At 71.1% G+C, this 230,686-nt stretch carries 192 protein-coding genes, 5 tRNA genes and 1 riboswitch (1 of these 198 only partly in view); of the genes, 86 read left to right on the forward strand and 111 right to left on the reverse strand.

Annotation, left to right across the window (positions count from 1 at the left end; translation table 11 throughout):
* A protein-coding gene (leuC, locus tag LIV37_RS16145) for a 3-isopropylmalate dehydratase large subunit (protein WP_020868192.1) crosses the window boundary here: on the reverse strand, positions 1–758 show its 5' portion. The gene continues 673 nt to the left of window position 1, outside the view; the window shows 758 of its 1,431 coding nt (coding positions 1–758); its start codon is at positions 756–758; the stop codon falls past the left edge of the window.
* Between the two features lie 141 nt (positions 759–899).
* Here leuC and ndgR point away from each other — a divergent pair, with 141 nt between their 5' ends.
* Entirely contained in the window at positions 900–1,616 is a 717-nt protein-coding gene (gene ndgR / locus LIV37_RS16150; RefSeq protein WP_020868193.1) for an IclR family transcriptional regulator NdgR, read from the forward strand.
* A 67-nt stretch (positions 1,617–1,683) separates the two neighbouring features.
* Here the strand turns inward: ndgR and LIV37_RS16155 are convergent, their stop codons facing one another.
* Complete coding sequence (locus LIV37_RS16155) at positions 1,684–2,175, reverse strand: DUF4188 domain-containing protein (RefSeq protein ID WP_020868194.1); 492 nt, start codon at positions 2,173–2,175, stop codon at positions 1,684–1,686.
* A 96-nt stretch (positions 2,176–2,271) separates the two neighbouring features.
* Between LIV37_RS16155 and LIV37_RS16160 the strand changes: the two genes are divergently transcribed.
* Entirely contained in the window at positions 2,272–2,913 is a 642-nt protein-coding gene (locus LIV37_RS16160) for a MerR family transcriptional regulator (RefSeq protein WP_020868195.1), read from the forward strand.
* 63 nt (positions 2,914–2,976) lie between these two features.
* Here LIV37_RS16160 and LIV37_RS16165 read toward each other — a convergent pair.
* The 8 genes from LIV37_RS16165 to LIV37_RS16200 all read right to left on the reverse strand — a co-directional run bounded on the left by LIV37_RS16165 (position 2,977) and on the right by LIV37_RS16200 (position 6,237).
* Positions 2,977–3,052 (reverse strand) — tRNA-Glu (locus LIV37_RS16165).
* Between the two features lie 22 nt (positions 3,053–3,074).
* Positions 3,075–3,146 (reverse strand) — tRNA-Gln (locus LIV37_RS16170).
* Between the two features lie 13 nt (positions 3,147–3,159).
* Positions 3,160–3,232, reverse strand: a tRNA-Glu gene (locus LIV37_RS16175).
* Between the two features lie 33 nt (positions 3,233–3,265).
* Positions 3,266–3,338: transfer RNA gene (locus LIV37_RS16180), tRNA-Glu, on the reverse strand.
* Between the two features lie 50 nt (positions 3,339–3,388).
* A tRNA-Gln gene (locus LIV37_RS16185) sits at positions 3,389–3,460 on the reverse strand.
* 168 nt (positions 3,461–3,628) lie between these two features.
* A complete protein-coding gene (gene gltX / locus LIV37_RS16190) occupies positions 3,629–5,116 on the reverse strand; it encodes a glutamate--tRNA ligase (RefSeq protein WP_121824883.1) in 1,488 nt (495 codons plus the stop codon).
* Positions 5,109–5,900, reverse strand: coding sequence for a fumarylacetoacetate hydrolase family protein (locus LIV37_RS16195; protein ID WP_020868197.1), 792 nt, complete (start codon positions 5,898–5,900; stop codon positions 5,109–5,111). The genes gltX and LIV37_RS16195 overlap by 8 nt, the downstream gene beginning before the upstream one ends.
* Positions 5,901–6,021: 121 nt before the next feature.
* The gene (locus tag LIV37_RS16200; RefSeq protein WP_121824882.1) at positions 6,022–6,237 is read right to left on the reverse strand and encodes a hypothetical protein; all 216 of its coding nucleotides are present in this window, start codon (positions 6,235–6,237) and stop codon (positions 6,022–6,024) included.
* 594 nt (positions 6,238–6,831) lie between these two features.
* On the opposite strand from LIV37_RS16200, the gene LIV37_RS16205 reads away from it, so the two are divergent.
* From LIV37_RS16205 to LIV37_RS16240, 8 genes are all read left to right on the forward strand, one after another.
* On the forward strand, positions 6,832–10,689 hold the full coding sequence (locus tag LIV37_RS16205) for a sensor histidine kinase (RefSeq protein WP_121824881.1): 3,858 nt from the start codon (positions 6,832–6,834) through the stop codon (positions 10,687–10,689).
* A 9-nt stretch (positions 10,690–10,698) separates the two neighbouring features.
* Positions 10,699–11,112: a roadblock/LC7 domain-containing protein gene (locus LIV37_RS16210; protein WP_020868201.1), complete on the forward strand. Its 414-nt coding sequence runs from the start codon at positions 10,699–10,701 to the stop codon at positions 11,110–11,112.
* A gap of 106 nt (positions 11,113–11,218) precedes the next feature.
* Positions 11,219–11,629 (forward strand): DUF742 domain-containing protein, encoded by a 411-nt coding sequence (locus LIV37_RS16215; RefSeq protein WP_014055140.1) that lies wholly within the window; start codon positions 11,219–11,221, stop codon positions 11,627–11,629.
* Positions 11,610–12,194, forward strand: coding sequence for a GTP-binding protein (locus tag LIV37_RS16220; RefSeq protein WP_121824880.1), 585 nt, complete (start codon positions 11,610–11,612; stop codon positions 12,192–12,194). Before LIV37_RS16215 ends, LIV37_RS16220 begins: the two co-directional genes overlap by 20 nt.
* 335 nt (positions 12,195–12,529) lie before the next feature.
* Complete coding sequence (locus tag LIV37_RS16225) at positions 12,530–15,568, forward strand: sensor histidine kinase (protein ID WP_121824879.1); 3,039 nt, start codon at positions 12,530–12,532, stop codon at positions 15,566–15,568.
* A gap of 10 nt (positions 15,569–15,578) precedes the next feature.
* Positions 15,579–15,992, forward strand: a complete 414-nt coding sequence (locus tag LIV37_RS16230; protein ID WP_020868201.1) for a roadblock/LC7 domain-containing protein — start codon at positions 15,579–15,581, stop codon at positions 15,990–15,992.
* A gap of 82 nt (positions 15,993–16,074) precedes the next feature.
* Positions 16,075–16,737 (forward strand): DUF742 domain-containing protein, encoded by a 663-nt coding sequence (locus tag LIV37_RS16235; RefSeq protein ID WP_121824878.1) that lies wholly within the window; start codon positions 16,075–16,077, stop codon positions 16,735–16,737.
* Positions 16,718–17,296: a GTP-binding protein gene (locus LIV37_RS16240; RefSeq protein ID WP_075200410.1), complete on the forward strand. Its 579-nt coding sequence runs from the start codon at positions 16,718–16,720 to the stop codon at positions 17,294–17,296. Before LIV37_RS16235 ends, LIV37_RS16240 begins: the two co-directional genes overlap by 20 nt.
* 130 nt (positions 17,297–17,426) lie before the next feature.
* Here LIV37_RS16240 and LIV37_RS16245 read toward each other — a convergent pair whose 3' ends face one another.
* From LIV37_RS16245 to LIV37_RS16265, 5 genes are all read right to left on the reverse strand, one after another.
* Positions 17,427–17,666 carry an acyl-CoA carboxylase subunit epsilon gene (locus tag LIV37_RS16245; protein ID WP_020868207.1) on the reverse strand — a complete coding sequence of 80 codons (240 nt, stop codon included), beginning with the start codon at positions 17,664–17,666 and terminating at the stop codon, positions 17,427–17,429.
* Positions 17,667–17,721: 55 nt separating this feature from the next.
* Positions 17,722–19,305: an acyl-CoA carboxylase subunit beta gene (locus LIV37_RS16250; protein WP_020868208.1), complete on the reverse strand. Its 1,584-nt coding sequence runs from the start codon at positions 19,303–19,305 to the stop codon at positions 17,722–17,724.
* A 329-nt stretch (positions 19,306–19,634) separates the two neighbouring features.
* Entirely contained in the window at positions 19,635–21,233 is a 1,599-nt protein-coding gene (cimA, locus tag LIV37_RS16255) for a citramalate synthase (protein WP_020868209.1), read from the reverse strand.
* 323 nt (positions 21,234–21,556) lie between these two features.
* A complete protein-coding gene (locus LIV37_RS16260; RefSeq protein ID WP_020868210.1) occupies positions 21,557–22,642 on the reverse strand; it encodes a branched-chain amino acid aminotransferase in 1,086 nt (361 codons plus the stop codon).
* A gap of 202 nt (positions 22,643–22,844) precedes the next feature.
* Positions 22,845–23,888, reverse strand: a complete 1,044-nt coding sequence (locus tag LIV37_RS16265) for a 3-isopropylmalate dehydrogenase (protein WP_121824877.1) — start codon at positions 23,886–23,888, stop codon at positions 22,845–22,847.
* A 128-nt stretch (positions 23,889–24,016) separates the two neighbouring features.
* On the opposite strand from LIV37_RS16265, the gene LIV37_RS16270 reads away from it, so the two are divergent.
* Entirely contained in the window at positions 24,017–25,600 is a 1,584-nt protein-coding gene (locus tag LIV37_RS16270) for a purple acid phosphatase family protein (RefSeq protein WP_121824876.1), read from the forward strand.
* Here the strand turns inward: LIV37_RS16270 and LIV37_RS51760 are convergent.
* The 3 genes from LIV37_RS51760 to LIV37_RS16280 form a co-directional block, all read right to left on the reverse strand.
* Positions 25,594–25,716, reverse strand: coding sequence for a hypothetical protein (locus LIV37_RS51760; RefSeq protein ID WP_020868213.1), 123 nt, complete (start codon positions 25,714–25,716; stop codon positions 25,594–25,596). The genes LIV37_RS16270 and LIV37_RS51760 overlap by 7 nt on opposite strands.
* A 524-nt stretch (positions 25,717–26,240) precedes the next feature.
* Positions 26,241–27,872 (reverse strand): L-glutamate gamma-semialdehyde dehydrogenase, encoded by a 1,632-nt coding sequence (pruA, locus tag LIV37_RS16275; protein WP_020868214.1) that lies wholly within the window; start codon positions 27,870–27,872, stop codon positions 26,241–26,243.
* A gap of 65 nt (positions 27,873–27,937) precedes the next feature.
* The gene (locus tag LIV37_RS16280; RefSeq protein WP_020868215.1) at positions 27,938–28,864 is read right to left on the reverse strand and encodes a proline dehydrogenase family protein; all 927 of its coding nucleotides are present in this window, start codon (positions 28,862–28,864) and stop codon (positions 27,938–27,940) included.
* Positions 28,865–29,028: 164 nt separating this feature from the next.
* On the opposite strand from LIV37_RS16280, the gene LIV37_RS16285 reads away from it, so the two are divergent.
* Positions 29,029–30,321, forward strand: a complete 1,293-nt coding sequence (locus tag LIV37_RS16285) for a PucR family transcriptional regulator (RefSeq protein ID WP_121824875.1) — start codon at positions 29,029–29,031, stop codon at positions 30,319–30,321.
* A gap of 9 nt (positions 30,322–30,330) precedes the next feature.
* On the opposite strand, the gene LIV37_RS16290 is transcribed toward LIV37_RS16285, so the two are convergent.
* A complete protein-coding gene (locus LIV37_RS16290) occupies positions 30,331–30,972 on the reverse strand; it encodes a TetR/AcrR family transcriptional regulator (protein WP_020868216.1) in 642 nt (213 codons plus the stop codon).
* 109 nt (positions 30,973–31,081) lie between these two features.
* Between LIV37_RS16290 and LIV37_RS16295 the strand changes: the two genes are divergently transcribed.
* Both LIV37_RS16295 and LIV37_RS16300 read left to right on the forward strand, forming a co-directional pair.
* On the forward strand, positions 31,082–32,668 hold the full coding sequence (locus tag LIV37_RS16295) for an MFS transporter (RefSeq protein ID WP_121824873.1): 1,587 nt from the start codon (positions 31,082–31,084) through the stop codon (positions 32,666–32,668).
* Between the two features lie 203 nt (positions 32,669–32,871).
* Entirely contained in the window at positions 32,872–33,828 is a 957-nt protein-coding gene (locus LIV37_RS16300; protein ID WP_020868218.1) for a glycoside hydrolase family 6 protein, read from the forward strand.
* A gap of 30 nt (positions 33,829–33,858) precedes the next feature.
* Here the strand turns inward: LIV37_RS16300 and LIV37_RS16305 are convergent, their stop codons facing one another.
* From LIV37_RS16305 to LIV37_RS16345, 9 genes are all read right to left on the reverse strand, one after another.
* Positions 33,859–34,443, reverse strand: a complete 585-nt coding sequence (locus tag LIV37_RS16305; protein WP_020868219.1) for a Uma2 family endonuclease — start codon at positions 34,441–34,443, stop codon at positions 33,859–33,861.
* 183 nt (positions 34,444–34,626) lie between these two features.
* Positions 34,627–36,129: an MFS transporter gene (locus LIV37_RS16310; RefSeq protein WP_121824872.1), complete on the reverse strand. Its 1,503-nt coding sequence runs from the start codon at positions 36,127–36,129 to the stop codon at positions 34,627–34,629.
* Between the two features lie 44 nt (positions 36,130–36,173).
* Positions 36,174–36,953, reverse strand: a complete 780-nt coding sequence (locus LIV37_RS16315) for a TetR/AcrR family transcriptional regulator (protein ID WP_020868221.1) — start codon at positions 36,951–36,953, stop codon at positions 36,174–36,176.
* A gap of 216 nt (positions 36,954–37,169) precedes the next feature.
* A complete protein-coding gene (serA, locus tag LIV37_RS16320; RefSeq protein ID WP_020868222.1) occupies positions 37,170–38,771 on the reverse strand; it encodes a phosphoglycerate dehydrogenase in 1,602 nt (533 codons plus the stop codon).
* 272 nt (positions 38,772–39,043) lie between these two features.
* Positions 39,044–40,042 carry a ketol-acid reductoisomerase gene (gene ilvC / locus LIV37_RS16325; protein ID WP_020868223.1) on the reverse strand — a complete coding sequence of 333 codons (999 nt, stop codon included), beginning with the start codon at positions 40,040–40,042 and terminating at the stop codon, positions 39,044–39,046.
* 137 nt (positions 40,043–40,179) lie between these two features.
* A complete protein-coding gene (gene ilvN / locus LIV37_RS16330) occupies positions 40,180–40,704 on the reverse strand; it encodes an acetolactate synthase small subunit (RefSeq protein ID WP_020868224.1) in 525 nt (174 codons plus the stop codon).
* Between the two features lie 33 nt (positions 40,705–40,737).
* Positions 40,738–42,591, reverse strand: coding sequence for an acetolactate synthase large subunit (locus LIV37_RS16335; protein ID WP_020868225.1), 1,854 nt, complete (start codon positions 42,589–42,591; stop codon positions 40,738–40,740).
* Between the two features lie 229 nt (positions 42,592–42,820).
* Positions 42,821–45,736 (reverse strand): putative bifunctional diguanylate cyclase/phosphodiesterase, encoded by a 2,916-nt coding sequence (locus LIV37_RS16340; RefSeq protein WP_020868226.1) that lies wholly within the window; start codon positions 45,734–45,736, stop codon positions 42,821–42,823.
* A 346-nt stretch (positions 45,737–46,082) separates the two neighbouring features.
* On the reverse strand, positions 46,083–47,081 hold the full coding sequence (locus LIV37_RS16345) for a 2-hydroxyacid dehydrogenase (RefSeq protein WP_185057971.1): 999 nt from the start codon (positions 47,079–47,081) through the stop codon (positions 46,083–46,085).
* Between the two features lie 75 nt (positions 47,082–47,156).
* Between LIV37_RS16345 and LIV37_RS16350 the strand changes: the two genes are divergently transcribed.
* From LIV37_RS16350 to LIV37_RS16360, 3 genes are all read left to right on the forward strand, one after another.
* Positions 47,157–48,155: an aldo/keto reductase gene (locus LIV37_RS16350; protein WP_121824871.1), complete on the forward strand. Its 999-nt coding sequence runs from the start codon at positions 47,157–47,159 to the stop codon at positions 48,153–48,155.
* 134 nt (positions 48,156–48,289) lie between these two features.
* Positions 48,290–49,480 (forward strand): PQQ-dependent sugar dehydrogenase, encoded by a 1,191-nt coding sequence (locus LIV37_RS16355; RefSeq protein WP_167525807.1) that lies wholly within the window; start codon positions 48,290–48,292, stop codon positions 49,478–49,480.
* A 157-nt stretch (positions 49,481–49,637) separates the two neighbouring features.
* A complete protein-coding gene (locus tag LIV37_RS16360; RefSeq protein ID WP_020868230.1) occupies positions 49,638–49,805 on the forward strand; it encodes a DUF6191 domain-containing protein in 168 nt (55 codons plus the stop codon).
* A 70-nt stretch (positions 49,806–49,875) separates the two neighbouring features.
* Here the strand turns inward: LIV37_RS16360 and LIV37_RS16365 are convergent, their stop codons facing one another.
* The 7 genes from LIV37_RS16365 to LIV37_RS16395 form a co-directional block, all read right to left on the reverse strand.
* Entirely contained in the window at positions 49,876–53,229 is a 3,354-nt protein-coding gene (locus LIV37_RS16365) for a helix-turn-helix transcriptional regulator (protein WP_243146332.1), read from the reverse strand.
* 123 nt (positions 53,230–53,352) lie between these two features.
* Positions 53,353–53,544, reverse strand: a complete 192-nt coding sequence (locus LIV37_RS16370; RefSeq protein WP_020868231.1) for a hypothetical protein — start codon at positions 53,542–53,544, stop codon at positions 53,353–53,355.
* Positions 53,545–53,694: 150 nt separating this feature from the next.
* Positions 53,695–56,067: an MMPL family transporter gene (locus LIV37_RS16375; RefSeq protein ID WP_020868232.1), complete on the reverse strand. Its 2,373-nt coding sequence runs from the start codon at positions 56,065–56,067 to the stop codon at positions 53,695–53,697.
* A 160-nt stretch (positions 56,068–56,227) separates the two neighbouring features.
* Positions 56,228–58,408, reverse strand: coding sequence for an ABC transporter ATP-binding protein (locus tag LIV37_RS16380; RefSeq protein ID WP_020868233.1), 2,181 nt, complete (start codon positions 58,406–58,408; stop codon positions 56,228–56,230).
* The gene (locus LIV37_RS16385) at positions 58,408–59,325 is read right to left on the reverse strand and encodes an ABC transporter permease (protein ID WP_020868234.1); all 918 of its coding nucleotides are present in this window, start codon (positions 59,323–59,325) and stop codon (positions 58,408–58,410) included. The genes LIV37_RS16380 and LIV37_RS16385 overlap by 1 nt, the downstream gene beginning before the upstream one ends.
* Positions 59,322–60,272, reverse strand: a complete 951-nt coding sequence (locus LIV37_RS16390) for an ABC transporter permease (RefSeq protein WP_020868235.1) — start codon at positions 60,270–60,272, stop codon at positions 59,322–59,324. The genes LIV37_RS16385 and LIV37_RS16390 overlap by 4 nt, the downstream gene beginning before the upstream one ends.
* Positions 60,269–62,074 (reverse strand): peptide ABC transporter substrate-binding protein, encoded by a 1,806-nt coding sequence (locus LIV37_RS16395; protein ID WP_020868236.1) that lies wholly within the window; start codon positions 62,072–62,074, stop codon positions 60,269–60,271. Before LIV37_RS16395 ends, LIV37_RS16390 begins: the two co-directional genes overlap by 4 nt.
* Positions 62,075–62,286: 212 nt before the next feature.
* Here LIV37_RS16395 and LIV37_RS16400 point away from each other — a divergent pair, with 212 nt between their 5' ends.
* Positions 62,287–63,468 (forward strand): ROK family transcriptional regulator, encoded by a 1,182-nt coding sequence (locus LIV37_RS16400; RefSeq protein ID WP_020868237.1) that lies wholly within the window; start codon positions 62,287–62,289, stop codon positions 63,466–63,468.
* A gap of 140 nt (positions 63,469–63,608) precedes the next feature.
* Positions 63,609–65,156, forward strand: coding sequence for a M81 family metallopeptidase (locus LIV37_RS16405; RefSeq protein ID WP_020868238.1), 1,548 nt, complete (start codon positions 63,609–63,611; stop codon positions 65,154–65,156).
* Positions 65,157–65,618: 462 nt separating this feature from the next.
* Here LIV37_RS16405 and gatB read toward each other — a convergent pair whose 3' ends face one another.
* From gatB to LIV37_RS16465, 12 genes are all read right to left on the reverse strand, one after another.
* Positions 65,619–67,124, reverse strand: a complete 1,506-nt coding sequence (gene gatB, locus LIV37_RS16410) for an Asp-tRNA(Asn)/Glu-tRNA(Gln) amidotransferase subunit GatB (protein WP_020868239.1) — start codon at positions 67,122–67,124, stop codon at positions 65,619–65,621.
* A 15-nt stretch (positions 67,125–67,139) separates the two neighbouring features.
* Complete coding sequence (locus LIV37_RS16415; protein ID WP_020868240.1) at positions 67,140–67,379, reverse strand: hypothetical protein; 240 nt, start codon at positions 67,377–67,379, stop codon at positions 67,140–67,142.
* Positions 67,376–68,869: an Asp-tRNA(Asn)/Glu-tRNA(Gln) amidotransferase subunit GatA gene (gatA, locus tag LIV37_RS16420; protein ID WP_121825424.1), complete on the reverse strand. Its 1,494-nt coding sequence runs from the start codon at positions 68,867–68,869 to the stop codon at positions 67,376–67,378. The genes LIV37_RS16415 and gatA overlap by 4 nt, the downstream gene beginning before the upstream one ends.
* Before the next feature lie 5 nt (positions 68,870–68,874).
* Entirely contained in the window at positions 68,875–69,171 is a 297-nt protein-coding gene (gatC, locus tag LIV37_RS16425; protein ID WP_020868242.1) for an Asp-tRNA(Asn)/Glu-tRNA(Gln) amidotransferase subunit GatC, read from the reverse strand.
* A 216-nt stretch (positions 69,172–69,387) separates the two neighbouring features.
* Positions 69,388–71,496 (reverse strand): putative bifunctional diguanylate cyclase/phosphodiesterase, encoded by a 2,109-nt coding sequence (locus LIV37_RS16430; RefSeq protein WP_020868243.1) that lies wholly within the window; start codon positions 71,494–71,496, stop codon positions 69,388–69,390.
* Positions 71,497–71,787: 291 nt separating this feature from the next.
* A complete protein-coding gene (gene ligA / locus LIV37_RS16435; RefSeq protein ID WP_020868244.1) occupies positions 71,788–74,010 on the reverse strand; it encodes an NAD-dependent DNA ligase LigA in 2,223 nt (740 codons plus the stop codon).
* A gap of 15 nt (positions 74,011–74,025) precedes the next feature.
* On the reverse strand, positions 74,026–74,979 hold the full coding sequence (locus LIV37_RS16440) for a methionine synthase (protein ID WP_121825423.1): 954 nt from the start codon (positions 74,977–74,979) through the stop codon (positions 74,026–74,028).
* Between the two features lie 187 nt (positions 74,980–75,166).
* Positions 75,167–75,856: an SDR family oxidoreductase gene (locus LIV37_RS16445; RefSeq protein WP_020868246.1), complete on the reverse strand. Its 690-nt coding sequence runs from the start codon at positions 75,854–75,856 to the stop codon at positions 75,167–75,169.
* A 143-nt stretch (positions 75,857–75,999) separates the two neighbouring features.
* Positions 76,000–76,527 carry an LOG family protein gene (locus tag LIV37_RS16450; protein WP_020868247.1) on the reverse strand — a complete coding sequence of 176 codons (528 nt, stop codon included), beginning with the start codon at positions 76,525–76,527 and terminating at the stop codon, positions 76,000–76,002.
* A 332-nt stretch (positions 76,528–76,859) separates the two neighbouring features.
* Positions 76,860–78,614 (reverse strand): glycine/sarcosine N-methyltransferase, encoded by a 1,755-nt coding sequence (locus tag LIV37_RS16455; protein ID WP_121824870.1) that lies wholly within the window; start codon positions 78,612–78,614, stop codon positions 76,860–76,862.
* Positions 78,615–78,741: 127 nt separating this feature from the next.
* On the reverse strand, positions 78,742–79,893 hold the full coding sequence (mnmA, locus tag LIV37_RS16460) for a tRNA 2-thiouridine(34) synthase MnmA (RefSeq protein ID WP_020868249.1): 1,152 nt from the start codon (positions 79,891–79,893) through the stop codon (positions 78,742–78,744).
* Positions 79,894–79,963: 70 nt separating this feature from the next.
* Entirely contained in the window at positions 79,964–80,875 is a 912-nt protein-coding gene (locus tag LIV37_RS16465) for a TIGR03619 family F420-dependent LLM class oxidoreductase (RefSeq protein WP_020868250.1), read from the reverse strand.
* Between the two features lie 212 nt (positions 80,876–81,087).
* Between LIV37_RS16465 and LIV37_RS16470 the strand changes: the two genes are divergently transcribed.
* Positions 81,088–81,762, forward strand: coding sequence for an N-acetylmuramoyl-L-alanine amidase (locus tag LIV37_RS16470; RefSeq protein ID WP_020868251.1), 675 nt, complete (start codon positions 81,088–81,090; stop codon positions 81,760–81,762).
* A gap of 10 nt (positions 81,763–81,772) precedes the next feature.
* On the opposite strand, the gene LIV37_RS16475 is transcribed toward LIV37_RS16470, so the two are convergent.
* Together LIV37_RS16475 and LIV37_RS16480 are read right to left on the reverse strand one after the other, a co-directional pair.
* Positions 81,773–83,206 carry a hypothetical protein gene (locus LIV37_RS16475; protein ID WP_020868252.1) on the reverse strand — a complete coding sequence of 478 codons (1,434 nt, stop codon included), beginning with the start codon at positions 83,204–83,206 and terminating at the stop codon, positions 81,773–81,775.
* 206 nt (positions 83,207–83,412) lie between these two features.
* Positions 83,413–84,582, reverse strand: a complete 1,170-nt coding sequence (locus LIV37_RS16480; protein ID WP_020868253.1) for a cysteine desulfurase family protein — start codon at positions 84,580–84,582, stop codon at positions 83,413–83,415.
* Positions 84,583–84,727: 145 nt separating this feature from the next.
* On the opposite strand from LIV37_RS16480, the gene LIV37_RS16485 reads away from it, so the two are divergent.
* Positions 84,728–85,582, forward strand: coding sequence for an alpha/beta fold hydrolase (locus LIV37_RS16485; RefSeq protein WP_020868254.1), 855 nt, complete (start codon positions 84,728–84,730; stop codon positions 85,580–85,582).
* Between the two features lie 554 nt (positions 85,583–86,136).
* Here the strand turns inward: LIV37_RS16485 and LIV37_RS16490 are convergent.
* The 11 genes from LIV37_RS16490 to LIV37_RS16540 all read right to left on the reverse strand — a co-directional run bounded on the left by LIV37_RS16490 (position 86,137) and on the right by LIV37_RS16540 (position 97,577).
* On the reverse strand, positions 86,137–87,030 hold the full coding sequence (locus LIV37_RS16490; RefSeq protein WP_020868255.1) for an SRPBCC family protein: 894 nt from the start codon (positions 87,028–87,030) through the stop codon (positions 86,137–86,139).
* Positions 87,027–87,413, reverse strand: coding sequence for an ArsR/SmtB family transcription factor (locus LIV37_RS16495; protein WP_020868256.1), 387 nt, complete (start codon positions 87,411–87,413; stop codon positions 87,027–87,029). Before LIV37_RS16495 ends, LIV37_RS16490 begins: the two co-directional genes overlap by 4 nt.
* Before the next feature lie 70 nt (positions 87,414–87,483).
* Complete coding sequence (locus LIV37_RS16500; protein ID WP_020868257.1) at positions 87,484–88,143, reverse strand: trimeric intracellular cation channel family protein; 660 nt, start codon at positions 88,141–88,143, stop codon at positions 87,484–87,486.
* 53 nt (positions 88,144–88,196) lie between these two features.
* Positions 88,197–89,300, reverse strand: a complete 1,104-nt coding sequence (locus tag LIV37_RS16505) for an ABC transporter ATP-binding protein (RefSeq protein WP_121825419.1) — start codon at positions 89,298–89,300, stop codon at positions 88,197–88,199.
* A 20-nt stretch (positions 89,301–89,320) separates the two neighbouring features.
* Entirely contained in the window at positions 89,321–90,463 is a 1,143-nt protein-coding gene (locus LIV37_RS16510; RefSeq protein ID WP_020868259.1) for an ABC transporter ATP-binding protein, read from the reverse strand.
* Positions 90,460–91,434, reverse strand: coding sequence for an ABC transporter permease (locus LIV37_RS16515; protein ID WP_121825421.1), 975 nt, complete (start codon positions 91,432–91,434; stop codon positions 90,460–90,462). The genes LIV37_RS16510 and LIV37_RS16515 overlap by 4 nt, the downstream gene beginning before the upstream one ends.
* Positions 91,435–91,594: 160 nt before the next feature.
* Entirely contained in the window at positions 91,595–93,355 is a 1,761-nt protein-coding gene (locus LIV37_RS16520) for an ABC transporter substrate-binding protein (protein WP_020868261.1), read from the reverse strand.
* Between the two features lie 128 nt (positions 93,356–93,483).
* The gene (locus LIV37_RS16525) at positions 93,484–94,488 is read right to left on the reverse strand and encodes an ABC transporter permease (RefSeq protein ID WP_121824868.1); all 1,005 of its coding nucleotides are present in this window, start codon (positions 94,486–94,488) and stop codon (positions 93,484–93,486) included.
* 498 nt (positions 94,489–94,986) lie between these two features.
* A complete protein-coding gene (locus tag LIV37_RS16530) occupies positions 94,987–95,784 on the reverse strand; it encodes an enhanced serine sensitivity protein SseB C-terminal domain-containing protein (protein ID WP_020868263.1) in 798 nt (265 codons plus the stop codon).
* Positions 95,785–95,895: 111 nt separating this feature from the next.
* Positions 95,896–96,702 (reverse strand): enhanced serine sensitivity protein SseB, encoded by an 807-nt coding sequence (locus LIV37_RS16535; RefSeq protein WP_020868264.1) that lies wholly within the window; start codon positions 96,700–96,702, stop codon positions 95,896–95,898.
* 176 nt (positions 96,703–96,878) lie between these two features.
* Positions 96,879–97,577: an AAA family ATPase gene (locus LIV37_RS16540; protein ID WP_121824867.1), complete on the reverse strand. Its 699-nt coding sequence runs from the start codon at positions 97,575–97,577 to the stop codon at positions 96,879–96,881.
* A 169-nt stretch (positions 97,578–97,746) separates the two neighbouring features.
* Positions 97,747–97,857: riboswitch (glycine riboswitch) on the forward strand.
* 170 nt (positions 97,858–98,027) lie between these two features.
* Between LIV37_RS16540 and gcvT the strand changes: the two genes are divergently transcribed.
* From gcvT to LIV37_RS16565, 5 genes are all read left to right on the forward strand, one after another.
* Positions 98,028–99,155, forward strand: coding sequence for a glycine cleavage system aminomethyltransferase GcvT (gcvT, locus tag LIV37_RS16545; RefSeq protein ID WP_020868266.1), 1,128 nt, complete (start codon positions 98,028–98,030; stop codon positions 99,153–99,155).
* Between the two features lie 180 nt (positions 99,156–99,335).
* Positions 99,336–99,716, forward strand: coding sequence for a glycine cleavage system protein GcvH (gene gcvH / locus LIV37_RS16550; RefSeq protein ID WP_020868267.1), 381 nt, complete (start codon positions 99,336–99,338; stop codon positions 99,714–99,716).
* Positions 99,717–99,742: 26 nt separating this feature from the next.
* The gene (gene glyA / locus LIV37_RS16555; protein WP_020868268.1) at positions 99,743–101,023 is read left to right on the forward strand and encodes a serine hydroxymethyltransferase; all 1,281 of its coding nucleotides are present in this window, start codon (positions 99,743–99,745) and stop codon (positions 101,021–101,023) included.
* A 127-nt stretch (positions 101,024–101,150) separates the two neighbouring features.
* The gene (locus LIV37_RS16560) at positions 101,151–102,533 is read left to right on the forward strand and encodes an L-serine ammonia-lyase (RefSeq protein WP_020868269.1); all 1,383 of its coding nucleotides are present in this window, start codon (positions 101,151–101,153) and stop codon (positions 102,531–102,533) included.
* Positions 102,534–102,547: 14 nt separating this feature from the next.
* The gene (locus LIV37_RS16565; protein WP_254807105.1) at positions 102,548–104,371 is read left to right on the forward strand and encodes a hypothetical protein; all 1,824 of its coding nucleotides are present in this window, start codon (positions 102,548–102,550) and stop codon (positions 104,369–104,371) included.
* On the opposite strand, the gene LIV37_RS16570 is transcribed toward LIV37_RS16565, so the two are convergent.
* Positions 104,289–106,421 carry an ATP-binding protein gene (locus LIV37_RS16570; protein WP_020868271.1) on the reverse strand — a complete coding sequence of 711 codons (2,133 nt, stop codon included), beginning with the start codon at positions 106,419–106,421 and terminating at the stop codon, positions 104,289–104,291. The two genes, LIV37_RS16565 and LIV37_RS16570, sit on opposite strands and share 83 nt — an antisense overlap.
* Positions 106,422–106,637: 216 nt before the next feature.
* Between LIV37_RS16570 and LIV37_RS16575 the strand changes: the two genes are divergently transcribed.
* Positions 106,638–107,195, forward strand: a complete 558-nt coding sequence (locus LIV37_RS16575) for a carboxymuconolactone decarboxylase family protein (protein ID WP_020868272.1) — start codon at positions 106,638–106,640, stop codon at positions 107,193–107,195.
* Positions 107,192–108,049: an RNA polymerase sigma-70 factor gene (locus LIV37_RS16580; RefSeq protein ID WP_020868273.1), complete on the forward strand. Its 858-nt coding sequence runs from the start codon at positions 107,192–107,194 to the stop codon at positions 108,047–108,049. The genes LIV37_RS16575 and LIV37_RS16580 overlap by 4 nt, the downstream gene beginning before the upstream one ends.
* Here LIV37_RS16580 and mca read toward each other — a convergent pair.
* Positions 108,006–108,932, reverse strand: coding sequence for a mycothiol conjugate amidase Mca (gene mca / locus LIV37_RS16585; protein WP_167525806.1), 927 nt, complete (start codon positions 108,930–108,932; stop codon positions 108,006–108,008). The two genes, LIV37_RS16580 and mca, sit on opposite strands and share 44 nt — an antisense overlap.
* A 175-nt stretch (positions 108,933–109,107) precedes the next feature.
* Between mca and LIV37_RS16590 the strand changes: the two genes are divergently transcribed.
* The gene (locus LIV37_RS16590; RefSeq protein ID WP_121824866.1) at positions 109,108–109,734 is read left to right on the forward strand and encodes a TetR/AcrR family transcriptional regulator; all 627 of its coding nucleotides are present in this window, start codon (positions 109,108–109,110) and stop codon (positions 109,732–109,734) included.
* A gap of 57 nt (positions 109,735–109,791) precedes the next feature.
* On the opposite strand, the gene LIV37_RS16595 is transcribed toward LIV37_RS16590, so the two are convergent.
* Entirely contained in the window at positions 109,792–110,316 is a 525-nt protein-coding gene (locus LIV37_RS16595) for a MarR family winged helix-turn-helix transcriptional regulator (RefSeq protein WP_202979605.1), read from the reverse strand.
* A 91-nt stretch (positions 110,317–110,407) separates the two neighbouring features.
* On the opposite strand from LIV37_RS16595, the gene LIV37_RS16600 reads away from it, so the two are divergent.
* On the forward strand, positions 110,408–111,142 hold the full coding sequence (locus LIV37_RS16600) for a hypothetical protein (protein WP_020868277.1): 735 nt from the start codon (positions 110,408–110,410) through the stop codon (positions 111,140–111,142).
* Between the two features lie 136 nt (positions 111,143–111,278).
* Positions 111,279–111,731 (forward strand): PrsW family glutamic-type intramembrane protease, encoded by a 453-nt coding sequence (locus tag LIV37_RS16605; RefSeq protein WP_020868278.1) that lies wholly within the window; start codon positions 111,279–111,281, stop codon positions 111,729–111,731.
* A 71-nt stretch (positions 111,732–111,802) separates the two neighbouring features.
* Here the strand turns inward: LIV37_RS16605 and LIV37_RS16610 are convergent, their stop codons facing one another.
* Complete coding sequence (locus LIV37_RS16610; protein WP_020868279.1) at positions 111,803–112,027, reverse strand: DUF397 domain-containing protein; 225 nt, start codon at positions 112,025–112,027, stop codon at positions 111,803–111,805.
* Entirely contained in the window at positions 112,024–112,848 is an 825-nt protein-coding gene (locus LIV37_RS16615) for a helix-turn-helix domain-containing protein (RefSeq protein WP_243146225.1), read from the reverse strand. Before LIV37_RS16615 ends, LIV37_RS16610 begins: the two co-directional genes overlap by 4 nt.
* A gap of 359 nt (positions 112,849–113,207) precedes the next feature.
* Here LIV37_RS16615 and LIV37_RS16620 point away from each other — a divergent pair, with 359 nt between their 5' ends.
* The 6 genes from LIV37_RS16620 to LIV37_RS16645 all read left to right on the forward strand — a co-directional run bounded on the left by LIV37_RS16620 (position 113,208) and on the right by LIV37_RS16645 (position 117,077).
* Entirely contained in the window at positions 113,208–113,369 is a 162-nt protein-coding gene (locus LIV37_RS16620) for a hypothetical protein (RefSeq protein ID WP_020868281.1), read from the forward strand.
* Entirely contained in the window at positions 113,366–113,608 is a 243-nt protein-coding gene (locus tag LIV37_RS16625; protein ID WP_020868282.1) for a hypothetical protein, read from the forward strand. The genes LIV37_RS16620 and LIV37_RS16625 overlap by 4 nt, the downstream gene beginning before the upstream one ends.
* 320 nt (positions 113,609–113,928) lie before the next feature.
* The gene (locus LIV37_RS16630) at positions 113,929–115,314 is read left to right on the forward strand and encodes a hypothetical protein (RefSeq protein WP_020868283.1); all 1,386 of its coding nucleotides are present in this window, start codon (positions 113,929–113,931) and stop codon (positions 115,312–115,314) included.
* 17 nt (positions 115,315–115,331) lie between these two features.
* Positions 115,332–115,901, forward strand: coding sequence for a hypothetical protein (locus LIV37_RS16635; RefSeq protein ID WP_020868284.1), 570 nt, complete (start codon positions 115,332–115,334; stop codon positions 115,899–115,901).
* 181 nt (positions 115,902–116,082) lie between these two features.
* On the forward strand, positions 116,083–116,715 hold the full coding sequence (locus tag LIV37_RS16640; protein ID WP_020868285.1) for a glycoside hydrolase family 25 protein: 633 nt from the start codon (positions 116,083–116,085) through the stop codon (positions 116,713–116,715).
* A 53-nt stretch (positions 116,716–116,768) separates the two neighbouring features.
* The gene (locus tag LIV37_RS16645; protein WP_020868286.1) at positions 116,769–117,077 is read left to right on the forward strand and encodes a hypothetical protein; all 309 of its coding nucleotides are present in this window, start codon (positions 116,769–116,771) and stop codon (positions 117,075–117,077) included.
* A 35-nt stretch (positions 117,078–117,112) separates the two neighbouring features.
* Here the strand turns inward: LIV37_RS16645 and LIV37_RS16650 are convergent, their stop codons facing one another.
* The 5 genes from LIV37_RS16650 to LIV37_RS16670 form a co-directional block, all read right to left on the reverse strand.
* Complete coding sequence (locus tag LIV37_RS16650) at positions 117,113–117,343, reverse strand: EF-hand domain-containing protein (RefSeq protein WP_121825416.1); 231 nt, start codon at positions 117,341–117,343, stop codon at positions 117,113–117,115.
* A 176-nt stretch (positions 117,344–117,519) separates the two neighbouring features.
* Positions 117,520–118,167 (reverse strand): N-acetylmuramoyl-L-alanine amidase, encoded by a 648-nt coding sequence (locus tag LIV37_RS16655; RefSeq protein WP_020868288.1) that lies wholly within the window; start codon positions 118,165–118,167, stop codon positions 117,520–117,522.
* Positions 118,168–118,618: 451 nt separating this feature from the next.
* On the reverse strand, positions 118,619–119,122 hold the full coding sequence (locus tag LIV37_RS16660; RefSeq protein ID WP_121825415.1) for an ATP-binding protein: 504 nt from the start codon (positions 119,120–119,122) through the stop codon (positions 118,619–118,621).
* A 300-nt stretch (positions 119,123–119,422) separates the two neighbouring features.
* The gene (locus LIV37_RS16665) at positions 119,423–120,190 is read right to left on the reverse strand and encodes an enoyl-CoA hydratase/isomerase family protein (protein ID WP_121824864.1); all 768 of its coding nucleotides are present in this window, start codon (positions 120,188–120,190) and stop codon (positions 119,423–119,425) included.
* Positions 120,191–120,340: 150 nt separating this feature from the next.
* Complete coding sequence (locus tag LIV37_RS16670; protein ID WP_020868291.1) at positions 120,341–121,561, reverse strand: L,D-transpeptidase; 1,221 nt, start codon at positions 121,559–121,561, stop codon at positions 120,341–120,343.
* Between the two features lie 326 nt (positions 121,562–121,887).
* Here LIV37_RS16670 and glgX point away from each other — a divergent pair, with 326 nt between their 5' ends.
* Genes glgX through LIV37_RS16685 form a run of 3 tightly spaced genes read left to right on the forward strand, consistent with a single transcriptional unit; the run spans position 121,888 to position 128,037 of the window.
* Positions 121,888–124,236, forward strand: coding sequence for a glycogen debranching protein GlgX (gene glgX, locus LIV37_RS16675; RefSeq protein WP_121824863.1), 2,349 nt, complete (start codon positions 121,888–121,890; stop codon positions 124,234–124,236).
* Positions 124,237–124,270: 34 nt separating this feature from the next.
* Positions 124,271–126,175, forward strand: a complete 1,905-nt coding sequence (locus LIV37_RS16680) for an ABC transporter ATP-binding protein (RefSeq protein ID WP_020868292.1) — start codon at positions 124,271–124,273, stop codon at positions 126,173–126,175.
* Positions 126,172–128,037, forward strand: coding sequence for an ABC transporter ATP-binding protein (locus tag LIV37_RS16685; protein ID WP_020868293.1), 1,866 nt, complete (start codon positions 126,172–126,174; stop codon positions 128,035–128,037). The genes LIV37_RS16680 and LIV37_RS16685 overlap by 4 nt, the downstream gene beginning before the upstream one ends.
* 118 nt (positions 128,038–128,155) lie before the next feature.
* Here LIV37_RS16685 and LIV37_RS16690 read toward each other — a convergent pair whose 3' ends face one another.
* From LIV37_RS16690 to LIV37_RS16705, 4 genes are all read right to left on the reverse strand, one after another.
* Complete coding sequence (locus LIV37_RS16690; RefSeq protein WP_020868295.1) at positions 128,156–128,824, reverse strand: aspartate/glutamate racemase family protein; 669 nt, start codon at positions 128,822–128,824, stop codon at positions 128,156–128,158.
* Between the two features lie 119 nt (positions 128,825–128,943).
* Positions 128,944–129,777, reverse strand: coding sequence for an AroM family protein (locus LIV37_RS16695; RefSeq protein ID WP_020868297.1), 834 nt, complete (start codon positions 129,775–129,777; stop codon positions 128,944–128,946).
* Positions 129,778–129,821: 44 nt separating this feature from the next.
* Positions 129,822–131,516 (reverse strand): OPT/YSL family transporter, encoded by a 1,695-nt coding sequence (locus tag LIV37_RS16700; RefSeq protein ID WP_020868298.1) that lies wholly within the window; start codon positions 131,514–131,516, stop codon positions 129,822–129,824.
* A gap of 34 nt (positions 131,517–131,550) precedes the next feature.
* A complete protein-coding gene (locus LIV37_RS16705; RefSeq protein ID WP_044569731.1) occupies positions 131,551–132,513 on the reverse strand; it encodes a DUF1177 domain-containing protein in 963 nt (320 codons plus the stop codon).
* A 240-nt stretch (positions 132,514–132,753) separates the two neighbouring features.
* On the opposite strand from LIV37_RS16705, the gene LIV37_RS16710 reads away from it, so the two are divergent.
* From LIV37_RS16710 to LIV37_RS16730, 5 genes are all read left to right on the forward strand, one after another.
* The gene (locus LIV37_RS16710) at positions 132,754–133,566 is read left to right on the forward strand and encodes an IclR family transcriptional regulator (RefSeq protein WP_121824862.1); all 813 of its coding nucleotides are present in this window, start codon (positions 132,754–132,756) and stop codon (positions 133,564–133,566) included.
* Positions 133,567–133,673: 107 nt separating this feature from the next.
* The gene (gene pepE / locus LIV37_RS16715) at positions 133,674–134,405 is read left to right on the forward strand and encodes a dipeptidase PepE (protein WP_020868301.1); all 732 of its coding nucleotides are present in this window, start codon (positions 133,674–133,676) and stop codon (positions 134,403–134,405) included.
* Positions 134,406–134,889: 484 nt separating this feature from the next.
* Positions 134,890–137,136 carry a M4 family metallopeptidase gene (locus LIV37_RS16720; RefSeq protein WP_121825413.1) on the forward strand — a complete coding sequence of 749 codons (2,247 nt, stop codon included), beginning with the start codon at positions 134,890–134,892 and terminating at the stop codon, positions 137,134–137,136.
* A gap of 327 nt (positions 137,137–137,463) precedes the next feature.
* Positions 137,464–139,095 (forward strand): M4 family metallopeptidase, encoded by a 1,632-nt coding sequence (locus LIV37_RS16725; RefSeq protein WP_167525878.1) that lies wholly within the window; start codon positions 137,464–137,466, stop codon positions 139,093–139,095.
* Positions 139,096–139,239: 144 nt separating this feature from the next.
* The gene (locus LIV37_RS16730) at positions 139,240–140,919 is read left to right on the forward strand and encodes a M4 family metallopeptidase (RefSeq protein ID WP_020868305.1); all 1,680 of its coding nucleotides are present in this window, start codon (positions 139,240–139,242) and stop codon (positions 140,917–140,919) included.
* 55 nt (positions 140,920–140,974) lie between these two features.
* Here LIV37_RS16730 and LIV37_RS16735 read toward each other — a convergent pair whose 3' ends face one another.
* Both LIV37_RS16735 and LIV37_RS16740 read right to left on the reverse strand, forming a co-directional pair.
* Positions 140,975–142,528, reverse strand: coding sequence for a phosphate ABC transporter substrate-binding protein (locus tag LIV37_RS16735; RefSeq protein WP_020868306.1), 1,554 nt, complete (start codon positions 142,526–142,528; stop codon positions 140,975–140,977).
* 154 nt (positions 142,529–142,682) lie between these two features.
* Positions 142,683–143,315, reverse strand: coding sequence for a TetR/AcrR family transcriptional regulator (locus LIV37_RS16740; RefSeq protein ID WP_121824861.1), 633 nt, complete (start codon positions 143,313–143,315; stop codon positions 142,683–142,685).
* A 138-nt stretch (positions 143,316–143,453) separates the two neighbouring features.
* On the opposite strand from LIV37_RS16740, the gene LIV37_RS16745 reads away from it, so the two are divergent.
* On the forward strand, positions 143,454–144,905 hold the full coding sequence (locus LIV37_RS16745) for an amidase (protein WP_020868308.1): 1,452 nt from the start codon (positions 143,454–143,456) through the stop codon (positions 144,903–144,905).
* Between the two features lie 4 nt (positions 144,906–144,909).
* On the opposite strand, the gene LIV37_RS16750 is transcribed toward LIV37_RS16745, so the two are convergent.
* The gene (locus tag LIV37_RS16750; protein ID WP_214663535.1) at positions 144,910–145,107 is read right to left on the reverse strand and encodes a hypothetical protein; all 198 of its coding nucleotides are present in this window, start codon (positions 145,105–145,107) and stop codon (positions 144,910–144,912) included.
* Between the two features lie 213 nt (positions 145,108–145,320).
* Here LIV37_RS16750 and LIV37_RS16755 point away from each other — a divergent pair, with 213 nt between their 5' ends.
* On the forward strand, positions 145,321–145,638 hold the full coding sequence (locus tag LIV37_RS16755; protein ID WP_020868310.1) for a hypothetical protein: 318 nt from the start codon (positions 145,321–145,323) through the stop codon (positions 145,636–145,638).
* Positions 145,635–145,850, forward strand: a complete 216-nt coding sequence (locus LIV37_RS16760; RefSeq protein WP_020868311.1) for a hypothetical protein — start codon at positions 145,635–145,637, stop codon at positions 145,848–145,850. Before LIV37_RS16755 ends, LIV37_RS16760 begins: the two co-directional genes overlap by 4 nt.
* Before the next feature lie 726 nt (positions 145,851–146,576).
* On the opposite strand, the gene LIV37_RS16765 is transcribed toward LIV37_RS16760, so the two are convergent.
* The 6 genes from LIV37_RS16765 to LIV37_RS16790 form a co-directional block, all read right to left on the reverse strand.
* A complete protein-coding gene (locus LIV37_RS16765; protein ID WP_020868312.1) occupies positions 146,577–146,888 on the reverse strand; it encodes a hypothetical protein in 312 nt (103 codons plus the stop codon).
* Between the two features lie 92 nt (positions 146,889–146,980).
* Entirely contained in the window at positions 146,981–147,829 is an 849-nt protein-coding gene (locus LIV37_RS16770; RefSeq protein WP_121824859.1) for a helix-turn-helix domain-containing protein, read from the reverse strand.
* Between the two features lie 15 nt (positions 147,830–147,844).
* A complete protein-coding gene (locus LIV37_RS16775) occupies positions 147,845–148,360 on the reverse strand; it encodes a DUF6879 family protein (protein ID WP_121824858.1) in 516 nt (171 codons plus the stop codon).
* Positions 148,341–148,607, reverse strand: a complete 267-nt coding sequence (locus tag LIV37_RS16780; RefSeq protein WP_078647678.1) for a hypothetical protein — start codon at positions 148,605–148,607, stop codon at positions 148,341–148,343. The genes LIV37_RS16775 and LIV37_RS16780 overlap by 20 nt, the downstream gene beginning before the upstream one ends.
* A 109-nt stretch (positions 148,608–148,716) precedes the next feature.
* Positions 148,717–148,917 (reverse strand): DUF397 domain-containing protein, encoded by a 201-nt coding sequence (locus LIV37_RS16785; protein WP_020868316.1) that lies wholly within the window; start codon positions 148,915–148,917, stop codon positions 148,717–148,719.
* A gap of 13 nt (positions 148,918–148,930) precedes the next feature.
* The gene (locus LIV37_RS16790; protein ID WP_020868317.1) at positions 148,931–149,782 is read right to left on the reverse strand and encodes a helix-turn-helix domain-containing protein; all 852 of its coding nucleotides are present in this window, start codon (positions 149,780–149,782) and stop codon (positions 148,931–148,933) included.
* A gap of 198 nt (positions 149,783–149,980) precedes the next feature.
* Between LIV37_RS16790 and LIV37_RS16795 the strand changes: the two genes are divergently transcribed.
* Complete coding sequence (locus LIV37_RS16795) at positions 149,981–150,310, forward strand: hypothetical protein (RefSeq protein WP_020868318.1); 330 nt, start codon at positions 149,981–149,983, stop codon at positions 150,308–150,310.
* Here the strand turns inward: LIV37_RS16795 and LIV37_RS16800 are convergent.
* Both LIV37_RS16800 and glgP read right to left on the reverse strand, forming a co-directional pair.
* Complete coding sequence (locus tag LIV37_RS16800; protein WP_020868319.1) at positions 150,307–150,462, reverse strand: hypothetical protein; 156 nt, start codon at positions 150,460–150,462, stop codon at positions 150,307–150,309. The two genes, LIV37_RS16795 and LIV37_RS16800, sit on opposite strands and share 4 nt — an antisense overlap.
* Before the next feature lie 265 nt (positions 150,463–150,727).
* Positions 150,728–153,424, reverse strand: a complete 2,697-nt coding sequence (gene glgP / locus LIV37_RS16805; RefSeq protein WP_121824857.1) for an alpha-glucan family phosphorylase — start codon at positions 153,422–153,424, stop codon at positions 150,728–150,730.
* Positions 153,425–153,656: 232 nt separating this feature from the next.
* On the opposite strand from glgP, the gene LIV37_RS16810 reads away from it, so the two are divergent.
* The 8 genes from LIV37_RS16810 (at position 153,657) to glgB (ending at position 167,390) form a co-directional block, all read left to right on the forward strand.
* Entirely contained in the window at positions 153,657–155,492 is a 1,836-nt protein-coding gene (locus tag LIV37_RS16810) for a rhamnogalacturonan lyase (protein WP_020868321.1), read from the forward strand.
* A 27-nt stretch (positions 155,493–155,519) separates the two neighbouring features.
* Positions 155,520–156,314: a pectate lyase gene (locus LIV37_RS16815; RefSeq protein WP_020868322.1), complete on the forward strand. Its 795-nt coding sequence runs from the start codon at positions 155,520–155,522 to the stop codon at positions 156,312–156,314.
* Positions 156,315–156,391: 77 nt separating this feature from the next.
* Positions 156,392–157,255: a helix-turn-helix domain-containing protein gene (locus LIV37_RS16820; protein ID WP_020868323.1), complete on the forward strand. Its 864-nt coding sequence runs from the start codon at positions 156,392–156,394 to the stop codon at positions 157,253–157,255.
* Positions 157,256–157,323: 68 nt separating this feature from the next.
* Complete coding sequence (locus LIV37_RS16825; protein ID WP_121824856.1) at positions 157,324–158,586, forward strand: S8 family peptidase; 1,263 nt, start codon at positions 157,324–157,326, stop codon at positions 158,584–158,586.
* 279 nt (positions 158,587–158,865) lie between these two features.
* Positions 158,866–160,860, forward strand: a complete 1,995-nt coding sequence (locus tag LIV37_RS16830) for an alpha-1,4-glucan--maltose-1-phosphate maltosyltransferase (protein WP_020868325.1) — start codon at positions 158,866–158,868, stop codon at positions 160,858–160,860.
* Positions 160,857–162,602 carry a maltose alpha-D-glucosyltransferase gene (treS, locus tag LIV37_RS16835; protein ID WP_020868326.1) on the forward strand — a complete coding sequence of 582 codons (1,746 nt, stop codon included), beginning with the start codon at positions 160,857–160,859 and terminating at the stop codon, positions 162,600–162,602. Before LIV37_RS16830 ends, treS begins: the two co-directional genes overlap by 4 nt.
* Before the next feature lie 474 nt (positions 162,603–163,076).
* Positions 163,077–164,615, forward strand: coding sequence for a maltokinase N-terminal cap-like domain-containing protein (locus LIV37_RS16840; protein WP_020868327.1), 1,539 nt, complete (start codon positions 163,077–163,079; stop codon positions 164,613–164,615).
* A 582-nt stretch (positions 164,616–165,197) separates the two neighbouring features.
* Positions 165,198–167,390 (forward strand): 1,4-alpha-glucan branching enzyme, encoded by a 2,193-nt coding sequence (gene glgB, locus LIV37_RS16845; protein WP_185058064.1) that lies wholly within the window; start codon positions 165,198–165,200, stop codon positions 167,388–167,390.
* A 39-nt stretch (positions 167,391–167,429) separates the two neighbouring features.
* Here the strand turns inward: glgB and LIV37_RS16850 are convergent, their stop codons facing one another.
* Entirely contained in the window at positions 167,430–170,495 is a 3,066-nt protein-coding gene (locus LIV37_RS16850) for an AfsR/SARP family transcriptional regulator (protein ID WP_243146224.1), read from the reverse strand.
* Between the two features lie 275 nt (positions 170,496–170,770).
* On the opposite strand from LIV37_RS16850, the gene LIV37_RS16855 reads away from it, so the two are divergent.
* On the forward strand, positions 170,771–170,965 hold the full coding sequence (locus LIV37_RS16855; protein WP_020868332.1) for a hypothetical protein: 195 nt from the start codon (positions 170,771–170,773) through the stop codon (positions 170,963–170,965).
* 210 nt (positions 170,966–171,175) lie between these two features.
* On the opposite strand, the gene LIV37_RS16860 is transcribed toward LIV37_RS16855, so the two are convergent.
* The gene (locus LIV37_RS16860) at positions 171,176–172,612 is read right to left on the reverse strand and encodes a cation:dicarboxylate symporter family transporter (protein ID WP_020868333.1); all 1,437 of its coding nucleotides are present in this window, start codon (positions 172,610–172,612) and stop codon (positions 171,176–171,178) included.
* Between the two features lie 163 nt (positions 172,613–172,775).
* Between LIV37_RS16860 and LIV37_RS16865 the strand changes: the two genes are divergently transcribed.
* The 4 genes from LIV37_RS16865 (at position 172,776) to LIV37_RS16880 (ending at position 179,411) form a co-directional block, all read left to right on the forward strand.
* A complete protein-coding gene (locus LIV37_RS16865; protein WP_020868334.1) occupies positions 172,776–174,398 on the forward strand; it encodes a sensor histidine kinase in 1,623 nt (540 codons plus the stop codon).
* A 245-nt stretch (positions 174,399–174,643) separates the two neighbouring features.
* Positions 174,644–175,354, forward strand: a complete 711-nt coding sequence (locus tag LIV37_RS16870; protein ID WP_020868335.1) for a response regulator — start codon at positions 174,644–174,646, stop codon at positions 175,352–175,354.
* A 140-nt stretch (positions 175,355–175,494) separates the two neighbouring features.
* Positions 175,495–176,598 (forward strand): TDT family transporter, encoded by a 1,104-nt coding sequence (locus tag LIV37_RS16875; RefSeq protein WP_121825409.1) that lies wholly within the window; start codon positions 175,495–175,497, stop codon positions 176,596–176,598.
* A complete protein-coding gene (locus LIV37_RS16880) occupies positions 176,598–179,411 on the forward strand; it encodes a multifunctional oxoglutarate decarboxylase/oxoglutarate dehydrogenase thiamine pyrophosphate-binding subunit/dihydrolipoyllysine-residue succinyltransferase subunit (RefSeq protein WP_121824854.1) in 2,814 nt (937 codons plus the stop codon). The genes LIV37_RS16875 and LIV37_RS16880 overlap by 1 nt, the downstream gene beginning before the upstream one ends.
* A 75-nt stretch (positions 179,412–179,486) precedes the next feature.
* On the opposite strand, the gene LIV37_RS16885 is transcribed toward LIV37_RS16880, so the two are convergent.
* Positions 179,487–180,506, reverse strand: coding sequence for a GlxA family transcriptional regulator (locus LIV37_RS16885; protein WP_020868338.1), 1,020 nt, complete (start codon positions 180,504–180,506; stop codon positions 179,487–179,489).
* A gap of 299 nt (positions 180,507–180,805) precedes the next feature.
* Here LIV37_RS16885 and LIV37_RS16890 point away from each other — a divergent pair, with 299 nt between their 5' ends.
* The 3 genes from LIV37_RS16890 to LIV37_RS16900 all read left to right on the forward strand — a co-directional run bounded on the left by LIV37_RS16890 (position 180,806) and on the right by LIV37_RS16900 (position 184,260).
* Positions 180,806–181,816 (forward strand): chitinase, encoded by a 1,011-nt coding sequence (locus LIV37_RS16890; protein WP_020868339.1) that lies wholly within the window; start codon positions 180,806–180,808, stop codon positions 181,814–181,816.
* A 136-nt stretch (positions 181,817–181,952) separates the two neighbouring features.
* The gene (locus tag LIV37_RS16895) at positions 181,953–183,329 is read left to right on the forward strand and encodes an ABC transporter substrate-binding protein (RefSeq protein ID WP_020868340.1); all 1,377 of its coding nucleotides are present in this window, start codon (positions 181,953–181,955) and stop codon (positions 183,327–183,329) included.
* Between the two features lie 13 nt (positions 183,330–183,342).
* Entirely contained in the window at positions 183,343–184,260 is a 918-nt protein-coding gene (locus LIV37_RS16900) for a carbohydrate ABC transporter permease (protein WP_020868341.1), read from the forward strand.
* 57 nt (positions 184,261–184,317) lie between these two features.
* On the opposite strand, the gene LIV37_RS16905 is transcribed toward LIV37_RS16900, so the two are convergent.
* Positions 184,318–185,136 carry a TetR/AcrR family transcriptional regulator gene (locus LIV37_RS16905; RefSeq protein WP_121825408.1) on the reverse strand — a complete coding sequence of 273 codons (819 nt, stop codon included), beginning with the start codon at positions 185,134–185,136 and terminating at the stop codon, positions 184,318–184,320.
* 99 nt (positions 185,137–185,235) lie between these two features.
* Between LIV37_RS16905 and LIV37_RS16910 the strand changes: the two genes are divergently transcribed.
* Together LIV37_RS16910 and pip are read left to right on the forward strand one after the other, a co-directional pair.
* Positions 185,236–186,132, forward strand: a complete 897-nt coding sequence (locus tag LIV37_RS16910) for an NmrA family NAD(P)-binding protein (RefSeq protein ID WP_243146223.1) — start codon at positions 185,236–185,238, stop codon at positions 186,130–186,132.
* Between the two features lie 104 nt (positions 186,133–186,236).
* Positions 186,237–187,217: a prolyl aminopeptidase gene (pip, locus tag LIV37_RS16915; protein ID WP_020868344.1), complete on the forward strand. Its 981-nt coding sequence runs from the start codon at positions 186,237–186,239 to the stop codon at positions 187,215–187,217.
* Here the strand turns inward: pip and LIV37_RS16920 are convergent.
* Entirely contained in the window at positions 187,191–187,382 is a 192-nt protein-coding gene (locus LIV37_RS16920; RefSeq protein WP_020868345.1) for a DUF397 domain-containing protein, read from the reverse strand. The two genes, pip and LIV37_RS16920, sit on opposite strands and share 27 nt — an antisense overlap.
* Entirely contained in the window at positions 187,383–188,264 is an 882-nt protein-coding gene (locus tag LIV37_RS16925) for a helix-turn-helix domain-containing protein (protein WP_020868346.1), read from the reverse strand.
* Between the two features lie 188 nt (positions 188,265–188,452).
* Between LIV37_RS16925 and LIV37_RS16930 the strand changes: the two genes are divergently transcribed.
* The 4 genes from LIV37_RS16930 to LIV37_RS16945 all read left to right on the forward strand — a co-directional run bounded on the left by LIV37_RS16930 (position 188,453) and on the right by LIV37_RS16945 (position 191,770).
* Positions 188,453–188,908 carry an ATP-binding protein gene (locus LIV37_RS16930; protein ID WP_020868347.1) on the forward strand — a complete coding sequence of 152 codons (456 nt, stop codon included), beginning with the start codon at positions 188,453–188,455 and terminating at the stop codon, positions 188,906–188,908.
* Positions 188,909–188,952: 44 nt separating this feature from the next.
* The gene (locus LIV37_RS16935; protein ID WP_020868348.1) at positions 188,953–189,561 is read left to right on the forward strand and encodes an acyl-CoA-like ligand-binding transcription factor; all 609 of its coding nucleotides are present in this window, start codon (positions 188,953–188,955) and stop codon (positions 189,559–189,561) included.
* A 42-nt stretch (positions 189,562–189,603) separates the two neighbouring features.
* Positions 189,604–191,061 (forward strand): FAD-dependent monooxygenase, encoded by a 1,458-nt coding sequence (locus LIV37_RS16940; protein WP_020868349.1) that lies wholly within the window; start codon positions 189,604–189,606, stop codon positions 191,059–191,061.
* Between the two features lie 82 nt (positions 191,062–191,143).
* Positions 191,144–191,770, forward strand: coding sequence for a TIGR03086 family metal-binding protein (locus LIV37_RS16945; RefSeq protein ID WP_121825407.1), 627 nt, complete (start codon positions 191,144–191,146; stop codon positions 191,768–191,770).
* A gap of 10 nt (positions 191,771–191,780) precedes the next feature.
* Here the strand turns inward: LIV37_RS16945 and LIV37_RS16950 are convergent, their stop codons facing one another.
* Positions 191,781–192,569, reverse strand: coding sequence for a methyltransferase domain-containing protein (locus LIV37_RS16950; protein WP_020868351.1), 789 nt, complete (start codon positions 192,567–192,569; stop codon positions 191,781–191,783).
* A 155-nt stretch (positions 192,570–192,724) separates the two neighbouring features.
* Here LIV37_RS16950 and LIV37_RS16955 point away from each other — a divergent pair, with 155 nt between their 5' ends.
* From LIV37_RS16955 to LIV37_RS16965, 3 genes are all read left to right on the forward strand, one after another.
* Positions 192,725–194,845: a bifunctional polysaccharide deacetylase/glycosyltransferase family 2 protein gene (locus LIV37_RS16955; protein ID WP_121824853.1), complete on the forward strand. Its 2,121-nt coding sequence runs from the start codon at positions 192,725–192,727 to the stop codon at positions 194,843–194,845.
* 143 nt (positions 194,846–194,988) lie between these two features.
* Entirely contained in the window at positions 194,989–196,272 is a 1,284-nt protein-coding gene (locus LIV37_RS16960; RefSeq protein ID WP_121824852.1) for an LCP family protein, read from the forward strand.
* Positions 196,273–196,372: 100 nt separating this feature from the next.
* Positions 196,373–197,269 (forward strand): carbohydrate ABC transporter permease, encoded by an 897-nt coding sequence (locus tag LIV37_RS16965; RefSeq protein ID WP_020868354.1) that lies wholly within the window; start codon positions 196,373–196,375, stop codon positions 197,267–197,269.
* A 28-nt stretch (positions 197,270–197,297) separates the two neighbouring features.
* Here the strand turns inward: LIV37_RS16965 and LIV37_RS16970 are convergent, their stop codons facing one another.
* The 5 genes from LIV37_RS16970 to LIV37_RS16990 form a co-directional block, all read right to left on the reverse strand.
* A complete protein-coding gene (locus tag LIV37_RS16970; RefSeq protein ID WP_020868355.1) occupies positions 197,298–198,458 on the reverse strand; it encodes a hypothetical protein in 1,161 nt (386 codons plus the stop codon).
* The gene (locus LIV37_RS16975; protein ID WP_158634904.1) at positions 198,449–199,786 is read right to left on the reverse strand and encodes a hypothetical protein; all 1,338 of its coding nucleotides are present in this window, start codon (positions 199,784–199,786) and stop codon (positions 198,449–198,451) included. The genes LIV37_RS16970 and LIV37_RS16975 overlap by 10 nt, the downstream gene beginning before the upstream one ends.
* Before the next feature lie 59 nt (positions 199,787–199,845).
* Entirely contained in the window at positions 199,846–200,415 is a 570-nt protein-coding gene (locus LIV37_RS16980) for a hypothetical protein (protein WP_121824849.1), read from the reverse strand.
* A 2-nt stretch (positions 200,416–200,417) separates the two neighbouring features.
* The gene (locus LIV37_RS16985; RefSeq protein ID WP_020868357.1) at positions 200,418–200,642 is read right to left on the reverse strand and encodes a hypothetical protein; all 225 of its coding nucleotides are present in this window, start codon (positions 200,640–200,642) and stop codon (positions 200,418–200,420) included.
* A gap of 226 nt (positions 200,643–200,868) precedes the next feature.
* The gene (locus tag LIV37_RS16990; RefSeq protein WP_020868358.1) at positions 200,869–201,894 is read right to left on the reverse strand and encodes a 6-phosphofructokinase; all 1,026 of its coding nucleotides are present in this window, start codon (positions 201,892–201,894) and stop codon (positions 200,869–200,871) included.
* Positions 201,895–202,103: 209 nt separating this feature from the next.
* On the opposite strand from LIV37_RS16990, the gene pta reads away from it, so the two are divergent.
* The 3 genes from pta to pyk all read left to right on the forward strand — a co-directional run bounded on the left by pta (position 202,104) and on the right by pyk (position 206,873).
* Positions 202,104–204,230, forward strand: coding sequence for a phosphate acetyltransferase (gene pta / locus LIV37_RS16995; protein WP_020868359.1), 2,127 nt, complete (start codon positions 202,104–202,106; stop codon positions 204,228–204,230).
* Complete coding sequence (locus LIV37_RS17000) at positions 204,227–205,372, forward strand: acetate kinase (RefSeq protein ID WP_020868360.1); 1,146 nt, start codon at positions 204,227–204,229, stop codon at positions 205,370–205,372. Before pta ends, LIV37_RS17000 begins: the two co-directional genes overlap by 4 nt.
* 73 nt (positions 205,373–205,445) lie before the next feature.
* A complete protein-coding gene (gene pyk / locus LIV37_RS17005) occupies positions 205,446–206,873 on the forward strand; it encodes a pyruvate kinase (protein WP_020868361.1) in 1,428 nt (475 codons plus the stop codon).
* Between the two features lie 120 nt (positions 206,874–206,993).
* On the opposite strand, the gene LIV37_RS17010 is transcribed toward pyk, so the two are convergent.
* From LIV37_RS17010 to LIV37_RS17025, 4 genes are all read right to left on the reverse strand, one after another.
* Positions 206,994–208,328 (reverse strand): hypothetical protein, encoded by a 1,335-nt coding sequence (locus tag LIV37_RS17010; RefSeq protein WP_020868362.1) that lies wholly within the window; start codon positions 208,326–208,328, stop codon positions 206,994–206,996.
* Entirely contained in the window at positions 208,306–208,836 is a 531-nt protein-coding gene (locus LIV37_RS17015) for a DUF6114 domain-containing protein (RefSeq protein ID WP_020868363.1), read from the reverse strand. The genes LIV37_RS17010 and LIV37_RS17015 overlap by 23 nt, the downstream gene beginning before the upstream one ends.
* A 136-nt stretch (positions 208,837–208,972) precedes the next feature.
* Positions 208,973–209,590 (reverse strand): DUF6230 family protein, encoded by a 618-nt coding sequence (locus LIV37_RS17020; RefSeq protein ID WP_020868364.1) that lies wholly within the window; start codon positions 209,588–209,590, stop codon positions 208,973–208,975.
* A 562-nt stretch (positions 209,591–210,152) separates the two neighbouring features.
* Entirely contained in the window at positions 210,153–211,124 is a 972-nt protein-coding gene (locus LIV37_RS17025; RefSeq protein WP_121824848.1) for a tetratricopeptide repeat protein, read from the reverse strand.
* A gap of 138 nt (positions 211,125–211,262) precedes the next feature.
* On the opposite strand from LIV37_RS17025, the gene LIV37_RS17030 reads away from it, so the two are divergent.
* A complete protein-coding gene (locus LIV37_RS17030; RefSeq protein ID WP_020868366.1) occupies positions 211,263–211,940 on the forward strand; it encodes a TetR/AcrR family transcriptional regulator in 678 nt (225 codons plus the stop codon).
* Here LIV37_RS17030 and LIV37_RS17035 read toward each other — a convergent pair.
* From LIV37_RS17035 to LIV37_RS17050, 4 genes are all read right to left on the reverse strand, one after another.
* Positions 211,916–213,652, reverse strand: coding sequence for a coenzyme B12-dependent isobutyryl-CoA mutase large subunit (locus tag LIV37_RS17035; protein WP_121824847.1), 1,737 nt, complete (start codon positions 213,650–213,652; stop codon positions 211,916–211,918). The two genes, LIV37_RS17030 and LIV37_RS17035, sit on opposite strands and share 25 nt — an antisense overlap.
* Before the next feature lie 138 nt (positions 213,653–213,790).
* Entirely contained in the window at positions 213,791–214,123 is a 333-nt protein-coding gene (locus tag LIV37_RS17040) for a DUF3817 domain-containing protein (protein WP_121824846.1), read from the reverse strand.
* 75 nt (positions 214,124–214,198) lie between these two features.
* Entirely contained in the window at positions 214,199–214,708 is a 510-nt protein-coding gene (locus LIV37_RS17045) for a MarR family winged helix-turn-helix transcriptional regulator (RefSeq protein WP_020868369.1), read from the reverse strand.
* Positions 214,709–214,776: 68 nt separating this feature from the next.
* The gene (locus tag LIV37_RS17050) at positions 214,777–216,108 is read right to left on the reverse strand and encodes an MFS transporter (protein WP_121824845.1); all 1,332 of its coding nucleotides are present in this window, start codon (positions 216,106–216,108) and stop codon (positions 214,777–214,779) included.
* Positions 216,109–216,208: 100 nt separating this feature from the next.
* Here LIV37_RS17050 and LIV37_RS17055 point away from each other — a divergent pair, with 100 nt between their 5' ends.
* On the forward strand, positions 216,209–217,195 hold the full coding sequence (locus LIV37_RS17055) for an ArsR/SmtB family transcription factor (protein ID WP_020868371.1): 987 nt from the start codon (positions 216,209–216,211) through the stop codon (positions 217,193–217,195).
* 24 nt (positions 217,196–217,219) lie between these two features.
* Here the strand turns inward: LIV37_RS17055 and LIV37_RS17060 are convergent, their stop codons facing one another.
* Together LIV37_RS17060 and LIV37_RS17065 are read right to left on the reverse strand one after the other, a co-directional pair.
* Positions 217,220–217,513: an MTH1187 family thiamine-binding protein gene (locus LIV37_RS17060; protein WP_020868372.1), complete on the reverse strand. Its 294-nt coding sequence runs from the start codon at positions 217,511–217,513 to the stop codon at positions 217,220–217,222.
* Positions 217,510–217,854 carry a DUF3817 domain-containing protein gene (locus LIV37_RS17065; protein ID WP_020868373.1) on the reverse strand — a complete coding sequence of 115 codons (345 nt, stop codon included), beginning with the start codon at positions 217,852–217,854 and terminating at the stop codon, positions 217,510–217,512. The genes LIV37_RS17060 and LIV37_RS17065 overlap by 4 nt, the downstream gene beginning before the upstream one ends.
* Positions 217,855–218,018: 164 nt before the next feature.
* Between LIV37_RS17065 and LIV37_RS17070 the strand changes: the two genes are divergently transcribed.
* From LIV37_RS17070 to LIV37_RS17085, 4 genes are all read left to right on the forward strand, one after another.
* Positions 218,019–218,657: an AIM24 family protein gene (locus LIV37_RS17070; RefSeq protein WP_121824844.1), complete on the forward strand. Its 639-nt coding sequence runs from the start codon at positions 218,019–218,021 to the stop codon at positions 218,655–218,657.
* Positions 218,657–219,307 carry an AIM24 family protein gene (locus LIV37_RS17075; protein WP_020868375.1) on the forward strand — a complete coding sequence of 217 codons (651 nt, stop codon included), beginning with the start codon at positions 218,657–218,659 and terminating at the stop codon, positions 219,305–219,307. Before LIV37_RS17070 ends, LIV37_RS17075 begins: the two co-directional genes overlap by 1 nt.
* A complete protein-coding gene (locus LIV37_RS17080) occupies positions 219,304–219,984 on the forward strand; it encodes an AIM24 family protein (protein ID WP_020868376.1) in 681 nt (226 codons plus the stop codon). Before LIV37_RS17075 ends, LIV37_RS17080 begins: the two co-directional genes overlap by 4 nt.
* Before the next feature lie 94 nt (positions 219,985–220,078).
* Positions 220,079–220,555 (forward strand): MarR family winged helix-turn-helix transcriptional regulator, encoded by a 477-nt coding sequence (locus LIV37_RS17085; protein WP_020868377.1) that lies wholly within the window; start codon positions 220,079–220,081, stop codon positions 220,553–220,555.
* Here LIV37_RS17085 and LIV37_RS17090 read toward each other — a convergent pair.
* Entirely contained in the window at positions 220,552–221,958 is a 1,407-nt protein-coding gene (locus LIV37_RS17090) for a sensor histidine kinase (protein ID WP_020868378.1), read from the reverse strand. The genes LIV37_RS17085 and LIV37_RS17090 overlap by 4 nt on opposite strands.
* The gene (locus tag LIV37_RS17095; protein ID WP_020868379.1) at positions 221,951–222,607 is read right to left on the reverse strand and encodes a response regulator transcription factor; all 657 of its coding nucleotides are present in this window, start codon (positions 222,605–222,607) and stop codon (positions 221,951–221,953) included. The genes LIV37_RS17090 and LIV37_RS17095 overlap by 8 nt, the downstream gene beginning before the upstream one ends.
* 112 nt (positions 222,608–222,719) lie before the next feature.
* On the opposite strand from LIV37_RS17095, the gene LIV37_RS17100 reads away from it, so the two are divergent.
* Positions 222,720–223,262, forward strand: coding sequence for a PepSY domain-containing protein (locus LIV37_RS17100; RefSeq protein ID WP_020868380.1), 543 nt, complete (start codon positions 222,720–222,722; stop codon positions 223,260–223,262).
* A gap of 223 nt (positions 223,263–223,485) precedes the next feature.
* On the opposite strand, the gene meaB is transcribed toward LIV37_RS17100, so the two are convergent.
* On the reverse strand, positions 223,486–224,445 hold the full coding sequence (meaB, locus tag LIV37_RS17105; RefSeq protein ID WP_020868381.1) for a methylmalonyl Co-A mutase-associated GTPase MeaB: 960 nt from the start codon (positions 224,443–224,445) through the stop codon (positions 223,486–223,488).
* A gap of 110 nt (positions 224,446–224,555) precedes the next feature.
* A complete protein-coding gene (locus tag LIV37_RS17110; protein ID WP_121825405.1) occupies positions 224,556–225,734 on the reverse strand; it encodes an acetyl-CoA C-acetyltransferase in 1,179 nt (392 codons plus the stop codon).
* Between the two features lie 156 nt (positions 225,735–225,890).
* On the opposite strand from LIV37_RS17110, the gene mce reads away from it, so the two are divergent.
* Both mce and scy read left to right on the forward strand, forming a co-directional pair.
* Positions 225,891–226,343 carry a methylmalonyl-CoA epimerase gene (mce, locus tag LIV37_RS17115; protein WP_020868383.1) on the forward strand — a complete coding sequence of 151 codons (453 nt, stop codon included), beginning with the start codon at positions 225,891–225,893 and terminating at the stop codon, positions 226,341–226,343.
* A gap of 246 nt (positions 226,344–226,589) precedes the next feature.
* Positions 226,590–230,618: a polarized growth protein Scy gene (gene scy / locus LIV37_RS17120; protein WP_214663020.1), complete on the forward strand. Its 4,029-nt coding sequence runs from the start codon at positions 226,590–226,592 to the stop codon at positions 230,616–230,618.
* Positions 230,619–230,686 lie beyond the last annotated feature (68 nt).

Consider the following 230,686-nt stretch of genomic DNA (forward strand, 5'->3'; position numbering starts at 1 on the left):
GCGCCCTGGGGGGCGTGCGGGCGGCCCTCCAGATAGGCGAAGGTCGTCTCGTCCGGGGCGATCATGCCCGCGCGGGCGCCCGCCTCGATGGACATGTTGCACACGGTCATCCGGGCCTCCATCGAGAGCTTCTCGATGGCCGGGCCGCGGTACTCGATCACATAGCCCTGGCCGCCGCCGGTGCCGATCTTCGCGATGATCGCCAGGATCAGGTCCTTGGCGGTGACGCTCTCGGGCAGCTCGCCCTCGACGGTGATCGCCATGGTCTTGAACGGCGCGAGCGGCAGCGTCTGCGTCGCCAGCACATGCTCGACCTGGCTGGTGCCGATGCCGAACGCGAGCGCGCCGAACGCGCCGTGGGTCGAGGTGTGGCTGTCACCGCAGACCACGGTCGTCCCCGGCTGGGTCAGTCCCAGCTGCGGTCCCACCACGTGGACGACGCCCTGCTCGACATCGCCGAGCGGGTGCAGCCGGACACCGAACTCCGCGCAGTTCTTGCGCAGCGTCTCCAGCTGGGCGCGCGAGACGGGGTCCGCGATCGGCTTGTCGATGTCCAGGGTGGGGGTGTTGTGGTCCTCGGTCGCGAGGGTGAGATCGGTACGACGGACCGTGCGGCCGGCCTTGCGCAGGCCGTCGAACGCCTGCGGGCTGGTCACCTCGTGCAGCAGATGCAGATCGATGAAGAGCAGGTCAGGCTCGCCTTCGGCGCGCCGGACGACATGGTCGTCCCAGACCTTTTCCGCGAGTGTCCGTCCCATCGTGTTCCCTCCGGCCGGCGCCAGTGCCGGCCCAAACTCGAGTAGTGCGTGCCCTGGTCCGCGGGCCCGCCATTTACAGGGTGGCGGGTCTCCCCGGAAATTGAACTTGCGTTTCACACTGTGAGACGTGAGTATCGTCCCATGGACAACACTAGCGGTGTCGGCGTTCTCGACAAGGCTGCTCTGGTTCTGAGCGCCCTGGAGTCCGGTCCGGCCACCCTCGCCGGGCTGGTCGGGGCGACCGGCCTCGCCCGCCCGACGGCACACCGGCTGGCGGTGGCTCTCGAGCACCACCGGATGGTGGCACGTGATATGCAGGGGCGCTTCATTCTGGGCCCCCGGCTGGCCGAGCTGGCGGCGGCCGCGGGCGAGGACCGGCTGCTCGCCACGGCCGGGCCCGTACTCACCCATCTCCGGGACGTGACCGGCGAGAGCGCGCAGCTCTACCGGCGCCAGGGAGACATGCGCATCTGCGTCGCCGCGGCCGAGCGGCTGTCCGGACTGCGGGACACCGTGCCGGTCGGCTCCACGCTCCCCATGAAGGCCGGCTCGGCCGCCCAGGTGCTGATGGCCTGGGAGGAGCCCGAGCGGCTGCACCGCGGACTCCAGGGGGCCCGCTTCACCGCCACGGCCCTGTCGGGCGTACGGCGGCGGGGCTGGGCCCAGTCGATCGGCGAGCGGGAGCCCGGCGTGGCGTCCGTCTCCGCGCCCGTGCGCGGCCCGTCCAACCGCGTGGTCGCCGCCGTCTCGGTCTCCGGACCGATCGAGCGGCTGACCCGCCACCCGGGCCGCATGCACGCCCAGGCGGTCATCGACGCGGCGGCCCGCCTGACGGACGCCCTCCGCCGAAGCAATTGATGTCCGCCTTACGGACGCCCTCTGCCGGGCCACCCGATGACCGCCTTAAGGCACCCATCGCGCCCTATTACGCCCTTTTCAAGCTCAGCCGGTCGGCCGCACGGTCCCCGCGGCGGCCGACCGGGACGACTCCGGTGGCCTTGCCCAGGCCGAACGCCGGCATGTTGATGTAGACCGCCTCGTGCGCCCCGGCCGGTACGACATAGGTCTCGTGCCAGAAGCCGACCTTGCCCCGGCCCTCCCGCAGCCGGCGGTTGAACGCCGCCCAGGCGGGGCGGTGCTCCTTGTCCTGGGCCACCGAGTACTCCAGCAGCCGCTCGTGCGAGTCCCAGTACTGGACCACGTAGAGCACCCGCGGCGAGCCGAACAGCACCTGATGGCCCAGCATCCCGCCCTCCCCGTCCCGCGACAGCTCGCGGAGCATCCGCGGCATCGCCCGGAAGACCGGCAGCCAGCTGCGCAGCGCACGGAAGCGGTTGATGCGCATGCCGATCAGGAAGACGGTGACCTCCCCCTCGGCCTCGGCGGTCATACGGCCGGCGAGCAGCTCGGCACCCATGGTGATCCCCTCGTTCCCCAGATACGGGTTAGGATTGGATAGCGGCACTATCCAGCACTTAGATAGTGCCACTCTCCAACGGAAGGTGCAACAGGGATGCGACTGGCGGAGCTCAGCGAGCGCAGCGGAGTGCCCACCGCGACGATCAAGTACTACCTGCGCGAGCGGCTGCTGCCGCCAGGTGAGCGGATCACCGCCACCCAGGCCGAGTACGGCGAGGAGCACTTGCGCAGACTGCGACTGGTGCGCTCGCTGATCCAGGTCGGCCGGATGCCGGTGGCCACGGCGCGCGAGGTGCTGGCGGCGGCCGAGGACGAGTCGCTCAGCCAGAACACCCGGATGGGAGCCGCGGTCTGGGCGCTGCCGCACGGCCCCGAGCCCGACGAGGACGATCCGCACGCGGCGCGCGCCCGCGCACAGGTGGACACCGTGCTGGGACGGATGGGCTGGTCCTACGGCCAGGAGCTGGGCGACACCTCCCCCGCCTACCGGATGCTGGTGGCGGCCGTCGCCTCCCTGGACCGCCTGGGGTATCCCCATGACACCGAGCATCTGCTGGTGCACGCCCGGCTGGCGGGCGAACTGGCCGTCGCCGACCTGGACCTGGTGGAGACCTACGACACCCTGCCCGAGCGGGTCGAGGCGGTGGTGGCGCTGACGGTGCTCTACGAACCGGTGCTGCTCAGCCTGCGGAGGCTCGCGCAGACCGAGGAATCCGGCCGCCGCTTCGACGAGTGATCAGGAGCCAAGGGCCCGCACCGGACACGGAAAAGCCCCCCGCTGTCGCGGAGGGCTTTTCGCTGGTACCCCCGACCGGATTCGAACCGGCGCTACCGCCTTGAGAGGGCGGCGTGCTAGGCCGCTACACAACGGGGGCCTGAATCAGCACAGGTGCTGCGCTGGGCTACCAGGACTCGAACCTAGACTAAATGAACCAGAATCACTCGTGCTGCCAATTACACCATAGCCCATGGTATAGACCAGTACCCCCGACCGGATTCGAACCGGCGCTACCGCCTTGAGAGGGCGGCGTGCTAGGCCGCTACACAACGGGGGCTCTAGCGATCTCCGTCTTGCGAAGAGAGATCCGTACCCCCGACCGGATTCGAACCGGCGCTACTGCCTTGAGAGGGCAGCGTGCTAGGCCGCTACACAACGGGGGCTTGGTCCTGCTTTGACCAAGAGATCCACCGGACATCCAGGAGATCTCTTGCTGGGGTACCAGGACTCGAACCTAGACTAAGTGAACCAGAATCACTCGTGCTGCCAATTACACCATACCCCACCAAAACGCCACCCCCGTAAGGGGTTTTGTTTGGTTTACGCCTCCGGTCCGACCTCTCGGCGGCCCGTCCGGCGCAGGAAGAACATTACCCGATGGTGGACGGGCCACCAAAACGAGTATCACCGCGAGTGGCGCCGCCTCACGGGCGCGGGCGGCGCCTCACGCCCGCTATCCGGCCAGCTTCGCCAGCGCCGCGTCGACCCGGGCCAGCGTGCGCTCGCGGCCCAGGACCTCCAGGGACTCGAACAGCGGCAGTCCGACCGTGCGCCCGGTGACCGCGACCCGCAGCGGCGCCTGGGCCTTGCCCAGCTTCAGGCCGTGCTCCTCGCCGGCCGCGAGGACCGCGGCCTTCAGGGTCTCGGCGTCCCAGTCCGCCTCGGCGAGCCGGGTGCGGACCGAGGCCAGGAGCGCGTCCGCGCCCGGTTTCATCGCCTTCGTCCAGGACGCCTCGTCGGCCACCGGCTCGTCGAGGAAGAGGAAGTCCACGTTCGCGGTGATGTCGGACAGGACGGTCAGCCGGGTCTGGGCCAGCGGGGCCAGCGCCTCGAAGGCGGCCGCGTCGAAGGCCTCCGGGGCCCACGGCGCGTGCGGGGCCTTCAGCCAGGGCTCGCAGGCCTCGATGAACGCCTTCACATCCAGCAGCCGGATGTGGTCCGCGTTGATCGCCTCGGCCTTCTTGAGGTCGAAGCGCGCCGGGTTGGCGTTCACCGCCGAGATGTCGAACGCCTCGACCATCTCCGCCAGCGAGAAGACGTCCCGGTCGGAGGAGAGCGACCAGCCCAGCAGGGAGAGGTAGTTGAGCAGCCCCTCGGGGAGAAAGCCGCGCTCCCGGTAGAGGTTCAGCGAGGCCTGCGGATCGCGCTTGGAGAGCTTCTTGTTGCCCTCGCCCATGACATACGGGAGGTGGCCGAAGGCGGGCACCGTGCCGCCGCCCACACCGAGCTCGGCGAGCGCGCGGTAGAGCGCGATCTGCCGCGGAGTGGAGGAGAGCAGGTCCTCGCCGCGCAGTACGTGCGTGATCTCCATCAGCGCGTCGTCGACGGGGTTGACGAGCGTGTAGAGGGGCGCGCCGTTGGCCCGCACGATCCCGTAGTCCCTGACGTTCTCGGGGGCGAAGGTCAGCTCACCGCGCACCAGGTCGGTGAAGGTGATCGGCTCGTCCGGCATCCGGAAGCGCACGATCGAGGCGCGCCCCTCGGCCTCGTACGCCGCGATCTGCTCGGCGGTCAGGGTGCGGCACTTCCCGTCGTAGCCGGAGGGCCGGCCGGCCTTGCGGGCCGCCTCGCGGCGCTCCTCCAGCTCCTCGGCGGTGCAGTAGCAGCGGTAGGCGTGGCCCGCCTCCAGCAGCTTCTCCGCGACCTCGCGGTAGAGGTCCATCCGCTGCGACTGGCGGTAGGGCGCGTGCGGACCGCCGGCCTCGGGGCCCTCGTCCCAGTCGAAGCCCAGCCAACGCATGGCGTCCAGCAGCTGGGTGTAGGACTCCTCGGAGTCCCGCGCGGCGTCGGTGTCCTCGATGCGGAACACCAGGGTGCCGCCGTGGTGACGGGCGAAGGCCCAGTTGAACAGGGCCGTGCGGACCAGGCCGACATGGGGGTTGCCGGTCGGCGAGGGACAGAAACGAACCCGCACGGGGGCGGAGGAGGGTGCGCTAGCCACGCTTGATCACCTTGTTGGTGAGAGTGCCGATGCCTTCGATGGTGACGGCGACCTCGTCGCCGACGGAGAGCGGGCCGACGCCCGCCGGGGTGCCGGTGAGCACGACGTCGCCGGGGAGCAGCGTCATCGCCTCGGTGATGTGCACGATCAGATCCTCGATCGGGCGCACCATCTCGCTCGTACGGCCGAGCTGACGCTGCTCACCGTTGACGGTGCACATGATGCCCAGGTCGCCGGCGCGTGTCAGGTCGATATCGGTCTCCACCCAGGGGCCCAGCGGGCAGGAGGTGTCGAAGCCCTTGGCTCGCGCCCACTGCTTCTCGCGCCGCTGGGCGTCGCGGGCCGTGATGTCGTTGCCGCAGGTGTAGCCGAGGATGACGTCCTGGACTCGGTCACGCGGAACCTCGCGGCACATCCGTCCGATGACCACGGCCAGCTCGGCCTCGTAGTGGACCTCGGAGGAGAAGGAGGGGTACGCGACGGGGTCGCCGGGGCCGACCACGGACGTGGACGGTTTGAAGAAGACGACCGGGACGTCGGGGACCTCGTTGCCCAGCTCCGCCGCGTGCTCGGCGTAGTTGCGCCCGATCCCGACGACCTTGTTCGGCAGGACGGGCGGCAGCAGCCGGACCTTGCTCAGGGGGACCTTCTGGCCCGAGCGCTCGAATTCGGCGAAGGGGTGGCCCTTGATGATGTCGATGACGGGGCCGTCCGGATCGGACGGTTCGCCCTCCACCACGCCGAAGGCGACGTTGCCGTCGATGGAGAATCTGGCGATGCGCACGGGAAGCCTTGGCTCCTGACTGAACTGGCTGGAGACTGACGCCCCAGGCTATCGCTCCGCGTCCCGCGCGCCGCCGTCCCGCCTGCCGCCGGTGGTGGTGGCGCCCACCACGGCCCGGGGGTCAGTTGCCCGGGGTCTCGGTCAGCACGGTGCGCCTGGGGTTCGCGGTCCGGTTGGGCAGATCGACGCGCTGCTCCGGCTGCTCCTCGGGCGCGCCGGTGTCCTCGATGTCCGTGGCGATGTCCTTGGCGTCCTTGAGCTCTTGGACGTCCTTGACATGGGCCAGGGTGGTGCGCCGCGGGTTGGCTATGGAGTGGAACATCATCGTCGTCTTCACTGGGGTGTACGCCTCGCTCTTGTCGTTCGTTCCGGCTGTGTAAAGCGTCAGGCTAGAGGCGGCCTTGCCCATCGATTCGCAGGAAAAGTCGCCGCCAGCATGTGATATTGCTCACGAACGATCAGGCAAATGCGACATAGAAGACAGTTACCCAATCGCGCTAAACGGACATCGCATACCCGAACCTGACGTTCCGCTCTTGATCATCGCTAGCCGGACACTCGATTGCACCATTCGATTCGTACACGAAAGTCCGTTATCGCCGACATGGCTTTCTACGTCCCGTAATAAAGTCCGCACTGAGCGTCACGCGCATCACAGCCTTATCCATTGCCCTTGTTGCAGCATCCGGCACTGTGCTGGAATTCCCGGGACCGCCGCGGGAATCACCGGCGCGCACGGGGGCGCAACGTTCAGAGGCGCCGAGCGGCGGGGGCGCCTCTTGTCGACACGAAAGGATGCGCGCCGGTCACTCACGACCGACAGGGGGGATCGCGGTCCCCCACGACTCGACACCGCTCCGCCGCTCAAGCCGGTGGGGCGCCTGGTCCAGAGGTTGCGACGCTAGTGCAGGGACGTTTCAAGAGGGATGGTATGGGGGCTCCCCAGGCCCACCAGGGCCGAGGGGAAGCTTCGGCGGACCCGGAGCCGCGCGGCGCGACCGACCGCGGCTCCTCGCCTCAGCGCGCCCAGGGAAGCAACGGCAGGACGCTGGGCGACCAGAGCCCCGATGCCGGTGCCCAGAGCGCTACCCGGATCAGTGCGCCCAGCGGCGGTGGTGGCGACGGAGATGCCCCGGAGCCGCCGGCCAAGGCGAAGCCCTCCGGCCCCACCGGGCCCGGCAGTCGCATGGCCCTGCGCAACTGGCGCATCAGCACCCGACTGGTCTCCCTGCTCGCGCTCCCGGTGGTCGCCGCGACCACGCTGGGCGCGCTGCGCATCGAGGGCTCGCTGGACAACATCAAGCAGCTGGACCAGATGAAGCTGCTCACCGAGATGACGCAGCAGGCCACCCAGCTGGCCAGCGCGCTCCAGGAGGAGCGCGACAAGTCGGCCGGTCCGCTGGCGGGCAAGGGCAACGAGAAGGACGACCGGGTCGTCTCCACCCGCGAGGACACCAACCGCTCGATCGCGGCGTTCCGCGAGGCCACCCACCAGATCGACCCCGGTGACCAGTCGCTGGCCGGTGTGCAGTCCACGCTCGTCAACATCGACCGTCAGCTCGGCAAGATCAACGAGGTCCGGGACACGGCCTACGACAACAGCCAGTACTACTCGCTGACGGTCCAGAACTACAACGAGCTGATCAACTCGTTGCTGTCGCTCTCCCAGGACATGGCGCAGGCGACCAGCAACCGCGCGATGATCAACAACACCCGCGCGCTCGCCACCTTCTCCTCCGCGAAGGAGTACGCCTCCATCCAGCGCGCGCTCATCAGCGCCGCGCTCGCCGACCCCAAGGGCGCCGACTTCTCCGCCAACGACCGCCGCTTCGCCAGGACCGCGGTGGACAAGGAGAACGAGGCGCTCGGCCGCTTCAAGCAGATCCGCCAGGGCAACTCCGAGGATCTGCTCGAACCGCTGGACAGCCGCCCCGACATCAAGGCGGCGACCATGTACGCCGACCGCGCGGTGCGCGACCCCGAGGGGCTCAAGGCGGAGAAGCGGACCGATCTTGACTGGTACGACCAGGACAGTATCAAGATCGAAGAGATGGGCAAGATCGAGGAGACGCTGCTCAGCGAGATGCAGCAGAAGGCTCGTGAGCTCCGCGACTCCGCCCAGCAGGACGCCATCCTCAACGGTGCGCTGATCCTGCTGGTCCTCGGTGTCTCCCTGGTCGGCGCCTTCGTCGTCGCCCGCTCCATGGTCCGCTCACTGCGCCGTCTCCAGGACACCGCGCAGGAGGTCTCCCAGAAGCGGCTGCCCGAACTGGTCAAGCAGCTCTCCGAGTCCGATCCGCAGGATGTGGACACCTCCGTCGAGTCCGTCGGTGTGCACAGCCGGGACGAGATCGGAAAGGTGGCCGCGGCCTTCGACGACGTGCACCGCGAGGCGGTCCGGCTCGCCGCCGAGCAGGCGCTGCTGCGGGGCAACGTCAACGCGATGTTCACCAACCTCTCGCGCCGCAGCCAGGGCCTCATCCAGCGCCAGCTCTCGCTCATCTCCGAGCTGGAGAGCCGCGAGGCCGACCCGGACCAGCTCTCCTCGCTGTTCAAGCTGGACCACCTCGCCACCCGTATGCGCCGTAACGGCGAGAACCTCCTGGTCCTCGCGGGCGAGGAGCCGGGCCGCCGGTGGACCCGTCCGGTGCCGCTGGTGGACGTGCTCCGCGCGGCCGCCTCCGAGGTGGAGCAGTACGAGCGCATCGAGCTCAGCTCGGTCCCGGCGACCGAGGTCGCGGGCCGGGTCGTCAACGACCTCGTCCACCTGCTCGCCGAGCTGCTGGAGAACGCCACCTCCTTCTCCTCGCCGCAGACCAAGGTCAAGGTCACCGGCCACGCGCTGCCCGACGGGCGGGTGCTGGTCGAGATCCACGACACCGGTATCGGGCTCTCGCCCGAGGACCTGGCGGCGATCAACGAGCGGCTGGCCTCCCCGCCCACGGTCGACGTGTCGGTCTCCCGGCGCATGGGCCTGTTCGTGGTCGGCCGCCTCTCGCTGCGCCACGGAATCCGCATCCAGCTCCGGCCGTCCGACTCGGGCGGTACGACGGCGCTGGTCATGCTGCCGGTCGATGTCGCCCAGGGCGGAAGGAAGCCGGCTCCGCAGGCCGCCGGCGGCCAGGGCGGACCGGGCGCCGGCAACGGCGACGCTCAGGGCGGCGGCGCCGGACTGCTCGGCTCGGCGCCCTCGCGGCGCCAGGTCCCGGGCTCCGGTTCGCGCGCCGCGCTGCCGGGCAACGGCGGCGGCAGCGGACTGCCGACCCGGCCGGTCGGCGCGGGTGCGGGCCCCTCGGGCGGCGCCCCGGCCGGCTCCACCAACTTCTTCGAGGGCGGACGGCCTCCCGGCCCCCGGACCAACGCCCCCTCCGGTCCCGGCGGTCAGCAGGGCGGCCCCGGCGCCCCCTCCGGCCGTCCCCCGCTGCCGACCCGCGGTGAGAACCCGACCGTCGCCCCGCCGACCGGCGCCCCGGCCCGGGCCGACGGGGGCGACCAGGGCGGCCGCCCGCAGCTGTCCACCCGCGGCCCCGCGCCCGAGCTTCCGGCCCCCGCGCAGCCCGGCACCAGCTGGGGCGCGCGCCGCGCGTCCGGCGAGGACGACTGGCCGGGCACTCCGCGCGACGCCGGGGACACCCCGCGCGGGCACGAGGAGTACGAGCCCACCGGCCAGTTCGCCCGTCCGGAGTTCGGCGGCCCGTCGGACCGGCGCGATCCGTTCGGCAACCGCGGCCCCGGCGACACCGGCGAGCTTCCGCAGCTGACCGACGGCCCCAGCATGTTCGAGCCGCGCCGCGCGCCCAGTGGGCCGCAGGCCGGGCAGGGGCTGTCCGACTCCGGCCAGTTCAACCGCCCCGACTACGGCCGCGGCCCGGGCGACACCGGCGAGTTCGCCCGTCCGGAGCTCGGCCAGGGCCCGGGCGACACCGGTGAGTACGCCCAGCCCCGGTTCGAGGACACCGCCCCGCGCGGCGGCCGCGGCCCCGGCGACACGGGCGAGTTCCCGCGCCCGAACATGGGCGGCCCGGGCGACACCGGCGAATTCCCCCGCCCGAACGCGGGCGGCCCCGGCGACACCGGAGAGTTCCCGCGTCCGGACATGAGCGGCACCGGTGAGTACGCGCTGCCCCAGGACTCCCGGGGCGGCGAGCCCGAGCGGCGCACGAACGACCCGCTGCCGCCCGCCCCCGGTCCCGGCGACGGCCGTACGCCCATCTTCGACACCATCGAGTCGACCTGGCACCACCACCAGGTCGTGGAACCGGGCAACTCGGGCCCGCGGGACGGAGGCCGGTCGTACCCGTCCGCGCCCTCCGCGCCCTCCGCGCCCGAGCCCACCCCCGGCCGGCCCGCCTCGGCCGTACCGCCCCCCGCGCCCCGCGAGCCGCAGCCGGCGTCCCAGGGCATGGGGGACTTCGCCGGATCGGGCGCCTCGGCGGGCCCGGGCGGTGCCGGTCTCAACGGCCGGAGCACGGGTTCCCACTGGCGTACGTCGCCCCACAACGACGAGCGCTGGCGCCGCGCCGAGCAGATCCGCGAACCCGCGGCCGGCGGTATCACGTCGTCCGGGTTGCCACGGCGGGTGCCGCGCGCAAACCTCGTGGAGGGCGCCGCACACCAGCAGCCGCAGCAGCCCGAACGGACTGGGCCGCAGGTGTCTCGCGCGCCCGATGATGTACGCGGAAGGCTGACCAACCTCCGCCGTGGGATCCAGCAGGGTCGCCGGGCCGGTACCGGACTCGGCGACAACCATGATCGCGGCATTGGCCCGACTTACCAGCAGGAGCGTTAGTTGAGCCCGATGAGCCAGGCGGCGCAGAATCTGAACTGGTTGATCACGAACTTCGTGGACAACACCCCCGGGGTGTCCCACACGGTGGTGGTCTCCGCCGACGGACTCCTTCTGGCGATGTCCGAAGGCTTCCCCCGTGACCGAGCCGATCAACTGGCGGCGGTGGCCTCCGGCCTGACCTCGCTCACCTCCGGAGCCTCCCGCATCTTCGAAGGCGGCGTGGTCAACCAGACCGTCGTCGAAATGGAACGAGGCTTCCTCTTCATCATGTCGATCTCCGACGGATCCTCCCTCGCCGTGCTCGCCCACCCCGAGTGCGACATCGGCCTCGTCGGCTACGAGATGGCCCTGCTGGTCGATCGCGCGGGCAACGTCCTCACCCCGGACCTGCGCGCCGAACTTCAGGGCAGCCTGTTGAACTGATCCAACGACCATCCGACGCCCGCCCGCCCGGCCACACCGCCGGGTGGCCCCCCACCGGCACCGACCGACGGCACCACCGTCACCTTGTTGTCCGACCGGAGGATCCATGACCCCGCCCCCCGCCTCGCCCGGCCCGTACGGCGGCCATCACCAATCGCCGTACGGGGGTGAAGGCGACCAGCCATTGGTGCGCCCCTATGCCATGACCGGTGGCCGGACCCGGCCCCGCTACCAGCTCGCCATCGAGGCGCTGGTCAGCACGACGGCCGACCCCGTGCATCTGCAGGGGCTCCTTCCCGAGCACCAGCGGATCTGCCACCTGTGCCAGGAGGTCAAGTCGGTCGCCGAGGTCTCGGCGCTGCTGAACATCCCCCTTGGTGTGGCACGCATCCTGGTGGCGGACCTGGCGGAGGCCGGCATGGTGGCGATCCACCAGCCCGGGGGCGGTTCGGAAGCGGGCGGCACTCCGGATGTGACACTGCTCGAAAGGGTGCTCAGTGGACTTCGCAAGCTCTAGCGGCGCTCCCCCCTCCCGCGCGACCACCTCGGCCAAGATCGTGGTGGCGGGCGGCTTCGGCGTGGGCAAGACCACGTTCGTCGGCGCGGTCTCGGAGATCAATCCGCTGCGCACCGAAGCCGTGATGACGTCGGCCTCGGCGGGGATCGACGATCTGAGCCACGTCCAGGACAAGACCACGACGACCGTGGCGATGGACTTCGGCCGCATCACGCTCGACGACGACCTGATCCTGTACCTGTTCGGCACGCCCGGCCAGGACCGCTTCTGGTTCATGTGGGACGACCTGGTGCGCGGCGCGATCGGCGCCGTGGTCCTGGTGGACACCCGTCGGCTGGCCGACTGTTTCCCGGCGGTCGACTACTTCGAGAACTCCGGACTGCCCTTCGTCATCGCCCTCAACGGCTTCGACGGCCAGCAGCCCTACAACCCGGAAGAGGTCCGCGAGGCCCTGCAGATCGGCCCGGACACTCCCATCATCACCACCGACGCGCGCCATCGCGGCGAGGCGAAGAGCGCGCTCATCACGCTGGTCGAGCATGCGCTGATGGCCCGACTCAAGTAGGGGCCGCTGCCCGGAAGTTGTCGGAAAACCGACGTAGGGCGGGCTGTGTCGAACGACACGGCCCGCTCGTCATTCATAACGTTTCGACAGAGATATGCACCGGCTCTCGATACAGAGCGCGATCGCGCAGCTCCGGTGCGCACTCAAATAGTTCGATATTCGACATATCTCAGCCGTAACGCCCCTTTTTTCTCTGGTCCAGACAACGCACTGAGCGCTTTGCGCACTGTTTGGAAAGCACCCGCGCGGCGTGCTGGAATTCGCTGAACTGGGCAGTCAGGGCTCAGCTGGGAACGGCACGAATCAGGTGCCGATGCCGAGAGGTTGTTGGTCGAGTGAGGCGAAGCAAGCCGGACCCCGCGCAAGAGGCGCGAGGGAACTTCACCCCGCCGCCGCGTACAGGTACGGCGGCGTCGCCCGCCGAGGCAGCGGAGCCACCCACACCCAGTGGTGGCCGGATCTCCCCTCGGAACTGGCGGGTGCGCGGCCGGCTGTACGCGATCCTGCTCATCCCCGTGCTCGTCGCCCTGGTCTTCGGTGGCTTCCAGGTCGCCTCATCGGTCTCCACCTGGAACGAGGCGCGGGACGCCGAGCGCACCGCCCAGGTCGTCCGGGCCGCCACCACCTACGCCCACGCCCTGGTCAACGAGCGCGACCTGACCGCGGGCCCGCTGCTCAGCGGCACCAACGAGGCCACGGTGGCCAAGGCCCGGGCCGCCAGCGACGCGGCGAAGAAGGATTTCGACAAGGCCGTCGCCGACATGCCGCAGACGCCGACCTTGAAACGCCGCCTCAAAGCGTTCAGAACCGCCGAACCGCAGCTGGCCACCCTGCGCCGGAACGCCTACACCGACCGCCTCGACGGAGTGAAGACCGAAGAGGGCTATGTGGCCGTCGAGCACGGGCTGATCGAGTTCGCCAATGAACTGGGCCTGGGCACCGGCAATATCACGTCATACGGCCGTACCGTCTACGCGGTATCCCTGGCCAAGGGCGCGGAGTCGCTGCAGCGCTCCATCGGAACCCATCTGCTGGTGAAGCCCGGCCCGTCCGCGACCGACCGCAGGACCCAGCTCACCGCCTTCACCTCGTACGTCTACCTCGAGGGCATCGCGCTCGGGGAGTTCGAGGCCGCCGGCACCCCGCAGGACGTGACCCGGCTCGAGGACACCCTGACGGCGGCGGAGAAGCGTGCGCAGACGCAAATCGCCGAGGCGAAGCGGAAGGCCGAGGCGGACGGCAAGAAATTCGTGGCGCCGCCCGGCATGGACAAGATGCTCAAGGCCATGGGCAGCGGTGCGAGCCCCTCCGCGCTGGCCGCCCAGGGGGTCACCCCGGACTCCTGGTTCAACGCCTCCACGATCAAGTTCAACGCCTACCGGGACGTCGAGCAGACCCTGGTGAACAAGGCCGTGGACGAGGCCGCGCAGATCTCCTCGGACGCCCGGCGCGATGCGATCGTGAACGGCGCGATCGTGGTGCTGGCGCTCCTCGCCGCCTTCTTCGTGGCCGCCCGGATGGCCCGCTCGATGAGCCATTCGATGCGGCAACTGCGCAACGCCGCCTTCGAGGTCGCCGAGAAGCGGCTGCCGGCGGTGGTCGGCCAGCTCTCCCGCACCGACCCCGGACGGGTGGACACCCGGGTCAGCTCGATACCGATCAACACCCGGGACGAGATCGGTGAGGTGGCCCGCGCCTTCGACCAGGTGCACCGCGAGGCGATCCGGCTCGCGGCCGAGCAGGCGATGCTGCGCGGCGGCGTCAACGCGATCTTCACAAACCTTTCCAGTCGCAACCAGGGACTGATCGAGCGGCAGCTGACCCTGATCTCCGAACTGGAGAGCCGGGAGGCCGATCCGGACCAGCTGGAGCACCTCTTCCGGCTGGACCACCTGGCCACCCGCATGCGGCGCAACGGCGAGAACCTCCTGATCCTCGCGGGCGAGGAGCCCGGCCGGCGCTGGAACCAGCCGGTGCCGCTGATCGACGTGTTGCGGGCCGCCTCCTCGGAGGTGGAGTCCTACGAGCGGATCGAGCTGGCCGGGATCTCCGAGAGCGAGATCCACGGCACGGCGGTGACCGACCTGGTGCACCTCCTGGCCGAGCTGCTGGAGAACGCCACCACCTTCTCCTCCCCGCACACCAAGGTCCGGGTCACCTCGACCCGGCTGCCCGACGGCCGGGTGGTGGTGGAGATCCACGACAAGGGCATCGGCCTGACCGCCGAGGACTTCGCCGACATCAACCACAAGCTGGCCAATCCGCCGACGGTGGACGCCACGGTGTCCCAGCGCATGGGCCTGTTCGTGGTCGGCCGCCTCGCCGACCGGCACGGCATCCGGGTCCAGCTGCGCCCCTCCGGGGAGCTGGCGGGCACCACCTCGCTGGTGATGCTGCCCGAGGCGATCACCCACGGCGGTGGCGGCGAGGAACTGCCCCAGGACGACTTCACGGTCTCCCGGATCGTTCCCGAGCCGCGGCCCGCACCCGCCTACGAGGACGCGAGCGAGCTGTCCTCGCGCACCGCCGCCGAGCTGGGCTTCGACGACTCCGCCTACGACCGGGACCCGGGGCAGAACCAGTTCCTGGGCCAGTACAGCGGAATGGGGGCCACCCCGCCCGAGCAGGATCCGCGGCATGACCAGGCGGCTTCCGACCCGCTGGCGCAGTCCGGCTACCAGAATTCCGCCTTTACGCAACCGGAAGCGGATTACACAACTCAAACGGAATCCGAACAGCAGCCGTACATCGGCTACAACTCACCCTCTCAGCAGGGAGAGTGGGGCGATTCCGGATCTTTCGAGATGCCCTACGCGTCCCAGTTCGGGGCCGAAGCGGAATCAGGACCCAGCGCTCCCGAAGTTTCTCGGGACCGCGTAGAGTTCCACCGTCCGGGCCCCTCCCCGAGCGGAATCCACTCGATGACCGACGCCGGGCTTCCGCGTCGTGACAAGCAGTGGCAGCCGTCCGAGGAAACAGGGGCACAGGGGATGGTCGGGGACCCGGCGGCGCCCGCGGCGCCGGAGCGGCCCTATCAGGTTCCCCAGCAGCAGGAGGACGGTGCCCCGTGGCAGTCGGAGAACGACCACCGCTGGCACCGTGCCGAGCGGCTGCGCGAGCCGCAGGCCGGCGGGATCACATCGTCCGGCCTGCCCCGCCGGGTGCCCAAGGCCAATCTGGTCGAGGGCGCCGCGGAGCCGACCGGACAGGGCGGCCCCCAGGTCTCCCGCGCCCCGGAGGACATCCGCGGCAGGCTGAGCAACCTGCGCCGCGGCGTCCAGCGGGGACGCGACGCGGGATCCGGGACCCCCGGGCGTGACCAGCATGACCAACAGGGCTTCGGCCCCGGCAGCACCTACGATCAGGAGCGTTAGTGTGAGCCCGATGAGCCAGGCGGCGCAGAACCTGAACTGGTTGATCACGAACTTCGTGGACAACACCCCCGGGGTGTCCCACACGGTGGTGGTCTCCGCCGACGGACTCCTTCTGGCGATGTCCGAAGGCTTCCCCCGTGACCGAGCCGATCAACTGGCGGCGGTGGCCTCCGGCCTGACCTCGCTCACCTCCGGAGCCTCCCGCATCTTCGAAGGCGGCGTGGTCAACCAGACCGTCGTCGAAATGGAACGAGGCTTCCTCTTCATCATGTCGATCTCCGACGGATCCTCCCTCGCCGTGCTCGCCCACCCCGAGTGCGACATCGGCCTCGTCGGCTACGAGATGGCCCTGCTGGTCGATCGCGCGGGCAACGTCCTCACCCCGGATCTCCGTGCGGAATTGCAGGGCAGTCTTCTCAACTAGCAAACATGGAGTGCGTTTCGCGCCACCGCGCCATAGGGTGCGGTGGCGCGACCGGCAAGACAGGCGAGTTGGAGGAGGACACGTGGCAACGCCCCCTAGCGGATATCCGTACGCCCACGGGCAGCCGTCCGAGCCGCGCGGAGAGGGCCCAGTGAAGCGCTACAACTTCCCCTCCGCACCCAGCCGCCAGGCCCGCTCGCCACAGCAGCCGGAGCCGCAGCGGGAGCAGCAGCCCCCGCGGCGACAGCCGCAGCGGCCCCAGCAACAGCCGTACACGCCCTCCTACGCGCCTCCCGGGCCGTCGGAGGGGTCCTGGTACGACGCGCCTCCGGCGCCCCGTATCGAGCCCGTACAGCCGCCTGAGCGCCCAGCCCCGGAACCTTCCTCCCCCGCGGGTGGCACTCATAACCCTCTGGTGCGCCCGTACGCCATGACAGGGGGCCGGACCCGGCCCCGGTACCAGCTCGCCATCGAGGCGCTGGTGCACACCACGGCCGACCCCGCTCAGCTCCAGGGCCAACTGCCCGAGCACCAGCGGATCTGCCAACTGTGCCGCGAGATCAAGTCGGTCGCCGAGATCTCCGCACTGCTCACCATTCCTCTCGGCGTAGCCCGCATCCTCGTAGCCGACCTGGCCGAGGCGGGGCTCGTCGCGATCCATCAGCCCGGCGGCGACGAGTCCGCCGGCGGTCAGCCTGACGTGACACTGCTCGAAAGGGTGCTCAGTGGACTTCGCAAGCTCTAGCGGTGCAGCCCGCTCCACCACCTCCGCGAAAATCGTGGTGGCGGGCGGCTTCGGCGTGGGCAAGACCACGTTCGTCGGCGCGGTCTCGGAGATCAACCCGCTGCGCACCGAAGCCGTGATGACCTCCGCCTCGGCGGGGATCGACGATCTCACCCACGCGCCGGACAAGACCACCACCACGGTGGCCATGGACTTCGGCCGCATCACGCTGGACCAGGACCTGATCCTGTATCTGTTCGGCACCCCCGGCCAGGACCGCTTCTGGTTCATGTGGGACGACCTGGTCCGCGGTGCCATCGGCGCGGTCGTCCTGGTGGACACCCGCCGCCTCGCCGACTGCTTCCCGGCGGTCGACTACTTCGAGAACTCCGGGCTGCCCTTCGTCATCGCCCTCAACGGCTTCGACGGGCACCAGCCCTACAACCCCGAAGAGGTCCGCGAGGCCCTGCAGATCGGCCCCGACGCGCCGATCATCACCACCGACGCCCGCCACCGCAGCGAGGCCAAGAGCGCGCTGATCACCCTGGTCGAGCACGCGCTGATGGCCCGGCTGCGCTAGCCGAGGCCGACGGCGGAAGCCAAAATCCCCTGCTCTCCGAAGGAGAACAGGGGATTTGTGCGTTTCAGTGGGCCTTCTCGGGCGTCCGGGCGGTGTGCGGCCGTCCGGGCACGGCGGCGCCTGTGGGCGGTCAGCCCTGCCAGCTGTGCGGCGCGCTGAACGCCGGGCGGCGCTCCAGACGGCGCCAGCGGGCGGCGCTGCGGCTCGGGCGGGTGGAGCCGGCGGTCCGGTGGGTGCCGGCGGCCGCGCGGGCGAGCAGCACCGCGGTGACCGCGGCGAGCTCCTCGGCGTCGGCGTGGCCCTTCTCGACCCGGACCAGGGTGGCCGCCGCCGCGGCGGCGGGATCGGCGCTATCGCTGGATGTGCTCACGGTTTTCTCTTCTCCCTTGTCGCGCGGGTCCCGCGCGAGGTCATGAACGTGAGGGTTACTGCGGCGGGTTGCCGTGCTTGCGGGACGGCAGGTCGGCGTGCTTGTCGCGCAGCATCGCCAGGGACCGGACAAGGACCTCACGGGTTTCGGCCGGGTCGATCACATCGTCGACCAGCCCCCGCTCGGCCGCGTAGTACGGGTGCATCAGCTCGGACTTGTACTCCTTGACCATGCGGGCGCGCATGGCCTCGGGGTCGTCGGCCCCGGCGATCTGACGGCGGAAGATCACGTTGGCGGCGCCCTCGGCACCCATCACCGCGATCTCGTTGGTCGGCCAGGCGTAGGTCAGGTCGGCCCCGATGGACTGGGAGTCCATCACGATGTAGGCACCGCCGTACGCCTTGCGCAGGATGACGGAGATCCGCGGCACGGTGGCGTTGCAGTACGCGTACAGCATCTTGGCGCCGTGCCGGATGATCCCGCCGTGCTCCTGGTCCACACCGGGCAGGAAGCCGGGCACGTCGAGGAAGGTGACCAGCGGGATGTTGAAGGCGTCGCACATCTGGATGAAGCGCGCGGACTTCTCCGACGCCTCGATGTCCAGCACCCCGGCCAGCGACTGCGGCTGGTTGGCGATGATGCCGACCACCTGGCCGTCGAGCCGGGTCAGCGCGCAGATGATGTTGGTCGCCCAGCGCTCGTGGACCTCGAGGTACTCGCCGTCGTCGACGATCTCCTCGATGACCTTGCGCATGTCGTACGGCCGGTTGCCGTCGGCCGGGACGAGATCCAGCAGCGCGTCACCGCGCCGGGAGGCCGGGTCGTCGGACTCGACGGTCGGCGGGTTCTCGCGGTTGTTCTGCGGCAGCAGCGACAGGAGGTAGCGGACCTCCTCGAGGCAGGTCTCCTCGTCGTCGTAGGCGAAGTGGCACACGCCCGAGGTCTCGGCGTGCACATCCGCGCCGCCCAGTCCGTTCTGGCTGACCTTCTCGCCCGTCACCGCCTGGACCACATCGGGTCCGGTGATGAACATCTGCGAGGTCTCCCGGACCATGAAGACGAAGTCCGTCAGCGCCGGGGAGTACGCCGCGCCGCCCGCGCACGGGCCGAGCATCACGCTGATCTGGGGGATGACACCGGACGCCTTGGTGTTCCGCTGGAAGATGCCCCCGTAACCGGCGAGCGCCGAGACGCCCTCCTGGATGCGGGCACCGGCGCCGTCGTTGAGGGACACCAGCGGCGCCCCGGCCGAGATGGCCATGTCCATGATCTTGTGGATCTTGGTGGCGTGGGCTTCCCCCAGCGCCCCGCCGAAGATCCTGAAGTCGTGTGCGTAGACGAACACCGTCCGTCCGTGGACGGTCCCCCAGCCGGTGACGACACCGTCGGTGTAAGGCTTCTTGGCCTCAAGACCGAACCCGGTCGCACGATGCCGCCGCAGCGGCTCCACTTCGTTGAAGGACCCCTCGTCAAGCAGCAGATCGATCCGCTCGCGAGCCGTCAGCTTCCCCTTGGCCTTCTGGGCCTCGGTCGCCCGCTCGCTCGGGCCGCGCCGAGCCTGCTCGCGAATCGCGTGCAGCTCGGCGACGCGCCCGCGAACGTCACTCGCCTCAGCAGGCGCACCTTCGAGATTGGTCATGCAATGACGGTACGTTCCCGGACCCTCGGAAACGCATGTCAATTCCCTACAACGTCAAGGGCGTTTTGGTGGGCAGGCGGAACAGAACTGGACAGCGGCTTTCCCACTACCTGGTGTCCTAAAGGACTATCGGCCCTGTCGGCACCCCACAAACCTCCAGGCCCTGACGGTGCGAGGGGCGAGCGCGACCACCCGGATGGGCGGCGTCCGCCGGAGCGGCCGTGCGGCCGGACCGGGCAACGGAGCACGTCGGCCGCGCTCCGCTCCCCGCACCCTACTCCGGCCGCCGCCGGCGCCGCACCGTCCGCCTCCCCGGGCCGGGCGGCGCGTCACTCCTGCGGGTCCACTCCGGCCCGCAGCAGCCCGTAGGCGTAGGCGTCGTCCAGGGCCTGCCAGGACGCGGCGATCACGTTCTCCCCGACGCCCACGGTCGACCACTCCCCCTGGCCGTCCGCGGTGGCGACCAGCACCCGGGTCGTGGACTCGGTGCCGTGCTTGCCTTCCAGGATGCGGACCTTGTAATCCACCAGCTCCATCGTCGCCAGCTGCGGATAGATCCGCTCTAGACCCACCCGCAGCGCCCGGTCCAGGGCATTGACCGGACCGTTGCCCTCCGCCGTGGCGACGATCCGCTCGCCCTTGGCCCAGAGCTTCACGGTGGCCTCGTTGGCGTGAGTGCCGTCCGGGCGGTCCTCGACGATCGCCCGCCAGGACTCGACGCGGAAGAAGCGGCGGGGACGGCCCTCGACCTCCTGGCGCAGCAGCAGCTCGAAGGAGGCGTCGGCGGCCTCGTAGGTGTAGCCCTCGAGCTCCCGCTCCTTGACCCGCTCCACGATCCGGCCCACCAGCGCCCGGTCGCCGCCGAGGTCGATGCCCAGCTCCTTGCCCTTGAGCTCGATCGACGCCCGTCCGGCCATGTCGGAGACGAGCATCCGCATGGTGTTGCCGACCCGCTCGGGGTCGATGTGCTGGTACAGATCCGGGTCGACCTTGATCGCGGAGGCGTGCAGTCCGGCCTTGTGGGCGAAGGCGGAAACACCCACATAGGGCTGGTGAGTGGACGGCGTCAGATTGACGACCTCGGCGATCGCGTGCGAGATCCGGGTCATCTCCTCCAGAGCGCCCTCCGGCAGCACCCGGCGGCCGTACTTGAGCTCCAGGGCCGCGACGACCGGGAAGAGGTTGGCGTTGCCCACCCGCTCGCCGTAGCCGTTGGCCGTGCACTGGACGTGGGTGGCGCCCGCGTCCACGGCGGCGAGGGTGTTGGCGACCGCGCAGCCGGTGTCGTCCTGGGCGTGGATGCCCAGCCGCGCCCCGGTGTCGGCCAGCACGGTGCGGACCACCGCGTCGATCTGGCCGGGGAGCATGCCGCCGTTGGTGTCGCAGAGGATCACCACCTCGGCGCCCGCCTCGTGGGCAGCGGAGACGACCTGCTTGGCGTAGCCGGCGTTGGCCCGGTAGCCGTCGAAGAAGTGCTCGCAGTCGAGGAAGACCCGGCGGCCCTGGGACCGCAGGTAGGCGACGGTCTCGCGGACCATCGCGAGGTTCTCCTCGAGCGTGGTGCGCAGGGCCAGCTCCACATGGCGGTCGTGGGACTTCGCCACCAGGGTGATCACCGGTGCGCCGGACTCCAGCAACGCCTTGACCTGGGCGTCGTCCTCGGCGCGCACCCCCGCCTTGCGGGTGGCGCCGAACGCCACCAGCTGGGCGTGTTTGAAGTCGATCTCGGCGCGGGCCCGGGCGAAGAACTCCGTGTCGCGCGGGTTGGCGCCGGGCCAGCCGCCCTCGATGAAGCCCACGCCGAAGTCGTCCAGGTGACGGGCGATGGTCAGCTTGTCCGCGACCGTGAGGTTGATGCCCTCGCGCTGCGCTCCGTCGCGCAGGGTGGTGTCGAAGACATGGAAGCTGTCGTCGGGCAGATCCTTCATGGTTGGTCTGGCTCCTGTCGGATGGATCTCGGTCTACCGGAATATCCGGTTCCGCGCCCTCCTATGATCCCTCACGCTTCGCCTCCGGCGGGATGGTCCGGAAAACGAAAAGACCCCTCGCGGGTGCGAGAGGTCTGCGCGCGGGTCTGGGGCACGGTGGCCGCCCTGTACCGGGTCGTACGGGCGGTCACTGCGGACCGGCGCGCCTGCTGCCAATAATCATGGCGAACGAGAGCACGGAGGCAGTTTGGCACATTCCGCCCCCGCGCTCTCATCCGTCTCAGGATGCGAACCTCCGGTGTCAACGAGGTGACGCCCGGAGGTCAGCCCAGGGGGTGCATCCAGCCATGCGGGTCCGGGGCGGCGCCGGTCTGGATGTCCAGCAGCGCCCTGCGCAGCCGCATCGTCACCTCGCCCGGCTCACCGTCGGCCACCGTCCAGCTCGCCCGGGCGGACTTGACCGAGCCGACCGGGGTGATCACGGCCGCCGTACCGCAGGCGAAGACCTCGGTGAGGGTCCCGTCGGCGTTGCCCTCGCGCCAGTCGTCGACGGAGATCCGGCCCTCGGTGACCTCGTAGCCGAGGTCGGCGGCGATCTCCAGCAGCGAGGCGCGGGTGATCCCCGGCAGCAGCGAACCGGACAGCTCGGGGGTCACAATGCGGTTCCCGTACACGAAGTACAGGTTCATCCCGCCCATCTCCTCGATCCAGCGGCGCTCGATCGCGTCCAGCCAGACCACCTGGTCACAGCCCTGCTCGGCGGCCTGTGCCTGGGCGACCAGGGAGGCCGCGTAGTTGCCGCCCGTCTTGGCCGCGCCGGTGCCGCCGGGCGCCGCGCGGACGTACTCCTCCGAGAGCCAGACCGAGACCGGCTGCACACCGCCGGGGAAGTAGGCCCCGGCCGGGGAGGCGATCACCACGAAGAGGAACTCGTTCGAGGGCCGGACACCGAGCCCGACCTCGGTGGCGAACATGAAGGGCCGCAGGTACAGGGACTGCTCCCCGTGGCCCGGCACCCACGCCCTGTCCTGGGTGACCAGCGCGTCACACGCCGCGATGAAGGTCTCGACGGGGAGCTCCGGCATGCCCATGCGGCGCGCGGACGTCTGGAACCGCTCGGCGTTCTGGTCGGGGCGGAACGTGGCCACGGTGCCGTCGGGCCGCCGGTACGCCTTGAGCCCCTCGAAGATCGTCTGGGCGTAGTGCAGCGTCATGTTCGCCGGGTCGAGCGAGAGCGGGGCGTACGGCACGAGCTGGGCCTCGTGCCAGCCACGGCCCTCCGTCCACTTGACCGTCACCATGTGATCGGTGAAGTGGCGGCCGAATCCGGGGTTGGCCAGGATCTTCTCCCGCTCGGCGGCGGAAAGGGGGTGGGAGGAGGGCTTGAGCTCGATCGTGGGCGTCGTCATGGCAGGTAGTCCTTCACCTTCGGTTGTGGCGGACCGCGCTCACACCATCCTGCCCGCAAGCGGTATTAGGACGTCCAAGCTCTTCTTCACACAGCGGCCCCACCGGGGATTATCTCCTAGGTGGGGCCGGGGAAGGAACGTGGTGAAACGCGCGGCCCGAGGTCGATGGTCGCACCCAGCCGCGCGCTGGCACAGGCTGGGGTCAGCCGGATACTCGGGCGGCGAGCGCGTCGCCGATCTCGTCGGTGGTGCGCGGCGCGGCCGCGTCCCGCTCGGCGAGGTCCGAGGCGACGGCGGTCTCGATACGGGCCGCCTCGTCCCCGTAGCCGAGGTGCGACAGCAGCAGGGCCACCGACAGCACGGTCGCCGTCGGGTCGGCCTTGCCGGTGCCCGCGATGTCCGGCGCGGAGCCGTGGACCGGCTCGAACATCGACGGGAAGGCGCCGGAGGGGTTGATGTTTCCGCTCGCGGCGAGCCCGATGCCACCGGTGACGGCGGCGGCGAGGTCGGTGAGGATGTCACCGAAGAGGTTGTCGGTGACGATCACGTCGAACCGCTCCGGCTGGGTGACGAAGAAGATCGTCGCGGCGTCGACGTGCAGATAGTCGGTGGTGACCTCGGGGTACTCCTGGCCGACCCGGTCGAAGATGTTCTTCCACAGGTGGCCGGCGTGCACCAGGACGTTGTTCTTGTGCACGAGGGTCAGCTTCTTGCGCGGCCGGGCGTCGGCGCGCTCGTAGGCGTCCCGGACCACGCGCTCGACACCGTGGGCGGTGTTCAGGCTGACCTCGGTGGCGACCTCGCCCGGGGTGCCGGTGCGCATCGAGCCGCCGTTGCCCACGTACGGGCCCTCGGTGCCCTCGCGGACGACCACGAAGTCGATGTCGGGGCGGCCGGCCAGCGGGGTGGGGGTGTTCGGGAAGAGCTTCGACGGACGCAGGTTGACGTAGTGGTCGAAGGCGAAGCGCAGCTTGAGCAGCAGCCCGCGCTCGAGCACGCCCGAGGGCACCGACGGGTCGCCGATGGCGCCGAGCAGGATCGCGTCGTGGTCCTTCAGCGACTCCAGCTCCGCGTCCGGCAGGGTGTCGCCGGTGGCGTGCCAGCGCTGGGCGCCGAGGTCATAACTCCTGGTCTCCAGCTTCACGTCCTGCGGAAGGGCGGCGGAGAGGACCTTCAGGCCCTGGGCCACGACTTCCTGGCCGATACCGTCACCGGGGATCACTGCGAGGCGAATGCTGCGAGACATACCGGGACCCTACCGCTCGTCCCATGGATTGACATAGACGTTCCACCATTCGGACGGCCGCTCAGCGGCAATCACCCGTTCACCCCCTGTATGGCGCGGCGTTGACCGCCCGGGGGACATTCCGGTCCATGGATACACCACGGTTCGGCGTACCGGAGCGGCTCGCCCAGCGGATGACCATGGCGGAGCAGCACGAGTATCTGCGGGCCCGGCTCTCCCGCCGCCGGGTGCTGCGCGGGGGCGCCGCCACGGCGGGCACGGCCGCGGGCGCGGGGCTGCTGGGCGGTGCGGCGTGCGCCGCCGGCGCCAAGCCGGCGCCGGCCACGAGCCCGAAGCCGGGAGCCGCCACGGTGGACGGCACGCTGGTCGCCCCCTTCGGCCGCCATCTGGCCTTCGGCGCCGATCCGCGGACCCAGATGCGGATCTCCTGGCAGGTGCCGTTCGCGGTGCGCACGCCGTATGTGCGGATCGGCACCAGCCCGTTGGACCTCACCCGCAGGGTCGAGGCCGAGGTGCGCCATCTGCACACCCCCTCGCTGAGCGACGAGCTGCCCGCGGTCGACCAGTTCTATCTGCACGCCGCGGTGGACGGCCTGCGCCCCGGGGTCACCTACTACTACGGCGTCGGGCACGCCGACCGCGATCCGGCCGAGCCGCGTCACTTCGCGTCCGTGGGCACCTTCCGCACCGCGCCGGACCGGCCCGGGAAGTTCGTCTTCACCGCCTTCGGGGACCAGGGGGTGAGCTATGACGCTCTCGCCAACGACCAGTTGATCCTCGGCCAGAACCCGTCGTTCCATCTGCACGCCGGGGATCTGTGCTACGCGGACACCACCGGCCACGGGAAGAAGTCCGACCTCTATGACGCCCGGGTCTGGGACTCCTTCCTCGCCCAGACCGACTCGGTCGCGGCGAGCGTGCCGTGGATGGTGACCACCGGCAACCACGACATGGAGGCGTGGTACTCCCCCGATGGCTACGGCGGCCAGCTGGCCCGCTGGTCGCTGCCCGGGAACGGCCCGGACCCGCGCAAGGCGCCCGGCGTCTATTCGTTCGTCTACGGGAACGTGGGCGTGCTCGCCCTGGACGCCAATGACGTCTCGTACGAGATGCCGGCCAACAAGGGGTACACGGACGGGGCGCAGACCCGCTGGCTGAACCGGGAGCTGGGGCGGCTGCGCAACCGGCCCGGCATCGACTTCCTGGTGGTCTTCTTCCACCACTGCGCCTACTCCACCACCAGCGCCCACGCATCGGACGGCGGGGTGCGCGACGCGTGGGTGCCGCTGTTCGACAAGCACCAGGTGGACCTGGTCGTCAACGGCCACAACCACGTCTACGAGCGGACCGACGCCCTCCGGGGCGGCAAGGCCGCCCGCCGGGTCCCGGTGGGCGGGAGCGCCGACGCGGTGCGCGACGGGATCGTCTATGTGACGGCGGGCGGGGCGGGCGCGAAGCTCTACGAGTTCCCGGTGCCCGACAGCTACGAGGGGCACGTCAAGGACCTCGACGAGGTGAAGACCTACCACTGGACCGAGGACGGCGAGAAGAACCGGGACGGCGCGGACTGGTCCCGGGTCCGCTACACCGGCTTCTCGTTCCTCGCGGTGGAGGTGGAGCCGGGCCCCCGCCCCAGGCTCACGGTCACGGCCCTGGCGGAGTCGGGCGAGCGAGTCGACCGCTTCGAGGTGACCCGGCCCCGGCGTCAGTGACCGGTGGCGCCGCCGTTGTCCCGGCGGTCGAGGGCGCGCTGGAGGGCGGCGGCCGCCTTCTTGCGGTCGGTGTTGTCGGTCTTGCGGCGGATCCTGCGGACAGTCGTCTCGGCCATGATCACATCTCCTCTGCTGAACCCCGGTGAACGCCCGGGAGGAAGGAAAGCTCCCCGAGAAGGTGGCTGCCGGAAGGGGCGGGGGCCTGAGTGCGGCAGGGGTCGCCTGCGCGATGTGCACCGGCCGCGGCCGCCATCGCTGGATCCAGCGAGACGTTCGGCTTCCACAAAAGTAAGGCAGCGGAGCGTCAGTGTCTGCACAATTAGTCGGACGTCCTACTATCTGAGACGCGAACAGCGTGATATCAGCCACTGACCCAGGGTGATCATCTCTTGGCCCACGCCGATGATCGAGGCCGACCCCCGTCCGACCTCGACCAACGGCGGCCGATCGCAAGTCCGTGGGCGATCCCGCGCCTGGTTACCCACGTAAACTGCGGTAAATAGTGCCTACTTGACTGCTTGACGCTAGCACCGCCGCGTATCGGGCGTCCACAGATTTCCCCCGACGCGCCCCCCGACAGCACCGCGCCCCCGGGCCGCTTCGGCGCGGTCCGGGGGCGCGGGTCGTCAGGGCCCGAGGGTCAGCCCATGTGCGGGTAGCGGTAGTCGGTCGGCGGGACCAGGGTCTCCTTGATAGAGCGGGTGGAGGTCCAGCGCATCAGGTTCTGCTTGGCGCCCGCCTTGTCGTTGGTGCCGGACGCGCGGCCACCACCGAAGGGCTGCTGGCCGACGACGGCGCCGGTCGGCTTGTCGTTGATGTAGAAGTTGCCGGCCGCGAAGCGCAGCGCATCACAGGCGGCGGCCGCCGCCGCGCGGTCCTGGGCGATGACGGCGCCGGTCAGCCCGTACGGGGCGGCCGACTCCATCTGCCGCAGCATCGCGTCGTACTCCTCGTCCTCGTAGACGTGCACCCCGAGGATCGGGCCGAAGTACTCGTCCTTGAAGATCTCGTTCTCCGGGTCGGTGGAGACCAGCACGGTCGGGCGGACGAACCAGCCCTCGCTGTCGTCGTAGGAGCCGCCCGCGACGACCTCGACCGTCGGATCGGACTTCGCCCGGTCGATCGCCGCCTTGTTCTTGGCGAAGGCGCGCTCGTCGATGACCGCGCCCATGAAGTTGTCGAGGTCGGCCACATCGCCCATGGTCAGCCCGTTGACCTCGGTGGCGAACTCCTCCTTGAGGCCGTTCTCCCACAGGGAGCGCGGCACATAGGCGCGGGAGGCCGCGGAGCACTTCTGGCCCTGGAACTCGAAGGCGCCGCGGGTCATCGCCGTCTTCAGCACCGCCGGGTCGGCGGACGGGTGGGCGACGATGAAGTCCTTGCCGCCGGTCTCCCCGACCAGCCGCGGATAGGTCTTGTAGTTCTCGATGTTGTTGCCGACCGTCTTCCACAGGTACTGGAAGGTCCGGGTCGAACCGGTGAAGTGGATGCCCGCGAGGTCCGGGTGGGCCAGCGCCACCTCGGAGACCTCCTTGCCGTCGCCCGTGACCAGGTTGATCACACCCTTGGGCAGCCCGGCCTCCTCCAGCACCTCCATCAGCAGCACGGCGGCGTGCGTCTGGGTCGGGGACGGCTTCCAGACCACCACATTGCCCATCAGGGCGGGGGCGGTCGGGAGGTTGCCCGCGATGGCGGAGAAGTTGAAGGGGGTGATCGCGTAGACGAACCCCTCGAGCGGCCGGTGGTCGGTGCGGTTCCAGACCCCGGGCGAGTTGGTCACCGGCTGCTCGGCCAGGACCTGACGGGCGAAGTGGACGTTGAAGCGCCAGAAGTCGATCAGCTCACAGGGGGTGTCGATCTCCGCCTGCTGCGCGGTCTTCGACTGGCCCAGCATGGTGGACGCGGCGAGCGTCTCCCGCCAGGGGCCGGAGAGCAGATCGGCGGCCTTGAGGATGACCGCGGCGCGGTCGTCGAAGCTGAGCGCGCGCCACGCCGGGGCCGCGGCCAGGGCCGCGTCGATCGCGTCCTGCGCGTCCGCCTGAGTGGCGTTGGCGTAGGTGCCCAGGCGGGCGGAGTGCTTGTGCGGCTGGACGACGTCGAAGCGCTCCCCCGCTCCCATCCGCTTCTGGCCGCCGATGGTCATCGGCAGGTCGATGGGGTTCTCGCCGAGCTCCTTGAGCTTGGTCTCGAGGCGGGCGCGCTCCGGGGTGCCGGGGGCGTAGGTGTGCACCGGCTCGTTCACCGGCACGGGGACCTGGGTGACGGCGTCCATGGCCGTTGTCTCCTTCGATCGTCGGGGGCGTCGGGGGTTTACGAGGTCTGCGATCCCGGGGGCGGTCAGCGGCGGCCGACCAGCGAGCGCAGGAAGAATGTGAGGTTGGCGGGACGCTCCGCGAGGCGGCGCATGAAGTACCCATACCAGTCTGTGCCATACGGGACGTAAACCCGCATACGGTGACCTTCCGCCACCAGCCGCTCCTGCTCGGCCACGCGGATCCCGTACAGCATCTGGAACTCGTACTCGTCCAGCTTGCGCCCGAGGCGGTGCGCCAGATCCTGGGCGATGGCGACCATGCGCGGATCGTGCGAGCCGATCATGGGGTAGCCGTCACCGGCCATCAGGATCTTCAGACAGCGCACATACGCGCGGTCCACCTCGCGCTTGTCCTGGAAGGCGACGCTCGCCGGCTCGTTGTACGCGCCCTTCACCAGCCGCACCCGGGAGCCTTCCCCGGCCAGCGCCCGGCAGTCGTCCTCGGTCCGGAAGAGATAGGACTGGAGGACCGCGCCGGTCTGCGGGAAGCGGGAGCGCAGCTCGCCGAGGATGGCGAGGGTGGAGTCCACGGTGGTGTGGTCCTCCATGTCGAGGGTGACGGTCGTGCCCGCCGCGGTGGCGGCCTCCACGACCGGGGTCACATTGGCCAGCGCCAGATCGTGGCCCCCGGGCAGCGCCTGGCCGAAGGCGGAGAGCTTCACGGACATTTCCGCGCGCCCGGCGAGCCCCTCGGCGGCCAGCGCCTCGGTCAGCGCCAGATAGGCGTCACGGCTGCGCAGCGCCTCGGTCCGGTCGGTCACGTCCTCGCCCAGATGGTCCAGGGTGACGTCCAGACCGCGGGCGGTCAGCGACCGCACCGCCCCCAGGGACTCGGCCAGCCGTTCCCCGGCGACGAAGCGGTCCACCATGGGGCGGGTGACCGGCGCGGCCGAGACGATACGGCGGATGGCGGCACTGCGCGAAGCGGCGAGCAGCACGGGTCCCAGCACGGGGCACCTCCACGATGACGGCCGACGAACGGCATCCACAACTCACCGTGAAATTTAAGGATGGCGCGGATTCCGGACCATCGACAGCTGTCACGCATCCGTGGCCGGGATCTCAGACATCTGTATGAGAATGTGGGAGGCGAAAGCGGGAAGAGGCGGGACCCATGCGCGACGACTACCAGCAGTTGGTGGACGAGATCACGGCGGTGCTCCGGGCACCCGCGACCCTGGAGAACCGCGACTTCGCACTGATCGCCTTCGGCGCCCAGGAGAGCGACGACGCGGAGGAGCCCGCGCTGGACCCGGTGCGCACCCGCTCGATCCTCCAGCGCCGCTCGACGGCGGCGGTGCGGGCCTGGTTCGAGGCGTTCGGGATCGCCCGGGCGCAGGCTCCGCTGCGGATTCCGCCCGACCCGGCGGCCGGGGTGTTCATGGGCCGCATCTGTCTGCCCGTCCGGCACCGCGGGGTGGTGCACGGCTATGTCTGGCTGCTGGACGACGGCCATCTCGCCGATCTGGAGCTGGGCGGCCCGGCGGGCGGGCGGGACCCCCGGCTGGTCCGCGCGATGGAGACCGCGGACCGCATCGGGGCGCTGCTGGCGGCCGAGGCGCGGGCCGGGGAGGAACTCGGTGAGCTGCTGCGCGATGCGCTGACCGGACCGCCGGCCGGGCGGGACGCCGCCCGCTCCGGGCTGCGGACCGCGCTGCGCGGAGCGTCCGACGGGCCGCTGGCGCTGGTGGCGGTGGTGCCGTGGACACCGGGGACCGGCGAGGACGCGGACCATCCCGGCCTCCCCCATCTGCCGGGCATCGTGGCCGCGTGCGCGCTGCCGGGGGACGCGGCGGCCGGAGCGCCTGGATCGGCCGGATCGCCCGGAGCGCCCGGAGCGCCCGGAGCGGGGCCGGCGGCGCTGGCGACGCTGGTCCGGCTGCGCGCGGCCTCCGCCCTGGACCCGGCCCGCGCGACGGCCGAGCAGCTGTTGCGCTCGCCCCGGGCCACGGCGGGCGGCAGGGGGCCGGGGAGATCCACGCTCAGGGCCGCCGCCGGGGTCAGCGCTCCCCGGCGCGGGCTGGAGGATCTGCCCGCCGCGTGGCAGGAGGCGCTGGCCGCTGCGCGGGCGGCGCACGCCGACACCCACCTGGGCCCGGTCGCGGAGTGGTCCGCCATCGGCCCGTACCGACTGCTGGCCGCGCTGCCCGCGCTGCCGCCCGACGCCGCCGTACGGCCGCTGCTGGAGCCCGCGCACGCCGAGCTCGCCCGCACCGCCGAGACCTTCCTGGACTGCGCGGGCCAGGCCGGGCGCACCGCCCAGCGGCTGGGCATCCACCGGCAGACGCTGTACTACCGGCTCTCGCGGGTGCGCCAGCTGACCGGTCTCGACCTGGACGCGGGCGAGGACCGGCTGCTGCTCCACATGACGCTGAAGGCCGCGCGCCTCGGGCCGCCGGGGCGCTGAACCGGAGGGTCAGCCGGCGGGGGCGTCGGGCGCGTCCGGGGTGTCCGGGGCGGCCGGTGCCACGGGGGCGTCGCCGACGATCCGGCGCATCGCCTCGACGAGGTCATGGGCGCTGGGCATGAGGTCGGGGTCGATGGCCATCTGGACGACCATCCCGCTCACGAGCGTCATATAGAACGAGCCCATGACCCGGGAGGTCTCCTCGTCCACATCGCGCTCGTCGATGCCGTGGATCAGCCCCACCAGTCCCTGGCGCCCCTCCGGTTGGGCCCGGCCGAAGGCAGCGCGCAGCTCGGGATCGTGCTGGACCTGGAGGATGGCCTCCAACTGGGAGCGCCACACCGCCTGGTGCTTGTCGAACAGCTCGAGCACCCGGGTCCACCGGGCCTCGAACCGCTCCCGCAGCCCGGTGTCCGGGCCCTCGCCCGCCGGGGCGTCCGCCTCGAGGGACCGCTGGACGTCATCGGCCCAGTCGCCCATGGAGGCGAAGAGCGCCTCTCGCATCAGGGCGTCCTTGGAGCCGTAGTGGTAGCCGATGGAGGCCAGATTGGCGCCCGAGGCGGCCACGATGTCCCGCGCCGTCGTACGGGACCAGCCCTTCTCCTCAAGGCAGCGCTTGGCCCCGGCCAGCAGGTCCTCTCGATGTCCCATGGCGCCAGGGTATCCCGATCCCATACGGCCGTCCTAGACGAACGTCTCACACAGTCGTTTTACACAGACGTACTAGACGCTTGTTTAAGACGCTCGTATAGTCGCCGTCATGACCTCGACTTCCACCGGCCCTCGCGCCGGACGCAGGGAATGGACCGCCTTCGTGGTCCTGATGCTTCCGCTCCTCCTGGTCTCCATGGATGTGTCGGTGCTGTACTTCGCGGTGCCGGCCATCAGCCGGGAGCTGCACCCCAGTTCCACCCAGCAGCTGTGGATCTTCGACATCTACGCCTTCGCCCTCGCCGGGCTGCTCATCACCATGGGAGCGCTGGGCGACCGCTTCGGACGGCGGAAGCTGCTGCTGTTCGGGGCCGCGGCCTTCGGCGCCGCGTCCGTCGCGGCGGCGTACGCGCAGAGCGCCGAGATGCTCATCGCCGCGCGGGCGGTGCTCGGGATCGGCGGCGCCACGCTGATGCCCTCGACGATGGCGCTGGTCCGCAACCTCTTCCTCGACGAGAAGCAGCGGGCCAAGGCGATCGCGATCTGGTCGTCGGCCATGGCGGGCGGTATCGCGCTGGGCTCGGTGCTGAGCGGGGTGATGATCGAGCACTTCTGGTGGGGCTCGGTCTTCCTGATCAACGTCCCGGCGATGGTGCTGCTGCTGGCGCTGGTGCCGCTGCTGGTGCCGGAGTTCAAGGACCCCGCGCCCGGGCCGTTCGATCTGCCGAGCGTGCCGCTGTCGATGGCCGCCGTGCTCCCGGTGATCTACGGACTGAAGAAGGTCGCCGCCGACAACGGCGCCGACCTGATCCCGGTGCTGTCCATCGTGGCCGGTCTCGCCATCGGCGCCGTCTTCGTACGGCGCCAGCGCATCCGGCGCGACGCGATGATCAGCCCGGAGCTGTTCCGCCACCGCGGCTTCGGCCCGTCGATCGCGCTCAACGCGCTGGCCACCTTCGCCATGATGGGCTCGGCCTACTTCACCACCCAGTATCTGCAGTCGGTGCTCGGCAAGGGCCCGTTGGAGGCGGCGCTGTGGAGCCTGGCCCCGTCCGTCTGCGTCGGCATCGCCGGTCCGGCGGCGGCCGCGGCGGTCCAGCGCGGCGCCGACCGGGCGTACGTGATCGGCGCGGGGTTCCTCACCGCGGCCATCGGCTACGGGATTCTGGCCCTGGCCGATACGGACGCGCTGTGGACCGTGCTGATCGGCGCCGCCGTCCTGGCCAGCGGGATCGTCGCGGTGCTGTCGCTGGTCACCGACCTGGCGATCGGCACCGTCCCGCCGAAGCGGGCGGGTTCGGCGGCCGCGCTGCTGGAGACGGGCCAGGAGTTCGGCGGGGCGATGGGCATGGCGGTGCTCGGCAGTGTCGGCACCGCCGTCTACCGGAGCGACGTCAAGGACTCGCTGGGCGCCGGACTGCCCGCCGACGCCCTCGACCAGGTGCGCGAGACGCTGGGCGCGGCCGCCGCGGTGGCGGGTTCGCTGAAGGGGCGGGCCGGTGAGCATCTGCTGGACGCGGCGCGCGAGGCGTTCACCCACGGGATGCGGATCGCGTGCGGGGCGGGGGCGGCCGTCCTGGTGGCGGGCGCGATCCTGGCCCTGGTGACACTGCGCCGGGTCGGAGCGGAGGACACCGGACCGGCGGCCGAGGACGCGCCCTCGGCCCGCGCGGACGAGGCGGTGCCCAGTCGCTGAGCCCTGCACATGACGCCTGTTGGGGACCCCACCGCGGTGGGGTCCCCAACAGGCGTCATGTGCAGGGCGAGTTGACCGCACGCGTACGCGTTTCCTCGAACGCCACGGCAACCATTCCCCGCCCGGCGGCAACCAGAGGACGGCGGCCGGATACGGCGGCCAGAGGTCTGAGCAGCCACCCCACGCGAGAGGAGTGACGTACCGTGCGCATCACCAGAGCGTTAGCGGCAGCCGGGCTCGCCGCCGCCTTCCTGATCGGCGCGGCCCACGCACCGCAGGCCGCAGCGGGCGAACTGCCGGCCGACACCCGGTTCTTCAACGACCCCGACTCGCTCGTCAACAAGTGGGTCGCCGCCAATCCGGGTGACTCCCGGCAGCAGCGCATCGCCTCGCGGATCGCCAGTCAGCCCCAGGCCGTGTGGTTCTCCCGGTACTCCCCCGCCACCGTCACCGAGGACGTCCGCAAGGTCACCTCCGCCGCGTCCGCCAAGGGCCAGACCCCGGTGCTGGTGTCGTACCAGATCCCCAACCGCGACTGCGGCGGGGCATCCGCGGGCGGCGCGCCCGACCTCGCGAGCTATGACACATGGGTGCGCGGCTTCGCCGCCGGGCTGGGCAGCGGGCCCGCCGTCATCATCCTCGAACCCGACTCGATCGCGCTCATCAGCTGCCTCTCGCCCACCGAACTGAGCGGCCGCTACGCCTCCCTGGCCCGCGCCGCCACCGCCATCCACAGTGCGAACCCCAACGCCCGGGTGTACTTCGACGCCGGGCACTCGGCCTGGAACAGCGCCGCCGTCCAGGCCTCACGGCTCCGCTCGGCCGGGGTGCTGACCAGCGGCGACGGCATCTACAGCAATGTCTCCAACTTCCGCCGCACCGCCGACGAGGTGGCCTTCACCAAGGGCGTGCTCGCCCAGCTCGACACCTCCTCCGGGCTCACCGCCGTCATCGACACCAGCCGCAACGGCAACGGCCCCGCCCCCGACAACGCCTGGTGCGACCCCCACGGCCGCAAGGTCGGCGAAAACCCGACAGCCAACACCGGCGACCCGGCCATCGATGCCTATCTGTGGATCAAGCCGCCGGGCGAACTGGACGGCTGCGCGGGCGCCGCGGGCAGCTTCTCACCGGACTACGCCTACGAAATGGCGGGCTAGCCACCGGCCGACCCCTCGGTCCCGAGGGGCCTACAGCCGGTCGATCTCGGTGAGGTCGATGTCGATGTCGAAGGGGACCGTGAGCTTCAGGCGGTCGTGGTGGATACCGGAGGGGACGTAGCAGCCGGTCACTGAATCCAGCTCGTACACGTGCACAACGGGGCGGCTGCCCGCGTCCTTCTCGATCAGCCAGAAGTGCTGGATCCCCGCCTCGGCATAGAGCTGCGGCTTCCGCTTGCGGTCGCGAAGTTGCGATTCCGGCGACACCACCTCTACCGCGAGGACGGTGTCAACAGCCTTGTAGCCCGTCTCATGCGCGTCAGCGGTGGTCGCCTCGGCCCGCACGACGGAGATATCCGGCTCGGGACGGTTGCCGCTGTCGAGAGTGATCGTCATCTCGCGGCGCACCCGCAGCGTCTCCGGCACCGACGCCCGGAGCCCCCTCTCCAGCAAATACATCGCCAGCGAGTGAAAACTCTTCTGCGGACTCACGAAAACCAGGCTCCCGTCGATCAGCTCAGTGTGCGGCGGGAGATCCGGAATGCGGTCAAGGTCGTCTGCGGTGAATCCGCCCGGGGGCGGAAAGGCCCAGGCCGGAAGCGGTTCAGCAGTCATGGTTCCTCCCATGGACGGGATTCTGGCCGCGCAACCAAGAGTAGCGCTCAGGAACGGCGGAAACGCCACCCAGACGAGTGGAGGCGGCTCCGCCATTGACCCGGGCCGACCGCGTTCCGCGCCCTGACCGGAGGCCCTCCGCTCCGGTCGTGCAGCGGGGGGCCTCCGGGGCGCGGGGCGATGTCAGCCCAGGTGGGCGGGGAGCGGGGTGGCGCCTTCGGTGCCGGGCTCGCGCACCGGGCGCGGGGTGTTCATCAGCAGGGCCACGACCACCGCGGCGCCCACGAGGATCGAGGACGAGACGACGAAGGCGTGTGAGAACCCCTCGACCAGACCGGCCTTGGCGGTCGCCTTGGCGGTCCGCGGTGTCATCTGCCGGGCGTGCGAGGCCATGTAGTCGGAGGTCGCGCTGGTGGCGATGGTGTTGAGCATCGCCGTGCCGATCGAACCGCCGATCTGCTGGGCGGTGTTGACAGTGGCGGAGGCGACGCCCGCGTCCCCCGCCCCCACCCCATGGGTCGCGTAGTTCATCGAGGGCGCCATCACCAGGCCCATGCCGAAGCCGACCAGGAGCTCGGCGGGCAGCACCCCCGCCGCGTACGAGCTGTCGACGTCCAGGGGCACCAGCAGGAGGACGCCGGTGGCCGCGATCAGCAGACCGGGCGCCACCAGCAGCCGCGGCGGCACCTTGGGGATGAGGCGGGAGGCGACGCCGCCCGCGCCGATCAGCACCGCCCCGGTCATCGGCAGGAACGCGACCCCGGTGAGCAGCGCCGAGTACCCCTTCACGAGCTGCATGTAGTACGTGAGGAAGAGGAACATCGCGAACATGCCGACCACCGAGAGGCCGACCGCCAGATAGGCGCTGCCACGGGTGCGGTCCGCCACCACGCGCGGCGGCAGCAGCGGCCGTGCCACGCTCCGCTCCACCATGACGAAGGCGAAGAGCAGCACCGCGCCCAGGATCAGCAGCCCGGTCACCAGCCGGGAGTCCCAGCCCTCGGACTCGGCCTCGCTGCATCCGTAGACCACGGCCACCAGCCCGCACACCGCCAGCACCACACCGGGGATGTCGAACCGGGCCCGGCCCTCGGCGCGGGTGTCGGTGGGCAGCACGGACCAGCTGATGGCGGCGACGACGGCGATCGGCACATTGACGTACAGGCACCAGCGCCAGTCGAGGTACTCGGTCAGCAGCCCGCCGACGACCAGCCCGATCGCGCCGCCGCCCGCCGCGATCGCGCCGAAGATGCCGAACGCCTTGGCGCGCTCGCGTGGCTCGGTGAAGTTCACCGCGAGCAGCGACAGCGCCGAGGGGGCGAGCAGTGCGGCGAAGGCGCCTTGCAGGGCGCGGGCCGCGAGCAGCGTCTCGAAACCGGAGGCGGCGCCGCCGAGCGCGGAGGCCCCGGCGAACCCCAGCAGGCCGATGAGGAAGGTGCGCTTACGGCCGGTGTAGTCCGCGATCCGGCCACCGAGCAGCAGCAGACTGCCGAAGGCCAGGGTGTAGGCGGTGATGACCCACTGCCGGTCGCCGTCGGAGATGCCGAGGTCCCTCTGGGCCGACGGCAGGGCGATGTTCACGATGGTGATGTCGAGGACGATCATCAGCTGGGCCAGGCCGATGAAGACGAGGGCGAGCCAGCGCCGGGGGTTGGCTTGCGGCGGTGCCTCTGAGGGCTGGGACATGACGATGCCTTTCTGGTCTTGCGGAAGGCGAGCGGAGAGGGAGCTCAGGCGGGGTCGGCGTCGGGTTCGGAGTGGGTCTCGCGGGCGTCGTGGGCGCCTCGGGCCTCTCGGACGTCGTGGGCCTCGTGGGCGTCGTCGATCATTCGCTCCCGGATGCGCTTGAACGCCGCCGCGTCGACGGCCGGGCCGCCGAGCGGGGTGGTGGGGCGCGGGGAGCCGGTGGGGCGCAACCCGTCGATGTAGACATCCAGTTGGCGATGGGCGAGGGCGTCATCGGGGGCGAACCGCCCGCCGCCGGGCAGCGGCCGCGTCAGCCGGATGATCATCAGCGTGATGTCGCCGAAGACGACATCACTCCGGACCAGCCCCTGGGCCTGGGCGCGCAGGAGCATCGCGTCGATCGGGTCGACGGCGTCGCCGGGAACGCTGTCGAGGATCTCGTCCACGGTGAACCGGCCCAGCAGCGCGGGCATCACCGAGCCGATCTTGAGGTCGAGGGCGGCGTGCATGAAGCGGCGCAGCGCGAGACGGGGGTCGCCCTCCTCGGCGGCGGCCCGGCGCGCGGCCTCGACCAGCGCGGTCAGCACCTCGATGGCGACCCCTCGGTGCAGATCGGCACGGTCCGGAAACCGCCGGTAGAGGGTCGCGATGCCGACCCCGGCGCGCCGGGCTATCTCGTCCAGCGGGGCGTCCGGCCCCTGATCGGCGAAGACCTCGCGGGCGGCGCGCAGGATCTGCTCCCGGTTGCGCCGCGCGTCGGCGCGCATGGGGGGCGACGGGACGACGGCGAGGGCGTCGGTGTCGGTCTCGGCGGCTGCGGACACGGGGCTCTCCTGACAACATGGCACATACCTACAGCTATGTGGAGAAATTTTCTCCACATAGCTGCGAGCGTAGCGAGCCCACCGCCATTATTCAACACGCGATGAAAAAGATCCGGAACCCCTCCGGCACGCCTCGCTGCCGCAGACGCACAAAGACCTGGGCCCGGCCCCCGCCGAAGCGGGGACCGGGCCCAGGTGGGTGATGCCTGAAGCGGCTCAGACCAGATTGACCGAGCGGGCCGAGGTGGCGCCGATCTCCTCGGCGATCTCGGTGAGCACGGGCTGCGGAATGGTGTCGTCCACCGTGAGTGCCACCAGCGCGGCACCGCCCGCCGTGGCCCGCGAGACCTGCATCCCCGCGATGTTGATCCCCGCCTCGCCCAGGATGCGGCCGAGCGTGCCGACCACGCCCGGGCGGTCGGTGTAGCGGAGGAAGGCCATGTGGTCGGCGAGCGCCAGATCCACGTCGTACTCGCCCACCGCGACGATCTTCTGCTGGTGCTTGGGGCCGGCCAGCGTGCCGGAGATCGAGACCTCCTCGCCGTCCGACAGGGTGCCGCGCACGATCACCACATTGCGGTGCTCGCTCGACTCCGAGCTGGTGGTCAGCCGCACCTCGACCCCGCGCTCCTGCGCGAACAGCGGCGCGTTCACATACGAGACCGTCTCGTCCACGATGTCCTCGAAGACGCCCTTGAGCGCCGACAGCTCCAGCACCTTGACGTCGTGCTGGGTGATCTCGCCGTACACCTCGACATCGAGGCGGACCGCGACCTCGCCCGCCAGTGCGGTGAAGATCCGCCCCAGCTTCTCGGCCAGCGGCAGCCCGGGCCGTACGTCCTCGGCGATGACGCCGCCCTGCACGTTCACCGCGTCCGGGACCAGTTCGCCGGCCAGCGCCAGCCGCACCGAGCGGGCGACCGCGATGCCCGCCTTCTCCTGGGCCTCACCGGTGGAGGCGCCCAGATGCGGGGTGACCACCACATTGTCGAACTCGAACAGCGGGGACTCGGTGCACGGCTCCTGGGAGAACACGTCCAGCCCGGCCCCGGCCACCCGGCCCTCCTTGAGGGCGGCGGCCAGCGCCACCTCGTCCACGATCCCGCCGCGCGCGGCGTTCACGATCCGGACCTCCGGCTTGACCTTGTGCAGCGCCTCGTCGCCGATCAGACCGACCGTCTCGGGGGTCCTGGGGAGGTGGACCGTGATGAAGTCGGCGACCTCGAGCAGCTCGTCCAGCGAGAGCAGCTTCACACCCATCTGCGCGGCCCGTGCGGGCTGCACATACGGGTCGTACGCGACGACCTTCATGCCGAAGGCGGACATCCGCTGGGCCACCAGGACGCCGATGCGGCCGAGGCCGACCACGCCGAGGGTCTTCTCGCTCAGCTCCACACCGGTGTACTTGCTGCGCTTCCACTCGCCGTTCTTCAGCGCGGCACTGGCCTGCGGGATGTTCCGGGCCGTGGCCACCAGCAGACCGCAGGCGAGCTCGGCGGCGGTGACGATGTTGGACGTCGGCGCGTTGACGACCATGACGCCCGCCTTGGTGGCGGACGAGACGTCCACATTGTCCAGGCCGACGCCCGCACGGGCGACCACCTTCAGCTTCTTCGCGGCGGCGATCGCCTCGGCGTCGACCTTGGTCGCGCTGCGGACGAGGATCGCGTCCACATCGGCGATGGCGGGAAGCAGCTCGGCTCGGTCCGCCCCGTTGCAGTTCCGGATCTCGAAATCCGGGCCCAGGGCCTCGACCGTCGCCGGAGAGAGCTCTTCGGCGATGAGTACGACGGGCTTACCAGTGGAAGCAGTGCTCACGTGGTCTTCAGTCCTCACTAGTCCTCAGCGGACGGCCGTCCCGACGGCCGCTGGCGGTGAAGGGGTCAGCCGCGTGGGAGACGCACGACGCTGTGAGCCTGACGCGCTTGCTGTTGATGAGTGTAGTGGCGGTCGGGCCTTCGTCATGTGCCGTTGCGGCAGGATCACCCGCACGTGGTGGTGCGCGATGGACAAAGCGCGAACCGGGTGCGGCGGGGGTCCGGCGGACCCCCGCCGCACCCGGGGCACGGCCTCCGCGCCACCAGGCGCGGTTACGCCTCCTCGTCGACCCAGCTCATGAGCTTGCGCAGCTCCTTGCCCGTGGTCTCCAGCAGGTGGTTCTCGTCGGCCTTCTTCAGCTCGTTGTACTTCGGCAGGCCGGCGTTGTACTCCGCCATCCAGTTCTTGGCGAAGGTGCCGTCCTGGATCTCGCCGAGGATCTTCTTCATCTCGGCCTTGGTCGACTCGTTGATGATCCGCGGACCGGAGACGTAGTCGCCCCACTCGGCGGTCTCGGAGATCGACCAGCGCATCTTCTCCAGGCCGCCCTCGTACATCAGGTCCACGATCAGCTTGAGCTCGTGGAGGCACTCGAAGTACGCGATCTCCGGCTGGTAACCGGCCTCGACCAGGGTCTCGAACCCGGCCTTGACCAGCGCCGAGGTGCCGCCGCACAGCACCGCCTGCTCACCGAAGAGGTCGGTCTCGGTCTCCTCGGTGAAGGTGGTCTTGATGACGCCGGCGCGGGTGCCGCCGATGCCCTTGGCGTACGAGAGGGCGAGCGGGAAGCCACTGCCCGTGGCGTCCTGCTCGACGGCCACGATGCACGGCACGCCGCGCCCCTCCTCGTACTGGCGGCGGACCAGGTGGCCCGGGCCCTTGGGGGCGACCATGCAGACGTCCACGTTGGCCGGGGGCTTGATGAAGTCGAACCGGATGTTGAGACCGTGCCCGAAGAACAGCGCGTCGCCGTCCTTCAGGTTGTCCTTCACGGACTCCTCGTAGACCTTGGCCTGGATCGGGTCCGGGACCAGGATCATGATCACGTCGGCCTCGGCGGACGCCTCGGCCGGGGTGACCACGCGCAGGCCCTGCTCCTCGGCCTTGGCCCTGGACTTGGAGCCCTCGTGCAGGCCGACCCGGACGTCGACGCCCGAGTCGCGCAGCGACAGCGCGTGGGCGTGGCCCTGGCTGCCGTAGCCGAGGATTGCGACCTTGCGGCCCTGGATGATGGACAGGTCGGCGTCGTCGTCGTAGAACAGCTCGGCCACTTCGGGAATCTCCTAGCGTGTGGGTTGTGCTTCCCACCGTATGACGGGCGGGCGGGTGAAGGTTTCGGGGTCTCGCCATCCGGTCCGGCGCGCGGGTGGCGCCGGACCGTGGCTCCGCTGGTCGGGCGGGGCGGGGATCAGGCGGACCGGTCGAGCGCGCGCAGGCTCCGGTCGGTGATGGAGCGGGCGCCGCGCCCTATGGCGATGGTGCCGGACTGGACCAGTTCCTTGATGCCGTACGGTTCCAGCATCTTGAGCATGGCCTCGAGCTTGTCGCTGCTGCCGGTGGCCTCGACGGTCACGGCCTCCGGGGAGACGTCCACGGTCTTGGCGCGGAACAGCTGGACGATCTCGACGATCTGGGAGCGGGTCTCGTTGTCGGCGCGGACCTTGACCAGGACGAGCTCCCGCTGGATCGCCTGGCCGTCCTCCAGCTCGACGATCTTCAACACGTTGACCAGCTTGTTGAGCTGCTTGGTGACCTGCTCCAGCGGCAGCTCCTCGACATTGACCACGATGGTGATCCGGGAGATGTCGGGGTGCTCGGTGACGCCGACGGCCAGCGAGTCGATATTGAAGCCGCGGCGGGAGAACAGGGCGGCGATCCGGGCCAGGATGCCGGGGGTGTTCTCCACCAGGACGGAGAGCGTGTGCTTGGACATGGGCTCGGTCTCTTCTCTCTCTCGGTCCTGGTCTCAGTCGTCCGCGCCGTCGCCGAAGTCCGGGCGGGTGTCGCGCGCCGCCAGGATCTCGTCGTTGGAGGTGCCGGCCGCGACCATCGGCCAGACCATGGCGTCCTCATGGACGATGAAGTCCACGACCACCGGGCGGTCGTTGATCGCGTTGGCCTTCTCGATCACGGCGTCGAGGTCGGCCGGGTCCTCGCAGCGCAGTCCGACGCAGCCCATGGCCTCGGAGAGCTTCACGAAGTCGGGGACGCGGGTGCCCAGGCTCGCTTGCGCGGGGGTGTCGGGGCCGGAGTGCAGGACCGTGTTGGAGTAGCGCTGGTTGTAGAAGAGGGTCTGCCACTGGCGGACCATGCCCAGCGCGCCGTTGTTGATGATCGCGACCTTGATCGGGATGTTGTTCAGCGCGCAGGTGACCAGCTCCTGGTTGGTCATCTGGAAGCAGCCGTCACCGTCGATCGCCCAGACCGTACGGCCCTCGTCGGCGCCGGCCTTGGCGCCCATGGCGGCCGGGACGGCGTAGCCCATCGTCCCGGCGCCGCCGGAGTTCAGCCAGGTCGCGGGGGTCTCGTAGTCGATGAAGTGGGCGGCCCACATCTGGTGCTGGCCGACGCCCGCGGCGAAGATCGTGCCCTCCGGGGCCAGCTGCCCGATCCGCTGGATGACCTGCTGCGGGGCGAGGCTGCCGTCGGCGGGCTGGTCGTAGCCGAGCGGGTAGGTCTCCCGCCACCGGTTCAGATCCTCCCACCAGCCGCTGTAGTCACCGGCGCGGCCCGCGTCGTGCTCGGCCTGGACGGCGACGACCAGGTCCGCGATGACCTCGCGGGCGTCCCCGACGATCGGCACGTCGGCGGCGCGGTTCTTACCGATCTCGGCCGGGTCGATGTCCGCGTGGACGATCTTGGCGTACGGGGCGAAGGAGTCCAGCTTGCCGGTGACGCGGTCGTCGAAGCGGGCGCCGAGCGCCACGATCAGATCGGCCTTCTGCAGCGCGGTCACGGCGGCGACGGTGCCGTGCATACCCGGCATGCCCAGGTGGAGGTGGTGGCTGTCGGGGAAGGCGCCCAGCGCCATCAGGGTGGTGGTGACCGGCGCTCCGGTCAGCTCGGCCAGCACCTTCAGCTCGGCGGTGGCCTGCGCCTTGATCACACCGCCGCCGACGTACAGCACCGGGCGCTCGGCCTGGGTGACCAGGCGGGCGGCCTCACGGATCTGCTTGGCGTGCGGCTTGGTGACCGGGCGGTAGCCGGGCAGATCGGTCTGCGGCGGCCAGGAGAAGGTGGTCCGCGCCTGGAGCACGTCCTTGGGGATGTCGACCAGGACCGGGCCGGGGCGGCCGGTGGAGGCGATGTGGAACGCCTCGGCGATCGTGCGCGGGATGTCCTCGGCCTTGGTGACCAGGAAGTTGTGCTTGGTGATCGGCATGGTGATGCCGCAGATGTCCGCCTCCTGGAAGGCGTCCGTACCGATGGCCTTGGACGCCACCTGGCCGGTGATCGCGACGATCGGGACCGAGTCCATATGGGCGTCGCCGATGGGGGTGACCAGGTTGGTCGCTCCGGGGCCCGAGGTCGCCATGCAGACGCCGACCTTGCCGGTGGCCTGGGCGTAGCCGGTGGCCGCGTGGCCCGCGCCCTGCTCATGGCGGACGAGCACGTGCCGGACCTTCGAGGAGTCCATCATCGGGTCGTAGGCGGGGAGGATCGTGCCACCGGGGATGCCGAAGACGGTGTCGGCACCCACCTCCTCGAGGGAGCGGATGAGGGACTGCGCGCCCGTGACGTGCTCGACGGGGGCGGACTGCGGTCCGCCGCTACGGGGCCGAGGCTGGGGGTGATGGGACCCGGGGGCCTGCTCGGTCATCGGCATTCTCTTCTCGAAGATGAGGTTCGGTGCGGGAGGGAGGGGGGCGGGGCGGTGCACCGGGCCCTGCCGGTGCAACAAAAAACCCCTCGTGCCGTAAGGCAAGCGAGGGGAGCGCGCCGGTGAGGGTCCGCAGGGCTTCGATGAGCCCTGCTCAGCCGACGCGCTGTCCAAGTACGAGAATTCGGGTGCGCATGGCTCCGACCCTCCCCCCCGCGCATATCGGGTGTCAAGTGGGTGGGACGGGCGTCTCAGCATTTGAGCGGGTCGGCGGATGGGTGTGCGGCTCCGTACGGCGCGGGCCGTGGGAGCCGCCGTGCCCGCCATGAGCGCCGTGCCGGATCGGCAGGGCGCCGCCGACCAGCAGCGGGGGCTCCGGGCGCGGCACCGGATAGCCGCCGCGCAGCAGTGCCCGGCGCAGCCGGTGCTCGTCCAGCGGCCCGCTGAAGGCCGCCCCCTGGGCGTGGGTGCATCCCATACCGCGCAGGGTGACAATCTGCTCGGGCAACTCCACCCCCTCTGCGATGGACTGCATTCCGAGATCGCCGGCGATCCTCAGCAGCCCTGCGGTGATCTTGTGCAGCCGTGAGGACTCGACCACTCCCTCGACCAGTCCGGGGTCCAGTTTCAGCACATCGATGGGGAGCCTGCGGAGCGCCCTGATCGCGGCATAGCCGCTGCCGAAGCCGTCGAGGGCGATCCGCACCCCCAGACGGCGCAGCGCGCCGAGGCGGTGCTCGAGCTCGTCCAGCGGCACCCGTGGATCGCTGTCGGTCAGCTCCAGGATCAGCGCGCCGGACGGCAGCCCATGGCGGGCCAGCAGGGTCTCCACGACCTTGGGCGGCATCGACTTGTCCACCAGCCGGCTCGCGGGGAGCCGTACGCAGACCGGGACCGGATGGCCGTCGCGGCGCCGCTGGGCGGCCTGCTCCACGGCCGCCTCCAGCATCCAGCGGGACAGCTCGGCGGTACGGGCGGTGTCCTCGCCGCTCCCCCGGCCGTTGTCGGCGACCCGGAGGAACTCGGCGGGGGTGAACAGGATGCCCTGGGCCGAGCGCCAGCGGGCCTGCGCCGCGACCGCGGTGATCCGGCCGCTGGTGAGCTCCACGACGGGCTGGTGCAGCAGTACGAACTCCCCGTCGTGCAGCGCGGCACGCAGTCTGGTGGCGACCTCGGCGCGCCGCGCCACCTCGGCCTGCATCTGCGGTGCGTACAGCTCCACGCGGTTCTTGCCCGCGGCCTTGGCGCGGTACATCGCCAGGTCGGCGTTGCGCATCAGGGCGCCGGGGCTGGTGCCGGGCTCGGCGAAGGCGACGCCGATGCTGGCGGCCACGCGGACCTCGGTGCCGCCCTCGACCCGGTAGGGCTGGGAGAGCCGGAGCCGCAGCCGGTCGGCGATCTCCATGATGCGCTGCTCGCGGGTGCCCGTGTCGCCCTCGCCGTCACCGAGGATGAGGGCGGCGAACTCGTCGCCCCCGAGCCGGGCCGCGCAGTCGCCGGACCCGGACCGCACGGACTCCTGGAGCCGGCGGGCGGCCTGGACCAGCAGCTCGTCCCCGGCGTGGTGGCCGACGGTGTCGTTGACCGCCTTGAAGCCGTCGAGGTCGATGAAGAGCACGGCGGTGCCGGCGTCCGTACGGCGGCGGCCGGCGACGGCGTGCGCGACCCGCCGGGTGAACAGGGCGCGGTTGGGCAGATCGGTGAGCGGGTCGTGCTCGGCGTTGTGCTGGAGCTGGGCCTGGAGCCGGACCCGCTCGGTGACATCGCGGCTGTTGAAGATCAGCCCGCCGTGGTGGCGGTTGATCGTGGACTCCACGTTGAGCCAGTCGCCGGAGCCGGAGCGGAAGCGGCATTCGATCCGCGTGGTGGGCTCCTCGCCCGGTGCGGCGGCCAGGAACCGGCGGACCTCGTGGACCACCGATCCGAGGTCCTCGGGGTGGATGAGGGAGGCCAGCTCGGAGCCGATCATCTCGTCCGCGTCGCGGCCGTAGACCCCGGAGGCGGCCGGGCTGACGTAGCGCAGGATTCCGGTGGGTGCGGCGATCATGATCACATCGCTGGAGCTCTGCACCAGGGAGCGGAAGTGGTTCTCCTTCTGGGCGAGTTCCTGGGTGAGCCTGATGTTGTCCATCAGCATGATCGCCTGTCGGACGACGAGTGCGAGCACGACCGCGCAGGCGGTGAAGAGCACCACCCCGTCGATCGGCCGGCCGTCCATCACGTTGAACAGGACCCCCAAGGTGCATACGGCTGCGGCGAGATAGGGCGCGAGTGCGGCGAGCGAGCCCGCGATGGGGACGCTCTGCTGCGGGGAGCGGCGCGCAGACGGCGGGTTCTGGGCGGCCTCGCGGCGGGCCACCCATGGTGCGTACGCCAGCAGCGCGGAACCGGCGAACCACCCGGCGTCGAGTATCTGCCCGGAGCGGTAGTGCTCCCGCAGCAGCGGCGAGGTGAACAGCGCGTCGCACAGCACGGTGAGCGCGAAGGCGGCGATCGCGGTGTTGATCGCGGAGCGGTTGCCCGAGGAGCGCCGGAAGTGGAGCACGATCACCATGCTCACCAGCACGATGTCCAGCAGCGGATAGGCGAGCGACAGGGCGCCGCGGGCCACGGAGGCGCCGTCCGCGCCGAACTCCCCGGTGTGGGCGAGCGCGAGGCTCCAGGAGAGCGTGACCAGCGATCCGGCGATCAGCCAGGCGTCCAGCCCCAGACAGATCCACCGGGCCCGGCTCGTGGGGCGCTTGGCGAGCACCAGCATCCCTACGATGGCGGGCGGGGCGAAGAGCAGAAAGCAGAAGTCGGCGACCGAGGGGGTCGGCACGGAGCGGCCGAGCACCACCTCGTACCAGCCCCATACGGCGTTCCCCAGCCCGGCCATGGCCGAGGAGGCGGCGAACAGCAGCCAGGCCGGGCGCAGCCGCCCGGCGTGCCGGCGGCCGTGCCACAGACAGGAGGCCGTGGCGGCGAACGCGGCGGCGCTCAGTCCGAAGTCACCCATGACGAGGGCCAGTTGGGACGATCCCCAGCCGACGATCGCCCCCACCGCGTAACCGCCGCAGACCAGGGCGAGGACCACTTGCGGCAACAGCCCGGCCCCGCCGCCGGAGACCGACGGCCGGGCGAGCACCGCTCCCGTGGCGCTCACTGGACTGCCATCCACTGCGTGGCGGACCACTGACGCCTCGGGGCCCCCGGCAGCGGTATCCCCGCGGGCCTCGTCGAGTTGGAGAACCGCGCGGCTGCGCGGAAGTGTCGCGGTCGACGCCTGAGCTGCGTCGGGTCGTCGGTCCATCGGCCATACATCGCCCGTCGCCCCCCTCGAGTTCCGGTCCATCGCTGACGCCGTCAGGTCAGTGGCGCAGCCCCCGCTCGGGACGATACACCAGAGTGGTAACTCAGGGACATAGGCCATCTACGGACCGTAACCGACTACGGCGTTGTATATACGGAGTGGAGTCAATCGGTGCCTGTATGTGCTGCCAGAGGCATGTCTACCCCGTCGTGGCGACGAGATGTGCCAGCGACTCGCCGCGCGCGTAACGATGCAGCTGATCCTTCAACAGCCGCTTGGCACGCGGGAGGAAGGCCGACGTGGGGCCGCCCACATGCGGGGAGATGAGCACCCCTGGAGCGTGCCACAGCGGATGCCCGGCGGGCAGTGGTTCGGGGTCGGTCACATCGAGCGCGGCCCGCAGCCGGCCCGACTCCAACTCCGTGAGCAGGGCCTTGGTGTCCACGACCCCACCACGGGAGACATTCACCAGCAGCGCCCCGTCCTTCATCAGCGACAGGAATTCCGCCCCGGCCAGACCACGGGTGGCCTCGGTGAGCGGGGTCACCAGCACCACCACATCCGCGTCCGGAAGCAGTCGGGGCAATTCGTCGATCGGATGCACCGGGCCGCGCTCGGTCGTGCGCGGGGAGCGCGCGACGCGCGCCACCCGCTCGCACTCGAAGGGCACGAGCCGATCCTCGATCGCGCTGCCGATGGCCCCGTAGCCGACGATCAGTACGGACTTGTCGGCGAGCGCGGGACGGAAGCCGGAGCGCCACTCCTCGGCGTCCTGGCCCCGGACGAAGTCGGGGATACCGCGCAGCGAGGCCAGGATGAGGGTGAGGGCGAGTTCGGCCGTGCTCGCGTCGTGCACCCCGCGCGCGTTGCACAGCCGCACCCCGGGCGCGAGATCGGCCAGCGCGGGCTTGATGTGGTCTATCCCGGCGGTCAGGGTCTGCACCACCCGCAGGTTGGTCATGGCGGGCAGCGGGCGGGTGCACACCTGCGGCGGCTTCATGTAGGGGACGCAGTAGAACGCGCAGCGCGCCGGGTCGGTGGGGAAGTCCTCACCGCCGTCCCAGTGGGCGTATTCGAGGGTGTCGGGGAGGCCCTCCATCTCCTCGGGCGGGATGGGCAGCCACACCAGGTCGCGCGCTTCGGATGAACCGTGAGTCGAATCGTGGTGGCGGAACGTATCGCTGTGATCTGCACTCATGCCAGGAGGCTATGCGATCACCGGCCGTTGGCAGAGGTTAGTTTGGGGTCCGAGGAACGGGAGGGGTCAGGCCAGGTGGAGCGCAGGAGAATCGGAGCGGCGGCGCTCGAAGTGGGGGCCATCGGCCTTGGATGCATGCCGATGAGCTGGGCGTACACCGCTTCGCAGCGCAGTGGCGAGCACTCGGTGCGCACCGTGCACACCGCGCTCGACTCGGGGGCGAGCCTGCTGGACACCGCCGACATGTACGGCCCCTTCACCAATGAGCTGCTGGTGGGGCGGGTACTCAAGGAGCGGCGGACGGACGCCTTCGTGTCCACCAAATGCGGACTGCTGGTGGGCGACCAGCACATCGTGGCCAACGGGCGGCCCGGCTATGTGAAGCGGGCCTGCGACGCCTCGCTGCGCCGGCTGCAGACCGATGTGATCGACCTCTACCAGTTGCACCGGGCCGACCCGGAGGTCCCCATAGAGGAGACCTGGGGCGCCATGGCGGAGCTGGTCGCGGCCGGGAAGGTACGGGCGCTCGGGCTGTGCGCCGTGGGCGCGCGGGCGCAGCGGAGGGCGGGCGCCGGGATGCACGACGCCACGGTGCGCCAGCTGGAGCGGGTCCAGCAGGTCTTTCCGGTCAGCTGTGTACAGGCGGAGCTGTCGGTGTGGTCGCCCGACGCGCTGGAGGCGCTGGTGCCGTGGTGCGCCTCGCGCGCAGTGGGCTTCCTGGCGGCGATGCCACTGGGCAACGGCTTCCTGAGCGGGACGCTTACCCCGGGGCAGGGCTTCGAGCCGGACGACATGCGGGCCCGGCATCCGCGGTTCACGGCGGAGATGATGGCCGCGAACCAGCCGATCGTGGCCGGTCTGCGACGGGTCGCCCAGCGGCACGGGGACGGGGTGACCCCGGCGCAGGTGGCCCTGGCCTGGCTGCTGGCACAGGGGCCGCATGTGGTGCCGGTGCCAGGGACGAAGCGGGAGCGGTGGGCGGCGGAGAACTGCGCGGCGGCCGGTCTGCCGCTTTCCCCCGAGGACCTCTCGGAGATCGCGGGGCTGCCGCCGGCGCGGGGGTCATGGGACTGAGCACGTCGCGCCCGGCCGCCCGGCGCGGGCCGCCGTTGTGCGTTCGGCCCTGGTCCGGGCCCGATTCGGGGATGGGAACCCGGCGCGGGTCCGCGGTGTATAAGAATCAGTGCCGTGCCGCGGCACACGTGCCCATGGAGAGGAACCCGACCGTGCGACGTCCTCGCGTCACCTCTGTTCTCGCCGCCGCTGCCGCCGCGGTGCTCCTGGCGGGCTGCTCGTCCGACGGCGACAGCATCACCAGACCGGGCGGCCGCTCGTCCGCGCCCACGAAGCCGGGCGGCGGGGGCCCCTCCTCGGGCACGCCCTCGCCGACGGAGTCCGCGGCGCCCGCGAAGGGCTCGGTGAAGGTGGAGCGCACGCTCACCACGAAGCTGAACTCTCCCTGGGGGCTCGCGCCGCTGCCCGGCGGGGATCTGCTGGTCTCCTCGCGGAACACCGGGAAGATCTTCAAGGTCTCGGACTCGGGGAAGAAGACCGAACTGGGGTCCGTCCCGGGCGTCTCCGCCGCCGGTGAGGGCGGGCTTCTGGGGCTGGCGGTCTCCTCCGACTTCGGCACGGACCATATGGTCTACGCGTATTTCACCACCGATTCGGACAACCGCATCGTCCGGATGGTGTACGACGACAAGCGTCCGGCCGGCGATCAGCTCGGCGCCCCGGACACGATCTTCAAGGGCATCCCCAAGGGCACGATCCACAACGGGGGCCGCATCGCCTTCGGCCCGGACAAGATGCTCTACGCGGGCACGGGCGAGAGCGGTGACCGCGGGCTCGCCCAGGACATGGACTCCTTCGGCGGGAAGATCCTGCGGATGACCCCGGACGGCGAGCCCGCGCCCCGCAATCCCGACGCCCAGTCGGTCGTCTACTCCCCGGGTCACCGCAATGTGCAGGGCCTGGCCTGGGATGCGGACAAGCGGCTCTGGGCCTCCGAGTTCGGCCAGGACACCTGGGACGAGCTCAATCTGATCGAGCCGGGCAAGAACTACGGCTGGCCGGAAGTCGAGGGCAAGGCCGGGAAGAAGGGCTTCGCCGATCCGCTGGAACAGTGGAAGCCCAAGGACGCCTCCCCGAGCGGAATCGCCTACGCCAAGGGCTCGATCTGGATGGCCGGGCTGCGCGGTGAGCGGCTGTGGCGCATTCCGCTGAAGGGCGACAAGGCGGTGGCGAAGCCACAGTCGTTCCTGGACGGGAAGTACGGACGGCTGCGCAGCGTGGTGGCGGCGGACGACGGGGGGCTGTGGCTGACGACGAGCAATACGGATGGGCGTGGTGAGCCGGGCCGGGAGGACGACCGGATCCTGCGGCTGGAGGTCCGCTGATGGGATCCGCTGAGGGGAGATCCACCAAGGGGAGATCCGCTGAGGGGAGGGCGAATCGGCTGATCGTGGCGTTGAGTTCGGCCGACATGGTGCGGAGTGCCCGTTCTGTGACGGGTCTGCCTACACTGGCAGCAGTCGCACGCCTACGGGGGTCGTCATGTTCAACCTCATCGAGGAACTGTTCGCGCCCGGCCGCAAGCACACCGAGGAAGAGCGCAACCGGCTGGAGTTCACGCTCGACGAGACGCGCAGCAGCGACCCGGGAAAGGGCCCTATAGACCTTGACTCCGGGCAAGTGGTGATCCGTCCCCGCGAAGCGGACTGACTCTGGAAAGGGACCGGACCGGCGGGTGGTCGGTGTACCGGCGTGCTGACGGTGCGCACCGCGCACACCGTCAGCGGGCCGCCGCCGCGCCGTCGGCCAGGCCGTCCACCAGCCGCAGTCGGTGGGCCACGGCGGCTGCCTCGGTCCGGCCCGAGACGCCCAGCTTGGCCAGGATGTTGGAGACATGCACGCTGGCCGTCTTGGGCGAGATGAAGAGCTCCTCGGCGATCTGGCGATTGCTGCGCCCGTCGGCGACCAGCCGCAGCACATCCCGCTCCCGTGGTGTCAGCCCCAGCTCCTCGGCCGGATCGGCGGGTTCGGCGGGCTCGGCTGCCGGGGCCGGGGAGCCCGGGGACGGGGGCAGTGCGGGGGTGCGGCCCGGGGACGCGTCGAGCGCGGCGCGGGTCGCGGCGGACGCCAAGGGCAGCCGGGCGCGCCGGGCCAGCAGCTCGATCTCCTCGCGCAGCGGACGGGCGCCGAGCCGGTCCGCCACGGCATGCGCCTGGGCGAGCAGTTCGGTGGCGTGCTCGCGATCGGCCCGGACCGAGGCACCCCGGCCGTGGGCACCTTGGCCGTGGGCACCCCGGCCGAGTGCACCCTGATCGGAGCCGCCCCGGCCCGAGGCACCCTGGCGGGAAGCGCCCTCGCCGGAGGCACCCTGGCCCGAGGCACCTCGGCCGGGGGCACCCTCGCCGGAGCCGCCCCGACCGAGAGCAGCCTGGTCGTGGGCGCCTTCGCCGGGGGCGCCCTGATCTGAGGCGCCCTCGCCAGAGGGGGCCTGGTGTGGGGTGAGCAGTGCTTCCGCCCAGCGGTGGCGGGCGCGGGCCAGTGGATAGGGGCGGTCCAGCGCGGCGAAGGCGGCCGTGGCCTCGGCCCAGAGGTCGGGCCGGTCCCGGCCCTCGGCGCGCGCCAGTTCGGCCTGGACCATCGCCGCGTGGGCCCGCCACACCGGTACGGGCTGCGGCACCCGCTTCACCGCCGCTCGGAGGCGGGCCAGCGCCTCGCCCCGGCCCGGCCCGGCCGTGGGCAGTCCGCGCGCGGCCGACTCGGCCGCGGCGGCCGTGGACAGCAGCCGCCAGGCGTAGCGCTGCATCCCGGGCGGGAAACCGGCCTCCACGGCCCGGTTCAGCAGGGCCCGGACCTCCAGGATCCGGCCACGGGCCGCCGCGAGTTCGATGGCGTGCCCCGTGATCTGGAGGGTGTACTGCGGTTCAGTGTTGCGGGCGCCGTAGTGCTCCCGGGCGGCGGTCAGCTCGCGCTCCGCCGTGTCCCACTCCCCGCGCGCCAGCGCCAGCTGGACGAGCCGGTTGGCGGCGGTGCCGCGCGGCTTGGTGCCGAGGGCGAGCCGCCGGGTCTTCAGGGCCGCCGCCTCCGCCGCGTCCCAGCGGCCCAGGGAGAACAGCGACTCGGCCAGATTCCCGTAGACCCAGGCCCGGGAGTCCACCAGGCCGACGCGGTCCAGGACCCGGGCGCCCTCCTCGGCGGTCTGCACCGCCTCGGCCGACCGGCCGACCCCCTCCAGCACCGAGGCCAGATTGACATAGCAGCGCCCCAGGACGCTGATGTCACCGAGGTCCAGGGCCCGCTCGCAGACCTTGCGCATCTCGGCCAGCCCGCGCTCGACGTCGCCGGAGTCACCGGTGAAGTAGCCCAGTGTCAGGCGGGCGTTCAGTTCCGTGCTCTCGGCGCCGACCAGCCGGGCGAGCTCCACCGCCCGTTCGGCGGCGGCCAGGCCCTCGGCACCTGGCCGGTGGGTCATCGTCCAGCCCGCCACCTGCGCCATGACCTCGGCGTGCACGGGGGACGGCGGCAGTCCGCGCACCAGCTCCTGGGCCCGGCTCAGCTCCTCCCAGCCGTCACCGCGGGCCAGGCCCTCCATCAGTTTGCCCTGCTGGGTCCAGAACCAGGCGGCCCGCAGCGGGTCGTCACCGCCCCGGTTCAGCGTCCGCAGCGCCCGCTTGCTGACGGTCAGCGCCCGCTCCCGCTGCCCGGACATATGGGCGGCCACCACCACCTCGGCGAGCAGATCGAGATGGCGCAGCGCCTGGTCCTCACAGCCGCGGGCGGGGTACACCTCCGCGTAGTCCATGGGCCGCTGCGCCCGCCGTATCTCCTCGGGTGCGTCCTCCCACAGCTCCATGGCCCGCTCCAGCAGCCGCAGCTGTTCCGCGTGGGCGTACCGCCGTCGCGCGGCGACGGACGCCTGGAGCACGGCGGGCAGGGCCTTGGCTGGGTCGTGTGCGTGGTACCAGTAGCTGGCCAGCCGGGCGGCCCGCTCATCGGCCCGTACCAGCGCGGGCTCGGCCTCCAGGGCCTCCGCGAAGCGCCGGTTGAGCCGGGAGCGCTCCCCGGGCAGCAGATCGTCGCGCACGGCCTCGCGCACCAGCGAATGCCGGAAGCGGTAGCCGCTGTCGTCGGCCGTGGGGCGCAGGATGTTCGCCCCGACGGCGGACCGCAGCGCGTCGATCAGTTCGTCCTCGCCCAGCCGGGCGACCGCGCGCAGCAGTTCGTACTCCACCGAGGAGCCGCCCTCGGCGAGGATCCGCACCACCCCCTGGGCCTCCTCGGGCAGCGCCTCGACCCGCACCAGCAGCAGATCGCGCAGGGATTCGCTGAGCCCGGTGGCGCAGCCCTCGTTGAGGGAGCGGGCGATCTCCTCCACGAAGAAGGCGTTGCCGTCGCTGCGCTCGAAGATCCGGTCGACCAGCTCGCGCTCCGGCTCGGCCCCGTTGATCCCGGTCAGCTGGGCGTGCACCTCGCCGCGGGTGAAGCGGGACAGCTCGATGCGCCGCACCTCGCGCATCCGGTCCACCTCGGCGAGGAAGGGGCGCAGCGGATGGCGGCGGTGGATGTCGTCGGAGCGGTAGGTGGCCACGACCAGCAGCCGGGCGCTGAGCAGCGAGCGGAAGAGATAGCCGAGCAGTTCGCGGGTGGAGCGGTCGGCCCAGTGCAGATCCTCGATGGCGACGACGAGGGTGCGCTCCGCGGCCAGCCGCTCCAGCAGCCGTACCGTGAGCTCGAACAGCCGGGCCCGGCCGTCGCCGTCACGGGACGCGCGGGAGGTCTCGCCCAGTTCGGGCAGCAGCCGGGCCAGTTCGCCCTCCTGCCCGGCGGCGGCCCCGTCCAGCTCGGTGCCCAGCTTGCGGCGCAGTGAGCGCAGCACGGTGGACACGGGCGCGAACGGCAGCCCGTCGGCGCCGATTTCCACACAGCCGCCGACCGCGGCGACCGCCCCCGCGGCCACGGCCGAGGCCAGGAACTCGTCGATGAGCCGGGTCTTGCCGACCCCCGCCTCTCCCCCCACCAGCAGCACCTGCGGCTCGCCCGCGGTGGCGCGGGCGAGCGCGTCTTCGAGGGTCGCCAACTCCTGGGCGCGGCCGATGAACACCGGGCTGACGGACGTGGTGTGCACGTCGTCGAGCATCGCACAGGGCCCCGACACCGCGGCACCGGCTTTTCCGGCACCCGCCGTTCCGGATTCCACCGCTCCGGGTCCAGACCCGGCTCCAGTTCCAGCCCCTATGGCGAGCGGCACGGCCCGGTCGCGTCAGGCCGCCGTGCGGTACGACCGTGGTGAGCGGTCGCCGCGCCACCGCCGGACCGGCCCCAGCCGCCCTCCGCTGTCCCGCCCGGCCGACCGGCCGCCGGGCCCCTCCGCCGCCTCCCGGACCAGCCGGCGGACGGCGGCCTCCCGCAGCAGCTCGGCCTCGCGGATCCGGTGCAACTCATGGTGCAGCATGGCGTTCTCCCTGGTGACGAGTGGTTTCGTGGAACGCGTCCACTCTCGTCGCCCAGGAGGGCCCGGCACATCGGGAGACTGCCCGATCTTCGCTCGGGCCAAGGCCTTAGGCACCCCGCCCATACGGCTGAGAAAGCCCGAGGAGGGTCCTTAGGGCACCGGCGACCGTGCCGTACCGGCGTGCGTCGCGCCGTTCGCGGACTGCCCCGGCAGTGGCACGGGCACCGCCACCGGTCCGGACGCCGGGCCCTGGCCATCGCCATCGGCATCGCCCGCGGCGTCGCCCGCGCCGTCGCCCTCCGCCTCGATGCTGATCCTCGGCAGCAGCCGCTCCAGCAAGCCCGGCAGCCACCAGTTGGCGCCGCCGAGCAGATGCATCAGCGCGGGCACCAGGAGCGTACGGAGGACGAAGGCGTCCAGGGCGACCGCGGCCGCCAGCCCGATGCCGAACATCGCGATGATCCGGTCGCCGCTCAGCACGAATGCCGAGAAGACCGCGATCATGATGACAGCCGCGGAGTTGATGACCCGGCTGGTCTCGGCGAGCCCCACCCGGACCGCGGTGCGGTTGTCGCGGGTGCGCCGCCACTCCTCGTACATCCGGCTGACCAGGAAGACCTGGTAGTCCATGGAGAGCCCGAAGAGCACCGACACCATGATCACCGGTAGGAAGGGCTCGATCGGGCCCGCCCTGCCCAGCCCCAGCAGTTCGCTGCCCCAGCCCCATTGGAAGATCGCGACCACCACGCCGAAGGACGACGCGACGGCGGCCACGTTCATGACCGCCGCCTTGATCGGGATGCCGATGCTGCGGAACGCGAGCAGCAACAGCGCACATCCCAGCGCCACCACCACCCCCACGAACAGCGGCAGCTTGCTCACGATCACCGCGGCGAAGTCGTCGTAGCCCGCGGTCAGCCCGCCCACGTAGACCCGCAGCGAGCTGCCCTCCTCGGCCCGGGGCAGCACCTCTGCGCGCAGCCGTCCGACGAGGTCGGAGGTGTCCCGTGACTGCGGTGCCGTCGTGGGGACGACCGTGATGACGCCGGTGTCGCCGCCTCCGCCCAGGTCCGCGGCGCTCACCGAGGCCACTCCGTGGATGGTGCGCAGGGTCTCGGACAGTTGGGTGAAGGCCATACGGTCGTCGGCCCCGTCCATGCTGCCTATCAGCGTCAATGGGCCGTTGAAACCTGGTCCGAACCCCTCGGCCAGCAGGTCGTAGGCCCGTCGCGTGGTCGAGGCCGAGGAGCCGTTGCCCTGGTCCGAGGTGCCCAGGTGGAGCGAGAAGGTGGGGAGGGCGAGCACCGCGATGAGGGCGGCCGCGACCGCTCCCAGCAGCTTGGGGTGACGCTCGACGTAGAGCGCCCAGCGGGCGCACAGGCCCTGGGACGCCGCGGCCTCCGGACCCCGCTCGGCCAGCCGTCTGCGCTCCTTCCGGCTCAGGGCCCGCATGCCGATCAGGCCGAGCAGCGCGGGCAGCAGGGTGAGCGAGGCGGCGACCGTAAGGGCGACGGTGAGCGCCGCCGCGACCGCCACCCCGTTGAGGAAGGACAGCCGCAGGACGAGCATGCCGAGGAGCGCGAGACAGACGGTCGCGCCCGCGAAGACCACCGCGCGCCCCGAGGTGGCCACCGCGCGCTGGGCGGCCTGTTCGACCGACAGCCCACGGCGCAGCCCCTTGCGGTGCCGGGTGACGATGAACAGCGCGTAGTCGATCCCCACGCCGAGACCGATCAGGATGCCGAGCATGGGCGCGAAGTCGGCGATCGTCATGGCGTGGCCGAGCAGCCCGATGGCCGCGTACGCGGTGCCGACGCCGATGAGCGCGGTGGCGATCGGCAGCAGCGTCGCCGCGAGCGAGCCGAAGGCGAGGAAGAGCACCACGGCGGCCACGCCGACCCCGATGGCCTCGCTCAGATGGGCGGGCCCGGTTCGCTCGGTGAGCCCGGCGCCCGCACCGCCCATCTCGACCTGGAGGCCCTTGGCCCCGGAGGCGGCGGAGCGCACCGTGTCGAGCACCCGGCGCACCTCCGCCTCGCCCAGGTCGGCGGCCGGTTCGCGGAAGACGACGGTGGCATAGGCGGTGTGCCCGTCGGCGCTGATCCGGCTGTTGTCACCGGCTTCGCCGAGCCCGCCGGATCCGCCCGACCGGCCGGTGTCACCGGCGCCGTACGGGCCGGACGCGGAGACGGCGCCGTACGGGCCGGTCACGGAGGCGACGCCGGGCAGGTCCGCCACCTGCCGCAGCGCCGCCGTCATCCGCCGCTCGACCCCTGGGGCGCGTACGGTGCCCGTGCCGTCCGCGGTGTGCCAGACGATGGTGTCGCTGTCCCCCGCCCGGTCCGGCAGCCGCCGCTCCATCAGGGCGGAGACCTTGGAGGAGTCGGTGCCCGGGATGTCGTAGTCGTTGGAGTACGCCGAACCCGTCACGGCCGCCGCCGCGGCGACCCCGGCGAAGGCGGCCAGCCACAGCACGATGACGATGGCGCGGCGCCTGAGACACCAGCGGGCGAGTGCGGCCATGGCTGCTTTCCGGGTCGTGCGCCGGGGGCGCCGTGATGTGCTTGTGACCTGGCACTCTGCCAGGCGGAAAAGATCCTTTGTCTCCTTTGTGGGCTTCACCACATGTGGGAGTGATCGCCGGTTCCGTCTCCGGCCGAGGGGGTCGGCCGCGGCCGGGCCATCACCCCCCGGCCGCGGCGACCAGCGGAAAGTGGCAGGCCACCCGGTGTCCCGGCACGGCCGGCTCGGCGGGGGCGGGCTCGATCCGGGCGCAGATTTCCTGAGCGGCCGGACAGCGGGTGCGGAACCGGCAGCCCGAGGGCGGGTCGGCGGCCGAGGGGGCCTCGCCGCCCAGCGGCGCCCCGGCGGCCTCGGCCGCCGGGTCGGGCTGCTCGGCGGTGTCCAGCAGCCCGCGGGTGTAGGGATGCAGCGGCGCGTCGAATACCGAGGCCGCTGGTCCTGTTTCGACTAGCTTGCCCAGATACATCACGCCGACCGTGTCCGCGAGATGACGCACCACGGCCAGGTCGTGCGAGATGAACAGATAGGCCAGCCCCTTCTCGCGCTGCAGGTCCCGCATCAGATTCAGGATCTGTGCCTGTACGGAGACGTCGAGGGCCGAGACGGGTTCGTCGGCGACCACCAGCGACGGTGACAGCGCGAGCGCGCGGGCCAGCCCGAGGCGCTGGCGCTGGCCGCCGGAGAACTCGTGCGGGTAGCGGTCCACGGCGCCGCGATCCAACCCGACGTCGTCCAGCAGCCCGGCGATCCGCGCGTTCTGCGCGGCACGGTCGCCGATGCCCTGGATGACCAGCGGCTCCCGCAGGATCGCGCCGACCCGCATCCGCGGGTCCATGGACGCGTACGAGTCCTGGAACATCAGCTGCACCTCGCGCCGGTGGGCGCGCAGCGCGCGCCGGTCCAGCGCGGCGATGTCACGGTCCGCGAAGCGGACGGTGCCGCGAGTCGGCTCCTCCATGCCGACGACCAGCCGTCCGAGCGTGGACTTGCCGCAGCCCGACTCCCCCACGATGCCAAAGGTCTCGCCACGCCTGACGGTCAACGACACCCCGGCGACGGCGCTCACGACGGCGGCCGCGGCGCGCCTGCGGAGCGCGAAGGGGTTGCTGTGCAGGGGGTAGTCCTTGGTGACGTCGGTGAGCGCGAGCAGGGTCTCGCCGGCACGGGACAGGGGCGTGGCGGGGGCGGCGGGGACGACTTCGGCGACGGGATCGACGGCGGGGTCGACGGGGTGGAAGCAGGCGAAAGCGTGTGCGCCGCGACGGGCGGCTCCCGCCCGCCCCTCGGGCATGTCCCCGGTGGCCGGACCGTGCGGCGCCGTCCTCGGACCGGGGGCCGAGGCGGAGTCCCCGTTCCGGGAAGCGGCAGGCAGGGGCAGCACCACCTCGGACAGCTCTGGCTCCGCCTCCCGGCACTCCCCGGTCGCGAAGCCGCACCGTGGCGCGAACCGGCAACCCGCGGGCCGCGTGACAAGGGACGGTGGCAGGCCCGGAATCGTGGCGAGCGGCTGCGACCCGTCCGCTGCCCGCTCCGGCAGCGCGGCGAACAACGCCTGCGTATACCGATGGCGCGGGGCCGCGAACAGGGTGCGCACGCCCGCCCGTTCCACCGTCTTGCCCGCGTACATCACCGCCACCCGGTCCACCCGTCTGGCGATCACCCCCAAGTCGTGCGTGACCAGGATCATCGCCATGCCCAGACGCGACCGCAGATCGTCGATGAGCTCCAGGATCTGGGCCTGTGTGGTGACGTCGAGCGCGGTCGTCGGCTCGTCGGCGATCAGCAGCTCGGGCTCGCAGATCAGCGCCATGGCGATGGCGACGCGCTGCCGCATGCCGCCGCTGAGCTGGTGTGGGTAGTTCTTCAGCCGCTCGCCGGGGGCCGGCAGGCCGACCAGCCGTAGCATCTCCTCGGCCCGCTGCCACGCTTCCGCCTTGCCCAGGCCCTTGTGCAGCAGCAGCGGCTCCGCGACCTGGGCGCCGATGGTCATGGTCGGGTTGAGGGAGGTGAGCGGGTCCTGGAAGACCATGCCGATGGAGTTGCCGCGAACGCCCCGGAGCGCCGGTTCGGTCGCGGTCGCCAGGTCCGTACCGCCGAAGTCGATGGAGCCGCCGGTGATCCGGCCGCCGCCCGGCAGCAGGCCGAGCACGCTCAGCGCGGTCATGGTCTTCCCGCAGCCGGACTCGCCGACGATGCCCAGCGCCTCGCCCGGGGCGAGGTCCAGGGAGACTCCGTCGAGGGCGTGCACGGTGCGGTCGCGGCCCGCGATCTCGACATGGAGATCGTCGACACGCAGCAGGAGAGATCCGGTGGAGCCGGTGGACGTGGTGGAGTCGGTCATCAGCGGTTGCCTCCGCGCTTCTGGAGCCGCACGTCGAAGGCGTCCCGCAGCCCGTCCCCGATGAAGTTGAAGGCGGCGACGACGAGCACGATCGCGATGCCCGGCGGGAAGATCAGCCACCAGTAGCCGACCTGGGTGTAGGTGATACCCGCGCTGAGCATGGAGCCCCAGTCGGCGGCGGGCGGCGGGATGGACAGGCCGAGGAACGACAGATACGCGACGTAAAGGATCGCGTCGGCGATCTGGAAGGTGGCGTTGACGACGACGGTGCCGATCGCGTTCGGCACGATGTGCCGGAAGACGGCGCGCGTCCCGCCGCCGCCCATGAGCCGCATGGCGTGGATGTAGTCCCGGCTGCGCAGGGCGAGCGCTTCACCGCGGATGAGGCGGGCCGGGGACAGCCAGGCGACCGAGGCGATGATGAGGATCAGCACCAGTTTGCTGGGCGTGACGATCGCGGCGACGACGACCAGCAGGAAGAGGGCGGGGATGGCGAGCGCGGCGTCGGTGATCCGCATCATGGCCGCGTCCAGCCAGCCACCGAAGTAGCCCGCGACCGAGCCGTAGACGGTGCCGATGAACGTGGCGAGAAGCCCCGCCGCCAGGCCCACTTCCAGGGAGGTCCGGCCGCCGGTCATCAGCCGGCCGAGCATGTCGTAGCCGAGGTCGGTGGTGCCCAGCGGATGGCCGGGGCTGCCGGGCGCGAGGTTGGCCTGGCCCAGATCGGTGTGCACCTGGTCGGTGGAGTGGAACAGCGGGCCGAGAAAGCAGAAGGCGCTCAGCGCCACCAGCACCACCGCTCCGGCCAGGGCCAGTTTGTTGCGGGTGAAGACGGCGAGGGTGCGGCGGGCGAGGCTCGGGGTGGGGACGGCCGTCTCGTCGACGGCGGGTGCGGTCCCGGCGGCTGTGGCGGTCACGAGACGCTCCTGATCCGGGGGTCGAGGACGGCGTACGCGATATCGGTGATCAGCGAGCCGATGACGGTGGCGACGCCGACGACGAGGGTCACCCCGAGCAGCACCGGGAAGTCGGAGCCCTGGGCGGCGTTCCAGAACAGCAGCCCCATCCCCGGGTAGTTGAACATCGACTCCACGACGAGCGCGCCGCTGAAGAGGGTCGGGAGATAGAGGCCGAGGAGGGTGGCGAGCGGAATGAGCGCGTTGCGCAGCACATGGCGGGCCATGATCCGCGCGCTGGACTGGCCCTTGGCCCGCGCGGTGCGGACGTATTCCTCGCCCAGGTTGTCCAGGACCGCCGAGCGCATATAGCGGCTGAAGGCGGCGATGACGCCGAGCGCCATGGTCACCACGGGCAGCACGAGCCCGGGAAGGTCGCCCAGGATGCCGCCGACGGTGTCCGCCTGCGGCGCCTCGGCCGGGAAGAGCTGGAGCTGTTGGCTGAAGACGAGGATCAGGACCAGGCCGAGGAAGAAGACGGGGGTGGCGTAGGCGAGGAAGGCCATCCCGGTGAGGAGGTAGTCGGCGGCCCTGCCCCGGCGTACGGCCTGGAGGATGCCCAGCGGAATCGCGAGGACGGCGGCGAGGGCGATGGCCAGTCCGGTCAGTACGAGGGTCTTGGGCAACCGGTCGGCCAGCAGCGAGGAGACCGTCTGGTTGAGCTTGTACGACTCGCCGAGGTCGCCGGTGAGCAGCCGCCCGAGGTACTTCACGTACTGGAGAGGGAGCGAGCGGTCGTAGCCCTGCTGGTGATTGAAGTGCTCGACCGCCTGCGGAGTGGCCTTGGGGCCGAGGATGGCGCGGGCGGGGCCCCCGGGGAGCTGGTGCAGGAGCACGAAGACGATGACGGAGACGAGCAGCAGGACGACGGCGGCCTGCGCGGTGCGCTTGATCAGAAAGCGGATCACTTCCGGCCCGCCCCCTTCTTGACGAAGTACCAGTCCTGGGGGGCGAGGCTCAGGGTCGGGTTCTGGTCGACGCCGCGCAGGTCGTTGCGGATGGCGGAGACCTGGTAGGCGGGGTTGGGGGTCCACAGGACGGGGACCTTGCGGGCGACGTACTCGCCGTAGCGGCGCATCGCGGCCGGGTCGCCGGAGTACTCGGTGTCCTTGATCAGCTCATCGGTGCGCGGATCGGACCAGTTGCCCATGTTGGAGGGGGCGCCGGTGGCGAAGAGCTGTTCTCCGCTGGGGTCGGGCGGGAAGTACCAGCTTCCCGCCGTACCGAAGAACCCCAACTGCCACGCCTTGCACAGCGGTTCGGTCCGTTCGCACGGGACGGTGGTGCCGAGCACCGTGTTCAGCGGCTGCTGCCGGACGTCGAGGGTGATCCCGGCCTTGTCGTACGAGGACTTGATCTCCTGCATCTGGTTGGAGCTCTCGGTCGAGCCGGACTGCGACAGCAACGAGAGCTTCAGCGGCTGCCCCTCCTCGATGCCCTTGCCGCACGCATCGCCGCCGGTCCCGGGCCGCACGCAGCGCAGCGTCCCGCCGTCCCCCGCCTTCCAGCCGTGGGCGGCCAGCAGCCGCTTCGCCGCGGCCGGGTCGTACGGATAGGGGTCCTTCGCGAGCAGGCTCGCGGGGACCGGGCCGCGGGTGGGGTCGGCGCTGCCGTGCCAGATCACCTTGGAGATGGCGCGCTGGTCGATGAGGAGCTGGAGAGCCTGGCGGAGATAGGTCTGGCGCAGCAGCGGGCCCGCGGTGGGGTGGTTGAAGTTGAGCACGAGATAGGTGATCGCCCAGCCCTCCCACGGGTCGACGCGATAGCCCATCTCCTGGAACTTCCCGGACTGGGCCATCACCGACGGCGGGATGTAGCCGTAGTCGACGCCGCCGGAGCGCAGCACGTTGAATTCGGAGTCGGCGGTGGTGAAGGGCTTGAAGACGACGCGATCGAGGTGGGGCTTGTCGGGGCCGGAGTAGCGGTTGTTGGGTTCGAGCGCGACCTGTCCCGAGGTGGTCCACCGGCGGACCTTCCACGGCCCGTTGACGGTCTTCCACAGGGGGTCGGTGGCGAACGCCGAGAGCCGCTTGGCGTGCCGGGTCAGCCGCGCGAAGACCTTCTTGGGATCCTCGTTGTCCGGGTCCCACGCGTGCCGGGGCAGCGGGGTGAAGTAGAGGAGCTGGTTGGCGGTGAACCAGGCGGGGTTGTACGCGCGGTCGAGCCGGAGCCGGAAGGTGCGTTCGTCGATCGCCTGGAACCGCTTGATGTTGTCCGGCAGCAGCTTCGGCGAATAGCCGCCCCACTCCGCCTTGTTGTACTTGATCAGGTCGAACCAGAATTCCACGTCCCGGGTGGTGACGGGCTTTCCGTCGGACCAGCGGTAGCCCTTCTTCAACGTGACGGTCACGGTCTTGTTGCCGTCGCTGTAGCGGGGCTGCTCGGCCAGGTTGCGCGGGCTGTCCGGGCTGAGCGCGTCGCCCTTCTTCTCGGGCTGGTAGAGCGGCAGATAGAGCAGGTGCTGGAGGGAACTGTTGTAGGTGGCCAGATAGCCGGGCGCGCCGATCGGGAAAATCCAGTTGGGGGTGGCCGCCGGCGGCAGCGCCATGGTCGCCGTACCGCCCTCGACCATGGTGCCGCCGGTCGCGCCGACATCGGTGATCCGGTCGGCCCGGGGTCCGCAGCCAGTGGCCAGGCCCGTGCCGCCCAGGATGAGGGCCGCGACAAGTCCCGCGAGGGGCCCGCGTATTCGTGTACTGCGCAGACCCATGCCGCCTCCGCGGGGTCGTCGGGATGGTTCGGGGTCGTCGGCCGAACGAAGATAGCGAGCAAAGTACGGACGGCTTTGAAAAGAAGTCAAGAGCCTAGCGCGCGAAGCCTGGAACGCTATTTACTGAGAGTCCGTTGCTACATGGACTTCGTTCGGGCATCGAATAAAGTTCAGGCGATACAGGAAAGACCGACCGACGGAAAGGGCGCCACATGACCGCCGCCGAGGAGCAGCCCGGCTCCGCCGAGCACGTCCTCGAACTCGTCGCGAGCGGCACCGCGGCCTCCCGCGCCGATCTCGTACGGGAGTTGGGGCTCGCCGCCTCCACCGTCTCCGCACGGGTGCAGGAGCTGGTGGACGCCGGGCTGCTCACCGAATACGGCGAGGGCGCCTCGCGTGGCGGCCGTCGACCCCGCCTGCTGCGGATACCGGACAGCGGGGGCATCGCGCTCGCCGCCGACCTGGGCAGCCATCACGCCCGCGTCGGCGCGGTCGGCCGCACGGGCGCCACCTTCGACGTGACCGAGCACTCCTTCGACCTGACGGCCGGTCCCGACCGGGCCCTGGAGCCGCTGGTGGGGCGGCTCGCCGAGCTCGCGGACCGCCAGCGCGCGGCGGGCCGCACGGTGCGGGCCGTCGGTGTCGGCTTCCCCGGCCCCGTGGACACGGGCACGGGCCAGGTCATCGCCCCGGCCCGGATGCCCGGCTGGCATCTGTACGAGCTGCGCGACCGGCTCGCCGAGCGGCTCGGCCTGCCCGTCCTCGTCGACAACGACGCCAACATGATGGCCCTCGGCGAGCACCGGGCCGCCCACCCCGGGCTGCGCCACCTCGTCGTCGTCAAGGCGGGCCGCGGCATCGGCTCCGGCGTGATCAGCGACGGCCGCCTCTACCGGGGGGCGCGCGGCTCGGCGGGCGACATCAGCCATGTGCGCGTCGACGCGGCCGCCGAGCGCCCCTGCTCCTGCGGCAACATCGGCTGCCTGGAGACCGTCGCCAGCGGCGCCGCGATCGCCGCCGAACTGCGCACGCTCGGCATCGGCGTCGACGGGTCGACGGATGTGCTGCGCCTGGTGACGGACGGCGAGCCGAACGCGACCACCCTGGTACGGCAGGCCGGCCGGCACATCGGGGCCGTCCTGTCCGTCGTCGTCAACTTCTTCAACCCGGAGGCGGTGGTCCTCGCGGGGGCCCTCGCCGAGGCCGAGCCGCTGGTCGCCGCGGTCCGCGGGATGCTGTACGAGCGGTGTCTGCCGATGGCGACGAGCGAACTGACGATCACGGCGGCCACGAGCGGCGCCGACGCGGGGCTGCTCGGGGCGGGCCACGCGGCGCTGCGCGAACTCGCCCCCGGCAGCCGGCCGGTGCCCACGGCCCCGGCCGCCCCCCGATGACGCCCGTGCCGCACCGGCCGTACGACACCGGCCCGCGCGGCCGGTCCGCCCACCCCTGGACACCGCCCCTCGACGCATCCGACCGGCGCAGCCGACCGGCGCGACCGGACGCACCCCGGCGCATCCGAAAGCGAGACAGCATGGCTTCCACCGCACCCCGCCCGGCCGACGGTCCGGCGGCAGGACCGGACCCGGACAGCACGGCGGCGCCCCCGGGCCGTCGTCGCCTGCGCATCGGCATCGGCGGCATGTCCATCGAGTCCAGTACCTTCTGCCCGCACCGCACGACCTACGACGACTTCCGGATCACCCGCGGCGCCGAGTTGCTGGACCGCTACACCTGGACGGCGCCCGACGGCGACCTCGCGGAGCGCGCCGAGTGGGTGCCCCTGCTCCACGCCGTCTCGCTCCCCGGCGGTCCGGTCGAGCGCGGGACCTACGACCGGATCAAGGACGAGCTGATCGAGCGGCTGCGGCGGGCCGGTCCGCTCGACGGGCTGGTCTACGACATCCACGGCGCGATGAGCGTCGTCGGCCTGGAGGACGCCGAGGGCGATCTCACCGAGGCCGTACGGGAGGCGATCGGGCCCGACGCGCTGATCTCCGCCGCCATGGACCTGCACGGCAATGTCTCCCGCCGCTTCGCCGGCCGGCTCGACCTGATCACCGCCCACCGGCTCGCCCCGCACGAGGACGCCTGGGAGACCCGCGAGCGCGCCGCCCGCAAGCTGGTGGAGCGCCTGGCCTCCGGCAGGGGCCGCCCGCATCTGGCCTGGGTGCAGATCCCGGTACTGCTGCCCGGGGAGCGCACCAGCACCCGCCTGGAGCCCGCCAAGTCGCTGTACGGGCGGCTGGCCGCCGTGGAGGCGATGGACGGCGTCGTGGACGCGGCGATCTGGGTGGGCTACGCCTGGGCCGACGAACCGCGCTGCCGGGCGGCCGTCGTGGTGACCGGCGACGACCCCGTACTCGCCGTCGAGCAGGCCCGCTCCCTCGCCCGCGAGTACTGGGAGATGCGCCGCGACTTCGCCTTCGTCGGCCCCACCGGAGACGCCGACGAGTGCGTCACCGAGGCCGTCGCCTCCTCCGCCCGCCCCTTCCTGATCAGCGACTCCGGCGACAATCCCACCGCCGGGGGCGCCGGGGACCTCGCCTATATGCTCGGGCGGCTGCTGGCCAACGAGGACCTGGCCGCCGGCCGCGCCACCGCCCTGCACCCCGGGATCACCGACCCGGCGGCGGTCGCGGAGTGCTTCGCCGCCGGGCCGGGCGCGACGGTCCGGCTGTCCGTCGGCGGCGGGATCAGCCGGGGGACGGCGGACCACGCCGCGCCCTGCGAACTGACCGGCGAGGTGGTCGCCCTGCGCCGGGACGACCCGGTCGGCGGGGATCTCGCGGCGGTGCGCCACGGGGGCGTCACGGCGATCCTGGTCAGCCGCCGCAAGCCGTTCCACACCCTGGCCGACTTCGGCGAGCTGGACCCGCGCGGCTATGACCTCGTCGTCGTCAAGATCGGCTACCTGGAGCCCGAGCTGTACGACCTGGCGGCGGACTGGCGGCTCGCGCTCACCCCCGGCGGGGTCGACCAGGATCTGGCGCGCCTGGGCCATCGGCGCCTCGTGCGGCCGCTGTACCCCTTCGACGACGAGGGGTTCGAGGTGCCGCATCTGGAGCCGATGCTGCTCTAGGGGTGGCCGGTGGGTCGTGGCGCCTGCGGCGGGCTGCTCCCCTACCCGCCCCTTCCCGGCAGCATCGATATGCGGCTCCGCCGCGTGGGGGCTCCGCCCCAGACCCCGTGGCCGGACACCCCGGACATGTGCGGGCATCCGCCGCGTCGGCGTGCCGATGTCGAACCGCGACCAGCCCCGCCCCGCGAACGCCCTGGCCCCTGGCCCCTGGCCCCCGCCCACCGGCCACCGCGTCACAAGCGGCGCGTTCGGCGCCCTGACCGGATAGCTGATCGCGGCGGCGGCCGGCCCGCCGAACCCCCGGGGTCCAGGGGCGTAGCCCCTGGTAGCGGGAAGGGGCGGGGAGGGGGAATGAACCGCCGGGCACCCCGTAGGAGCGCGGAAGCGCATACGACGGCGGCGGGGTGCGTCCTCGCGCACCCCGCCGCCGTCAGGAACCGAAACGGACGAACGCCGAGCCGGTCAGCCCTCGACGCCCAGCTTCTCCAGGATCAGCTCGCGTACCCGCGCCGCGTCCGCCTGGCCGCGTGTGGCCTTCATGACCGCGCCGACCAGCGCACCCGCCGCCGCGACCTTGCCGCCGCGGATCTTGTCGGCGATGGCCGCGTTGGCCGCGATCGCCTCGTCCACGGCCGTGCCCAGCGCGCCCTCGTCCGAGACGACCTTCAGCCCGCGCGCGGTGACGACCTGGTCCGGGTCGCCCTCGCCCGCGAGGACGCCCTCGATGGTCTGGCGGGCCAGCTTGTCGTTGAGCGAACCCTCCTGGACCAGCGCGCACACCCGGGCGACCTGGGCCGGGGTGATCGGCAGCGCCGCGAGCTCCACGCCGTCCTCGTTGGCACGGCGGGCCAGCTCGCCCATCCACCACTTACGGGCCTGGTCGGCCGGGGCGCCCTCGTCCATCGTGGCCGTGATCAGGTCGATCGCGCCCGCGTTGAGCACCGACTGCATCTCGTGCCGGGACAGGCCCCACTCCTCGCGCAGCCGGTTGCGGCGCACCCGCGGCAGCTCCGGAAGCCCGCCGCGCAGCTCCTCCACCCACGTCCGGGCGGGGGCGACCGGCACCAGGTCGGGCTCGGGGAAGTAGCGGTAGTCCTCGGCCTCCTCCTTGACCCGGCCGGAGGTCGTGGAGCCGTCCTCCTCGTGGAAGTGGCGGGTCTCCTGGATGATCGTGCCGCCGTCGTTCAGCACCGCGGCGTGGCGCTGGACCTCGAAGCGGACCGCGCGCTCGACCGACCGCAGCGAGTTGACGTTCTTGGTCTCGGAGCGGGTGCCGAACTTGTCGGCGCTCTGCGGGCGCAGCGACAGGTTCACATCGCAGCGCATCTGGCCCATCTCCATGCGCGCCTCGGAGACCCCGAGCGACTTGATGAGCTCGCGCAGTTCGGTCACATACGCCTTGGCGACCTCCGGGGCCTTCGCCCCGGCGCCGACGATCGGCTTGGTGACGATCTCGATCAGCGGGATCCCGGCCCGGTTGTAGTCCAGGAGGGAGTGCTGGGCGCCGTGGATGCGGCCGGTCGCGCCACCCACGTGGGTGGACTTGCCGGTGTCCTCCTCCATATGGGCGCGCTCGATCTCGACGCGGAAGACCTCCCCGTCGACGTCGACGTCCAGATAGCCGTTGAAGGCGATCGGCTCGTCGTACTGCGACGTCTGGAAGTTCTTCGGCATGTCCGGATAGAAGTAGTTCTTCCGGGCGAAGCGGCACCATTCGGCGATCTCGCAGTTGAGCGCGAGACCGATCTTGATGGCGGACTCGACGCCGGTCGCGTTGACCACCGGGAGCGAGCCGGGCAGGCCGAGGCAGGTGGGGCAGGTCTGCGTGTTGGGCTCGGCGCCCAGCGCCGTGGAGCACCCGCAGAACATCTTGGTCTTGGTGCCGAGCTCGACGTGCACCTCGAGCCCCATCACGGGGTCGTAGGTTGCGAGGGCGTCCTCGTACGACACCAGTTCAGTGACGGTCACGGAAAAACTAACCTCTCAGTCCGCGAGGACGTCGTCGTCGCCCATGCGCTTGAGCTCGCGGATGAGCAGGGCGACGCCGGTGACGATGGCGGCGGCCGAGACCACCGCGTCGGCCAGCTGCAGCTTGTCGTTCTCGAATCGGGCCTTCTTGGCCTGCTTCGCCACACTGACCGCGCCGAACAGCGAGGTCGCGATGGACAGGTAGGTGCCGGGCCTGGACTTCTTGAAGCCCTTCGCCTTCTTGATCGCACTCATAGTGACGGTGCCTCCTCGATCAGCGGGTGGCCCCACTTGCCGATGAGCGCGGCCTCGACCGCGGCACCGACCTTGTAGAGCCGGTCGTCGGCCATGGCGGGGGCGATGATCTGCAGTCCGACCGGCAGACCGTCCTCCGGTGCCAGACCGCAGGGCAGTGACATGGCCGCGTTCCCCGCGAGGTTGGTGGGAATCGTGCACAGGTCGGCCAGATACATCGCCATCGGGTCGTCGGCGCGCTCGCCGATCGGGAAGGCGGTGGTCGGGGTGGTCGGCGAGATCAGCACGTCGACCCGCTCGAACGCCTTCTCGAAGTCGCGCTTGATCAGCGTACGGACCTTCTGCGCGGAGCCGTAGTACGCGTCGTAGTAGCCGGAGCTGAGCGCGTAGGTGCCGAGCATGATCCGGCGCTTGACCTCGGCGCCGAAGCCCTCCGCGCGGGTGAGCGCGGTGACGTCCTCGGCGGACTTGGTGCCGTCGTCGCCCACCCGCAGGCCGTAGCGCATGGCGTCGAAGCGGGCCAGGTTGGACGAGCACTCGGACGGCGCGATCAGGTAGTACGCGGCCAGCGCCTTGTCGAAGGACGGGCAGGAGATCTCCTCGATCTCGGCGCCCAGCTCCCGCAGCAGCTCCACCGACTCGTTGAAACGCTGCATGACTCCGGCCTGGTAGCCCTCGCCCGCGAACTCCTTGACGACGCCGATCCGCATGCCCCGCACGCTTCCGTTGCGGGCGGCCTCGACGACGGCCGGGACCGGCTCGTCGATGGAGGTCGAGTCCATCGGGTCGTGCCCGGCGATGACCTCGTGCAGCAGCGCCGCGTCCAGCACGGTGCGGGCGCAGGGCCCGCCCTGGTCGAGGGAGGACGAGAACGCCACCATGCCGTACCGGGAGACCCCGCCGTACGTCGGCTTGACCCCGACCGTGCCGGTGACGGCGGCGGGCTGGCGGATCGAGCCGCCGGTGTCGGTGCCGATGGCCAGCGGGGCCTGGAAGGAGGCCAGCGAGGCGGAGGAGCCGCCGCCGGAGCCGCCGGGGACCCGGGTGAGGTCCCAGGGGTTGCCGGTGGGGCCGAAGGCGCTGTTCTCGGTCGAGGACCCCATGGCGAACTCGTCCATGTTGGTCTTGCCGAGGACGATCACGTCCGCGTCCCGCAGCCGCTGGGTGACGGTCGCGTCGTACGGCGGGACCCACCCGTCGAGGATCTTGGAACCGACCGTGGTCGGGATCCCCTTGGTGGTGAAGATGTCCTTGAGCGCGAGCGGAACACCGGCCAGCGGGCCCAGCTCCTCGCCGCGCTCCCGCTTCGCGTCGACGGCGCGCGCCTGGGCGAGCGCCCCCTCACGGTCCACGTACAGGAAGGCGTGCACCTTCTCGTCGACGGCCTCGATACGGGCCAGGTGCGCCTCGGTCACCTCGACGGCGGTGACCTCGCCGGAGGCGATCCTGGCGGCGATCTCGGCCGCGGTGAGCCTGGTCAGGTCGGTCACGGTGGTCACTCCTCCCCCAGGATCTGCGGCACCTTGAAACGCTGCTGCTCCTGGGCCGGGGCGCAGGCCAGCGCCTGCTGCGGGGTCAGGGATGGACGGACCTCGTCCGGGCGCATGACGTTGGTCAGCGGCAGCGGGTGAGAGGTCGGCGGAACGTCTTGGTCGGCGACCTCGGAGACGCGGGCGACCGCGCCGATGATGTCGTCGAGCTGTCCGGCGAAGTGGTCTAGCTCTTCGGCCTTCAGCTCCAGACGCGCCAGCCGGGCGAGGTGGGCGACCTCCTCGCGCGTGATGCCAGGCATGCAGCGATCCTCTGGGTGAGTGTGGAGTGTTTCGGCCCCAATCCTATGGCGCTCCCCGCACCCGGCGCGAAAGGCTTTGGCGCAACGCGTTGTGGGCGATCGTTCCGCGAGGGGGCACCTCCCAGCGGTAGCTGGGGGAGGAACGGGTGGGCACAACCCACCCACCGGCCCGCACCCGCCGACGAAACGCCAAGGGGCAGCACCGGCGCCGAACCCCTACGTCACCGGCTGATCCGCGTCCTCGTCCGCGGGAGTGGCTTCCTTACTCGACGGCTCCGCCGTCTCGCGGTGCCAGCCGCTCTCACCCCGCGCCCGCAGCCACGCCGTCATCTCCTCCGGCGGCATCGCCGCGGCCACCAGCCAGCCCTGGACCGCGTCGCAGCCCAGATCCCGCAGCCGCTCCCAGGTCTCGTCGTCCTCGACCCCCTCCGCGACCACGAGCAGGCCCAGCGAGTGGGCGAGGTCGACCGTACAGCGGACGATCTCCGCGTCCTCGTTGTCCACCGCCAGCCGGGCCACGAAGGAACGGTCGATCTTGAGCTCGCTCACCGGCAGCCGCCGCAGATGGACCAGCGACGAATACCCCGTCCCGAAGTCGTCCAGCGACATCTTCACCCCATGACCGGTGAGCCCGGCCAGGGTGTCGGCGGCCCGCTGCGGGTCCTCCAGCAGGACGTGCTCGGTTATCTCCAGCTGCAGGGCGCCCGCCGGGACCCCGTGCCGGGCCAGCCGCCCGGCGACCGCGCCCGCGAAGCCGGGGGTGTGGACATCGCGCGGCGAGACATTGACGGCGACGGGCACCTCGAGGCCGTCGGCGCGCCACCGCGCGACCTGGCCCAGCGCCGTCTCCAGGACGTACTCGGTCAGCCGGGGCATCAGACCGGAGCTCTCGGCCATGGAGATGAACTCGTCCGGCGGCACCTTCCCCCGGTCCGGGTGCACCCAGCGCACCAGGGCCTCCAGGCCCGCCACATGGCCGTCGAAGCCGACCTTGGGCTGGTAGTGCAGCTCGACGTCGCCCGCGTCCAGGGCGCGCCGCAGATCGCCGAGCAGACCGAGCCGGTCGGGGGTGTTGCCGTCCCGTCGCGCCTCGTACAGCTCGACTCCGCTGCGGTCCCGCTTGGCCTGGTACATCGCGACATCGGCACGGCGCAGCAGCCCCTCGGCGTCCAGCGCGTGGTCGGGGTAGACGGCGACGCCCGCGCTGGCCTCGAGCACCAGGGTCAGCCCGTCCAGGTCGAGCGGGGAGCCGAGGTCGCCGACGAGGACGCGGGCGCTGCGCTGGGCGCTGGTGAGCGAGTCGGTGGTGGGCAGCAGCACGGCGAACTCGTCGCCGCCGAGCCGGGCCACCTCCGCCCCGCGCGGCAGGGCGAGCCGCAGCCGCTCGGCGATCTGGAGCAGCAGCCGGTCACCGGCCAGATGGCCCAGGGTGTCGTTGACCGAACGGAAGCGGTCGAGGTCCAGCAGCACCAGCGCGGTGCGGGTGCCGGCCCGCTCGGCCTCGTCCAGCGCGGTCCAGGTGCGCTCCAGCAGCCACTGGCGGTTGGGCAGCCCGGTGAGCGGGTCGCGCAGCTGCTCCTCGGCGCGGACCCGGGCGATCCACAGCGTGGAGTCCAGGGCGACCAGCGGCACCGCGAACAGCGGGAGCAGCAGCGGGGTGTCCCCGGCGACGACCACGATGAGGGGGGCGATGCCGAGGAGCGCGATGCCGACGAGGGCCTGCCGGAAGAGGGCGGTGCGGGCGACGGTGGGCAGTCCGGCGCCGGGCGGGGCGAGGGAGCACCACAGCAGGGCGCGGGTCACCGCGAGATAGACGAAGGCGGCCAGGGCCGTCTGGGGGATGGCGGACACCTGCCAGGTGTCGGTGCGCCAGGGGTGTTCGACGGAGGGGGTGGTGCCGAAGGCGGCGAGGGTGAGGGCGGCCGCACCCACCCCGAGGATGTCGACCGCGCCGTGCAGGGCGGCCTGCCGCCATCGGTGCCGGCGGGCGGCGCCGACCAGGACGACCACGGCGAGGCTGACCAGCACGGCCGGAATCCAGCCGTACAGCAGCAGCGCCGCCAGGGTTAACGCGGCCCCGGAGCCGGTGCCGCCCCACCAGCGGTCACGGCCGAGGGCGACCAGATGGCCGACGATGATTCCGGTGAGCACGGCGAGCGACCAGCCCACGGTTCCGTCGGGAAAGAGCGCATTGCCCGCGTCGAGCACTCGGAACACTCCGATACCGAGTGCGAAAGCCGCCATGGCGACCGCAGCGGCCGGCAGCGCGGGCAGCACGGCCCGGCGCAGCCGCGACGCCGGGGCGGCGCTTTCGGTCGGTTTCATACCCGTCCCTCTCACAGCCGGCGGTGCCAGCGCCACGGCGGGCGCACACCTCAACAGTAGGCGGCAGAAGGGGAAGACGGGCGGCGATCGGCGACGGTTCCCCGAATGCCGCCCGACGATCCATGACCTTCTGCTATGCGCTGTAAGGGTGATGCCCGCCGGCTGTACCCGGGAAGTGCTCCCAGTCGTAATCCGGCCAGGTTTGGACCCATTGAGCGGACAAGATGGCCGGAGTACTGCGCCGGATGGGTGGAGCGGCTACTCCAACCGCCGCTCCACCGGCCGTCCGTGCTACTCCGCGGACTCTTCCCCGGCCTCTTCCCCGGACTCTTCCGGGGGCGTCAACGCGACCTCTCTCGCCGCGTCGGGCCCCTGTTCGAGCAGGACGCGAAATCCGTCCTCATCGAGCACGGGAACCTTCACCTGCATGGCCTTGTCATACTTCGAGCCCGGATTATCGCCGACGACGACGAAATCGGTCTTTTTCGAAACCGATCCGGTGACTTTGGCACCACGGCTCTGCAGGGCCTCCTTGGCCCCATCCCTGGTGTACGACTGCAGCGTTCCGGTGACGACGACGGTGAGGCCCCCCAGCGGACGTGGCCCTTCGTCCTCGCCGCCCTCCTCCTCCAGCCGGACCCCGGCACGCCGCCATTTCTCGACGATCTGGCGGTGCCAGTCGACCGCGAACCACTCCTTGAGCGAGGCGGCGATGGTCGGCCCGACCCCCTCCACGGCCGCCAGCTCCTCCTCGTCCGCCTCGGCGATCCGGTCCAGCGAGCGGAATTCCCGGGCCAGCGCGGTGGCGGCCACGGGGCCGACATGACGGATCGAAAGGCCGGTGATGATCCGGGCCAGCGGGCGCTCCTTGGCCGCCTCGATATTGGCCAGCATCGCCAGGGCGTTCTTCTTCGCCTCGCCCTTCTGGGTGGCGAAGAAGGTGACCACCTTCTCCTCACCGGTCTCCGGATCACGCTTGGGCAGTCCGCTGTCCGGGTCCAGTACATGCGACCGAATGGGCAGCAGTTGTTCGATCTTCAGGTCGAACAGATCGCCCTCGTCCTTCAGCGGCGGTTCCGCGGGTTCCAGCGGCTGGGTGAGGGCGGCGGCGGCGACATAGCCGAGGTTCTCGATGTCCAGGGATTTCCGCCCGGCGAGATAGAAAATCCGCTCGCGCAGCTGCGCCGGGCAGGACCGGCCGTTGGGACACCGCAGATCGACATCGCCCTCCTTGGCGGGCTGCAGCGGCGTATCGCACTCGGGGCAGGCGGCCGGCATCACGAATTCCCGCTCGCTGCCGTCCCGCAGATCGACGACCGGGCCCAGGATTTCCGGAATGACATCACCCGCTTTGCGGAGCACCACGGTGTCGCCGATCAGCACGCCTTTGGCCTTGACCACGTCCTGGTTGTGCAGCGTCGCGAATTCGACCTCCGAACCCGCGACCGTGATCGGCTCGACCACCGCATAAGGCGTCACCCGCCCCGTGCGCCCCACGCCCACCCGGATGTCCACCAGCTTGGTGTTGACCTCCTCGGGCGGGAACTTCCAGGCGATCGCCCAGCGCGGCGCCCGCGAGGTGGAGCCGAGCCGCCCCTGCAGCGGGATCTCGTCCAGCTTGACGACCGCGCCGTCGATCTCGTGCTCCACCGAGTGCCGGTGCTCGCTCTCGCCGTAGTACGCGATGTACTCGCGCACGCCCTCGATCGAGTCCACCACCGAGAAGTGGGCGGCGGTGGGCAACCCCCACTCGTGCAGCAGCTCGTACGCCTGCGACAGCCGGTCGATGTCGAAGCCCTCGCGCGCCCCGATGCCGTGCACCACCATGTCCAGCGGCCGGGACGCGGTGATCTTCGGGTCCTTCTGGCGCAGCGAACCCGCCGCCGCGTTCCGGGGGTTGGCGAAGGGCGGCTTGCCCGCCTCCACCAGCCGGGCGTTCAGCTCCTCGAACCGCTCGCGGGGCAGGAAGACTTCGCCGCGCACCTCCACCAGCGCCGGGACGCGGTCGCCCGTCAGCCGGTTGGGGATCTTGGCAATCGTCCGCACATTGGGCGTGATGTCCTCGCCGGTACGGCCGTCGCCACGGGTCGCGGCGCGGGTCAGCCGCCCTTGCTCATAGGTGAGGTTGACCGCGAGGCCGTCCACCTTCAGCTCGCACAGGAAGTGGTACGAACCGCTGCCCAGCTCCTTGGCGATGCGGTCCGCCCAGGTGGCCAGCTCGTCGTCGTCGAAGGCGTTGTCCAGGCTGAGCATCCGCTCTCGGTGCGCGACCTCGGTGAACTCCGTCTCGTACGCCCCCGCGACCTTCTGGGTCGGCGAATCGGGCGTACGGAGCGTGGGATGCTCCTCCTCCAGTGCCTCCAGCTCGCGCATGAGCTTGTCGAACTCGGCGTCACTGACGACCGGCGCGTCCTTCACGTAGTACCGGAAGCGGTGCTCCTCGATCTGCTCAGCGAGCCTGGCGTGCCTCTCCCGCACTTCGGCGGGGACCTTCGACTGCTGTTCGCCGGCCACCGTGTCGTCCTCCCGTTACTCAGGGTTGTCCGCGAGCGATCTCGCCGCCCGGACGCAGTGGGCCAGCGCGGCACGGGCGTACCCGGGCGAGGCGCCCGCGAGCCCGCACGACGGGGTGACCACCACCGACTCCGCGAGAGTCGCCGGTGCCAGCCCCAGCCTGCGCCACAGCGTCCTGACACCCCCGACGCTACCGGCAGGGTCCGACAATGCCGTGTCGGTGCCGGGTACCGCGCCGATGAGGAGTGCCGTACCGCCTTCCACGGCTTCCCCGATCGCCTCCTCCTCACCCTCCGTGAGCAGTGACAGATCGAAGGAGATCCCCGCGACCCCCGCGCGCCGCAGCAGCCCGAACGGCACGGCCGGCGCGCACGAATGCACCACCACCGGCCCGTCGGCCGCCTCCACCAGGGTCCGCAGCGCGCCCTCGACCACGCCCCGGTCCACGGCGGCGTGGGTGCGGTAGCCGCTCGCCGTACGGACGCTCCCGCGCAGCACCGACGTCAGCGACGGCTCGTCGAGCTGGAGCACCACCTCGGCGCCCGGCACCCGGCGGCGCACCTCCGCCAGATGGGCGCGCACGCCCTCGGCGAGCGAGGCCGTGAGGTCCCGGCAGGCGCCCGGGTCGCTCAGCGCGGCCTCACCGCCGCGCAGTTCGAGGGCGGCGGCCAGGGTCCAGGGCCCCACGGCCGACACCTTGAGCGCGCCCTGGTGCCCCTGGGTGAACTCCTCCAGCGCGTCCAGGTCCTCGCCCAGCCAGGAGCGGGCCCGCCGGGTGTCCCGGCCCGGCCGGTCGCTGATCCGCCAGCCGCTGGGCTCGACATGCGCGTACAGCTCGGCCAGCATCCCGGCGGTGCGCCCGATCATGTCCGCGCCGGGACCGCGCGCGGGCAGCTCCGGAAGGTACGGCAGGGCCTCCAGCGAGCCGGTGACGGTCTTCGCGGCCTCCCGCGCGTCGCCGCCCGGCATCGATCCGACGCCGCTGGCGGCACCGGGGGGCCATGGGTGGTGGGTGTTGGTGCTCTTGTCGCTCACCCGCGAAAGGGTAAGCGGTCCGCTGGGGTGCCCCGAGATTCCGGGGTGCCCCGAGATGCAGTCGGTCATCCGCGGCGCCGTTGTGGCTGAGCGCGCCGTTCCCCGCGCCCCTTCGGGGCGCTCAGCCGCGAGGGCGGATCTGGAGGTCGGTGATCTCGGCGTCGTGCGGCAGGTCGAGCGCGGTCAGGATGGTCGTCGCCACGGTCTCGGGCGCGATCCAGCGCTCCGCGTCGTAGTCCTTGCCCTCCTGCTGGTGCACCTTCACCTGCATCGGGGTGGCCGTGCGCCCCGGGTAGACCGTGGTCACCCGGACGCCGTTGCCGCTCTCCTCCCAGCGCAGCGCGTCGGCCAGCGCCTTGAGCCCGTGCTTGCTGGCGGCGTACGCGGCCCACTGGGCGTTGGCGCGCAGCCCGGCGCCGGAGTTGACGAAGACGACATGCCCCTGGGCGAGCCGCAGCTGCGGCAGCAGCAGCCGGGTCAGCTCGGCGGGCGCCACGAGGTTGGCGGCGAGCTGGCGGTTCCATGCCTTCGGGGTCAGCTCCCCGACCTCGCCCAGGTCGACCACTCCGGCGATGTGCAGCAGCGAGTCCAGCCGGTCGGGCAGCGCCTGATGGCCCAGCGCCCAGGACAGCCGGTCCGGGTCGGCCAGGTCACCGACGACCGTCCGCACCCCCGGGAACCGCTCCGCCAGCTCCTTCGCCCGCCCGGCGTCCCTCGCGAGCAGCCACAGCTCGTCGCCGCGCTCGGCCAGCCGCTCGGTGACCGCCGCGCCGATGCCCGAGCCTGCCCCAGTGATCAGATGCGTTCCCATGCTCCCCAGCTTGCCTCACCGACGGACGCGCCCCGACCACGGTCCCGGCTTGGCGCGATCCCATGCCCGAAACCCGGGCGGACTTCCCGCCAAGCGCTCCCATCCTGTAACGGGCGCGGCGCCGGCTGTTACGAGGCCGGGACTCAGACGGACTCCAGATACGCCATGGCCTCCGCCCCGTTCTCCGCGAAGAAGACCAGCTCGCTCAGCGGCCGGGGCAGGAACCCCTCCTCCTCCATCCGCTGGAACTGCTGCCTCAGGCCGTCGTAGAACCCCGCCGCGTTGAGCAGCACCACCGGCTTGATGTGCAGCCCGTGCTTCTTCAGCTCCAGGATCTCGGTGGCCTCGTCCAGCGTCCCGGTGCCGCCGACCATGATCACGACGGCGTCGGCGCGGGCGAGCAGCTGCGCCTTGCGCTCGGCGAGGTCCTTGGCGATCACCATCTCGTCGGCGTTCTCCCGGGCCTTGGCGGCGAGGAACTCCACCGAGATCCCGACCAGCCGCCCCCCGTGCTCCTGCACCCCGTCCGCCATCACCTTCATCAGCCCGACGTCGGACCCGCCCCAGACCAGCGTGTGCCCGCCCTTGCCGATCAGCTCGGCGAACTCGCGGGCGGGGGCGGTGTAACGGTCGTCGAGATCGGCGGCGGAGCAGAAGACGCAGATATCCATGCGCGCCACTCTACGAGCCGGGTCGGACACCCCCGCCGCCCCGGCGGGGCGCGCGATGCGCGCCGTGCGGCGCCCTGGGTTCGGCCGCCATCGGCCGGGTACGGGCGCCCGCGCCGGTGGCCGATCCGCACGGCGGCGATCCGGTCGGCCGGTCACCGGACCGTGGCCGTATGCCGGGGTGTCCGGTTCGTTCTCGCCGCCCTGCACCACCAGGTCGCGGGCCTCCCCCTGACCGCGAACACCCGGTGAGCGCTCCGGGTGGCCGGCAGCGGGTCCGGAACCCGCCACCGGCCACCCGACCGGATCAGAGGTCAGGGGCCAGGGGCCCAGGGTCAGCGGGTGAAGTGGAAGATGCCCCAGGTCACATGGCGGTTGCTGCCGCCCTCGACCCAGTTGCTCAGCCCCTTCTTCATATGGGTGAGGTAGTCGGCGCTGATCTGCTCCGCCAGGCCGTCCGCCTCCTGGCGCCGGGTTTCCTCAAGGACCCGGGCGTAGTGGGTGATCAGATGCTCGCGGTGTTCCTGGAAGCCGCCGCCGACCTCGATGAAGCCGAGCCGCGCCAGTTCATGGCGGTAGAACTCGGGTGACCCCATGGTCTCCAGATGGATGCGGTCCAGGATGGGGCGGAGGGTTTCGGCGGGGCAGCCGTCGGCCGCCATGGGGTCGGTGAAGATGAGGTGACCGCCGGGGCGCAGCACGCGGGCGGCCTCCTCCAGGGGGCGGGCCCGGTTGCCGCTGTGCAGGAACGCGTCCTGGGACCAGACGACGTCGACGCTGTCGTCCGGCAGCGGGATGGACTCGAAGGAGCCGTCCATCACCTCGATGGCCTCGGTCAGCCCGCGCTCGGCGTTCAGCGCGCGATGCCGCTCGTTCTCCACCTCGCTGAGGTTGAGCGCCATGACCCGGCAGCCGTACGTCTCGGCCAGATAGCGCGCCGAGCCGCCGAAGCCCGCTCCGAGGTCGAGGACGACGGAGGACTCGGTCAGGTCCAGCTGCCCGGCCATCCGGGCCACGGTGCGCCTGCTGGCCTCGGCGATCGGCTCGTCGGGCCGGTCGTAGATGCCGATGTGGATGTCCTCGCCGCCCCAGACACTCCAGTAGAAGGCGTCGGCGTCCGCGGAGTTGTAGTAGTCGCGGGCGGTGCCCACGGCTCCCGAATACTCCCCGTTCGCCGTGACCGCACCGACCGGGCCGACCGGCTCCTCCGTGGTGCGGTACTCCTTCTCCGCGACGTGGATGAAGAAGTCGGGCCGCTCCGCACGGTAGGTGTGCTGGAAGTCGCCGTACGTCTCGATCCGCTGGAAGCCGACCTCCTCCATCAGCCTGCGCGTGTAGTCCTTGCGCAGCGGAAACATGTTGAGGTGGTAGACGGATTCGTCGGGGAAGCTGTAGCGCATGCGCACCAGCCCCTCGTCCACGTACTCCGGTTCGACGGCGACGTCTTCTCCGCAGTAGTAGTACACATGCTTGCTGCTGTAGCCGCGATCGAGGATCGCGTCGTAGTTGCGCTGGTCCAGGATCAGGATTCCGTCATGCTTGAGCATGGCGTAGAACTCCGCGAGCGCCTTGCGCCGGTCGCGCTCGGAGAACAGATGCGTGAAGGAGTTCCCGAGGCAGACGATGGCGTCGTACTCGCCGTGGGCGTCGCGGTTGAGCCAGCGCCAGTCGGCCTGGACGACGCGGAGGATGTGGTCGCCGTGCTTGAGCCCGTTCGAGAATGCCTGGGCGAGCATCTCGGCACTGCCGTCGGCGCTCACGGCCTCGAATCCGGCCTCGAGCAGCCGGACCGAATGGAAGCCGGTCCCGGTGGCCACGTCCAGGACCTTCTTGACGCCGCGCTCGCGCAGCAGGTCGATGAAGAACGTACCTTCGCTCTCCGCCCTCCGGTCCCAGTCGATCAGCGAGTCCCACTTTTCTACGAAGCTGGGTACGTACTCCTCTGTGTAGTGATCAGTGTCCCTGACATCAACTGGATTGTCGCCAAATTTCTGTACAGGTTGCGCAGAAATAACGGAACCTCCGGTGCTGAGACAGCGGACCACGGCACCCGTGTCCGCGGGGCGCATTCCCAGATTCACGTGCCGCATGCCACCGGAATGGCCGGACGCACGTTAATTTAAGAAAAACTGATCGCGCCAAACGGAGATCAACCACCCAATCCTGACTTTCGGCTTCTTTCTCACCAAAAGCGGATATCCACCTGAAGCCTGGAGCCTACGAGGCGACCGCCTGGGCCCGCTCGGTCGCGGCGATGGTCGCGGAGCCGACCACCCGAGTGTCGTCGTAGAGCACGATCGCCTGCCCGGGCGCCACGCCCCGAACCGGCTCGGTGAAGGTCACCCGCAGCTCGGTTTCCCCGATTCGCTCGGCCATCACCTCGGTTTCGCCGCCATGTGCGCGCAACTGGGCGGTGTACGTGCCCGGGCCCACCGGAGGGGCCCCGCACCAGCGCGGCTTGATGGCGGTGAGGGCGGTCACGTCCAGGGCCTCGACGGGGCCGACGGTGACCGTGTTGTCCACCGGGGAGATGTCCAGGACATAGCGCGGCTTGCCGTCGGGCGCCGGATGGCCGATGCGCAGCCCCTTGCGCTGGCCGATGGTGAAGCCGTACGCGCCCTCGTGGCTGCCCAGCCTGTGCCCGTCCTCGTCGACGATGTCGCCCTCGGCCGTACCGAGGTGCCGGGCCAGGAAGCCCTGGGTGTCGCCGTCGGCGATGAAGCAGATGTCATGGCTGTCGGGCTTCTTGGCCACGGCCAGGTCCCGCCGCTCCGCCTCCGCGCGGATCTCGTCCTTGGTGGTCAGGGTGTCGCCGAGGGGGAACATCGCGTGGGCGAGCTGGCGCTCGTCGAGCACGCCGAGGACATAGGACTGGTCCTTGGCCATGTCGCTGGCGCGGTGCAGCTCGCGCGAGCCGTCCGCGCGCTCCACGATCGTGGCGTAGTGCCCGGTGCAGACGGCGTCGAAGCCGAGGGCGAGCGCCTTGTCCAGCAGCGCGGCGAACTTGATCTTCTCGTTGCAGCGCAGACACGGATTGGGGGTGCGACCCGCCTCGTACTCGGCGATGAAGTCCTCGACCACGTCCTCGCGGAAGCGCTCGGCGAGATCCCATACGTAGAAGGGGATCCCGATCACATCGGCGGCCCGCCGGGCGTCCCGCGAGTCCTCGATGGTGCAACAGCCACGGGCGCCGGTGCGGAACGACTGCGGGTTGGCGGAGAGCGCGAGATGGACGCCGGTCACATCGTGGCCCGCCTCGGCCGCCCGCGCGGCGGCGACCGCGGAGTCCACACCGCCGGACATGGCGGCGAGGACGCGCAGCCGACGGCCGTCGCGGGGACCTGTGGGCGCACCGGGGAAGTCAGTCATAACCCGGCCAGCATAAGTCGGTACGTACGCAACGACTAAATGGGTATGGAGCGGCCGGCCACCGCCCCGCTCAGCTCGCCCGCGCCCGTTCCAGCACCCGCTGGACGAGGTCCAGGGCCTGGTCGGCGTCCTTGCCGAGGTAGATCAGATCGACGAAAGCGTGCTGGACGCCCGCCTCCCGCTCGGCCCGGACCAGGGCCGTCGCGATGTCCTCCACGGAGGCGTCGGCGCTCGGGTTGACGCGCAGGATCGTGTCGAACGCCGCCGGGTCCCGGCCCTCCCGCTCGACCGCTTCCCGCACCCCGGGCAGCCGCTCGGCGAGGGCGGCGATGGGGTCGGGCGCGCCGGACCCGGCGGGGACGACCACGATGGGCAGCCAGCCGTCGGCGCGCCGGGCCACCCGGCGCATGGCCGCGGGCGCGAAGGCGGCGAGGTAGACGGGCGGGCGGGGCCGCGAGGCCGGTTTGAGGTCGACGTGGGAGGCGGGCACGGCCCAGTGGTCCCCGCGGTACTCGACCGGGTTCCGGGTCCACCAGGCGTCCAGGGCGTCCAGGCATTCGTCCAGGCGCCGGCCGCGCTCGGCCATGGGGACGTCCACCGCCTCGTACTCCTCTGGCGACCAGCCGGTGCCGAGCCCGACCAGCAGCCGCCCCGCGCTCAGCAGGTCGACGGTGGTGAGGGAGCGGGCGAGCAGCGCGGGCGGGTACCAGGGGGCGTTGATCACATCGGTGCCGAGCCCGACCCGCTCGGTGGCCGCGGCGGCGGTGGCCAGTACGGCGAAGGGGTCCAGCGCGGCGCGGAATTCGGACGGGATCACATCGGTGCCCGCGTAGCCGACGATCGGGTCGACCGGGGCGAGCAGGCGGTCCCCGACCCACAGGCTGTCCGCGCCGAGTTCCTCGGCCTGGCGCGCGAACCGCGCGATGTCCTCGGGGTGGTGGGCGAGCGGACCGAACTGGGGAAGGGCGAATCCGATGCGCATACCGTCAGCTCCTCGTCGAGCGGATGGACACATTCCGGTGGACGCACTCCACGGTACGGAGAGGTACCGGGAAGTACGGGAGGCGCGGGGCCCAGAGACAGTTCAACGTTCATCTACCCGGACGGCCAGAGGGCCACCGCCCGGAACGAAGGGTTCCCGCCATGATCCCGGCGGCCGGAACCCGACGCCCTCCCCCGCACGTTGAGCGTTCCGTGAGCGAGACCACGACCGGCGGTGGACGCCGCGTCAGCAGGCGCACCCTTCTGATCGGCGGCTCGGCGGCCGGTCTCGGGGCGGGTGTCGCGGCCTATGCCGCGCGGGACGAGCTGGCCCGGATGTGGTGGCGGCTGCCCGGGGTCGACAAGCCCCGTAAGGCGGGGGCGGTCGATCAGCCGGGCGTGGAGTGGATCGCCGCCTCGGGCGCGAACTGGCGGTGGGCTGACCGCCCGGACGACTACGCCATCGACCGGGTGGTGATCCATGTGGTCCAGGGCAGCTTCGACGACGCGGTGCGGGTCTTCCGGGACCCCGGACACCGCGCCGCGGCGCACTATGTGGTGCGCCGCGACGGGCATATCGCGCAGCTGGTCCGGGAGCTGGACGTGGCGTTCCACGCGGGCAACCGCTCGTACAACGAGCGCAGTGTCGGCATCGAGCACGAGGGGTTCGTGAGCGAGCCGAGCTCCTTCACGGACGCGATGTACCGCGCCTCGGCACGGCTGACCGCGTCGATCTGCGAGCGGTACGACATCCCCCGGGACCGTGAGCACATCGTCGGCCATGTGGAGGTGCCGGGCACCGATCACACCGACCCCGGCCGCCACTGGGACTGGGACCGCTACATACGGCTGGTGCGAGCGGTGCGCGTGACACGGACGGCGAAGTGACGGACCCGACTCAGGTGCCGAAGACGACGGCGAGCGGACGGGCCTTGCTGTCGGCGGTGGGCCGGTCAGCCTTGTTGTCGCCGATGTAGAGCTTCTTGCCCTTGTAGATCATGGTGCAGTCGCCGTAGGTGTCCATGTCGGACTCCGCGTCCTTCATGTCGTCCGGGTGGGTCTGGAGCGTCTCCATCGCGAAGGTCTTGGGTTCGACGCGCACGACCCCGCCGGCCTCGCTGTACATGGAGCCCAGATAGGCGATCAGCGAGCCGTCGTCATCGGTCTGGACGGGGATCAGCGACCGGCTCTCCGCCATCTTCGTCTTCCCGGTCTCCTTGCCGGTCTTCAGATTCAGGCCGCTGATCCGGTCCCCCGGGCCGCCGTGGTCCACGTCCACCTCCGAGGAGAGGTAGAGGGTGCTGCTCGCCTTGTCGAGGGCGAGTTGGGTGCAGCCCTCCACGTTCGTGGCCTGGCAGTCGGGCTGGTACCCCTTGGCCAGGACGTCGATCGTGCTGAGCAGCTTGCCCTGCTTGCCGCTGTCGTCGATGGTCAGGATGTCCGTGACGCCGGACCCGCCGTCCGAGTCGCCGGTGTCGACGGCCACGACGAGCGGCGCGGTGGAGATCACATGCGCGTACTCGACCTTCTCGTCCAGCTTGTAGGACGACTTCACATCGCGGGTCCTGGGGTCGACCGTCTGGACCTCCAGCCGCTCGGTGCTGGAGTCCTCGCTGTCACAGCCCCGGATCGCGACGAGCTTGTCGTCGCCGCCCGCGTAGCCGTTGTCGTCACAGTCCGCGAGGTACGCGGGCTTCCACAGCGGCTTGCCGTCGAGCGACCAGGCTCCCCCGCCCTCCGTGCCGCCCGCGGCCACGGTGCCACCGCCGATGGTGACCTCGTCGAACTCCACCCCGGCGTTGCCCTCGCTGTCCGACCCCTCCTTCTGCCAGACCAGCTTGCCCTTCTCCAGGTCGACCAGCCCGACCTCGGTGCACGACGCGTCCTCACCGGCGCCGTCCCGGAACACGACCGCGGTCAGACCTTCCTTGGTCATATGCGGTGAGGCCCAGCAGAGCTGCCCGCCGAGCGGAAGCTGCCACTTGGACTTGGCGCCGTCGAGCGAGTAGCCCACGAGCTTGTCGACGTCGCCCTTCACAAAGGTCGAGTCCGTCACCCAGGTGCCCATGGTGTTGGCCTCCTTGCCGACCTTCGGCATGGCGACCTTGCCCAGCGTCTTCGCCTGGGCGCCCTTGGACGACGAGCCGCCGTTACCGCCGTCGTCATCGTCGGACCCGCAGCCGGTCACCAGGGCGGCCGCGAGGACCCCGCCCGCGATCAGCTTCAGGGCGGGCTTGGAGCGCCGCCCCCGCGACGGCGCCCGCCGCACCTCCCGCGGCTGCGGGGGCTGGTGCGACGGCTGGTGGTGCGGCGGCAGCGAAGGCTGCGACATCGATGAACTCCTGGATTTCCCCGTGAAGAAAACCTGTGCGCGTATCCGGCATGACAGGTCTCGTTGACGGGTAAATCCTTTCCCACGGCTCTCCGCCATTTCAAGCGGAGATTGATGTTCCGTAGGTTATGTGAAATGGCCACCGGAACAATTCGAATTCCGTGGTTATGATGAGGCGGTCCGGGCGGAGGCCGTCGGCGAGGCCATCAGCTGAGCCCCGCCCCGCGCGCCCGTTCCACCGCCGGGCCGATCGCCTCCGCGACGGCCTCCACATCGGCCTTGGTCGAGGTGTGGCCGAACGAGAAGCGCAGGGTGCCCCGGGCCAGCTCGGGGTCGCTGCCGGTGGCCAGGACCACATGGCTGGGCTGCGCGACACCGGCCGTGCAGGCCGAGCCCGTCGAGCATTCGATGCCCTGCGCGTCCAGCAGCAGAAGCAGCGAATCGCCCTCGCAGCCGGGAAAGGCGAAATGGGCATTGGCGGGGAGCCGGCCCGCCGGATCGGGGTCACCGCCGAGGACCGCGTCGGGCACGGCGGTACGGACGGCGGTGATCAGCGCGTCCCGCAGGGCGCCGATCTCGCGGGCGAACTCCTCGCGGTGCTCGGTGGCATGCGCACCGGCCACGGCGAAGGCGGCGATGGCCGGGGTGTCGAGCGTCCCGGAGCGCACCTGGCGCTCCTGGCCGCCGCCGTGCAGCACGGGCACGGGCGTGTGCTCACGGCCGAGCAGCAGCGCGCCGATGCCGTAGGGACCGCCTATCTTGTGGCCGCTGACGGTCATCGCGGCCAGCCCCGAGGCGGCGAAGTCGACCTCGATCTGACCGAACGCCTGGACCGCGTCGGCATGCAGCGGAACGCCGAATTCGGCGGCGGTGGCGGCGAGTTCACGGACCGGCTGGATGGTGCCGATCTCGTTGTTGGCCCACATGACGGTGGCGAGGGCGACATCCGAGGGGTCGCGGGCGATCGCCTCGCGCAGCGCCTCCGGGTGGACCCGGCCGAGGGGGTCGACCGGCAGCCATTCGACCCGCGCGCCCTCGTGCTCGGCGAGCCAGTCGACCGCGTCGAGCACGGCGTGGTGCTCCACGGGGCTGGCGAGCAGCCGGACGCGGGCCGGGTCGGCGTCCCTGCGGGACCAGTAGAGCCCCTTGACCGCGAGATTGTCGGCCTCGGTCCCCCCGGCGGTGAAGACGACCTCGCTCGGGCGGGCGCCCAGCGAGGCGGCCAGGGATTCGCGCGACTCCTCGACGGTACGGCGGGCACGCCGGCCGGCGGCGTGCAGCGAGGAGGCGTTGCCCGTGACGGCGAGCTGGGCGGTCATCGCCCGCACCGCCTCCGGGAGCATCGGGGTGGTGGCGGCGTGGTCGAGATAAACCATGGTGGCCTCGATTCTACGAGGCGTTGTGGGGGTGCGTGCCGGGTGCGTACCGGGTGCGTGGCCGAGGGCGTGGGGCCACGGGCTTTCTCATGGGTTCGCGAGGACCCCTCGACAGGGGCGGTAAGGAGTGTCTACGGTTTTACTCATGACAGGCACTGAGTGGAAGACCGAGTGGAACCTGGACCGCACCTACCTCAGCTCCTCCGGCGAGGTCCGCTGGGCCGCGTTCGGCGCGCCGGACGCGCCGCCGGTCGTGCTGCTGCACGGCACGCCGTTCTCGTCGTACGTGTGGCGGGGCGTCGCCCGTGCGCTGGCCGACCGGCACCGGGTGTTCGTCTGGGACATGCCGGGCTACGGGGCCTCCGAGAAGCGGGCCGGCCAGGACGTCTCGCTGGCCGCCCAGGGCCGGGTCCTCGGTGAGCTGCTCGAAGAGTGGGGACTGACCCGGGAGGGGGCGGAACCGGCCGTCGTCGCCCATGACTTCGGCGGCTGTGTCGCCCTGCGCGCGCATCTGCTGCACGGTGCGCGGTTCCGGCGGCTGGCGCTGGTCGATCCGGTGGCCCTTCCGCCCTTCGGCTCCGCCGCCTATCAGCTGTTCGGCGGTCACGCCGAGGTCTTCGAGCAGCTCCCGCCGGCGCTGCACCGGGCGCTGGTGCGGGAGTACATCGGATCGACGGGCGGGCCGGGGCTGCACCCGGCGGTGTGGGAGCGGCTCGTCGAGCCGTGGTGCGGTGCGTCGGGGCAGCCCGCGTTCTACCGGCAGATCGCGCAGAACGATCAGCGGTTCATCGATGAGATCGAAGGGCGGTATGGGGAGGTTTCGCCTCCGGTGCTGGTGTGCTGGGGCACGGAGGATGCGTGGATTTCGGTGGCACATGCGGATGAGCTGGCCGCTCGGATTCCGGGGGCTCGGCTTCGGCTGATCGAGGGGGCGGGGCATTTGGTGCAGGAGGATGCGCCTGCGGAGCTGAGCGTTGCGCTCAGTGGGTTCCTTGGGTGAGGTTTCGTTGGGTGGGGTGAGGTTTCGTTCGCGGGTGCGGGCCGGTGGCCGGTTGTTCCCCACCCCGCCCCTTCCCGGAACTGGGGCTCCGCCCCAGACCCCGGTCCTCAAACGCCGGACGGGCTGGATTGCGGGCCCTCAAGCGCCGGACGGGCTGGGTTGGGGTCCTCACGCGCCGGGCGGGCCGGGTACGGGCCCTCAAGCGCGGGACTGGTTGGCATGCGGGGCCTCACACGCCGGACGGGTCGGGGTACGAGCCCTCACACGCCGGACAGGCCGGGGTACGAGCCCTCACACGCCGGACAGGCCGGGGTACGAGCCCTCACACGCCGGACAGGCCGGGGTACGAGCCCTCACACGCCGGACAGGCCGGGGTACGAGCCCTCACACGCCGGACAGGCCGGGGTACGAGCCCTCACACGCCGGACAGGCCGGGGTACGAGCCCTCACACGCCGGACAGGCCGGGGTGCGGGGCCTCACACGCCGGGCGGGCTGGGGTGCGGGGTCTCATGGGCTGGGCGGGCTGGAGGTCGGTGTCGGATGGGCTGGTGGGTCAGGCCTTCATCCGGAGGAGTTCGGCCGCGAAGAGGCCTAGGTGGTGACGCCAGGCTTTTTGGGCTTCGGCGCGTTCCGTGTCGGCGGCCGCCGGGCCCGTTTGGGTGAGGATGAGGCGGGCGCCGTGGCCGGTGCCTTCGGTGAGTTCCCAGCGGACCGTTCCGGCGGGGTGGCCGCCGCGTTCCCAGTCGTAGGTGAGCACCCGGGGCGGGCGCGCCTCGGTGATCGGGCCCGCCGGGACCGCGTCCGTGCGGAAGCCCGAGGGGACCGGCGACCCGGCCGTCGGTTCGGCGGTGGTGTGGGTGGTGTCGGTGGTGGCCGGGCCGGTCAGCGCCCGCCAGGCCGTCTCGGCGGGGCGGACCAGCTGGCGCTCGAAGCGCAGCCGCCAGCCGCCGTCCTCGGTGGTCTCCACCGCGCCCTCGGCGAGCCCGAAGGCCTCGACGTACTGCTCGTGCAGTTCGGCCATGTCGCCGTGGGCGGCCTCCTCGCCGCCGAGCAGGGCCGCGAGCCCCGTGATGCAGGCGTGCCAGCCGGAGGCGAAGCTGGCCGCGCCGAAGCGGTCGCCGAAGGTGTGGGTGAGGGTCAGCACAGAGCCGTCGCCCTCGGGGCGCAGCTCCCAGCGGAGCTCGTCCTCGCCCCAGGTGAAGGCGAAGACATGGGGCGGGTCGAGCTCGGTGACGACGCCGTCCATGTCCGGGCCCTCGCGCCCGGGGAAGACGAAGCCCATCCGGCCCCCGACCGTCAGCTCGACCTGGACCTCGGAGGGGAACCAGTGGGCGAGCTGGGCGGGCTCGGTCAGCGCCCGCCAGACCTTCTCCGGGGGATGGGCGAGCCGACGCTCGAGGCGCAGGGCCGAGCGGCCGCCGTCGGACTGGGCGAGGGTGTCTTTCATGGCGCTTCTCCGTCGGGTGCGTCGGGGGGTGCCTCGCGTGCGTCGGGTGGCTCGGGTTCGCCGCCCGCCTCGGGGAGGTCCGGCATCGTGTCCAGGTGTCGTTCGAGCGCGTCGAGACGGTCGGTCCACAGCCGACGGTACGGCGCCAGCCAGGCGTCCACCTCGGCGAGCGGCTCCGGACAGAGCTCGTACCAGCGGCGCTGGGCGTCCCGGCGGACCCGCACCAGACCGGCCTCGCGCAGCACCCGCAGGTGCTTGGAGGTGCCCGGCTGGGTGAGCCCCAGGTGCTCGGTCAGCTCGCCGACCAAGCGGGGCCGCTCCAGCAGGAGGTCCAGGATCTGCCGTCGACTCGGTTCCGCGAGCACATCGAACGGTATGGCCATGGCCGCAATATAACGACCTGGCTATATAACCGCAAGGGAATGGAAGCCCTGGATGGAGGCGGAGCGCCCCTCAGGGCTCCTCCGTCGCCGTACTGCGCCGGTTCCACGCCCTCGGCGCCCGCCAGCCGAAGCGCATCGCCGCCAGCCGCACCGCGAACGCCACGGCGGCCGCGAGCGCACTCGTGGCCGCCGTAAGGGCGTCGAAATGGAGCAGCAGCGCCGCCGTCGAGGAGCCGACGATGGCCGGGACGGCGTACAGGTCCCGGTCCCAGCGCAGCAGCGAGGGAACCTCATGGGCGAGGAGGTCGCGGAGCACACCGCCGCCGACCGCCGTGGCCATGCCGAGGGTGACGGACGAGGTGAGGCCCAGTCCGAAGTCATGCGCCTTCATCGTGCCCTCGACGCAGAACAGCCCCAGCCCGGCCGCGTCGAAGACCCCCACGGACGCCGTGATCCGCTCGACCTCGGGGTGGAGGAAGAAGACGAGCGCGGTGGCGACGAGCGGGGTGAGGAAGTAGCCGAGGTCGGTGAAGGCGATGGGCGGCACCGCGCCGATCACCAGGTCACGGAAGACACCGCCGCCCAGCGCGGTGACCTCGGCGAGCACCGCCATGCCGAAGACGTCGAAGTTCTTCCGGACGGCGAGCAGCGCGCCGGATATCGCGAAGACGAAGATCCCGGCGACTTCCAGGGCGTGCTGGACGGACGGGGTGAACAGTTCGGTGGGCACCCGCCATTGTTATCCGCGGGCGCCCACGGCCCTCGTCCGGACCCCGTCCTGTCTCAGCTGTCGGTCTTCTTCGTCACCTTCTGTGCCGCCTCGGCACCCGGCTTCTGGTCAGGCGCCTGGTCAGGGCCACGCGGCGGTAGCCGCACATCGGACACGGACTCCGGGTGGTGGCAGGCGACCTGGTGGCCGGTGGCCAGCGACACCAGCGGCGGCTCCTGCCGCTTGCACACCTCGGTCGCCTTCCAGCACCGGGTGTGGAAGCGGCAGCCGGAGGGCGGGGAGATCGGCGAGGGCACATCGCCCTTGAGCAGGATCCGCTCCCGCTTGGCGCGCCGCCTGGGGTCCGGCACCGGCACCGCGGACAGCAGCGCCTTGGTGTACGGGTGCATGGGGCGCTCGTAGAGGTCCTTGCGGTCCGCCAGCTCGACGATCTTCCCCAGGTACATCACCGCGATCCGGTCCGAGACATGGCGGATGACCGACAGGTCGTGCGCGATGATCACATACGTCAGGCCCAGCTCGTCCTGGAGGTCGTCCAGCAGGTTGACCACCTGCGCCTGGATCGACACGTCCAGCGCCGAGACCGGCTCGTCGGCCACGACCAGCTTGGGCTTGAGGGCCAGCGCCCGGGCGATGCCGATGCGCTGCCGCTGACCGCCGGAGAACTCGTGCGGATAGCGGTTGTAGTGCTCGGGGTTGAGCCCGACCAGCGCCAGCAGCCGCTGGACCTCCGCCTTGATCCCGCCCTCGGGGGTGACGCCCTGGAGCCGGAAGGGCGCGCTGACGATCGCGCCCACGGTGTGCCGGGGGTTCAGCGAGGAGTACGGGTCCTGGAAGATCATCTGGACGTCACGCCGCATCGGCCGCATCTGGGCGGTGTTGAGATGCGTGATGTCCTTGCCCTCGAACTCGATCTTGCCCGAGGTGGGTTCGAGCAGCCGGGTGATCAGCCGCCCCATGGTGGACTTGCCGCAGCCCGACTCGCCCACCACGCCCAGGGTCTCCCCCGGCCGGACGTCGAAGTCGAGCCCGTCGACCGCCTGGACCGCACCGGACTGCCGCTGGAGCAGCCCCTTCTTGATGGGAAAGTGCTTGACCAGACCCGACACCTTGAGCAGGGGTTCGGTCGACGTCGTCGCCTTCTCCGGGACCGTCATCTTCGGATCCTTCGTGTCGGTCACAGCTTCGGCGCAATCTCTTCGGTCCAGATCCGGGTGCGCTCCTCCTGCGTCATATGGCACGCGGAGAAGTGCCCGCCGCCCCCGGCCTCGGTGAGCTCCGGCCGCTCGGTGCGGGTGATGTTGTCCTTCGGCACATCGGCGTACGGGCAGCGCGGGTGGAAGGCGCAGCCGGACGGCACGTTGATGAGGCTGGGCGGGGAGCCCTTCACCGGGATGAGCCGCTCGGTCTGGTCGCGGTCGATACGGGGCATCGAGCCCAGCAGCCCCCAGGTGTACGGGTGCTGGGGCTCGTAGAAGACCTTCTCGGCCGGGCCGCGCTCGACACAGCGGCCGCCGTACATCACCAGCAGATCGTCGGCGAGCTCGGCGACCACGCCCAGGTCATGGGTGATGATGATGACCGCGGAGCCGAACTCCTTCTGGAGGTCCCGGATGAGGTCGAGGATCTGCGCCTGGACGGTGACGTCCAGGGCGGTGGTCGGCTCGTCGGCGATCAGCAGCTCGGGGTTGTTCACCAGCGCCATCGCGATCATGGCGCGCTGGCGCATTCCGCCGGAGAACTCGTGCGGATAGCTGTCCACCCGCTTGTCGGGCTGCGGGATGCCGACGCGGTCCAGCAGCTCGATCGCGCGCTTGCGGGCCACCTGCTTGGTGACCTCGTGGTGCACCCGGTACGCCTCGATGATCTGGCGGCCGATGGTGTAGTACGGGTGCAGCGCGGACAGCGGATCCTGGAAGATCATCGACATCTCGCGGCCGCGCAGCTTGCGCACCTCGTCGGGGTCGGCGCCCAGCAGCTCCTGGCCGTTGAGCCAGATCTCACCGGAGATCCGCGCCTTGCGGCGGCCGTACTGGCCCGCGGTGTGCAGCCCCATGATGCCGAGCGAGGTGACGGACTTGCCGGAGCCGGACTCGCCGACGATGCCGAGCGTCTTGCCCTTCTCCAGCCGGAAGCTGAGCCCGTCCACGGACTTCACCAGACCGTCGTCGGTCGGGAAGTGGACGTGCAGATCGCGCACCTCGAGGAAGGAGGTGGGGGCGGGCGAGCCCGCCGCGGCCACCTCGCCCACGGCGGCGGTGCCGGTGGCCGGCAGATCGCCGTTGCCCGGCTGTCCGGAGGGCTTGGTCAGGTCGGTCATCCGAGCCTCACTCGCGGGTCGATGACGGCGTACAGGAGGTCCACGACGAGGTTGGCGATCACGATGAAGACGGCCGCGATCAGGGTGACGCCGAGGATGACCGGCAGGTCCTTCTCGGTGATCGCGTTCACCGCGAGCCGCCCGAGGCCGGGCAGGTTGTAGGTGGTCTCGGTGAGGACCGCGCCGCCCAGCAGCGCGCCCAGGTCGAGGCCGAGCAGGGTGAGGACCGGGGTCCAGGTCGAGCGCATCGCGTGCCGGCCGATGACCACCCGCTCCCGCAGACCCTTGGCGCGGGCGGTACGGATGTAGTCCTCGCCCATGATCTCCAGCATGGTGGCCCGGGTGAGCCGGGCGTACATCGCCGCGTAGAGGAAGGCGAGCGTGATCCACGGGAGGATCAGGCTCTCGAACCACATCGCCGGATCGTCACCGAGCCCCTTGTAGTCCACGTTGACCCACTTCAGCGAGTAGCTGAAGATCGCCAGCGAGAGCAGACCGGTGAAGTAGATCGGCAGCGAGACACCGGCCAGCGCGACCGTCATCGCCGAGCGGTCCCACAGGGTGCCCCGGCGCAGCGCGGAGACGACACCGGTGGTGATGCCGCCCACCAGCCACAGCAGACAGGCGCCCGCGGCGAGCGAGAGGGTGACCGGCATGGCGTCGGTGAGCTGCGGCCACACCGCCTGCTCGGTACGGAAGGAGTAGCCGAAGCAGGGCGCCGGGCAGTGGGTGACGTCCGTGCCGTTGGCGTAGTCCCGGCCGGCGAAGAGGCCCTGGACGAAGTGCCAGAACTGCACCAGGACCGGATCACCGAGGCTGAGTTTCTGGCGGATGCCCTCGATGGCCGCGGGGTCGGCCTGCTTGCCGACGAACAGCAGCGCGGGATCGGCACCTGCCCACTTCGGGATCACGAAGAAGATGGCGAAGGTCGTAAGGGTGACGACCAACAGCATCACGACGACGGCGAACAAGCGCCGGATGAGATAAGCAAGCACTGTGCGCGGCCCGGGGGTGGCCCGTGATACCCCGGTCTTGGGGGATCACGGGCCACCGCCCGCGGCCATCACCTGCCCTTCGGGCCTATCGGGTGCGGCGATGGTTAACGTGTGCGGCGGATCGGGTGACCGGCCGTCACTTGACGACGCCCAGCTGGGAGTAGTCGTAGCGGCCGTTGTAGGCCGCCGACGAGAAGGCGTTCGTCAGCCGCGAGCTGCGCCAGGTGATGTTCTTCTCGTAGATGAACGGCATCTGCACGGCCAGGTCGCTGACCTTGTGGTTCATCTTCTGGTAGATCGCCCCGGCCTTGCTGGGGTCGGTCTCCTTGAGCGCGTCGTCGAAGTACTGGTTGATCTCCGCGTTGTTGGTCTCGGAGACGTTGTAGTTACCGGTCTGCTCGATGAAGCGGCCGTCGATCAGCGGCTGGGAGAAGCCCTGGCCGGTCGGGAAGTCCGGGCCCCAGCCGGTCATGGACAGGCCGTAGCCGCGCTTCTTCATCACCGCCGGCGAACCGGTGATGCTGGCGGAGGTGCTGCCCTGGATCGGCTCCACGTTGAGGCTGATGCCGACCTTCTTCAGCGACGCCTGGAGCGCCTCGGCGGCGTCGACCTCGGCGGGCTGGTCATTGCGGGCCACGATGCTGGTGGAGAAGCCACCCGGCTTGCCGCACTGCTTGAGCTCGTCCTTGGCCTTGGCCGGGTCCGCCTTGCCACCGCGCTTGAGGATGCCGTACGGGTCGTAGTCGTCCGAGCCCTTCACGCTCTTGGGGAGCATGTTGGTGGCGAGGTCACCACCGGCCTGCGGGCCACCGCGGGTGGTCTGGAGCGACTTGTAGTCGGTGCCGTAGATGACCGCCTTGCGGCAGTGGATGTTGTCGAGCGGCTTGACCTTGGTGGTGAAGTCGACGTACCGGACGAAGCTGGTGGTGATGTTGTCGACGTTGCCCTTGTGCTGCTTGAGGGCGTCGTTACGGCCCGAGGGGGTCATACCCGTGGCGCTGAGGAAGACGTCGTAGTCGCCCTTGATCAGCAGCCGGTCGATCGCCTCGAGGTTGGAGTTGAAGGTGACCGAGACCTTGTCCGGCAGGGCCGGGCGGATCGGGTCGGACGCCTTCTTCCAGTTGGTGTTGCGGACCAGCGACAGGCTCTTGCCCGGGGTGTACGACTGGACCTTGTACGGACCGGAGGAGAACGGCCGGTTGGTGTACTTGGCGCCGGTGTCCTTGTCCGCCTTCACCGGGGAGCCGGTCGGCATCGCGAGCATCTGCTCGAAGTCACCGTTGGGCTTGGCGAGGTTGAAGACGATGGTCTTGTCGTTCGGCGTCTCGATCGCCTTCAGGCCCAGCTTGTCCTTGGACTTGTCCTTGTACGGGCCCTTGTACTCGCTCTTGGGGTCCAGGACCTGGCGCAGATAGCCGGGGCCGCCGGAGACGACGTCCTTGGCCCAGATGCGCTCGATGCCGTACTTGACGTCCTTGGACGTGATCGGGGAGCCGTCCTCCCAGGTGATCCCGTCGCGCAGGGTGTAGGTGTAGGTCTTGCCGCCGTTGGTGATCTTGCCGGTGGAGGTGGCGAGGTCGGGGGTCAGCTCGTTCGCGGCGTTGCCCGGCTTCGGCGTGTAGGAGATCAGTTGGCGCGCGTAGAAGCGGGAGAAGTCCCAGGCGAACCCGTAGTACTGACGCTGCGGGTCGAGGGAGTCGAACTCCTGCTTGTTGATGAACTTGAGGGTGCCGCCCTTCTTGGCGGACTTGGCCGCGACACCCTTCACCGCGGCGTTGAACCCGGCGCCCGAGCCCTCGTCGTCGGAATCGCCGCCACCGCAGGCGGCGGTGGCCAGCAGAGCGCCGACGACAGCCGCCGCTCCGGCGATCCGCCTGCTTCTCGAGAGCCGTTTCATAGTTGCTGCAACCTCCGGGTTAGCGGTCCTAGGCATGGCGCCGCGGAATACCTTGGGGAGCCGTCTGCCGGATGCGGCAGGGGCTGCTGATGCGTTCGAGTACGGCCGGGCGGCCGTGTGGCGCGCCGTCATCGGGTGCCCTTCGGGTCCAGGGCGTCGCGGACGCCGTCGCCGAAGAGGTTGAAGGCCAGCACCGTGACGAAGATCGCCAGACCCGGGATGATCATGAACATCGGGTCGTCCTCATAGGTGCCGACCGCCTTGGAGAGCATCTGCCCCCAGGAGGCGGTGGGCGGCTTCACGCCCGCGCCGAGGAAGCTGAGCGCGGCCTCGGTGAGGATGTTGGTGGGGATCATCAGCGTCGTGTAGACGGTGATCGGCGCCACCAGGTTGGGCAGCAGCTCACGGAAGAGGATGTAGCGCCGGCCGGCGCCCAGGCTCCGCGCGGCCTCGATGTACTCCTTCTCGCGCAGCGACAGCGTCTGGCCGCGCACGATGCGGCCGACGTACGGCCAGCCGAAGAAGCCGATGACCGAGACCAGGATGGCGATGCGCACTCCGCTGCCGGTCAGTCCCAGCAGGTCGTTGGGGAGCACCGAGACCAGGGAGATGATGAAGAGCAGCTGCGGGAAGGCCAGCAGCATGTCCATCACCCGGCTGATCAGCGAGTCGACCCAGCCGCCGAAGTACCCGGCGATGATGCCGAAGATGGTGCCGAGCACCACCGCGACCACCGCCGCGAGGAAGGCCACGAGCAGCGAGATCCGGGCGCCGTAGACGACCCGGCTGAAGACGTCGCGGCCGTTGGACGGCTCCACGCCGAAGAGGAAGTCCGAGCTGACGCCGCCCAGGGATCCCTTCGGGGTGCCGAACAGCGGGTCGATCTTCTCCTGGTGGAACTCATTGGGCGGATGCCCGAGCAGACTCACGATGAGCGGAGCGAAGATCGCCACCAGCACGAGGAAGACGACAACGATGCCACCCGCCAGTGCGAGCTTGTCCCGCTTCAGGCGTGACCAGGCGATCTGCCGCAGCGATCTGCCTTCGACGGACGCTTTGACCACATCCGCCGCTACATCGGCAGTCGCGACCGGATCGCTGTCCGTGCTCGTGCCGTGCAATGGTGCCGTCATCGTGGTGGAGACCCCTCTCGACCGGTGGTGACCGGCCCACGACTCGCCGCTGTGGCGGCTTCGTTCACAACCTGGGTGAAAGTCGCGTTCTGGTACGGAACCTTCTCGGAAGGGGTCGTACGCAGGAACCGCACCCCTTGGAGCGGGAGTCTTCAACGCGTTTGTGATCACCCGCCAGTACTCCCGGGCAATGGATGCCTAACCGTGATGTGAGGAATACCGCTCCGCTATACGGACGGTCGCGACACGAGAACGCAGCAGTAACCTCGCGCCCGTATTGGGGTGTTCGGCCCGAAAGGGGTGGAAGGCCGGTCGGGCAATCCCGTCAATCGGTGCGCGGCCCGGTACGCGGCGGGGCGCGGTGGCTCAGTACGTGGGACGGGGTTGCCCGGTACGCGAGGTGCGGCGGCTCAGTACGCGGGGCGCGGCGGCTCAGTACGCGGGACGGGCTTGCCCGGTACGCGAGGTGCGGCGGCTCAGTACGCGGGGCGCGGCGGCTCAGTACGCGGGGCGCGGCGGCGGATAGCCGTAGCCGTACGACGGCGGCGCGGCGGACGCGGCGCCATAGGCGTCACGGTCGAAGAAGGGCCGGGCATTGGCCCGCATCCACATGGCGACCGGGTCGTACTCGTCCGAGAGCGCGACCGTGGAGACCGGCAGCCCGTCCGGCACGGCGGTCACCGACTGCTCCATCATCACCCGCACCGACTGCACCGACGCGGCGCCGGTGTCGTACAGATCCAGGCCGATCGCCAGGTACGGGGCGCCCAGCGCGGGCTGCACCCAGACGCGCCGCAGCGACCGCACCGCGGCGGTGCGATGCGCGTTCTGCCCCAACAGGGCGTAGAACTGGGGGATGTCGATGGCGGGCTCGGACAGCCGCAGCGGCCCGGCGGGCAGCCGGTCCAGACCGCCCGCGATCCGGCGCAGATCCGGCCACGGGATGCCCACCCCGCCGCCGCGGGCGTGGGGGTTGAGCCAGAGGCCGTAGCGGTCGCGGTAGAGCGAGTCGGCGATGAGGCGTCCGTCGACCACCTCATGCGCGCGGTTCCAGCCACTGGCGGCCAGTTCCTGCGCGGAGGTCACACACGGGGCGTAACCGAGGCCGTCCACGTCCATGTTCCCGTACTGTGCGTCGGGCGAGCCGGGCGCGCCGTGCCACAGCAGCATCCAGACCTGGCCCTCGCCGATGGCGTGCAGCAGCGCCTCGTAGGCGTCGTACCGACCGGGAGCGACCTGCTGCAGCGCTCGCTCGACCTGGCCGGCCGCCGCCCCCCAATCCGCGCCCGCGCTCACCTGGGTCCGCCCCTTCTCATCGCCTTGCCCACACCTCACCGGGGAGCGTGCTCGCACCCCTCCTGGTCATCAAACCAGCTTACGGGCCGCGGCAGCGGACCCAGGGGTGAGTCAGAGGTCACGGTCGTAGAACGGCCGCACCCGCCCCAGCATCCAGTCGGCCACCGGATCGCCCTGCGCCACGTCCAGCAGCACCAGCTGAACCTTCCACGGCACCGGCACCGAGCCGAGTGCGCGGCCCAGCGCCTCCACCGCGCGCGCCTGCCCCTCGGGGCCGGGCTCGTCGAGCTGCACACCGACGAAGAGGGCCGGTTCGTCGCCCTCGACGCTGGCCAGGGCGCGCCGGGCGGTCCGCACTCCGGTGCCCTTGGCGAACTCGATCCCGGCGGCGGCCAGGAAGTCCACCGGCTCGTCCTGCCAGTCCGGTTCGAAGAGCCGCACCCGGCCGCCGTTGGCCGGGCCGTCGAGCTCGCTACGCCCGGCGCGGCACAACTCCCGGACGGCGGGCGGAGGCAGTGGTACGACCACCGCGCCACCGGGGTTCACCGCGATGCCGAGCTGGGGCGGCAGCCCGCGGGCGAACTCCACGGCCGGGGCGACGGTGAAGGACATATGGGAGCCGACGAGCTGGAGGAACTGCCGCTCGGAGCTGAACACCGGGACATACGCGCCGCCGTCGATCTCCATCGTGGGCAGATCGAGGCTCGGGCTGCCCGGGCCCCCGCCGTTGGGCAGCGGAATCCAGAGGTGGCTGCGGGAGAGCGTCTCGACGATGCGCGCTCCGGCGCCGGGGACGTCGACGGAGGCGGCCATCACCTCTTCGAGCTCATTGCCGGGAAACGCTGGATGCGCGGCATACCCGCCGTCCGGGAATCCTCCGTGCGCCGGGGCCACTCCGTACTGCTCCGGGAAGCTCATCTTCGTCCAACCGCCATCTCGTCCGACCTGCCCGAAGCACCCTAACCGCTGGGCGGTCCGGGGCCGGAGGGGGCGGCGGCGATCTCCACAGCACTTCCCCACCTCGCCCGGACTCGTCCTCGTCACGCTGTGTGATGCCAATGGCCGATTTTCGGCCACTCGGGGGAGAGGCGTGATCACTCGAAGGAGATGCAGCGCAGCGCGCTCGCGCCCCGCCGGTCCAGCAGCACCGCCGAGGCGCACCCCCGCGGCGGCCGCCCCTCCTCCATCCCGGTGATCAGCCGCCGCATCGCGCGCAGATGCCGCCCGAACGCGTAGGCGGAGACCCCGCGGCCACGGGCGGCCTGGCCCTCCAGCGCCTCCGTGGCGCCCACGTCCAGCAGCACCATGTGGAGACTGCGGCCCCGGCGCCGCACGTCCCGCGCCAGCCAGCGGCGGACCCACGGCAGCGCCCCGCAGTCGTGCACCACGACGCTCGCGCCCGAGCGCAGCGCCCGGCGCAGCCCCGCGTAGTGGGCGTACCGGACCAGCGGGCGGTAGAGCGCGTACGGCAGCCAGCCGGGCAGCCGGCGCTCCCACACCTCCCGGGTGTTCTGCGAGTCCACCCTGATCACGACCGCGCCCGTCTCGTCCAGGAGCGGCACCGTCCGATTGATCAGGGTGCTCTTGCCACTGCCCGGCAGCCCGGAGGCGACCAGCACATCCCCCGCCGGAAAGCGCAGCTCACACGGGTCCGCACCACCGCCCTCCACCCCCGCGCGCAGATCGTGCACCGCGCTTCTTCGACCCGGGCGGGCCGTCGACCCGGAGGGTGTGCGCCCACGCCGCGCCGGCAGGAGCCTCTGTGTCGTCGCGTGCGTTCCCTGCCCATGCACCGTGATCGTCCTCCCAGGTCGGTCAACGCTGCTCGTACCCGCAGAGTGTCAAGAAAAGGTAATGTCGGGCAAGGCTGCCCCTGTCCGGGCGGCCGGAGCCCGGTCGGATCGGGGCTTCCCTTCTCGCCCATACATGCGATGATGTCGGCGCAACTCCATACCGGCCGCTTGAATCCGCGCGGGAGAGTCCTTGGTCGTCGGCATCCGTGCCGGGTGTCCAGGGCGCCGAAGGAGCAAGTCCTCCCTTGAATCTCTCAGGCCCCGATACCGCACGGACGAGGCAGATCTGAAAAGCGGGCCGCGCGGGCGCGGCTCCACCCAAGGTGCAAGTCGGGCCCCTTACGGGCGTCACGGCGAACCTCTCAGGTTCCGATGACAGATGGGGAGGACGCACGCGTCCTTGTCGTCCGTCCTCGCCGTCGCGCGACCCCGACCTCTGGAGCCTGAATCGTGACCGACGCCCCGCCCACCCCACGCCGTACCGCGCTGGACGCGCGGCACCGCGCGCTCGGCGCCACCATGACCGACTTCGCCGGCTGGGACATGCCGCTGCGCTACGGCAGCGAGCGCGACGAGCACACCGCGGTCCGCACCCGCGCCGGGCTCTTCGACCTCTCCCACATGGGTGAGATCTCTCTCATCGGTCCGCGGGCCGGGGACGCCCTGGACCACGCGCTGGTCGGCCGGCTGTCCGCGCTCGCCGTGGGCCGCGCCCGCTACACCATGATCTGCGACGACGAGGGCGGCATCCTGGACGACCTGATCGTCTACCGCCTCGGGGACGAGGAGTTCCTGGTGGTGGCCAACGCCGCCAACGCCCAGGTGGTGCTGGACGCGCTGACCGAGCGGGCCGGCGGTTTCGAGGCGACCGTGAGGGACGACCGCGACGCCTACGCGCTGCTCGCCGTCCAGGGGCCCGAGTCCGCGGGGATCCTGAAGCGCCTGACCGACGCCGACCTGGACGGGCTGAAGTACTACGCCGGGCTGCCGGGCACCGTCGCGGGCGTCCCCGCCATGATCGCCCGCACCGGCTACACGGGTGAGGACGGCTTCGAGCTGTTCCTGGCGCCGGACGACGCCGAGCGGGTCTGGGAGGCGCTGACCGAGGCCGGCGCCCCGGTGGGCCTGGTGCCCTGCGGTCTCTCCTGCCGGGACACCCTGCGCCTCGAGGCGGGCATGCCGCTGTACGGGCACGAGCTGACCACCGACACCACCCCCTTCGACGCGGGGCTCGGCCGGGTGGTGAAGTTCGACAAGCCGGGCGGCTTCGTCGGCCGCGAGGCCCTGGAGGCCGCGTCCCGCCAGGCGGACACCGTCGCCCCGCGCACCCTGGTCGGCCTGATCGCTTCAGGCCGCCGGGTGCCGCGCGCCGGATACGCCGTGGTGGCCGCCGACGGCACAGAGATCGGCCAGGTCACCTCGGGCGCGCCGTCGCCGACGCTGGGCAGGCCGATCGCGATGGCGTATGTGGACCCGGAGTACGCGAAGCCCGGCACCGAGGGGGTCTTCGTGGACATCCGCGGTACCCGGGAGCCGTACGAGGTCGTGGCGCTCCCCTTCTACAAGCGCGAGCGCTGAGCCTCTCCGGGCGCGAGCGCTGAGCCTGCCCGAGCATGAAGCGGAGCCCCGGCCCATCGTTGAGCGGCGGCCGCGGCGGGCCCGGCCCATCGCACCCCCGGCGTCGTATCCCTGGGCGCCGCATCCCACCAGCTAAGACCCGTTTCCCAAGCACTCCCCCGTATCCAGGAGAATCGGACCATGAGCAACCCCCAGCAGCTGCGGTACAGCAAGGAGCACGAGTGGCTGTCGGCCGCCGGCGAGGACGGCGTGTCGACGATCGGCATCACCGAATTCGCGGCCAACGCGCTCGGCGACGTCGTCTATGTCCAGCTCCCGGACGTCGGCTCCACGGTCTCCGCCGGTGACACCTGCGGTGAGCTGGAGTCCACCAAGTCGGTCAGCGACCTGTACACGCCGGTCTCCGGTGAGGTCACCGAGATCAACGAGGACGTGGTGAACGATCCGGCGCTGGTGAATTCCGCCCCCTTCGAGGGCGGCTGGCTGTTCAAGGTGCGGGTGACGAGCGAGCCGGAGGACCTGCTCTCCGCCGACGAGTACACCGCCTTCGCCGAAAACTGACCCTCCTTATTCGATCGGGACCCTCGATGTCGCTTCTCAACAGCTCCCTGCACGAGCTCGACCCGGACGTCGCCGCTGCTGTCGACGCCGAACTCCACCGCCAGCAGTCCACCCTGGAGATGATCGCCTCGGAGAACTTCGCCCCGGCGGCGGTCATGGAGGCCCAGGGCTCGGTCCTGACCAACAAGTACGCCGAGGGCTACCCCGGCCGCCGCTACTACGGCGGCTGTGAGCACGTCGACGTGGTCGAGCAGATCGCCATCGACCGGGTGAAGGAGCTCTTCGGCGCCGAGGCGGCGAACGTCCAGCCGCACTCGGGCGCCCAGGCCAACGCGGCCGCGATGTTCGCCCTGCTCTCCCCCGGCGACACCATCCTGGGGCTGAACCTGGCGCACGGCGGCCATCTGACCCACGGCATGAAGATCAACTTCTCCGGCAAGCTCTACAACGTGGTGCCCTACCACGTGGACGCCGAGACCGGTCTGGTCGACATGGACGAGGTCGAGCGGCTGGCCAAGGAGCACCGCCCCAAGCTGGTGATCGCGGGCTGGTCTGCGTACCCGCGCCAGCTGGACTTCGCCGCGTTCCGCCGGATCGCGGACGAGGTCGGCGCGTACCTGATGGTCGACATGGCCCACTTCGCGGGTCTGGTGGCGGCCGGGCTGCACCCCTCGCCCGTACCGCACGCCCATGTGGTGACCACCACCACCCACAAGACCCTGGGCGGTCCGCGCGGTGGCGTGATCCTCTCCACCGCCGACCTGGCCAAGAAGATCAACTCGGCGGTCTTCCCGGGCCAGCAGGGCGGCCCACTGGAGCATGTCATCGCGGCGAAGGCGGTGTCCTTCAAGGTGGCGGCGAGCTCGGCGTTCAAGGAGCGCCAGGAGCGCACGCTGGAGGGCGCCAGGATCCTCGCCGAGCGCCTGACCCAGGACGATGTGCGGGAGGTGGGCGTCGCCGTCCTCTCCGGCGGCACCGATGTCCATCTGGTCCTGGTCGATCTGCGCGACTCCGAGCTGGACGGGCGGCAGGCCGAGGACCGGCTGCACGAGGTCGGCATCACGGTCAACCGCAACGCGATCCCCAACGACCCGCGGCCCCCGATGGTCACCTCGGGTCTGCGGATCGGCACCCCGGCGCTGGCCACGCGCGGCTTCACCACGGAGGACTTCCGCGAGGTCGCCGACGTGATCGCGGAGACGCTCAAGGCGCCCTCTCCCTTCGGGGCGGCTGACGCGGAGGCGCTGAAGGCCCGGGTCACCGCCCTGGCCGACAAGCACCCGCTGTACGCGCACCTGTCCGAGTAAGCCGGAGCAACCCGGACCGGGGGCGCGTCCGCCCTGGCGCGCCCCCGCCGCACCACCCCACGCACGGCCCGCACGCTTCCCCGGCGGGCACACGCTTCCCCCGGCGTGCAGACGAAGGAGTCTCCCGGTGGCCATTTCCGTATTCGACCTCTTCTCGATCGGCATCGGCCCGTCCAGTTCGCACACTGTCGGGCCGATGCGGGCCGCGCGGATGTTCGTCCGCCGGCTGAAGAACGAGGGTCTGCTGGCCCACACCGCGTCCGTCCGGGCCGAGCTCTTCGGCTCCCTGGGCGCCACCGGTCATGGCCACGGCACCCCGAAGGCCGTGCTGCTGGGCCTGGAGGGCAACTCCCCGCGCACCGTGGACGTCGATACGGCCGACGGCGAGGTGGAGCGCATCCGCACCACCAAGCGGCTGCGGCTGCTCGGCGCCGAGATCGGCCCCGGCCACGAGATCGACTTCGACGACTCCTCCCAGCTGATCCTGCACCGCCGCCGCTCACTGCCGTACCACGCCAACGGCATGACGCTGTGCGCGTACGGCGCCGAGGGCCATCCGCTGCTGGAGAAGACGTACTACTCGGTCGGCGGCGGCTTCGTGGTGGACGAGGACGCGGTCGGCGAGGACCGCATCAAGCTCGACGACACCGTTCTCACCCACCCCTTCCGCACCGGTGACGAGTTGCTGCGGCTCTCCCAGGAGACGGGCCTGTCCATCTCGGCCCTGATGCTGGAGAACGAGAAGGCCTGGCGCACGGAGCCGGAGATCCGGGCCGGGCTGCTGGAGATCTGGCAGGTCATGGAGGCGTGCGTGGCCCGCGGCATGTCCCAGGAGGGCATCCTGCCCGGCGGCCTCAAGGTCCGCCGCCGCGCCGCCACCGCCGCCCGCGCCCTGCGCTCCGAGGGCGACCCGGGCGCCCGTGCCATGGAGTGGATCACCCTCTACGCCATGGCGGTCAACGAGGAGAACGCGGCGGGCGGCCGCGTGGTCACCGCCCCCACCAACGGCGCGGCAGGCATCATCCCCGCCGTCCTGCACTACTACACCCGGTTCGTCCCGGGCGCCGACGAGGAGGGCGTCATCCGCTTCCTCCTCGCCGCGGGCGCCATCGGCATGCTCTTCAAGGAGAACGCCTCGATCTCCGGCGCCGAGGTCGGCTGCCAGGGCGAGGTCGGCTCCGCCTGCTCGATGGCCGCCGGCGGCCTCGCCGAGGTCCTCGGCGGCTCCCCGGAGCAGGTGGAGAACGCCGCCGAGATCGGCATGGAGCACAACCTCGGCCTCACCTGCGACCCGGTCGGCGGCCTGGTCCAGATCCCCTGCATCGAGCGCAACGGCATGGCCTCGGTCAAGGCAGTCACCGCCGCGAGGATGGCCCTGCGCGGCGACGGCCGCCACCATGTCTCGCTCGACAAGGTCATCAAGACCATGAAGCAGACGGGCGCGGACATGAAGGTCAAGTACAAGGAGACGGCGCGGGGCGGGCTCGCGGTGAACGTCATCGAGTGCTGACGGAGGGAACGCAGGTGGGGTCGGCTGATGCCCCGGCGATACGGGTGCCGGTCGGGGAAGACTCGGAACGCTGGGCCAGCCGGGCGACGAGCCGACGGGTGCTGCTCGTCGTGCACAATGTCACTTCGGCAGGCCGCCTGCTGGATGTGCTGCCGCTGTTCCACGACGACTTCCGGGTACAACTCCTGGTCACCTCGACCGAGTCATCCGCGTTTCAGGCCGGAATCGGCGAGTTGTTCACGGAGTTGGGTCTGCCCGTGCTGCCCTGGGAGCAGGCGTTGGCGACACCGGTGGCCCTGGCGATCGCCGCGAGCTTCGGCGGGCAACTCCAGGGCATACAGGGCAAATTGGCCGTCCTGTCGCATGGAGTCGGATACACTAAGAAGCTAAGCGAGCCGCGAGCCGCGAGCCGCGAGCCGCGAGCCGCGAGCCGCGAGCCGCGAGCCGCGAGCCGCGAGCCGACATTCGGCCTGTCGCCGGAGTGGCTGCTGGCGGACGGCAAGCCCTTCGTGGACGGCCTCGTCCTCTCACACCCGGAGCAGCTGGAGCGGTTGCGGCGGGTATGCCCGGAAGCCGAGAGGGCATCCGTACTCGCCGGCGACCCCTGCTTCGACCGCATGCTGGCCGGGCGTTCCCACCGGGAGCGGTTCCGCCGCGCCCTGGGTGTGCGCCAGGGACAGCGTCTCGTCGTACTGAATTCCACGTGGAATCCCGAGAGTTTGTTCGGAAACGGGGGCGGCGAGGACGTCCTGCCGAGCCTGCTGCCCCGGCTCACCTCCGAGCTGCCCACTGACGACTACCGGCTGGCGGCCGTGCTGCATCCGAATATCTGGTACGGACACGGACCGGGGCAGATACGCGTCTGGCTGGACCGGGCGCGCCGCGGCGGACTGGCACTGATCGACCCCGTGCACGCGTGGCGACAGGCCCTTCTGGCGGCGGATGTCGTTCTGGGGGATTTCGGGGCGGTGTCCTACTACGCCGCGGCGTTGGACATCCCCGTGCTGCTCGCGTCCGCCGCACAGGACAGGCTGGACCCGGAGGCGCCGCTCGCGACGTTCGTCCAGGAGGCCCCCCGGCTCGACCCGCACGGACCGCTGCGAGACCAGCTGGAGGGCCTGCTCGCCCGGCACCGCCCGTCGGCCGCAACCAGTCCGGCGGAGTACGTCAGCTCGGCCCCGGGCGCGTCGGCGGCACTGCTGCGGAGGCTCTTCTACCTGCTCATGGATCTGCCAGAACCCGCGGCCCCGGCGCTGCTGGAGCCGCTGCCGCTGCCGCCGTACGATCCCCCACCGCGTACGGCCCCTCTGAACGTCCGTACGCGCGTCCGGGGAGCGGATGTCACGCTCGAGCGCTCCACGGGGCACCCGTACGACGCGGTCGGCGAGACGCACCTCGCCGTGCACGAGGACACCCGGGACCCCGGCAGCCTGGCGCCGGCTGATGTGATCTTCCGTGCGGGGCGGCCGGACGACCCCCGCTTGGGCGGCCCGGAGGAGTGGACCGCCGAGGTGCTGCGCCGGTATCCGCACTGCTCGCTCGCCGTGTACGTGACCGGCCCGCACAGCTGTGCCGTGCGTGACCGGGAGCACGGCGTGCTACGGCTGTCGGCGGGCCCGGGAGCGGACGCCGATCCGGCGGCCTACGCCTCCGCGCTCCACGCGTGGCTGGCGGGCGGCGGTGCGGTGGCGCCGGGCGGGACGACGCTCCGGGTGCACGCGGCCGGCCGCGTGCACCCGGTGACCGTGACTCCCGCTACTCCGCCTGCTGGGCCGTCTCGCAGCGCAGCCGCAGACGGGCCAGGTAGCCCAGGTGCGGAGTGGCCTTTTCCGGCCTGAGCAGGCGCTCAGCCTCAGCGATCTTCGTCAGGGCCGCGGAGTCCTCACCGGCGTCGTGCAGCGTCTCGGCGAGGTCCGTGAGGGTACGGGCCTGGTTGTACGCCTCTCCCCGCTCCGCGAAGAAGTCCCGCGCGGCCTCCAGGCGACGGCGGGACTCTGTCAACTGTCCCAGGCCGCGCAGGGCACGTCCCTGGTGACGCCCGATCAAGGCGAGGGCGCGCGGAAGGTCCCCGGCACCCTCCTGGCCGGGGGTGATCCGCCGGTAGACGCCCTCCGCCTCGACGAACCGCTCGTACGCCGCCTCGTACCGCCATCGGTTCAAGCACAACAGGCCCAAGAACTCCACGGACGACGCCTCGCCCCGTAAGTGGCCCGCGGCTCGCTCGCAGGCGACGGCGGCGCGCACCGCGTGATCGGCCTCCTCCCACTGCCCCATCTCGCCCAGGCAGTGGCCCAGTTGGAAGTGCAGGGCACCCGCCATGCTGGAACGCGGCTGGTGCTCGTCGGCGCACCGGGCCGCGATCCGCAGGGCGGGCAGCACCTCGTCCCAGTGTCCGGCCTTCAGCTGAAGTGGCCACAGCGCACGGGCCAGTCGCAGCGCCGTGTCGATGTGCTGGTACTCGTCCGCCACCGAGACCGCCCGCACCAGGTTCCCGGCCTCGGCCAGCAGGGCCGCCATGCCCTCGGCCGCCCCACGGAACGAGGGCCCCCGCGCGGGTGCGGGCTCGGTCCGCCAGCTCTGCGGAAGGGCCGCGTGAGCGGCGTGCAGCGATCGGTTCAGCAGGCCGTCGAGCACCCGTGACACCGCCGCGAAGCACTCCGGGATCCCGTGCTCGGGTCCTGCGGCGTCGGCCAGATGGCGGCGCACCTCGGGCCGGAAGCGGTAGCGTCCGTCCCCCACCGGCTCCGCCAACTGCGCGTCCGCAGCCGCGGCGAGCATCCGGGCGGCCTCCTCCTCGGGGACGGCGGCGGCGTCCGAGGCCAGCCGGGCATCGATCGCGGGCCAGCCGCCCAGCGCGGTCAGCCGGCACAGCCGGGCCGTCTCGGGCCCGAGACGGCGGCACGCGTCCCGCGTCGTAGACAGCACCGGATGGTGCCCCGCGGGCTCGTCGGACGGATCCGGGAAGGCGGGTTCATCGGTCAGCAGGCGCATCGCCGCCGCCTTCAGGGCGAAGGCGTTGCCCGCGCAAGCGTTCAGCAGGTCGGGCATCCGCGGCTTGGCTCGCGCGACCCTGTCGGGCCCGGCCACCTTCCTCAGCATCCTCAAGCCGTCCCGCTCGCTCAGCGGTGGGACGGCGATGCGCTCCGCCTCCAGCGCGAACGGCGGACCGGACGCGACCACCAGGAGAAAGACCTCCGGCGTGGCCGGAACGAGGTTGCGGACCTGCGCGACCGAGGACGCGTGGTCGATCGCCACCAGCGCCCTGCGGCCCGCCGTCAACCGCCGATAGAGCTGTTCCCGCCCCGCCTCGGTGGGCGGGATCCGCTCGGGCTCGACGCCCATGTGCCGCAGCAGGCGCGGCAGGACGGCGGCCGGTTCCAGCCCACCGTCTCCGGCGGCGTCGCGGAGGTCGACATAGAACTGCCCGTCGGGGTACCGCGCGACCTGGGCGGCGCCCCAGTGCAGGGCCACCGCGCTGGTGCCGATGCCGGGCGGACCGTGCAGCAGCGCGACCCGTGGCCGCCCGCCGGCGGCACGGGTCGCCTCCCGCTTCAGCCGCTTGAGGACGGCCTCGCGGTCGGTGAAGTCCCGCGTGGCGGGCGGCAGTCCCGCCCCGGGGCGCAGCGCCACCGCCGCGTCCGGCAGGCTCCGCAGCAGAAGGGCCCACTCGCCGGAGCGTCGGCCGTCCTCACTCAGGCGCGGATGCATCTGGCGCGCCAGCGCCTCCCACCCCTCCGCGGTGACCGGCAGCGGCGTCTCCCGGCCCAGGGTCCGTCTCACCAGCGCACCCGTCGACAGGAGCACCTGCTTGCCGACTTCTCCGGCCGCGCCGTTCCCCACCGCCGCAAGGAATGCGGTGAGCGCGCCCACCGTGACGATCTCGATCACACCGGCCCCTCCCCTGGTCCCGGTCCGGTCCCTGGCCGGACTGTATCCCCGCGGTGTCTGCCCGGGAAAACCTTTCGGCCTCGGTGATCTCGTACCACGCGGGGCGGGCCCAGAACGTGCCGCGAGGCGAGGTCGGATGTCACACTCCGGCGGGCTGCCCTGTCGTACCTGCGCAAGCCATTGCCAGCACAGGTACGACACGATGGAGAGCCCGCCATGGCCCGTATCCCGCTCACCCCGCCCAGCACCCTGATAAACCGCATCGGCGCCTGGTACTCCCGGCGTACCTACGGCAAGGTGCTCGACCCCGGTCTGGCCGTCGGCCACAATCCGCGGGTGCTGCTCACCTACGTACGGCAGGAGCGCGGCGCCGCCAAGTGGAACCGCCTCGACCCGGGCCTCAAGCACCTCGCGGTCATGGCCGCGGCGGCCAGGATCAACTGCTCGTGGTGCATGGACTTCGGCCACTGGGAGGCCGGCAACCTGGGGCTCCCGATGGACAAGATCTCCAAGGTGCCGCGGTGGCACGACCACGAGGACGCCTTCACCGAGCTGGAGCTGCTCGTCCTGGAGTACGCCGAAGCGATGACCGAGACCGAGCCCCGCGTGACCGACGAGCTCGCGGCCGCCCTGATCGAGCGGCTCGGTGAGGCGGCGTTCGTCGAACTCACCGCCATGGTCGCCCTGGAGAACTACCGCTCGCGCGTCAACAGCGCCTTCGGTCTGACCAGCCAGGGCTTCTCGGACACCTGCGAGGTACCGTCGCAGGCGTGATCGACACGACCACCTTCGAAGAGCACCGGCGGATGCTGTTCGGCATCGCGTACCGCATGCTCGGCTCCGTCGCCGACGCCGAGGACGTGGTGCAGGACGCCTGGCTGCGCTGCAGTCAGGTGTCCACGCCGGTGGAGAACCCGGCGGGCTATCTGACCCGTACGGTCACCAACCTCGCGCTCAACCGGCTCACCTCGGCCGCCGCCACCCGCGAGCGGTACGTCGGACCCTGGCTGCCCGAGCCGCTGATCACCCGGCCGGACGTCGGCGAGGAGGTGGAACTGGCCGAGTCGGTCTCGCTCGCCATGCTCGTCGTCCTGGAGAGTCTCTCGCCCTTGGAACGGGCGGTCTTCGTGCTCAAGGAGGTCTTCGGCTTCTCCTTCCGGGAGATCGCCGGAATGCTGGACCGCGGCGAGGCGGCCGTACGGCAGGTGGGCAGCCGGGCCAGGGCCCATGTCCAGGCCCGGCGACCGCGTTACGACGCCCCGGCGGAGGTGCGGCGGCAGGTCACCGAGGAGTTCCTGGCCGCGTGTCTCGGCGGCGACCTGAACCGCATGATGGAGCTGCTCGCCCCCGATGTGACGGCGTGGAGCGACGGCGGCGGCAAGGTGAAGGCCGCCCTCCGCCCGCAGCGGGGCGCGGACAAGGTCGCCCGTTTCCTCGCCGCCGTCATCGCCCAGCCGATGGACGACCCCCAGGTGCGCGCGGTCGACGTCAACGGCCGGCCGGGACTGCTGCTCACGGTCGCGGGCCGCCCGGACACGGTCGCCTGTGCGGAGGTCGAGGACGGGCGCATCACGGAGATCCGCATCATCCGCAACCCGGAGAAGCTGCGGCACCTGCCGCCGCCGTAGATCCCTGGGGGCACCGCACACCGGCGAACAGGTCGTCCTCGGGTGTCGCGACGTCGACGCCGACGCCAACGCCGACGCCGACGTGGGACCGGGCCAGGTGGTAGTCCTCAGTGGGCCAGACCTGCCGCTCGACGTCACGGTCGTGAAGCATGAACCCGGCGTTCGGGTCGATCTGCGTGGCATGCGCGAGCAGCGCCCGGTCCCTGGTCGCGAAGTACTCCGCGCACGGCACCCGTGTGGTGATCTCCAGCCCCGCCCCGGGCAGTTCGGCCAGCACCTCCCGCATGCCCGAGTCCATGCCCCGCGCGGTCATGGCGTCGTGCAACGCCTGGAACCACGGCCGCGACAGACCGCCCTGGTAGTACAGCTTCAGGGGTCGCCAGGGCGCGCCCGACTCGGGACGGCGCCCGGCTTCCCCGGTCTCCCCGGCCTCCTCCCCCGCCGCGTCGAAGGCGGCGACCGTCACCTGATGGGTCCTGATGTGATCCGGGTGCGGATAGCCGCCGGTCTCGTCGTACGTGACGACCACATGCGGCCGGAAGCTCCGCATCAGCCCCACCAGGCGCCCGGCCGCCTCCGCCAGCGGCGCGAGCGCGAAGCAGCCCTCGGGCAGCGGCTCGCCCGGCCCCGGGAGCCCCGAGTCGACGAACCCCAGGAAGTGCTGCCGTACGCCCAGGATCCGGCGGGCCTCGGCCATCTCGTCCCGCCGGATCGCGGCGAGGTTCTCCCGCACACCGGGGCGGTCCATGGCGGGGTTGAGCACATCGCCACGCTCCCCTCCCGTGCAGGTGACCACCAGCACCTCCACCCCCTCGGCGGCGTATTTGGCCAGCGTGGCGGCGCCCTTGCTGGACTCGTCGTCGGGGTGGGCGTGCACGCTCATCAGACGCAGGTTCAAAGCGCTCCTGGGGATGGCTCGTGGTGACTGAGTGACTGAGTGACTGGATGGCTGGGTTACTGGGTTACTGGGGTGGCTGGGTTACTGACGAACAAAAAATAGTCCGAGCCCAAAATTAGGTCAAGCACAATCTTAGAACCGCCCATGCGAAGATGGGGCCATGACAGCAGGACTGCGTGAGCTGAAGAAGCGGCAGACGCGCCAGATGATCTCCGACACCGCGACCCGGCTCTTCATGGAGCGCGGCTTCGAGGCAGTGACCATCGCCGAGATCGCGACGGCCGCCCAAGTGGCCAAGATGACGGTCACGAACTACTTCCCGCGCAAGGAAGACCTGGCCCTCGACTACCACGAGACCATCACCACCGCACTGGCCCGGACCGTCGCGGACCGCCCGACCGGCGAATCCGCCCTGACCGCGCTGCGCCGCGCATACCTGGCCGCGGTCGAACGTCACGACCCCGTCGTCGGCTTCTCCAGCCCGGAGTTCGCGCGCATGCTCGCCGACAGCCCCACCCTGACCGCCAGACTCCGCGAACTCCACGACCAGCGCGAAGAGGCCCTGGCGGACGCACTCACCACCGCCACCGCACCCACCCCCGACGACCCCACCCCCCGGGCCGCCGCAGCCCTCCTCACCGCCGCCCACCGCACCCTGTTCCACCACGTCCAGGCCCTGACCCGCACAGGCCACCCCAACGAGGAAATCGCCACCACGGCAGCCCGCTCAGCCGAGAAGGTCTTCGACCTGCTGGAGCCCTCCCTGGGCGACTACGCGGTGCGCTGAGCCGTCAGAGCCGACCGACGATCGACCCGCACCGGAAACGGGACCGCGACCGCGACCTCACCCCTTCCGACGGCCTCCGCCGCGGCCGGAGCGTTCGGCGCGCATCAAGCGGAAGCCGGGGTGAACGCCGGGGCTGAGGCCTTGCCGGTCCGCCAGCCGCCGCAGCAGGCCGGTCAGTTGATCCCGCTCCTGCTCCGAGAGGCCATCGGTCATCCGGCGCTCGTGGTCCGCGCCCACCTTCCGCAGCCCTGCCAGCAGCTTCCCGCCCTCATCGGTCAGATGAACCGCGTACAGCCGCCGGTCGACGGGGTTCCTGCGGCGCTCGATCAGCCCGCGCTCCTCCAGTTCGTCGGCGAACGCGACGAACCGGCTCGGCGGCATGCCCAGGTCGTCGGCGAGTTCGCGCTGACTGCGGCCGGGCGAGTCGGCCAGCAGCCGGAGCAGGCCGCCCTGCGGCGGGGTCAGGTCCAACTCGGCGAGGCGTTCGGCGAACAGCTCGGCGGCGTGGGCGCCGAGCTGGGCGAGCAGGAAGGCGGCACCGGTCGGGCCCGGTGGCCGTTCACCTTCATTGGTCATTCCCATGCAGACATCATACCCGCTTGACAATCGTTTCAGACTGTAATCATTATCCTTCGTATCGGCTGCCTGAAACCGACCCAACGGAGGAGAAGCCATGTCCAGCACGACCCCCCGGACGTCCCCCACCCCTTCCACCACCCCGTCCACCCGGACCGCCCCCGCCGAGCACACCCCCGGCCGCCGCCCGCAGGGCGGGCCTCCGCTGCTGGCGCCCGTGCTCGCGTTCGCCGTCCTGACCATCGGCTACGTCGTCGTCAACAGCTCGACCCCACGCCCCGACGCCTCCGGCAAGGAGGTCCTGAAGTACGCGCGGGACAACGGCAGCACCATCGAGCTCGGTTCGCTCCTGCTGTTCGCCTCGGCCACGCCACTGGCTCTGCTGGCGGCGGTGCTCTACCGGCGGCTGCGAGCGCTGGGCATCACCGCGCCGGGCTCGGCGATCACGCTGGTGGGCGGGGTGCTGGCGTCCGTGGCGCTGACCGGCAGCGCGCTGTTCGGCTGGGCCGGCGGCCGTCTGCCCATGGACGCCGATCCGGCCCTGGCCCGCGCACTGGCCGACCTGTCGTTCCTGTCCGGCGGTGTCGCCTACTCGGTGACGTTCGCGATGCTCGTCTCCGGCATCTCGGTGACCGGGCTGCTGACCCGTCTGCTGCCCCGCCCGCTCGCCTGGACCGGGCTGGCGCTGGCCGCCGCGGGCATGGTCTCGCCGCTCTCGCTGATCGCGGACCCGTTCGGCTACCTGCTGCCGGTCGTCCGCTTCGGCGGCCTCATCTGGCTGGTCATCACCGCGTTCCTGCTGCCCCGCACCCGCCCGTCCCGGCACCAGTGAGCGCCGGACGCGCGGACACACCGAGGGCCGCACAGGGCGCAGGCCCGTTATCCACAGGAACATGAAGTCCCTTGTACGTGACCGCCGTTCGACTTAGCGTGACGGATCACGGGCAGCGTTGAGGGGGAGACGGGGCGTGGCGATCTGGATGGCGCTTGCGTCGGTATGGGCCGTGCTGCAGCTGTTGCTGCTGTCCTGGCCGGTGCGGACGGTGCGGTGGCCGACGGTGCTGCTCGCCTTCGGGGTGGGCGCCTACGGCTGCGGGGTGCTCTCGATGGCGCTGGAGCTCGTGGCGGCACGGCAGTTGGCCACCGCGAGGGGGACGTCACTGTCGGCCGTCATGGACGTGGTGTCGTGGACGACGGCTCCGGTGGTGGAGGAGCTGATCAAGATCGCACCGCTCCTGATCGCGGGGTGGGCGCTGCGCGGGCGGATGCAGTGGGGCCTGGCGGACTTCGTGGTGCTGGGCGGGGCCGCCGGTGCCGGATTCGGTCTGCTGGAAAAGCTTCTGATGTACGCCAGGAGAAACTGGCTCAAACTTCATCAACCCTGCGTGGTGGATCTATTTCCTCACGGCCTCCTGGGGTAGACCCAAGATGCCGCATCACCCACGCCGATATTCCGACAACTCTTGACGAATGGAGGGCGGGGTGCGGTGCCTCAGATGGCCGGGAACTCTCCGCTGCGCACTGCACTCGTGAACGAAGTCCACGCCTCCACGGGGAAGACGAGGGCGGGGCCTGCCGGGTGTTTGCTGTCCCGGACGGGCACGACACCGGCAGTGGTGGCTATGGAGGGCGCGAATTCCACGCACTCACCTTCGTTGCCATTGCTGTAGCTGGACTTGACCCACTCAGCACGGGACAGGTCGAAGGCAATCCTCATCGGGCGTATTCCTCCATCACTTTACGGATCATGGACAAGGACTGATCGGGATGCAGAGCGGCAGCCCGCAGCCGTTCGTAAGTGGCCGTCGCGTTTGCCACCCTCTCCGGTGAATCGATCAGTTGGCCTGCCATCGCCGTGTCCGCGTAGGCGACATTCGGCCCTTCGTCGAACGTCAGGAGCGTGAAACTCTCTGCCGCCGGGGATGCTCCCACCGCGAACGGTAGTACTTGAAGGGTGATATGCGGAGACTCCGCCTCCTTCAGAAGGTGGGCGAGCTGTGCGGCCATGGCCTCGGGGCCACCCACCGCAGTCCGTAGGCACGCCTCGTTCAGGACGCTCCAGAGCAGCGGAGGTGTGCCCTTCTCCATCACCTCGTGCCTCCGCAATCGCCGCTCGACCTTCGCGTCGATTTCGTTGACTGTCGCCCGGGGATGCGCGGCCTGGAAGACCTCCCGCGCGTACTCGGCTGTCTGGAGCATGCCCATGACCAGCGCCGCCGAATAGTTCGAGATGCCGGTCGCCTGCCGCTCCAACTGCACGTACGGCACGAACCAGTCCGGATAGCCATGCTGGCTGGCCCGCTTCCGCAGGCGCGCGAACATGCCCGGCGTGCCGAAGACCCGATCGCACGCGTCGGCGAACTCGGGGCTGGCCAGGCGCTCACCAGCCTCCACCTTGGCCACATATTGCTGCCCGTAGTTGGCCTTCAAGCCCAACTCCCGCTGGCTCAGCTCCGCCCGCATCCGCCAGGTCCGTACCTCGGCTCCTAAGAACGCCGCCCCGCTGGACGGTTCCTGGCCTTCCCTGACCTCACTCACCTGTGGTTCTCCCCTCACCCCAAGCCTCTTGGTGTGCCCCGATCCCTGCTGCGCGCCGCCCCGCAGGGCAACGCTGGGAGTACACAGAGTGATTAAAGCTCGCAAGACACATCCAGGTCAGGAAGAACCCCCCATGGTGTTTCCCTCCGAAACACATCACCGAATCCACCCGACATCGCGTCGCGGACCGGGTCACCCGCGAGATACGGGAAGTGGCGCGGCGACGCGGCTGGGTGTCGGTGGACCCGGCCGAGCCGACGGCGGGAGCGACTCCGTACGTCCTCTTCTGCGGGGCGCTCCCCGGAGATCTCGCACGACGCAAACAGGCACCCACACGCACACCCACCGGAGAGTGACCGTTGAACGACACCTGCCCCACCTGCCGCCACTACGCGGCGCTGCGCGAACAGGCCAAACAAGCCGGGGACTACAGCAAGGCCACCGACTACGAGGTGCTGCGCCGACGCCACCCCGCCCACACCGTCCACATCCCCCGGCAGCCCGAAGGACGAGCCCTATGAACCACAACTGTCCAGTTCCCGCCACCGGCCAGGTGGCGTACGACCCGGCCAGTGGCCGTACCAGTGTGGTGCAGGCGGTGCACAGCGTCGCCGAATTGCGCTTCGACCACCGGATGACCAGCGATCCCGTCGCGTTCCTGAGGCCGGAGCGAGGCGGGGTCGAGTGGACGGCCGACGCCGGGGCCCTCCGTTTCCCGGCGGACGGGGAGGGCGGCGCACAGCACCCGCACGCGCCGTAACCGTGATCAGTGCGGTCCGCGCCCCGGCGACGTCATGTGACCTCCCGGGGGACAGTGCCCGGTCAGGGGGGCGTGGGCGCCGGGAAGGACGGTCCCACGGGTACCCCGCACCGGGCTCGCCACCGCGCCCCCACCACCACGTCGGCTCCCGGCTCCCGGCCGTGTATCGAAACAGCCCGCCGCCGCGTTTCCAGAACCTCGGACCGCGGATCGGGGAGACGCGCCGCCCGCCGGGGTGGCCAGCGCCGTGACGCCGCCACTCTCCGGTGGCGCCTCCGTCCGGTGTGGCACTTCCCTCCGTCCCGCGCGAGGGAGGACCCATGGATCCGTCCGCCGACGCCTCCGGCCCCGCCGAGCCCCACCCGCTGAGCGGGAGCGAGCGGCGGGAGTACGAGCGGCTGCGCTCGGCGGCGGCCGTACGCCACCGGCGGCTTCGCCATGCGGGCGGGTGTGTCCTGCTCGTGCTGGCGATCCTGCTCTCCCCGCTCGCCGTCGTCGCCACTTGGCTGCACGAAGAGATCACCGACCCCCACCGGTATGTCCGGACCGTCGCCCCGATCGCCAGGAACCCCGGTGTCCAGTCCACCGTCACCAACCGACTCACCAAACGCGTGGTCGACCGGGTCGACGTGCCCGCCATCACCGCCCACCTCGCCAGGAACCTGGACAAGACCGGAGCCCCGACCGTCGTCGTGGACGGCACCCGGATGCTCGGCCAGCCGCTGGAGAGCGCCCTCACCAACGCCGTGCACCGCGTGGTCCACAAGGTGATCACCAGCGAGCAGTTCCCGTTGGTGTGGGACGCGGCCAACCGCCGCGCCCACGCCGCCGTCGTCAAGGTCCTCACCGGTGAGGGCACCAGCGCGGTCCAGGCCCGCGGGAACGCGATCGTCCTGGACATCGGCACCCTCATCGACAACGTCAAACAGCGCCTCGTCCGGGCGGGCTACGAGAAGGCCGCCAAGGTCCCGCACATCGACCGGCAGTTCACGCTGGTGCGGACGGACAAGCTGGACGAGGCACAGGGCGCTATGCGTCTCCTCGACGTCCTCGGCACCTGGCTGCCCGCCGTGACGATCGTGCTCGCGGCGCTCGCCGTGTGGGTCTCCCCCGCACATCGGCTCACGCTCCTGGCCGCCGGGGTCGGTACGGCGGTGATGATGATCGCGCTACTGGTCGGCCTGGCCCTGGTGCGCGGCGGCTACCTGGACTCCGTCCCGCCCACGACCCTGCCCCGGGGCCCGGCGGCCTTCATCTTCGACACGCTCGTACGCTTTCTGCGCGAAAGCACCCGCACCCTTCTCGTCGTCGCGATCGTCACCGCGCTCGCCGCGTATCTGTACGGCCCCGGGCGCGGGGCCCGCGTCGTGCGCTCGGCCGCGGCACGCGGCACCGGCGCCATCGGCCGGGGCCTGGCCCGAGCCGGAGCCCGCACCGGGGGGTTCGGCCACTGGCTGGACACCCATCGGGCCTGGACCACCGGGGTGGTGATCACGGGCGGCGCGCTGGCCCTGGTGCTGTGGAACCACCCCACTCCGGCGTCCGTCGGGCTCGTCCTCGGCATCGTCGTGGGGGTCCTGGCGCTACTCGGCATCCTCGCCGGGGCGTCCGGGCCGACGGCGAACGGCCGCAAGGCGGGCGGGCCCACGGCGAACGGCCCCGCCGCCGACGGCCCCGCCGCGGCCGGCCGTCCCGGGCATCCCTGACGGCCGGGCGGTATGTCATGAGGGCACCGCGGACGCTGTGGGAGCGCGTCACGACCGCGGTCGGCGGCGGCCCGGCCGCCCGGTTCCTGGAGCGGCTGGTGGCGGTGAACGCGCTGGAGGCCGCCACCCGGCTGGCGGCCCAGGCGTTCCTCACCGCCCTCCCCCTGCTGATGGCGGTGGCGGCCTTCGTCCCCGACACGCTCCAGAACCTCCTGGCCGACTCCCTGCGGTCGGTGGTGGGCGTGCGCGGTGACGTCCTCGACGAGGTACGCCGTACGTTCACCACCCGGGGAACGGCCAAGAACACCTCGGGGATCGTCGGACTGCTGGTCGCCCTGGTGTCCGCGACGGCGTTCAGCAGGGCGCTCCAGGCGATCTGCGAACGGTGCTGGGAGCTGCCCAGAGCGGCGGTGCGCGTCACGGCGTGGCGCTGGCTGCTGTGGCTGCTCGTCTGGCTCGCGGTGCTCCTCGTCCAGGCGCCGGTACGCAAGGGGTTCGGTACGGGCGTCGTCTCCGGGCCGGCGGTGGCCTCGTCGGCCTGGTACGCACGGACCATCCGCCCGCCGCGGGGACGGGAGCGCCCCTGAGTTGGGCGGCATCACAGGGCCCGGGGGATGGACAAACCCTCGGGTCCGCTTCTCCTCCCGCCCGCCCCCTCGGCGTGGCACCGAACGGCTGCGGATCGAGATCCCGTCCCAGTAGGGTCCTGCGTACGAGAGGGGGAATAACACCCGTGTATTCACCCGTTCTTGACCCGAGGTAGGCGCCATGCTGCACGGCATCGACGTGAGTTCGCACCAGTCCACGTTCGACGCGGACGGACTGGCCTTCGTCTTCATCAAGGCCACCGAAGGCCGGTCGTACATCAACCCGAAGCAGACCTCTCAGGCGTCCCGGGCGCGCAAGGCGGGATGCGTCGTCGGCTTCTACCACTTCCTGTGGCCGGGCAACATCTCGGCTCAGGCGCGCTACTTCGTCGAGAAATGCGCGTCCCAGAAGCACGATCTGCTCGCCGTGGACTGGGAGACCACCGGTTCCGGCACCCGCGCCAGCAACGCCGAGAAGGACCGGTTCATCCGCGAGGTCAAGAAGCTGCGGCCCACCCACCGGGTGATGCTCTACTGCAACCGGAACTTCTGGCTCAACTACGACACCACGTCGTACGCCGGCGACGGCCTGTGGATAGCGGACTACGTGACGGCTGGCAAGCCGCGCATCAAGGCGAAGTGGCGGATCCACCAGTACACCGACCGCCCGCTGGACAAGGACGTGGCGAACTTCTCCAGCAAGTCCGCGCTCCAGGCCTGGGCCGACCCCAGCCGGGCGGCGCTCACCGCCGATGAGGAGGCGGAGGACGTGGCGGACGTCCACACGGCGGAGGACGGGGCGGACGAGACCTGACCGGTCCCGGGCCCCTCGGGGCGTTGTCGGTGGGGGCGCCTACGCTGCCCGGTATGAGTTACGCAGACCTGCGCGAACTCCGCAGCGCGCTCACCACCGCGTCGGACATCGCCTTCTCGCTGGACGCCGCACCCTCCGGGCCGGAGACCGAGCTGCTCACCGACGCCCTGCGGCGGGCGCTCGCCGCGGCGGGATCGCTGACCGCCGAGCACGGTTCGACGGGCTGCCCGGAGCATCCGCGCGGGGCCGTCGATCCGCTGTACGGAGATCCGGACGACCCGCTGCCGCCCGGCTACGGCCGCTGCCTGCTGTGCAACGACCGCAGACGGCGGGCCGGCGCACAGCGGCGCGGCTGGCGCTGAACGCGCCGGCCGCGCCGCCGTCCGTACGGCCTGTTTCAGGCGGTCTTCTCGCCGCTCTTGTTCTGGGCCGCCCAGAACTCGTCGAAGGTGAGCAACCCGTCACCGTTGGCGTCGTGGGCGTTGATGACGGCCTGGGCGACGGGCTCCGTGACATACGGGTCCCCCAGCTGCGCCATCACGCTCTTGTACTCGGCCGCGGTGATCTGGCCGTCACCGTTGAGGTCATACCGCTCGAACGCCTTGCGCGCCGCCTCGATGTCCGCCACCTGTTCCGCCCCTTCCATGCGTTTCTTGACCCGCACAGATTAGCGGGCGGGGGTGGCCGGTTCGTCCCGGCCGTGTCACGGCGCGCTCGGCGTTCGGTGCGCGGCGCACGTAGCGCACGTGGCGTACGAGGCATACGCCGCGGTGCGCGGCTTCGGACTCCGCGCGGTGAGCGGCCTCAGACTCCGCGGTGTACCCGGCTCCCTCCGTTGACCAGGCTCATATAGCGGTCCCAGTCCCACAGCGGGCCGGGGTCGGTGTGGTCGGTGCCGGGGACCTCCACATGGCCGATGATGTGGTCGCGGTTCTTGGGGATGCCGTAGCGGTCGCAGACGGCCGCGGTCAGGGCGGCGGACGAGGCGTACATCTCGTCCGTGAACCACTTGGGGTCGTCCACCCAGCCCTCGTGCTCGATGCCGATGCTGCGGTTGTTGTAGTCCTTGTTGCCCGCGTGCCAGGCGACGTCCTTCTCCCGGACGAACTGCCCGATGTAGCCGTCGGCCGAGGCGACCATGTAGTGGGTGGAGACCTGCTTGGCCGGGTCCTGGAAGATCTTCATCGCGTCCGGGAAGGTCTCCTGCGTCACATGGATGACGATGAAGTCGATCGGATACGAGGTCGGGCGGCTGGAGACGCGGTAGTTGGAGGTGGAGGCCGGGATCCAGTGGGTGGGGGGATAGGCGGCCACGCGGCGGCGGCGTCTGCCGTCGGCGTGGGCGGTGGTGGCCGTTGCGGCCGTGGCGGCGAGTCCGGTGGCGGCGGTGGCGAGATAGGCGCCCGAGCGGAGCAGGGCGCGCCGGGTGGAGGTGCGGCCGTGCGCTTCCATGGGGGGGTCTCCCGAATGTCGTAGCGGGGACAAAGGGGGTGACGCGTGGGGGTGTGACGCGCGTAGCGCGGTTCCATGGTGAGTGCTCGGCAGGGCCATGCCAAGGACCGACGGGCAAAGAAAGATTTCGTGTCACGGTCTGGACCACTGGAGTTTCGAAAGAATCAGGTCGACAACAAAGGAAATTTGCCGTTCTACCCGCCATTAACAAGGCAAGTGTTACACCTCACCTTGGGTTGGCTTGGAACTGCTCTATCGTCTCTGCGATAGTCGGGGCCGCGACCCCCATTGACCCGAGCGAGGTCGCTTCCCCCGAATGCCACGGCGAACACCCCTTTCGCGCCATGGCCGGGGACGGAAGGGGCCCCCATGTCGTCGGTGCGCGACGACACCGGGGCCCCTTTCACGCTCTTTCACGCTCCGCGTGCGGTCCGTATCGGCACACGAACGATCAATTTTCGGCCACTCGCATCTCGAACCAGGTCGTCTTGCCGCACGGCAGCAGATCGACGCCCCACCGCTGGGAGAGCTGGTCGACCAGCATCAGCCCGCGTCCGCTGGTGTCCAGCTCCGCCACCGGCATCAGACACGGCAGCCCCCGGGACGGGTCGCGAACCTCGACCCGGATCCAGCCGCGCCGCCGCAGCATCCGCAACCCGAAGGTACGGGCGCCGGTGTGCCGCACGGCGTTGCCGACGAGCTCGGAGACCAGCAGCACCGTGTGCTCGGCGAGCTGAAGGCCCAGCCCCCAGTCCCGCGCCACCACGAATCCGGCCATCCGGCGGGCGGTCCCCGCGGACTCGGGGCGGGAGGGCAGCCGCACCTCCTCGCACGCGGGGTTCCCGAAGAGGTCAAGCACTCTGAGAGCCAGGTCGTCCTCGACGGACGGCGCCCCCCGCACCGCAGCCGTACCAGTGCGCTGCTGCGGCTGCTCCATTCCCTCCAAGCCCGCCATGCCCCCCATCATGGCCGCCCAAAAGGCCATCCGGGGCGGAACCATGGGATTCCGAACACCGGAGCCCCAGGCTCCATAAATCCGATCCGACATATGCCAAGGGCAGTTGGGGAACCGCAACACCCCATCTGACCAGCGATGTCACCGCGCGTACGCGTGATCACCCAGCGTACCGGACCGGGTCAGTCGAGGGCCGATCGTTGGCGAAGAAAATTCGCTCGCACGGGGCATACGCGGCTCCACGACTCGGCCGGGGTGGCTTGGCGAACCCCGGCCGAGTCGATCGGAACCGGTCGGGTGTCAGCGGAACGTGGCCTTGCCCGGCCCGTCCTCGACAAAGCTGCGCATCCCGGTCTCCCGGTCCTCGGTGGCGAACAGCCCGGCGAACCAGTTCCGTTCGATGGCGAGACCGCTGTCGAGGTCCGTCTCCAGCCCCCGGTCCACCGACTCCTTGGCCGCGCGCAGCGCGATCGCCGGGCCCTTGGCCAGCTTCGCCGCCCAGGCGTGGGCCTGCTCATAGACCTCCTCGGCCGGTACCACCCGGTCCACCAGGCCGATGGCGAGCGCCTCGTCGGCCTTCACCTGACGGCCCGTGAAGATGAGGTCCTTGGCCTTGGCCGGACCGACCAGCCGGGCCAGCCGCTGGGTGCCGCCCGCGCCCGGGATCAGACCGAGCAGGATCTCGGGCTGGCCGAGCTTGGCGTTCTCCGCGGCGATCCGGAAGTCGGCGCACAGCGCCAGCTCACAGCCGCCGCCCAGGGCGTAGCCGGTGACGGCGGCCACCACGGGCTTGGGGATCCGGGCCACGGCGGTGAAGGACTCCTGGAGGTCACCGGAGCGGACCACCATCGCGGCGTGGTCCATCTCCCGCATCTCCTTGATGTCCGCGCCGGCCGCGAACACCTTCTCACCGCCCCAGATGACCACCGCGCGCACGTCGTCGCGGCGGGTCACCTCGGCCGCGAGCTCCCGCAGCCGGTCCTGGGTGGCGGTGTCGAGCGCGTTCATCGGGGGGCGGTCAAGGCGGAAGGTGGCAACGCCGTCGGCAACCTCGAGGTTCACAGTCATGAGCGCAGGTTAGCGCCCGCTAACACGGGAGCGGAGGGCCGGGGGTGGGTGCCGGGTACCGGCGCCGACGGTGCCGGGAGGGATGCCGGGGCGGCTTCCCCGGCGCGGCGCCGGGACGCCCTCGACAGGGCGCCCGGACACCGGCCGAGGTCACGCCTTCCACTTCTCCCAGGACATGTTCCAGCCGTTGAGCCCGTTGTCCGGCTGGACGGTCTCGTCATGGGAGTTCTTCACGATGACCACATCGCCGATGATCGACTTGCGGAAGAACCAGGACGCCGGGGTGGAGGAGTCCCCTCCGCCGCGCTGGTCGAACAGGCCCACACAGCCGTGGCTGACGTTGGCCGAGCCGAACGTGGGCCGCCCCGCCCAGTAGTTGCCGTGGATGAAGGTGCCGGAGGTCGACAGCCGCATGGCGTGCGGCACGTCCTTGATGTCGTACTCCCCGTCGAAGCCGACCGTGGCGCCGTCCATCCGGGTCACCGGATGCTTCTCGCTGATCACCATCTTGCCGTTGTAGGTCTCGTGGCCGGGCGCGCCCGAGGTGATGGGGATGGTCTTGATGGTCCTGCCGTCCCGCTTGACCGTCATCTTCTTGGACTTGGCGTCGACGACGGAGACCTGGCTGCGGCCGATGGTGAACGTCACGGACTTCCGCTGCTCGCCGTACACCCCCGGCCTGCCCTCGATCCCGTCGAGGTCCATGCGGAGCGTCACCTTGGTGCCGGGCTTCCAGTACTCCTCCGGCCGGAAGTCCAGCCGGTCGTTGCCGAACCAGTGGCCCTCGATCGGCACCGACGGCGAGGCGCTGACCTTTATCCCCTTCTCCACGTCCGCCGGGTGGGTGATGCCGCGGGTGAAGTGGAGCGAGACCGGCATGCCGACGCCGACCGTCGTGCCGTCCTCCGGGGTGTAGATGCCCACGAAGGTGTTCTTGGGCCGGAGGGTGGTGAAGGTGGTGTGCTCGGCCGTGGTCAGACCGTGCGCGTCCTTGGCGACCGCGTCCACGGTGTAGGTGGTGTCCGAGCGGAGGTGGGCGCCGGGCCGCCAGCTCTTCCCGCCCTGGGCGATCTTCCCCTCGACCGCGGTGCCCTTCGCGTCCTTGACCTTGACCGAGGACAGGGTGCCCTTCGCCGAGGTGACCTTCAGCGCACCGCTGGTGTCCACGCCCTTGGCGCCGTCCTTCGGCGCGATGGTCACCACGGCCCGGGAGGTCTTGGGCCGGTCGCCCTTGCCGTCCTTGCCCTTCTCACCGTCGTCGGAGCCACCGCCGCCGCACGCGGCCACCGCCATCAGCAACGCCCCGAGCAGCAACGCGAGAAGCCCCTTGCGGCCGCCCCGCTCCGCCCCCGGTATCCGCCGCACCGTCACAACAGCTCTCCCCTCCCCAGGGCCGCACCCCCGCGGCAACCCCGATCACGCGCAGGCGTGCCTGGCGATAGGTAATCACACGCCGCCGACAGTGGACTCCCCCCGATGGTCACGTTTCAGTCCCGGGCCGGAGGGGTTCCACGATGATCGGCCGGTGGCGGTAGCGGAAAACGTGCGAGTCGGCGGGATTACGGGCAGAACAGCTGGGAGGGCGCGGGCCGGGCCGTGCGGGACGGGACACCGCGGGCCCACCGGCCCGCCATGAGGTGCTGCCCGCCTCCCTCCCACGGGGCGGAGGCGGTTGGCCGCGAGCCGCGGAGGCCGATGTGTCCAGCGCAGCCGAGCAGGAGACGCGTACCGCCCAGCAGGCGACGCGCGACGGCACCCCCGTACGCCCCTCGGCGACGGCGGTGGGGCACCCCGTCGGCCACCGCGCCCCGGCCGTCGCTCCGCGCCGCGGCCGGACCACCGCCCCCGCGGCGGGCCCCGCCGTCCTGCCGGGCGGCCCGGAGCCGCTCGGCGCCCGCCCCTGCCGGGGGCCTGACGGGGCGTGGGGGACCAACTTCGCGCTGTGGGCCGGCGGCGCCGAGGCCGTCGACCTCTGTCTGTTCGACGACGACGGCCAGGAGCTCCGCTGTCCGCTCACCGAGCTCACCCACGAGGTCTGGCACGGCTTCGTCCCCGGTGTGCTGCCCGGCCGCCGCTACGGCTACCGCGTGCACGGCCGCTGGGACCCCTGGACCGGCGCCCGCTGGAATCCGGCGAAGCTGCTGCTGGATCCGTACGCCCGCGCCGTGGACGGGGACTTCGCACTGCCTGCGGAGGTCTACGGACATGTGCGGGACTGGCCGCAGCAGCATGTGGCGGACACCGTACGGGACGATCGCGACTCCGCCCCGTACGTCCCCAAGGGCGTGGTCATCGGCGACGACGCGCCGGACGGCGCGCCCGACGAGTGGGCCGAGGACCGGCGGCCCAAGACGCCCTGGGCCGAGTCGGTGATCTACGAGCTCCATGTGCGCGGCTTCACCATGCGCCACCCCGGGGTGCCGCCCGAGCTGCGCGGCACCTACGCGGGGCTGGCGCATCCGGCGGCGGTCGGGCATCTGACCCGGCTCGGGGTCACGGCGGTGGAGCTGCTGCCGGTGCATCAGTTCGCCCATGAGGACCATCTGCTGCGCCGGGGCTTACGAAACTACTGGGGCTACAACTCCATCGGCTATTTCGCGCCGCACGCCGGATACGCGGCCGGCGGCACCCGGGGCCAGCAGGTCGCGGAGTTCCGGCGCATGGTGCGGGCCCTGCACACCGCCGGGATCGAGGTGATCCTCGACGTCGTCTACAACCACACCGCCGAGGCCGATGAGCTGGGCCCCACCCTCTCGCTGCGCGGTGTGGACAACCGCGGCTACTACCGGCTGCAGCAGGACCCGCGTCGCTACGCCGACTTCACCGGCTGCGGCAACACCCTCAACGTCCTCCAGCCGCAGGTGCTGCGGCTGATCACCGACTCGCTGCGCTACTGGGTCACCGAGATGGGCGTGGACGGCTTCCGCTTCGACCTGGCCAGCGCGCTCGCCCGCGCCGCGCACGGCGTGGACATGCTCTCGCCCTTCCTGGCCGTGATCGCGCAGGATCCCGTACTGCGCCGGGTCAAACTGATCGCGGAGCCGTGGGACGTGGGCGCCGGCGGCTATCAGGTGGGCGCCTTCCCACCGCTGTGGGCGGAGTGGAACGACCGCTACCGCGACGCGGTGCGGGACTTCTGGCGCGGGGCGCTGCCCGATGTCCGCGATCTGGGCTACCGGCTCTCCGGCTCGAGCGATCTGTACGAGCGCCGTGGCCGCCGCCCGTACGCCTCGGTCAACTTCATCACCGCGCACGACGGTTTCACCCTGCGCGACCTGGTCTCGTACGAGCGCAAGCACAACGAGGCCAACGGGGAGGGCAACCGCGACGGCTCGCCCGACAACCGCGCCTGGAACTGCGGCGCCGAGGGCGCGACCGACGACCCCGGGATACGCGCGCTGCGCCGCCGCCAGCTGCGCAATCTGCTGGCCACCCTGCTGCTGTCCACCGGGGTGCCGATGCTGGTCGCGGGCGATGAGCTGGGCCGCACCCAGGGCGGCAACAACAACGCGTACTGCCAGGACAACGAGACCGGCTGGCTGGACTGGTCGCTGCTGGCGGACCCCGGCTGGCGCGCCCTGACCGAGCTCACCGCCCGGCTGATACGGCTGCGCCGGGCCCATCCGGTGCTGCGCCGCCCGGCCTTCTTCTCCGGTCTGGCCCGGCCCCCGGAGGGGCTGCGCGACCTGGCGTGGTTCACCCCGCACGGCACCGAGATGACCGAATCCGACTGGTACGCCCCCACGACCGCCCTGGGGGCCTATCTGTCCGGCCGCGAACTGCCCCAGCGCGATCCGCACGGCGCCCCGGTCACCGACGACAGCTTCCTGGCGCTGCTGCACGCGGGTCCGCGGCCGGTCTCCTTCACCCTGCCCGGGCGGCCCTGGGCCCGGGGGTACGAGCTCCTGCTGGACACCGCCCGCGAGGAGCAGGACGCGCCCCCGGGCACACTCCTCGCGGCGGGCGCGCCCATCGAGCTTCCGGAGCGCTCGGTCCTGCTGCTGCGCGCCCTCACCCCCGTGGACCTACGCCAAAAAACCGAGTGAGCACTGTCAGTGGCGGACCGTAGTCTCCCCACTGATGGCTGTGACGAGTGAACCCCGCGCCCAGGAAGGCGGTGCCGCCCCGCGGCACCGCTCCGCCACGCGTTCGCTCCTGCGGCTGTGGCCATATGTGCGCCCGGTGCGGGCGCGGCTGTTCGGCGCGGCCGCGGTGGCGGTCGTCGCCTCCTGTATGGGGCTGGTCATCCCGCTGGTCCTCAAGTGGATGGTGGACGGGCCGGTGGCCCACCGGGACCCGGGCGGGGTCTGGCTGGGCGGTGCGCTGCTGCTCGCCCTCGGCACGGCCGAGGCGGCGCTGTTCGGGCTGCGGCGCTGGCTGGTGGGGCGGCCGCTGGCGTCCGTCGAGGCCGCGATGCGGGCCGATCTCTACCGCCATCTGCAGCGGCTGCCGGTCTCCTTCCACGACCGCTGGGCCTCCGGGCAGCTGCTGTCGCGGGCCACGACCGATCTGATGCTGCTGCGGATGTTCCTGGCCTTCCCGCTCACCTTCCTGGTGGTCAACGGGGTGACCATCCTGGCCGGGTTCGCCATTCTGCTGTCCCAGGAGTGGACGCTGGGCCTGGTCCTGGTGATCCCGGCGGTGCCGCTGGTGATCCTGTGCTCGCTGTTCGAGACGCGGTACGCGACGGTGGCCCGTACCGTGCAGGACCAGACCGGCGATCTGACGACGGTCGTGGAGGAGGGCGTGCTGGGCGTCCGGATCGTCAAGGGCTTCGGCCGCCACCGTAGCCAGGCCCGCGCCTTCCGCGCGCTATCCGAGCAGGTCCGCTCCACCGAGCTGCACAAGGCGCGGCTGCTGGCCACGCTCTGGGCGCTGATCATGACCCTGCCGGAGCTGGCGATCGGCGCGGCGCTGGTGCTGGGCACGGTGCGGGTGGCCGACGGCGATCTGTCGGCGGGCACGCTGGTCGCCTTCCTCTCCACCGCCCTGACGCTGCGCTGGCCGGTGGAGTCCCTGGGCTTCCTGCTCGCCATGAGCCAGGACGCGGCCACGGCCACCGACCGCTATTTCGACGTCATGGACGCGGAACCGGCCACGGCCGCCGACCGGCTTCGGGCCGCGCCTTCGCGGGAGCGCGGCCGAGAGCAGGAGCGCGGCCGAGAGCAGGAGGGCGGGCAAGAACGGGAGCGCGGCCAAGGGCGGGAGCGCGGCCAAGGGCGGGAGGGCGAGGGCGGGCTGCGGTTCGAGGGGGTGGAGTTCGCCTACGCGGACGCGCCGCCCGACGAGCCGCCCGTGCTGCACGGGGTCGATCTCCACATCCGGCCCGGCGAGACCATGGCGCTGGTCGGGGCGACCGGTGCCGGGAAGACCACCCTCACCGCCCTCGTCCCCCGGCTCCATGAGGTCACGGGCGGTCGGATCACCCTCGACGGCCGGGACATCACCGCCCTCTCCCGGGAGGAGCTGCGCGCCCTGGTGGCCGTCGCGTTCGAGGAGCCCACGCTGTTCTCCGCCACCGCCGGGGAGAACGTCCTCATGGGCGCCGCCGACGCCGGGACGGAGGAGCTGCTGCGGGCCTTGAAGGTGGCGCAGGCCGACTTCGTGCACGCCCTGCCCGAGGGCACCGACACCGAGGTCGGCGAGCAGGGGCTGAGCCTGTCCGGCGGTCAGCGGCAGCGGCTCGCGCTGGCGCGGGCCGTCGTGGGCGGCCCCCGGTTCCTGGTGCTCGACGATCCGCTGTCCGCCCTCGACGTACACACCGAAGCGCTGGTGGAGGCGGCGCTGCGGCGGGTGCTGGCGTCCACGACCGCGCTGGTCGTCGCCCACCGGCCGTCCACCGTGCTGCTCGCCGACCGGGTCGCGCTCCTCTCGGGGGGCCGGATCGCCGCCGTCGGCACCCATCAGCGGCTGCTGCGGGAGAGCGCGGAGTACCGCTCGCTGATGTCCGGGCAGGAAGCCGAGGAGGGGGAGAGAAGCCCATGACCACGGTCGAGGAGGAGCGGGAGAGCGCGGACGACTGGGACGACGAGGACGGGGGCCGGGCGGCGGCGTCCGGCGACCGGTTCGACCGCGATGTCCTGCCCGTGCCCAAGGGCGCGTCGCTGGCCCTGCTGCGCTCGCTGCTCTCCCCGCGCCGGCGGCGGGTGTGGCTGGCGACCGTCCTGCTGCTGCTCCAGCAGGCCACCGTCCAGGCGGGTCCGCTGCTCGTGGCGTACGCCATCGACCGCGCCGTGCCCGCCTACCGCGACGGCGGCCACGGCCCGCTGATCGCCGTCGGCGCGGGCTATCTGGGCTGTGCGCTCGCCTCCGGAGCGCTGCAGTACGCGTTCATCCGCGCCTCCGCCCGGATCAGCCAGGACGTGCTGCTGGATCTGCGCGGCCGGATCTTCCGTCACGCCCAGGCGCTGAGCGTGGACTTCCATGAGCGGTACACCTCCGGCCGGCTGATCTCCCGCGCCACGACGGACGTCGAGTCGCTGCGCGAACTGCTCATCGAGGGCCTGGAGGAGCTGCTCGGGGTCGCCCTGTCGGTGGTCTACATCTCCATCACGCTGCTGTATCTGGACTGGGGTCTCGGCGCGGCGGCGGTGCTCTCCTTCTGGCCGCTGTATCTGCTGATCCGCTCCTTCCGGCGCCGCTCCATGCGGGTGTACCGCAAGCGGTCGACGGCCATCGCCGCCGTCATCGTGACGTTCACCGAGACCATGAACGGCATCCGCCCCGTGCAGGCGTTCCGCCGCGAGCGCGCCAACGACGCGCGCTTCGGCGAGCAGAACCACCGCCATGAGCGCGCCAACGGGGACGCCATCCTGGAGATGGCCCGCTATGTGGTCAGCTCCCGGCTGGTCGCCAACGCGGCGGTGGCCGCCATCGTGCTCTGGGGCGCCTACCGGGTGGCCTCCGGATCGCTCGCGCTCGGGGTGCTCGCCGCGGCCGCGCTGTATCTGCGCAGGCTGTACGACCCGATCGACCGGCTCGGGATGTTCCTCAACTCCTACCAGTCGGCGGCCGCCTCACTGGAGAAGATCGCGGGCCTGCTGGCCCAGCGCCCCTCCGTGCCCGAGCCCGCCGACCCCAAGCCGCTGCCGCCGCGCCCGACGAAGGCCCCCGGCCGGGAGGTGGTCTTCGACGGGGTGCGCTTCGCCTATCGCACCGGCGGCGAGGTGCTGCCCCGCTTCGACCTCACGCTGCCCGCCGGGCAGACGGTCGCGGTGGTCGGGGCCACCGGCGCGGGCAAGTCCACCCTGGCCAAGCTGCTGGCCCGCTTCTACGACCCCAGCGAGGGCCGGGTGCTGCTCGACGGGGTGGATCTGCGCGATCTGGCCATGCCCGAACTGCGGCGCGGTGTGGTCATGGTGACGCAGGAGGCGTTCCTGTTCTCCGGCACGGTCGCCGACAACATCACCATCGGCCGCCCCGACGCCACCCGCGCCGAGATCGAGCAGGCGGCCAAGGCGATCGGCGCGCATGACTTCATCGCCGCGCTGCCCGACGGCTACGACACGGACGTGCGCAAGCGCGGCGGGCGGATCTCCGCCGGTCAGCGCCAACTGGTGGCGTTCGCCCGCGCGTTGCTCGCCGATCCGTCCGTCCTCATCCTCGACGAGGCCACCTCCTCCCTCGACATCCCGGGCGAGCAGGCGGTGCAGCGCGCCATGGACACGGTGCTGCGCGGCCGTACGGCGGTCGTCATCGCCCACCGGCTGTCGACCGTCGAGACGGCCGACCGGGTGCTGGTCATGGCCGACGGCCGGATCGTCGAGGACGGCCCGCCGGACCGGCTGATCGCGGGCGAGGGCCGGTTCGCGGCGCTGCACCAGGCGTGGCGGGACAGCCTGGTGTGAGGCGGGCGCCGGATTTGATGCGAGGCGGGCGCCGGGTGCGGCCCGGGGAGTCGCGGCCTGGTAATCCGTGACCCGGTAATCGCGGTAATCCGTGACCCGGTGATCCGTCGACGGCCGTTCAGGTCCCGTACGCGTACGAGGCCAGCAGCCCGGCGGCGAGCACCGGGTCCACGACCGGGACGCCCAGCCGCCGCTCCAGCAGGGGCCGGATGCCGATGGTGTTCAGGCCCGTACAGGCGAGGAGCAGCGTGTCCGCGCCCGACGCGACGAGCCCGGCCGCGGCCTCCAGCACCGCCTCGGGCCCCTCCGGGGCGAGCAGGTCGGTGGTGCGGTGGACGCCGTGGGGGCGGGCGGAGGCGGTGAAGCGGTCGCCGAGCAGGGCGCGTACGGCGGGCGGTGCCTCGTCCCGGATGCCCAGCACCCCGACCCGGCGGCCGAGGCCGAGGGCCACGGCGGCGGCCGCCGACCCCGCGCCGATGACGGGGACGCCGACGGCCCGGCGCGTCTCCTGGAGCGCCGGATCGGCGGCACAACTGATGATCAGCGCCTGCGCCCCGGCATCGGCCAGCTCCCGGGCGAGGGCGACGATCTTGGGTTCGGCGCGGGCCTCGGACTCGTCGTCGTGGATGCCGTACGGCTGGCCGGGGATGCACCGCGAGACGGTCGGCAGACCGTAGCGCTCCTCGATGGCCGTGCCATGGGTGGCGACGGCGGTGGGGTCCCCGCTGGTGAGGACCCGGATCACCCCGATGGGCCGGGCCGGGGCTTCGGACGGGGGCACGGACATGGTGGACCTCCGGTGGGTGAGGCACATGGGGGCGAATGAATGGCCGGGCGGGGGCGGAGGCGCCGCGCACCGGTCACGCCGAGGGCGCGAGGGGGAACGCGGCAGGCGCCGCGCGCCCGTCACGCCGAGGCCGCCACCACCTCCGCCGCCATCCGGACGGCGATGGCTCGGGCCAGCAGGACGGGGCGGTCGGCGGCCCGCAGGGCGGCGGTGCGCATCCGCTCGGTGTAGCCGATGCAGTCCAGGACGAGCCAGGAGCTGCCGCGCGCTGCCAGGCCGCGCGCGGCGGCGGCCACGTCGTCCAGGACGCGTTCGGCGGGGCCGTACGGATCGGCGACCGCGGCGTCCACCCGACCGGGCAGCAGCTCCGCCCAGCGCCGGGAGACGTCCTCCGCCTGGTCCGGGTGCGGGCAGACGATGCCCACGGGGTCGGTGCCCACGGCCGCCGCCACGGCCTGCTGCACCAGCGGTTCGGCGAACAGCAGCGGCCGCCGGGCCCGTACCGCCGGGAAGCGGCCGGTGCACAGCAGCAGCGTCGCGGCGGCGCCGTCCCGCTCCGCGCGGGCGACCGCGTCCGTGATGCGCGGGACGATCGCGCCATGCCCGAGCAGCACCGAACGGCCGTCGCGCAGCCGGGAGACCAGGGGTGCCTCGCCGTGCTCGGGGGCGAGCAGCCGTCGGGTCGCGGCCTCGGCGTCGCCGTCGAACCGGTCGGCGTCGAGCGCGCCGTGTTCGACCAGGCGCACCCCGGGCAGCAGCGGTTCGGCGTCCGGGCGGAGGTCGGCGCGCGGGGCCTGGCCGATGGTGACGAGGCCGAGGGCCGGGCCGCCGCCCGACGGGCCTTCGCGGTCCACGGTCTCCGTGGTGTCCAGAGCCTCGGTGGTGTCCACGGTCTCCGTGGTGTCCACGGTCTCCGTGGTGTCCACGGTCTCGGTGGTGTCCACAGCGTGCATGTCCTTCCTCACAGGGCCGTTGGGGCCGCCTGCCACGGGCTGGTTCACAGCGCCTTGGTGAGCTGGCCGACGTCGTTGAGGGAGCTTCCGGCGACGAGTCCCGCGCCGACCAGCGACAGATCGTTCTCGGCCTGCTCGTCGGACTCCTTGCGCGCCCTCGCGTCGGCGATCCCGCGCCGCCGCCACATGGTGTAGAGCTGACGGATCACCAGGGCACCGAGGACCATCCATCCGGCCTGGGGCGTGGCCACCAGAAGGCCGGTGGCCAGCAGGACGCCCATCTGCCGGGAGGGTCCGCCGATCAGCTGGACCAGCGCGCCGGGGATCGCCCACAGCAGCATGGTGGTCATGGTGCCGGGCTCGAGGCCGGTCTTGATGGTGGTGACGTAGACCTCGGCGACCGGCGGCACCTTGCCCTCGGAGAAGAAGGCCTTCCAGGCGACGGCGACGACGACCAGCGCCACACCGAAGCCGACGAGCTGGGCGAGGTACTGCTGGCGCCGCCCCTCGATCTCGAAGGGCCGCCAGGGCGCGGCGTCCCGGCGCAGCAGCCAGCCCGCCTTGAAGTCGTAGCCGAGGTCGGCGAAGGCGGGGCCGGTGGAGGCCGTGTAGCCGACCAGCAGGGCGAGCGGGACGGTCGGGATGTGCAGCACCAGACCGATGATCAGGAAGATCAGGGTGACGGCGAAGGCCGGGAACCAGCCGGAGTGCATCGCCGCCAGCCCCACGATCAGCTGGTGGACGATGGCGGCGACACCGGCCAGCAGCACCCAGCCGACCAGGGCGGGCACGGAGAGCCCGCCGACCACGCCGCCCGCGATCGCGACCACGACCGCGCCGCAGACGAAGAGGCCCATGCCCTCCAGCAGTCCCCGCCGCAGCTGGGGGGCCTGGACCGTACGGCCACCGTCGGCGTCCGGGCCACCGTCGGCATCCGGGCCGCCCTCGGCGCTCTCCGCCCGATCGGCCCCGTCGCCCCCGCCCTTCCGCGTCCGCATCAGCAGCAGCGCCTGGGTCAGGGCGACCAGCCCCGCGCCGATCATCAGCCCGTGCGGCACATGGTTCCCGCCCAGGTCGAAGCCGAAGTCGGGGGCGTACTGCCCCACGGTCAGCCCGATGCCGAACATGGCGAGCGCCCAGATGTTGCCCAGGAAGCCCACACCCGCGGCGCTGGTCGGCAGCTTGAACAGCGCGCCGACGAAGCCGACCACGGCGCCCACGCCCAGGATCGCGGCCTTGCGCCCGCCGGTGTCCCCGGCCTTGATCGTCTCGGCCGCCGCGATACCGGCGGGCCAGGAGCCGGTGGCGGGCAGCAGCTTGGAGTCGAACACCCGGTACAGCACCCAGCTGTCGACCGCCAGGCCGATGACGGCCCCGCCGAGCATGGGCCACACCAGGTCGTTACGCCCGAGGGCGAACGGCACCGCGATGGGGGTGAGCAGGGAGTTCGCCGCGGCGAAGGTGGAGCCGGAGATCGCCGACTGCACCAGGTTCTGCCGGTGCTTCGAGCGCATCCGGGTCAGCACGCCCACCGGGACGCGGCCGATGAGCATCGCCACCAGGGCGCCGATCACCGCCGTATTGGGCGACACCCCGAGCGTGGTGATCAGCACGATGCCGATCAGGGCGCCGAGGACCGACAGCACGATGGTCAGGACGAGGGTGACCGGTTCGAAGGCTCTGGGGTGCGACCGCGGTGGGGCGTCCGCGGCCGCGGTGACCTGGGGGTTCGGGTTCATGGGGACTCCTGCGGGGTCCGTGGGGACGGGTCGGTCACCCCGCTGGGGTGAGGGCCTGGAGGTGGGTCATGGGTCCGTACAGCTCGACCAGGCGCGCGAACTCCTCGGCGTCCAGGAAGCGGGCGACGCCGCGTCCGAACTCCTTGGCGGTCTCGACGGCGAACCGGGCCGCGACGGCGATGTCGGTCTCATGGCTGGCGCCGGTGGCGCATCCGGCCACCGCCGTGCCCGCCGTGATCGCGAGGCCGACGACGGGGGCGGTGGTGGCCACGGCGGGCTGGAGGATGGAGTTGAGGTGGTGCACTCCGTTGCCGTACGGGGTGATGTCCTGGGTGGTGATCGGCAGGATCCGCGCCGACTCGCCGGTCACGCTCTCCAGGACGGACACCAGATCCTCGCTGACCCGCAGGATCCAGCCCTGGCAGACCGTGGGCGACAGGGCGACGCCGCGGTGGTTGAGCAGCCGGTTGCCCTTGGTGGTGTCGATGGAGACGACCGCGTCCATCGCGGTCGAGATCTCCTCGCGGTTGCACACCAGCGTGTCCACCGGGGAGTCCATGAAGGGTACGGGGTCGTGCGGCTGGGTGGGGGCCCATCCGGAGACGTGGGTGGAGAGCGTGACATCGCCGTCCAGGACATCGCCCCGGGCGTGCATGTCCAGCAGCTTGGCCGCGGCGGACAGCGCCGCGACCGCCCCGTCGGCGTCCGAGACCAGCCCGATCCGCTCCGGGCGGGCGCCGACTCCGCCGAGCCGGCCGAGGATGCCCAGGGTCGGGGCGGCGCCGCCGGCCAGCTTGCCGCGGCGGCCGGGGACGGTGACGGAGACGAAGTCCGTGCTGCCCTTGTCGCCCTCGACGGTGCGTACCTCGATCGCGGGCGCCGTCTGGGGGTCGGCTCCGGCCGCGGTCTGGACCGCGCGCAGATGGTCGGCGAGGAGGGCGCCGCTGGTCTGCGGACGGTCGAGGAGTTCGATGATGTCAAGGACGTGTTTGAGCACGGCTGGCCTCTCACGGCGGGTGATGCGGTGGTCGGGGTGGCGCGGTCGGTCGGGGGTGATGCGGTCGGTGACGTCGATGGCCCGACCGGACACGAGCGGGGAAGCGGTGCGCGGGGCGGGCACTGCCTCCGGGCACCGGCCTGGCCAGGGATCCTCCCGGCACCGGCCTGGCCAGGGTCCGCCCGGTGTCGCGCAGTGCGCAATGTTTTCTCTATATCCGAGAATGTTTACCCTTTCGTCATGGCTGAACAGACGCCCGTAACCGGCGCCCCACCCCTCCAGACCGCGGACCGCGTGCTGAATGTGCTGCTGGCCTTCGACCGGGAGCGCCCGGAGTGGGGCGTCACCGAGATCGCCGAGGAGTTCGGGCTGGACAAGTCGGTGGCCCAGCGGCTGCTGGCCGCGCTGGCCTACCGGGGCTTCCTGGTCTCCGACAAGCGCTCACGCCGCTACCGGCTGGGCCCGGCGGTGTGGCACCTGTCCTGGGTGTGGGAGCGGGGCGGCGGCATGGCCAGCCTGGCCCGGCCCACCCTGGAGGCACTGGCCGGGGCGGTCGGGGTGAACGCGCTGTTCGCGGTCCCGGACGGGGTGCACATGCGCTGCGTCGCGGCGGTGGACGGGGCCAGCGGCCCGCTGCGCTACTACGTGCTGGCGGGCGAGCTGTACCCGGCGCACGCCGGGGCCACCTCCCGCGCCTACTTCGGTATGCTCGCGCCCGGTGACCGGGCCGTGCTGCTGTACGGCCGCCCGATGGCGCGCTTCGGCGAGCACACCCTGACCGATCCGGTGCGACTGGAGGAGCGCTTCTCCGAGGTGCGGCGCGAGGGCTACGCCTACTCCGAGGGCGAGTACGATCCGGACACCGCGGCGCTCGCGGCGCCGGTTCTGGTGGGCAGACGTCCGGTGGGCACCCTGACCCTGGCCGCCACCCCCGAGGTGCTGCGCCCGCGCCGGGACCAGCTGGTGGCACCGCTGCTGCAGGGCGCCGCCGATCTGGGCCGGGCGCTGACACCCGCCCGGCTGCGGCGCGCCCCGCACCGCGAGCGGCGCTGAACGGCGCGGCGTCGGCACCGAGCCGCCCGGCGTCCCGCCGCCGCCCCTGTGATCCGTCTCATGATCGTCGTGCCCCGTCTCGTGACCCGTCTCGGAAAGGCCCCCTCATGCAGTTGCTGCTGCTGTCGAACTCCGCCGCGCCCGGCCGTGGCTATCTGGAACACGCACGGGAGGAGATCGCCTCGGCGCTGGACGGCGCGCGCCGGCTCGTCTTCGTGCCGTACGCGCTGGCCGACCACGACGGCTATACCGCCCAGGTGGCCTCCGTCCTGGAGCCGCTGGGCGTGGAGGTCACCGGCGCGCACACCGCCGACGACCCGGCCGGTCTTGTGCGCGGGGCGCAGGCGGTGTTCGTCGGCGGCGGCAACAGCTTCCGGCTGCTCAAGGCGTTGCACGAGCGCGATCTGGTCCGGGCGATACGGGAGCGGGTGGCCGCGGGCGCGGTCTACATGGGCTCCAGCGCGGGCACCAACATGGCCTGCCCGACCCTGCGCACCACCAACGACATGCCCATCGTCCAGCCGCCCACCTTCGAGGCGCTTGGCCTGCTGCCGTTCCAGATCAACCCGCACTACCTCGACGCCAAGCCGGACACCGCCCACATGGGCGAAACCCGGGCCCAGCGGCTCGAACAGTTCCTCGAGGAGAACGACGTTCCCGTGGTCGGCCTGCGCGAGGGCACCTGGCTGCGCCGGAACGAGGACCGGCTGACCCTGGGCGGCATCGACGCCGGGGCGATCGTCTTCCGCCGGGGCGAGGACCCGGAGGAGCTGCGCCCCGGTGCCGATCTGAGCGCCCTGCTGCGCGAGGAGCCGCGCTTCGACTCCGCGGCGCGCTGACGGCGCGGATCGGGTTCGCCGAGTCCGGGGGGGCTTGGCGGTTCGGGGCGGCTGGGACATGGCGGGTGATGCTGGGATACACCACCGACATCGCCCCTTACCGAAATTGACCGTAAATCACCGTCATATGAACACGGCACACCTGTCAACGAACGCATTCCAGACAAGTTTTTGTCGCGATCCTGACAGGTCGAGTCCATTGGTGCCACTCTTCCCTCGGCCGAGGCGCAGCGCTTCCCCCAGCCCGTAGCTGCGCCCGAAGCCACAGCCACAGCCACCCCACACCTGCACCCGCTCTGCCCTGCCCTGCCCGGACGGCGACCCAGCCGCCCGGTCGTCCCGGCCGTGCCACCGCGCGGCCAGCGCAGAAGGAGTCAGCGTGAGATCGCTCCCCCAACGGCACCTCAGACCCAGTGGCCGCAGATCCGGCCGCACCCCGGGCAACCGGGCCATCGCGACCGGTGTGCTGGTCGTCGCGGCGGCGATGATCGGCGTCGGCTTCCAGAGCGGCACCGCCGCCGCCCGCCCGGACGACGCCGCGAACTCCGCGAACGTGGCCGACCGCCCCGCCGCTCGCACGATCTCCGGCGCCCCCGACCGCAGCGCCCTCCCCGTGAAGCTGTCCCCCGCCCAGCGCGCCGAGCTGATCCGCGAGGCCGATGCCGCCGAGGGCGAGGCCGCCGATGACCTCAAGCTCGGGGCCAAGGAGAAGCTGGTCGTCAAGGACGTCATCAAGGACGCCGACGGCACGACGCACACCCGCTACGAGCGCACCTACGCCGGACTCCCCGTCCTGGGCGGCGACTTGGTCGTCGACCGGGCGAAGAGCGGCAAGCCGCTGACCGTCGCCAAGGCCACCAAGGCCCGGCTGACCGTCCCGACCACCAGCGCCGCCGTCGCTCCCGCCACCGCCGAGAAGGCCGCCGTGAAGGCGGCGAACGCGCAGGGCTCGCGGAAGACCGCGGCCGACCGGGCGCCCCGCAAGGTGATCTGGGCCGCGAAGGGCACCCCGGCCCTCGCGTACGAGACGGTCGTCGGCGGCCTCCAGGAGGACGGCACCCCGAACGAGCTGCACGTCATCACCGACGCGGCCACCGGCAAGAAGCTGTTCGAGTTCCAGGGCGTCAAGACGGGCACCGGGAACAGCCAGTACAGCGGCCAGGTGGCCCTCGGCACCTCGGGCAGCTCGGGCTCGTACAACCTCACCGACTCCGGGCGCGGCAACCACAAGACGTACAACCTCAACCGCTCCACCTCGGGCACCGGCACGCTCTTCACCGACGCCGACGACGTCTGGGGCAACGGCACCGTCTCCGACGCCGCGACCGCCGGGGTGGACGCGCACTACGGCGCCGCCGAGACCTGGGACTACTACAAGAACGTCCACGGCCGCACCGGCATCCGGGGCGACGGCGTCGGGGCGTACTCCCGGGTCCACTACAGCAGCGGTTACGTCAACGCCTTCTGGCAGGACGCCTGCTTCTGCATGACCTACGGCGACGGCGCGGGCAACGCCGACCCGCTGACCTCCATCGATGTCGCCGCGCACGAGATGAGCCACGGTGTCACCGCGGCCACCGCCAACCTCACCTACAGCGGTGAGTCCGGCGGGCTCAACGAGGGCACCTCCGACATCTTCGCCGCCGCCGTCGAGTTCTACGCGAACAACGCGAGCGACCCCGGCGACTACCTCGTCGGCGAGAAGATCGACATCAATGGCGACGGCACCCCGCTGCGCTACATGGACAAGCCCAGCAAGGACGGGGCCTCCAAGGACAGCTGGTACTCCGGTGTCGGCAATGTGGACGTCCACTACTCGTCCGGCATCGCCAACCACTTCTTCTACCTGCTCTCCGAGGGCAGCGGCGCCAAGGTCATCAACGGCGTGAGCTACAACAGCCCGACGTACGACAACCTCCCGGTCACCGGCATCGGGCGGGACAACGCGGAGAAGATCTGGTTCAAGGCGCTGAGCCAGCGGATGACCTCCAACACCAACTACGCGGGCGCCCGCGACGCCACCCTGTGGGCGGCGGGCGAGCTGTTCGGCCAGGGCAGCGCGCAGTACAACGCGGTGGCCAACGCCTGGGCCGGGGTCAACGTCGGCACCCGGATCGCCGACGGCGTCACCGTCACCCCGCCCGGCGACCAGACCAGCATCGTCGACCAGGCCGCCAGCCTCCAGATCACCGCGACCAGCTCCAACCCGGGCGCGCTGAGCTACGCGGCCACCGGGCTCCCCGCGGGCCTGGCCATCGACTCCGCCAGCGGTCTGATCTCCGGCACCCCGACCGCCGAGGGGTCGAGCGCGGTGACCGTCACGGTGACCGACTATGCGGGCAAGACCGGTACGGCGTCCTTCGCCTGGACGGTCAACACCAGCGGCGGCAATGTCTTCGAGAACACCGCGGACATCGCCATCCCGGACGCGGGTGAGCCGATCACCTCGCCGATCTCGGTGAGCCGGGCCGGCAACGCGCCCAGCAACCTCCAGGTGGGCGTGGACATCGTGCACACCTACCGCGGCGACCTGGTGATCGACCTGGTGGCCCCGGACGGCACGGCCTACCGGCTGAAGAGCGCCAGCCTCTTCGACTCGGCGGACGACGTGCGGACCACGTACACCGTGGACGCGTCCTCCGAGACCGCGGTCGGCACCTGGAAGCTGAGGGTGCAGGACATGTACGCCCAGGACACCGGCTACATCAACAGCTGGAAGCTGACGTTCTGAAGGTTCTGACGCTCTGACCTCCTGATCAAGCCGCGAGGCTCACCCAGGACAGGCGCCGCCAGGGGTCGACCCGACTCCCCCTGGCGGCGCCTCTTTTAGTTTCAAATACTTACGCCGAGCTGTCCGGAATCCGAAGGTTGATCAGCATTCAACGAACATTTTCCCTTCGACCTGTCGTGAAACCCGTGACATGTCCCGGACTTGTGTGACAGTCTGCCCAACGCATTACGCATCAGTACCTCTTGTTCAGCACCGGGCCGCACTTCCCCGCAGCCCGGCGCTGACCCCCCACAGCAACGAGGAGATCGCGTGCGCAAGACCTTCAGCATGCCCATATCCGGTGCCGCGAAGCGGCGTTCCGCCATCGCCGCCGGTACCGCGGTGGCCGCGGCGGCCCTGCTCGCCTCCGGGCTGAGCACCGGCACCGCCGGTGCCGCCCCGGCCAAGTCCGGCGCCCAGCCCGCGGCGCTCACCGCCTCGGCCCGCGCCGAACTGCTCCGCGAGGCCAACGCGACCAAGGCGGACACCGCCTCGTCGCTCGGCCTCGGCGCCAAGGAGAAGCTGGTCGTCAAGGACGTCATCAAGGACGCCGACGGCACCACCCACACCCGCTACGACCGCACCTACGACGGCCTGCCCGTCCTCGGTGGCGACCTGATCGTCCACCGCGCCAAGGGCGGTGACGTGAAGAGCGTCACCAAGGCCACCAAGGCCACCGTCAAGGTCGCCTCCACCACGGCCGGGATCGCCGCGAGCACCGCGGCGAAGTCGGCCGTCAAGCTGGCCAAGGCCGACGACACCACCAAGGCCGCGGCCGACCAGGCCCCGCGCAAGGTGATCTGGGCCGCCGACGGCAAGCCCGTACTCGCCTACGAGACCGTCGTCGGCGGGGTGCAGAAGGACGGCACCCCGAACCAACTGCACGTCATCACCGACGCCGCCACCGGCAAGAAGCTCTACGAGTACCAGGGCATCGAGACCGGCAAGGGCGAGAGCGAGTACAGCGGCTCGGTCGAGCTCGGCACCAGCAAGGAAGGCAGCGGTTACACCCTGACCGACGCCGACCGCGGCGGCCACAAGACCACCAACCTGGAGAACGGGGAGGACGGCGAGGGCAAGGCCTTCACCGACGACGACGACAACTGGGGCACCGGCAAGCCGGACGACCCCCAGACCGCCGCCGTCGACGCCCACTACGGCGCCGCCGCCACCTGGGACTACTACAAGAACGTGCACGGCCGCGACGGCATCGGGGGCGACGGCAAGGGCGCCTACTCCCGCGTGCACTACGGCGACAGCTACGTCAACGCCTTCTGGGACGACAGCTGCTTCTGCATGACCTACGGCGACGGCCAGGACAACAAGGCCCCGCTGACCGCGCTCGACGTCGCGGGCCACGAGATGAGCCACGGCGTCACCTCCAAGACCGCGGGCCTGGAGTACACCGGCGAGTCGGGCGGCCTCAACGAGGCCACCTCCGACATCTTCGGCACCTCGGTGGAGTTCAACGTCAAGAACACCACCGACGTCGGTGACTACCTCATCGGCGAGGCGATCGACATCAACGGCGACGGCACCCCGCTGCGCTACATGGACAAGCCCAGCAAGGACGGCCAGTCCGCGGACAACTGGTCCGACGATGTCGGCAACCAGGACGTGCACTACTCCTCCGGTGTCGCCAACCACTTCTTCTACCTGCTGTCCGAGGGCAGCGGCGCGAAGGAGATCAACGGTGTGAAGTACGACAGCCCCACCTCCGACGGCTCCAAGGTCGAGGGCATCGGGCGGGACAAGGCCGAGAAGATCTGGTACAAGGCCCTGACCACGTACATGACCTCCAACACCGACTACCACGCCGCCCGTGAGGCCACGCTGAAGGCCGCCACGGACCTCTACGGCGCCGACAGCGCCGAGTCCAAGGGCGTGGACGCCGCCTGGGCCGGGGTCAACGTCAAGTAAAACCAGCTGAGTTACCGCACGACACTCTGCCGGTGCCCGGGGCCTGAGCCCCGGGCACCGGTATGTTTTATCCACGGCAAAGCGACATCTTTGTCGCGTTGGGCGGAAGCTTCGCCCAACTCCCCATCACAACTGGAGATACGCGTGGATTCACGTTCGTCGACAGCCATATCCGGCATATCCCGTCTCAGACGCTCGCGTACCGCCCTCGCCGCCGGAGCGGCGACCCTGGCCGCCTCCCTGCTCGCCGCCGGCGCCACCGCCGGATCCGCGAACGCGGCCGCTCCTTCGGCTCCTTCGGCCACCCGCTCGGATGCCGCCACCGTCTCGCTCTCCCCCTCGGCCCGCGCCGAGCTGCTGCGGGAGGCGGGCTCCACCACCGTCTCCACCGCCAAGTCGCTGGGGCTCGGGGCCAAGGAGAAGCTGGTCGTCAGGGATGTCGTCAAGGACGCCGACGGCACCACCCACACCCGCTACGAGCGCACCTACGCCGGACTGCCGGTCCTCGGCGGCGACCTGATCGTCCATGAGTCCGCGAGCGGCGCCTCCCAGGGTGTCGACAAGGCGACCGACGCCGACATCAAGGTCACCGACACCTCCGCCGCCATCGCCCCCTCCGGCGCCGAGCGGTCCGCCCTCGGCGCCGCGCGGGCCGCGGGCGACAAGAAGGCGGGCGCCGACAACGCGCACAAGGTGATCTGGGCCGCCACCGGCAAGCCCACCCTCGCGTACGAGACCGTCGTCAGCGGGGTCCGGCAGGACGGTACGCCCAGCAAGCTGCACGTCATCACCGACGCCGACTCCGGCCGGAAGCTCTACGAGTTCCAGGCCGTCGAGAACGGCACCGGCACCGGTCAGCACAACGGCAAGGTCACCGTCGGCTCGGTCAAGAGCGGCAGCCAGTGGCTGCTGAAGGACACCGCGCGCGGCGGCCACCAGACGTACAACCTCAAGCACTCGTGGGACGACACCAAGAAGGGGTCGGCCTTCTACGACGCCAACAACGTCTGGGGCAACGGCAAGCCCACCATCGCCCAGACCGCCGCCGTCGACGCCCACTACGGCGCCGCGATGACCTGGGACTACTACAAGAAGGTCCTCGGCCGGAACGGCATCAAGGGCAACGGCAAGGCCGCGTACTCCCGCGTCCACTTCGGCGACGCGTACGAGAACGCCTTCTGGGACGACGCCTGCTTCTGCATGACCTACGGCGACGGCGCGGGCAACAAGAAACCCCTCACCTCGCTCGACGTCGCGGGCCACGAGATGAGCCACGGACTCACCTCGGCCACCGCCAACCTCGAGTACAGCGGCGAGGCGGGCGGCCTCAACGAGGCCACCTCCGACATCTTCGGCACCGCCGTGGAGTGGTACGCCAAGAACGCCAAGGACCCCGGTGACTACCTCATCGGCGAGAAGATCGACATCAACGGCGACGGCACCCCGCTGCGCTACATGGACAAGCCCAGCAAGGACGGCCTGTCCTACGACTACTGGAAGAGCGGTGTGGGCAACGACGACCCGCACTTCACCTCCGGCATCGCCAACCACTTCTTCTATCTGCTGTCCGAGGGCAGCGGCCGCAAGGTCATCGGCGGCGTGACCTACAACAGCCCGACCAAGGACGGCCGCACCGTCAAGGGCATCGGCCGCGCCAAGGCCGAGAAGATCTGGTACAAGGCGCTCACCACGTACATGACCTCGACCACCAACTACGCCAAGGCCCGCACCGCGACCCTCAAGGCCGCGAAGGCGCTGTACGGCGCGAGCAGCGCCGAGTACAAGGCGGTCGACAACGCCTGGGGCGGCGTCAACGTGAAGTGACCCCCGCCGGTCGGCCGGGCTGCCCGGCCCGGCCGACCGGTTACCCCTCCATCTCCTACCGCCCGCCGGCCGCCAGCTGGCACGCCCGCTGGTTCTCGGCGGCGGCGCAGGGCAGATGGCCATGCTTCTCGATGAGGTTCCGCCCGGTGTCCCCGGCCAGATAGTCGAGGAACTTCGAGGTCAGGGAGTTCGGGGGCGGCGCGGTGTAGGTGTACGCGTACTCCGGCTCCCAGAAGGGGTAGGTACGCTCCCGTACCGCGTCGATGGACGGCTTGCGGTTGTCGAGGTCCACCAGATAGAGGGCGCCCTTCTGGGCGCTCTCCTCGGCGGAGTGCAATTCGGCGTAACCAATCGCGCCGGGGGTGCTCGCCACCGTCCTCAACACCTCGCTGGTGCTGTCGAGTTCACAGCGGACGACGGCGTCCCCGGTGAATTTCGGGGTCCGGCAGTTGTCGGACGTCCGTGAGATCTCATTACGCCCCAGCACCCGGCTCTCGAACACCCCGCGGGTCCCGGATTTGGCGTCCCGGCTCACCAGCCGCACCGGCAGATCGGGCCCGCCGGGCAGCTGGTTCCAGTTGGTGATCCGGCCCGAGTAGAGCCCGCGGAGCTCGTCGAGCGAGAGATCGGCCATCCGTACGTCCTTGTTCACCACCACGCTGAACACGGACAGCGCCACCAGATGCTCCTTGAGCTTGGGGTCCCCATCCCCCTCCGGGCCGTCGGAAAACGCGAGATACGACGGGAATCCGCCCTTCGCCGCCTCCCCGGCATCGATCAGCGTCTTCGTACCCCGCCCACTGCCCTGCGCCTCGACGGTGACATGGGCATCCCGGCAGTCGCCCTGATACGCCTCGCCCGCGTCCTGCGCCACCGGCTTGAACGCGGTCGAGCCGACGATCGTCAGATTCCCCTCGGCGCAGCCGCGCGGCAGCGGATCATCCCGCCACAGCTGCACACCGAACGACTGGAGCATCAGCATCGCCAGCAGACTGCCGATCAGCCCGAGCATGCGATTGCTGGGCCGCCGGAACTTCTCATTGTTGCGGATCCTGCCCTCTTTGATCCGCCCGCCCACATGCGGCGGCTTATCGGTCCCGGCACCCGTCAGCAGCACCAGCAGCTTGAAGTGATCCCCCTTGTTCAGCGGCACCCGGGGCAGCGAGATCTCATTGCCCGCACAGACCAGCCCGGGATTCGCCGGAGTCCCGCGCTGCGGCAGATGCCGCAGCAGATCCGGATGACTGGGCTCGGTGACCGCCACATCACGCACGGTGCGATTGGGAAAGGTCGCGGTGAGCCCGCGGTGATTCGTCGCCGGCGCCGTGATGTAGTCGTCGGCGTCAATGCTCCGAAACCCGTCATTCTCAATCCGCAACAGCACCAAGGAGGCCCCGGCCAGATCCGGGGTATTCTCCAGCATGCGCAACCGCTGATGAATCGGCCCGTCCTGGGTGCTGTCATCTATCAACGTGTCCATCTGCACGCGATAACCGATACGCTTCCGCCCGGGAATCAGCCGCTCATACGACAGCCCACCGACCGTCACCACGACACCGAGCAACGCCAACAGATTCTCGGGCGCCGTCAACTGCTCCAGCCACTTCATGGTTGCCCCCCGTGCATGCAATGGCTTCAGGGGGGCGAATGTACGCTCCAAGAACGCACATGCGGACGATGTGGCCCACCTCTCATCCAATGTTCGTCCCGCGTTCAACCACACCTGTCCGCGGGCGCACGGAGAGAGCGACGGCGCCGCCGCCTCACGCGGGGTCAGCCGGGCCCGGTACTCGGATTCCGGCCCGGTCGAGAAGCGAGGCGACGGCGGCGATCAGCCGGTCATCGGCATGTTCGACGCTGCCGTTCTGGGCGCTGATCTGGGCGCCTTCCAGGAGGAAGGTGATCTCCGCCGAGGCGTCGTCGGGGTGGGGAACGCCCGCCCGGGCGCACATGTCCGTGATGCGGCGGCGCTGGGCGGCCTTGTGGTCCTCGATGAGCCGGCGGGCCGGGTGTTCGCGGTCGGGCAGGCCGGCGATCGAGTTGACGAAGGGGCAGCCCCGGCGCGAGACCTCCGGCAGCCCTTCGGCGAAGAACCGCACCACCTCCAGAAGCTGCGCCCGGGCATCGCCGGGGTGCGCCGCTTCCGCGCGGTCGAAGGCAGCTGAATAGCCCGCCGCGACGATCCTCAGCCACTCCTCGATCAGCGCGTCCTTCGTGGCGAAGTGCCGGTACAGGGCCATCTTCGTCGTCTCCGCCCGATCGGCGATCGCCTGGACCCCCACCGCCGTGATGCCTTCACCCAGGAAGAGGTCCTCGGCGGCGTCCAGGATGCGCTCGCGCGGTGGCAGGCGGGCCACTCGGGTGTCCCGCCCGGGCCTCGAAGGATTGCTGGTCATCGGTGCCTCGTCTCGCGTGCCGTGCCGTCGGCTCTGCGTCCGTCCATGCTACGGTACCATTCATCCCCATGCGATACCGGACGGTATCGTAAGAGATTCAACGGTATCGCCGGATGGCGACTACGGAGCGGAAACACCATGGAACTGTCCGAGTACACCCGATTCGATGCCGTGGGACTGGCCGATCTCGTCGCTCGCGGCGAGGTCAGCGCCGCGGAGCTGACGGCGGCGGCCCAGGCCGCCATCGCGGCGGTGAACCCGCGGATCAACGCCGTCGTGGAGAACTGGCCCGCCGAGGACGAACCGGTCCCCGGCAGCACACCGCTGGCCGGAGTGCCCTTCCTCATCAAGGACCTGGCCGTGGCCATGGCCGGTAAACGAGTCGAGCTGGGCAGCCGCCTCGCCGCCGGGAACGTGGCGGCCGAGGACTCCTTCCTCATGCGGCGCCTCCGTCGCGCGGGCCTGGTCACCCTCGGACGTACGGCCACCCCGGAATTCGCGTACAGCACCACCACCGAACCCGTCCTGTACGGAGCCGCCCGCAACCCCTGGGACCCCGAGCGCACCCCCGGTGGATCCACCGGAGGTTCCGCCGCCGCCGTCGCCGCGGGCATCGTTCCCATGGCGCATGCCACAGATGCCGCGGGCTCCATCCGCGTGCCCGCCGCGAGCACCGGCCTGTTCGGACTCAAGCCCACCCGCGGACGGATCTCCATGGGCCCCGACGCCGACGAGGTCTTCAACGGCCTGGCCGTCCACGGCGCGATCAGCCGCACCGTGCGCGACAGTGCCACCCTGCTCGACTTGATCGGCGGCCCCGAAACCGGCGACCCCTACTTCGCGGAGCCGCCCCGCCGCCCCTACGCCGAAGAGGTCACCCGGCCTCCCGGCGCCCTCCGCATCGGCCTGCTCACCACCCCCTGGGGCGGCCGGGAGGTGGACGCGGCGATCAGCGAGGCGACCCGGCAGGCCGCCCGGCTCCTGGAGTCCCTCGGACACCGGGTGGAGGTCGCCACCATGGAACTCGACGTGGATTGGGAGGAGTTCGTCCTGGCCAACGCCCGGCTATGGAGCGCCAACCTGGTCACGTGGATCGACGGATTCGCCGCGGCCTTCGACCGCCCCGTGGACGAGTCCACCGTCGAGCCCGAGATGCTGGCCAGCTACGCGTGGGGACGCCAGGTGAGCGGGGCCGACTTCGTCCACGCCCTCGACGTCCGCAACCGCGTCGCCCGGTCGGTCGGCCAGTACTTCACCGGCCACGACCTGCTGCTCACCCCGACCCTGCCGGAACTCCCGCTGCCGATCGGCACCTACCGCCACGGCTCGGAAGGCGCCGACGGCCACGGCTGGCTGGCGCACCTGTTCCACCGGTCGCCCTTCACGGCCGTGTTCAACGTCGCGGGCACCCCAGCCATGTCCGTCCCGCTGTCGGCCGACCCGACGACCGGCCTGCCCATCGGAGTCCAGTTCGCCGCCGGGTACGGCCGGGAGGACACCCTCTTCCGCCTCGCCGGCCAACTGGAACAGGCCGCCCCCTGGGCCCACCGCACCCCCACCGTCTGGGCAGGTGCCAACCCGGCCGCATGAAGGGTCAGCCAGGCAAGGGCAGGCGGATGACGGGGTCGAAGGGGCGCTTCTGGAAACCGGTCCGCAGATTGCGGCAGTCCGGCGCCTTGCACATGAAGAACTCCTCGACCGTCTTCCGGCCCGTGCGGTTCTTGAGCCAGGTCTTCTCGTCGGCGGTGAGCCGACGATGCAGCTCATCGGACCCGCAGGTGTAGCAGTACATCTTCTGGTCTCGCACGACACCTCCTGAAAAGGCGGACAGCCAACCCGCGAGCCTACGAGGCACATTGAGCGACGGACAGTACACAACCGGACAACTCGCCCCTTCCCTGGCGATGCGCACGGCCCGGGGAGGGGTCCCGAGCAGGCGCGAGACCATCCCGGCTGGCGGCCGGGGCGTCCCGTTCCGCCATGGCCCACGGCGGAACGGGATGACATGCGCGACGAGAGCACCTATTGCCATCGACCACAGCGGTCCCGGGCGCCCTGGCACGCGAGCGCCGCCGGTGCGGCCGCGCTGGTCACCGTCGTCGCCCTGGGCGGTTGCTCGTCGTCGCCTCCCGGGCTGGTCGAGAGCGCCGACAAGAAGTGCGACACCATCACCGGCCGATTCACCGGGGACCTGGCCTACGGCAAGACGCTCGGCTCGGATGACCTGACGAAGATCCGCAAGCGGAACACTATGGTCAGGGACTGCGGAAGGACATCAAAGAGCTGCCCCAACCCGATTCCACGGCCGACCGAGCCGCCTTGAACGCCTGGCTGGGCAAGCTGGACGCGTACGCGAAAGAGCTGTACACGATGCACAGCACCATTCCGAACCTCAAGCCCGGCATGGAACTGCTGCTCGCCATGACCGCCAACATCGTGAAGGACAGCGCGGAGGAGGCCGGGGCGGCAGCCAAGAAGGCCGGTTTGCACAGCTGTGCACGCGTCAAGCGGTGGGAGTACCTGGTACCGGATTGATCCCTTCAGCAGTGCCAACGGGGCAGGGAATCTCGGGGCGCAGACGGTGCGGACTGCACGCGATCAGGCACACGGACAGGAACCTCTGTCCCGTGAGATACCAGCCGCCGACCGCGTCCTCACCGCTCGCCGCTCGTTCGCCGGCGCGGGCAACCGCCTCCGAGAGCCGGATGGCGTCCCGTTCACGCTCCGAGGCGAACGCCACTGCGGAAGCGCGCACTTGCTGTCCGAACCACGCGGCTGCCTGCTGTGCATCGCTCCAAGTCCCCTGGACGAAGGAGGTCGGCTTGAGCAGCCAGTGGGCACATTCCAGGGGAACGACCTTGCTGGATCTGAACTCCGGGTGAAGGGGACGCCGGGGACCGTCCTTGAGTAATTCGTGGGCGGACCCGAGCCAGGTGTAGCCGTGATGGTGCATGTACTCGCTCTCTCGGTGAGAGCGGCCCCCACAAGGGGTGAGGGCCGCCCGCCTACATCACGCGACTACTGCCGACCGCAGCCGTCACCGTCACCACATCCACCCTGCTGGCCGCCCTCGGTCGGCCCGTCGTCCTCCGGGTCCTGTCGGACGACGGTCTTGAATCCGCGTAAGCGCATCGAGATGATTCCCTTCGGCGCTGTCGACGCGGGGACTCTCCTCACGCCGTCGTGCACATGCACCCGTTCCGCGCTGGGCTCGACCTGCCAGGGCTCCGGTCCAGCCGGGACGGGGGTCTTAAAAACGGCTCACCGAGTGGTGGCCTTCTTGGTCTGCTCCTCCAGAGCGGCGCGCATGAGGATTTCCGCGAGCCGATTCGCGCTGTCGAGCGGAATACGTCCCAGGGCGACCATGGGGTGACCCGAGACCGTCACCTCTCCCCGCAGGACCGGCCAGAACAGGGCGTCGTCCTTTTCGTCGTGCGCCATGGCCACATCCGAGGTGAAGCCGAGACGGCCCAGAGCTTGTCGCAGCAGTTCGGCGACCGCCCTTGCTTCGGCTCTGGCCGACCGGTGACGTGCGGAGCGCATGGCGTCGATGTGTTCTTCGGTGATTTTCATGGCACGCAGCTCCCCGCGAGTGTGAGTGACGGAGACACTACGGAGCGAATCAATGCCTGCTCAACGAGGTTGCTCGAAGTTGCTCGGGGATCTCAGTCGAGCGAGCCAGCCGCCGAGGAGATAAGCGCTCGTGCCGCCGCACCGTAGACCGCATGTTCGGTCAGCTCACCGAAAGCCTGGGCATACATCGCGATCTCGCCTGGCTGGGTGACCGTCAGGAAGCCGGACACCAGCTCGACATTGACCTCGGATACGTCAAAGATCCAGAAACTCTCGACCGGCCAGCGAACCCGATCCGGCCGCATGGGAACCACGCCCACACTGACGTTGGCCAGCGAACTGATGGCTAGGAGATGGGCAAGTTGCTCTGCCATCGTCTCCGAGCCTCCGATACCAGAGCGCAATACGGACTCCTCGATGAGGAAGGCGAAGCGACGCTCGCCGGTATGCAACAAACGTTGACGTTGCATACGGATGGCGACGGCAGCCTCGACGTCATCCACAAGCCCACGGCGCTCACGGATGGCACACAGCGCCGCCGTCGTATATGCGCGAGTCTGGATCAGCCCAGGGATCAGCCAGGATGAATAGACCCGAAAGCGAGAGGTGCGCTCATACAGCGGTAGACGCTCCTCTTGGGCGCGACGGAGGCCCGCCCGCTCCATACGGCGCCACTCAACCCACATACCTTGCGCGGTGCGGAGCGACGCGATCAGATCTGCCGTCTGTTCCGGCACACCGCAATGTTCTGCCCAGGACCGGATGTCGTCCGGCGAAGGGGAAGTCTTGGCATGCTCGATCTTGCTGACTTTGGACGGGTGCCAACCACAGAGAGCGGCGAGCGCTCGCCCCGTCAGCCCCGCGTCATCGCGGATCTCACCGAGGCGAGCGCCAAGGGCTTGCCTTGCCTGTTGTGCGCTGGACGAAGGAGACGCGGACATGGCCAACGGTTTCGCTCAAAGCGGCCGGTACTCCGTATGCGGTACGGCACGCTCCCAGACGGCCTCGAACGCCGATCCACACAACTTTGCCACTGCGGGTTCGGTCCGCACGTCCATACTCGTCGCAGGGTCCCAGTTGCCATTGCCATCGAAGTGATTGAAGATCACGACCTCATTGTCGATGACCCAGCAGTCCGCGCCCGGCAGGGCCAGATCTGCCGCCTTCCTTCGGGGCAGCCACCGGACCTCCTCGCCGGCCGCGATGTTGTGGCGCCCAGTCACGTCGTACTCGAACTTGATGTATTCACTGACGGGTTCGGAGACGATACGGGCCCGCCTCATCCGAACGCCTCGGGCCGTGGTCGCCATCACCACGTCGAACCAGCTTCGCCACCGCTCGACGGGGTCGAAGCGCACACCGGCGCGCCAGTCGGCGAAATCAGGGTCATCAGGCGTGTAGATGTCGCGCAGCTCCAGATGAACTGCCGAACGCCGCGCGGAAGCCAGAGCTTCACGTACCGCCGTTGCCACTTTTGACCTCGCTATCAGGCTGAGGGATGAACTGGCGCATGTTTGCGGGGAGTCGGATCACCGTCTCGTGGTCGGGCACGTCAGTTGTGTGACCAGGAACCGACCCCACCTCCTGGCACTGCCTGAGTGTTGCGTCGTCCGCCTTCCACGACTGGATGACTAGATCACCGGAATCCTCGTCCAGCCAAATGGTGGGCGAGCCGTCGTTCGGAGTGTTCGGGTAGATCCCCAAGAACCTTAGTGCCACGGCCGCCTCCTGTGCCGAGTCGCTCACCGACAACGACGACTCTCCGCTCGCGTGAAAGCCCGGTCAAGGGCGCAGAGGCGCCGAAGCGGGAGCGCGAGCAGGCGCGCGATCAGGACTCGGGGAAGTGGTCAAATCGGCCCGCCTTGGCAGCGAGTATGAAGGCTCTCAGGCGCGTGCGGGTGGTTGAGAGTATGGCCTCGGGGTGCTCGCTCTCGCGGAGCAATATCGTGTTGTGCTCCCCCTCAGCGACGTTCACACAGGAGGCTGACTCCTGACAGTAGGAGGACTGCCGCCAAGACGCCGGGTTCATATGCCACTCCTTGTCACAATTCTTGGATGAGGCCGTGAATGAAGTCGCGAGCCTCGTTCTGCTTGAGCGCGATGGCTTCCATTTTGCCGATCACCATGCGGTACTTCTCCAGCTGAGCTTCGGCGTCGAGCAGAAGCGAGCCGTGGGCCTGTTCGAGCAGGATGGTGTCGAGTTGGGGCACGGGGCCGGAGAAGTAGTTGATCGACTGGCCGGAACCGGCGAATGTCCCGTTCCTAAACGGGATCACCTGGATAGTGATGTGTTCTCGTTCACTCATGTCGATCAAGTGCTGAAGCTGCGCACGGGCCGTGCGCGGGCCGCCGAAGGGCATACGGAGGGCGGCCTCGTGGATCACCGCCTTGCACGGGGTGGGACTTTCGCCATAGAGGATGCGTTGTCGCTTGATGCGGTGCGAGACGCGGTCTTCTACATCGGGCGGCGGGAGCGCGGGCACACCTTCGGCGAAGACCGCACGGGCGTGGTCGACGGTCTGGAGCAAACCGGGGATGTGGAGCACAGTAGCCAGCAACAGTGCCGCCGCGTGGTGTTCCAACTCGGCCAGGTCGAGCTGCCCGGGAGACAGCAGCTCCCGGTACTCCTCCCACCAGCCGCGCTTCCGCTTGCCGGTCATGGCGATGAGCGCGGCGATCAGGGCCTCGTCGCCGCATGCGTAGTTCTCGGCCAGGGCGCGGATGCTGCGCTCGCTGAGGCCGAAGCGTCCAGTCTCGATGTTGCTGATGCGGGCCTGGTTGGCCCCGATCAGCTCAGCGGCCTCCCGGGTGTTGAGGCCCGCGCGCTCGCGGAGCTTGCGCAGCTCAACTCCGAGGCGTAGCTGACGTGCGGTCGGAGTTGTCCTTGGCGGCATGCGGTCCTCCACGGTCGCACAGGTGATGCAAGGGTCACTGGAACGAAGTCAAGGTTAGAGACTTCTCGATACACCGTAGAAGTAATTCAACCTTTCGCTCTACGCTGTGATCCAGGCCACCTTCTGACGGCAGTTCCACAGCTGCCGCACGCCTGGCCCGCATCCGGCCCAACTCCACCTCCTGGCAAGGAGACACGCATGGGTACCGTATCCCCCGACCAACCCGCCTCCGCCCCCTTCGACCTCGGCAAAGAACTCCGCGCACTCGTCCTCGCCACCGCGCCCCGCCTCTTCGCCGTGACCCGGATCCACCCGTACGAGGACACCGGAGAATCAGACGTGGAGATCGCGGCATGGGGCATGGCCCATGAGAACGGCCGTACCGAAGTGGTGAGGCCGGGGCAGCGGTTGGTCCTCGTCTCGCCCGAGCGGGTGGAGGCGTGGTTCTCCCGGGACGGGGTCACCGCACAGCTCGTGTGGCTCGGCCCGGCCACCGCCGCTTCGCTCGGACCCGACCTGGCCGCCTAGCCATCGTCGCCGCCGCGCCAGGTGGCCCGGACCCGGCGCCATGCCTCGATGACGGCGGGGACTTTGGACAGGAGCTCGGCTGCCATGGTGAGTATCAGCCCGGCCAGGCCGAAGGCGGCCAGCACGAGCAGGGTGACGGTGTCCCAGTCCACCAGTTCTCACACCCCTCAGTCGGGTGGTCGAACCGATGGCCCGGCAGGCTCAGCCCGACCACCTCGTACGGTGGTCAGCTGAGGTCCTGCCGACGTCCAAGATCTCAATACGAACGGCCGGAGAGCGGCGCTCTCCGGGACCGTCGGCAGTTCCGGCCGCCACGCGGGCGACGGCCGGCTTTTTTCGTGCACCCCGAGACGTCGGACATGGGGCGACACTTTCCCCCGTGCCGGACGGTCCGTCACCAGTTTAGCCGCCGGAGGCTCAGCGCATCAGGACTCCCGCCGCTTCGGACGCGGTCTCCGAGGGGATGGCGATGAGGCCCGGTTCGGCGGGGTGGGAGAGGAGGGGGTGGGTGGGGAGGACGCGGATGGTGTAGCCGAAGGGGCCGGTGCGGTTGAGGGCCAGGGGGGCTTCGTAGCGGCGGCTGCCTTCGAGGTCGGGGCCCGCGGTGGGTTTGAGGGGGACGTGGGTGGCGTCGGTGATGCGGTCGGTGTCGTCCACGCGGCCCGCCACGGCCTGGACTTCGACGTCCGCCGGGTCCAGGCCGCCCAGGCGCACCCGGACGCGGAGGGAGAGCGTCGAGCCGAGTTCGGCGGCGCCGCCCGGGGCGGGTGGGGTGAGGTGGGCCTCGACGTGGTCGACGGCGACGTCCGGCCAGGCGGCGCGGATTCGGGTCTTCCAGGTGGCGAGTTCGGCGGCCGCATCGAGGTTCAGGGCCCGGTGGGAGCGGGCGGCGGGGGCGTAGAGGCGCTCGACGTATTCGCGGACCATGCGGCCCGCGAGCACCTTGGGGCCGAGGGTGGTGAGGGTGCGGCGGACCATGGCGATCCAGCGGCCGGGGAGGCCGTCCAGGCCGCGGTCGTAGAAGCGCGGGGCGACCCGCTGCTCCAGCAGGTCGTAGAGGGCGGCGGCCTCCAGGTCGTCGCGGCGGGTCTCGTCGATGGCGTCGCCGTCTGCGGTGGGGATGGCCCAGCCGAAGTCCGGCTCGTACCACTCGTCCCACCAGCCGTCGAGGACGGAGAGGTTGAGGCAGCCGTTCAGCGCCGCCTTCATACCGCTGGTGCCGCACGCCTCCAGCGGGCGCAGCGGGTTGTTGAGCCAGACGTCGCAGCCGGGGTAGAGGTTCTGGGCCATGCCCATGCCGTAGTCGGGCAGGAAGACCAGGCGGTGGCGCACCCTGGGGTCGTCGGCGAAGCGGACGAGTTCCTGGACGAGGCGCTTGCCGCCGTCGTCGGCCGGGTGGGCCTTGCCCGCGACGACGATCTGGATCGGCCGCTCGGGGTGGAGCAGCAGTTCCATCAGCCGGTCCTGGTCGCGCAGCATGAGGGTGAGCCGCTTGTAGGAGGGGACGCGGCGGGCGAAGCCGATGGTGAGGACGTCGGGGTCGAGCGCCCCGTCGATCCAGCCGAGCTCGGCGGAGCCCGCGCCGCGCTGCCGCCAGGAGGCGTACAGCCGCCGCCGGACCTCGGCGACCAGCCGCTTGCGCAGGGTGCGGCGCAGCTCCCACAGCTCGGAGTCGCCGAGGTGGCCGAACTGGCGGGCGCCGAGCCGGGTGATCTCGGGGGCCGTCCAGGTGGGTGCGTGCACCCCGTTGGTGACGGAGGTGATGGGCACCTCCTCGGGGTCGAAGCCCGGCCAGAGCCCGGCGAACATCTCCCGGCTGACGCGGCCGTGCAGGGTGGACACCCCATTGGCGCGCTGGGCCAGCCGCAGCCCCATCACGGCCATGTTGAAGAGGTTGGGCTCCCCGTCGGGATAGGTCTCCATGCCGAGCGCGAGGATCCGCTCGACCTCGATCCCGGGCAGCTCGGCGTCGTCGCCGAAGTGGCGGGCGACCAGTTCGCGGTCGAAGCGGTCGATTCCGGCGGGGACGGGGGTGTGGGTGGTGAAGACGGTCCCGGCCCGCACCGCCTCGTGGGCGGCGTCGAAGCCGGCGCCGCCGGCGATCAGTTCGCGGATGCGCTCCAGGCCCTGGAATCCGGCGTGGCCCTCGTTGGTGTGGAACACCTCGGGTTCGGGGTGGCCGGTGAGCCCGCAGTACGCGCGCAGGGCGCGGACGCCGCCGATGCCCAGCAGCATCTCCTGGAGCAGCCGGTGCTCGCTGCCGCCGCCGTAGAGCCGGTCGGTCACCTCGCGCTCGCCGTGGCCGTTCTCCTCCACGTCGGAGTCGAGCAGCAGCAGTGGCACCCTGCCCACCTGGGCCTGCCAGACACGGGCGTGGAGCGGTCGGCCGCCGGGCAGGGTGAGCGGGATCCGGACGGGCCGGCCGTCCGCCTCGCACAGCTGGGTGAGCGGGAGCTCGTCGGGGTCCAGGACCGGATAGTGCTCCTGCTGCCAGCCGTCGCGGGAGAGCGACTGCCGGAAGTAGCCGTGGCGGTAGAGCAGTCCGACGCCCACCAGGGGGACGCCGAGGTCGCTGGCGGCCTTGAGGTGGTCACCGGCGAGGATGCCGAGGCCGCCGGAGTACTGGGGCAGGGCGGCGGTGATCCCGAACTCCGGCGAGAAGTAGGCGATGGCGGTGGGCAGCCCGGAGGGGACGGGCGGTCCGGAGGGGGCGGGTGTGGCAGAGGGTACGGGCGCGCCTGATGGCGCGGGCGGGCCTGGGGACGCAGTAGCTACGGGCTCGACGGGGACCGGCCCGGCTCTGTCCTCGGCGGCGAGCCGCCCCTGATACCACCGGGGCCCGGTCAGATAGTCGTGCAGATCATCCGCGGCCGCCGTGAGACGGCGCAGGAAGGAGCGGTCCTCGGCGAGGTCCGCGAGCCGGGAGAGGGGCACGGCGCCCAGCAGCCGCACCGGGTCGCCGCCCGACTCCCGCCAGCCCTCGGGGTCCACGGACTCGAAGAGCTCGCGGGTCTCGGGGTGCCAGGACCAGCGCAGATTGCGCGCCAGCCGGTTGAGCGGTCGCAGGGGCTCCGGAAGGACGGGGCGCACGCTGAATCGACGAATGGCCTTCACCCTTCGACGGTAGCGGCCGAGGAGTCCCCGTTTCGGCTGTTTCGCCCCGCTCCCGAGAAGTGGGCCCGAAGGCGGCAACCTTTCCGGCCAACGGGACGACTAGGGGTCACACCTTCCCCCCCATGCCTTGGAGGACCACGTGCGCTCTCGGGACAGTTCGCACACTCCGCCCCCCGCTCATCCGCCCAGATCCACCCCGCGCAGGGGCCGGACGGGGCTGCCCCGCGTCCGGATGCTGGCGGCCGCCTGCGCGGCGGGCGCGCTGACCGTCACCTCGCTGGTGAGCGTCTCGGAGGCCGCCGAGGGCAAGGGGTCCGCGCCGAAGGCGGCCGCCGCGGCCCAGCTCGAGAAGCTGGACCGGGGGCTGGTGAGCGTGCACACCGGCAATGACAACCTGGTCAGCTGGCGCTGGCTGGCCACCGATCCGGACGGTGTGACGTTCAACCTCTACCGGGGCGGCGTCAAGGTCAACTCCTCCCCCATCACCACCACCAACTACCTGCACAAGGACGCCCCGAACAGCGCCGACTACACCGTGCGGGCCATCGTGGGCGGGGCGGAGCAGCCCGCCTCGCCGAGCGCGATCCAGTTCCGCCCCGGGTACTACGATGTGCCGATCTCACCCCCGGCGGGCGGCTCGGACTACACCTATGAGGCCAATGACGCCTCGGTGGGCGACCTCGACGGCGACGGCGATCTGGACTTCGTCCTGAAGTGGCAGCCGACCAACGCCAAGGACAACTCCCAGTCGGGCGTCACCGGCAACACCATCGTCGACGGCTACACCCTCCAGGGGCAGCGGCTGTGGCGGATCGACCTGGGCCGCAACATCCGCTCCGGCGCCCACTACACCCAGTTCCAGGTGTACGACTACGACGGCGACGGCCAGGCCGAGATCGCGATGAAGACCGCGGACGGCACGGTCGACGGCGCCGGTAAGACGATCGGCAGCGCGTCCGCCGACTACCGCAACTCCAGCGGCTATGTGCTCAGCGGACCCGAATATCTGACGATGTTCAACGGCCGTACGGGCGCCGCGATGAGCACGGTGGACTACGTCCCGCCGCGCGGCACCGTCTCCTCCTGGGGCGACTCCTACGGCAACCGCGTGGACCGCTTCCTGGCCGGGACGGCGTATCTCAACGGCTCCACCCCCTCGCTGATCGAGGCGCGCGGCTACTACACCCGCACCGTGATCTCCGCCTGGAGGTTCAGCGGAGGCCAGCTCACCCGGCAGTGGACGTTCGACACCAACAGCTCCACCAACACCGGCAAGGGCTACGACGGCCAGGGCAACCACGCGCTGGCCACCGGCGATGTGGACGGCGACGGCAGGGACGAGATCGTCTACGGCTCGATGGCCGTGGACGACAACGGCTCGGGGCTGTGGACCAACAAGAACGGCCACGGCGACGCCGGCCACCTCGGCGACCTCGACCCCTCACGGGCGGGCCTTGAGTACTTCAAGGTGGACGAGGACTCCGCAAAACCGGGCTCGTACTTCGCCGACGCCCGCACCGGCCAGGTGCTGTGGTCCACCGCGTCCGGCGGTGACAACGGGCGCGGCGTGGCCGGTGACATCTGGGCGGGCAACGACGGCGCCGAGATGTGGTCCGCGCGGGACGACCAGATCCGCGACGAGGGCGGCGGTGCCAAGGGCCGCAAGCCCTCCTCGATCAACTTCCTGGCCTGGTGGGACGGCGATCCGGTGCGCGAGCTGCTGGACGGCACCCATATCGACAAGTACGGCACCTCGGGTGACACCCGGCTGCTCACCGGCTCCGGGGTGCACTCCAACAACGGCACCAAGGCCACCCCGTCGCTGTCCGGCGACATCCTCGGCGACTGGCGCGAGGAGGTGGTCTGGCCGACCAGCGACAACAAGGCGCTGCGGATCTACTCCACGCCGTACGAGACCGACCGGAAGATCACCACGCTGCTCCATGACCGGCAGTACCGCGAGGCGCTGGCCTGGCAGAACACGGCCTACAACCAGCCCCCGCACCCCAGCTTCTTCATCGGCAACAAGATGGCGACCCCGCCGCGGCCGGCCGTCACCACCCCGTGAAACCCCCCACCAAGAAGGAGATCCGACATGGCTGAACAACGCACCAGGTACCGGGCGATGGCCGGGGCCCTCGGCGCCGTCGCCCTCACCGCGGGCGCGATCACCACCGGGCTGACCCTGCCCACGGCCTCCGCCGCCACCTGGCCCACGCCCAGCGGCACCCCGCAGGCGGTCACCAAGAGCATCCCGGTCAGCGGCACCATGGACGGCGGGATGAAGCGCTACTACGGCGACGGCGACCTGGGCTCCGGCGGCCAGGACGAGGGCCAGGACCCGCTGTTCGACCTGAAGGACGGCGCCACGCTGAAGAACGTCATCCTCGGCGCCCCGGCAGCCGACGGCGTGCACTGTGCCGGCAGCTGCACCCTCCAGAACGTCTGGTGGGAGGACGTCGGCGAGGACGCCGCCACCTTCCGCGGCACCGGCAAGACGTTCAACGTCATCGGCGGCGGCGCCCGCAAGGCGTCCGACAAGGTGTTCCAGTTCAACGGCGGCGGCACGCTCAACATCTCGGGCTTCGCCGTCCAGGACTTCGGCAAGCTGGTCCGCTCCTGCGGTAACTGCTCGTCGCAGTACAAGCGCACCATCAACGTGAGCAACACCGAGGTCACCGCACCGGGCAAGGCCATCGGCGGGATCAACACCAACTACGGCGACTCGCTGACCCTGCGCGGTATCACGATCATCGGGGACAGCAGCAAGAAGATCGTCCCGTGCCAGAAGTACATCGGGAACAACACGGGCAAGGAGCCCACCGAGAACGGCAGCGGCCCCGACGGCACCTACTGCAAGTACAGCTCGTCGGACATCACCTACAAGTGACGTCCGGATGACCCGGCGCCGTGCCTGACCCTCACAGGGACAGGCACGGCGCGTGCCCGTACCGGACACTGTTGGGTATGGACACGACTGCCGAACTGGGGAGCTTTCTGCGCACCCGCCGCGCCGGGCTGAGCCCCGAGGACGTCGGCCTGGTCGCGTACGGGACCCGGCGCCGGGTCCCGGGGTTGCGCCGCGAGGAGCTGGCGCAGCTGGCCGGGGTGAGCGTGGCGTACTACACCCGGCTGGAGCAGGGCCAGTCCACCGGCGCCTCGGACGGGGTGCTGGACGCGATCGCCCGCGCGCTGCGGCTGAGCCCGGACGAGCGGGCGCACCTTGGCAACCTGGCCCGTCCGCCGCGCGCCGGGCGCCGCCCCGCGCAGCGCGCCGAGTCCGCGCGCCCGGCGACCCGGCGGCTGATCGCCGCGATGGACGGCGTACCGGCCGTGGTCCTCGGTCCGCGCTTCGACGTCCTGGCGTGGAACCCGCTGGGGCACGCCCTGATCGCCGGGCATCTGCCCGCAGACGGGCCCGAGCACCCCGACGACCGGCCCAACACCCAGCGGATGCTGTTCCTCGACCCCCACACCCGTGAGCTGTATCCGGACTGGAAGGGCGAGGCGCGGCGCGCGGTGTCCGCGCTGCGGGTGGTGGCCGGGGCGCACCCCGACGACCGGCGGCTGGCGGAGCTGGTCGGCGAACTGACCATGAAGAGCGGGGAGTTCGCGGCGCTGTGGTCGCGCCACCCGGTGCGCCGGTGCGCCTTCGGCACCAAGTCCTTCCACCACCCGCTGGTGGGGCGGCTGGAGCTGGACTTCGAGATGACCCGGCTGCCGGACTCGGGGGGCCAGGCCCTGCTGATGTACGGGGCGGAGCCGGGGTCGCCGTCGGAGGCGGCGCTGCGGCTGCTGCCGAGGGAGGCCGTCGCGTTTTACGCCCCCTGATGCGCCCTTGTCGGGATCTTTCCTCCCACGTCAGGCTTGCGCCGTCGAGTTGGGGAGGGGATCGTTCCATGGCATGCGCATCTGCGGGCCCCCGGCGGAGGGTGGCGGTGCCGGCCGCCGTCGTCGCGGTGGTCCTGGTGGTCTTGTCGCCCGCTCAGACCGTTCCCGCGCAGGGGGCGCAGGGGGTCCAGGCCACCGGCGGGGCGGGGGCCCAAGGCCGTATCGCGGCGGACCACGGCTATATCGTCGCCCTGAAGCGGGGCCCGGAAGCGCCCGCGGCGGCGTCCGGGGCGGGCCGGGCGCTGATCGAGCGGTACGGGGCGCGGGTGCGCCGGGTCTACCGCACCGCGCTCAACGGCTATGCGGTACGGGCGAACGCGGTACAGGCCGGGCGGCTGGCAGCCGATCCGCGCATCGCCTCGGTGACCCGGGACGAGCGGGTGTCGCTGCGCTGGTCCCGGGCGCGGTTACCGGCCCCGCCGCGCGGCCGGGCGCGGCCGCCGTGGGGTCTGGACCGGATCGACCAGCCGGACCGGCGGCTGGACGGGGCGTACACCGCGCCCCGCGGCGGCGGGCGCGGCACCACGATCTACGTGATCGACTCCGGGGTCCGCACCTCCCATGAGGACTTCGGCGGCCGGGCCCGCTCCGGCTGGGACTTCGTGGACGACGATCCGGTGGCCGAGGACGGCAACGGCCATGGCACCCATGTGGCCGCCACGGCGGCGGGCACCCGCTACGGCGTGGCGAAGGAGGCCACGATCGTGGCCGTACGGGTGCTGGACGACCGGGGCGAGGGCACCATCGCGCAGGTGCTGGCCGGAATGGACTGGGTGCTGCGACACGCCAGGCGGCCCGCGGTGGTCAATCTGAGTCTGGGCTCGGCGGCCGCCACTCCGCTGCCCGAGTGGGACGCGGCGGTGCGGGCGGGGATCGCCGCCGGTCTGGTCTTCACCGTGGCGGCGGGCAACCAGGACCGGCCCGCCGCCTCGTTCTCGCCGGGCCGGGTGCCGGGGGCGCTCACGGTGGGCGCGACCGACCGCGCCGACCGGCGCTCGGGTTTCTCCAACTGGGGCCCGGGAGTTGACCTGTTCGCGCCCGGGGACCGGATCGTCTCGGCGTCCAACGCGGGCGATACGGCGGCCAGGACGCTCTCTGGTACGTCGATGGCGGCCCCGCATGTCGCGGGTGCCGCCGCGCTGTATCTGACCGGCCATCGCTTCGCGACTCCGGCCCAGGTCGGGGCGGCGCTGACGGCCGGGGCGAGCAAGGGCCGGGTGCGCGGCGCGGGCCCGGGGTCGCCGAACCGTCTGCTGCGGGTGGCCAACTGACGTAACCACAGAACGCGTCGAGTGGACGGCCCCGCCTACGGGCGGGGTCGATTCATGTACCCGGCGTTACGAACCGGTAGTTAACGGGAACCCGGATTGTCTCCCCGTTCCGTAGGGGAAGGCTTTCCACGCGCGCCCCCCATGGCCGACCCCATCCGCCCACCAGAGTGAACGCGGACAGGAGCTGTCATGCCCGCAACCCAACGCCCGGCGGTAAAACCGATACAAAGGACAAAAGCCGCCCCCGCGTCTCCATCCGCACTGCCGTCAGGTGATCCTATGATCGGTCGCATTCCCATTCTGGATATCCGCCCGCTGATCGACTGCGGCCGCCGCCCCGCCAAGGCGGTGGTGGACGAGACCTTCGAGGTCAGTGCCACCGTGTTCCGGGAAGGTCATGACGCGGTCAACGCCAATGTGGTCCTCCGGGATCCGTCCGGCCGCTCCGGCCCCTGGACCCCGATGCGTGAACTCACCCCCGGCACCGACCGCTGGGGCGCCGAGGTCACCCCCGGCGCGCCCGGCCGCTGGACGTACACGGTCGAGGCGTGGAGCGATCCGATCGCCACCTGGCGCCAGCACGCCCGCATCAAGGTCCCGGCCGGGATCGACACCGACCTGGTCCTGGAGGAGGGGGCCCGGCTGCATGAACGGGCCGCGGCCGGAGTGCCCAAGAACGACGGCCGGGAGGCGGTGCTGGCGGCCGTCGACGGGCTGCGCGACGAGCGCCGCCCGGTGGCCGACCGGCTCGCCGCCGCCCTCGCGCCCGATGTGACCGAGGCCCTCGACCGCCACCCGCTGCGGGAGTTGGTCAGCTCCTCGCGCCCCATGCCGCTCCAGGTGGACCGGGAGCGCGCGCTGTTCGGCTCCTGGTACGAGCTCTTCCCGCGCTCGGAGGGCGCCAAGGTGTCCGAGGGGCGGCGGCCGGTCAGCGGCACCCTGCGCACCGCCGCCGAGCGGCTGCCCGCGATCGCCGCCGCGGGCTTCGACGTGGTCTATCTGCCGCCGATCCACCCCATCGGCACCGCCTTCCGCAAGGGCCCCAACAACACGCTCTCCGCGGGCCCCTTCGACGTGGGCTCGCCCTGGGCCATCGGCTCGGCCGACGGCGGCCATGACGCGATCCACCCCGACCTCGGCACCTTCGAGGACTTCGGCCACTTCGTGGCGCGCGCCCGGGAGCTGCGCATGGAGGTGGCGCTGGACTTCGCGCTCCAGTGCTCCCCGGACCACCCCTGGGTCTCCCAGCACCCCGAGTGGTTCCACCGGCGCGCCGACGGCACCATCGCGTACGCCGAGAACCCGCCCAAGAAGTACCAGGACATCTATCCGCTCGCCTTCGACCGGGACTTCCGCGGCCTGGTGCGGGAGACCGAGCGGGTGCTGCGCTTCTGGATGGCGCACGGGGTGCGGATCTTCCGGGTGGACAATCCGCACACCAAGCCGGTGGTCTTCTGGGAGAAGGTGCTCGGCGACATCCACCGCTCCGACCCCGATGTCCTCTTCCTCTCCGAGGCGTTCACCCGCCCGGCGATGCTGAACGCCCTGGGCGCGGTCGGCTTCCACCAGTCGTACACCTACTTCACCTGGCGGAACACCAAGCAGGAGCTCACCGACTACCTCACCGAGCTGTCGGGGGACGCGGCCGCCTGGATGCGGCCCAACTTCTTCGTCAACACCCCCGACATCCTGCACGCCTACCTCCAGGAGGGCGGCCGCCCCGCCTTCGAGGTGCGGGCCGTGCTCGCCGCCACCCTCTCCCCCGCCTGGGGCGTCTACGCGGGCTACGAGCTGTGCGAGTCCACCCCGGTGCGGCAGGGCGGCGAGGAGTACCTGGACTCGGAGAAGTACCAGCTGCGGCCGCGCGACTGGGCGGCGGCCGAGCGCGAGGGAAGAACGATCACCCCGCTGCTGGCCCGGCTGAACCGGGTGCGCCGCCGCCATCCCGCCCTGCGCCGGCTGCGCAACCTCAGATTCCACCACGCCGACAACGATTCCGTCATCGTCTACTCCAAGCGCGCGGGCGACTCGTGTGTGGTCACGGTCGTCAACCTCGACCCTCACCACACCCAGGAGGCGACGGTCTCGTTGAACATGCCGGAACTCGGCCTCGAGTGGCATGAGTCCGTCCCGGTGCGCGACGAGCTCACCGGCGAGACCTATCACTGGGGCAGGGACAACTATGTGCGCCTGGAGCCGGGGCGGGATTTGGCTCCGGCGCATGTGCTGTCCCTGCGACCGTCCTCACCGATCGGAGGGTCACCCACAACATGATCGTCAACGAGCCCGTACCGGACACGTTCGAGGACACGCCCGCGGGTGACCGCGATCCCGACTGGTTCAAGCGCGCGGTCTTCTACGAGGTCCTGGTCCGCTCCTTCCAGGACAGCAACGGCGACGGCGTCGGCGACCTCAAGGGCCTGACGGCCAAACTGGACTATCTGCAGTGGCTGGGCGTGGACTGCCTGTGGCTGCCGCCGTTCTTCGCCTCACCGCTGCGCGACGGCGGCTATGACGTCTCGGACTACACCGCCGTACTGCCGGAGTTCGGGGATCTCGCGGACTTCGTGGAGTTCGTCGACGCCGCTCATCAGCGCGGGATGCGCGTGATCATTGACTTTGTCATGAACCACACGAGTGATCAGCATCCGTGGTTCCAGGAGTCCCGCGGCGACCCGGACGGACCGTACGGCGACTACTACGTCTGGGCCGACGACGACAAGCAGTACCAGGACGCGCGGATCATCTTCGTCGACACCGAGACCTCCAACTGGACCTTTGATCCAGTACGCAAGCAGTACTACTGGCACCGCTTCTTCTCGCACCAGCCGGACCTCAACTTCGAGAACCCCGCCGTCCAGGAGGAGGTACTGGCCGCCCTGCGCTTCTGGCTGGACCTGGGCATCGACGGATTCCGGCTCGACGCCGTCCCATATCTGTACGCCGAGGAGGGCACCGACTGCGAGAACCTGCCCCGGACACATGAGATGCTCAGGCGCGTCCGGGCCGAGATCGACGCCCACTATCCGGACACCGTGCTGCTGGCCGAGGCCAACCAGTGGCCGGAGGACGTCGTCGACTACTTCGGCGACTTCTCGGCGGGCGGCGACGAATGCCATATGGCCTTCCACTTCCCGGTGATGCCGCGCATCTTCATGGCGGTGCGGCGCGAGTCCCGCTACCCGGTCTCGGAGATCCTCGCCAAGACCCCCGCCATCCCCTCCGGCTGTCAGTGGGGCATCTTCCTGCGCAACCACGACGAGCTGACGCTGGAGATGGTCACCGACGAAGAGCGCGACTACATGTACGCGGAGTACGCCAAGGATCCGAGGATGCGCGCCAACATCGGCATCCGCAGACGGCTGGCGCCCCTGCTGGACAACGACCGCAACCAGATCGAGCTGTTCACCGCGCTGCTGCTGTCCCTGCCCGGCTCGCCGATCCTCTACTACGGCGACGAGATCGGCATGGGCGACAACATCTGGCTCGGCGACCGCGACGCCGTGCGCACCCCCATGCAGTGGACCCCCGACCGGAACGCGGGCTTCTCCTCCTGCGATCCGGGGCGGCTGTTCCTGCCGACCATCATGGACCCGGTCTACGGCTATCAGGTCACCAATGTCGAGGCGGCCATGAGCAGCCCGTCCTCGCTGCTGCACTGGACCCGCCGGATGATCGAGATCCGTAAGCAGAACCCCGCCTTCGGACTCGGCTCCTTCACCGAACTGCCCTCCTCCAACCCGGCCGTCCTCGCCTTCCTGCGCGAGGCCCCGAGGACCCGGGACGGTGAGGACGACCTGGTGCTGTGCGTGAACAACTTCTCGCGCTTCGCCCAGCCCACCGAGCTGGACCTGCAGTCCTTCGCCGGCCGCCATCCGGTCGAGCTGATCGGCGGGGTCCGCTTCCCGGCCATCGGCGAGCTGCCGTATCTGCTCACCCTGGCCGGGCACGGGTTCTACTGGTTCCGGCTGCGGCGCAGTGAGGTAGTGGGGCACTGGGCCGACCGCGTCGGCTGAGCGATGCTTTCCCCTACCCGCCCCTTCCCGAACCATGGGGCTCCGCCCCTGGACCCCGGACGCCCTTCGGGCGTGTCCTCAATCTCCCCCAGCTACCGCTGGGAGGTGCCCCCTGACGGGCTGAAAATCAGCCCCTCCGGCGATTGAGGAGCGGGGTCTGGGGCGGAGCCCCAGTTGAGGGAAGGGGCGGGCAGGGGAACAGCCCGCCGCAGGCGCCAAGGCCGCCATCCGGTTTCGGCCGGGCCCGGCCTTCGCTCGTCCGTACGCGTCCATCTCGGGCGCGTACGGGCGTTTTCGACCCCCCGTCATGGGCACTCTGTACTCACACCGTCACCGGCGGGCCCGATGGCGTTCACCGGGCTCGCCGTACGGACGATCCTCGCCCGACACGTCCCGCACCGTCGCACAGTCAATGCCGCAATCCGGGACACTTTGCCCTGATCTGTCGTGTGCCCGGGGAAAGGACGCGACGCCATGCCGGAAGCTCCGCTCTCCCGGGGGGCACACCACCCGCCGACCGCCGTACCGCGGGACCAGCCCCCACCGGCCGCGGCCCGCACCGCCGGGGCCGCGGGCCCGCCCGGGCTGCTCACCTCGCTCGCGCCGCTGCTCGCCGAGTGGCTGCCCCGGCAGCGCTGGTTCGCGGGCAAGGGCCGCCCCGTCAGCGGCTTCGCGCTGGTCTCCGCGACCGAGCTGCTGCCGTGGCGGGCGAGCGGCGGCACGCCCGGGCTGCTCCATCTGCTGGTCCGCGCCCAGCAGCCGGAGCCGCCCGGCCACCGGCACGGCTTCGGCTGCGGCCACCGGCGCGGGGCGGCGGCCAGCGACTGCTACCAGTTGCTGCTCGGGGCGCGCCCCGCCCTGCCGCCGCCGCTCGCCCCCGCGCTCATCGGCCGGCCCAGCGGCGGGCCGCTGGACGGGCAGACGGTGTACGAGGCGCTGGCCGACCCCCGGCTCACCACGCTGCTGCTGGAGCGGCTGCGGATGCCCGGACGGCTCGGTCCGCTGCGCTTCGTACGGGAGCCGTCCAGCGCCATCCCGTCCGCACTCGCGCCCCGGGTGATGACCGCGGAGCAGTCCAACTCCTCGGTGGTTTACGGCGATACGTTTATTCTCAAGCTCTTCCGGCGGGTCAGCCCCGGCACCAACCCGGACCTCGAACTCCCCCTCGCGCTGGCCCGCACCGGCTGCCCCCGGGTGCCCGCGCCCGCCGCCTGGTTCGAGGCCGAGCCCCCGGCCGAGGGCGCCGGGCCACGGCCGGAGCCGTTCACCCTGGGGGTGCTCCAGCCCTTCCTGGCCGGTTCCCGGGACGGCTGGCAGCTGGCGCTGGACGCCCTGGCCGCCGACGGCGACTTCACCGGCGCCGCCCGCGCGCTGGGGCACGCGACCGCCGAGGTGCATCTGGCGATGGCCCGCGCACTGCCCATCTCCGTGCTGCGCCGCCCGCAGATCGAGCACCTCGCCGCCGCCATGAGCGAACGGCTCGACTCGGCCGCCGCCGCGGTGCCCGCCCTCCAGCCGTACCGCACCGCGCTGCACGGCGCGTACGAGGATCTGGCCGCGCTGGGGCGCGCGGGCCGCACCTGGGCGGCCCAGCGCATCCACGGCGATCTGCACCTGGGGCAGGCGCTGCGCACGGGAAACGGCGGGGACGGAGGCGGCGGCGGGCGGTGGTCACTCATCGACTTCGAGGGCGAACCGTCCCGTCCGCTGGCCGAGCGGCGCCGCCCGCAGCCGCCGGTGCGCGACATCGCGGGCATGCTGCGGTCCTTCGACTACGCGGCGGCCGTGGGACGCCATGAGCACCCGCAGGTGTGGGCGGGCCGCACCCGCGCCGCGTACTGCGCGGGCTACGCGGAGGCGTCCGGCACCGATCCGCGCGCCGAACCGGAGCTGCTGCGCGCCCACGAGACCGACAAGGCCGTCTACGAGGTGCTCTACGAGGCGCGGCACCGCCCCGACTGGCTGTCCGTCCCGATGACGGCGATCCACCGCCTGGCCGCCACCCGCGCCTGACCCCGGGGCCGGGGTCGCCCCCGGCCGGATCCCGGCCGGGAGGGGCCCGGGGCCCCGGCTCCCCCGGACCGCGGCCCCACCGCCCCGCTCCTTCCCCCGCCGCTCCGATTCCCGCTTCCGACCGTTCCGTCCGACCCCCGACACCCCCGGGAGGACCACCCCGTGACCGCACGACCGCCGTCCGGCCAGTACCCGTCCGACGAGGGACCGGGCCACGCGCCCGCCGCCACCGGCGCCCCAACCGGCCCGGCGGTCCCGGCGACGTTCCTCCCCGCCCGCACCCCCACACGGACCGGACCCGCCACCGCCCACCGGGACGAATCCGCCCGGCCGGGCGGGAGCGCGGACCGCTCGGCGCCGACCACGTCCCCCGAACCCGCCGACGGGCCCCGGCCGAGCCGCGCGGCCCGGGTGTCCTACGGTTCGCCGCCCGTGCCCCGTGCGCCCCGCGCGGGCGAGGAGCGGGAGGCGGAGGACGGCGGCGTGGAGGACGGCGGCGCGGGCGGGCCGTCGCGGGTGGCCGGGCGGCCCGTGGCCGGGGGTGGCGCGGGCCCCGACGATGTGGTGGAGGACGAGCGGGGGGTGCGGGCCGCGCCCGCGCTGGGGGACGAGGAGCGGCGGCGGCTGCTGGCCGGGGCGCATCACGATCCGCACGCGGTGCTCGGCGCCCACCCCGTGCCGGGCGGGGTGCTGTTCCGGGCCCTGCGCCCGTACGCCCGGTCGGTGACCGTCGCCGCCGCCGGGCTGCGCGCCCGGCTGCGGGCCGAGGGGGACGGGCTGTTCTCCGGGGTGCTGCCGCTGCGGGAGGTCCCGGACTACCGGCTGCTGGTGGCGTACGAGGACGCCGAGCTGGAGCTGCACGACCCGTACCGCTTCCTGCCCGCCATCGGCGAGCTCGATCTGCACCTCATCGGCGAGGGCCGCCACGAGGAGCTGTGGCGGGCGCTCGGCGCACGGCCGATGACCCACCAGGGGGTGGCGGGCACCCGCTTCACCGTATGGGCGCCCAATGCCCTCGGGGTGCGGCTGACCGGCGACTTCACCTACTGGGACGGCACCGCGCTGCCGATGCGCTCGCTCGGCGGCAGCGGCGTGTGGGAGCTGTTCCTGCCCGGCGTCGGCGAGGGCGCGCTCTACAAGTTCGAGATCGCCCGGCCCGACGGCGGCCACTCGCTGCGCGCCGATCCGATGGCGCGGCGTACCGAGTGCCCGCCCGCCACCGCCTCCGTCGTCCACGCCTCGCACCACGCCTGGGGCGATGAGGCGTGGCTGGCGCGGCGGAAGAGCGGACGCGTCCATGAGCTGCCGTTCTCCGTCTACGAGGTGCATCTGCCGTCCTGGCGGCCGGGGCTGACCTACCGGCAGCTCGCCGAGCAGCTCCCGGCGTACGTCAGGGACCTGGGCTTCACCCATGTCGAGCTGATGCCGGTGGCCGAGCACCCCTTCGGTGGCTCCTGGGGCTACCAGGTGACCGGCTTCTACGCGCCCACGGCCCGGCTCGGCACCCCCGACGACTTCAAGTACCTGGTGGACGCGTTGCACCGGGCGGGCATCGGGGTCATCGTGGACTGGGTGCCCGCGCACTTCCCGAAGGACGCCTGGGCGCTGGCGGAGTTCGACGGCCGTCCGCTGTACGAGCCCGCCGATCCGCTGCGGGCCGCGCACCCCGACTGGGGCACGCTGGAGTTCGACTACGGGCGCACGGAAGTGCGCAACTTCCTGGTGGCGAACGCGGTCTACTGGTGCGAGGAGTTCCACATCGACGGTCTGCGCGTGGACGCCGTCGCCTCCATGCTCTACCTCGACTACTCCCGCGAGCCGGGCCAGTGGACGCCCAACGCGCACGGCGGCCGGGAGAACCTGGACGCGGTCGCCTTCCTCCAGGAGATGAACGCGACCGTCTACCGCCGCTGTCCGGGCGTGGTCACCATCGCCGAGGAGTCGACCGCGTGGGACGGGGTCACCCGCGCCACCCACCATGTGGGCCCCAGCGGCTTCGGCGGCCTCGGTTTCGGGCTGAAGTGGAACATGGGGTGGATGCACGACTCGCTGGCCTATCTCGCGCACGAGCCGGTGCACCGCGCCTATCACCACCACGAGATGACGTTCTCGATGGTGTACGCGTACAGCGAGAACTATGTGCTGCCGATCTCGCACGACGAGGTGGTGCACGGCAAGCGGGCCCTGGTGTCGAAGATGCCCGGCGACTGGTGGCAGCGGCGCGCCACCCACCGCGCCTACCTCGGCTTCATGTGGGCCCACCCGGGCAAGCAACTGCTGTTCATGGGCCAGGAGTTCGCGCAGGGCGCCGAGTGGTCGGAGGCGCACGGTCCGGACTGGTGGCTGCTGGACCCGTCGTACTCCGCCGAGCCCGACCACCGGGGCGTCCGCGATCTGGTCCGCGACCTCAACCAGGCCTACGCGGCCACGCCCGCGCTGTGGCAGCGGGACACCGATCCCGAGGGCTTCTCCTGGGTGGAGGGCGACGCCCGCGAGGACAATGTCTTCGCCTTCCTCCGCTACGACGCCGAGGGCTCCCCGCTGCTGGCCATCAGCAACTTCTCCCCGGTGGTCCGCCATGAGTACCGCGTCGGGGCGCCGGATGCGGTGCCGGTGTGGCGCGAGGTGCTGAACACCGACGACCGGCGCTACGGCGGCGGTGGCGTGGTCAACGCCGAGCCGCTGAAGGCCGAGCCCACGGGGTGGCACGGCCGTCCGGCCTCCATCCTGCCGGTGCTGCCGCCGCTGGGGACGATCTGGCTGCGGCCCGCCTGAGCCGTACGTACACCCCCTGCTTCACGGCCTTACGCCCCGTCAGCCGTCGGCCCCGCCCAGCCCGGTGAGGCCGTCCCGGACCCGGTGGGCGTCGGGGTGGCCGAGGGAGTCGAACCGGGTCAGGGCCCGCTGCCAGCTGCGGCGGGCCCCGGCCCGGTCCCCGGCGGCGAGCTGGGCGCTGCCGAGCCGGTGCAGGGACTCGGCCTCCCGGACCCGCTCGCCCCGGCCGCGCCGCAGGTCCACCGCGTGCCGGTAGCAGCTGATGGCCTGCTGGTGGTCGCCGACGTGCTGATGGGCGTAGCCGAGGCTGTCCCAGGCGGCGGACTCCCCGCGCCTGTCCCCCGCCTGCCGCAGCATGGTCAGCGCCTTCTCGCAGTGGACGAGGGTCTGCTGGAAGTCGCCCAGCATGGCGTACGCCCAGCCGACGTTGTTCAGGGCGTACGCCTCGCCGCTGCGGTGACCCGCCGCCCGGTACAGCTTCAGGGCGCGCAGCGCGTGGTGCAGCCCCTCGTCATGGCGCCCCTCCCGCTCGCTGGCGAGGTTGAGCGCACCATGGGCCAGGGCCTGGCCGACGGCGTTGCCGGTCTCGCCGTACAGGTTCAGGGCGCGCACCAGATGGCCGCGGGCCCGGTCGTAGCGCCCCATCCGCAGATCGGCGAGGCCCAGGGCATAGCAGGAGTGGGCCTGACCGGCGAGGTCGCGGATGCGGTGGGCCGAGCCCAGGGCGATCCGGTGCACGGTGCGCTGGTCGTGCCAGTGGCCGCGCTGGTCCAGGAACTCCGTGAGCGACCAGGCCAGTTGCCAGGTGTGGGTCTCGAATCCGGCCTCCGCGGCCTCCTGAAGGGCCGCCATCAGCGCCGGGTAGGTGACGATGAACCAGAGCAGCGCCTGGCCGTGCCCCGCGAACTCGCCGACGCTGACACCGGGCCGGACCGGCTCGACCGTGATCGGCTCCCGGTGCGGGGTGAAGGCCCTCCCGGCGGCCACGGCGGTGTGCAGATAGTGGTCGAGCATCCGGTGCAGCGCGGTGCGGCGCTCCTCCCGCGCGTCGTACGCCTGGGTGAGCTCCATGGCGTAGGCGCGCAGCAGATCGTGGAAGCCGTACTGACCGGGGGCGCGCTCGGTGATCAGATGCGCCCGGGTCAGCTGGATCAGCAGCCGGCGGGCCTGTGGCACCGGGATCCCCACCAGGCTGGCGGCGGCGGGGGCCGCGATGTCGGGGCCGGGGTGTACGCCCAGCAGCCGGAACAGCCGGGCGGCGTCGGCGCCCAGGGTGTGGTACGACCAGGAGAAGACGGCCCGGACATCGGTGGTGGCGTCCCCGCCCTCGAACGCGTCGAGGCTGCCGCGGGCGTCGCGCAGCTCCCCGGCGAGCGCCTCCAGGCCGAAACGGGGGTGGGTGGCGGCGCGGGCGGCCACGATGGCGAGCGCGAGCGGCAGCCCGGCGCACACCGTGATGACCTCCTCCACGGCCTCGGGTTCGGCGGCCACCCGCTCGGCGCCGACCCGGCTGCTCAGCAGTTCGCGCGCCTCGTCGCGGTCGAGCAGATCCAGCGGCAGCGGCTGGGCCTGCTCGGCGACGACCAGGCTGGTGAGCTCGTTACGGCTGGTCAGCACCACCAGACAGCCGGGGGAACCGGGCAGCAGGGGCCGCACCTGCTCGGCGTCCCGGGCGTTGTCGAGCAGGATCAGCATCCGGCGGTCGGCCAGCAGGCTGCGGTACAGCGCGGTCTGCGCCTCCAGGGTCGCGGGGATCCGGTGGGCGGGCACCTGGAAGGCGTCCAGGAAGCCCCGTACGGCCTCGGCGACGGTCATGGCCGAGTCGGTGGGGCCGAAGCCGCGCAGATTCACATAGAGCTGGCCGTCGGGGAACCGGTCGCGGACGCGGTGGGCCCAGTGCACCGCGAGGGTCGTCTTGCCGAGGCCGCCGCTGCCCGCGATCACGGTGATCCTCGCGGCCGTGGACGCCCGTCCGCCGCCCCCGCCATCGCCCTCGCCCGTGCCCGTGGGCAGCAGGGCGTCCAGTCCGGCCAGTTCGCGCTCGCGGCCGGTGAAGTGGGTGACGTCGGAGGGGAGTTGCTGGGGTACGGCGGTGACGGCGGTGATCTGGGCGGGGGCGGTGGCGGGCATGCCCGAGGGCTCGGCGGCGGGTTCGGTGGCGAGCCCGGGGGCTTCGTCGGCGGGCGGGGCGCCCTCCGGGGCGGGCTCCGGGGCCGGGACAGGCGCGGAGGCCGGGGCGGGCGCCGCGTCGGGCGGCGTGGGCGCCGCGGGCGCGCTCCCGTACCCGCCGGACGGCCCGGAGGGATCCACGGAGCGGCCGTCCCTGCCCTCTTGGCCGTCCCTGCCGTCCCTGCCGTCCCGGCTGTCCTCGAGCGCCTGCCGGTGGAGCCGCTGCAGTTCGTCGCCGGGCTCGATGCCCAGCTCCTCCACGTACCTCCGGCGGGTGGAGCGGAACAGCGCGAGCGCGTCGGCCCGCCTGCCACAGCGCCGCAGCGCCTCCATCAGCAGCGCCACCGAGCGTTCCCGCAAGGGGTGTTCGGCCACCAGGGCGGACAGCTCGGCGGCGGCTTCGTGGTGGCGTCCGGAGCGCAGATCGATCGCGGCGCACTCCTCGACCGCCGCACGCCGCTCCTCCTCCAGACCGGCACCCAGGGTCTCGGGCAGCCAGCCGCCCGCGACATCCGCCAGCGCTGGCCCGCGCCACAGCTGGAGCGCGGCGCGCAGCAGCTCCCCGGCCCGGGCCTCGGCGGCCTCGGGCTCCCCGGCGGCCACGGCGTCCTTGGGAGCCTCCCGCGCGGCCCGCACCAGATCGCGGAACCGGTGCAGATCGACCTGCTCACGCGCGGCGGTAAGGGAATAGCCCTTCGCCGATGTCGTCAACTCGGCCCCGGGCAGGGCGGACAGGATCCGCCGCAGCTTGGAAATCTGTACCTGTACGGCGTTTCGCGCGGACCCCGGCGGGTCCTCGCCCCATACTGCCAACACCAGCCTGTCGACGGACACCACGCGGCCGGAGGCCATCAGCAGCATCGCCAGAACGGACCGCTGTTGTGCGGCGGTCGGCCCCAGCGGACGCTCGCCCTGCCATATTCCGACCGGTCCCAACAGGCGAAACTCGGTCCCATCCACACACTGCCCCCGTTGGTACCAGAGATTTCACTGTGACCACTTGGAAGCCTACCCACGGGTTCGGGTCAGCGAGGCATCAGCGGGATATCAGCGGCCCGTAGCACCCTACGAGTGTTCGAGGGTCCCACGGGCACCAGAAGCTCTCCCCGGTCACCGCTGGCGGCGGCCGGACCGGAACTCTCCGGTCCCCGGGCCCTCTTCCGACGATGAACGGGGGACGGTATGGCAGTGAGGTGCCGAGGAGGCGGCTCATGACCACCGCAGGAGGAACACGGAGCACACCACGGATCGGCGAACTCGTCTACGACCTCGAACGCGAGGCCATGGGCCGGGTCGCCTACGTGGACACCGGCGGGAACATCGCCTGGGTCAAACCCCTGCGCGAGGGCCCCGAGTGGACGGCCCTGCCGGAACAGCTGCGCCGCGCGCCGGACGGCGAGCGGTAGGGCAGGGCGCCTTCGGCGCCGAAGACCAGCCGGGCACCGCCGAGGACCCCTTGGCGGCCGGGCCAATGCCGGCGTCTCGCGTCTTCCAACGGGGGGAAGACGCGGGGCGCCTTTCGCCGTGCGACCGTCGTACGCCCACGGTCCAGCCCCGTGAAACGCGCACGGCCCCGCCCCGATTCAGGAGGGCAGGGCCGCGTTGCGCGTGGGGTGTCAGGCGGGCACGTGCTCCTTCGCCGTGTCACCGTCACGCCGCTCGGGGAGGGACTTGTCCTCGGCCGCCTCGGAGCCGTCCGCCGGGCCGTGGCCGCCACCGTGGCGGGCGAAGCCCTCCGCGTCGAACGGCAGCCGTCCGGCGAGGACTTCGTTCATCCGCTCCTTGTCGATCTCCTTGGTCCAGGTGCCGACCAGGACGGTCGCGACCGCGTTGCCCGCGAAGTTGGTGAGGGCGCGGGCCTCGCTCATGAAGCGGTCGATGCCGACGATCAGGCCGACGCCGTCCACGAGTTCGGGCCGGTGCGACTGGAGACCGCCCGCCAGCGTCGCCATGCCCGCGCCGGTCACACCTGCGGCGCCCTTCGACGCGACGATCATGAAGACGAGGAGGGATATCTGCTGGCCTATGGAGAGCGGGTCGCCCATGGCCTCGGCGATGAACAGCGAGGCCATCGTCAGGTAGATGGCGGTGCCGTCGAGGTTGAAGGAGTAGCCCGTGGGGACGGTGATACCGGCGACCGGCCTGCTGACGCCCGCGTGCTCCATCTTCGCGATCAGCAGCGGCAGCGCCGACTCGGAGGAGGACGTCGACAGGATCAGCAGGAACTCCCGCGCCAGGTACTTCAGCAGCAGGAAGATGTTGATGCCCGCGACCAGCCGCAGGATCGTCCCGAGGACGAGGAACACGAAGAGCGCACAGGTCACATAGAAGCCGATCATGATGACCGCGAGCGCCTTGAGCGCGTCCAGACCGGTCTCGCCGACGACGGCGGCCATCGCGCCGAAGGCCCCGATCGGGGCGGCCCACATGACCATCGACAGCAGCTTGAAGACGAGCTGCTGTATGTGGCCTATGCCGCGCAGCACCGGCTCGCCCGCCTTGCCCATCGCCTGGAGGGCGAAGCCCGCGAGGAGGGCCACGAACAGGGTCTGCAGCACCTCGCCCTCGGTGAAGGCGGAGACCAGCGTCTTCGGGATGATCCCGAGCAGGAAGTCGGCCGTCGACTCGGAGGCGCCGTCGGCCTGGCTCTGCCCGGCCTGGGCCGCCTCATGGCTCATGTGCAGGCCGCTGCCGGGCTCGAGGAAGTTGCCGACGACCAGGCCGATCGCGAGGGCCACGGTCGACATCACCATGAAGTAGCCGAGCGCCAGACCGCCGACCGCGCCGACCTTGGCCGCCTTGCGCACCGAGCCGACGCCGAGCACGATCGTGCAGAAGATGATCGGCGAGATCAGCATCTTGATCAGGTTGACGAAGCCTTCGCCGATGGGCTTGAGCTCCACCGCGGTATCGGGGGCCACGAAGCCCACGAGGATGCCGAGCGCCACCGCCCCGATGACGGCGAGGTAGAGGTAGTGAATCCTTTCTTTCTTCGGCTTCGTCCCATCCGGTTCCGTACGCCCGGATGCGGGCGGCGTGGTGTCCGCAGCCACGGTGCTGCCTCCTTCTTTTCTGCCGTCCAACTGTCCCGGCGCTGTACTGTGTGCGGCTCGCACACCGCCTTGAACGGTCCCGGCGACTATGCCCCAGCCTGTGACGGGGGTCACCCTTCCGTTCATTTCGTTCACACAAAGATGCGTGTGCAGACTGATGGCCATGCGCATCCCCCACCCCCGGAGCCTGGCGGGCCAGCTGTTCGCGATGCAGGTCGTCCTGGTCGCCGCCCTGGTGGCCGGGTGCGCCGTCTTCGCCTACGTCACCGACCGCGAGCAGGCGGTGGTGGCCGCGCGGCAGCGGGCGACCGCCGCCGCGGTGGCCGTCGCCGACTCCCCGTCGGTCGCCGAGGCCGCGCGGTCCAAGGACCCCACGGCCCGGCTCCAGCCGTACGCGGAGAAGGTGCGCCGGGACACCGGCGTCACCTTCGTCACGATCATGGATACCCACGGGGTGCGCTGGGCGCACCCCGATCCGCGCCAGATCGGCGCCACCTATCTCGGCCACATCAAGCCCGCGCTGCGCGGGCGGATCTTCGACGAGACGTACACCGGCACGCTCGGCTCCTCCGTGCGCGTGGTCGCCCCGGTGCGCGACGACCGCGCCGGCGGCCGGATCACCGCGCTGGTCAGCGCGGGGATAACCGTGGACACCATCAGCGCCCAGGTGCGCCAGCAGCTGCTCGCGCTGCTCGGCGTGGCGGCCGCCGCGCTCGCGGTGGGCGGCCTGTGCGCGTATGTGATCAACGCCCGGCTGCGCCGCCATACGCACGGGATGAACGCGGCCGAGCTGAGCCGGATGCACGACTACCACCAGGCCGCGCTGCACGCCGTGCGCGAGGGCCTGCTGATGCTCGACGGCCAGCGGCGGATCGCGCTGATCAACGACGGCGGGCGGGAGCTGCTCGGCCTGCCCGAGGACTCCGTCGGCCGCTACGTCTCCGGCCTGGGCCTGCCGCCCGCGCTGACCGGCGCCCTGCTGGCCGCCGAGCCGCGCGTGGACGAGCTGCATCTGACCGCGGAGCGGGTCGTGGTCGTCAACACCTCCCCGGTGAGCAGCGGTGAGCAGCGCGGCACGGTCGTCACACTGCGCGACCACACCGAGCTCCAGGCGCTCTCCGGCGAGCTGGACTCGGTGCGCGGCTTCGCGGAGGCGCTGCGCTCCCAGGCCCATGAGGCCGCGAATCGGCTGCATGCCGTCGTCTCGCTGATCGAACTGGGCCGGGAGGACGAGGCGGTCGACTTCGCCACCGCCGAGCTGGAGCTGGCCCAGGCGCTGACCGACCAGGTGGTGGCGGCCGTCGCCGAGCCCGTCCTGGCCGCCCTGCTGCTGGGCAAGGCGGCCCAGGCCAGTGAGCGCGGCGTCGAGCTCGTCCTGGCCCCCGACAGCCGCATCGACGACGGCGTCCTCCCGCCCGGCCTGCCCGCCCGCGACCTGGTGACCATCCTCGGCAACCTCATCGACAACGCCACGGACGCGGCCGCCGAGGGCGTCGGCAACGAGTCGGCACCGCGCAGCGCCCGCGTCACCGTCACCGCCCGCACGGACGCCGGCGAGCTGACCCTGCGCGTGTCGGACACCGGCGCCGGGCTCGACCCGGCGGCGGCCGAGGAGGTCTTCCGCCGCGGCTGGAGCACGAAATCCCCGGGCCGCGGCATCGGCCTGGCCCTGGTCCAGCAGGCCGCCCGCCGCAACGCGGGCACGGTCGAGATCACGACCTCCCCCGACGGCGGCGCCGAATTCACCGCCCGCCTCCCCCTGACGACCCCGGCCGTCACACCTTGAGCCCCGTGTCCCCGCGTCGGGTGGGACCGCCCCGACCGGACAAGCCCACCGGTTGCCCGCGCCCGCCGTCGGCGTCCATATCCAGCCGTTCGGGAGGGGGGTCCGGGGGCGCGGGGCCCAGGAAACGGGGCGTAGGGGAATCGTCACCGTAGGGATCTGGCCACTTGCGGTTACCCTCCGTAAATTGGAGCCCTGAGCTTCCCGTGTGCACCGCGTTTCGACCGCGTTTCGAGAGGAATCCGTTCATGAGCCCGCCGCAGGCGAAACCGGGGGATCCGGCGCCGATCCGGGTTCTCGTCGTCGAAGACGACCCCGTCGCGGCGGACGCGCACCGGATGTACGTCGAGCGCGTTCCCGGCTTCGCCGTCGTCGGGACGGCGCGCAGCGGCGGGGACGCGCAGCGGCTGCTGGAGCGGACGCCCGCCGACCTGCTGCTGCTGGACCTCTACCTCCCCGACGGGCACGGCCTCCAGCTCGTACGGGCGCTGCGTGCCGCCGGGAACGGCGCGGATGTGATCGCGGTCACCTCGGCCCGGGACCTCGCGGTGGTCCGGGACGGGGTCTCCCTCGGGGTCGTGCAGTACGTGCTGAAACCGTTCACCTTCTCCACCCTCCGGGACCGCCTCCTCCGGTACGCCGAGTTCCGCGCGACCGCGGGCGAGGCCAGCGGGCAGGACGAGGTGGACCGGGCGCTGGCCGCGCTGCGGTCGCCGCAGCCCGCCGCGATGCCGAAGGGGCTGACCCAGGCCACCCTGCACGCGGTCACCGAGGCGCTGCGCGGCGCGGCGGAGGAGGGCGTCTCGGCCGCGGCGACCGCCGAGACCGTGGGGATCTCCCGGATCACCGCCCGCCGCTATCTGGAGCACCTGGTGGAGGCGGGGCGCGCCGCCCGCGCCCCGCACTACGGGCAGATCGGACGGCCCGAACTGCTGTACCGCTGGCTCAGCGAGCACTAGCGGGCGACGGATCGCGGCACCCGCGGCGGAGCCGCCGCCGCTACGTCGGTCGCTATGGCGGCCGCTCGATGTCTGCCATGCGGCGCTTACATCAGGACATGCTCGACAGTGCCGCCTTGATCCACGCCTACGTTTGCGGCATGAATCGTTCCCCGTGCGCGGGCCCTTTGGCGCCTACGACACCCAGCGAGAGGCGTCCGCTCCTCGGCCCCGGTTGGTTCGCGGCCGTGATGGGCACCGGCATCGTCGCCAATGCGGCGGTCACCCTGCCGCGGAGCTCGCACATGCTGCGGACCGCCGCCACGGTGATCTGGCTGGGCGCCGCGCTCCTGCTGGCCCTGCTGGCCGTCGGCTACCTACGGCAGCGGGCGCTGCGCTCGCACGCCGGTGATCCGGTGACCGCCCAGTTCTTCGGCGCGCCGCCGATGGCGCTGCTCACGGTGGGTTCCGGGGCGCTGCTGCTCGGCCGCCCGCTGATCGGGACGGAGACGGCGCTGGGCGTGGCCTGGGCGCTGTGGTCGCTCGGTACCGCGCTCGGTCTGGTCACGGCCTGCACGGTGCCCTATCTGATGGTCACCCGGCATCGCTTCACACCGGACGCGGCGTTCGGGGGCTGGCTGATGCCGGTGGTGCCGCCGATGGTCTCGGCCGCGACGGGCGCGCTGCTCGTGCCTCACGCCCCGGCGGGGCAGTCGCGGCTCGCCCTGCTGCTGGGCTGCTACGCGATGCTCGGGCTCGGCCTGGTCGCGGCGCTGCTGGTGCTGGCCATGATTTACGGCCGTCTGGTGCACCATGAGGCCCCCACCGGAGCGGTGGTGCCCACGGTGTGGATCGGGGTGGGGGCGTTGGGCCAGGCGGTGACGGCCCTCGGCGCGCTGGCCTCGGTGGCACCGAGCGCGCTGCCCGCGCCCTACGCTCGGGGCACCGAGGTGTTCGCGCTGCTGGGCGGGGTCGTGGTGTGGGGCTTCGCCATGCTGTGGGCGGCGCTGGCCACGGGACTGACCGTACGGACGATCCGGGCCGGGCTGCCGTTCGCACCCACGTGGTGGTCCTTCATCTTCCCGGCCGGCGCCTGTGTGACGGCCACCGGCGCCCTCGCGGCACGGACCGGTTCGGAGATGTTCGGCTGGCTCGCCGTGGCGTTCTACGGGCTGCTCGTCACCGCCTGGGTGGTGGTGACCGGCCACTCCTTGCGCCATGCCGCCCGGCACCTCCTGCTCGACCCGGCAGGCGACATGTCCTGATGTGCCGCCGCTATGTCATATTCACCCGTCTTTCTTATCTTTCCGGCTGTTTTAGCGTGGATGGCATGACACAGTCGTACGAGCTGGAATTCGGCCTCAACGAGTGGCTTGTCGAGGAGCAGCACGAGCGGTATCTCCATGACCCGGGCTCGGTCGACCAGGCGTGGCGGGACCTCTTCACCTCCTCCGCCCCCGCGACCGACCAAGGGCGTCACGACTCCGGCACGGTGGGTGACCACGCGGTGAAGGCGGTCCGCGTCGCGGCGCTCATCCACGCGTATCGCGTGCGCGGACATCTGATGGCCGACACCGATCCGCTCACAGCGGAGCGCGGGGGCTCGCATCCGGAGCTCGACATCATGGCGTTCGGACTCGGCGACGAGGATCTGGAGCGGACGTTCGTGGTCGACGGCTTCGCCGGGCAGGTCACCATGTCCCTTCGCGACGTGCTGCGGGTCCTGCGGGAGTCCTACTGCGGGACCGTCGGCACCCAGTACATGCACATCCAGAGCGCCGAGGAGCGTCGCTGGGTCCAGCGGCGGATCGAATCGCCGCACCCCGGGGCGGACCGCGCCGAACAATTGCAGATCCTCTACCGGCTGGGCGCGGCGGAGGCCCTGGAGACGTTCCTGCACACCAAATACGTCGGCCAGAAACGGTATTCGCTCGAAGGCGGCGAGTCCGCGATCGTGCTGCTGGACGCCCTGCTGCACCGCTCCATCAGGACCGGGGTGAGGGAAGCCGTCATCGGTATGGCACACCGCGGCCGGCTCAACGTGCTCGCCAACATCGTCGGCAAGTCCTACGCGGAGATATTCCACGAGTTCGAGGACGCGGTGGACATCCGGTCGGTCCAGGGATCCGGGGATGTGAAGTACCACCTCGGCGCGGAGGGAACCTATCGCGCCCTGAACGGCGGCACCATCGCCGTCTCCGTCGTGGCGAACCCCTCGCATCTGGAGATCGTGGGGCCGGTGGCCCAGGGAGTGGTCCGCGCCAAGCAGGAGATGGCCGCGGACGGTGCCGCCACCTTCCCCGTGCTGCCCATCGTCGTCCACGGGGATGCCGCGTTCGCCGGTCAGGGTGTGGTCGGCGAGACACTGAACATGTCACAGCTGCCCGGCTACCGCACCGGGGGGACGGTGCACATCGTCATCAACAACCAACTCGGCTTCACGACCTCACCCGCCTACGGCCGTACGAGCGGCTACGCCACCGATGCGGCACGGACCATCGAAGCCCCGATCTTCCACGTCAACGGGGACGACCCCGAGGCCGTCGTCCGCATCGCACGGCTGGCCTTCGACTACCGCCAGGCGTTCCACAAGGACGTGGTCATCGATCTGATCTGCTACCGGCGCCACGGTCACAGCGAGGTCGACGATCCGTCCATCACGCAGCCGGCGATGTACGACCGCATCGTCGCCAGGCCTTCGGTGCGCAAGCTGTACGCCGAGGCGCTGATCCGCCGGGGAGACATCAGCGAACGGCAGGTGGAAGGCGCCCTGCGGGACTACCGGGAACGCCTCGAGCATGCCTTCGTCGAAACCCAGGCCCTGTCGGCCCCCGGCCGCTCCCCGGCACGGGCCGTCCCCGGGGACACCGAGGACACGGCCGTCGCTCCCGCGGATGCCGAGGACACGGCCGCCCCTCAAGCGCCCACCGCGATCACCGAGGCGACCGCCCGGCACGTGATCGCGGCCCAGACCACTCCGCCGCAGGACTTCACCGTGCACCCGCGCGTACTGCCGCAGCTGCGCCGACGTGCCGCGATGCTGGACGCGGGAACGATCGACTGGGCCACCGCGGAAACCCTCGCCATCGGCTCCCTGGTGCTGGACGGGGTTCCGGTACGGCTGTCCGGGCAGGACTCCCGCCGGGGCACGTTCGGGCAGCGGCACGTCGTGCTCACCGACCGGCACACCGGCGTCGAGTACACACCGCTGAGCTCCCTCGGCGCCCCGGCCGCTGACTTCGCGCCCTACGACTCGATGCTGTCCGAACTGGCGGCGCTGGCCTTCGAGTACGGCTACTCCCTGGCGCGGCCCGACGCCCTGGTGCTGTGGGAGGCGCAGTTCGGCGACTTCGCCAACGGCGCCCAGACCGTCGTCGACGAGTACATCGCGTCATCAGAACAGAAATGGGGGCAGCGCTCCGGGGTGACGCTGCTGCTGCCGCACGGCCTGGAGGGCCAGGGACCGGACCACTCCTCCGGCCGGATCGAGCGGTTCCTCCAACTGTGCGCGCAGGGGAACATGAGCGTCGCCATGCCGTCCCTGCCCGGCAACTACTTCCACCTGCTCAGGCAGCAAGCGCTCGGTGCGCGCGAACGCAGAAGGCCACTGGTCGTGTTCACTCCGAAGTCGATGCTGCGGCTGAAGGCGGCCACCTCCACGCTGACGGAGCTCACCACGGGCGGGTTCCGCGCGGTCCTGCCGGACGAGACGGCCGACGCCGCCCGCACCGGGCGGGTACTGGTGTGCTCGGGCAAGGTCTTCTACGACCTGGACGCCCACCGGCGAAGCTCGAACCCGCCGGACACCGCGATCGTCCGCGTGGAGCGTCTCTACCCGTTCCCGGAGCGGGAGCTCGGCGCGGAACTCGCCCGTTTCCCCGCCGGTGCCGAGGTGCGGTGGGTGCAGGAGGAGCCGGAGAACCAAGGCGCCTGGTCCTTCGTGGGGCCGCGGGTGCGGCGGTCGGCGAACCGTCCCATCGGATGCGTCAGCCGACCCCCGGCGCCGGCCCCGGCCGTGGGCTCCGCCCGGCGGCACGCCGCCGAGCAGAAGGAACTTGTGGCATCCGCTTTCCGCTGACCACGCGGCCCGCCACGCCACGGGAGGCTGACCACGCGGCCCGCCACGCCGCCGGAGGGGCCCGGCGCGCCCCGACTACGGCGAGACGGCTTCGGGCGCCGAATGCTCCGCGCCCACGCCGGTCGTGCGGAAACTGGTCCGGTACGCACCAGGCGTCACACCCAGGTGCCGTACGAATGCCCTGCGCATCGACTCGGGCGAGCCGAACCCGGTACGCCGCGCCACCACCGCCATGGCGTCATCGCCCGTCTCCAGCAGCACCTGGGCGGCCTCCAACCGGACCTGCTCCACATACCGGGCCGGGGTGGTTCCCACCTCTTCGTCGAAGAGCCGGGTCATGTGACGGACGCTGACGCCCGCCTTGCGTGCCATGGCCGACAGCGTGTGGTTGGTCCCGGGGTTCTCCGCGACCTCGTCCAGCACCCGGCGGAGCGTCTCCCGACGGGAGTGCGGGACCTGGGAGCGGACGCTGAACTGGGACTGGCTCCCGGGCCGTTGCATGAAGACGACCATGTCCTTGGCGACCGCCCGGGCGACCTCCGCACCGTAATGATCTTCGACCAGCGCCAGGGAGAGGTCGATGCCCGCGCTGACAGCGGCCGAGGTCATCATTCGCCCGTCCCGCACGAAGATGGCGTCCGGTTTGACCCACACGGACGGAAAACGGGAGGCCAGTTGCCGTGAGTGCCGCCAGTGCGTCGTGGCGCGACGCCCGTCCAGCAGTCCGGCCGCCGCCAGCAGAAACGCCCCCGTGCACACCGACGCCGTACAGCGGGCCTTCTCATGCAGTCGCCGGACGACGTCCAGGAGCGCCTCGTCCTTGATCAGCGTTTCCCATTCCGGACCGCCCGGGATCACCAGGACGTCGCTCGGCTCACGCACATCATCGACCCGCAGGTCGGCGCCGAGGCGGGTCCCGGCGGAGGTGATCACTTCCGCCCCGTCCCCGGACGCGGTCCGCACCCGATAGCGCCCGCCGAACCCGTTCGCCGAGGCGAACACCTCGATGGGGCCGGTCACATCGAGCAGCCGCACCCCCGGGAAGACGAACACCGTCACGGTGAGCGGGCCCCTCGCTGGGCGCTGGTGGTTCATCGGTTGCCTCCGGCCGTACGCGGAGGGGGCGGGCGGACACCGGCGACCGTTGAGCGCCGGTCGGCGAGCGTTCCAGTTCCAGGACGGATCGGGGGCGCCCCTCCTGCGGTCAGTCTCCGACCGCGGCCACGACCGGGGCTACGACCGGTGTCCTCCCTGCTGGGAGGCGCGTCCTCCCAGCCGCCCGCGAGCCCGATAGGAAAGTTTCCTATCCGACATCTTGTCGCGGCCATGCCGCCTCGCTAGGTTCAGCCTCGCTCGACTTCCTCCCACCCCCCACCCAGGAGGCTCCATCAGCCATGCCTCTTTCCAAGCCGACGCACCGCAGACTCGCCCTCGCCGCCGCCATCGGCCTGCTCGGCGCGGGCGCCGCCACGGCGGCCACCGCCCAGGCCGCACCGCGGGCGGCGCACCCCGCCGCCGCCCCCAGCGGGCTCAACGGCCCCTACCTGTACCTGGGTTGGGGCTCCCCGCCCAAGGCCACGGACGTCATGTCGGCCACCGGCACCCAGCAGTTCACGATGGCCTTCATGCTGTCCGACGGCGGCTGCAACCCCAAGTGGGACGGCTCCCGCGCGCTCACCGGCGGCAACGACCAGTCGACGATCAACTCCATCCGCTCGGCGGGCGGCGATGTCACCGTCTCCTTCGGCGGCTGGAGCGGTAACAAGCTGGGCGAGAAGTGCTCCTCCGCGTCCGCGCTCGCCGGGGCGTACCAGAAGGTCATCGACGCGTACAAGCTCAAGTCGATCGACATCGACATCGAGTCGACCGAGTTCGAGAACGCGACGGTCCGCCAGCGGGTGATCGACGCGCTCAAGACGGTCAAGCAGAAGAACAGCGGCATCAAGGTGTACATCACCTTCGGCACCACCACGAGCGGCCCCGACTCCAATGGGAAGGACCTGGTCAAGCGCGGTGCCACCGCCGGGCTCGACGTGGACGGCTGGGCGGTCATGCCGTTCGACTTCGGCCAGGGCTCGATCGACATGGCGGCGGCCACCAAGTCCGCGGTGGACGGCCTGAAGAACACGGTGGCGAGCGCGTACGGCCTCTCCTCCGACGCCGCCTACCGCAAGGTCGGCTTCTCCTCGATGAACGGCAAGACCGATGTCGCGGGCGAGACCATATCCCTGAACAACTTCAAGGACATGGTCTCCTACGCCAAGAGCCACCACCTGGCCCGCGTCAGCTTCTGGTCGCTCAACCGCGACCGCAAGTGCGGCTCCGGCACGGACGGGGACGCGTGCAGCGGTATCGACCAGGGCACGTACGACTTCACGAAGGCGCTCGCGGGCTACAACGGCTGACGCCGAACCGGGCCCCATCCGCCCGCCGGGCGGCGTTCGATCAAGTGACCATCCAGGTCACGGGGATTGACCTTCCGTTGAAGCCGACCTTACGGTCAGCCCGCAGCCCACAGAGGCCAGCAAGGAGGTCGTGCCCGTGCGCCCCACCGCCCCACTGATCCTCGCCGCCACCCTCGCCGCCACCGCCGGACTCACATCCTGCGGTGGCGGTTCGGGCAGCGACCCGGACACCGTCAAGGTCGCCTACAACCGCTCCACCGACAACAAGATCCGCTTCAAGGACAACCATCTGGCCGAGGTCAAGAAGCAGTTCGAGAAGGCCAACCCCGGCAAGAAGGTCAAGCTGATCCCGATCCAGGCGCAGGACAACGACTACGCCACCAAGGTCCAGCAGATGATGCGGTCCCCGAAGACCGCCCCTGACCTGGTCTACGAGGACACCTTCCGGATCAACTCCGACATCAAGGCGGGCTATCTGCGCCCCCTCGACGACTATCTGGACAAATGGAAGACCTGGGACCAGTTCGTCGACACCGCCAAGGCCGCGGCCAAGGCCGAGGACGGCAAGACGTACGGCGTCCCGGACGGCACCGACACCCGCGGCCTGTGGTTCAACAAGAAGATCTTCGCCAAGGCCGGGCTGCCCGCCGACTGGTCGCCCAAGAACTGGAACGAGATCCTCGAAGCGGCGCGCACGATCAAGAAGAAGGTCCCCGGCGTCACCCCGCTCAACGTCTACACCGGCAAGGCCCCGGGCGAGACCTCCGTGATGCAGGGCTTCGAGATGCTGCTGTACGGCACGGGCGAGGCGGGCGGGAACCCGCTCTACGATCCCGGCGCCAAGAAGTGGGTCACCGGCGGCAAGGGGTTCAGCGACGCCCTCGGCTTCCTCAAGACCGTCTACTCGCAGAAGCTGGGCCCGGACATCTCCGACGCCCTCGACCCCAACGTGGGCACCACCGTCTTCAGCGAATGGCTCCCCGAGGGCAAGCTGGCCATCGCCCTCGACGGCTCCTGGCTCGGCCAGAACTGGCTGAAGACCGGCGGCAAGCCCTGGCCCGAGTGGTCCAAGACCCTCGGCCAGGCCCCGATGCCCACACAGCACGGCCAGGCGCCCGGCAAGGTCAGCATGTCCGGCGGCTGGACGTGGGCGATCACCGCGAAGTCCAAGAACCCGGATCTGGCCTGGAAGTTCATCGAGCGGCTCCAGACCAAGGACAACGCGGTCACCTGGGACATCGTCGACGCGCAGATCGCGGTCCGTAAGGACGTCGCACAGGACCCGAAGTACACCTCGTCCATGCCCGGGATCACCTTCTTCACGGGCCTGGTGAAGAACACCCACTACCGCCCCACCACCCCCGTCTATCCGCAGGTCTCCACGGCGATCGGCGAGGCGATGGAGGCGGCGACCACGGGTGACACCTCACCGGAGAAGGCCGCGAAGTCCTACGACGACCAGCTGAAGTCCATCGCCGACGGCGCCACGGTGGCGGCGGGCGGCCAGGGCTGAGGGCCGACCCCCGATGGCAACCGCGACCAAGGTGGCGGCGGCCCCGACGGAGACCCCGGCCCGGCCGGGCCCCCGTCGCGGCCGCCCCCTGCGCTGGCTCCCGCTCGCCCCCGCCACCGTCATGCTGCTGCTCTTCCTCGGTGGCCCGATCGCCTACTGCGTCTATATCGCCTTCACGAACATGCAGCTCACGGGCGCGTCCTCCACGGACTTCGTGGGCCTGGACAACTTCCAGCGCGCCTTCGGGGACGACGACTTCCGCAACGCGGTCGTCCTCACCCTCGTCTTCACCCTCCTCTCCTCCCTCGTCGGCCAGAACACCCTCGGCCTGGCCCTGGCCGCCCTGATGCAGCGCGCCTCCCGGCCGGTGCGGACACTGACCGGCTCGATCGTCATCGCGGCCTGGGTCGTCCCCGAGATCGTGGCGGGCTTCCTGCTGTACGCGTTCTTCCGCCGTGAGGGCACGCTCAACGCGCTGCTGGACTGGCTGGGCCTGCCGTCCCAGAACTGGCTCTACACCCTGCCCATCCTCGCCGTCTCCTTCGCCAACGTCTGGCGCGGCACAGCCTTCTCGATGCTCGTCTACTCCGCCGCGCTGTCCGAGATCCCCAAGGAGATCACCGAGGCGGCGGAGGTCGACGGCGCCGGCGGCCTCGGCCGCTTCTGGCACATCACCCTGCCGATGATCCGCCGCTCCATCGGCACCAATCTGATGCTGAACACCCTCCAGACGCTGTCGGTGTTCGGCCTCATCTGGGCCATGACCCGAGGCGGCCCCGGAAACCGCAGCCAGACCCTCCCGGTCTTCATGTACGACCAGGCGTTCAACAAGTCCCTGATCGGCTACGGCACGGCGGTGGCACTGCTGTTGCTGCTGGTGGGCGCGGTGTTCTCGGTGGTGTATCTGCGGCTGATGCGCGAGGAGGTCTGAGCCCCTCCGTCGGCACGCCGAGGCCGGGCCCGGGTACGAACGGTCACGGGCAGGCGGTCAGCCACTGGCGCGGGTGCGCCGCCGGTATGCCTTCTGTCTGCATGCCGCCCCGCAGAACCGCGCGGGGCGGCCCGCGCGGCTGGTGCGATCGCCGGGCAGCGGGCCACCGCACATTCCGCAACGATCCATTTCGTCACGCGTAACGGCGGCTCCACCGCGCACCTCCTCCGTTACGTTATGGGATTTCGTTACGGCACGCTCCGCCCGCAGTCCGTCGCACATCACCGCCGTCAGCACCCCGGCGCCGGGGCCGCGCCCCTGCTCCATGGCCGCACACCCCGCCACCAGCGCCCGCACGTCCGACACCTCGACATCCGCCCTGACCGCCCCGGCCTCCTGGGAACGCCGGAGCAGTACACTCAGCACGTCACCGAACTCGTGCCCGGCACCGGCCGCCGTCGCGTCGGGGACGCGGCCGGGCGCCTCCCGGGCGAAGGCCTCGCACAGCGCACGGTTGAGCGACGCCTCGCCGACCACGCGCTCCAGGAAGCCGAAGAACGCCGCCCCCGGGTCCTCCGCCACGGCCAACTCCCACCCCTCGGTGACGAACCGCTCCACGCTGTCAGCGATCACCGCTTCGAAAAGGTCTTCCTTGGAGGGGAAGTGGCGGTACACCGTCCCGGCGCCCACCCCGGCCCGCGCGGCGATGGCGCCGAGCGGCGCCATGCGGCCCTCCGCCGCGAACGAGGCCCTGGCCGCGGCCAGCACCCGCGCCCTGTTCCGCCGCGCGTCGGCGCGCGAGGGCAGCACGCCCGGGGGCAACCCCTCCGGAGACAGCCCTTCCCCCTCTGCCGCGCCGTGCGCCGCTTCCCTCATCGTCTCCGTCTCCCTGATTGACAAGCGGGTCAGCCATTCCGGTACGTTAACCGGGTCACTCGTTCCGATTCTACTCGGGAGCCCTCCACCATGACCCCCATGACGTCGAAGCGAACCATCCTGGTGACCGGCGCGACCGGTCAGCAGGGTGGTGCCACCGCGAGGCGACTGCTCGCGGACGGCCGCCACGTACGCGCGCTCACCCGGGACACCACCAGCCCCGCGGCGGTCGCCCTCGCCTCGGCGGGCGCCGAATTGGTCGCGGGCGACCTGGACGACCGCGCCTCGCTCGACGCGGCGGCCCGCGGAGCCCACGGCGTCTTCAGCGTCCAGCCCACCCCCGGTATGCCGGGCCTGCCCGCGGAATACGGCCCCGACGACGAGGTACGGCGGGGCAGGAACGTGGCGGACGCGGCGCTGGCGGCCGGGGCCCAACTCCTCGTCTACGCCTCCGCGTTCGGCGCCGACGTCAACAGCGGGCTGTCGACGCTGGAGAGCAAGCGGCGCATCGAGGAGCACATCGGCGCGATCGGCATGCCCGCGACCGTCCTGCGGCCCACGTCCTTCATGGAAAATCTCGTCCACCCCACCTGGGGTCTGCGGGGCGGGGCCCTGGCCACCCCCTACAACCCGGACACCCGCCAGCAGTTCATCGCGCTGTCCGACATCGCGGCCTTCGCCGCCCTCGCCTTCGACGACCCCGACCGCTTCCGCTCCCGCGCCTTCGACCTGGCGGGCGACACCCTCACCCCGCCGGAGACCGCCGCCGCCATCAGCCGGGCCACCGGACAGGAGGTCCCGTACGTCCACATCCCCCTCGATGCCGTACGCGCCCAGAGCGAGGAGGCGGCCCGCGGCATCCAGTCCCTCAACGACGGCATCTACCCCTTGGTCGACATCGATTCCCTGCGCGCTCTCCACCCCGGCCTGCTCACCTTCGAGGACTGGCTGACCCGGCACGGCACGGCCCGCCTCAAAGCCCTGCTGAACACGTAGCCGCCGACAGGGCCACCCGAGCCGGGGAGAAATCAGATGACGCCCTATCAGCCTCCGACTAGCCTCGCCAGGTTGCCCTTTCGCGCCTTCAGGAGGAGACCGCCATGGCCCAGCCGTTCCCGCCCGTCGAACCGTACGCGCACGGCCTCCTCGGGGTCGGCGACGGCAACCGGATCTACTGGGAGACCAGCGGGAATCCCCAGGGGAAGGCGGCCCTGTGGGTGCACGGCGGCCCCGGCAGCGGAGGGCGCCGCGGCGCTCGTGGGATGTTCGATCCCGAGGTCTTCCGGATCGTCCTGTTCGACCAGCGTGGCTGCGGTGAGAGCCTGCCGCACGCCTCCGACCCGTCCGTCAGCCTCGAGCACAACACCACCGACCACCTCATCGCCGATATGGAGCGACTGCGCGAGCACCTGGGCATCGACCGCTGGCTCCTCTACGGCGGCTCCTGGGGCTCGACGCTGATCCTCGCCTACGCCGAGCGCTACCCCGAGCGGGTCTCCGAGGTCGTCATCTCGGGCGTCACCATGACCCGGCCGGACGAGATCGACTGGCTCTACCGCGGTGTCGGGCGCCTGTTGCCCGGCGCCTGGGAGACGTTCCGCGACGCGGTGCCGGAGGCGGAGCGGGGCGGCGGCCTCGTCGCGGCCTACGACCGGCTGGTGAACAGCCCGGACGAGGCCGTCCGGGTCGAGGCGACGCGGGCCTGGTGCGCTTGGGAGGACGCCGTCATCGCCCACGAAACACTGGGGCATCCGGGCTACTACAGCGACAAGACCGACGACGCGCTGATGGCCTTCGTCCGGATCTGCGCCCACTACTTCTCCCATGACGCGTGGCTCGAGGACGGACAACTCCTCCGTGACGCGCACCGGCTCGCCGGAATCCCCGCGGTGCTGATCCACGGGCGACTCGACCTGGGCAGCCCGTTGCAGAGCGCGTGGGAGCTGTCCAAGGCCTGGCCGGACGCCGAGCTGAAGGTGATCGACGACTCGGGTCACACGGGCAGCCCCACGATGCGGGCCACGGTCCTGGAAGCGATTGCCCGCTTCGGTCGGTCACACCGTGTTGGGCTCCCGGATTAGGGAACCCTGGAAGTCCGCCCAGGCGGCGGGGGTGAAGCGGAGTATTCGACCCTCCGGGTCCTTGGAGTCGCGTACCGCCACGGTGTTGGGCACGTTCGTGGCCACCTCGACGCATTCAAGCTGGGGGTTGCTGTAGCTCGACTTCCGGAAAACGAAGGGTGTCACTCAGAGTTCCTTGATGAGTCGCTCCAGGAACGCACGCGACTCGGGCTCGGGGAAGGCACGTTGTGCGGTCTTCTCGAAGATACTCACGTGCCGGGCGGCGCCATCGCCACCCTCGATCCACACGTGCGAGTACGACGACTCCACGTAGACCACGTCCATAGCTCCCGGTTCGGCGAACGAGAGCACATTGAACGAACCGCTGAGCCCTTCGACGAATCCTGCGCCGAAGGGAAGGATCTGGAGCGTGACATGGGGGCGCTCGCCCCAGTCGAGGAGCGTCGCCAACTGATCCCGCAGCATCTCGGGATCGAACGCCGCGATGCGCAGCGCGGCTTCGGGAATAACCGTCCAGAGCGACAGCGGCGGCTGCCCGGAAAGCCTGTGCTGCCGGGCGAGCCGCGCCGTCACGAACCTCTCGAACACCTCGGGATGCTCGTCCGGCAGCGCTGTACGCCGTAGGGCTCGGATGTAGCCAGGAGTCTGGAGCAGGCCCGGAATATAGGAGACCTGCCACGCCTTGATCGCGGTAGCGGCATTCTCCAGCGGCCCATACTCCTTCATGGCACCAGGGATCTGGACATCGTTCCACCAGCCCTTGGCCTTGCGGCGCTCACGGTCGATGCGCGCCAACTCCAGGAGCGTGCCCACCGTCGCCGGATCGCTCGCGCCGTACAGCGTGCAGAGCGCCCGGATGTCCGGCTCACGCATGGGCACCCAGCCGCTCTCCATCTTGGCGACCTTCCCCGTGGACGCGGTGATGGCGTTCGCGGCTTGACCCTGCGTCAAACCGGCCGTGGTACGCAGTCGCAGAAGCTCCCCGCCAAGCTTCCGCCCCAGAACCGTTGAGACGCGGCTCCCTTGCGCGGATTGCACCTCTGCCACCTCGGCATCCTCCCTGCTTTACGCCCAGTGTGCGCACAGGCACAGTCCGCACGCAAGATCGGTTACAAATTTCCCCGAGCGGATTGCCTCGTAGAACGAAAGGGGACTACCTTCCGTGATGAACCGCTCGCACAGGGACGCCAGTTGGCGGATGTGCTCCGCCCTGCCCTGCCCACTGGAGGTACGCGATGGCATTCGCGCCCCAAGACCCCCGGATCCCGGACCCCAGCGACCCCGTCGTCCAGGAGGCCCGCGTCGACTACGTCCCGACACCGATAAGCGTGACCAGGGCCCGCCAGCACGCCACACGACTCATCGCCGACTGGGGGCATCCCGCACTCGCCGACGACACGGCGCTCATCGTGTCCGAGCTGGCCACCAACGCCATGCGGCACGGACACGTACCCGGGCGGCTCTTCCGCGTGCAGCTCACGCTCACCAAAACCCGCCTGCGGATCGCCGTATCCGACCCCCGGAGCGAGCGGCTCCCCCGTCCCCGCCGCCCGTCGCCCCGCGACGCGCACGGCCGCGGCCTGCTCATCGTCCGCGCCCTCGCGGACCGCTGGGGTGTCCGCGAACGCACCGTCGGCAAGGAGATCTGGGTCGAGCTGGACCTGACCGCGCCGCGACCCAAAACTTGCTGAGCCCGCATATTTGCGGAGCCCGCACGTTTTGTTACGCTCGCCGCATGGGACTGCGAGAGCGGAAGAAGGCTCAGACGCATGCCGCGCTCAGCTGGGCCGCGGTGCGGCTGACCGTGGAGCGTGGGTTCGACAAGGTCAAGGTGGAGGACATCGCCGAGGCCGCCGGGGTCTCGCCGCGTACGTTCAACAACTACTTCTCGAGCAAGGCCGAGGCCATCGCGTTCCGCCACCTCGACCGGTGTTTGCGCGTCGCGGAGGAGTTGCGCGTACGGCCGGGTGAGCCGCTGTGGGACGCGATCACGGAATCCGTGCTGCGGCAGTTCGTGCCGGACGCGGCGGAGGCCGTCGATCCGCCCGTCGCGGACGCCGCGCAGTGGACGGCGGGTGTGCGGGTGATGGTCGCGGAACCGGCCCTGCGGGGCGAGATGTTGCGGGCCGGGGCCGTCGCCGAGGCCGAGATCGCGGCGGCCGTCGCGGAACGCACCGGCGGCGACCCGGAGCGGGACCTGTACCCGCACCTGGTCGCTTCCGCGGTCATGGGCGCGGTCAACACCGCCATCGCCCACCATCTCCGCACCGAGGGGACCGTGCCGGTGAGCCGCCTGCTCACGGACGCCCTCGCCCGGATCGCGGCGGGGCTTTCCACCCCGTAAGACCCCGCAAGCCCCCAACCAATCTGCCCCGAAGGGGAATTCATGATCGAGGTCGTCATCGCAGGCGCGGGGCCCAACGGCCTGATGCTCGCCTGCGAACTCGCCCTGGCCGGTGTGCGCCCGGTCGTCCTGGAACGTCTCACCGAACCGGACGACAAGCAGCGTGCGAACGGACTGGTGGGCCAGGTCGTCCGCATGCTCGACCGGCGCGGACTGTACGAGCGGCTGACCGCGCCCGGCGAGCATGCGCCCGAACCGGCGCCCCGCTTCACCTTCGGCGCGTTCCCGCTCCACCTGAGCGACCTGCCGGACAACCCGCTCTACACGCTCCTGGTGCCGCAGCGCCGGATCGAGCGCATGCTCGCCGAGCGCGCGGCGGAGCTTGGCGTCGACATCCGCCGTGGCCACGAGGTCATCGGCCTGACACAGGGCGAGAAGTCGGTGACGGTCGAGCTGCGCGAGCAGGCGCCGATCGAGGCGGAGTTCGTGGTCGGCGCCGATGGCGGGCGCAGCGCGGTCCGCAAGCTCGCCGGGATCGCGTTCCCCGGTGTGACGACGGACGACTCGGTGTCGCGCAGCGCACATGTGAGCGTGTCCCCGGGCGCGATCGGTGCCGATGGCGGGCTGACCGTGCCCGGTTTCGGCGTCATACCGCCGTACCAGCATCTGCGGACCGAGCGCGGGCTGATCGCCTGGGCGCCGTCCCCGGACGATGACCCGAAGCTGACCACCGTGGAATGGGGGCAGCCCGTCGAGGGCGAGGCGTCGCTGGACGAGCTGCGGGCCAGCGCCCGCCGGGTGCTCGGCGCGGACATCGCACTCGGCCCGCCGACCGGGCCGGGACCGCGTCTGATGCGGCGGCTCTTCGGCGGCAACACCCGGATCGCCGAGCGGTACCGCGCGGGCCGCGTCCTGCTGCTCGGCGACGCCGCCCATGTGCACTCGGCGATCGGCGGCCCGGGGCTCAACCTGGGCCTCCAGGACGCGGTGAACCTCGGCTGGAAACTGGCCGCCGAGGTGCGCGGCCACGCGGCGGAGGGGCTGCTCGACACGTACGAGTCGGAGCGGCACCCGGCGGCCCGGCGGGTCGCCATGCACACCCAGGCGCAGTCGCTGCTGACCCGGCCGGGCGGCGATGTGACGGCGCTGCGCGAACTGTTCGGCGAACTGCTCGACCTGCCCACCACCCGGCAGCACATCGCGGGGCTGCTCTCCGGCGCGGACATCACCTACGCCATGGGCCCGGCCACCGGCCCCCTCGTCGGCCACTGGGCCCCGGACCTCCCGGGCCTCCGCGACCTGACCCGCGCCGCCCGCCCCCTCCTCCTGGACCCCACCGGCACCCTCGACCCGGGCCCCTGGTCACCCCACGTCGACACCGCGACCGTCCCCGGCCTCGACACCGCCCTGCTGCTCCGCCCCGACTGCTACGTCGCCTGGCAGGGCACCACGAACGACGGGCTGCACGAGGCCCTGGCCACCTGGTTCCGGGCCGCCTGAACCCGCCGCGGCCCCCGGTGCCGTGACCTCGACGTCCGATACCCGCCGGACCCGGCCGCCCGCGGCGGCCATGCTGGACCGCATGGTCAACGCGTTTGAAGGGCTCATCGATCGGTTCCTCGGGGCCAGTGCCGAGTTCGAACGGAAGCTGCGGGCAGTGCGCTCCGAACAGTGGTCCTGGCCAACTCCCTGCACGGAGTGGAACGTGCGGCAGTTGGCCAACCACATGACGCGCGGAAACCTCAATTACGTGAGTCTGCTGCACGGCGGCGGCGCCGCCGATTTCCTGCGGCTGCGGGACGCCGACGCGCTGGGCACGGATCCGGTCGGTGCGTACGCCCGGTCCGTCCGGGAGTGTGCCCAGGCGTTCGGCGAGCGGGGTGCTCTTCGGCGGATTCTGGACTATCCCCTGGGTCCGGTGACCGGCCAGCAGGCGCTTGCCGTGAGAATCACGGACAGCACCGTCCACACATGGGATCTCGCACGGGCTGTCAACGTGGACGACACGCTCGACGCGAGCCTCGTGGCGTGGATCGACGAACATCTCGAGGAGATCTACGCCGGTCTGGCGGAAACCCCCACCGCAGCCGAAACCACTCACCGGTTCTTCGCCGCTCCCGAGGGCGTGCTCGCCCATGGCGCCTCCCCGCAGACGCGGCTGCTGCACCGAATGGGGAGGACGCCCGAGACGCCCGTACGAGGTCACTGAGCCCGGTCGGCTACGCCTCGGCCACCACCACGTACAGCGTCGCGGAGGCGAAGAACGGGCCGTGGGCCAGGTGGTGCAGCCACTCGGCCGCCTGGTCCTCGGTGAGGTCGCCCGCCTCGACGGCACGGCGGGTGGTGCGCTCGAATCCGAAGACCCGGTCCGCCACGCGGGCATCGCGGAAGACCTGGGTGGCCGGAACGACCTCCGGCACCCGGAACCCGGCGTCGGTGGCGAGGCGGGCGAGCCGGCGGCCGATGGTGGCGTTGCGGATCACCCGCTCGGTGATGTGGCGGGTGTAGGCGCGGGAGAGCGCCGGGTCGGGATGGTCGACCACGAGGGTGTCCCAGTCGGGCTCGCCCATCACCAGCCGCCCGCCCGGCCGCAGGACCCGGTGGAACTCGGCGAGGGCGCGGGCCGGGTCGTCCACCCACTGCAGCACCCGGTCGGTGCGGGCGCGGTCCACCGCGACATCGTCCAGGGGGAGGGCGTGGACATCGCCCAGCCGCAGCTCGACGCACGGATGCGCGGCCGCGACGCGCTCCGCCGCCGCGTCCAGCATCTCCTGGTCACGGTCGACCCCGATGACCGTACCGCCGGGGACCACCGCCTCCGCGAGGGCCGGGAGATCGGCGCCGGGGCCGCAGCCCGCGTCGAGGACGGCCAGCCCGGCCCGGAGGTCGAGGGCGTCCAGCATCCGCCCCTTGTAGTCGCGTCCGGCGTCACTCGCGGCGAACCGGGTGAGGTAGTCGGCGGACGCGGGCCTGGTGGTCTCGAAGACGGAGGAGGCGGGAGAGGTCATCGCGTCAGTCAAGCAGAGCCGGGCCTCGGAGGCGGGCCTTCCGGATGCCCACTACGCGATCCGGCCACGCGGCGGGGAGCGTCCCGGGAATTCTTATCCATTCACGCTGCTTCACCGGGCCCGCCGCGCACCCGGCAACTACGGTGCGAGCAACCATGTTTGAGGGCAACCGGTCGAAAAAACGCCAGGAATCAAACCACCCGTCCCGGGGAGGTCGGCACAAGGCGGCCCGTGATCCGCGCGCGCACTGGCTGCTCCTTCTCCTCGTCCTTCCCGCCATGTTCGGCCTGCTGATGTTCCAGGGCTGGACCAACCACGAGGTCGACGCGGCGAAGGCGCGGCGGCCGTGCGTCAGTCCGGTGCCCCGGGCGCTGGCCGACGGCGGGCCGGTGGTGCAGATCAACGGGGGCCGGGTGCGGACCGTGGGAATGCCCGCCGGGACGGTGGCGCTGACCTACGACGGCGGTCCTGACCCCGTCCAGACACCGCGTCTGCTGGACCTGCTGCGCCGGTACGACGCGCGGGCCACGTTCTTCGTCTCCGGCGCCAAGGCGGCCCAGTACCCCGGCCTCGTACGCCGGATCCGCGCCGAGGGCCATGAGATCGGGTCGAACACCTACACCGGCGCCGACATGGGCACGGCGTCCGCCGGCCGGTCCCGGATGGAGCTGTCCCTGACCGAGTCGGCGCTGGCGGGGTCCGTGGGGGTTCAGCCGAGGCTGCTGCGGCTGCCGCTGACCACCGACGTGGACACGCTGTGCGGCGACGAGTGGCAGGCGGCGCGGCGCGTGGCGGCGGAGGGCTATGCGCTGGTGGCCGCCGACCGGTCGGGCACCAAGCCCTCGCAGGGGATGGTCCGGCAGTTCAGCCAGACGGACACCGCGTACCAGGAGACGGAGAGGCTGCTCAAGGACCCGCGCGCCAAGAAGTTCACCACCGTGACCGGCGGGCTCGGCGTGCCCCCGGTCGACGTCCCGGTCTCCGGCCTGGAGCGCTGGGAGGGCAAGGCGCTGATCTGGGTCGCGGCCATCGGCCGGGGCTTTGTGTCCACCATGGCGTGGGTGCTGGGGATCGCGGGGGCGCTGGGGGTGCTGCGGCTGCTGATGCTGGTGGTGTTCGCCCGCACCCATGTCCGGCGGCTCACCCGCTTCCGGCCCGGGAAGCAGGTCAACGAGCCGGTGACGGTGCTGATCCCCGCGTACAACGAGGAGGCGGGCATCGAGGCCACCATCCGCTCACTGCTCGCCTCCACCCATCAGCGGCTCCAAGTGGTCGTGATCGACGACGGCTCGACGGACCGTACGGCCGATATCGCCGCGAGCGTCACGGACCGCCGGGTACTGGTGGTCCGGCAGCCCAACGCGGGCAAGGCCGCCGCCCTCAACACCGGTCTGGCGCACACCAAACACGACATCGTGGTGATGGTCGACGCCGACACCGTCTTCGAACCGGACGCCATCCACCAGCTCATCCAGCCGCTCGCCCACCCGGCCATCGGCGCGGTCAGCGGCAACACCAAGGTCGGCAACCGGCGCAGTCTGCTGGGCAGGTGGCAGCACCTGGAGTACGTCTTCGGGTTCAACCTCGACCGGCGGATGTTCGAGGTGCTGGAGTGCATGCCGACCGTGCCCGGCGCCATCGGGGCCTTCCGGCGGGACGCGGTGATGGGCGTCGGCGGGGTCAGCGAGGACACCCTCGCCGAGGACACCGACCTCACCATGGCGCTGTGGCGGGCGGGCTGGCGGGTGGTGTACGAGGAGACCGCCGTCGCCTGGACCGAGGTGCCCACCTCGCTGCGCCAGCTGTGGCGGCAGCGCTACCGCTGGGGGTACGGCACGCTCCAGGCCATGTGGAAGCACCGCCGCGCGATGATCTCGCTGGGCTCGGTGGGGCGGTTCGGCCGCCGGGGGCTCAGCTATCTCACGCTCTTCCAGGTGCTGCTGCCGCTGCTGGCGCCCGTGATCGACCTCTTCGCCCTGTACGGCGCGCTCTTCCTCGACCCGGCGGAGGCGGCCGGGGTGTGGTTCGGCTATCTCACCATCCAGATGGTCTGCGCCGGGTACGCGCTGCGGCTGGACGGGGAGCGGATGCGGGCACTGTGGTCCCTGCCGTTCCAGCTCTTCGTCTACCGGCAGCTGATGTATCTGGTGGTCATCCAGTCCGTGGTCGCCCTTCTGCTCGGGACGCGGCTGCGATGGCACCGCATCCAGCGCTCCGGGACGGCCGCCCAGGCGCTCGGCGAGACACCCGCGCACCGGAGCCTGACATCGAGGTGACGTACGGAGGGGTGACGTACGACGGGGTGACGCACGACGGGGTGACGTACGGCGACCGGGTCCGCGTTCAACGCGGCACCGAAGTTGTCATAGCTCTATGAACGGACGGCGGACGGCTCCGGCCGCTCGGCAGACTGCCGGACATGAGCGATCGGTTGGACGGGTGGGCCGCCGGGGACCGGCCGTCGGCGCGGGCCTGGGAGATCTCGACGGCGGACACGCAGAGCATCCCCGTACAGGGGCCATCCACGCCACCAGGTGTCCCCGTACCTCACGGCGTCGCCGCGCCCCACGGCGTACCCACCAAACCGGCCCCCTACCGGACGGGCGACGAGACCAGCCCCCTCGAGCCCGTACCCGTACCCCCACCCGAGCCCACCCCCACCGTCCGGCGCCGCGCCCCCAAGGAGCCGCTCAGCCGGCGCCGCCGGATCGTCCGGCTGGCCATCGTGGCGGTCTCCGCGCTGCTCCTCGCCTCCGGCAGCGCCTACGTCTGGGCCGACACCCAGCTCAACCGCGAGGTCGACCTCGGCAGGGCCCCGGACCGCCCACCGCCCGGCAAGGGCACCAACTACCTCATCGTCGGCTCCGACAGCCGGGAGGGCCTTTCCGAGGAGGCCAGGAAGAGCCTGCGCACCGGCTCGGCCGAGGGCCGCCGCACCGACTCGATGATGGTGCTGCACACCGGCTCCAACGGCACCACGATGATGAGCCTGCCGCGCGACTCCTGGGTGAACATCCCCGGTTTCGTCCGCCCCGAGACCGGCAGGCGCTACAACCCGTCCCAGAACAAGCTGAACGCGGCCTATTCGATGGGCGGCCCCGATCTGCTCGTCTCGACCATCGAGCGCAACACGGGGCTGCGCATCGACCACTACGCGGAGATCGGCTTCTCCGGATTCGTGGACGTCGTGGACGCGGTCGGCGGGGTGCGGATGTGTGTGGACCGGGACATCAAGGACCCCAAGTCCGGGCTGGACCTGAAGAAGGGCTGCCAGACCCTCGACGGCGCCAAGGCGCTCGCGTTCGTCCGCCAGCGCAAGCAGGAGGCCAAGGGCGACCTGGGCCGCACCCAGAACCAGCAGAAGTTCCTGGCAGCGCTCGCCAACAAGGCCGCCACGCCTGGGGTCCTGGCCAACCCGTTCGCGGCCTTCCCGACCGTACGCGCCGGTCTGGACACGCTGATCGTGGACAAGGACATGGGCCTGCCCACCCTGATGTCCATGTTCGAGGCGGTGAAGGGCGTCACCTCGGGCAACGGCAAGCAGCTCAACGTCCCGGTGTCCAACACCAACCTCCGGACCTCCAAGGGCAGCGCGGTGCAGTGGAACGTGACGCAGGCGCGGCGCCTCTTCGACCAGCTGCGGAACGACCAGCCGGTGACGACCGCCCCGCCCGCCCCGCCCGCCCCGGCGGCGAAGCGCTGAGGAGCGAACCGCGCACGCGTCTTCCCCAAGTCGAGTGGCAACCGGTTTCATAGCAGGACGCTGATCGACTGCGCTCGCAAGCGCGCGAGGAGGTCCGAGGTTGTCCGCGCTCTCCGCCCGCACCGCCCGCCCCTGGCCCCGCTCCGCCAAGAGCCGTACCGGCGGCCCCCGCTGGTCCCCGCGGCTGCGCCGCCGGCTGGCCGCCGACGCCGCGCTGCTGCTCATCGCCGCCGCGTTCCTGCTCCCGCTCGCGTGGCTGGTCCTGGCCTCGATCGACAACGATGCCACCCTGCGGGTCTCGGCGCCCGGCTCGCCCACGATGGACAACTTCTCGGCGGTGTGGACGGACGAGATCACCTTCACGCCGATGCTCAACAGCCTGCTCCTGTGCGGCGGCGCCACCGTCCTGACCGTCGCCTGCGCGGCCCTCGCCGCCTATCCCCTCTCCCGCTTCCGCTCCCGCGCCGTGCGCCCGTATCTGCTGACGGTGCTCTTCACCACCTGTCTGCCGATCACCGCGATCATGGTTCCGGTCTACGGACTCTTCGTCCAGGTGGACCTCATCGACACCATGTCCGGCACGGCCCTCTTCCTCGCCGCCTCCCAACTCCCGTTCGCCATCTGGCTGATGAAGAACTTCATGGACGGCGTGCCGGTGATCCTGGAGGAGGCGGCGTGGACCGACGGCGCGTCCTGGCTGCAGGGCCTGATCCGGGTGATCCTGCCGCTGATGGGGCCGGGCATCACGGTCGTGATGATCTACAGCTTCATCATGATGTGGGGCAACTTCTTCGTCCCCTTCATGCTGCTGCTCTCCCCCGAACAACTCCCCGCGTCCGTCTCGATCTTCACCTTCTTCGGCAACTACGGCCAGGTCGTCTACGGCCAGCTGGCCGCCTTCTCGATCCTCTACTCCACGCCCGTGCTCCTGCTCTACGTGCTGATCTCCCGCCGCCTCGGCGGCGGCTTCGCCCTGGGCGGCGCCGTCAAGGGATGACTCCGCCGCCACCAGTCGGGCCGGTGGTTCAGCCCTCGGGCAACGTCGGCGCCGCGCAGCCGTGGTGTTCGGCCGAGGCGGCGGCGAAGGCCGCCAGGGCGGCGCGTTCGTAGGCGAGGTCGGGGCGGCGGCGGGTCTCGCCGTCGGCGGCGTCGGCGCGGATGAGGTAGAGGGCGGACTCGGCGCCGCGCGGGCAGGTGGCACCGGCCCAGTAGGCGCTCCGGCCGAGCCGCCCGGCGGGCTTCTCGGCGGGGGTCACGTTCTCGTAGTCGTAGTCCCGGGTGTACTGGGAGCGGGCGTCCTCCGCGTAGGGGCCGTAGTACGCCTCCAGCCGGTACAGCGGTGAGCCGTCCCGGGTGCCGAGGACGCAAGCCTCGCGCGGTGCGCGGTCCCGGGCGGTCTCGCGGGCGGTGGAGATGGCGGAGCGGGAGGCGGTGGGGACGGCCGCGCAGGTGCCCTTGGCGCCGAGCAGCGGCTCGTACTCGTCCTCGTTCACCGGCAGGCCGACGGTGCGGACCGGCTTGCCCAGGCGCGCGCCGCAGCCCCAGTGGTCGTTGGCCGCCTCGGCGGTCGCGGTGGCGGTACGGACGAAGTCGGGGCGGACGGCGGGGTCGTCGAGGGTGGTGCGGCCGCGCAGCGCGGTCTCGACGGTGATCAGCAGACTGTCGCCGCGCCGGGCGCAGTCGAGGAGTACGGCGGTGGTGGCCGTGCCGTCCTCGGCGTCGTCCAGCCGCGCGGTGTCGGTGGCGAACAGGCCGGACCAGCCGTGGCCGAGGGGGACGGGGAGCGTACGGCGGGCGGGTACGGCGGTGTAGAGGTCGTCGTACCCGTACTCGGCGCGGGGGCGGGGCGAGCCCGCGATGGAGACGGCGATGTGGCCGGTGTCCTCGGCGGTGACCCGGCAGTGGACGGAGAGGGAGTTGGCCCGCCCGGCGCCGCTCCCCTCGCTCTTGGCGGCCGTCTTGCCGAAGGAGCCCTCGGTGCGGTTCGTGACGTCCAGTTCGGCGTCGTCGCCGAGCACCCCGCGGACCTCGCTCACCGGAAGCACCCCGTCGCAGGCCCCTTCCAGCGCCCGGTCCTCGCTGCCCGCGAACCAGACGAACCCTCCGGTGAGGGCGGCCAGCGCCACCGCGACGGCCACCAGGGCGCGGATCTGCCGCCGGGTGAGTTCGGGTCGGGTCAGTGCCACTGCTCGACCTCCCCGAGCACCTTGGTGTCGCGGCACTTCGCGGCCGCGGGCCAGCCGTCGCCGGCGTCGAGATAGCGGTCCAGGACCGTACGCGCGGCGGTGGAGAGCCTGGCCCGGTCCTTGCCGCCGATGACGGCCGTCTCACCGTCCTCGAGCCGGATCTCGGGGAGGACGGCGACCCGGTGGTAGGTGGTGCGGCCGCCGCACACCGACCGGGCCCACAGGGCGAGTTGGGGCCGCCCGGCGTAGGAGGAGACGCGGTCCTCCTGCCGCACACCACGATCGGCGTCCGTCTCGGCACCGGCCTCGGAGGGGCTCTTGTCGTCCTCCGCTCCCCACCCGGGCACATGGCCCTCGCGTTCGTAGGAGTCGTACGCCGACCGGCCGAGGATGCCCGACCAGCTGGCCGCCTCGACCTCGGTGACCTGCCACTGCTTCGGGCGCGGGCGCTCACCGGCGTTCTTCTCCGCGTCCCACTCCCCGGCGCAGGCGCTCAGACCGGTGGACTCCTGGAGATCGCCGAGGGTGGTCCAGGAGCCGGAGGCGACACCGGGGAGCGAGGAGCCGTCGATCCACTCGCATTTGCGCAGACCCTGACCGGGTGCGCCATGGGTCTCGTCCGTGTCGACCACTGCGGTGGGCGTGGTGAGCGGGCCGGAGCCGCAGTGCTGGGCCTTGGTGAGGGCGTTGGCCACGTGCACGGCGGTACGGAAGCCGAGGAGCGCGGTGGCGCGGTCCGGCTTGCCATGCGCCGCTGTTGCCTCGTCGGGCTCGTCTGCCGAGTCGGTCCCGCCGGTCCCGCCGTCGGTCCCGTCCGTCACCCGGGCGGTCACATACAGATCGGTCGTGGGTCGGACCCGGCCGCCGAGCCCGCCCAGGCAGTCGGCCACCAGCCAGGCGCCCCGCTTCCCGTACTGGCCGGTGGTACCCGGCGCCACGAAGGTGCCACGGCCACCGGCCGGTTCGAGAAGGTCCCGGGTCTCGACGGCCTCGGGCACATCGGAGACCAGCGCCTCGGCGTGGACCGTGACCCCGTAGCCGTCGCCCCACGACAGGGAGCAGTCCAGCAACGAGCGGCTCTCCTGGCCGGGGGCGAGCACCGTGCCGTGCTCTCTGAGTTCGCCCGGCCGCTCGTCACGCACCAGCCGTTCGAGGTCCCCGTACGGCAGGGTGCCGTCGCATGCCTTCCTCAACTGGACCCGGTTGGCGGCGAGATGGCCGCCGCCGCTGTCCCGGGTCACGAGGACGGCCCCCGCGATCCCCACCACCGCCATCAGTACGACAAGGGGCGTGCGGCGCTGCCACACACGGCCCCATAAACCACGCATCCCGCCCTTAACTCCTTACATCTCCTGACCAGTTCCCCCTTGATCAGGCGGGGACAGTATCAGAGGGCCGGGGCCACTGCGGCGGCGCGGGCTACCCCTTCGCCCCCGACGGCTCCCCCGCCCCTGACGGCCGCCCCTTCGCCCCGGAGCCCACCGGGTCGAAGCGGAAGACCTGCCCCGGGGCGTCGGACCGGCACGGCAACTGGACCACATGGGCCCAGTGCCGGTTGGTGCCACCGGGCAGCGCCAGACACTGGCCGACACAGCGAGGAGTGGACGGCCCGGATCCGGTACTTCCCGGGGGCGGGTGCCGGGACGTCCGGGGAGACCGCCACGGACCCGCCCTTGTCGTCCCGTCCACCGCGCCCTTCGCCCCCGCCCTCGTCGTCGTGCGCCCGCCAGGTGAGCACGACGGCGACGGTGGCCACGACGACGGTGAGCCCGAGCGCGGCGCTCAGCATCGGCAGCCGTAAGCGGCGGGGGCCCGCCTCGGGAGTACGGGAGGAGGAGAGGGCGGTCGGCGCTGCGGGCTCACCAGGCTCGACCGGCTCGATCTCGGTGACGCCGGCGGCGCGGGCCGCGAGATCCTTCCGTACGGCCAGCCACACCGTGAGCTCCGCGGGCCCCACCCCTAGGCCCGTACGAACGCCGCGACCAACTCCTCACGGGGCAGCGTGGCGCGCGCGAGCATGTTGGCGACCGTACTGCGCGGCAGTACGTCCCCGAGCGCGTCCGCCCGCGCGGCCAGTTCCCGGTAGGTCAGCCGGGACCAGTCCTTGAGCGCCTGCAGCGCGGCGATGAACTCGCCCGGGTTTCGCGCCCCCTGTGGATCCGGGGCTCTGTCCGCACCGGTCATCTGTCGTTCTCTCCCCCGCCCCTGTGTCCCGGCCCTGTCCGGGACTGCCCCGGAACGTGTCCCGGACACGGGACAGCCTTGTTCACACCAGGCACTTGTTCAAGAGTGACCCTCGCCAACACCACACGGCCGCAGCGGCCTTGATCTTCCACGGGGGGATGATCAAGGCCGCTGCGGCCGACGAAGACGAGAAGGAAGAAGACGGGAGGCCGGAGGCCGTGGTGGATCAGAAGACCGACTCGGCCTCGTCCATCCGGTCCACCGGCACGGTCTTGAGCTCGGTGACCGCGTTGGCGATCGGCACCATCGTGATGTCCGTGCCGCGCAGCGCGGTCATCATGCCGAAGTCGCCCCGGTGCGCCGCCTCCACGGCGTGCCAGCCGAAGCGGGTGGCCAGCACGCGGTCGTACGCGGTGGGCGTGCCGCCGCGCTGCACATGCCCCAGGATGACCGGGCGGGCCTCCTTGCCCAGGCGCCGCTCCAGCTCGGCCGCGAGGCGGTTGCCGATCCCGGTGAACCGCTCATGGCCGTACTGGTCGATCTCGCCCTTCTGGTACTCCATGGAGCCCTCGGCCGGGTGCGCGCCCTCGGCGACGCAGATGACGGCGAACTTCTTGCCGCGGGCGAACCGCTCCTCGACCATCTTCACCAGCCCGTCGACCTCGAAGGGCCGCTCCGGCAGGCAGATGCCGTGGGCGCCGCCGGCCATCCCGGACTCCAGCGCGATCCAGCCCGCGTGGCGCCCCATGACCTCGACGACCATCACCCGCTGATGGGATTCGGCGGTGGTCTTCAGCCGGTCCATGGCCTCGGTGGCGACGCCGACGGCGGTGTCGAAGCCGAAGGTGCGGTCAGTGGAGGAGATGTCGTTGTCGATCGTCTTGGGGACGCCGACGATCGGCAGTCCGGCGTCGGAGAGCATCCGCGCCGCGGTGAGGGTGCCCTCGCCGCCGATCGGGATCAGCACGTCTATCCCGTAGTCACGGGCGTGGTCCTTCGAGGTCTCGCACGCCTCGCGGAGCCGGGCGCGCTCCAGTCGGGAGGAACCGAGGATGGTGCCGCCGCGGGCGAGGATGCCGCTGACGGCGTCGAGGTCGAGCTTGCGGTGCCGGCCGTCGAGGAGCCCCTTGAAACCGTCCTCGAAACCGATCACCTCGTCTCCGTGGCCGGCGACCGCGCGGTGCACCACCGACCGGATCACAGCGTTGAGACCGGGGCAGTCGCCGCCTGCGGTGAGAACTCCGATGCGCATCGTGCTGTGTCTCCTGCTCCCTACGGGTAGATGTGAGCCAGTCCGATTGTTTCATGGGCGGGGTGGTGCTGTATCCCCCGAGCGACAAGCGCCTTAATCACGGTCGCAGGTATTGTCAAGAGGACTGGGCCGGTCAATGTGGCCGATTTGTGTCCGATGGGCGCACATAACGAAAACACCGACGAACGCCAGAGGAACGGAGAGCACGCGTGACACGCAGCGTGTACGTGACCGGAGTCGAGCGTGGCGACGGACGCCAGGTCGTGGAGCTGGGAGTCATGGAGCTCCTGACCCGCCATGTCGACCGGGTCGGCGTCTTCCGCCCCCTGGTGCACGACGACCCCGACCGCCTCTTCGACCTGCTGCGGGCGCGCTACCGGCTCAGCCAGTCGCCGGAGTCCGTCTTCGGCATGACGTACGGGGACGCGGCCACGCTCCAGGCCGAGCGGGGCACCGACGAACTGGTCTCACAACTGGTCGGCCGCTTTCACGAGGTCGCCGGCGCGTATGACTACGTCCTGGTGCTGGGCAGCGACTACGCGGCCACCAGCCTCCCCGACGAGCTGGGGCTGAACGCACGGCTGGCCAATGAGTTCGGCGCCTCGGTGATCACGGTGGTCGGCGGGCAGAAGCAGACCGCCGAGTCGGCCGGTGCCGAGGCCCACAACGCCTACCGCGCCTATGAGGGGCGGGGCTGCGACGTGGTCGCGGTGGTCGCCAACCGGGTGGCGCCCGGGGACCGCGCGGCCATCGCCGAGCGGCTGGCCGCCAAGCTGCCGGTCCCCAGCTATGTGCTGCCCGAGGACGGGTCGCTGTCGGCGCCCACCGTCTCCCAGATCGTCCGCTCCCTGGGTGCCGAGGTGCTGCTGGGCGATCACACCGGGCTGTCCCGGGATGTGCGGGACTTCGTCTTCGGCGGCGCGATGCTGCCGACCTTCCTGCCCGCGCTGACCGAGGGCTGCCTGGTGGTGACGCCCGGGGACCGCGCGGACCTGATCGTCGGCGCGCTCGCCGCGCACAGCGCGGGCGCCCCGCCGATCGCCGGGGTGCTGCTCACCCTGGACGAGCGGCCGGGTCCGGACATCCTGGCGCTGGCCTCGCGGCTGGCCCCGGGGACCCCGGTGGTGTCGGTGGCGGGCGGGTCCTTCCCGACGGCGGCCGAGCTGTTCGCCATCGAGGGCAAGCTCACGGCGAGCGCGCCGCGCAAGGCGGAGACCGCGCTGGGCCTCTTCGAGCGGCACGTGGACACCGCGGCGCTGACCGAGCGCATCGCGGTGGGCCGCTCCGGCCGGGTCACCCCGATGATGTTCGAGCGCGAGCTGATCGAGCGGTCCCGGTCCCACCGCCGCCGGGTGGTGCTGCCCGAGGGCGCGGAGGAGCGGGTGCTGCGCGCCGCCGACGTACTGCTCCGCCGCGATGTGTGCGATCTCACACTGCTGGGCGAGGAAGAGCCGATCCGCAAGCGCGCCGCCGAGCTCGGCATCCAGCTCGCCGAGGCGCAGATCATCGATCCGCAGACCTCCCCGCTGCGGGAGCGCTTCGCGGAGAGCTACGCGAAGCTGCGGGCCCACAAGGGCGTCTCCTACGAGCTGGCGTACGACGTGGTGGCCGATGTGTCGTACTTCGGCACCCTGATGGTCCAGGAGGGGCTGGCCGACGGCATGGTCTCGGGCGCGATGCACTCCACCGCCGCCACCATCCGGCCCGCCTTCGAGATCATCAAGACCGCCCCGGGCGCCCAGATCGTCTCCTCGGTCTTCTTCATGTGCCTGGCCGACCGGGTGCTGGTGTACGGCGACTGCGCGGTCAACCCCGACCCGGGCGCCGAGCAGCTCGCGGACATCGCCATCCAGTCGGCGACGACGGCCGCCCGGTTCGGGGTGGAGCCGAGGATCGCGATGCTGTCGTACTCCACCGGCACCTCGGGCTCCGGCGCGGACGTGGACAAGGTGCGCAAGGCGACCGAGCTGGTCCGCGAGCGCCGCCCGGATCTGCTGGTCGAGGGCCCGATCCAGTACGACGCGGCGGTGGACGCCGCGGTGGCGGCGACCAAGCTGCCCGAGTCCGAGGTGGCGGGCAAGGCCACCGTGCTGATCTTCCCGGACCTGAACACCGGCAACAACACCTACAAGGCCGTGCAGCGCTCGGCGGGCGCCGTCGCGGTCGGCCCGGTGCTCCAGGGCCTGCGCAAACCGGTGAACGACCTGTCCCGAGGGGCACTCGTACAGGACATCGTCAACACCGTCTCGATCACCGCCATCCAGGCCCAGTCCCCCACCTCCCCGGCGCCCCCGGCCTCCCCGACCTCCCCGACACAGAAGGCGCAGTCCGCGTGAACGGCTCCCGAGTCCTCGTCCTCAACTCCGGCTCCTCGTCCGTGAAGTACCAGCTGCTGGACATGGCCGACGGCTCCCGTCCGGCCTCCGGCATCGTGGAGCGGATCGGTGAGGGCCCCGTCGCCGACCACGCGGCGGCCCTCAAGCAGGTGGCCGACGAGCTGGCCGCCAAGGGCCTGGGGCTCGACTCGCCCGAGCTGGCGGCGGTCGGCCACCGGGTGGTGCACGGCGGCACCCGGTTCACCGAGCCGACCCTGATCACCGACGAGGTGGTCGAGGAGATCGAGAAGCTGATCCCGCTGGCCCCGCTGCACAACCCGGCCAATGTCACCGGGATCAAGGTGGCCCGCTCGCTGCGCCCGGACCTGCCGCAGGTCGCGGTCTTCGACACGGCGTTCCACTCCACCATCCCGGAGGCGGCGGCGCGCTACGCGATCGACGTGGCGACCGCCGACCGCTGGGGGGTGCGGCGCTACGGCTTCCACGGCACCTCGCACGCGTATGTCTCCCGGGCCACCGCGGAGCTGCTGGGCAGGGAGCCCGCGGAGGTCAACACGATCGTGCTGCACCTGGGCAACGGGGCCAGCGCCTCGGCGGTGCGCGGCGGCCGGTGCGTGGAGACCTCGATGGGGCTGACCCCGTTGGAGGGCCTGGTGATGGGTACCCGTTCCGGGGACATCGACCCGGCGGCGATCTTCCATCTGTCCCGGGTGGGCGGCATGTCGACCGATGAGATCGACACGCTGCTCAACAAGCGCAGCGGTCTCGCCGGGCTGTGCGGGGACAACGACATGCGCGAGATCGGCCGCCGGATGGGCGAGGGCGACCGGGCCGCCCAGCTCGCCTTCGACATCTACATCCACCGACTGCGGAAGTATGTGGGCGCGTACACCGCGGTGCTCGGGCGGGTGGACGCCATCGCGTTCACCGCCGGTGTGGGGGAGAATTCCGCGGCGGTACGGGAGGCGGCGATGCGCGGCCTCACCGCGTTCGGCATCGAGGTGGACGGCGTCCGCAACGCGCTGCGCTCCGCCACGGCGCGGCTGATCTCCACGGAGGCCAGCCGGGTCGCGGTGGCCGTGGTGCCCACCGATGAGGAGCTGGAGATCGCCAGCCAGACGTATCGCCTGGTCAGCGCCTAGGCTCCGGTTCCGCTCCGCTATGCCCCTTGACTTGAATATTCCGCTCCGAAACAAACCCGATAGGATCTGCCTCATGCGCCGTTCCAAAATCGTCTGCACTCTGGGCCCCGCCGTCGACTCCTATGACCAGCTGAAGTCCCTGATCGAGGCCGGGATGAACGTGGCCCGGTTCAACATGAGCCACGGAAGCCACCCGGAGCACGAGGAGCGGTACCACCGCGTCCGCAAGGCATCCGAGGAGACCGGGCACGCGGTCGGCGTCCTCGCCGACCTCCAGGGCCCCAAGATCCGTCTGGAGACCTTCAAGGACGGACCGGTGGAGCTGGTCCGCGGGGATGAGTTCATCATCACCACCGAGGACGTGGACGGTGACCGGACCATCTGCGGCACCACCTACAAGGGTCTGCCGGGCGACGTCTCCAAGGGCGACCAGGTCCTGATCAACGACGGCAATGTCGAGCTGCGGGTCACCTCCGTCGAGGGCCAGCGGGTGCGGACCATCGTCATCGAGGGCGGGGTGATCTCCGACCACAAGGGGATCAACCTGCCGGGTGCGGCGGTCAATGTGCCCGCGCTGTCCGAGAAGGACATCGAGGACCTGAAGTTCGCCCTGCGGATGGGCTGCGACATGGTCGCCCTGTCCTTCGTCCGGGACGCGGGCGACGTCCGGGACGTCCACCGGGTCATGGACGAGGTGGGCCGCCGGGTGCCGGTGATCGCCAAGGTGGAGAAGCCGCAGGCGGTCGCCAACATGACCGAGGTCGTCGCGGCCTTCGACGGGGTGATGGTGGCCCGTGGCGACCTCGCGGTGGAGTATCCGCTGGAGAAGGTCCCGATGGTGCAGAAGCGGCTGATCGAGCTCTGCCGCCGCAACGCCAAGCCGGTGATCGTCGCGACCCAGATGATGGAGTCGATGATCACCAACTCCCGGCCGACCCGCGCCGAGGCGTCCGACGTCGCCAACGCGATCCTGGACGGCGCCGACGCGGTGATGCTCTCCGCCGAGTCCTCGGTCGGCTCGTACCCGATCGAGACGGTCAAGGTGATGTCCCGGATCGTCGAGGCCGCCGAGCAGGAGCTGCTCTCGCGCGGTCTCCAGCCGCTGGTGCCCGGCAAGAAGCCGCGCACCCAGGGCGGTTCGGTGGCCCGCGCGGCGTGCGAGATCGCCGACTTCCTGGGCGCGAAGTCGCTGGTGGCGTTCACCCAGTCCGGTGACACCGCCCGCCGGCTCTCCCGCTACCGGGCCCAGCAGCCGATCGTGGCCTTCACCACCGACGCGTCCACCCGCAACCAGCTCACGCTGAGCTGGGGCGTGGAGTCCTTCGTGGTGCCGTACGTCGAGCACACCGACGCGATGGTCGACCTGGTGGACGCCGAACTGCTGAAGCTGGGCCGCTATTCCGAGGGCGACACCATGATCATGACCGCCGGTTCGCCCCCCGGCGTCCCCGGCACCACCAACATGGTCCGGGTGCACCACCTGGGCGGCGCGGGCCAGTAGCGCCGAACGCGCCCGTAACGCGTCCGTGGGCACCGTCTCCGGTTGGAGGCGGTGCCCACGGGCGTTTCCCTCCTCATGGAGGGGTGTGCGGCTCCCGAACGGGTCGGTGGGGGCGCGGGATCACTCCCCGGTCTTGAACAGATGCATGCCCGGGACGGTCAGGGTGCCGCCGAACTGGCCGGCCTGCGTCACCGTGACATCGGTGAAGAACACCTCGGGGATGTTCACCGGCGGCGGGCTCTTGGGGCTGAAGGTGATCGGGATGAGCCCCAGCAGGTTCCCCTTCAGCTCCTCGGTGTACATGGTCACCGTGCCGTCGCGAATGGTCGAGGTGGACCCCTCGCGCGCCTGCACATGCGTGGTGGTCCCGGCCGGGCCCACCACCAGCTGGTGGAGATCCTTGATGTCCACGCCCGAGGCGGTGAACTTCAGGACCTTCTTGATCTGGCCCCCCTGCGTCTTGACCTCCACGATGCCCTTGTAGTCCAGGCCGTGCAGGCTCAGCAGCGTGCTCTTGAGGGTCCAGGGGTCCTCGGGCAGCAGACTCGAGGTGGGTTCCGTCTCGGCGTTCTCGTAAGCGTCGGCGTCGAACTTCGGGCAGGGGAACGCCTCCTTGCCGTTCGCGTCCTTCGAGGCGGACGCGGAGGGCTTGGGAAGCGCCTTGTCCGCCTTGTCCTTGGCGTCGTCGACGGTCTTGCCCACCCCGTCCACGGTGTCCTTGACGCCCTTGCCCACCTTGTCCACCGTGTCCTTGACCGGATCGGTGGGCTTGTCGGAGGACTTGGACGGGGACGGCGACGAGCTGGGCTTGTCGCTGGAGGACGGGCTCGGTGAGGCACTCGGCTCGGCCGAGTCGTCCCCGCTCTTGTCGTCGGGCGTGAGGACGTCGTGGAGCGTGTCCCCGAGTCCCAGCGGGTCCAGCGGGTTCTTGGACTTCGACGGGCTCGGCGAGGCCGAGGGCTCCTTCGACTCCTTCTCGTCCTCGGAGCCGGACGACGGAGCGGAGGAGGAACTGGACGGAGACGGCGTGGGAGCGGCCTTGTCGTCCCGGGACCCGGTCTGGCCGCCCGAGGACTCCTCAGAGCCCTTGGAGCCGTCCTTGGAGCCCTTCTCGGACGAACCCTTGGAGTCCTTGGCGTCCTTGTCCTCGCCCTGGGCGTCCTTGCTGCCCTTGGCGTCGTCCTTGTCCGCCTCGTCCGGCTGCGACACACACGGCCCGGGCTTGTAGCGGTCCTCGGGCCGGGGGTTGGCCGAGGCGAGCTGCGGAGTGAGCCCCATGCCCATCAGCACGGCCGTCGGCATGGCGGCCAGCGCTATGGCCTTGCCGGCGGGCACCTGAAGGCGGGTGAGTACCGACTTCTTCGGTGCCGCGTGCCGCGGGCCGGTTCTGACCCGGCGTGGGCTCACTCCCTCCGGCTGCTCGGGTCGGTCTTCACCCCGCACGGTGCCTCCCATTCCTGGCTTCCTGGTCCGACGCGGACCCGGCCCCGGCCGGCTCCGGCACGCTGTCACCGTTCCCGTCGTCCTCTGACGCGTTTCCCGGCCCCTCGGCCGGCTGCGCGGAGGGAGCCTCCCCGGGTGCCCAGGAGATGCTCATGCCGCCGCCGAACAGCGCGAGCAGGAATCCCATCAGGAAGCCGCCGAAGTTCGAGACGGGGATCGACACCAGACCGAGCAGGATGGTGGCGACTCCGGCGAACACCCGCACCATGGGCTGGAACCACATGGTCAGGCCCAGGACCACCAACAACACCCCGATGATCAGCGAGGCCGATCCGGCGGTGGTGGACATGTTGATGGTGAATCCACCGGCGTTGAGGTCGTTGTACGGGAAGTACATGATCGGTACGCCCGCCAGCAGGCTCAACAGCCCGGCCCAGAACGGGCGCTGCCAGCGCCATGCCCTGAAGGACCCCCGCCAACGGCTGATACGGTCACTCGCCCCCGGCGACTCGGCACTCATTGAAAACAGCTCCCTGGGGCTGGCGATCGGTGTGATCGCGGTTGTTCTACAGCGGTACTAGCCTGGCGCATCCCCGCTGCGGGTCGATGCCCGGGTGAGGGGCAGCACCGCGGCCCCCCACCCTTGGCTCAGCTGATCAGAAGCACTCGTTCTTGCCCTTGCTGACCTTCATCGAAAGGCCGGAGAGCTTGAACGTGCCCGCGCTGGTCGCCCAGGCGGTCTGCTTCACACCGGTCAGCGTGGCGGAATCGGACTGCTGGCCGAACGAACCGGGATCGGCCACATCGCCCTTGTTGATGCCGGGACCCTTGTGGGCGTCACCCGCCGCGACACCGATGTCGATCCCGCGGAACGTGGCGTCCGCGTTGAGCTGATCGAGATCGATGAAGAGGTTCTTGGCCTCAACCTGCTTGCTGCCATTGCCGGCCGTCAGCTTCAGCGACACATCGCCGAAGACCGGAACCGGGATCACGACGGACTGGCACAGGCCCTTGAGCTTCGCGCTCTTGAACGCCGACACCGCGACGGGGATCTTCTTGCCCCCGTGCTGCGTGTCAAGCGCGCCGTACTGCGCGAACCCGGTGCCGTCGAGCCGGTCGACCGAGACCTTGAACTGCTGACCGGACACGTTGAACGAGGCCGCGAGCGCACCCTGGGACAGGGCGACGCCGATCGCGGCCGTGGCAGCAACGCTCGGCACCATGACAACGGCGAACCGCTTCCATCTGGTGCCGCCACGAGCCACGGACTCCATGACTTTCCTCCTTCTCGGACGTACATCTCCGGCCGGGGCGGGGCCCCGGACCTGGGATGGGAGAAGTGCTACGTCCTCGGGAAGGAGAGCGCCCACGTCTCACGGGCGCACACCGCACCCGAAACACCGGCGATCACCCCCGAGCGACAACCACTGGCCACGCAATCTCGCGCAACCTCCTGGACAGGCCCTGCTTTGTGGGCAGAGACCCCCCTGTCCACGGTCGGCGCCACTGCCGCCGACCTGCCCGGTGGGGACCCAACCACACCGACGCGCCGACCGGATGCCGAGCTACGGGGGGATGGACCGAGCTTGGCCGATCGTGGTCCATTCCCGGCCTGGGCACAAGGGGTTCGTTACTAGCGAGTAACGGACGGATAACCGAACTGCGGCAGGACGGTCGAGATCGGCCACACACGGTTGCCGGACAGTGACCGGAAAGAGAGGGAGATTTACTCCAAGACCGGACAAAGCCGGGGCTTGCGTTTACTGGCAGTAACAGCGACCGCGTTTACCAAGTTTTAGTAAAGAGCGGTCGCTGTGTTGTTTGAGGAGCCGGAGGTCAGAACAGCACCCGCGCCAACGCGCCGCGAGCCGCCACCACTCGGGGGTCCTCACCGCCGATCACATCGAACAGACTCAGGAGATGAACCCGGGCCGCGTCCCGGTCCTCCCCCGCCGTACGGCGCACCGCGTCCACCAACCGGCCGAAGGCGTCCTCCACATGACCGCCCACCAGGTCGAGGTCGGCCGCCGCGATCTGGGCCTTGACATCCGCCGGGCTCTCCGCGGCCGCCTTGCGCACCTGCGTGGCGTCCAGCCCCGAGACGCGCTCCAGCAACTGGGCCTGGGCCAGGCCGAGCTTGGCCTCGCCGTTGGCGGGATCGTCGGCGAGCAGGCTCTGGTACGCCCGCACCGCACCGCCCAGGTCACCGGCGTCCAGCGCCTGATGGGCCGCGGCGAGCGCGAGGTCCTGCGGCGACTCGGGGATCTCCGGGGCGGCCTCCTCGGCGGCCTCGTCCTGGGCGCCGGGTTCAACCGGTGTACCCACGATGCCGAACTGCTGCTCCGCCGCCTGGATCAGCTGGTCCAGCACCTGGCGGATCTGCGCCTCGGGCGCGGCGCCCTGGAAGAGCGGCACCGGCTGGCCGGCGATCACCGCGAAGACCGCGGGGATGCCCTGGACGCCGAACTGCTGGAAGAGCATCTGGTTGGCGTCGACGTCGATCTTCGCGAGGACGAACTGCCCCGCGTACTCCGTGGCCAGCCGCTCCAGGATGGGCCCGAGCTGCTTGCACGGCTCGCACCACTCGGCCCAGAAGTCGATGACGACCGGCACTTCGGTGGAGCGCTGCAGGACGTCCTGCTGAAAACCCGCCTCGTCGACATTGAAGATCAGACGGCCGGGCGCGGGGGCGCCCCCGGTGCGGGCCGACTCGGCCCGCGCCCGCTCCGCCTTCTGCTTCGCTTCTCCGGCCGCCTTCACCGCGGCGAGGTCGACCACTCCACTCATGGACATGTTCCGTGGCTGCATGGTCCCATCCTCCCCTCTTCGCGCGGTGAAGGGAAAAGCGCATCAGCCGATGGACCGGCCGTGGCACACCCTTACGCTACGAGTCGTAGCGTAACTCACCCGGGACGATGCGCGGTACTGGCGGGTAGGGTGCCGCGCATGAGCCCGTCCGCACGCCGCACCGGGCGCCCACGCAGCGCCGAGGCCGACCGCGCCATCCTCGGCGCCACGCGTGCCGCCCTGGTGGAACTGGGCTGGGCGAAGCTGACCCTGGGCGATGTGGCGGCCCGTGCCGGAGTCGCCAAGACGACCCTCTACCGCCGCTGGGCGAGCAAGTGCGAGCTGGTGGTGGACGCGGTCGCGGCGGTCTTCGACGAACACCTGGAAGCGGGCGACCACGGCAGTCTGCACGCCGATGTGGAGGCCGCGGTGATCCGGCTGGGGGCGCTGCTGGAGCGCCCCGAGACGGGCACCGCGCTGATGGCCGTCCTCGCCGAGGCCATGCACGACGAGTCGCTGCGGTGCCGGGTGCGCTCGGCGATCGTGGACCGGCAGAAGCGGCTGGTGACGATCGGCCGGGAGCGCGCCCGGCTCCGAGGTGAGCTGCCGCGCGAGGAGGACCCGGAGGCGTCGGCCCGCAACGCGGACCTGATCTTCGACGCGGTCGCCGGGACGGTGCTCCACCGGCTGATGGTCAGCGCGGAGCCGGTGGACCCGCACTGGGCGCGGGACTTCACGGATCTGCTGCTGTACGGGATGACCGGGGCGGAGGCCGGCGGCGCGGCGCACGCCGGACCCGCCCCGGACGGGGCTCAGAAGCCGGCCGGCTCCGTGTAGACGCCCCACTCGTCGCGGAGGGCGTCGCAGATCTCGCCCAGCGTCGCCTCGGCGCGCACCGCGGCCAGCATCGGCTCGATCATGTTGGATCCCGCGCGGGCGGCGGCGATCACCGCCCGGAGCCCCTTGGTGATCTCGGCCTCGTCGCGCCCGGCCTTACGGCCGCCCAGCGCCCGCACCTGCTCGCGCTCGACCTCGTGGCCGACCCGCAGGATCTCCAGATCGCCGGTGACCGAGCCCTCGTGGCAGTTGACGCCGACGACCTTCTTGTCACCCTTCTCCAGGGCCCGCTGGTAGCGGAAGGCGGATTCGGCGATCTCGCCGGTGAACCAGCCGTCCTCGATGCCCTGGAGGATGCCGGCGGTGATCGGCCACTGGGGCTCCCGCCCGTCCGGCACCGTGCGGCGGCCGCGCTCCTTGATCTGCTCGAAGATCTTCTCGGCGTCGGCCTCGATCCGGTCGGTCAGCGCCTCGACGTACCAGGAACCGCCCAGCGGGTCGGCCACATTGGCCACCCCGGTCTCCTCCATCAGCACCTGCTGGGTGCGCAGGGCGATCTCGGCGGCCCGCTCGCTGGGCAGCGCGAGGGTCTCGTCCAAGGCGTTGGTGTGGAGGGAGTTGGTGCCGCCGAGGACGGCGGCGAGGGCCTCCACGGCGGTCCGCACCACGTTGTTGTACGGCTGCTGGGCGGTGAGCGAGACCCCGGCGGTCTGGGTGTGGAACCGCAGCCACTGTGCCTTCTCGGTGGTCGCCCCGTAGACATCGCGCATCCAGCGGGCCCAGATCCGGCGGGCGGCGCGGAACTTGGCGATCTCCTCGAAGAAGTCGACGTGCGCGTCGAAGAAGAAGGACAGCCCGGGCGCGAAGGTGTCGACGTCCAGGCCCCGGGAGAGGCCGAGCTCCACATAGCCGAAGCCGTCGGCGAGGGTGTACGCGAGCTCCTGCGCGGCCGTCGCCCCGGCCTCGCGGATGTGGTAGCCGGAGACGGAGAGCGGCTTGTACGCGGGGATGCCCTCGGAGCAGTACTCCATCAGGTCGCCGATCAGCTTCAGATGCGGCTCGGGCGGGAAGAGCCACTCCTTCTGGGCGATGTACTCCTTGAAGATGTCCGTCTGGAGCGTGCCGTTCAGCCGTGAGATGTCCACGCCCTGGCGCTCGGCGGCGACCAGGTACATACAGAAGACGGGGACGGCCGGACCGCTGATGGTCATCGAGGTGGTGACGTCGCCGAGCGGGATGTCCTTGAAGAGGATCTCCATGTCGGCGGCGGAGTCGATGGCGACACCGCAGTGGCCGACCTCGCCGAGCGAGCGCGGGTCGTCGGAGTCGCGGCCCATCAGGGTGGGCATGTCGAAGGCGACCGAGAGCCCGCCGCCGCCCGCCTCGAGGATCATCTTGTAGCGCTCGTTGGTCTGCTCGGCATTGCCGAACCCGGCGAACTGGCGGATGGTCCAGGACCGGCCCCGGTACCCGGTGGCGTAGAGGCCACGGGTGAAGGGGAACTCCCCGGGCCAGCCGATCCGCTCGAACCCCGCCACGGAGTCGCCCGGGGCGGGGCCGTAGACCGGGTCCACGGGATCCCCGGACAGCGTGCTGCGCGTCCAATCCCTTGGGGGCTTCGCCCCCAAACCCCCGGCGGCCTCGCGCTTATGTGCCGCGTCGTACCGGGCCTGCCACCGTCGGCGGCCCGCCGCAATGCCTTCGGCGTCCATGCTTCAAAAATACTAGGACGTCCTACTAATTGTCGACGCGAAACTCACCACACTCAGCCGAACGGTGGCACCCCGCTCCCCTTCCGTGCACCTCGTCCGATCCCGGACGGGACGCGCGGAAGGGCCACAAACCGCTGGTCAGACCCGCGCGGGCGCGGGCTCCGCGCCGCTGACCAGCGGCTCCACCTCATGGGTGACCTTGCGCTCGACGAAGAACGCGGCCGTCGGGATGGTGCCCGCCACCAGGACCCACAGCAGCTTGCCGAACGGCCACTTGGCCTTGGAGCCGAGGTCGAAGGCGAAGACCAGGTAGATGATGTAGAGCACGCCGTGGATCTGGGAGACCACGAGCGTGAGGTCCTCGCCCGTGTCGAAGCCGTACTTGAACACCATGCAGGTGCAGAGCACGAGCAGCATCACTGCGGTGATGTAGGCCATGACCCGGTAGCGGGTCAGCACACTGCGTTTCATGCCCCGAGCGTAACCGTCCGTTCCGGGGCGATCTTCGCCGCCCCCGGTCTTCGGCGGCCGCCCCCGGAGCCCCGCTCAGTCGTCCTCGAAGTCCTCCGCCGAGACCCTCAGCGGGCGCAGCATCTCGAAGATCCGGCCGCAGTCCTCGGCGTCGTAGACCCCGAGCCCGAACTCCATCGCCATCAGATCGCGGCTGGCCGACTCGACCACCTCACGGCCCCGGTCGGTGATCGAGGCCAGGGTGCCGCGGCCGTCGTTGGGGTTCGGCCGCTTGTCGACCAGACCCGATTTGACCAGGCGGTCCACCGTATTGGTGACCGAGGTCGGGTGGACCATCAGCCGCTCGCCGATCTTGGACATGGGCAGCTCACCGGCCTTGGAGAAGGTGAGCAGCACCAGCGCCTCATAGCGGGCGAAGGTCAGTCCGTAGGGTCTGACGACCGCGTCGACCTGGCTGAGCAGGATCTGGTGGGCCCGCATGATCGAGGTGATCGCGGCCATCGAGGGCACGGACCCCCAGCGCTGCTTCCAGAGCTCATCGGCGCGGGCGATGGGGTCGAACGACAGGCTGAGCGGCTTCGGCACACCACCGACCCTACCGGCCGGTCATATCGTGGTCAGCCCTATCTCACACTTCGGGCCGGGCGGGCCCTTCAGACCGTACGCCGCACCTCCAGCGCCACCAGCAGCGAGCACAGCGCCCCGCAGCCGCCCGCGGTCGCGGCCACCACATGGACCGGTACGAACTCGGCGACCGCGCCCGAGACCGCCATGCCGAGACCCTGCGCGGTCATCAGCCCGGCCGTCATCACCGTCATCGCCCGGCCGCGCAGCTCATCGGGGACGGCGGCGAAGAACCACTGGTCGAGGCCGAGGCTGTAGGCGATACCGCAGCCGGTCAGCACCTGGAGGGCCAGCGCCCAGCCGAACGACGGATGGACGGCGTACCCCAGGGCGGGCAGCATCGCCGCGACGCCGACCGGCAGCGTCAGCCGGGCCCGGGCGCGCGGCCCCAGCAGCGAGCCCACCAGCACCTCGCTGGTGACCGCGCCCACCGGCATCCCGCACATCAGCAGCCCGAGACCCACCGAGCCGAGACCCAGCCCATCGGAGTACGGCGTCAGCAGGACCTCGGGCATCACCACGAACATCGGCGGCACCCACGACAGCAGCATCAGCGCCCGGATCCGGCGGTCCGCGAACAGCCGCCGGATCCCGCTCAGCGAGTCCCCGAGCAGGGGGCACCTCCCAGCGGTAGCTGGGGGAGCCCCGCCCCCGGTCAGCTGCCGTGCCGGGCGGCGGCGGGTGCCGAAGCGGAGCACCAGCGCCGAGCCGACGAGCGCCGCCGCGGTGATCGCCAGCGCGGCCCGCGGCGAGACGGCGGCCAGCAGCAGCCCGCCGACGCCGAACCCGGCGAGCTGCGCGGTCTGGGCGGTGATCCGGATGACCGAGCGGCCCAGTACGAAGGGGTCGCCCTCGCCGAGGATGTCGCCGAGCGTCGCCGACCGGGTGCCGCTGAACACCGGGGAGATCGCGGCGGGCACACAGCGCAGCGCGAGCAGCGCCGCCACCGGCATCCCCGGCACCACCATGGCGGCCACGCACGCGGCGTGCACCAGATCGCAGACCACCAGCACCCGGCGGGCCGGGAAGCGGTCGGCGACGGCGGACAGCAGGGCGCCGCCGATCACGTACGGCAGCATCGAGGTGGCGAACGTCAGGGCGCTCAGCAGCGGCGATCCGGTGAGCCTGAAGACCAGGACGGACAGCGCGAGCTGGCCGACCACCTCGCCGAGCATGGAGACCAGGTGCGCGGCGAAGACGGCCCGGAACTCACCGACCGCGAACACCGCGCGGTAGCCAACGCTCCCCGGGCCCCGCGGCGGCCCCTCGTCGGCACCGGGCGCGAGCTCGGGTCGGGAGGCGGGCGCGTCGGGGCGCGACTCGAGGGGGCCCGTGGTGCCGGGCCCGGAGGGCGTTGCCATGCCGGAAGCGTGCCCGTACGGGCGGGCGGGCTCTAGTGTTTCGGACTGAGCCGAATCTTGTCTCGGACTGAGCCGAATCTTCGGGCCCGGGGGTGACGTCATGCCGCTGCATATGCAGTTCGGCGCCGATGATCTGCTGCGCTGCCGGTTCGCCATCTCGCCGCTGTGCCAGACCCATGAGGCGGTGCGCACGCTGCGCCGGACCGAGCGGCACGGCTATCACCTGCCGTGGCTGCGGCGGGTGCGGGAGGCGCTGGCCGGGCTCGATCTGTCGGAGCTGTGGCTGCTGATGCCGGTGCGCGGCTACACCCCGGACTTCCTGGGCCCGCCGCCGGAGGTGCCGTACGCGCCGTTCGAGGACGAGCTGGCCCGGATGCGGGCCACGGATCCCGCCGTCGCCCGCCGTGAGCTGACCCTGTCCCTGAAGTGCACGCCGGGGGCGGCCGGCTCCGCGCGCGGCCGGGCGATGCTGGACGACCCGGCGGGGGCCGTCCAGCGGCTGGCGGATGTGACCGAACGGGCCTGGCGGGCCCTGGTGGAACCGGACTGGCCCCGGCTGCGGGCGTTACTGGAGACCGATATCGCCCATCGCTCACGGCAGCTGGCCGAGGGCGGTCTGGAGCGGCTGTTCGCGGATCTGCGCCCGGCGCTGCGCTGGACCGACGGCAAGCTCACCATCCCGAATTCCGTGGTGCCCGCCCAGACGCAGGATCTCGACGGCCGCGGGGTGCTGCTGATGCCCAGCGTCTTCGTCTGGCCGGATGTGATCAGCGGCTTCGCCCCGCCGTGGCAGCCCACGGTGATCTATCCGGCGCGCGGGGTGGGCGGGCTGTGGCGGGAGCCGGACGCGGTCACGGCGGACGCGCTCGTACGGCTCCTGGGGGCCAGCCGCGCCGCGATCCTCTCCGGTCTGGAGGAGCCCGCGTCCACCACCGCCCTGGCCGCCCGGCACCGCCTGGCGCCCTCGTCGGTCTCGGCGCATCTGGCGGTGCTACGCGCCGCCGGGCTGCTCAGCTCACGCCGCCAGGGCCATCAGGTGCTGTACGAGCGCACCCCGCTGGGCATGGCCCTGGTGGGCGGGGGCTGAGGCCACCCGCCCGCACCGGGGCGCTCAGTCGGAGAGGTGACGCTCGACCGTCTCGACCTTGGAGGTCAGTCCGTCCGTGACACCCGGGCGGATATCGGCCTTGAGGACCACCGAGACCCGGGGCGCCCGCGCCTCCACCACCGCGACGGCACGCTTGACGACGTCCATGACCTCGTCCCACTCGCCCTCGATCGAGGTGAACATCGCGTCCGTACGGTTCGGCAGCCCCGACTCCCGGACCACCCGCACCGCGTCGGCCACGTACTCCCCCACGTCCTCGCCGACGCCCAGCGGCGTCACCGAAAAGGCGACGATCATGCGTTGACCACGCCCTCCTTACGGGCGCGGGCCGCGATCACCCCGGCCTCGGTCTCCCGCTTGAGCTTGCGCTCGGCGAAGAAGCCGCCGGTGGGCAGGACGGAGAGGACGAAGTACAGGGCCGCGGTCTGCCACTTCCACTTGGCGCGGTTCCAGGCGTCCGCCCAGAAGACCACGTAGAGGATGAAGAGCACGCCGTGCACCATGCCCATCACCGGCACCGCGTTGAAGTCCGTGGTGCGCTTGAGCACCGAGCAGATGAGCAGCAGCAGGAACGACACGGCCTCGGGCGCGGAGACCAGGCGTAGCCGGCGCAGCGCGGTGGCGGTCTTGAAGTCCACGAGAGCACCTTCGTGTGAAGAGAGAGACACGGACCAGCTTGTGAAGCAATGCACAAGCTTTCACCCATTGTCGCAGCCGCGCGGGCGATCTCCGTCCGGGGGGGCACCTCGAGCCCCCGGCGCTCCCTGTTCCCCGACGTCGCCGGACCGCTACCGTCGGCTCCGTGGCTCAGTTTCGGCTCCAGGGAAGCAGGGTGCTCGCGGTCGACCTGACCGGCGACTCCGTGAAGGCCAAGAACGGCGCGATGGTCGCCTACGAGGGGGAGATGACCTTCAAGAAGAGGACGGGCGGCGGGGAGGGGCTGCGCGGGATGGTGACCCGGCGGCTCACCGGCGAGCAGATGGCGGTCATGGAGGTGAAGGGGCACGGCACGTGCTACTTCGCCGACCGGGCGAGCGAGATCAACCTGGTGTCGCTGCAGGGCGAGAAGCTCTATGTGGAGTCCAGCAATCTGCTGTGCACGGACTCCGCGCTGCGCACCGGCACCTCCTTCACCGGACTGCGCGGCTCCGCGCAGGGCAACGGGCTGTTCACCACGACCGTCGAGGGCACCGGCCAGGCCGCGCTCGTCTCCGCCGGCACGGCGGTCGTGCTGCGCGTCACCCCGCAGACGCCGCTCCAGGTCGACCCGGGCGCGTACATCGCCCACACCGGCGGTCTGAAGCAGCACTTCCAGGCGGGGGTGAACTTCCGCGCGCTGATAGGCGAGAGCGGCGGGGAGTCCTTCCAGATCCGCTTCGAGGGCGACGGGCTGGTCTACGTGCAGCCCAGTGAGCGCAACACGATCGGGGGCGAGGTGTGATGCCGTTCAACATCCTCACCTCGCGGATGGTGGAGGCCCAGGTGATGCCCGGGCAGACCCTGTTCAGCCAGCGTGGCGCGATGCTCGCCTACCGCGGGGACGTACGGTTCACCCCCAGCATCACCGGCGGCCAGGGCGGGGTGCGGGGCATGATCGGGCGGCGGGTCGCCAATGAGGCCACCCCGCTGATGACCGTCGAGGGCCAGGGCACGGTGATGTTCGGGCACGGCGGCCACCACGTCCATGTGATCGACCTGGTCGGCGACACCCTCTATGTGGAGTCGGACCGGCTGCTGGCCTTCGACGGCTCGCTGCGCCAGGGCACGATGTTCCTGGGCTCCCAGGGCGGGGTGATGGGCATGGTGCGCGGCCAGGTCACCGGCCAGGGGCTGTTCACCACCACCCTGGAGGGGCACGGCTCGGCGGCGGTCATGGCGCACGGCGGGGTGCTGGAACTGCCGATCGGCCCGGGACGCCCGGTGCACGTCGATCCGCAAGCCTATGTCGCCCACCGGGGTGATGTTCGCAATAAGCTCTCGACGGCGATCGGCTGGCGCGAAATGGTGGGCCGCGGCTCGGGCGAGGCGTTCCAACTGGAGCTGTCCGGCACCGGCATGGTCTACGTCCAGGCATCGGAGGAGAAGCTGTGAACGGCCCCGTCATCCATGACGCCTGGACGCTGCCCGTCGACGACAACATCAATCCGTACGCCTTCAGCGTGGATCTGAACGGCCAGTGGTTCCTGCAGAAGGGGAAGATGGTCGCCTACTACGGGCAGATCGACTTCCAGGGCGTCGGACTCGGCCACCTCGACCACCTCATCGCCCACAGCTTCCACTCCCCGCTGCACGCCGCGGACTGGGTGGTGGCCGAGGGGCAGGGCAAGATGGTGCTCGCGGACCGCGCCTTCGACGTCAACTCCTACGACCTGGACGACGGCAACCTCTCCATCCGGTCCGGCAATCTGCTCGCCTTCCAGCCCTCGCTGTCCCTGAAGCAGTCCATCGTCCCGGGCTTCCTCACCCTCATCGGCACGGGGAAGTTCGTGGCCGCCTCCAACGGGCCCGTGGTCTTCATGGAGCCGCCGATCCGGGTGGATCCGCAGGCGCTGGTCGGCTGGGCGGACTGCCCGACGCCGTGCCACCACTACGACCACCAGTATCTGCGCGGCTTCCTCGGGGCCGTCCGGTCGCGTACGGGCATCGGGGGCGCGTCGGGCGAGGAGCACCAATTCGAGTTCGTGGGCGCGGGGACCGTACTGCTCCAGTCCACGGAGGAGGTCGTCGCCGAGATATCGGTCGGCGAGACAGGGGGTACCGGTTCGTGAGCACGAAGGTGCGGAGTGTAACGTCGAACAGGTGACCTCTAGCCCGATACATCCATTGGTTCGGAATTCAACTTCTATAGGTAGAATACATCCCATGGAGACCGAGAACGGCACGCGCTGGCTCAGCGACGAGGAACAGCGCGCCTGGCGCACCCACCTGGATGTCAGCCGGCTGCTGACCTACCAGCTCGAAAAAGACCTGCAGCCGTTCGGCCTGACCATGAACGACTACGAGATCCTGGTCAACCTCTCGGAGTCGGAGGACCACCGGATGCGGATGAGCGATCTCGCGTCCGCGACCCTGCAGTCCAAGAGCCGGCTGTCCCACCAGATCACCCGGATGGAGAACGCCGGCCTGGTCCGCCGCGAGAACTGCGAATCGGACCGGCGGGGGCTGTACGCCGTGCTGACCGAGCAGGGCTGGGACACCATGCGCAAGGTCGCCCCCCACCATGTGGCGTCCGTGCGCAGGCACTTCATCGATCTGCTCGCGCCGGAGGACCTCAAGGCGCTGTACGGATCGCTGGTACCCGTCGCGGAGCACCTGCGCACCCAGCGGGGCCGGGTCTAGGGGCCGGTCGGCAGCCGCAGCTCGAACAGGGCGCCGCCCTCGGGTGCCGTCCGCACGGCCAGCGTGCCGCCGTGGCGCACCGCCACGTCCCGCGCGATGGCGAGGCCGAGCCCGGCCCCGCCATCGTCGCGGCTGCGGGCGTCGTCGAGCCGTACGAACCGCTCGAAGATCCGCTCCCGCTCGGCCTCGGGCACGCCCGCGCCGTCGTCCGCGACCTCCAGCACGGCCCACCGGCCCTCGTCGCGCACCGTCACCCGCACCCCGCTCCTGGCGTGCCGCTGGGCGTTGTCGACCAGGTTGCCCAGCACCTGGGCCAGCTGCCCGCGCGAGCCCGGCACCGCGACCGGCGCCGCCCCGTCCCGCACCGGCACCCGGTCCGCCACCCGCTGGGCCAGCTCCTCGCGCACCAGGGCGTCCAGCGCCACCGGCGTCTCCCCCGTGGGCCGCTCCCCCGCGTCCAGCCGGGCCAGCAGCAGCAGATCGGCCGCGAGCCGCTGCAGCCGCACCACGTCCTCCACGGCGCCGCCCAGGTCCAACAGCTCCGGATGGGCGGCGCCCACCTCCAGCTGGGTGCGGAGCGAGGCCACCGGGGAGCGCAGCTCATGGGAGGCGTCGGCCACGAAGGCCCGCTGCCGCTCCACGGACGCCTCCAGCGCCGTGAGCGTCTCGTTGGTGGTCCGGGCCAGCCGCGCCACCTCGTCGTGCGACCCCGGCTCGGGCACCCGCCGGGCCAGGTCCGTGCTCGCCGTGATGGCGGCCATCTCGCGCCGGATGCCCTCCACGGGCCGCAGCGCGCGCCGGGTCACCAGCCAGGTCACGGCCGCCACGACCACCAGCAGCAGCGGCAGCCCGAGCAGCATCGCGTTCCGCACCGTGGTGACCGCGCCGCGCTCGGTGGCCAGCGGCGCGCCCGCGTACACGGTGACGTCCTCGCCGGAGGTGTCGGTGGCCTCCACGGCCGCCCAGACGTAGTCGGCGGTCTCCCCGTCGACACGGGCTGAGCCGTCGCTGTACTCCTCCCCGGAGGAGACCTTTCCGGGACCGCTGTCGTCATCGTCGGTGTCGTCGTCGCTCTCGCCGACGGCCGCGACGGGCCACACGGACGCGCTCCCGGTGCCCTTCACGGCCTCCAGATCCTCGCTGACCGCCCGCACCCGGCCGTCCTCGTCCACGACCTGCACCGGGACGCTCTCGTCCAGCTTCAGCGACCCGTAGCCCGCCCCGGCGGCTATCTTCGACGCCACCTCCCGCGCGTCCACCTGGGCCTTCAGCCGCGCCTGGTCCCCCAGGTCGGAGCGCAGCACCTGGAGCACCGCGATCCCCGCCGCCACCAGGGCCACCGCCACCACCAGGGTCGCCCCCAGCGCGGCCCGCGCCCGTACCGAACCGAACACCTTACGCACGGAGCCGGTACCCCGCTCCCCGTACGGTCTCGATGAGACCCGCGCCCAACTTGCGGCGCAGGGCGCTCACATACACCTCGACGATGTTGGGGTCGCCGTCATAGGCGAAGTCCCACACATGCTCCAGGATCTCCGCCTTGGAAACCACGTACCCCGCCCGCGTCGCCAATTGCTCCAGCACGGAGAACTCCTTGGCGGTCAGCGGCACCTCCCGGCCGTCCCGCTCCACCCGGCGCGCGCCCCGGTCCACGGTCAGCGGCCCCACCCGCACCACGGGCGAGGCCCCCGGGCCGCGCCGCCGCAACAGCGCCCGCACCCGCGCCACCAGCACCACATACGAGAACGGCTTGGTCAGATAGTCGTCGGCCCCGGTGTCGAGCCCCTCTGCCTCGTCGTACTCGCCGTCCTTGGCGGTGAGCATCAGGATCGGCACCTCGTTCCCGGCCGCCCGGAGCGCCCCGCATACGCGGTAGCCGTTCAGCCCCGGCAGCATGATGTCGAGGACGACGAGGTCGTACACCCCCTCCTGCGCACGATGCAGCCCCTCCTGGCCGTCGTGCGCCACATCGACGGCGAACCCCTCCGCCCGCAGCCCCTTGGCCAGCGACAGGGCCAGCCGCCGCTCGTCCTCCACGATCAGCAAACGCATGCGACCAGCGTCGCAGAGCGAACCTGAAGATCTCTTCAGGCGGCTTCAGGTGGGCTTCAGCATCGATCGGCCAGGGTGGTTGACGTCCGAACACGAATGGGGAGGAACCCACATGAAGCGCATCATCATCGCATCTGTCGCCGCAGCTGCCCTGGTCGGCGGCGGTACGGCCGTCGCCGTGGCGGGCACGCAGCCCTCATCCCCGGCGGCCGCGTCCACCGGCGCCTCGCTGACCCAGGCGGCCGGTGCCGCGCTCAAGGCCGCCCCGGGCACGTTGGACTCCATCGACCGCGACCACGGCCGCTGGGAGGCGGACGTCCTGGGCAAGGACGGCAGGTGGCACGAGGTCACGCTGGACGCCAACGGCAAGGTGATCGACCAGCGGGTGGACCAAGACGAGAACGACCCCGAGGACGCCGCCGAGGCCAAGGCCCTGCGGCACGCGACCGTCTCGGCCACCGAGGCGGCCCGGAAGGCCGCGTCCCGCGGGACGGTGACCTCCGTGGAGTTCGACGGCGACCACACCCCGGTGTGGGAGGTCGAGACCGTCAAGAACCACAAGGAGCGCGACCTGCTCGTCGACCCGCGGTCCGGCAAGGTCACCCAGGCCCCGGCCGACGACGACCACGGCGACGACGACGGCGACGACGACTAGGGAGAGCCGCCGACGAGGCAGGAGGGGACGGGGTCGGAGGGGTGGGGTCCTGGACACTTACGTGTATTTGTGGCGCCGATCTCCGGCCCACGCAAGTCCCCGGTCAATGGCGCCGTAAATATACGGTCCAGGGCCCCGCCCCGGAGGCCCCGGCCCCGCCCCCGCAACGCACCCTTCGGCGCACCCGGAACGCACCCTTCGGGGCGCACCCGAACACACGGCGCTAGCCCTGCTCGGTCACCGCCGCCACCAGTTCGTCCGCCGCCGTGTACGGATCCAGCTCACCCGCGACGACCCGCTCCGCGAGCGCCCCCAACCGCCGATCGCCGTGCAGATCGCCGATCCGCTCCCGCAGCGCCGTCACCGCGATCGTCTCGACCTCGCCCGCCGCCCGCCGCATCCGGCGCTCCGCGAGCACACCGTGCTCCTCCATCCACGCCCGGTGCTTCTCCAGCGCCTCGACGACCTCCTCGATCCCCTCGCCGCGCGCCGCCACGGTCTTCACGATCGGCGGCCGCCAGTCGCCCGGCGACCGCGACTCGCCCAGCCCCAGCATGTGGTTGAGCTCGCGGGCCGTGGCATCGGCGCCCTCCCGGTCGGCCTTGTTGACCACGTACACGTCGCCGATCTCCAGGATCCCGGCCTTGGCCGCCTGGATCCCGTCGCCCATCCCCGGCGCGAGCAGCAGCACGCTGGTGTCGGCCTGGGCGGCGATCTCGACCTCGGACTGGCCGACGCCCACCGTCTCGACCAGGATCACATCGCAGCCGGCCGCGTCCAGCACCCGGATGGCCTGCGGGGCGGCCCAGGCGAGCCCGCCGAGGTGGCCGCGGGTGGCCATGGAGCGGATGTAGACGCCGGGGTCGGAGGCGTGCTCCGACATCCGTACCCGGTCGCCGAGGAGCGCCCCGCCGGAGAACGGCGAGGAGGGGTCCACGGCGAGCACGCCCACCCGCTTGCCCGCCCGCCGGTAGGCGGAGACGAGCGCGGAGGTCGACGTGGACTTGCCGACCCCCGGCGAGCCGGTCACCCCGACCACATACGCGCCCCCGGCCAGCGGAGCGAGCGCGGCCATCACTTCGCGCAGCCGCGGCGAGGCGCCCTCGACCAGCGAGATCAGCCGGGCGACCGCACGCGGCCGCCCCTGCCGTGCCTGCTCCACCAGCGTGGGCACATCAGCCATGGGTGCCGTACTCCTTATCGCTCGACCACAATCGCTCGATCACAGTCGCTTGATCACAATCGCTTGACCACAGCGGAATCCGACGCCCCGCGCGGGGACGCGGGGACGGTCTACTTCCCCGCCGGCACCCGCAGGATCAGCGCGTCGCCCTGCCCGCCGCCACCGCACAGCGCCGCCGCGCCGGTGCCGCCGCCGCGCCGCCGCAGCTCCAGCGCCAGATGCAGCGCGATGCGCGCGCCGGACATGCCGATGGGGTGGCCGAGGGCGATCGCGCCCCCATTCACATTCACCTTTTCGGGGGAGACGCCCAGGTCCTTCATTGACTGCACGGCGACCGCGGCGAACGCCTCGTTGATCTCGATGAGATCGAGGTCGTCCACCGTCAGCCCGTCCTTGCCCAGGGCGTGCGCGATCGCGTTCGACGGCTGCGACTGGAGGGAGTTGTCGGGTCCCGCCACATTTCCGTGGGCGCCGATCTCGGCGATCCACTCCAGCCCGAGCTCCTCGGCCTTGGCCTTGCTCATCACGACGACCGCGGCGGCACCGTCCGAGATCTGCGACGACGTGCCCGCGGTGATCGTCCCGTCCTTGGTGAACGCGGGCCTCAGCCGGGCCAGCAGCTCCGCGGTGGTCTCGCCGCGGATGCCCTCGTCCTTGTCGAAGACCACCGGTTCGCCCTTGCGCTGCGGGATCTCCACCGGGGTGATCTCGGCGTCGAAGAGGCCGTTCTTCTGCGCGGCGGCGGCCCGCTGGTGGGACTGGGCCGCGAACTCGTCCTGCTCGGGGCGCTGGATGCCAAGCCGGGTGTTGTGCTTCTCGGTGGACTCGCCCATGGCGATGTGCTCGAAGGCGTCCGTCAGCCCGTCGTACGCCATCGCGTCGAGCATCTCGACCGCGCCGTACTTGTACCCCTCACGGGACTTGGGCAGCAGATGGGGGGCGTTGGTCATGGACTCCTGGCCGCCGGCGACCACGATGTCGAACTCACCGGCGCGGATCAGCTGGTCGGCCAGGGCGATCGCGTCCAGCCCGGAGAGACAGACCTTGTTGATCGTGAGGGCGGGCACGCTCATCGGGATACCGGCCTTGACCGCCGCCTGACGGGCGGGGATCTGCCCGGTGCCCGCCTGGAGCACCTGCCCCATGATCACGTACTGCACCTGCTCGGCGCCGACCCCGGCGCGCTCCAGCGCGGCCTTGATCGCGATCCCGCCCAGATCTGCTCCTTCGAACGAGCGCAGACTGCCGAGCAGCCGTCCCATGGGCGTGCGCGCGCCCGCCACCATCACAGAGGTCGTACCGGTCATTGGTGCGTCCCTTCACGAGAAGAAGGAAGTTAACGAGGGTTATCGTCAATGTACTGACGAGTACCCGTGCGGTCATCGGCCCATCGGTGTGATCGCGCGCACGTTGCGTAACCGACCGTACGGCGGTGCACTGTTCCCATGCTGACGAGAATCGACCACATCGGGATCGCCTGTTCCGACCTCGACAAGACTGTCGAGTTCTACCGTGCCACGTACGGCTTCGAGGTGTTCCACTCCGAGATCAACGAGGAGCAGGGCGTCCGCGAGGCTATGCTCAAGATCAATGAGACCTCCGACGGCGGGGCCTCCTACCTGCAGCTTCTCGAGCCGATCCGGGAGGACTCCGCGGTCGGCAAGTGGATGGCCAAGAACGGTGAGGGCGTCCACCACATCGCCTTCGGCACCGCCGACGTCGACACCGACTCCGAGGCCATCCGCGACAAGGGCGTCCGGGTCCTCTACGAACAGCCCCGCCGTGGCTCGATGGACTCCCGGATCACCTTCCTCCACCCCAAGGACTGTCACGGTGTGCTGACCGAACTCGTCACCGCCGCGAACCCCGCCGCGCACAAGGACGAAGAGGATCACTGAAGCGGACCACTGACCTACCCCTTCCCCGGCCGGTAGAGTGCTGCATCGGCCGGGGTACGGAAACGGAGAGGGTTCGGGGTCCGGCCCGGGCTTCGCCGATGATCTGACACCATTTCTCGGAAGGGCCAGCTCCGGTCCGACCCGGCACGCACCTCGCCTGGTCGGTACCGCAAGGGAAACCGTCGAGGGACCCCCGGGCACCGCAAGGGACCACGGGAGCCTGGAGGGTTACGGAGCCGGCCGCCAATGCGACCAGGGGACGGATGGGACCGCGCAGTGCGGGGCTACGACCGCTACGAGCCTGACGATCAGCTCTCGAAGTTCGAGGCCGAGATGGAGCGGCTGAAGACCGAGCGGGAGAAGGCCGTCCAGCACGCCGACGACCTCGGCTACCAAGTCGAGGTGCTGCGCGCCAAGCTGCATGAGGCGCGCCGTAATCTGGCGGCCCGCCCCGCCTACGACAGCGCCAACGCGGGCTACCAGGCAGAGCAGTTGCTGCGGGACGCGCAGCTCCAGGCGGACCAGCTGCGCGCCAACGCCGAGCGGGAGCTGCGCGAGACCCGCGCCCAGACCCAGCGGCTGCTCCAGGAGCAGGCCGAGCGGCAGTCCCGGCTCGAGGCCGAGCTGCACGCCGAGGCCGTGGCCCGGCGCCAGCGGCTGGACCAGGAGCTGGCCGAGCGCCGCGCCACCGTCGAGTCCCACGTCAACGAGAACGTGGCCTGGGCCGAACAGCTGCGGGCCCGTACCGAGGCGCAGGCCCGCCGGCTGATGGACGAGTCCCGGACGGAGGCCGAGCAGGCCCTGGCCGAGGCCCGCGCCGAGGCCCAGCGGATGACCGAACAGGCGCGCCAGCGGCTGGGGTCGGAGGCGGAGGCCGCCCGCGCCGAGGCCGAGGCGATCCTGCGCCGGGCCCGTACCGACGCCGAGCGGCTGCTGACCAACGCCGGCACCCAGGCCCAGGAGGCCACCGACCACGCCGAGCAGCTGCGCACCTCCACCGCCAGCGAGGCGGACCAGGCCCGCCGTGCCGCGGCCGAGCAGACCCGTGCCGCCGAGCAGCGGATGCACGAGGCCGAGCAGGCGCTGCGGGAGGCGCGCAGCGAGGCCGAGAAGGTGGTCGCCGAGGCCAAGGACGCGTCGGCCAAGCGGCTCGCGGCCGCCGAGTCGGACAACGAGCAGCGCACCCGTACCGCCAAGGCGGAGGTCGCCCGGCTGGTCGGCGAGGCCACCAAGGAGGCCGAGCGGCTGCGGGCCGAGGCCGAGCAGCTGCGGGACGACGCCCGCGCCGAGGCCGAGCGGATGGTCGCCGAGGCGGGCGACGACGCCCGGGCCAGGGCCGCCGAGGACTCCGCGGCCCAGCTGGCCAAGGCGGCCCGGAGCGCCGAGGAGGTGCTGACCCGCGCCTCGGAGAAGGCGCAGTCCACCACCAAGGCGGCCACCGACGAGGCGGAGCGGATCCGGCGCGAGGCCGAGGAAGAGGCCGACCGGCTGCGGTCCGAGGCGCACGACACCGCCGAGCAGCTCAAGGGCACGGCCAAGGACGACACCAAGGAGTACCGCGCCAAGACGGTCGAGCTGCAGGAGGAGGCCCGTCGGCTGCGCGGCGAGGCCGAGCAGCTGAAGTCGGAGGCCGCCGCCGAGGGCGAGCGGGTCCGCGCCGAGGCGCGCCGGGAGGCCGTCCAGCAGATCGAGGAGGCGGCCAGTACCGCCGAGGACCTGCTGACCAAGGCCAAGGCCGACGCGGAGGAGACCCGCTCCGGCGCCACCGCCGAGAGCGAGCGGGTGCGCACCGAGGCCATCGAGCGGGCCAACGCGCTGCGCAGGCAGGCCGATGAGCTGCTGAAGCGGGCGCGTGGCGAGGCCGAGGAGCTGGTGACCTCGGCCGAGGAGCAGGCCGAGCGGGTCAAGTCGGAGGCGGCCACCGCCGCCGAGGAGCTGCGCGAGGAGGCCGAGCGGGCCGCCGAGGACCGCCGCGCCGAGGCCGAGGGCGAGCTCAACCGGCTGCACCAGGAGGCCGAGCAGCGGCTCTCCTCCGCCGACCAGGCGCTGCGGGACGCCCGCGAAGAGGCGGAGCGGCTGCGCAAGGAGACCGGCGAGGAGATCGAGCGGCAGCGGACCGAGTCCGCCGAACGGCTGAACGCGCTGCGCCAGCAGGCGGAGGACGAGGCCGCCCGGCTGCGCGACGAGGCCGCCGCGGACGCGTCGAACGCGCGCGCCGAGGGCGAGTCGGTGGCCGTACGGCTGCGCGGCGAGGCCGCCGCCGAGGCCGAGCGGCTGCGCTCGGAGGCCCAGGAGACGGCCGACCGGGTGCGCGCGGAGGCGGCGAGCGCCGCCGAGCGGATCGGCACCGAGGCCGCGGAGGCCCTGGCCGCCGCCCAGGAGGAGGCGGCCCGCCGCCGCCGCGAGGCCGAGGAACTGCTCGCCGACGCCCGCGAGGAGGCGCAGGCGGAGCGTACGGCGGCGCGGGAGCAGAGCGAGGAGCTGCTGGCGGCCGCCCGGAACCGGGTCTCCGAGGCGCAGGCCGAGGCGCAGCGGCTGGTCGAGGAGGCGGAGCGGCGCTCGGCCGACCTGGTCGCCACCGCCGAGCAGACCGCCCAGCAGGTGCGGGACTCGGTCGCCGGGCTGCACGAGCAGGCCGATCAGGAGATCACCGCGCTGCGCAGCGCCGCGGAGCACGCCGCGGAACGGGTCCGCGACGAGGCGCAGGCCGAGGCCGACCGGGTCCGCGCGGACGCCTACGCGGAGCGGGAGCGCGCCTCGCAGGACGCCACCCGGGTGCGGCGGGAGGCCACGGAGGAGTCCGACGCCGCCAAGTCGCTCGCGGAGCGCACGGTCGCGGAGGCGATCGCCGAGTCGGAGCGGCTGACCGAGCAGGCCCGCGAGGAGGCGAACAGGCGCCGCGCCGATGCCGCCGAGCAGGCGGACCGGCTGGTCACCGAGGCCGGCCACGAGGCCGAACGGCTGCGCGCCGAGGCCAACGAGACGCTCGACGAGGCGCGCCGCTCGGCCAACAAGTCCCGTGCCGAGGCCGCCGAGCAGGCCGATACGCTCATCAGCGGCGCCACCGAGGAGGCCCAGCGGCTGGTCTCGGAGGCCACCACACGGGCACAGGCGCTGCGTACGGAGGCGTCCGACGCGCGGGCGACCGCGGAGCAGGACGCGGCCCGCACCCGGGCCCAGGCCCGCGGAGACGCCAACAGCATCCGCTCGGAGGCGGCCGAGCAGGCGGACCGCCTGGTCGCCGAGGCCCGGAACGAGGCCGACCGGCTGCACGCGGAGGCGAGCGGCGAGGCGGAGCGGCTGCGCGGCGAGGCCGCGGAGACCGTCGGTTCGGCGCAGCAGCACGCGGCGCGCACCCGCGCCGAGGCCGAGCGGGTCGCGACCGAGGCGGCGGCCGAGGCGGAGCGGATCCGCAACGAGGCGCAGGCCGAGGCGGACCGGCTGGTCGACCGGGCGCGCGAGGACGCCAACAAGCGGCGTTCGGACGCCGCCGAGCAGGCCGACCGGCTGATCACCGAGTCCTCGGCGGAGGCCGAGCGGCTCACCTCCGAGGCGCAGGAGGCCGCGCTGCGCGCGGCGACCGCGGCCGAGGAGCAGGCGGACACCATGGTGGGCGTGGCCCGCCATGAGGCGGAGCGGCTGGTCTCCGAGGCCACGGCCGAGTCCAACGCCATGGTGGAGAAGGCCCGTACGGACTCCGACACCATGCTGGGCGAGGCCCGGGGCGACGCCACGGCCATCCGGGAGCGCGCCGAGGAGCTGCGCACCCGTACCGAGGCCGAGGTCGAGGAGTTGCACGAGCGGGCCCGCCGGGAGTCCGCGGAGCAGATGAAGGCCACCGGCGAGCGGGTCGACAAGCTGGTCGCGGCGGCCACCGCGCAGCTGATGAAGGCCGAGGAGAAGGCCAAGTCGCTGGTCGCGGAGGCGGAGAGCGAAGCGAGCCGGGTGCGGATCGCGGCGGTGAAGAAGGCCGAGGGTCTGCTGAAGGAGGCCGAGCAGAAGAAGACCGAGGCCGAACGGGAGGCGGACCGGCTCCGGACCCAGGCCACGGACGAGGCACAGCAGATCGTGGACGAGGGCAAGCGCGAACTGGAATTGCTCAAGCGCCGCCGCGAGGACATCAACGCGGAGATCTCCCGTGTCCAGGACGTCCTCGAGGCGTTGGAATCCTTCGAGACCCCCGCGTCGGGTGGCGCGGGCGGCAAGGAGAACGGCCAAGTCAAGACAGCGGCGGGTGCGGGTGCGACGAGGAGTGGAAAGCGGTCGGAGGGGTAACCGTATCCGGGGGGACGAGTCTCAGCTGTGCCTATCGAGGTTTCGCTTAAGTCTCGCGTCGGTTTCGC

The sequence above is a fragment of the Streptomyces rapamycinicus NRRL 5491 genome (genome assembly GCF_024298965.1).
Taxonomy (GTDB): domain Bacteria; phylum Actinomycetota; class Actinomycetes; order Streptomycetales; family Streptomycetaceae; genus Streptomyces; species Streptomyces rapamycinicus.

Bases quoted from the DNA above. Each gene is read 5' to 3' on its own strand.
- ndgR (WP_020868193.1), top strand. From the start codon at position 900: ATGGACAACACTAGCGGTGTCGGCGTTCTCGACAAGGCTGCTCTGGTT.
- LIV37_RS16155 (WP_020868194.1), bottom strand. From the start codon at position 2,175: ATGGGTGCCGAGCTGCTCGCCGGCCGTATGACCGCCGAGGCCGAGGGG.
- LIV37_RS16160 (WP_020868195.1), top strand. From the start codon at position 2,272: ATGCGACTGGCGGAGCTCAGCGAGCGCAGCGGAGTGCCCACCGCGACG.
- LIV37_RS16205 (WP_121824881.1), top strand. From the start codon at position 6,832: ATGGGGGCTCCCCAGGCCCACCAGGGCCGAGGGGAAGCTTCGGCGGAC.
- LIV37_RS16210 (WP_020868201.1), top strand. From the start codon at position 10,699: ATGAGCCAGGCGGCGCAGAATCTGAACTGGTTGATCACGAACTTCGTG.
- LIV37_RS16215 (WP_014055140.1), top strand. From the start codon at position 11,219: ATGACCCCGCCCCCCGCCTCGCCCGGCCCGTACGGCGGCCATCACCAA.
- LIV37_RS16230 (WP_020868201.1), top strand. From the start codon at position 15,579: ATGAGCCAGGCGGCGCAGAACCTGAACTGGTTGATCACGAACTTCGTG.
- LIV37_RS16250 (WP_020868208.1), bottom strand. From the start codon at position 19,305: ATGACCAATCTCGAAGGTGCGCCTGCTGAGGCGAGTGACGTTCGCGGG.
- cimA (WP_020868209.1), bottom strand. From the start codon at position 21,233: ATGAAGGATCTGCCCGACGACAGCTTCCATGTCTTCGACACCACCCTG.
- LIV37_RS16260 (WP_020868210.1), bottom strand. From the start codon at position 22,642: ATGACGACGCCCACGATCGAGCTCAAGCCCTCCTCCCACCCCCTTTCC.
- LIV37_RS16265 (WP_121824877.1), bottom strand. From the start codon at position 23,888: ATGTCTCGCAGCATTCGCCTCGCAGTGATCCCCGGTGACGGTATCGGC.
- LIV37_RS16270 (WP_121824876.1), top strand. From the start codon at position 24,017: ATGGATACACCACGGTTCGGCGTACCGGAGCGGCTCGCCCAGCGGATG.
- LIV37_RS51760 (WP_020868213.1), bottom strand. From the start codon at position 25,716: ATGGCCGAGACGACTGTCCGCAGGATCCGCCGCAAGACCGACAACACC.
- pruA (WP_020868214.1), bottom strand. From the start codon at position 27,872: ATGGACGCCGTCACCCAGGTCCCCGTGCCGGTGAACGAGCCGGTGCAC.
- LIV37_RS16285 (WP_121824875.1), top strand. From the start codon at position 29,029: ATGCGCGACGACTACCAGCAGTTGGTGGACGAGATCACGGCGGTGCTC.
- LIV37_RS16290 (WP_020868216.1), bottom strand. From the start codon at position 30,972: ATGGGACATCGAGAGGACCTGCTGGCCGGGGCCAAGCGCTGCCTTGAG.
- LIV37_RS16295 (WP_121824873.1), top strand. From the start codon at position 31,082: ATGACCTCGACTTCCACCGGCCCTCGCGCCGGACGCAGGGAATGGACC.
- LIV37_RS16305 (WP_020868219.1), bottom strand. From the start codon at position 34,443: ATGACTGCTGAACCGCTTCCGGCCTGGGCCTTTCCGCCCCCGGGCGGA.
- LIV37_RS16310 (WP_121824872.1), bottom strand. From the start codon at position 36,129: ATGTCCCAGCCCTCAGAGGCACCGCCGCAAGCCAACCCCCGGCGCTGG.
- ilvN (WP_020868224.1), bottom strand. From the start codon at position 40,704: ATGTCCAAGCACACGCTCTCCGTCCTGGTGGAGAACACCCCCGGCATC.
- LIV37_RS16335 (WP_020868225.1), bottom strand. From the start codon at position 42,591: ATGACCGAGCAGGCCCCCGGGTCCCATCACCCCCAGCCTCGGCCCCGT.
- LIV37_RS16345 (WP_185057971.1), bottom strand. From the start codon at position 47,081: ATGAGTGCAGATCACAGCGATACGTTCCGCCACCACGATTCGACTCAC.
- LIV37_RS16355 (WP_167525807.1), top strand. From the start codon at position 48,290: ATGGAGAGGAACCCGACCGTGCGACGTCCTCGCGTCACCTCTGTTCTC.
- LIV37_RS16360 (WP_020868230.1), top strand. From the start codon at position 49,638: ATGTTCAACCTCATCGAGGAACTGTTCGCGCCCGGCCGCAAGCACACC.
- LIV37_RS16365 (WP_243146332.1), bottom strand. From the start codon at position 53,229: ATGCTCGACGACGTGCACACCACGTCCGTCAGCCCGGTGTTCATCGGC.
- LIV37_RS16370 (WP_020868231.1), bottom strand. From the start codon at position 53,544: ATGCTGCACCATGAGTTGCACCGGATCCGCGAGGCCGAGCTGCTGCGG.
- LIV37_RS16375 (WP_020868232.1), bottom strand. From the start codon at position 56,067: ATGGCCGCACTCGCCCGCTGGTGTCTCAGGCGCCGCGCCATCGTCATC.
- LIV37_RS16380 (WP_020868233.1), bottom strand. From the start codon at position 58,408: ATGACCGACTCCACCACGTCCACCGGCTCCACCGGATCTCTCCTGCTG.
- LIV37_RS16395 (WP_020868236.1), bottom strand. From the start codon at position 62,074: ATGGGTCTGCGCAGTACACGAATACGCGGGCCCCTCGCGGGACTTGTC.
- LIV37_RS16400 (WP_020868237.1), top strand. From the start codon at position 62,287: ATGACCGCCGCCGAGGAGCAGCCCGGCTCCGCCGAGCACGTCCTCGAA.
- LIV37_RS16405 (WP_020868238.1), top strand. From the start codon at position 63,609: ATGGCTTCCACCGCACCCCGCCCGGCCGACGGTCCGGCGGCAGGACCG.
- LIV37_RS16415 (WP_020868240.1), bottom strand. From the start codon at position 67,379: ATGAGTGCGATCAAGAAGGCGAAGGGCTTCAAGAAGTCCAGGCCCGGC.
- gatC (WP_020868242.1), bottom strand. From the start codon at position 69,171: ATGCCTGGCATCACGCGCGAGGAGGTCGCCCACCTCGCCCGGCTGGCG.
- LIV37_RS16430 (WP_020868243.1), bottom strand. From the start codon at position 71,496: ATGAAACCGACCGAAAGCGCCGCCCCGGCGTCGCGGCTGCGCCGGGCC.
- LIV37_RS16440 (WP_121825423.1), bottom strand. From the start codon at position 74,979: ATGCCGGGCGGCGACGCGCGGGAGGCCGCGAAGACCGTCACCGGCTCG.
- LIV37_RS16445 (WP_020868246.1), bottom strand. From the start codon at position 75,856: ATGGGAACGCATCTGATCACTGGGGCAGGCTCGGGCATCGGCGCGGCG.
- LIV37_RS16450 (WP_020868247.1), bottom strand. From the start codon at position 76,527: ATGGATATCTGCGTCTTCTGCTCCGCCGCCGATCTCGACGACCGTTAC.
- LIV37_RS16455 (WP_121824870.1), bottom strand. From the start codon at position 78,614: ATGCGGCACGTGAATCTGGGAATGCGCCCCGCGGACACGGGTGCCGTG.
- mnmA (WP_020868249.1), bottom strand. From the start codon at position 79,893: ATGACTGACTTCCCCGGTGCGCCCACAGGTCCCCGCGACGGCCGTCGG.
- LIV37_RS16465 (WP_020868250.1), bottom strand. From the start codon at position 80,875: ATGCGCATCGGATTCGCCCTTCCCCAGTTCGGTCCGCTCGCCCACCAC.
- LIV37_RS16475 (WP_020868252.1), bottom strand. From the start codon at position 83,206: ATGTCGCAGCCTTCGCTGCCGCCGCACCACCAGCCGTCGCACCAGCCC.
- LIV37_RS16480 (WP_020868253.1), bottom strand. From the start codon at position 84,582: ATGGTTTATCTCGACCACGCCGCCACCACCCCGATGCTCCCGGAGGCG.
- LIV37_RS16485 (WP_020868254.1), top strand. From the start codon at position 84,728: ATGACAGGCACTGAGTGGAAGACCGAGTGGAACCTGGACCGCACCTAC.
- LIV37_RS16490 (WP_020868255.1), bottom strand. From the start codon at position 87,030: ATGAAAGACACCCTCGCCCAGTCCGACGGCGGCCGCTCGGCCCTGCGC.
- LIV37_RS16495 (WP_020868256.1), bottom strand. From the start codon at position 87,413: ATGGCCATACCGTTCGATGTGCTCGCGGAACCGAGTCGACGGCAGATC.
- LIV37_RS16505 (WP_121825419.1), bottom strand. From the start codon at position 89,300: ATGACGGTCCCGGAGAAGGCGACGACGTCGACCGAACCCCTGCTCAAG.
- LIV37_RS16510 (WP_020868259.1), bottom strand. From the start codon at position 90,463: ATGACCGACCTGACCAAGCCCTCCGGACAGCCGGGCAACGGCGATCTG.
- LIV37_RS16520 (WP_020868261.1), bottom strand. From the start codon at position 93,355: ATGAAACGGCTCTCGAGAAGCAGGCGGATCGCCGGAGCGGCGGCTGTC.
- LIV37_RS16525 (WP_121824868.1), bottom strand. From the start codon at position 94,488: ATGACGGCACCATTGCACGGCACGAGCACGGACAGCGATCCGGTCGCG.
- LIV37_RS16535 (WP_020868264.1), bottom strand. From the start codon at position 96,702: ATGAGCTTCCCGGAGCAGTACGGAGTGGCCCCGGCGCACGGAGGATTC.
- gcvH (WP_020868267.1), top strand. From the start codon at position 99,336: ATGAGCAACCCCCAGCAGCTGCGGTACAGCAAGGAGCACGAGTGGCTG.
- glyA (WP_020868268.1), top strand. From the start codon at position 99,743: ATGTCGCTTCTCAACAGCTCCCTGCACGAGCTCGACCCGGACGTCGCC.
- LIV37_RS16575 (WP_020868272.1), top strand. From the start codon at position 106,638: ATGGCCCGTATCCCGCTCACCCCGCCCAGCACCCTGATAAACCGCATC.
- mca (WP_167525806.1), bottom strand. From the start codon at position 108,932: ATGAGCGTGCACGCCCACCCCGACGACGAGTCCAGCAAGGGCGCCGCC.
- LIV37_RS16590 (WP_121824866.1), top strand. From the start codon at position 109,108: ATGACAGCAGGACTGCGTGAGCTGAAGAAGCGGCAGACGCGCCAGATG.
- LIV37_RS16595 (WP_202979605.1), bottom strand. From the start codon at position 110,316: ATGGGAATGACCAATGAAGGTGAACGGCCACCGGGCCCGACCGGTGCC.
- LIV37_RS16600 (WP_020868277.1), top strand. From the start codon at position 110,408: ATGTCCAGCACGACCCCCCGGACGTCCCCCACCCCTTCCACCACCCCG.
- LIV37_RS16610 (WP_020868279.1), bottom strand. From the start codon at position 112,027: ATGAGGATTGCCTTCGACCTGTCCCGTGCTGAGTGGGTCAAGTCCAGC.
- LIV37_RS16625 (WP_020868282.1), top strand. From the start codon at position 113,366: ATGAACCACAACTGTCCAGTTCCCGCCACCGGCCAGGTGGCGTACGAC.
- LIV37_RS16630 (WP_020868283.1), top strand. From the start codon at position 113,929: ATGGATCCGTCCGCCGACGCCTCCGGCCCCGCCGAGCCCCACCCGCTG.
- LIV37_RS16635 (WP_020868284.1), top strand. From the start codon at position 115,332: ATGAGGGCACCGCGGACGCTGTGGGAGCGCGTCACGACCGCGGTCGGC.
- LIV37_RS16640 (WP_020868285.1), top strand. From the start codon at position 116,083: ATGCTGCACGGCATCGACGTGAGTTCGCACCAGTCCACGTTCGACGCG.
- LIV37_RS16645 (WP_020868286.1), top strand. From the start codon at position 116,769: ATGAGTTACGCAGACCTGCGCGAACTCCGCAGCGCGCTCACCACCGCG.
- LIV37_RS16655 (WP_020868288.1), bottom strand. From the start codon at position 118,167: ATGGAAGCGCACGGCCGCACCTCCACCCGGCGCGCCCTGCTCCGCTCG.
- LIV37_RS16660 (WP_121825415.1), bottom strand. From the start codon at position 119,122: ATGGCGGGCTTGGAGGGAATGGAGCAGCCGCAGCAGCGCACTGGTACG.
- LIV37_RS16665 (WP_121824864.1), bottom strand. From the start codon at position 120,190: ATGACTGTGAACCTCGAGGTTGCCGACGGCGTTGCCACCTTCCGCCTT.
- LIV37_RS16680 (WP_020868292.1), top strand. From the start codon at position 124,271: ATGGCTGTGACGAGTGAACCCCGCGCCCAGGAAGGCGGTGCCGCCCCG.
- LIV37_RS16685 (WP_020868293.1), top strand. From the start codon at position 126,172: ATGACCACGGTCGAGGAGGAGCGGGAGAGCGCGGACGACTGGGACGAC.
- LIV37_RS16690 (WP_020868295.1), bottom strand. From the start codon at position 128,824: ATGTCCGTGCCCCCGTCCGAAGCCCCGGCCCGGCCCATCGGGGTGATC.
- LIV37_RS16695 (WP_020868297.1), bottom strand. From the start codon at position 129,777: ATGCACGCTGTGGACACCACCGAGACCGTGGACACCACGGAGACCGTG.
- LIV37_RS16700 (WP_020868298.1), bottom strand. From the start codon at position 131,516: ATGAACCCGAACCCCCAGGTCACCGCGGCCGCGGACGCCCCACCGCGG.
- LIV37_RS16710 (WP_121824862.1), top strand. From the start codon at position 132,754: ATGGCTGAACAGACGCCCGTAACCGGCGCCCCACCCCTCCAGACCGCG.
- pepE (WP_020868301.1), top strand. From the start codon at position 133,674: ATGCAGTTGCTGCTGCTGTCGAACTCCGCCGCGCCCGGCCGTGGCTAT.
- LIV37_RS16720 (WP_121825413.1), top strand. From the start codon at position 134,890: ATGATCGGCGTCGGCTTCCAGAGCGGCACCGCCGCCGCCCGCCCGGAC.
- LIV37_RS16725 (WP_167525878.1), top strand. From the start codon at position 137,464: ATGCCCATATCCGGTGCCGCGAAGCGGCGTTCCGCCATCGCCGCCGGT.
- LIV37_RS16735 (WP_020868306.1), bottom strand. From the start codon at position 142,528: ATGAAGTGGCTGGAGCAGTTGACGGCGCCCGAGAATCTGTTGGCGTTG.
- LIV37_RS16740 (WP_121824861.1), bottom strand. From the start codon at position 143,315: ATGACCAGCAATCCTTCGAGGCCCGGGCGGGACACCCGAGTGGCCCGC.
- LIV37_RS16745 (WP_020868308.1), top strand. From the start codon at position 143,454: ATGGAACTGTCCGAGTACACCCGATTCGATGCCGTGGGACTGGCCGAT.
- LIV37_RS16750 (WP_214663535.1), bottom strand. From the start codon at position 145,107: ATGTACTGCTACACCTGCGGGTCCGATGAGCTGCATCGTCGGCTCACC.
- LIV37_RS16755 (WP_020868310.1), top strand. From the start codon at position 145,321: ATGCGCGACGAGAGCACCTATTGCCATCGACCACAGCGGTCCCGGGCG.
- LIV37_RS16765 (WP_020868312.1), bottom strand. From the start codon at position 146,888: ATGAAAATCACCGAAGAACACATCGACGCCATGCGCTCCGCACGTCAC.
- LIV37_RS16770 (WP_121824859.1), bottom strand. From the start codon at position 147,829: ATGTCCGCGTCTCCTTCGTCCAGCGCACAACAGGCAAGGCAAGCCCTT.
- LIV37_RS16785 (WP_020868316.1), bottom strand. From the start codon at position 148,917: ATGAACCCGGCGTCTTGGCGGCAGTCCTCCTACTGTCAGGAGTCAGCC.
- LIV37_RS16790 (WP_020868317.1), bottom strand. From the start codon at position 149,782: ATGCCGCCAAGGACAACTCCGACCGCACGTCAGCTACGCCTCGGAGTT.
- LIV37_RS16795 (WP_020868318.1), top strand. From the start codon at position 149,981: ATGGGTACCGTATCCCCCGACCAACCCGCCTCCGCCCCCTTCGACCTC.
- LIV37_RS16810 (WP_020868321.1), top strand. From the start codon at position 153,657: ATGCTGGCGGCCGCCTGCGCGGCGGGCGCGCTGACCGTCACCTCGCTG.
- LIV37_RS16815 (WP_020868322.1), top strand. From the start codon at position 155,520: ATGGCTGAACAACGCACCAGGTACCGGGCGATGGCCGGGGCCCTCGGC.
- LIV37_RS16820 (WP_020868323.1), top strand. From the start codon at position 156,392: ATGGACACGACTGCCGAACTGGGGAGCTTTCTGCGCACCCGCCGCGCC.
- LIV37_RS16825 (WP_121824856.1), top strand. From the start codon at position 157,324: ATGGCATGCGCATCTGCGGGCCCCCGGCGGAGGGTGGCGGTGCCGGCC.
- LIV37_RS16830 (WP_020868325.1), top strand. From the start codon at position 158,866: ATGATCGGTCGCATTCCCATTCTGGATATCCGCCCGCTGATCGACTGC.
- treS (WP_020868326.1), top strand. From the start codon at position 160,857: ATGATCGTCAACGAGCCCGTACCGGACACGTTCGAGGACACGCCCGCG.
- LIV37_RS16840 (WP_020868327.1), top strand. From the start codon at position 163,077: ATGCCGGAAGCTCCGCTCTCCCGGGGGGCACACCACCCGCCGACCGCC.
- LIV37_RS16855 (WP_020868332.1), top strand. From the start codon at position 170,771: ATGACCACCGCAGGAGGAACACGGAGCACACCACGGATCGGCGAACTC.
- LIV37_RS16865 (WP_020868334.1), top strand. From the start codon at position 172,776: ATGCGCATCCCCCACCCCCGGAGCCTGGCGGGCCAGCTGTTCGCGATG.
- LIV37_RS16870 (WP_020868335.1), top strand. From the start codon at position 174,644: ATGAGCCCGCCGCAGGCGAAACCGGGGGATCCGGCGCCGATCCGGGTT.
- LIV37_RS16875 (WP_121825409.1), top strand. From the start codon at position 175,495: ATGAATCGTTCCCCGTGCGCGGGCCCTTTGGCGCCTACGACACCCAGC.
- LIV37_RS16880 (WP_121824854.1), top strand. From the start codon at position 176,598: ATGTGCCGCCGCTATGTCATATTCACCCGTCTTTCTTATCTTTCCGGC.
- LIV37_RS16885 (WP_020868338.1), bottom strand. From the start codon at position 180,506: ATGAACCACCAGCGCCCAGCGAGGGGCCCGCTCACCGTGACGGTGTTC.
- LIV37_RS16890 (WP_020868339.1), top strand. From the start codon at position 180,806: ATGCCTCTTTCCAAGCCGACGCACCGCAGACTCGCCCTCGCCGCCGCC.
- LIV37_RS16900 (WP_020868341.1), top strand. From the start codon at position 183,343: ATGGCAACCGCGACCAAGGTGGCGGCGGCCCCGACGGAGACCCCGGCC.
- LIV37_RS16905 (WP_121825408.1), bottom strand. From the start codon at position 185,136: ATGAGGGAAGCGGCGCACGGCGCGGCAGAGGGGGAAGGGCTGTCTCCG.
- LIV37_RS16910 (WP_243146223.1), top strand. From the start codon at position 185,236: ATGACGTCGAAGCGAACCATCCTGGTGACCGGCGCGACCGGTCAGCAG.
- pip (WP_020868344.1), top strand. From the start codon at position 186,237: ATGGCCCAGCCGTTCCCGCCCGTCGAACCGTACGCGCACGGCCTCCTC.
- LIV37_RS16930 (WP_020868347.1), top strand. From the start codon at position 188,453: ATGGCATTCGCGCCCCAAGACCCCCGGATCCCGGACCCCAGCGACCCC.
- LIV37_RS16935 (WP_020868348.1), top strand. From the start codon at position 188,953: ATGGGACTGCGAGAGCGGAAGAAGGCTCAGACGCATGCCGCGCTCAGC.
- LIV37_RS16940 (WP_020868349.1), top strand. From the start codon at position 189,604: ATGATCGAGGTCGTCATCGCAGGCGCGGGGCCCAACGGCCTGATGCTC.
- LIV37_RS16945 (WP_121825407.1), top strand. From the start codon at position 191,144: ATGGTCAACGCGTTTGAAGGGCTCATCGATCGGTTCCTCGGGGCCAGT.
- LIV37_RS16950 (WP_020868351.1), bottom strand. From the start codon at position 192,569: ATGACCTCTCCCGCCTCCTCCGTCTTCGAGACCACCAGGCCCGCGTCC.
- LIV37_RS16955 (WP_121824853.1), top strand. From the start codon at position 192,725: ATGTTTGAGGGCAACCGGTCGAAAAAACGCCAGGAATCAAACCACCCG.
- LIV37_RS16960 (WP_121824852.1), top strand. From the start codon at position 194,989: ATGAGCGATCGGTTGGACGGGTGGGCCGCCGGGGACCGGCCGTCGGCG.
- LIV37_RS16975 (WP_158634904.1), bottom strand. From the start codon at position 199,786: ATGCGTGGTTTATGGGGCCGTGTGTGGCAGCGCCGCACGCCCCTTGTC.
- LIV37_RS16985 (WP_020868357.1), bottom strand. From the start codon at position 200,642: ATGACCGGTGCGGACAGAGCCCCGGATCCACAGGGGGCGCGAAACCCG.
- LIV37_RS16990 (WP_020868358.1), bottom strand. From the start codon at position 201,894: ATGCGCATCGGAGTTCTCACCGCAGGCGGCGACTGCCCCGGTCTCAAC.
- pyk (WP_020868361.1), top strand. From the start codon at position 205,446: ATGCGCCGTTCCAAAATCGTCTGCACTCTGGGCCCCGCCGTCGACTCC.
- LIV37_RS17010 (WP_020868362.1), bottom strand. From the start codon at position 208,328: ATGGGAGGCACCGTGCGGGGTGAAGACCGACCCGAGCAGCCGGAGGGA.
- LIV37_RS17015 (WP_020868363.1), bottom strand. From the start codon at position 208,836: ATGAGTGCCGAGTCGCCGGGGGCGAGTGACCGTATCAGCCGTTGGCGG.
- LIV37_RS17020 (WP_020868364.1), bottom strand. From the start codon at position 209,590: ATGGAGTCCGTGGCTCGTGGCGGCACCAGATGGAAGCGGTTCGCCGTT.
- LIV37_RS17025 (WP_121824848.1), bottom strand. From the start codon at position 211,124: ATGCAGCCACGGAACATGTCCATGAGTGGAGTGGTCGACCTCGCCGCG.
- LIV37_RS17030 (WP_020868366.1), top strand. From the start codon at position 211,263: ATGAGCCCGTCCGCACGCCGCACCGGGCGCCCACGCAGCGCCGAGGCC.
- LIV37_RS17035 (WP_121824847.1), bottom strand. From the start codon at position 213,652: ATGGACGCCGAAGGCATTGCGGCGGGCCGCCGACGGTGGCAGGCCCGG.
- LIV37_RS17040 (WP_121824846.1), bottom strand. From the start codon at position 214,123: ATGAAACGCAGTGTGCTGACCCGCTACCGGGTCATGGCCTACATCACC.
- LIV37_RS17050 (WP_121824845.1), bottom strand. From the start codon at position 216,108: ATGGCAACGCCCTCCGGGCCCGGCACCACGGGCCCCCTCGAGTCGCGC.
- LIV37_RS17055 (WP_020868371.1), top strand. From the start codon at position 216,209: ATGCCGCTGCATATGCAGTTCGGCGCCGATGATCTGCTGCGCTGCCGG.
- LIV37_RS17060 (WP_020868372.1), bottom strand. From the start codon at position 217,513: ATGATCGTCGCCTTTTCGGTGACGCCGCTGGGCGTCGGCGAGGACGTG.
- LIV37_RS17075 (WP_020868375.1), top strand. From the start codon at position 218,657: ATGCCGTTCAACATCCTCACCTCGCGGATGGTGGAGGCCCAGGTGATG.
- LIV37_RS17085 (WP_020868377.1), top strand. From the start codon at position 220,079: ATGGAGACCGAGAACGGCACGCGCTGGCTCAGCGACGAGGAACAGCGC.
- LIV37_RS17095 (WP_020868379.1), bottom strand. From the start codon at position 222,607: ATGCGTTTGCTGATCGTGGAGGACGAGCGGCGGCTGGCCCTGTCGCTG.
- LIV37_RS17100 (WP_020868380.1), top strand. From the start codon at position 222,720: ATGAAGCGCATCATCATCGCATCTGTCGCCGCAGCTGCCCTGGTCGGC.
- meaB (WP_020868381.1), bottom strand. From the start codon at position 224,445: ATGGCTGATGTGCCCACGCTGGTGGAGCAGGCACGGCAGGGGCGGCCG.
- mce (WP_020868383.1), top strand. From the start codon at position 225,891: ATGCTGACGAGAATCGACCACATCGGGATCGCCTGTTCCGACCTCGAC.
- scy (WP_214663020.1), top strand. From the start codon at position 226,590: ATGCGACCAGGGGACGGATGGGACCGCGCAGTGCGGGGCTACGACCGC.